At 71.2% G+C, this 230,686-nt stretch carries 207 protein-coding genes, 10 tRNA genes and 3 pseudogenes (2 of these 220 cut by a window edge); 147 read left to right on the top strand and 73 right to left on the bottom strand.

Annotation, left to right across the window (positions count from 1 at the left end; translation table 11 throughout):
* The 3 genes in view from WBQ80_RS02720 to WBQ80_RS02710 are tightly spaced (each overlapping or abutting the next) and all read left to right on the top strand, a layout consistent with a single transcriptional unit that may run on beyond the window.
* Positions 1–39 carry the 3' portion of an ABC transporter ATP-binding protein gene (locus WBQ80_RS02720; protein ID WP_337282454.1) on the top strand. The gene continues 1,455 nt to the left of window position 1, outside the view, so only the last 39 of its 1,494 coding nucleotides appear in the window; the start codon falls outside the window, past its left edge; its stop codon occupies positions 37–39.
* Positions 36–833, top strand: a complete 798-nt coding sequence (locus WBQ80_RS02715) for an energy-coupling factor transporter transmembrane component T family protein (protein ID WP_336570966.1) — start codon at positions 36–38, stop codon at positions 831–833. The genes WBQ80_RS02720 and WBQ80_RS02715 overlap by 4 nt, the downstream gene beginning before the upstream one ends.
* Positions 830–1,720 (top strand): hypothetical protein, encoded by an 891-nt coding sequence (locus WBQ80_RS02710; RefSeq protein ID WP_336570965.1) that lies wholly within the window; start codon positions 830–832, stop codon positions 1,718–1,720. The genes WBQ80_RS02715 and WBQ80_RS02710 overlap by 4 nt, the downstream gene beginning before the upstream one ends.
* Positions 1,721–1,732: 12 nt before the next feature.
* Here the strand turns inward: WBQ80_RS02710 and WBQ80_RS02705 are convergent, their stop codons facing one another.
* The 4 genes from WBQ80_RS02705 to orn form a co-directional block, all read right to left on the bottom strand.
* Positions 1,733–2,968, bottom strand: a complete 1,236-nt coding sequence (locus WBQ80_RS02705) for a hypothetical protein (RefSeq protein ID WP_336570964.1) — start codon at positions 2,966–2,968, stop codon at positions 1,733–1,735.
* Between the two features lie 25 nt (positions 2,969–2,993).
* Positions 2,994–3,341 (bottom strand): metallopeptidase family protein, encoded by a 348-nt coding sequence (locus WBQ80_RS02700; RefSeq protein ID WP_336570963.1) that lies wholly within the window; start codon positions 3,339–3,341, stop codon positions 2,994–2,996.
* 23 nt (positions 3,342–3,364) lie between these two features.
* Positions 3,365–3,440, bottom strand: a tRNA-His gene (locus tag WBQ80_RS02695).
* Between the two features lie 37 nt (positions 3,441–3,477).
* A complete protein-coding gene (gene orn, locus WBQ80_RS02690) occupies positions 3,478–4,152 on the bottom strand; it encodes an oligoribonuclease (RefSeq protein ID WP_336570962.1) in 675 nt (224 codons plus the stop codon).
* A 112-nt stretch (positions 4,153–4,264) separates the two neighbouring features.
* Between orn and WBQ80_RS02685 the strand changes: the two genes are divergently transcribed.
* Positions 4,265–4,337, top strand: a tRNA-Arg gene (locus WBQ80_RS02685).
* On the opposite strand, the gene WBQ80_RS02680 is transcribed toward WBQ80_RS02685, so the two are convergent.
* A complete protein-coding gene (locus tag WBQ80_RS02680) occupies positions 4,299–5,474 on the bottom strand; it encodes a cation:proton antiporter (protein WP_337282471.1) in 1,176 nt (391 codons plus the stop codon). The genes WBQ80_RS02685 and WBQ80_RS02680 overlap by 39 nt on opposite strands.
* Positions 5,475–5,613: 139 nt before the next feature.
* Here WBQ80_RS02680 and nadE point away from each other — a divergent pair, with 139 nt between their 5' ends.
* Positions 5,614–6,441 carry an ammonia-dependent NAD(+) synthetase gene (gene nadE, locus WBQ80_RS02675; RefSeq protein ID WP_336570961.1) on the top strand — a complete coding sequence of 276 codons (828 nt, stop codon included), beginning with the start codon at positions 5,614–5,616 and terminating at the stop codon, positions 6,439–6,441.
* A 14-nt stretch (positions 6,442–6,455) separates the two neighbouring features.
* Here the strand turns inward: nadE and WBQ80_RS02670 are convergent, their stop codons facing one another.
* Genes WBQ80_RS02670 through WBQ80_RS02660 form a run of 3 tightly spaced genes read right to left on the bottom strand, consistent with a single transcriptional unit; the run spans position 6,456 to position 9,177 of the window.
* Positions 6,456–7,157 (bottom strand): hypothetical protein, encoded by a 702-nt coding sequence (locus tag WBQ80_RS02670; protein WP_336570960.1) that lies wholly within the window; start codon positions 7,155–7,157, stop codon positions 6,456–6,458.
* Positions 7,158–7,211: 54 nt separating this feature from the next.
* A complete protein-coding gene (locus WBQ80_RS02665; RefSeq protein ID WP_336570959.1) occupies positions 7,212–8,168 on the bottom strand; it encodes an EamA family transporter in 957 nt (318 codons plus the stop codon).
* Position 8,169: 1 nt separating this feature from the next.
* The gene (locus WBQ80_RS02660) at positions 8,170–9,177 is read right to left on the bottom strand and encodes an aldo/keto reductase (protein WP_336570958.1); all 1,008 of its coding nucleotides are present in this window, start codon (positions 9,175–9,177) and stop codon (positions 8,170–8,172) included.
* Positions 9,178–9,194: 17 nt separating this feature from the next.
* Here WBQ80_RS02660 and msrA point away from each other — a divergent pair, with 17 nt between their 5' ends.
* The 5 genes from msrA (at position 9,195) to WBQ80_RS02635 (ending at position 13,253) form a co-directional block, all read left to right on the top strand.
* Complete coding sequence (gene msrA, locus WBQ80_RS02655) at positions 9,195–9,719, top strand: peptide-methionine (S)-S-oxide reductase MsrA (protein WP_336570957.1); 525 nt, start codon at positions 9,195–9,197, stop codon at positions 9,717–9,719.
* Between the two features lie 178 nt (positions 9,720–9,897).
* On the top strand, positions 9,898–10,494 hold the full coding sequence (locus tag WBQ80_RS02650; protein ID WP_336570956.1) for a single-stranded DNA-binding protein: 597 nt from the start codon (positions 9,898–9,900) through the stop codon (positions 10,492–10,494).
* Positions 10,495–10,583: 89 nt separating this feature from the next.
* Entirely contained in the window at positions 10,584–11,084 is a 501-nt protein-coding gene (locus WBQ80_RS02645) for a DUF6993 domain-containing protein (RefSeq protein WP_336570955.1), read from the top strand.
* A 5-nt stretch (positions 11,085–11,089) separates the two neighbouring features.
* Positions 11,090–12,772, top strand: coding sequence for an energy-dependent translational throttle protein EttA (ettA, locus tag WBQ80_RS02640; RefSeq protein WP_337282453.1), 1,683 nt, complete (start codon positions 11,090–11,092; stop codon positions 12,770–12,772).
* 1 nt (position 12,773) lies between these two features.
* A complete protein-coding gene (locus tag WBQ80_RS02635) occupies positions 12,774–13,253 on the top strand; it encodes an acyl-CoA thioesterase (RefSeq protein WP_336570952.1) in 480 nt (159 codons plus the stop codon).
* Here WBQ80_RS02635 and WBQ80_RS02630 read toward each other — a convergent pair whose 3' ends face one another.
* From WBQ80_RS02630 to WBQ80_RS02620, 3 genes are all read right to left on the bottom strand, one after another.
* A complete protein-coding gene (locus WBQ80_RS02630) occupies positions 13,254–13,805 on the bottom strand; it encodes a hypothetical protein (protein WP_336570951.1) in 552 nt (183 codons plus the stop codon).
* A gap of 8 nt (positions 13,806–13,813) precedes the next feature.
* Positions 13,814–14,275: a QcrA and Rieske domain-containing protein gene (locus WBQ80_RS02625; protein ID WP_336570950.1), complete on the bottom strand. Its 462-nt coding sequence runs from the start codon at positions 14,273–14,275 to the stop codon at positions 13,814–13,816.
* Positions 14,276–14,391: 116 nt separating this feature from the next.
* A complete protein-coding gene (locus tag WBQ80_RS02620; RefSeq protein WP_336570949.1) occupies positions 14,392–15,273 on the bottom strand; it encodes an acyl-CoA thioesterase in 882 nt (293 codons plus the stop codon).
* Between the two features lie 95 nt (positions 15,274–15,368).
* On the opposite strand from WBQ80_RS02620, the gene WBQ80_RS02615 reads away from it, so the two are divergent.
* Positions 15,369–16,055, top strand: coding sequence for a hypothetical protein (locus WBQ80_RS02615; RefSeq protein WP_336570948.1), 687 nt, complete (start codon positions 15,369–15,371; stop codon positions 16,053–16,055).
* Here WBQ80_RS02615 and WBQ80_RS02610 read toward each other — a convergent pair.
* The 5 genes from WBQ80_RS02610 to pepN (WBQ80_RS02590) form a co-directional block, all read right to left on the bottom strand.
* Positions 16,045–17,724 (bottom strand): FAD-binding dehydrogenase, encoded by a 1,680-nt coding sequence (locus WBQ80_RS02610; RefSeq protein WP_336570973.1) that lies wholly within the window; start codon positions 17,722–17,724, stop codon positions 16,045–16,047. The two genes, WBQ80_RS02615 and WBQ80_RS02610, sit on opposite strands and share 11 nt — an antisense overlap.
* Before the next feature lie 82 nt (positions 17,725–17,806).
* On the bottom strand, positions 17,807–18,196 hold the full coding sequence (locus WBQ80_RS02605) for a globin (protein WP_336570947.1): 390 nt from the start codon (positions 18,194–18,196) through the stop codon (positions 17,807–17,809).
* Positions 18,193–19,338, bottom strand: a complete 1,146-nt coding sequence (locus WBQ80_RS02600; protein ID WP_336570946.1) for a mechanosensitive ion channel family protein — start codon at positions 19,336–19,338, stop codon at positions 18,193–18,195. The genes WBQ80_RS02605 and WBQ80_RS02600 overlap by 4 nt, the downstream gene beginning before the upstream one ends.
* 162 nt (positions 19,339–19,500) lie before the next feature.
* Positions 19,501–22,065, bottom strand: a complete 2,565-nt coding sequence (gene pepN, locus WBQ80_RS02595; RefSeq protein ID WP_336570945.1) for an aminopeptidase N — start codon at positions 22,063–22,065, stop codon at positions 19,501–19,503.
* A gap of 3 nt (positions 22,066–22,068) precedes the next feature.
* A complete protein-coding gene (gene pepN, locus WBQ80_RS02590) occupies positions 22,069–24,654 on the bottom strand; it encodes an aminopeptidase N (RefSeq protein WP_336570943.1) in 2,586 nt (861 codons plus the stop codon).
* A gap of 150 nt (positions 24,655–24,804) precedes the next feature.
* Between pepN (WBQ80_RS02590) and WBQ80_RS02585 the strand changes: the two genes are divergently transcribed.
* From WBQ80_RS02585 to WBQ80_RS02550, 8 genes are all read left to right on the top strand, one after another.
* Complete coding sequence (locus tag WBQ80_RS02585; RefSeq protein WP_336570942.1) at positions 24,805–25,791, top strand: DUF2332 domain-containing protein; 987 nt, start codon at positions 24,805–24,807, stop codon at positions 25,789–25,791.
* Positions 25,792–25,800: 9 nt separating this feature from the next.
* Positions 25,801–26,310: a ribose-5-phosphate isomerase gene (locus tag WBQ80_RS02580; RefSeq protein WP_336570941.1), complete on the top strand. Its 510-nt coding sequence runs from the start codon at positions 25,801–25,803 to the stop codon at positions 26,308–26,310.
* 5 nt (positions 26,311–26,315) lie between these two features.
* Complete coding sequence (locus tag WBQ80_RS02575) at positions 26,316–27,320, top strand: Fpg/Nei family DNA glycosylase (RefSeq protein WP_336570940.1); 1,005 nt, start codon at positions 26,316–26,318, stop codon at positions 27,318–27,320.
* Between the two features lie 13 nt (positions 27,321–27,333).
* The gene (locus WBQ80_RS02570) at positions 27,334–27,978 is read left to right on the top strand and encodes an FMN-binding negative transcriptional regulator (protein WP_336570939.1); all 645 of its coding nucleotides are present in this window, start codon (positions 27,334–27,336) and stop codon (positions 27,976–27,978) included.
* Positions 27,975–29,489: an amidohydrolase gene (locus WBQ80_RS02565; protein ID WP_336570938.1), complete on the top strand. Its 1,515-nt coding sequence runs from the start codon at positions 27,975–27,977 to the stop codon at positions 29,487–29,489. The genes WBQ80_RS02570 and WBQ80_RS02565 overlap by 4 nt, the downstream gene beginning before the upstream one ends.
* Positions 29,490–29,552: 63 nt before the next feature.
* Complete coding sequence (locus tag WBQ80_RS02560) at positions 29,553–31,076, top strand: multicopper oxidase family protein (RefSeq protein WP_336570937.1); 1,524 nt, start codon at positions 29,553–29,555, stop codon at positions 31,074–31,076.
* The gene (locus WBQ80_RS02555) at positions 31,063–32,511 is read left to right on the top strand and encodes a sensor histidine kinase (RefSeq protein WP_336570936.1); all 1,449 of its coding nucleotides are present in this window, start codon (positions 31,063–31,065) and stop codon (positions 32,509–32,511) included. The genes WBQ80_RS02560 and WBQ80_RS02555 overlap by 14 nt, the downstream gene beginning before the upstream one ends.
* A gap of 9 nt (positions 32,512–32,520) precedes the next feature.
* On the top strand, positions 32,521–33,183 hold the full coding sequence (locus WBQ80_RS02550) for a response regulator transcription factor (RefSeq protein WP_336570935.1): 663 nt from the start codon (positions 32,521–32,523) through the stop codon (positions 33,181–33,183).
* 3 nt (positions 33,184–33,186) lie between these two features.
* Here WBQ80_RS02550 and WBQ80_RS02545 read toward each other — a convergent pair whose 3' ends face one another.
* From WBQ80_RS02545 to WBQ80_RS02525, 5 genes are all read right to left on the bottom strand, one after another.
* Positions 33,187–33,897 (bottom strand): hypothetical protein, encoded by a 711-nt coding sequence (locus WBQ80_RS02545; RefSeq protein ID WP_336570934.1) that lies wholly within the window; start codon positions 33,895–33,897, stop codon positions 33,187–33,189.
* Between the two features lie 59 nt (positions 33,898–33,956).
* A complete protein-coding gene (locus WBQ80_RS02540; protein WP_336570933.1) occupies positions 33,957–34,463 on the bottom strand; it encodes a Dps family protein in 507 nt (168 codons plus the stop codon).
* A gap of 167 nt (positions 34,464–34,630) precedes the next feature.
* Entirely contained in the window at positions 34,631–34,999 is a 369-nt protein-coding gene (locus tag WBQ80_RS02535; protein WP_336570932.1) for a hypothetical protein, read from the bottom strand.
* A gap of 121 nt (positions 35,000–35,120) precedes the next feature.
* A tRNA-Gly gene (locus WBQ80_RS02530) sits at positions 35,121–35,194 on the bottom strand.
* A gap of 56 nt (positions 35,195–35,250) precedes the next feature.
* Entirely contained in the window at positions 35,251–39,066 is a 3,816-nt protein-coding gene (locus WBQ80_RS02525; protein WP_336570931.1) for an SCO7613 C-terminal domain-containing membrane protein, read from the bottom strand.
* A gap of 191 nt (positions 39,067–39,257) precedes the next feature.
* Here WBQ80_RS02525 and WBQ80_RS02520 point away from each other — a divergent pair.
* The 6 genes from WBQ80_RS02520 to clpX all read left to right on the top strand — a co-directional run bounded on the left by WBQ80_RS02520 (position 39,258) and on the right by clpX (position 44,259).
* Positions 39,258–39,332: transfer RNA gene (locus WBQ80_RS02520), tRNA-Pro, on the top strand.
* Positions 39,333–39,383: 51 nt separating this feature from the next.
* A complete protein-coding gene (tig, locus tag WBQ80_RS02515) occupies positions 39,384–40,853 on the top strand; it encodes a trigger factor (protein ID WP_336570930.1) in 1,470 nt (489 codons plus the stop codon).
* An 86-nt stretch (positions 40,854–40,939) separates the two neighbouring features.
* A complete protein-coding gene (locus WBQ80_RS02510; RefSeq protein WP_336570929.1) occupies positions 40,940–41,446 on the top strand; it encodes a tetratricopeptide repeat protein in 507 nt (168 codons plus the stop codon).
* Between the two features lie 105 nt (positions 41,447–41,551).
* Complete coding sequence (locus WBQ80_RS02505; protein ID WP_336570928.1) at positions 41,552–42,157, top strand: ATP-dependent Clp protease proteolytic subunit; 606 nt, start codon at positions 41,552–41,554, stop codon at positions 42,155–42,157.
* Positions 42,158–42,174: 17 nt separating this feature from the next.
* Positions 42,175–42,843, top strand: coding sequence for an ATP-dependent Clp protease proteolytic subunit (locus WBQ80_RS02500; RefSeq protein WP_067947168.1), 669 nt, complete (start codon positions 42,175–42,177; stop codon positions 42,841–42,843).
* Between the two features lie 138 nt (positions 42,844–42,981).
* Complete coding sequence (gene clpX, locus WBQ80_RS02495; RefSeq protein WP_336570927.1) at positions 42,982–44,259, top strand: ATP-dependent Clp protease ATP-binding subunit ClpX; 1,278 nt, start codon at positions 42,982–42,984, stop codon at positions 44,257–44,259.
* A gap of 77 nt (positions 44,260–44,336) precedes the next feature.
* Here the strand turns inward: clpX and WBQ80_RS02490 are convergent, their stop codons facing one another.
* Together WBQ80_RS02490 and sepH are read right to left on the bottom strand one after the other, a co-directional pair.
* On the bottom strand, positions 44,337–44,621 hold the full coding sequence (locus tag WBQ80_RS02490; protein ID WP_336570926.1) for a hypothetical protein: 285 nt from the start codon (positions 44,619–44,621) through the stop codon (positions 44,337–44,339).
* 97 nt (positions 44,622–44,718) lie between these two features.
* Positions 44,719–45,831 carry a septation protein SepH gene (gene sepH, locus WBQ80_RS02485; RefSeq protein WP_336570925.1) on the bottom strand — a complete coding sequence of 371 codons (1,113 nt, stop codon included), beginning with the start codon at positions 45,829–45,831 and terminating at the stop codon, positions 44,719–44,721.
* A 191-nt stretch (positions 45,832–46,022) separates the two neighbouring features.
* Here sepH and WBQ80_RS02480 point away from each other — a divergent pair, with 191 nt between their 5' ends.
* Positions 46,023–46,316: a DUF4193 domain-containing protein gene (locus tag WBQ80_RS02480; protein ID WP_067947173.1), complete on the top strand. Its 294-nt coding sequence runs from the start codon at positions 46,023–46,025 to the stop codon at positions 46,314–46,316.
* On the opposite strand, the gene WBQ80_RS02475 is transcribed toward WBQ80_RS02480, so the two are convergent.
* The gene (locus WBQ80_RS02475) at positions 46,313–46,777 is read right to left on the bottom strand and encodes a DUF3093 domain-containing protein (RefSeq protein WP_336570924.1); all 465 of its coding nucleotides are present in this window, start codon (positions 46,775–46,777) and stop codon (positions 46,313–46,315) included. The genes WBQ80_RS02480 and WBQ80_RS02475 overlap by 4 nt on opposite strands.
* A 38-nt stretch (positions 46,778–46,815) precedes the next feature.
* Here WBQ80_RS02475 and dut point away from each other — a divergent pair, with 38 nt between their 5' ends.
* The 5 genes from dut (at position 46,816) to dxs (ending at position 53,711) form a co-directional block, all read left to right on the top strand.
* Entirely contained in the window at positions 46,816–47,274 is a 459-nt protein-coding gene (gene dut, locus WBQ80_RS02470; RefSeq protein ID WP_336570923.1) for a dUTP diphosphatase, read from the top strand.
* Entirely contained in the window at positions 47,271–47,891 is a 621-nt protein-coding gene (locus WBQ80_RS02465; RefSeq protein ID WP_336570922.1) for a DUF3710 domain-containing protein, read from the top strand. Before dut ends, WBQ80_RS02465 begins: the two co-directional genes overlap by 4 nt.
* Positions 47,888–48,673, top strand: a complete 786-nt coding sequence (locus WBQ80_RS02460) for a DUF3159 domain-containing protein (RefSeq protein ID WP_336570921.1) — start codon at positions 47,888–47,890, stop codon at positions 48,671–48,673. Before WBQ80_RS02465 ends, WBQ80_RS02460 begins: the two co-directional genes overlap by 4 nt.
* Before the next feature lie 155 nt (positions 48,674–48,828).
* Positions 48,829–51,639, top strand: coding sequence for an aconitate hydratase AcnA (gene acnA, locus WBQ80_RS02455; protein ID WP_336570920.1), 2,811 nt, complete (start codon positions 48,829–48,831; stop codon positions 51,637–51,639).
* A gap of 128 nt (positions 51,640–51,767) precedes the next feature.
* Positions 51,768–53,711 carry a 1-deoxy-D-xylulose-5-phosphate synthase gene (gene dxs, locus WBQ80_RS02450; RefSeq protein ID WP_336570919.1) on the top strand — a complete coding sequence of 648 codons (1,944 nt, stop codon included), beginning with the start codon at positions 51,768–51,770 and terminating at the stop codon, positions 53,709–53,711.
* Positions 53,712–53,727: 16 nt separating this feature from the next.
* Here the strand turns inward: dxs and WBQ80_RS02445 are convergent, their stop codons facing one another.
* The 5 genes from WBQ80_RS02445 to WBQ80_RS02425 form a co-directional block, all read right to left on the bottom strand.
* Positions 53,728–54,258, bottom strand: a complete 531-nt coding sequence (locus WBQ80_RS02445; protein WP_336570918.1) for a dihydrofolate reductase family protein — start codon at positions 54,256–54,258, stop codon at positions 53,728–53,730.
* Between the two features lie 68 nt (positions 54,259–54,326).
* Positions 54,327–56,465 carry a 3-hydroxyacyl-CoA dehydrogenase NAD-binding domain-containing protein gene (locus WBQ80_RS02440; protein WP_336570917.1) on the bottom strand — a complete coding sequence of 713 codons (2,139 nt, stop codon included), beginning with the start codon at positions 56,463–56,465 and terminating at the stop codon, positions 54,327–54,329.
* An 8-nt stretch (positions 56,466–56,473) separates the two neighbouring features.
* Positions 56,474–57,682 carry a thiolase family protein gene (locus WBQ80_RS02435; RefSeq protein ID WP_336570916.1) on the bottom strand — a complete coding sequence of 403 codons (1,209 nt, stop codon included), beginning with the start codon at positions 57,680–57,682 and terminating at the stop codon, positions 56,474–56,476.
* 78 nt (positions 57,683–57,760) lie between these two features.
* The gene (locus WBQ80_RS02430; RefSeq protein ID WP_337282452.1) at positions 57,761–58,918 is read right to left on the bottom strand and encodes a ribonuclease D; all 1,158 of its coding nucleotides are present in this window, start codon (positions 58,916–58,918) and stop codon (positions 57,761–57,763) included.
* Positions 58,911–59,498: a DUF3000 domain-containing protein gene (locus tag WBQ80_RS02425; RefSeq protein ID WP_336570914.1), complete on the bottom strand. Its 588-nt coding sequence runs from the start codon at positions 59,496–59,498 to the stop codon at positions 58,911–58,913. Before WBQ80_RS02425 ends, WBQ80_RS02430 begins: the two co-directional genes overlap by 8 nt.
* Positions 59,499–59,601: 103 nt before the next feature.
* Between WBQ80_RS02425 and WBQ80_RS02420 the strand changes: the two genes are divergently transcribed.
* A complete protein-coding gene (locus WBQ80_RS02420; protein ID WP_337282451.1) occupies positions 59,602–60,774 on the top strand; it encodes an alpha/beta hydrolase in 1,173 nt (390 codons plus the stop codon).
* A gap of 22 nt (positions 60,775–60,796) precedes the next feature.
* Here WBQ80_RS02420 and WBQ80_RS02415 read toward each other — a convergent pair whose 3' ends face one another.
* Complete coding sequence (locus WBQ80_RS02415; RefSeq protein ID WP_442892671.1) at positions 60,797–61,237, bottom strand: SufE family protein; 441 nt, start codon at positions 61,235–61,237, stop codon at positions 60,797–60,799.
* Between the two features lie 35 nt (positions 61,238–61,272).
* The gene (locus WBQ80_RS02410; protein ID WP_336570911.1) at positions 61,273–62,172 is read right to left on the bottom strand and encodes a sulfurtransferase; all 900 of its coding nucleotides are present in this window, start codon (positions 62,170–62,172) and stop codon (positions 61,273–61,275) included.
* 144 nt (positions 62,173–62,316) lie between these two features.
* Between WBQ80_RS02410 and zapE the strand changes: the two genes are divergently transcribed.
* From zapE to WBQ80_RS02395, 3 genes are all read left to right on the top strand, one after another.
* The gene (zapE, locus tag WBQ80_RS02405; protein ID WP_336570910.1) at positions 62,317–63,372 is read left to right on the top strand and encodes a cell division protein ZapE; all 1,056 of its coding nucleotides are present in this window, start codon (positions 62,317–62,319) and stop codon (positions 63,370–63,372) included.
* 197 nt (positions 63,373–63,569) lie between these two features.
* Positions 63,570–64,832: an ammonium transporter gene (locus WBQ80_RS02400; protein ID WP_336570909.1), complete on the top strand. Its 1,263-nt coding sequence runs from the start codon at positions 63,570–63,572 to the stop codon at positions 64,830–64,832.
* Between the two features lie 40 nt (positions 64,833–64,872).
* On the top strand, positions 64,873–65,418 hold the full coding sequence (locus WBQ80_RS02395; RefSeq protein ID WP_336570908.1) for a type II toxin-antitoxin system PemK/MazF family toxin: 546 nt from the start codon (positions 64,873–64,875) through the stop codon (positions 65,416–65,418).
* A gap of 73 nt (positions 65,419–65,491) precedes the next feature.
* Here WBQ80_RS02395 and WBQ80_RS02390 read toward each other — a convergent pair.
* A tRNA-Val gene (locus WBQ80_RS02390) sits at positions 65,492–65,564 on the bottom strand.
* 285 nt (positions 65,565–65,849) lie between these two features.
* On the opposite strand from WBQ80_RS02390, the gene WBQ80_RS02385 reads away from it, so the two are divergent.
* From WBQ80_RS02385 to WBQ80_RS02365, 5 genes are all read left to right on the top strand, one after another.
* A tRNA-Gly gene (locus tag WBQ80_RS02385) sits at positions 65,850–65,922 on the top strand.
* Positions 65,923–65,974: 52 nt separating this feature from the next.
* A tRNA-Cys gene (locus WBQ80_RS02380) sits at positions 65,975–66,045 on the top strand.
* A gap of 31 nt (positions 66,046–66,076) precedes the next feature.
* Positions 66,077–66,151 (top strand) — tRNA-Val (locus WBQ80_RS02375).
* A gap of 159 nt (positions 66,152–66,310) precedes the next feature.
* Positions 66,311–68,209: a threonine--tRNA ligase gene (gene thrS, locus WBQ80_RS02370; protein ID WP_336570972.1), complete on the top strand. Its 1,899-nt coding sequence runs from the start codon at positions 66,311–66,313 to the stop codon at positions 68,207–68,209.
* Positions 68,206–68,775, top strand: coding sequence for an HIT family protein (locus WBQ80_RS02365; RefSeq protein WP_336570907.1), 570 nt, complete (start codon positions 68,206–68,208; stop codon positions 68,773–68,775). The genes thrS and WBQ80_RS02365 overlap by 4 nt, the downstream gene beginning before the upstream one ends.
* Positions 68,776–68,820: 45 nt before the next feature.
* On the opposite strand, the gene pdxY is transcribed toward WBQ80_RS02365, so the two are convergent.
* Together pdxY and WBQ80_RS02355 are read right to left on the bottom strand one after the other, a co-directional pair.
* Positions 68,821–69,672: a pyridoxal kinase PdxY gene (pdxY, locus tag WBQ80_RS02360; protein WP_336570906.1), complete on the bottom strand. Its 852-nt coding sequence runs from the start codon at positions 69,670–69,672 to the stop codon at positions 68,821–68,823.
* Positions 69,673–69,679: 7 nt separating this feature from the next.
* Entirely contained in the window at positions 69,680–71,035 is a 1,356-nt protein-coding gene (locus WBQ80_RS02355; RefSeq protein ID WP_336570905.1) for an aminotransferase class I/II-fold pyridoxal phosphate-dependent enzyme, read from the bottom strand.
* 107 nt (positions 71,036–71,142) lie between these two features.
* Between WBQ80_RS02355 and pdxS the strand changes: the two genes are divergently transcribed.
* The 14 genes from pdxS to WBQ80_RS02285 all read left to right on the top strand — a co-directional run bounded on the left by pdxS (position 71,143) and on the right by WBQ80_RS02285 (position 84,478).
* On the top strand, positions 71,143–72,033 hold the full coding sequence (gene pdxS, locus WBQ80_RS02350) for a pyridoxal 5'-phosphate synthase lyase subunit PdxS (RefSeq protein WP_336570904.1): 891 nt from the start codon (positions 71,143–71,145) through the stop codon (positions 72,031–72,033).
* On the top strand, positions 72,027–72,695 hold the full coding sequence (pdxT, locus tag WBQ80_RS02345) for a pyridoxal 5'-phosphate synthase glutaminase subunit PdxT (protein ID WP_336570903.1): 669 nt from the start codon (positions 72,027–72,029) through the stop codon (positions 72,693–72,695). The genes pdxS and pdxT overlap by 7 nt, the downstream gene beginning before the upstream one ends.
* A gap of 32 nt (positions 72,696–72,727) precedes the next feature.
* Positions 72,728–73,351 (top strand): hypothetical protein, encoded by a 624-nt coding sequence (locus WBQ80_RS02340; protein ID WP_336570902.1) that lies wholly within the window; start codon positions 72,728–72,730, stop codon positions 73,349–73,351.
* A gap of 89 nt (positions 73,352–73,440) precedes the next feature.
* The gene (locus WBQ80_RS02335; RefSeq protein ID WP_336570901.1) at positions 73,441–73,968 is read left to right on the top strand and encodes a DUF1697 domain-containing protein; all 528 of its coding nucleotides are present in this window, start codon (positions 73,441–73,443) and stop codon (positions 73,966–73,968) included.
* A gap of 120 nt (positions 73,969–74,088) precedes the next feature.
* Entirely contained in the window at positions 74,089–74,838 is a 750-nt protein-coding gene (locus tag WBQ80_RS02330) for a hemerythrin domain-containing protein (protein WP_336570899.1), read from the top strand.
* A 130-nt stretch (positions 74,839–74,968) separates the two neighbouring features.
* Positions 74,969–75,706 (top strand): hemerythrin domain-containing protein, encoded by a 738-nt coding sequence (locus WBQ80_RS02325; protein ID WP_336570898.1) that lies wholly within the window; start codon positions 74,969–74,971, stop codon positions 75,704–75,706.
* 134 nt (positions 75,707–75,840) lie between these two features.
* Entirely contained in the window at positions 75,841–76,602 is a 762-nt protein-coding gene (locus tag WBQ80_RS02320; protein ID WP_336570897.1) for a YebC/PmpR family DNA-binding transcriptional regulator, read from the top strand.
* Between the two features lie 4 nt (positions 76,603–76,606).
* The gene (gene ruvC, locus WBQ80_RS02315) at positions 76,607–77,221 is read left to right on the top strand and encodes a crossover junction endodeoxyribonuclease RuvC (RefSeq protein WP_336570895.1); all 615 of its coding nucleotides are present in this window, start codon (positions 76,607–76,609) and stop codon (positions 77,219–77,221) included.
* A complete protein-coding gene (gene ruvA / locus WBQ80_RS02310; RefSeq protein WP_336570893.1) occupies positions 77,218–77,838 on the top strand; it encodes a Holliday junction branch migration protein RuvA in 621 nt (206 codons plus the stop codon). The genes ruvC and ruvA overlap by 4 nt, the downstream gene beginning before the upstream one ends.
* On the top strand, positions 77,835–78,878 hold the full coding sequence (gene ruvB, locus WBQ80_RS02305; RefSeq protein ID WP_336570892.1) for a Holliday junction branch migration DNA helicase RuvB: 1,044 nt from the start codon (positions 77,835–77,837) through the stop codon (positions 78,876–78,878). Before ruvA ends, ruvB begins: the two co-directional genes overlap by 4 nt.
* Before the next feature lie 67 nt (positions 78,879–78,945).
* Positions 78,946–79,326 (top strand): preprotein translocase subunit YajC, encoded by a 381-nt coding sequence (gene yajC, locus WBQ80_RS02300; protein ID WP_336570891.1) that lies wholly within the window; start codon positions 78,946–78,948, stop codon positions 79,324–79,326.
* Between the two features lie 66 nt (positions 79,327–79,392).
* Positions 79,393–81,135: a protein translocase subunit SecD gene (gene secD, locus WBQ80_RS02295; RefSeq protein WP_336570890.1), complete on the top strand. Its 1,743-nt coding sequence runs from the start codon at positions 79,393–79,395 to the stop codon at positions 81,133–81,135.
* Positions 81,135–82,151: a protein translocase subunit SecF gene (gene secF, locus WBQ80_RS02290; RefSeq protein ID WP_336570889.1), complete on the top strand. Its 1,017-nt coding sequence runs from the start codon at positions 81,135–81,137 to the stop codon at positions 82,149–82,151. Before secD ends, secF begins: the two co-directional genes overlap by 1 nt.
* Positions 82,152–82,225: 74 nt before the next feature.
* On the top strand, positions 82,226–84,478 hold the full coding sequence (locus tag WBQ80_RS02285; RefSeq protein WP_336570888.1) for a RelA/SpoT family protein: 2,253 nt from the start codon (positions 82,226–82,228) through the stop codon (positions 84,476–84,478).
* On the opposite strand, the gene WBQ80_RS02280 is transcribed toward WBQ80_RS02285, so the two are convergent.
* From WBQ80_RS02280 to WBQ80_RS02270, 3 genes are all read right to left on the bottom strand, one after another.
* Positions 84,457–85,017, bottom strand: coding sequence for a hypothetical protein (locus tag WBQ80_RS02280; RefSeq protein WP_336570887.1), 561 nt, complete (start codon positions 85,015–85,017; stop codon positions 84,457–84,459). The two genes, WBQ80_RS02285 and WBQ80_RS02280, sit on opposite strands and share 22 nt — an antisense overlap.
* A 92-nt stretch (positions 85,018–85,109) precedes the next feature.
* Positions 85,110–86,342 carry a DUF349 domain-containing protein gene (locus tag WBQ80_RS02275; RefSeq protein WP_336570886.1) on the bottom strand — a complete coding sequence of 411 codons (1,233 nt, stop codon included), beginning with the start codon at positions 86,340–86,342 and terminating at the stop codon, positions 85,110–85,112.
* A gap of 133 nt (positions 86,343–86,475) precedes the next feature.
* Positions 86,476–87,243 (bottom strand): peptidylprolyl isomerase, encoded by a 768-nt coding sequence (locus tag WBQ80_RS02270; protein ID WP_336570885.1) that lies wholly within the window; start codon positions 87,241–87,243, stop codon positions 86,476–86,478.
* 130 nt (positions 87,244–87,373) lie between these two features.
* Between WBQ80_RS02270 and WBQ80_RS02265 the strand changes: the two genes are divergently transcribed.
* From WBQ80_RS02265 to WBQ80_RS02200, 14 genes are all read left to right on the top strand, one after another.
* A complete protein-coding gene (locus tag WBQ80_RS02265; RefSeq protein ID WP_336570884.1) occupies positions 87,374–88,807 on the top strand; it encodes a replication-associated recombination protein A in 1,434 nt (477 codons plus the stop codon).
* A gap of 182 nt (positions 88,808–88,989) precedes the next feature.
* Entirely contained in the window at positions 88,990–89,613 is a 624-nt protein-coding gene (gene rpsD, locus WBQ80_RS02260) for a 30S ribosomal protein S4 (RefSeq protein ID WP_442892670.1), read from the top strand.
* Between the two features lie 137 nt (positions 89,614–89,750).
* The gene (locus WBQ80_RS02255) at positions 89,751–89,954 is read left to right on the top strand and encodes a hypothetical protein (protein ID WP_336570883.1); all 204 of its coding nucleotides are present in this window, start codon (positions 89,751–89,753) and stop codon (positions 89,952–89,954) included.
* Positions 89,955–90,024: 70 nt separating this feature from the next.
* Positions 90,025–92,682 (top strand): alanine--tRNA ligase, encoded by a 2,658-nt coding sequence (gene alaS / locus WBQ80_RS02250; protein WP_336570882.1) that lies wholly within the window; start codon positions 90,025–90,027, stop codon positions 92,680–92,682.
* Entirely contained in the window at positions 92,679–93,152 is a 474-nt protein-coding gene (gene ruvX, locus WBQ80_RS02245) for a Holliday junction resolvase RuvX (protein WP_336570881.1), read from the top strand. Before alaS ends, ruvX begins: the two co-directional genes overlap by 4 nt.
* Positions 93,153–93,463: 311 nt before the next feature.
* Positions 93,464–94,765 (top strand): endolytic transglycosylase MltG, encoded by a 1,302-nt coding sequence (gene mltG, locus WBQ80_RS02240; RefSeq protein ID WP_336570880.1) that lies wholly within the window; start codon positions 93,464–93,466, stop codon positions 94,763–94,765.
* Complete coding sequence (locus tag WBQ80_RS02235; RefSeq protein ID WP_336570879.1) at positions 94,766–95,638, top strand: shikimate dehydrogenase; 873 nt, start codon at positions 94,766–94,768, stop codon at positions 95,636–95,638. It begins immediately after the preceding gene.
* A gap of 24 nt (positions 95,639–95,662) precedes the next feature.
* On the top strand, positions 95,663–96,877 hold the full coding sequence (gene aroC / locus WBQ80_RS02230) for a chorismate synthase (protein WP_336570878.1): 1,215 nt from the start codon (positions 95,663–95,665) through the stop codon (positions 96,875–96,877).
* Positions 96,870–97,409, top strand: coding sequence for a shikimate kinase (locus tag WBQ80_RS02225; protein ID WP_336570877.1), 540 nt, complete (start codon positions 96,870–96,872; stop codon positions 97,407–97,409). The genes aroC and WBQ80_RS02225 overlap by 8 nt, the downstream gene beginning before the upstream one ends.
* A complete protein-coding gene (gene aroB, locus WBQ80_RS02220; protein WP_336570876.1) occupies positions 97,406–98,494 on the top strand; it encodes a 3-dehydroquinate synthase in 1,089 nt (362 codons plus the stop codon). Before WBQ80_RS02225 ends, aroB begins: the two co-directional genes overlap by 4 nt.
* A gap of 43 nt (positions 98,495–98,537) precedes the next feature.
* Positions 98,538–98,975, top strand: a complete 438-nt coding sequence (gene aroQ / locus WBQ80_RS02215) for a type II 3-dehydroquinate dehydratase (protein WP_336570875.1) — start codon at positions 98,538–98,540, stop codon at positions 98,973–98,975.
* 77 nt (positions 98,976–99,052) lie between these two features.
* Complete coding sequence (gene efp, locus WBQ80_RS02210) at positions 99,053–99,616, top strand: elongation factor P (protein WP_336570874.1); 564 nt, start codon at positions 99,053–99,055, stop codon at positions 99,614–99,616.
* Positions 99,616–100,029, top strand: coding sequence for a transcription antitermination factor NusB (gene nusB, locus WBQ80_RS02205; protein ID WP_336570873.1), 414 nt, complete (start codon positions 99,616–99,618; stop codon positions 100,027–100,029). Before efp ends, nusB begins: the two co-directional genes overlap by 1 nt.
* A 345-nt stretch (positions 100,030–100,374) precedes the next feature.
* Positions 100,375–100,905, top strand: a complete 531-nt coding sequence (locus WBQ80_RS02200; protein WP_336570872.1) for a DoxX family membrane protein — start codon at positions 100,375–100,377, stop codon at positions 100,903–100,905.
* A 64-nt stretch (positions 100,906–100,969) separates the two neighbouring features.
* Here WBQ80_RS02200 and WBQ80_RS02195 read toward each other — a convergent pair whose 3' ends face one another.
* On the bottom strand, positions 100,970–101,629 hold the full coding sequence (locus tag WBQ80_RS02195) for a hypothetical protein (protein ID WP_336570871.1): 660 nt from the start codon (positions 101,627–101,629) through the stop codon (positions 100,970–100,972).
* A gap of 129 nt (positions 101,630–101,758) precedes the next feature.
* Here WBQ80_RS02195 and pyrR point away from each other — a divergent pair, with 129 nt between their 5' ends.
* The 30 genes from pyrR (at position 101,759) to WBQ80_RS02045 (ending at position 136,842) form a co-directional block, all read left to right on the top strand.
* Positions 101,759–102,298 (top strand): bifunctional pyr operon transcriptional regulator/uracil phosphoribosyltransferase PyrR, encoded by a 540-nt coding sequence (gene pyrR / locus WBQ80_RS02190; RefSeq protein WP_336570870.1) that lies wholly within the window; start codon positions 101,759–101,761, stop codon positions 102,296–102,298.
* A complete protein-coding gene (locus WBQ80_RS02185) occupies positions 102,295–103,248 on the top strand; it encodes an aspartate carbamoyltransferase catalytic subunit (protein WP_336570869.1) in 954 nt (317 codons plus the stop codon). Before pyrR ends, WBQ80_RS02185 begins: the two co-directional genes overlap by 4 nt.
* On the top strand, positions 103,245–104,618 hold the full coding sequence (locus tag WBQ80_RS02180) for a dihydroorotase (RefSeq protein WP_336570868.1): 1,374 nt from the start codon (positions 103,245–103,247) through the stop codon (positions 104,616–104,618). The genes WBQ80_RS02185 and WBQ80_RS02180 overlap by 4 nt, the downstream gene beginning before the upstream one ends.
* Complete coding sequence (locus WBQ80_RS02175; protein WP_336570867.1) at positions 104,611–105,174, top strand: PH-like domain-containing protein; 564 nt, start codon at positions 104,611–104,613, stop codon at positions 105,172–105,174. The genes WBQ80_RS02180 and WBQ80_RS02175 overlap by 8 nt, the downstream gene beginning before the upstream one ends.
* The gene (gene carA / locus WBQ80_RS02170; protein WP_336570866.1) at positions 105,167–106,363 is read left to right on the top strand and encodes a glutamine-hydrolyzing carbamoyl-phosphate synthase small subunit; all 1,197 of its coding nucleotides are present in this window, start codon (positions 105,167–105,169) and stop codon (positions 106,361–106,363) included. Before WBQ80_RS02175 ends, carA begins: the two co-directional genes overlap by 8 nt.
* Positions 106,363–109,656 carry a carbamoyl-phosphate synthase large subunit gene (carB, locus tag WBQ80_RS02165; RefSeq protein WP_336570865.1) on the top strand — a complete coding sequence of 1,098 codons (3,294 nt, stop codon included), beginning with the start codon at positions 106,363–106,365 and terminating at the stop codon, positions 109,654–109,656. Before carA ends, carB begins: the two co-directional genes overlap by 1 nt.
* A complete protein-coding gene (gene pyrF / locus WBQ80_RS02160) occupies positions 109,653–110,531 on the top strand; it encodes an orotidine-5'-phosphate decarboxylase (protein ID WP_336570864.1) in 879 nt (292 codons plus the stop codon). The genes carB and pyrF overlap by 4 nt, the downstream gene beginning before the upstream one ends.
* The gene (gene gmk, locus WBQ80_RS02155; protein ID WP_442892669.1) at positions 110,524–111,492 is read left to right on the top strand and encodes a guanylate kinase; all 969 of its coding nucleotides are present in this window, start codon (positions 110,524–110,526) and stop codon (positions 111,490–111,492) included. Before pyrF ends, gmk begins: the two co-directional genes overlap by 8 nt.
* A 9-nt stretch (positions 111,493–111,501) precedes the next feature.
* Positions 111,502–111,759 (top strand): DNA-directed RNA polymerase subunit omega, encoded by a 258-nt coding sequence (gene rpoZ / locus WBQ80_RS02150; RefSeq protein WP_067947279.1) that lies wholly within the window; start codon positions 111,502–111,504, stop codon positions 111,757–111,759.
* A 13-nt stretch (positions 111,760–111,772) separates the two neighbouring features.
* Positions 111,773–113,047, top strand: coding sequence for a bifunctional phosphopantothenoylcysteine decarboxylase/phosphopantothenate--cysteine ligase CoaBC (gene coaBC / locus WBQ80_RS02145; RefSeq protein ID WP_442892668.1), 1,275 nt, complete (start codon positions 111,773–111,775; stop codon positions 113,045–113,047).
* Positions 113,044–114,237: a methionine adenosyltransferase gene (gene metK / locus WBQ80_RS02140; protein ID WP_336570863.1), complete on the top strand. Its 1,194-nt coding sequence runs from the start codon at positions 113,044–113,046 to the stop codon at positions 114,235–114,237. Before coaBC ends, metK begins: the two co-directional genes overlap by 4 nt.
* A 16-nt stretch (positions 114,238–114,253) precedes the next feature.
* Complete coding sequence (locus WBQ80_RS02135; RefSeq protein WP_336570862.1) at positions 114,254–116,194, top strand: primosomal protein N'; 1,941 nt, start codon at positions 114,254–114,256, stop codon at positions 116,192–116,194.
* Positions 116,195–116,262: 68 nt separating this feature from the next.
* Positions 116,263–117,195, top strand: coding sequence for a methionyl-tRNA formyltransferase (gene fmt, locus WBQ80_RS02130; protein ID WP_336570861.1), 933 nt, complete (start codon positions 116,263–116,265; stop codon positions 117,193–117,195).
* Positions 117,192–118,643, top strand: a complete 1,452-nt coding sequence (locus WBQ80_RS02125; RefSeq protein WP_336570860.1) for an RsmB/NOP family class I SAM-dependent RNA methyltransferase — start codon at positions 117,192–117,194, stop codon at positions 118,641–118,643. The genes fmt and WBQ80_RS02125 overlap by 4 nt, the downstream gene beginning before the upstream one ends.
* Positions 118,644–118,653: 10 nt before the next feature.
* Complete coding sequence (rpe, locus tag WBQ80_RS02120; protein WP_336570859.1) at positions 118,654–119,337, top strand: ribulose-phosphate 3-epimerase; 684 nt, start codon at positions 118,654–118,656, stop codon at positions 119,335–119,337.
* A gap of 9 nt (positions 119,338–119,346) precedes the next feature.
* Positions 119,347–119,610, top strand: coding sequence for a phosphoribosyl-ATP diphosphatase (locus WBQ80_RS02115; RefSeq protein ID WP_336570858.1), 264 nt, complete (start codon positions 119,347–119,349; stop codon positions 119,608–119,610).
* 47 nt (positions 119,611–119,657) lie between these two features.
* The gene (gene hisG, locus WBQ80_RS02110) at positions 119,658–120,497 is read left to right on the top strand and encodes an ATP phosphoribosyltransferase (protein ID WP_336570968.1); all 840 of its coding nucleotides are present in this window, start codon (positions 119,658–119,660) and stop codon (positions 120,495–120,497) included.
* A gap of 9 nt (positions 120,498–120,506) precedes the next feature.
* Complete coding sequence (gene hisF / locus WBQ80_RS02105; RefSeq protein ID WP_336570857.1) at positions 120,507–121,268, top strand: imidazole glycerol phosphate synthase subunit HisF; 762 nt, start codon at positions 120,507–120,509, stop codon at positions 121,266–121,268.
* Entirely contained in the window at positions 121,265–121,693 is a 429-nt protein-coding gene (gene hisI / locus WBQ80_RS02100) for a phosphoribosyl-AMP cyclohydrolase (protein WP_336570856.1), read from the top strand. The genes hisF and hisI overlap by 4 nt, the downstream gene beginning before the upstream one ends.
* Positions 121,690–123,225, top strand: coding sequence for an anthranilate synthase component I (locus WBQ80_RS02095; protein ID WP_337282450.1), 1,536 nt, complete (start codon positions 121,690–121,692; stop codon positions 123,223–123,225). Before hisI ends, WBQ80_RS02095 begins: the two co-directional genes overlap by 4 nt.
* Positions 123,226–123,229: 4 nt before the next feature.
* On the top strand, positions 123,230–123,973 hold the full coding sequence (locus WBQ80_RS02090; RefSeq protein WP_336572666.1) for a Trp biosynthesis-associated membrane protein: 744 nt from the start codon (positions 123,230–123,232) through the stop codon (positions 123,971–123,973).
* A gap of 37 nt (positions 123,974–124,010) precedes the next feature.
* Positions 124,011–124,241: a DUF6704 family protein gene (locus WBQ80_RS02085; RefSeq protein WP_336572667.1), complete on the top strand. Its 231-nt coding sequence runs from the start codon at positions 124,011–124,013 to the stop codon at positions 124,239–124,241.
* A gap of 3 nt (positions 124,242–124,244) precedes the next feature.
* Positions 124,245–125,015 carry an indole-3-glycerol phosphate synthase TrpC gene (gene trpC / locus WBQ80_RS02080; RefSeq protein WP_336572668.1) on the top strand — a complete coding sequence of 257 codons (771 nt, stop codon included), beginning with the start codon at positions 124,245–124,247 and terminating at the stop codon, positions 125,013–125,015.
* Between the two features lies 1 nt (position 125,016).
* On the top strand, positions 125,017–126,225 hold the full coding sequence (gene trpB / locus WBQ80_RS02075; protein ID WP_336572669.1) for a tryptophan synthase subunit beta: 1,209 nt from the start codon (positions 125,017–125,019) through the stop codon (positions 126,223–126,225).
* The gene (gene trpA, locus WBQ80_RS02070) at positions 126,222–127,007 is read left to right on the top strand and encodes a tryptophan synthase subunit alpha (protein WP_336572670.1); all 786 of its coding nucleotides are present in this window, start codon (positions 126,222–126,224) and stop codon (positions 127,005–127,007) included. Before trpB ends, trpA begins: the two co-directional genes overlap by 4 nt.
* Positions 127,008–127,071: 64 nt before the next feature.
* A complete protein-coding gene (lgt, locus tag WBQ80_RS02065; RefSeq protein WP_336572671.1) occupies positions 127,072–128,061 on the top strand; it encodes a prolipoprotein diacylglyceryl transferase in 990 nt (329 codons plus the stop codon).
* 168 nt (positions 128,062–128,229) lie between these two features.
* On the top strand, positions 128,230–132,753 hold the full coding sequence (gene gltB, locus WBQ80_RS02060) for a glutamate synthase large subunit (protein WP_336572699.1): 4,524 nt from the start codon (positions 128,230–128,232) through the stop codon (positions 132,751–132,753).
* 53 nt (positions 132,754–132,806) lie between these two features.
* Positions 132,807–134,264 carry a glutamate synthase subunit beta gene (locus WBQ80_RS02055; RefSeq protein WP_336572672.1) on the top strand — a complete coding sequence of 486 codons (1,458 nt, stop codon included), beginning with the start codon at positions 132,807–132,809 and terminating at the stop codon, positions 134,262–134,264.
* Between the two features lie 69 nt (positions 134,265–134,333).
* A complete protein-coding gene (pyk, locus tag WBQ80_RS02050; RefSeq protein ID WP_336572673.1) occupies positions 134,334–135,749 on the top strand; it encodes a pyruvate kinase in 1,416 nt (471 codons plus the stop codon).
* A gap of 196 nt (positions 135,750–135,945) precedes the next feature.
* On the top strand, positions 135,946–136,842 hold the full coding sequence (locus tag WBQ80_RS02045) for an alpha/beta fold hydrolase (RefSeq protein ID WP_336572674.1): 897 nt from the start codon (positions 135,946–135,948) through the stop codon (positions 136,840–136,842).
* 76 nt (positions 136,843–136,918) lie between these two features.
* Here WBQ80_RS02045 and WBQ80_RS02040 read toward each other — a convergent pair.
* Positions 136,919–137,001 (bottom strand) — tRNA-Leu (locus WBQ80_RS02040).
* A 36-nt stretch (positions 137,002–137,037) separates the two neighbouring features.
* Between WBQ80_RS02040 and WBQ80_RS02035 the strand changes: the two genes are divergently transcribed.
* The 5 genes from WBQ80_RS02035 (at position 137,038) to rpsA (ending at position 146,266) form a co-directional block, all read left to right on the top strand.
* Positions 137,038–137,646 carry an ANTAR domain-containing response regulator gene (locus WBQ80_RS02035; protein WP_336572675.1) on the top strand — a complete coding sequence of 203 codons (609 nt, stop codon included), beginning with the start codon at positions 137,038–137,040 and terminating at the stop codon, positions 137,644–137,646.
* 103 nt (positions 137,647–137,749) lie between these two features.
* Positions 137,750–140,080 (top strand): phosphoenolpyruvate synthase, encoded by a 2,331-nt coding sequence (gene ppsA / locus WBQ80_RS02030; RefSeq protein WP_336572676.1) that lies wholly within the window; start codon positions 137,750–137,752, stop codon positions 140,078–140,080.
* Between the two features lie 96 nt (positions 140,081–140,176).
* Positions 140,177–142,864: a DNA polymerase I gene (gene polA, locus WBQ80_RS02025; RefSeq protein ID WP_337282449.1), complete on the top strand. Its 2,688-nt coding sequence runs from the start codon at positions 140,177–140,179 to the stop codon at positions 142,862–142,864.
* A gap of 68 nt (positions 142,865–142,932) precedes the next feature.
* On the top strand, positions 142,933–144,606 hold the full coding sequence (locus WBQ80_RS02020; protein ID WP_336572679.1) for a DUF885 domain-containing protein: 1,674 nt from the start codon (positions 142,933–142,935) through the stop codon (positions 144,604–144,606).
* A 211-nt stretch (positions 144,607–144,817) separates the two neighbouring features.
* Complete coding sequence (gene rpsA, locus WBQ80_RS02015) at positions 144,818–146,266, top strand: 30S ribosomal protein S1 (protein ID WP_336572680.1); 1,449 nt, start codon at positions 144,818–144,820, stop codon at positions 146,264–146,266.
* A gap of 109 nt (positions 146,267–146,375) precedes the next feature.
* On the opposite strand, the gene WBQ80_RS02010 is transcribed toward rpsA, so the two are convergent.
* Positions 146,376–147,014, bottom strand: a complete 639-nt coding sequence (locus WBQ80_RS02010) for a DUF4126 domain-containing protein (RefSeq protein WP_337282448.1) — start codon at positions 147,012–147,014, stop codon at positions 146,376–146,378.
* Positions 147,015–147,032: 18 nt separating this feature from the next.
* Between WBQ80_RS02010 and coaE the strand changes: the two genes are divergently transcribed.
* The 12 genes from coaE to WBQ80_RS01950 all read left to right on the top strand — a co-directional run bounded on the left by coaE (position 147,033) and on the right by WBQ80_RS01950 (position 161,301).
* Positions 147,033–147,647, top strand: a complete 615-nt coding sequence (coaE, locus tag WBQ80_RS02005; protein ID WP_336572682.1) for a dephospho-CoA kinase — start codon at positions 147,033–147,035, stop codon at positions 147,645–147,647.
* Positions 147,648–147,719: 72 nt separating this feature from the next.
* The gene (uvrB, locus tag WBQ80_RS02000; protein ID WP_336572683.1) at positions 147,720–149,783 is read left to right on the top strand and encodes an excinuclease ABC subunit UvrB; all 2,064 of its coding nucleotides are present in this window, start codon (positions 147,720–147,722) and stop codon (positions 149,781–149,783) included.
* Positions 149,784–149,887: 104 nt separating this feature from the next.
* Positions 149,888–152,779: an excinuclease ABC subunit UvrA gene (gene uvrA / locus WBQ80_RS01995; protein ID WP_336572684.1), complete on the top strand. Its 2,892-nt coding sequence runs from the start codon at positions 149,888–149,890 to the stop codon at positions 152,777–152,779.
* A gap of 2 nt (positions 152,780–152,781) precedes the next feature.
* Positions 152,782–154,725, top strand: coding sequence for an excinuclease ABC subunit UvrC (gene uvrC, locus WBQ80_RS01990; protein WP_336572685.1), 1,944 nt, complete (start codon positions 152,782–152,784; stop codon positions 154,723–154,725).
* A gap of 45 nt (positions 154,726–154,770) precedes the next feature.
* The gene (rapZ, locus tag WBQ80_RS01985) at positions 154,771–155,643 is read left to right on the top strand and encodes an RNase adapter RapZ (protein WP_336572686.1); all 873 of its coding nucleotides are present in this window, start codon (positions 154,771–154,773) and stop codon (positions 155,641–155,643) included.
* 43 nt (positions 155,644–155,686) lie between these two features.
* On the top strand, positions 155,687–156,667 hold the full coding sequence (gene whiA, locus WBQ80_RS01980) for a DNA-binding protein WhiA (protein ID WP_336572687.1): 981 nt from the start codon (positions 155,687–155,689) through the stop codon (positions 156,665–156,667).
* A 148-nt stretch (positions 156,668–156,815) separates the two neighbouring features.
* Positions 156,816–157,442, top strand: coding sequence for a superoxide dismutase (locus WBQ80_RS01975; RefSeq protein ID WP_336572688.1), 627 nt, complete (start codon positions 156,816–156,818; stop codon positions 157,440–157,442).
* A 97-nt stretch (positions 157,443–157,539) separates the two neighbouring features.
* On the top strand, positions 157,540–158,544 hold the full coding sequence (gene gap / locus WBQ80_RS01970; protein ID WP_336572689.1) for a type I glyceraldehyde-3-phosphate dehydrogenase: 1,005 nt from the start codon (positions 157,540–157,542) through the stop codon (positions 158,542–158,544).
* An 11-nt stretch (positions 158,545–158,555) separates the two neighbouring features.
* Positions 158,556–159,770 (top strand): phosphoglycerate kinase, encoded by a 1,215-nt coding sequence (locus WBQ80_RS01965; RefSeq protein ID WP_336572690.1) that lies wholly within the window; start codon positions 158,556–158,558, stop codon positions 159,768–159,770.
* Positions 159,761–160,549 carry a triose-phosphate isomerase gene (tpiA, locus tag WBQ80_RS01960; protein WP_336572691.1) on the top strand — a complete coding sequence of 263 codons (789 nt, stop codon included), beginning with the start codon at positions 159,761–159,763 and terminating at the stop codon, positions 160,547–160,549. Before WBQ80_RS01965 ends, tpiA begins: the two co-directional genes overlap by 10 nt.
* Before the next feature lie 123 nt (positions 160,550–160,672).
* Entirely contained in the window at positions 160,673–160,924 is a 252-nt protein-coding gene (secG, locus tag WBQ80_RS01955; protein ID WP_067947350.1) for a preprotein translocase subunit SecG, read from the top strand.
* An 11-nt stretch (positions 160,925–160,935) separates the two neighbouring features.
* Positions 160,936–161,301, top strand: coding sequence for an RNA polymerase-binding protein RbpA (locus tag WBQ80_RS01950; RefSeq protein ID WP_336572692.1), 366 nt, complete (start codon positions 160,936–160,938; stop codon positions 161,299–161,301).
* A gap of 77 nt (positions 161,302–161,378) precedes the next feature.
* Here WBQ80_RS01950 and pgl read toward each other — a convergent pair whose 3' ends face one another.
* From pgl to tkt, 6 genes are read right to left on the bottom strand one after another with little or no spacing between them, the layout of a single operon-like run.
* Positions 161,379–162,149 (bottom strand): 6-phosphogluconolactonase, encoded by a 771-nt coding sequence (pgl, locus tag WBQ80_RS01945; protein WP_336572693.1) that lies wholly within the window; start codon positions 162,147–162,149, stop codon positions 161,379–161,381.
* A complete protein-coding gene (locus WBQ80_RS01940; RefSeq protein ID WP_336572694.1) occupies positions 162,146–163,120 on the bottom strand; it encodes a glucose-6-phosphate dehydrogenase assembly protein OpcA in 975 nt (324 codons plus the stop codon). Before WBQ80_RS01940 ends, pgl begins: the two co-directional genes overlap by 4 nt.
* On the bottom strand, positions 163,117–164,658 hold the full coding sequence (zwf, locus tag WBQ80_RS01935) for a glucose-6-phosphate dehydrogenase (protein WP_336572695.1): 1,542 nt from the start codon (positions 164,656–164,658) through the stop codon (positions 163,117–163,119). The genes WBQ80_RS01940 and zwf overlap by 4 nt, the downstream gene beginning before the upstream one ends.
* Positions 164,659–164,672: 14 nt before the next feature.
* Positions 164,673–166,277 carry a glucose-6-phosphate isomerase gene (locus WBQ80_RS01930; RefSeq protein ID WP_336572696.1) on the bottom strand — a complete coding sequence of 535 codons (1,605 nt, stop codon included), beginning with the start codon at positions 166,275–166,277 and terminating at the stop codon, positions 164,673–164,675.
* Positions 166,274–167,386 (bottom strand): transaldolase, encoded by a 1,113-nt coding sequence (gene tal / locus WBQ80_RS01925; protein WP_336572697.1) that lies wholly within the window; start codon positions 167,384–167,386, stop codon positions 166,274–166,276. Before tal ends, WBQ80_RS01930 begins: the two co-directional genes overlap by 4 nt.
* 26 nt (positions 167,387–167,412) lie before the next feature.
* On the bottom strand, positions 167,413–169,509 hold the full coding sequence (tkt, locus tag WBQ80_RS01920) for a transketolase (protein ID WP_337282447.1): 2,097 nt from the start codon (positions 169,507–169,509) through the stop codon (positions 167,413–167,415).
* Between the two features lie 330 nt (positions 169,510–169,839).
* On the opposite strand from tkt, the gene WBQ80_RS01915 reads away from it, so the two are divergent.
* A complete protein-coding gene (locus tag WBQ80_RS01915; RefSeq protein ID WP_336570149.1) occupies positions 169,840–170,763 on the top strand; it encodes a heme o synthase in 924 nt (307 codons plus the stop codon).
* A gap of 57 nt (positions 170,764–170,820) precedes the next feature.
* Entirely contained in the window at positions 170,821–171,030 is a 210-nt protein-coding gene (locus WBQ80_RS01910) for a helix-turn-helix transcriptional regulator (protein ID WP_336570150.1), read from the top strand.
* A 15-nt stretch (positions 171,031–171,045) separates the two neighbouring features.
* Here the strand turns inward: WBQ80_RS01910 and WBQ80_RS01905 are convergent, their stop codons facing one another.
* Positions 171,046–171,984, bottom strand: coding sequence for a COX15/CtaA family protein (locus tag WBQ80_RS01905; protein ID WP_336570151.1), 939 nt, complete (start codon positions 171,982–171,984; stop codon positions 171,046–171,048).
* Positions 171,985–172,232: 248 nt separating this feature from the next.
* Here WBQ80_RS01905 and sufB point away from each other — a divergent pair, with 248 nt between their 5' ends.
* The 5 genes from sufB (at position 172,233) to WBQ80_RS01880 (ending at position 176,345) form a co-directional block, all read left to right on the top strand.
* Positions 172,233–173,651 carry a Fe-S cluster assembly protein SufB gene (gene sufB / locus WBQ80_RS01900; protein ID WP_336570152.1) on the top strand — a complete coding sequence of 473 codons (1,419 nt, stop codon included), beginning with the start codon at positions 172,233–172,235 and terminating at the stop codon, positions 173,649–173,651.
* Between the two features lie 29 nt (positions 173,652–173,680).
* Entirely contained in the window at positions 173,681–174,835 is a 1,155-nt protein-coding gene (sufD, locus tag WBQ80_RS01895) for a Fe-S cluster assembly protein SufD (RefSeq protein WP_336570153.1), read from the top strand.
* Position 174,836: 1 nt separating this feature from the next.
* Complete coding sequence (locus WBQ80_RS01890; RefSeq protein WP_336570154.1) at positions 174,837–175,163, top strand: non-heme iron oxygenase ferredoxin subunit; 327 nt, start codon at positions 174,837–174,839, stop codon at positions 175,161–175,163.
* A gap of 65 nt (positions 175,164–175,228) precedes the next feature.
* Positions 175,229–175,996, top strand: a complete 768-nt coding sequence (sufC, locus tag WBQ80_RS01885) for a Fe-S cluster assembly ATPase SufC (RefSeq protein WP_336570155.1) — start codon at positions 175,229–175,231, stop codon at positions 175,994–175,996.
* A gap of 19 nt (positions 175,997–176,015) precedes the next feature.
* The gene (locus WBQ80_RS01880; protein WP_336570156.1) at positions 176,016–176,345 is read left to right on the top strand and encodes a metal-sulfur cluster assembly factor; all 330 of its coding nucleotides are present in this window, start codon (positions 176,016–176,018) and stop codon (positions 176,343–176,345) included.
* 55 nt (positions 176,346–176,400) lie between these two features.
* Here WBQ80_RS01880 and WBQ80_RS01875 read toward each other — a convergent pair whose 3' ends face one another.
* From WBQ80_RS01875 to WBQ80_RS01840, 8 genes are all read right to left on the bottom strand, one after another.
* Positions 176,401–178,236 carry a glycoside hydrolase family 15 protein gene (locus WBQ80_RS01875; RefSeq protein ID WP_336570157.1) on the bottom strand — a complete coding sequence of 612 codons (1,836 nt, stop codon included), beginning with the start codon at positions 178,234–178,236 and terminating at the stop codon, positions 176,401–176,403.
* A 66-nt stretch (positions 178,237–178,302) separates the two neighbouring features.
* A complete protein-coding gene (locus WBQ80_RS01870) occupies positions 178,303–178,533 on the bottom strand; it encodes a hypothetical protein (protein WP_336570158.1) in 231 nt (76 codons plus the stop codon).
* The gene (locus tag WBQ80_RS01865) at positions 178,533–178,979 is read right to left on the bottom strand and encodes a GNAT family N-acetyltransferase (RefSeq protein WP_336570159.1); all 447 of its coding nucleotides are present in this window, start codon (positions 178,977–178,979) and stop codon (positions 178,533–178,535) included. The genes WBQ80_RS01870 and WBQ80_RS01865 overlap by 1 nt, the downstream gene beginning before the upstream one ends.
* On the bottom strand, positions 178,976–181,570 hold the full coding sequence (gene valS / locus WBQ80_RS01860; protein WP_336570160.1) for a valine--tRNA ligase: 2,595 nt from the start codon (positions 181,568–181,570) through the stop codon (positions 178,976–178,978). Before valS ends, WBQ80_RS01865 begins: the two co-directional genes overlap by 4 nt.
* A gap of 103 nt (positions 181,571–181,673) precedes the next feature.
* Positions 181,674–183,377, bottom strand: coding sequence for an ABC transporter ATP-binding protein (locus tag WBQ80_RS01855; RefSeq protein WP_336570161.1), 1,704 nt, complete (start codon positions 183,375–183,377; stop codon positions 181,674–181,676).
* A complete protein-coding gene (locus WBQ80_RS01850) occupies positions 183,374–184,249 on the bottom strand; it encodes an ABC transporter permease (protein WP_336570162.1) in 876 nt (291 codons plus the stop codon). The genes WBQ80_RS01855 and WBQ80_RS01850 overlap by 4 nt, the downstream gene beginning before the upstream one ends.
* Entirely contained in the window at positions 184,246–185,226 is a 981-nt protein-coding gene (locus tag WBQ80_RS01845) for an ABC transporter permease (protein ID WP_336570163.1), read from the bottom strand. The genes WBQ80_RS01850 and WBQ80_RS01845 overlap by 4 nt, the downstream gene beginning before the upstream one ends.
* The gene (locus WBQ80_RS01840; protein ID WP_336570164.1) at positions 185,204–186,862 is read right to left on the bottom strand and encodes an ABC transporter substrate-binding protein; all 1,659 of its coding nucleotides are present in this window, start codon (positions 186,860–186,862) and stop codon (positions 185,204–185,206) included. The genes WBQ80_RS01845 and WBQ80_RS01840 overlap by 23 nt, the downstream gene beginning before the upstream one ends.
* A 124-nt stretch (positions 186,863–186,986) precedes the next feature.
* On the opposite strand from WBQ80_RS01840, the gene WBQ80_RS01835 reads away from it, so the two are divergent.
* From WBQ80_RS01835 to ndk, 5 genes are all read left to right on the top strand, one after another.
* A complete protein-coding gene (locus WBQ80_RS01835; protein WP_336570165.1) occupies positions 186,987–187,388 on the top strand; it encodes a GntR family transcriptional regulator in 402 nt (133 codons plus the stop codon).
* 222 nt (positions 187,389–187,610) lie between these two features.
* Positions 187,611–190,928 (top strand): isoleucine--tRNA ligase, encoded by a 3,318-nt coding sequence (gene ileS / locus WBQ80_RS01830; RefSeq protein ID WP_336570166.1) that lies wholly within the window; start codon positions 187,611–187,613, stop codon positions 190,926–190,928.
* Positions 190,925–192,298: a bifunctional folylpolyglutamate synthase/dihydrofolate synthase gene (locus WBQ80_RS01825; protein ID WP_336570167.1), complete on the top strand. Its 1,374-nt coding sequence runs from the start codon at positions 190,925–190,927 to the stop codon at positions 192,296–192,298. The genes ileS and WBQ80_RS01825 overlap by 4 nt, the downstream gene beginning before the upstream one ends.
* Positions 192,295–192,753, top strand: coding sequence for a DUF4233 domain-containing protein (locus WBQ80_RS01820; protein WP_336570168.1), 459 nt, complete (start codon positions 192,295–192,297; stop codon positions 192,751–192,753). Before WBQ80_RS01825 ends, WBQ80_RS01820 begins: the two co-directional genes overlap by 4 nt.
* On the top strand, positions 192,750–193,172 hold the full coding sequence (gene ndk, locus WBQ80_RS01815) for a nucleoside-diphosphate kinase (protein WP_336570169.1): 423 nt from the start codon (positions 192,750–192,752) through the stop codon (positions 193,170–193,172). Before WBQ80_RS01820 ends, ndk begins: the two co-directional genes overlap by 4 nt.
* Before the next feature lie 69 nt (positions 193,173–193,241).
* On the opposite strand, the gene WBQ80_RS01810 is transcribed toward ndk, so the two are convergent.
* Positions 193,242–193,865, bottom strand: coding sequence for a vitamin K epoxide reductase family protein (locus tag WBQ80_RS01810; RefSeq protein ID WP_336570171.1), 624 nt, complete (start codon positions 193,863–193,865; stop codon positions 193,242–193,244).
* A 272-nt stretch (positions 193,866–194,137) separates the two neighbouring features.
* Here WBQ80_RS01810 and WBQ80_RS01805 point away from each other — a divergent pair, with 272 nt between their 5' ends.
* On the top strand, positions 194,138–196,873 hold the full coding sequence (locus WBQ80_RS01805; RefSeq protein ID WP_336570172.1) for an Rne/Rng family ribonuclease: 2,736 nt from the start codon (positions 194,138–194,140) through the stop codon (positions 196,871–196,873).
* On the opposite strand, the gene WBQ80_RS01800 is transcribed toward WBQ80_RS01805, so the two are convergent.
* Entirely contained in the window at positions 196,865–197,137 is a 273-nt protein-coding gene (locus WBQ80_RS01800; protein WP_336570173.1) for a DUF4031 domain-containing protein, read from the bottom strand. The two genes, WBQ80_RS01805 and WBQ80_RS01800, sit on opposite strands and share 9 nt — an antisense overlap.
* 19 nt (positions 197,138–197,156) lie before the next feature.
* Entirely contained in the window at positions 197,157–197,567 is a 411-nt protein-coding gene (locus tag WBQ80_RS01795; RefSeq protein WP_336570174.1) for a hypothetical protein, read from the bottom strand.
* Between the two features lie 244 nt (positions 197,568–197,811).
* On the opposite strand from WBQ80_RS01795, the gene rplU reads away from it, so the two are divergent.
* The 15 genes and pseudogenes from rplU to WBQ80_RS01720 all read left to right on the top strand — a co-directional run bounded on the left by rplU (position 197,812) and on the right by WBQ80_RS01720 (position 209,617).
* Complete coding sequence (rplU, locus tag WBQ80_RS01790) at positions 197,812–198,120, top strand: 50S ribosomal protein L21 (protein ID WP_336570175.1); 309 nt, start codon at positions 197,812–197,814, stop codon at positions 198,118–198,120.
* Between the two features lie 21 nt (positions 198,121–198,141).
* Complete coding sequence (gene rpmA / locus WBQ80_RS01785) at positions 198,142–198,399, top strand: 50S ribosomal protein L27 (RefSeq protein WP_067948501.1); 258 nt, start codon at positions 198,142–198,144, stop codon at positions 198,397–198,399.
* Positions 198,400–198,467: 68 nt separating this feature from the next.
* Positions 198,468–200,000, top strand: coding sequence for a GTPase ObgE (gene obgE, locus WBQ80_RS01780; RefSeq protein ID WP_336570176.1), 1,533 nt, complete (start codon positions 198,468–198,470; stop codon positions 199,998–200,000).
* On the top strand, positions 199,997–200,788 hold the full coding sequence (proB, locus tag WBQ80_RS01775) for a glutamate 5-kinase (protein ID WP_336570177.1): 792 nt from the start codon (positions 199,997–199,999) through the stop codon (positions 200,786–200,788). The genes obgE and proB overlap by 4 nt, the downstream gene beginning before the upstream one ends.
* 47 nt (positions 200,789–200,835) lie before the next feature.
* Positions 200,836–202,131 carry a glutamate-5-semialdehyde dehydrogenase gene (locus tag WBQ80_RS01770; protein WP_336570178.1) on the top strand — a complete coding sequence of 432 codons (1,296 nt, stop codon included), beginning with the start codon at positions 200,836–200,838 and terminating at the stop codon, positions 202,129–202,131.
* Between the two features lie 86 nt (positions 202,132–202,217).
* The gene (locus tag WBQ80_RS01765) at positions 202,218–202,439 is read left to right on the top strand and encodes a hypothetical protein (RefSeq protein WP_336570179.1); all 222 of its coding nucleotides are present in this window, start codon (positions 202,218–202,220) and stop codon (positions 202,437–202,439) included.
* Between the two features lie 16 nt (positions 202,440–202,455).
* Entirely contained in the window at positions 202,456–203,055 is a 600-nt protein-coding gene (nadD, locus tag WBQ80_RS01760) for a nicotinate-nucleotide adenylyltransferase (protein WP_336570180.1), read from the top strand.
* Between the two features lie 416 nt (positions 203,056–203,471).
* Positions 203,472–204,392, top strand: a complete 921-nt coding sequence (locus WBQ80_RS01755; protein ID WP_336570181.1) for a hypothetical protein — start codon at positions 203,472–203,474, stop codon at positions 204,390–204,392.
* A 34-nt stretch (positions 204,393–204,426) separates the two neighbouring features.
* Positions 204,427–204,834 (top strand): ribosome silencing factor, encoded by a 408-nt coding sequence (gene rsfS / locus WBQ80_RS01750; protein ID WP_336570182.1) that lies wholly within the window; start codon positions 204,427–204,429, stop codon positions 204,832–204,834.
* Positions 204,835–204,911: 77 nt separating this feature from the next.
* Positions 204,912–204,987: transfer RNA gene (locus tag WBQ80_RS01745), tRNA-Ala, on the top strand.
* 175 nt (positions 204,988–205,162) lie between these two features.
* On the top strand, positions 205,163–205,390 hold the full coding sequence (locus tag WBQ80_RS01740) for a helix-turn-helix transcriptional regulator (protein WP_336570183.1): 228 nt from the start codon (positions 205,163–205,165) through the stop codon (positions 205,388–205,390).
* Positions 205,391–205,436: 46 nt separating this feature from the next.
* The gene (locus WBQ80_RS01735) at positions 205,437–206,678 is read left to right on the top strand and encodes a tyrosine-type recombinase/integrase (protein WP_336570184.1); all 1,242 of its coding nucleotides are present in this window, start codon (positions 205,437–205,439) and stop codon (positions 206,676–206,678) included.
* Positions 206,679–206,714: 36 nt separating this feature from the next.
* Positions 206,715–207,155: pseudogene (locus WBQ80_RS01730) on the top strand (transposase); the annotation flags it as partial.
* 309 nt (positions 207,156–207,464) lie between these two features.
* On the top strand, positions 207,465–208,502 hold the full coding sequence (locus WBQ80_RS01725; RefSeq protein WP_336570185.1) for a glycosyltransferase: 1,038 nt from the start codon (positions 207,465–207,467) through the stop codon (positions 208,500–208,502).
* A complete protein-coding gene (locus tag WBQ80_RS01720) occupies positions 208,499–209,617 on the top strand; it encodes a polysaccharide pyruvyl transferase family protein (protein ID WP_336570186.1) in 1,119 nt (372 codons plus the stop codon). The genes WBQ80_RS01725 and WBQ80_RS01720 overlap by 4 nt, the downstream gene beginning before the upstream one ends.
* On the opposite strand, the gene WBQ80_RS01715 is transcribed toward WBQ80_RS01720, so the two are convergent.
* From WBQ80_RS01715 to WBQ80_RS01700, 5 genes and pseudogenes are all read right to left on the bottom strand, one after another.
* The gene (locus WBQ80_RS01715; RefSeq protein WP_337282445.1) at positions 209,596–210,483 is read right to left on the bottom strand and encodes a glycosyltransferase; all 888 of its coding nucleotides are present in this window, start codon (positions 210,481–210,483) and stop codon (positions 209,596–209,598) included. The genes WBQ80_RS01720 and WBQ80_RS01715 overlap by 22 nt on opposite strands.
* A complete protein-coding gene (locus WBQ80_RS17010; protein WP_442892651.1) occupies positions 210,480–211,199 on the bottom strand; it encodes a DUF6071 family protein in 720 nt (239 codons plus the stop codon). Before WBQ80_RS17010 ends, WBQ80_RS01715 begins: the two co-directional genes overlap by 4 nt.
* Positions 211,196–212,779 carry a carbamoyltransferase family protein gene (locus WBQ80_RS01710; RefSeq protein ID WP_336570188.1) on the bottom strand — a complete coding sequence of 528 codons (1,584 nt, stop codon included), beginning with the start codon at positions 212,777–212,779 and terminating at the stop codon, positions 211,196–211,198. Before WBQ80_RS01710 ends, WBQ80_RS17010 begins: the two co-directional genes overlap by 4 nt.
* 415 nt (positions 212,780–213,194) lie before the next feature.
* Positions 213,195–213,749 (bottom strand): annotated as a pseudogene (locus WBQ80_RS01705) (hypothetical protein).
* Positions 213,750–213,756: 7 nt separating this feature from the next.
* On the bottom strand, positions 213,757–214,209 hold the full coding sequence (locus WBQ80_RS01700) for a single-stranded DNA-binding protein (protein WP_336570189.1): 453 nt from the start codon (positions 214,207–214,209) through the stop codon (positions 213,757–213,759).
* A 343-nt stretch (positions 214,210–214,552) separates the two neighbouring features.
* On the opposite strand from WBQ80_RS01700, the gene WBQ80_RS01695 reads away from it, so the two are divergent.
* Both WBQ80_RS01695 and WBQ80_RS01690 read left to right on the top strand, forming a co-directional pair.
* Positions 214,553–215,023 carry a hypothetical protein gene (locus WBQ80_RS01695; RefSeq protein ID WP_336570190.1) on the top strand — a complete coding sequence of 157 codons (471 nt, stop codon included), beginning with the start codon at positions 214,553–214,555 and terminating at the stop codon, positions 215,021–215,023.
* Between the two features lie 8 nt (positions 215,024–215,031).
* Complete coding sequence (locus WBQ80_RS01690; protein WP_336570191.1) at positions 215,032–215,604, top strand: DUF1643 domain-containing protein; 573 nt, start codon at positions 215,032–215,034, stop codon at positions 215,602–215,604.
* A gap of 189 nt (positions 215,605–215,793) precedes the next feature.
* Here the strand turns inward: WBQ80_RS01690 and WBQ80_RS01685 are convergent, their stop codons facing one another.
* Complete coding sequence (locus tag WBQ80_RS01685; protein WP_336570192.1) at positions 215,794–216,987, bottom strand: protein kinase family protein; 1,194 nt, start codon at positions 216,985–216,987, stop codon at positions 215,794–215,796.
* Here WBQ80_RS01685 and WBQ80_RS17005 point away from each other — a divergent pair.
* Positions 216,906–217,604 (top strand): annotated as a pseudogene (locus WBQ80_RS17005) (ankyrin repeat domain-containing protein); the annotation flags it as partial. The gene WBQ80_RS01685 and the pseudogene WBQ80_RS17005 overlap by 82 nt on opposite strands.
* Before the next feature lie 101 nt (positions 217,605–217,705).
* Here WBQ80_RS17005 and WBQ80_RS01675 read toward each other — a convergent pair.
* From WBQ80_RS01675 to WBQ80_RS01640, 8 genes are all read right to left on the bottom strand, one after another.
* Positions 217,706–217,981, bottom strand: coding sequence for a hypothetical protein (locus WBQ80_RS01675; protein WP_336570194.1), 276 nt, complete (start codon positions 217,979–217,981; stop codon positions 217,706–217,708).
* A 296-nt stretch (positions 217,982–218,277) separates the two neighbouring features.
* Positions 218,278–220,086, bottom strand: a complete 1,809-nt coding sequence (locus WBQ80_RS01670; protein WP_336570195.1) for a type IV secretory system conjugative DNA transfer family protein — start codon at positions 220,084–220,086, stop codon at positions 218,278–218,280.
* Positions 220,087–220,113: 27 nt separating this feature from the next.
* A complete protein-coding gene (gene dprA, locus WBQ80_RS01665; protein ID WP_336570196.1) occupies positions 220,114–221,109 on the bottom strand; it encodes a DNA-processing protein DprA in 996 nt (331 codons plus the stop codon).
* A complete protein-coding gene (locus tag WBQ80_RS01660; protein WP_336570197.1) occupies positions 221,106–222,620 on the bottom strand; it encodes an ATP-binding protein in 1,515 nt (504 codons plus the stop codon). The genes dprA and WBQ80_RS01660 overlap by 4 nt, the downstream gene beginning before the upstream one ends.
* Complete coding sequence (locus WBQ80_RS01655) at positions 222,617–223,054, bottom strand: hypothetical protein (protein ID WP_336570198.1); 438 nt, start codon at positions 223,052–223,054, stop codon at positions 222,617–222,619. The genes WBQ80_RS01660 and WBQ80_RS01655 overlap by 4 nt, the downstream gene beginning before the upstream one ends.
* 58 nt (positions 223,055–223,112) lie before the next feature.
* Positions 223,113–224,573 (bottom strand): SCO6880 family protein, encoded by a 1,461-nt coding sequence (locus tag WBQ80_RS01650; protein WP_336570199.1) that lies wholly within the window; start codon positions 224,571–224,573, stop codon positions 223,113–223,115.
* Positions 224,574–224,575: 2 nt separating this feature from the next.
* Positions 224,576–225,997, bottom strand: a complete 1,422-nt coding sequence (locus WBQ80_RS01645; RefSeq protein WP_336570200.1) for a conjugal transfer protein TrbL — start codon at positions 225,995–225,997, stop codon at positions 224,576–224,578.
* A gap of 33 nt (positions 225,998–226,030) precedes the next feature.
* Positions 226,031–226,300, bottom strand: coding sequence for a DUF6112 family protein (locus WBQ80_RS01640; protein ID WP_336570201.1), 270 nt, complete (start codon positions 226,298–226,300; stop codon positions 226,031–226,033).
* 1,674 nt (positions 226,301–227,974) lie between these two features.
* Here WBQ80_RS01640 and WBQ80_RS01635 point away from each other — a divergent pair.
* On the top strand, positions 227,975–230,053 hold the full coding sequence (locus WBQ80_RS01635; protein ID WP_336570202.1) for a KAP family P-loop NTPase fold protein: 2,079 nt from the start codon (positions 227,975–227,977) through the stop codon (positions 230,051–230,053).
* A 623-nt stretch (positions 230,054–230,676) separates the two neighbouring features.
* Here the strand turns inward: WBQ80_RS01635 and WBQ80_RS01630 are convergent.
* A protein-coding gene (locus tag WBQ80_RS01630) for a reverse transcriptase family protein (RefSeq protein ID WP_336570203.1) crosses the window boundary here: on the bottom strand, positions 230,677–230,686 show its 3' end. It continues 1,109 nt past the right edge of the window; the window shows 10 of its 1,119 coding nt (coding positions 1,110–1,119); the start codon falls outside the window, past its right edge — the gene reads right to left on this strand; it ends in the stop codon at positions 230,677–230,679.

Here is a 230,686-nt window from a genome sequence, read left to right as displayed (position 1 = left end):
CTCGGGCTCGCACGGCCCCGGGTGGAGAGCCTGCCGTGAACGCCGTCGACCCGGCGTCGGACCGGCCGGTGCCCCGGCTCCGATTCATCGACCGCACCAATCCCGCGACGCGGCTGGCGGCGGCGATGGTGCTCACGACACCCCTGCTCGTGACGGTCGACTGGGTGAGCGCCGCGATCGCACTGGTCATCGAGGTGGTGCTGTTCGCCGCGGCCGGGGTCACGCCCGCCCTGCTCGTACGACGCACCTGGCCCATCCTGCTGGCCGCGCCGGTCGCCGGACTCAGCATGCTGCTCTACGGCCGGCCCGAGGGGACCGTGTACTGGGAGTTCTGGCTGGCCCGCGTCTCGGACGGCTCGATCGAGCTCGCGATCGCCGTCTCGGTGCGGGTCCTCGCGATCGGCCTTCCCGCTGCGCTGCTCTTCCTGCGCGTCGATCCGACCGATCTCGCCGACGGCCTCGCGCAGGTCTGGCGGTTGCCGGCCCGCTTCGTGCTGGGCGCGCTCGCGGCCACTCGCCTCGTGGGGCTCTTCATCGACGACTGGCGCGCGATGGCGCTCTCGCGTCGCGCGCGCGGCATCGGCGACCACGGCGCCGTTCGGCGTGCCGCGACGATGGCGTTCGCCCTGCTCGTGCTCGCCATCCGACGCGGGTCGAAGCTGGCGACGGCGATGGAGGCGCGCGGGTTCGGCGCCGACGGCACCCGCACCTGGGCCCGGCCCTCGCGCGTCGGGGCACGGGACGCGCTCCTCGTGGCGATCGCCGCGGCGATCGCGGCGGTCGCGATCGCCGGGTCCGTGTGGGCCGGCGCGTTCCATCCGGTGTGGGCGTGAGGGCGGCGCGGGCGGTCTCGCTCGATCCTGCCGTCGAGGCCGTGCGCCGCGCCGCGGCCAGGTCGCGGCATCCGCTCGTGCTCGTCGACGGGCCGAGCGGCGCCGGAAAGACGACGTTCGCCGAGGCGCTGCAACGCGCGTGGCCCGGCCGCCCGCCGCGACTCGTGCGCGTCGACGAGGCCGTCCCCGGATGGCGCGGGCTGCATCGCGGCGCGCTCGAGGTCGGGCGATCGCTCCTCGTCGCGCACGCACGCGGCGCGTCCGGGGTCGTGCACCGGTGGGACTGGGACGCGGACGGACCCGGGGCGGTCGTGCGGATGCCACCCGGCCGGCCGCTGATCGTGGAGGGCTGCGGCGCGTTCCTCGCGGGTCTCGGCCGGCCCGACGCGGTCCGCGTCTGGATGGATGCGCCGTACGCCGTCCGTCGTCGCCGTGCGCTCGACCGCGACCGTGGCGCCTTCGATCCGCACTGGGACGGCTGGGAGGCCGACTGGCGCCGCCATCTCGGCCGGAGCGGGATCGGCCGGCCGGCCGGCCTCGTGGTGCGGCTCGGCGATCGCGCCGGCGCGCACCCGAGGACCGGCGCCGCGCGCCGGGATGACCGAGCGCCGCTCGCCGACTACGGTGGGGACATGGCAGATGCAGCGGCCGCGACCTACGTGGCGGAGTTCATCGACGGGCCCCTCGAGGGCGACTTCGAGCAGCGTTCACTCGTGCAGGGCGAGCCGGAGAAGCGCGTCGGCATGGTCGCCGCGGTCGACGGTCTCGAGTCCCTGTTCTGGTACGACGCGGTCGACCAGCGCGAGGTGAACGGCCAGGTCCGGGTGCGCTTCCGCTTCGACGCCGACGATTCGGACCCGGTCGAGCACGACGACGAGAACGACTGACGTCGCGGGCGATCAGTCCGCGAGGAACGCCCCGACGATCGCGGCGGGATTGGCCAGGCGCCAGAGCGGGCCGGGGTCGGTGATCGGCTCGGCGAGCTCGAGCACCGAGCTGACCTCGCGATCGCCGATCCGGACGGTCACCTCGCCGACCTCGCGCCCGGCGGGCGCGGTGGTGAACGGCGTCACGTCGACGGACGCCGCCTCCGGGACGGCGCCCCACGCGGCATCCGTGCGCCCGGCGACCGCGACGAGCTCGGCGCGATCGCCCCACGCGGAAACCGCCTCGCCGTAGCTCGCGCCCACGGGGATCACCTCGATGGGCGTCGACGCGGCCTGCATGCCCTCGACCGCCGCCAGGACGGCCGGATCGAGCGTCTCGTACGAATCGATCCCCGTCATCGCCCCGACCATGCGCGCCGGCGCGTCGCCCGCGAGCTCGCTGGTGAACACGAACGACAGCAGCGCCTGATCGGTGTAGCTGCGCGTGATCGAGCGGATGCCGTCGCCCTCGAGGTGCGCGACGACGTCGGGCACCCGACGATCGGTCGTCGCCGACGGGCCTCCACCCTCGAGCAGGGGGCCGAGCGTCGGCTCCGCCATGGTGAGCGCGGCGAGCCTCGTGAGCTCGGTCGCCGTGCCCACGTTGTCGCCGGAGAGCCCGGTCGCGTCCGTCACGCGGAGCGTCTCGAATCCCTGGGCCTCGAGCCAGGCGTTCGCCTCGACCACGTAGTTCTCGAGGTTGCCGAAGGCCCAGCGCGCGAGCGTGTCGGCGTGGTTGTTGCTCGACGCGAGCAGGACCGCGCGCACCACGTCGCGCTGGCTCCAGCTCTCACCCGGGGAGACGGGAAGCGCCCGCGAGCCCTCCTCGGCGTACCGCAGGTAGTCGGTGTAGTCCTCGGGCCCGATCCGGATGGCCGGACCGCGTTCGCCCTCGGCGATGGGAAGTGCGTCGAGCGTCGCCAGCACGGTCACGAGCTTCGCGGCGCCGCCGATCGGCGCCGGGCCCTCATCAGCGGATGCCGCGACGAGCTCGGCCTCGCCGTCGTCGCCGACGAGCGCCACGGCCGACGCACCCGCCTCGAGGAGCGTGACGGGTGCGGCCGCGGGCTCGGCGGGTGCGGCCTCGGCGGTGCGGATCTCGACCTCGGGGAGCGGCCCGAGCAGCATCGCGGGCGCGTAGACGCCGACGGCGAGGATCGCGAGCGTGCCGAGCGCGATGCCGACGCCGCGGGCGGGGGAGGGGCTCATGCGGAACAGGCTAACGCGGCGGCGGTCACGCCCAGCCCAGCTCGTGCAGCCGGTCGTCGTCGATGCCGTAGTAGTGCGCGATCTCGTGCACGAGCGTGACGTGGATCTCGTCCCGGAGCTGCTCCTCGTCGTCGGCGACGGCGAGGAGCGGTTCGCGGTAGAGCACGATGCGGTCGGGCATCTCGCCGAACCCGTAGCGGTCCCGCTCGGTCAGCGCGGTGCCCTCGTAGAGCCCGAGCAGGTCGAGCGAGCCGTCCTCGGGCCGGTCCTCGACCACGAACACGACGTTGTCGAGCCCGTCGACCATGTCGTCCGGGAGCCGGTCGAGCTCATCGACGACGAGCTTCTCGAAGGCCTCGGCGTCGAGATCCACGGCGACTCCGATCGGGAGGTGCTTGGGGTGAGTAACGGGGCTTGAACCCGCGACCTCCTGGACCACAACCAGGCGCTCTACCGACTGAGCTATACCCACCATGTGCGACCGCTTGCGCGATTGCAACCATACGAGGTTACACCACGTCGGGGGTGGTCGATGACACCTCGGCCGCCGCGGGGGCACCGACGGGAGCCGGCGGCGCGGCGTCGGCGAGGATCTCGGCGGCGATCGCCTGCAGCTCGGGGCTCGACGGTCCGGGGTCGGCCACGAAGACCGCCCGACGGTAGTACTGGAGTTCGCGGATCGACTCGAGGATGTCGGCCAGCGCGCGGTGCCCGCCATCCTTCGCCGGCGCGTTGAAGTAGGCGCGGGGGTACCAGCGCTTGGCCAGCTCCTTGATGGACGAGACGTCGACGTTGCGGTAGTGCAGGTGCGCGTCGAGCCTCGGCATGAACTTCGAGATGAACGCGCGGTCGGTGCCGATCGAGTTGCCGGCGAGCGGGGCCTTCTGCTCGTCGGGTACATGCTTCAGCACGTACTCGAGCACCTCGTATTCCGCCTCGGCGACCGAGACGCCGTTCGGGATCTCCTCGATCAGGCCGGAGTCGGTGTGCATCGCGCGGACGAAGTCGCCCATCGACTCGAGCGCGCTCGCGTCGGGCCTGATCACGATGTCGAGCCCGGCGTCGACGGGGTTCAGGTCGTAGTCGGTGATGACCACCGCGATCTCGACGAGCTCGTCGACCTCGAGGTCGAGCCCGGTCATCTCGCAGTCGATCCAGACCAGTCGGTCGCTCGAGGATGCCATGCCGCGAGTCTAACCGCGTGCTCCGACACCGACCCGTCCACCGCGCGGCGGCGGTGGCGTGCCTCGCCGGCGAGGGGCTCCGCGACGCGCTGCGGTATCGTGGTGGCGATCGGCCCTCGTAGCTCAGCGGATAGAGCAGGAGCCTTCTAATCTCTTGGTCGCAGGTTCGATTCCTGCCGAGGGCGCCGAGGATTCCCCGTCCCGACGCTGAGTGCGACGAGCGGATAGAGCAGCACCGACAGCAGCCCGGCTCCGACGAGCGCGGCGGCCATGCCGGAGTCCAGGTCGCCGGCGTCGACGCCCAGGGCCGTCACGGCCACGATGATCGGCAGTCCCGTGGCCGCGAAGAAGCCCGTCGCGACCCGCTCGCGCGGGCTCGAGCCCCGCGGGGCGAAGAGGGCCGCGGGAACGCCTCGGGTGACGAGCAGCAGGATCGTGAAGATGGGCAGGAGCACGAGGGTCCGCACGTCGGAGGCGAGCGATGCGAGGTCGAACGTGATGCCGGTGTTGATGAAGAAGACGGGGACCAGCAGGCCGAACCCCACCGCCTCGATCTTCGCCTCCGTGATCTCGGCCTCGCGCTCGGATGCGCCCTGGAGGAGGAGCTTCCCGAGCACTCCCGCGGCGAATGCCCCGAGGAGCATGTCGACCCCGAGGAAGATCGACAGTGCGACCAGCCCGAGGAGCACGAACATCACCAGTCGCACCACGAACTGGCCGCTCGTGTGCAGGCTCGCCTCGATCGCACGATGCAGCCGCACGCCGTCGCCACGTGCCGCGAAGAACATGAGCACGCCGGCCACGACGGCGAAGGCGAGCAGCACCAGTGCGGCGTGCAGCGGAGTCCGGCCGCTGAGGAACAGCGAGATCGCGAGCAGGGGCCCGAACTCGCCGACGGCGCCCACGGCGAGGATCGACACGCCGAACCGGGTCCCCAGCATGCCGGAGTCCCGGAGGATCGGGAGCAGCGCGCCGAGCGCGGTCGACGCCAGGGCCACGCCCACGAAGACGGCGCCTGCTCCGGGCTCGATGAGGACGCCCAGGGCCAGGCCGAGTGCGATCGAGACCGCCCATCCGACGCCGGCTCGGATGATCGGCGTGCCGCGGATCGCCTGGAAGTCGATCTCGCGGCCGGCCAGGTAGAAGAGCATCGCGAGGCCGAAGTCCGCGAACAGGGCGATGAAGTCGTCCTCGCGGACCCAGCCGAGGACCGCCGGGCCGAGCAGGAGCCCGAGGAGGATCTCGAAGACCACGAGCGGGACGGCGAGCCACCGGCCCACGGCCCGGGCCGTGAGCGGTGCCAGCGCGGCGATCGCCGGCACGAGGACCAGGGTCGGCACGTCGACCTCCACGCGGAGCCCCCTTCGTCGCGTGCTCGAATGGTATCGGGAAGCGGACCCTCGCGGCCGGTTCCCAGCGCCGCGTCATCCGCTCGTCGCATGCGTGTCGTAGTGTCGTGGCATGCGCGACCTCCAGGCCCGGATCATCGAAGAACTGCACGTCGAGCCCGCGATCGACCCGGCCGAGCAGGTGCGGCGGCGGATCGACTTCCTGAAGCGCTACCTCGTGGCATCCGGTGCCGCGGGCCTCGTCCTCGGCATCAGCGGCGGACAGGACTCGAGCCTCGCCGGCCGGCTCTGCCAGCTCGCGGTCGACGAACTCGCCGCCGAGGGCCGACCCGCCCGGTTCGTCGCCGTCCGCCTGCCCTACGGCGTCCAGCGCGATGAGGACGACGCCCGTTTGGCGCTCGAGTTCATCCGCCCCGCCGAGGTGATCGACTTCGACATCAAGGGCGGCGTCGACGGCCTCGCGACCGACTTCGCCGACGCCGTGGGCACGCCGATCAGCGATTTCGGCAAGGGCAACGTCAAGGCGCGCATGCGCATGATCGCCCAGTACGCGCTGGCGGGCGAGGGCGGCCTGCTCGTCGTGGGCACCGACCACGCCGCCGAGGCGGTGACGGGGTTCTTCACCAAGTTCGGCGACGGCGGGGCCGACCTGCTGCCCCTCTCGGGCCTCACGAAGCGCCAGGGCCGCGCGCTCATGCGGCACCTCGGCGCGCCCGAGCGGTTGTACACCAAGGTGCCGACGGCCGACCTGCTCGATCACGACCCCGGCCAGGCCGACGAGGCGAACCTCGGGCTCGCCTACGCCGACATCGACGCGTTCCTCGAGGGCGACGAGATCGACGCCGAGGTCGCCGAGCGCATCGAGGCGCGGTTCCTGCAGACGCGTCACAAGCGCGCCGAACCCGTGACGCCGTTCGACGGATGGTGGCAGGGCGCCTGACGCCAGGCGCCGGATCAGCGGCGGGCTTCGGTGCCCTCGGCGTCGGAACCGCCCTCGGCGTTCACCGCGAACGGCGACGGGCCCGGGTTCGTGTCCGCATCGGCCTCGGACGGCGCCGCCTCGCTCGGCCGCTCGATCAGGGGCGACGGCACGTACCGCTCGTGGTGCTGCTCGGCCACCCAGGAGTCCTGCTGGGCGACGACGGCCTGATCGGGGTCGTTGCGCTGCGCACGCCAGCGGTCGAGGTCGTTCCTGAAGTCGCGTCGGGTTCGTGACGGATGACGCTGCCACTCCAGCAGCCGCTCGCGGAACTCGACGACGGCGGGGTCGAGCTGGTAGCCGAACGTCGCCGAGGCGCGCTTGAGCTCGTGCAGCTGGTGGGACGCCCAGTCGGCCGCGACATCGGCGCCGCGGATCGGAAGCAGCCGGACCTGGATGTCCGCCTGGCCCACGGCCCGGTCGGAGAGCACCTGCTCCTGCGGGGTCAGCGAGTTCCACACGGACGCCTCGGTGGCCGCGTCGATGAGCGCGGCGACCGCCGAGTTGCGCAGTTCGCGATCGCGCTGGCGGACGAGCCCGCGCACCGCGCGCCGGGCGATCCATGCCGACAGGAGCCCGGCCGCGATGACCGCGACGAACAGGACGGCGGCCGTGAACAGCCACGGGCGAGCGGCGTCCGAGATGAGCCAGGCGACGAAGTCATTCCACCACTGCATGAGCGCAGGCTAGCCCCGGCGATCGGTCGCCGACGGCAGGCGCGACGGCGTGCCTCACCGCGAGTCGGCCGCGGTGGCCGCGAGGCGCTGACCGGCGAGGTCGGCGTCCATCGCGGCATCCGATCGCGCCGTCTGCGCCAGGATGATCGCCGCCAGCACGACGCACGCGCCCGCGAACTGGAACGGATCGAGCGCCTGCCCGAGCCACGCCCACGCGAAGGCGAAGGCGAAGACGACCTCGGACGACGCCGCGATGCCGACCGCGGTCGCCGACAGGCGACGGAGCGCGAGGAACGACAGCAGGAACGGCGCGAACGAGCCGAGCACGGCGTTCCACGCGATGAGGATCCACAGCGGCACCGACACGGCCTCGAGTGCGCCGTCGAGCGACGTCGTCGCACCGAGCAGGACGGGATCGAGCCGCCACCATCCGCTGAACAGGGCCCAGAAGAGGGTGGCGAACCCCATCGACCAGAAGGCGACGGCCATGGGCGAGGTCGTGGCGACCTGCCGCTCGCCGACGAGGAAGTAGACCGTGAGCGTCGCCGCCGCCGCGAGCCCGAACAGCACGCCGACCGGATCGAGCTCGGTACCGCCGGGCCGCGCCACGAGGGCGAGTCCCGCGAGGACGAGTCCGATCGCGATCCACAGCCGCCCCTTGACGCGCTCGCCGAAGAACGCCCGCGCGATCACCGCGACGGCGAGCACGGCGAGGTATTCGAGCAGCAGCGCGATGCCCACCGGCAGCAGCTTGATGGCCATGGCATAGGTCCACTGGAGCAGTGCCACGCCGGCGACGCCGAGCACGGCCATGACGCCGAGCTGGCGTCGCGTGATCCGGAAGGCGGCGCGATCGGTCGCCGCGAGCCAGGCGCCGGCGATGAGGCAGACCGACAGGACGCGGATGAACGTCAGCTGCGCCGGATCCACGCCCGCGTCGACGATCACTCGCGTGACACTGCCGTTGAGACCGAACAGCAGCGCGGCGGTCAGGGCGTGGACGTACCCCATCTCAGCCGAGCACGGTGCCGTGCGCGGCGTGCGGCTCGATGGCCTCGATCTCGTCGTCGGTGAGCGGCGCGGCGTCGAGCGCCGCGACGTTCTGCTCGAGCTGGGCGACGCTCGACGCGCCGATGAGCGCGCTCGCGACCTGGGGCACGCGCAGCACCCACGACAGGGCGAGCTGGGCGAGCGACTGTCCGCGCGCGGCGGCGACCTCGTTCAACGCGCGGGCGCGCGCGAGGTAGTCCTCGCTGATGCGGTCGGCCGGGAGGAAGTGGCTCGTCGCGGCACGCGAGCCCGCGGGCACGTCGCCGGCCAGGTAGCGGTCGGTGAGCAGCCCCTGCGCGAGCGGCGAGAAGACGATGGCCGAGGCGCCGACCTCGTCGAGCGCGGGGAACAGGCCGTCCTCGATGGTCCGGTCGAACATCGAGTACCGCGGCTGGTGGATCGTGAGCGGCACGCCCTCGGCGGCCAGCGCCGCGGCGGCCGCGCGCGTCTGGTCGGGCGAGTAGTTCGAGATGCCCGCGTAGAGCGCCTTGCCCTGCCGCACCGCGTGGGCGAGGGCCCCCATGGTCTCCTCGATCGGCGTCTCGGGGTCGGGGCGGTGGGAGTAGAAGACGTCGACGTAGTCGAGCCCGAGCCGGCCGAGGCTCCGGTCGAGCGAGGCGAGGAGGTTCTTGCGCGACCCCCACTCGCCGTACGGGCCGTCCCACATCAGGTAGCCGGCCTTCGACGACACGATGAGCTCGTCGCGGTAGGGCTTCAGGTCGGTGGCCAGCAGGCGGCCGAAGTTCTCCTCGGCGCTGCCGGGAGGGGGACCGTAGTTGTTCGCCAGGTCGAAGTGCGTGATGCCGAGGTCGAACGCCCGGCGGACGATCGCACGCTGCGTGTCGAGCGGACGGTGGTGGCCGAAGTTGTGCCAGAGGCCCAGCGAGAGCGCAGGGAGCTTGAGTCCGCTGCGCCCGATCCGGTTGTAGGTCATGCGGTCGTAGCGGTCTGCGGCGGCGACGAAGGTCATGCGGTTAGCCTATGGCGATGGAGAGCTTCGTTCTGGCCGGCGGCTGCTTCTGGTGCCTCGATGCCGTCTACCGCACGCTCCGGGGCGTGCACGACGTGGTGTCCGGATACACCGGCGGCTCGCTGCCGAATCCTTCGTACGAGTTGGTCTGCACGGGGGCCACGGGCCATGCCGAGGCGGTCCGCGTCGAGTTCGACCCCGACGTGGTCCCGCGCGAGGTGATCCTCGACGTGTTCTTCACGCTGCACGACCCGACCCAGCTGAACCGGCAGGGGGCGGATGTCGGCACGCAGTACCGTTCCGCGATGTTCTTCCAGGGCGACCGGCAGCGCGAGCTCTTCGAGCAGGCGCGCGACCGGGCCGCCGACTGGTGGCCGGGCGACGTCGTCACCACGATCGAGCCCCTCGGCGAGTTCTTCCGCGCCGAGGAGTACCACCAGGACTTCTTCGCCAAGAACCCCGGCCAGGGCTACTGCCTCGCCGTCGCGCTGCCCAAGGTGAACAAGATCCGCCGTTCGTACGCCGACTACATCGTGGCCTGACCGCTCCTCCCCAACCGCCTCCGCTGATCGCGTCGGCACCGTGTTCGGCCACGCCCGACGGAGGCCGCGTCGTCCGCGCCACGCTGTCGTCAGCGGCATCCGGGGTCGTTCCGGCACGAGGGCCCCGGATGCCGCGAGCCGCCGATTCGCGGCGGCGTCGACCGTGAGGAGCACCGACATGACCGACCTCGTGACCGTGACCGGATTCGTGGGCAACGACCCGCGCCACAACGTCACCGGCGCCGGACTGGCGATCACCAACTTCCGACTGGCGTCCACCCGGCGCTACTTCGACCGCGCCAAGGGCGAGTGGGCCGACGGCGAGACCAACTGGTATTCGGTTGCGGCCTTCCGGCAGCTCGCGGTGAACGCCGCGGCGTCGATCTCGAAGGGCGACCGCGTCGTCGTCCACGGCCGCCTGCGCGTCCGCCCGTGGGAGACGGGCGAGAAGACCGGCACCGCCGTCGAGATCGACGCGGAGTCGATCGGTCACGACCTCTCCTGGGGCCGCACGACGGTCACGCGGACCGCGGCCGCCCGGGCCGTCGACGCGGAGGCACCGGCGGAGGGCGACTCGGCGCAGCCGGACCTCGCCGATGCATGGGCCCGGCCCGGCGCCGGCGCAGCTTGGCCGGGTGCGGACGACGCGACATCGCTCCGCACGTCGCCCGAGGCCGGTGCGGGCGCCGGAGCCGACGTGGGCGAGCGGGTCGACGGGCCCGTCGAGGCGACGGATGCCGGGTCGTCCCTCGAGGAGCTCCGCGTCGCGGGATGAGGCGCGGCACGAGGCGGGATCGGCCGGCCTGCGGGTTCGCGCGGACATAGACTCGGCCCTGCCGGTGAGATCGGCGGACGAGGGGTGCGATGGAACGGCGGGGCGCGCAGGCGGTCATCCTCGGCCTCGCGTGCGCCGTCACGCTCGTCCTCGCCGGATGCACCGAAACGGCGGAACCGCGCACGACCGGCACCGAGTCGCCGCCCGGCGAGACGCAGCCCGCGGCGAGCACGGCTCCGCCCTCCGGCGACGACGAGCCGACCCCGGGGATGGAGCGCCCCGCGGCCGAGAGCCTGGCGTTGTTCGACTCGGTCAACGAGGCCGTGATCGCCGCCGATCCCGATGCGGGCGGCCGCGACTTCATCGACGCGCTCGTGGCCGCGGGATTCGACCGGTCCGCGATGCAGGTGACTTCCGACACCACCACGCTCGGCGACCGGGCCGACTCGATCCAGTTCGCGGTCGGCCTCGGGCCCGACTGCCTCATCGGGCAGTACGGGCCCAAGTCGGACGGGTACCGGAGCGCGGTCCGGCCGGCGCTCGGAACGGGCGGCTGCCTGATCGGCGACACGCGCCCCATAGACTGGTAGGCGACATGGCGGATTACATTTACTCGATGGTGCGCGCCCGCAAGGCGGTCGGCGACAAGCTCATTCTCGATGACGTCACGATGGCGTTCCTCCCCGGCGCGAAGATCGGCGTCGTCGGTCCGAACGGTGCGGGGAAGTCCACGATCCTCAAGATCATGGCCGGCATCGACCAGCCCTCCAACGGCGAGGCGCGGCTGACGCCCGGCTACTCCGTCGGCATCCTGATGCAGGAGCCCGAGCTCGACGAGTCGAAGACCGTGCTCGAGAACGTGCAGGAGGGCGTCGGTCCGATCAAGGCCAAGCTCGACCGGTTCAACGAGATCTCGGCCGAGATGGCGAACCCCGACGCCGACTTCGACACGCTCCTCGCCGAGATGGGCACCCTCCAGGAGCAGATCGACGCCGCCGACGCCTGGGACCTCGACTCCCAGCTCGAGCAGGCGATGGACGCCCTGCGCTGCCCGCCGAGCGACACGCCCGTGTCGGTGCTCTCGGGCGGTGAGAAGCGCCGCGTCGCGCTGTGCAAGCTCCTGCTGCAGAAGCCCGACCTGCTGCTGCTCGACGAGCCCACGAACCACCTCGACGCCGAGAGCGTGCTCTGGCTCGAGCAGCACCTCGCGAAGTACCCCGGCGCCGTGCTGGCCGTGACGCACGACCGGTACTTCCTCGACCACGTCGCGGAGTGGATCTGCGAGGTCGACCGCGGTCGCCTCTACCCCTACGAGGGCAACTACTCGACCTACCTCGAGAAGAAGGCCGAGCGCCTCCAGGTGCAGGGCAAGAAGGACCAGAAGCTGCAGAAGCGCCTGAAGGAGGAGCTCGAGTGGGTCCGCTCGAACGCCAAGGGCAGGCAGGCCAAGTCGAAGGCCCGACTCGCACGCTACGAGGAGATGGCGGCCGAGGCGGAGCGGACGAAGAAGCTCGACTTCGAGGAGATCCAGATCCCGCCGGGGCCGCGCCTCGGCGACGTCGTGCTCGAGGCCAAGAAGCTCCAGAAGGGCTTCGGCGATCGCATGCTCATCGACGGGCTGACCTTCTCGCTGCCGCGCAACGGCATCGTCGGCATCATCGGACCGAACGGCGTCGGCAAGACCACGCTGTTCAAGACGATCGTCGGCATGGAGCCCCTCGACGGCGGCGACCTGAAGATCGGCGAGACCGTGCAGATCTCGTACGTCGACCAGTCCCGCGGCGGCATCGACCCGAACAAGACCCTCTGGGAGGTCGTGTCCGACGGGCTCGACTACATCCAGGTCGGCAGGACCGAGGTCCCGAGCCGTGCCTACGTCTCCACGTTCGGGTTCAAGGGTCCCGACCAGCAGAAGCGCGCCGGGGTCCTCTCCGGCGGTGAGCGCAACCGGTTGAACCTCGCGCTCACCCTGAAGCAGGGCGGCAACCTCCTGCTGCTCGACGAGCCCACCAACGACCTCGACGTCGAGACGTTGTCGAGCCTCGAGAACGCGCTGCTCGAGTTCCCCGGCTGCGCCGTGGTCATCACGCACGACCGGTGGTTCCTCGACCGCATCGCGACGCACATCCTCGCCTACGAGGGCACCGACGACGACCCGGCGAACTGGTACTGGTTCGAGGGCAACTTCGAGGCGTACGAGGCGAACAAGGTCGAGCGACTCGGTCCCGAGGCCGCCAAGCCGCACCGCTCCACGTACCGCAAGCTCACGAGGGACTGACGTGCGCCTGCACGTGCCCACCCCGCTCCGCTGGAGCGATCTCGACGCCTACGGTCACGTGAACAACGCCCGGATGCTGAGCCTCCTCGAGGAGGCTCGCATCCAGGCGTTCTGGGTGAACGACGACGGGACCGCCGAGCATGCGGTCGGCGCGTCGACCGCGGTGCTCGACGCCACGCCGGGAGCGGCGACGGTCACGCTCATCGCACGGCAGGAGGTCGAGTACCTCGCGCCGATCCCGTACCAGCGGCTTCCGCTCGACATCGAGCTGTGGATCGGGCACATGGGCGGGGCGAGCCTCGACGTCTGCTACGAGGTCCACTCGCCCGTGGGCGTCGAGCCGCGCACGCTCTACACGCGCGCGGTCACGACGATCGTCCTCGTGGACGCCGCCACCGAGCGCCCGCGCCGCATGACCGACGCGGAGCGCGAGGCGTGGGAGCCGTACGTCGGCGACCCGATCCAATTCCGCCGGCGCTGATCAGCGCTCGAGCGGCTCGTCGCTGAACGATCCCTCCCACACGGCGCGGCTGCCGGCCTCGCCGATCCGGATGACGGTCCACGTTGCGCCCGCCCCGACGCCGAGCGTCGCCACGACGAGGAGCGCCGCGACGACCACGGTGACCGGCGAGCGCCCGCGCCGGGGCGTGGCGACGCCGCGAGCCGCGGCCACCTCGGGATCCGTGCCCCCGCGCTGCTGGCGGCGCTCGACGATCGCCAGCGCCGCGACGAGTGCCGCGACGGTCACGAGCGCGATCATCCAGGGGACGATGTCCTCGCCCTGCGCGGTGTGCTCCTGGATGAGCGGAGCGGGCGGCACGCGCGCCTCGAGCCATTCGCCGGCCTCGATCGCGAGGAACGTGAGCCCGAGCAGCACGAGCGCGCCGATGAGGGCGGGCAGCCACAGCACCCGGCGCGCGGCGGGCCACGCGGCGAGGACGACGAGCAGCACCGCGATCAGGGGGATGCCGACGACCACGGCGTGCACGACGAGGACGTGGAGCGGCAGCCCGGCGAGCTCGTAGTCGATCATCGCCGGCCTCAGCCCGCGATCACGCGGTCGCCGTCGACCGTCACCGGCACGGAGGCGAGGGGCTCGAGCGCCGGGCCGACCTCGACGTCGCCCGTCGCGGCGTCGAAGATGGATCCGTGGCACGGGCACTCGAACTTCGAGCCCGCCGCGGCCACCACGCAGCCCTGGTGCGTGCAGATCGCGCTGTAGGCCACGACCTCGCCCGCCGCCGGCTGGGCGAGCAGCACCGGCTCCCCGCCGATCGTGGCGTCGATGCTCCCCCCGACCGGGATGTCGGCGAGTGCCGCGACCTCCTCGCCCGCGGCATCCGGAGCGCCGGCTGACGGCGAGGGCGCCTCGGAGCCGTCGTCGCCGCCGTTCCCGCCGCCCTGGTCGGTCGCGCAGCCGGCGAGGATCAGCGCCCCGCCGACGGCGCCGGTGCCGCCCAGCGCGAGCGCGGCGCGGCGGGAGAGTTCACGAGCGTCGTCCATGTCGGTGCCTCCCTGCTCGCCGCGATCGCGGCGGTGGTGCCATTCTGCGGCACACGGGCGGGGCGGCGCCGCATCACCCGGCGATCACCCAGCAACTCGTGCGCACCGGGGCCGGATCAGCCGAACGCGGCCGGCTCGGGGACCCGCACCATCCCCTCCTGCGCCACGCTCGCGACGAGCACCCCGTCGCGCGTGTAGATCCGCCCGAGCGAGAGGCCGCGTCCGCCGCTCGCCGAGGGCGACTCCATCGTGTAGAGCAGCCATTCGTCGACGCGCGCGTCGCGATGCCACCACATGGCGTGGTCGAGGCTCGCGACCTTGAGGCGGGGCGTCGCCCAGGCGATTCCGTGCGCGCGCAGCACGGGCTCCAGGATCGAGTAGTCGCTCGCGTAGGCCAGCGCCGCACGGTGCTGGCGCGGGTCGTCGGGCAGCCGGCCGAAGGCCCTCATCCACACGGCCTGGCGCGGCATCCGCTCGCCGTCGACGGTGAGGTACACCGGCGAGGGGATGTGCCGGACGTCGAACGCGCGCTCGCTCGACCAGTACCGGGCGACGTCATGGTCGAGGTGGCCGAGCACGTCGGCCGTCGACGGCAGGCCCTCGGGGTCGGGCAGGTCGTCGGGCATCTCCATCTGGTGCTCGAGGCCCTCGTCGCTCGTCTGGAACGATGCGATGAGCGACAGGATGGGCTCGCCGTGCTGGTACGCCTGCGTGCGTCGGGTGGAGAACGAGCGCCCGTCGTGGATGCGGTCGACGCCGAACGTGATCGGGTGCTGCACGTCTCCCGGGCGGAGGAAGTAGCCGTGCATCGAGTGGATCGTGCGGTCCTCGGGAACCGTGTGGGTGGCCGCGGTGATCGACTGCGCCAGCACCTGGCCGCCGAACACGCGCCCGAGCGGCATCCACTGCGAGGGACCGGTGTAGATGTCCTCGGTGGTGCGGGCTCCCGTGTCGGTGAGCCGCAGCGTGCTCAGCAGGCCGTCGATCGAACCGCTCATCGTTCCTCCGTGTGGGTCGGTCGGCCGCTCGGCCCGCCCGGCGGCGGGCGCCGGCGGCGGGGGCCGCGGCGCTCTCTCGGTAGTCTAGACAGGCCATGGTCCAGCAACTCACGCTCGCCGACAGCCTGTCGCTCGGCGACCTCCACACGTACCTGCAGCGGGCGTCGCGTGTCGAGGACGGTGCGGTGCGCCTGGTCGCGGGCAACGACATCCTCGCCGTCTACACCGCGATCCTCTATCCCCGGGGCATCCTCGACGAGAGCCCGACGGTGCTGGGCCTGCGCACGTTCCAGCTCTTCGAGACCGACGACTTCGACGTGGTGGTGCCCATGCGCTCGGTCGTCGACCGCATCGTCCGGGCGCGCGGCGAGCTCGGAGACGACGACGAGGGCGACCCGCGGCCGGTCACGATGACGCGGCCGCCCGAGGTCAACACGGTCACGTGGGCGGGCATCTCGCCTCCTCGCGGCGGCTGGCGACCGCTCGGCGAGACGGATGCCGCGACGCTCGAGCGCGCGGCGCGTGCGGGCATCGACGAGATCGCGACGGCGATCCCCGACGGCACCGGCGAGCAGCTCGTGCAGCGGGTGCGCTCCGAGGTGTGGGGGCGCGGCATCGAGGGCCTCGAGTACGTGCCGGCGGGTGCGGCCTTCGCGGCGTTCAGCCTCGGGTTCCTCGGCGACGACCCCATCTCGGTGTTCGAGACCGGCCCGTGGACGCGGCTGAGCTCGCGGCGCGGGCACGTGCTCGTGCGACGCAAGGCGTGGTCGCTCAGGGCGTAGCGGCGATGGCGCGTCCGGCCGCGCGGCCCGTGAAGAGGCAGCCGCCGAGGAACGTGCCCTCGAGCGCGCGGTAGCCGTGGATGCCGCCGCCGCCGAACCCGGCCGCCTCGCCGGCGGCGTAGAGCCCCGGGATCGGTGCGCCGTCGGCGCCGAGCGCGCGCGACGAGAGGTCGGTCTGGATGCCGCCGAGGCTCTTGCGCGTCAGGATGTGCAGCTTGACGGCGATGAGCGGCCCGGCCTTCGGATCGAGCAGGCGGTGCGGCGACGCGACGCGGATGAGCCGGTCGCCGAGGTAGCCGCGCGCGCCGCGCACGGCCGTGAGCTGCAGGTCCTTCGAGAACTCGTGATCGACCTCACGGTCGCGCGCGACGATCTCGCGCTCGACGTGCGCCGTGTCGAGCAGCCCGTCCGGGTCGAGGCGGCGCATCCCGTCGAGCAGCTCGGGGAGCGAGTCGGCGACGACGAAGTCGGCGCCGCGCTCCTTGAACCGCTCCACCGGTCCGGGCGCGCCGGAGCCCAGCCGCTCCGCGAGCAGGCGCAGGTCCTTCCCGGTCAGGTCGGGATTCTGCTCGCTGCCGGAGAGCGCGAACTCCTTCTCGATGATCCGCTGCGTGAGCACGAACCAGGAGTGCGCGTGCCCGCCGCGAGCCAGGTGGGCGAGCGTCCCGAGCGTGTCGAAGCCGGGGAAGAGGGGCGGGGGCAGCCGGCGTCCGGTGGCGTCGAGCCACAGCGACGACGGTCCGGGGAGGATCCGGATGCCGTGCCGCGGCCACACCGGGTCGTGGTTCCGGATGCCCTCGGTGTAATGCCACATCCGGTCGCCGTTGACCAGGCGCGCTCCGGACGCCGCGGTGATCGCGAGCATCCGCCCGTCGACGTGCGCCGGCACGCCGGAGAGCAGGTCCGCCGGCGGCCGCCCGAGCCGCTCCGGCCAGGCGGCGCGCACGAGGTCGTGGTTGCCGCCGATTCCGCCGGAGGCCACGACGACCGCCGGCGCGCGCAGCTCGAAGTCGCCGATGACCGCGCGATTGGTGGGGGCGCCCCGCGGGGCGTCGTCGGGCGCGAGGGTCGCGCCGCGGACTCCGACCACGGCCCCGCCCTCGACGACGAGCTCGTCGACGCGGTGGCGGAAGCGGAACGACACGAGCCCGGCCGCCTCGCCGGCGAGCACCTTCGCCGCGAACGGTGCGACCACGCCCGGGCCGGTGCCCCACGTGATGTGGAAGCGGGGCACCGAATTGCCGTGCCCCACGGCGACCCCGGCGCCGCGCTCGGCCCAGCCGACCACGGGGAAGAAGCGGAGACCGCGCCCGTGCAGCCAGGCGCGCTTCTCACCGGCGGCGAACTCCAGGTACGCCTCCGCCCAGCGCCGGCCCCACTCGTCCTCGTCGCGGTCGAAGGCAGCAGAGCCGAGCCAGTCCTCGCGCGCGAGCTCCAGCGAGTCGTGCACGCCGAGTCGGCGCTGCTCGGGCGAGTCGACGAGGAACAGGCCGCCGAACGACCACCAGGCCTGCCCGCCCAGGTTGGCCTCCGGCTCCTGGTCGACGATCGCGACGCGTCGGCCCGCGTCGACCAGCTCGGCCGCGGCGACGAGTCCGGCGAGCCCGGCTCCGACGATCACGGCGTCGAACTCGGTCCGATCGGCGCGATGGGGGCGCGCGGTTCGGATGGCAGGGGTCGGGTCGGCCACGGGGACTCCTTCGTCGCGGGCGGGCGGGCGGGCGGCGGCCGGGGGGCCGGGTCGGGGGCGGCTACTCCTCGAAGGTGTTCACCATGGCGAACGCCGCCCGCTGGAGATAGTCCCACAGGGTCGCCTCCGCGACCGGCGGCAGGTCGAGCGTGTCGACGGCGGCGCGCATGTGGGCGAGCCAGCGGTCGCGGGCGTCGGGGTTCACCTTGAACGGCAGGTGGCGCATGCGGAGCCTCGGGTGGCCGCGCTGCTCGCCGTAGGTGGTCGGGCCGCCCCAGTACTGCTCGAGGAACATCAGCAGGCGCTGCTCGGCCGGGCCCAGGTCCTCCTCGGGGTACATGGGCTTCAGCACCGGGTCGTCGGCGACGCCGCGGTAGAACTCGTGCACGAGCCGCTCGAAGGTCGGGCGTCCGCCGACCTGCTCGTAGAAGCTGGGGGAGGGCAGGGTCATGGCGTGTCCTCGGGGGGAGTCCGCGGCGCGGCGGGCGGTTCGGTGGTCGGCGCGGGTGCGGCATCCGTCGCCGCCACGCTGCCCGCACCCGTGATCGAGTCGGCGGCCCGCCTGGCGCGCAGCCCGCGCTGGTCGGCCCGCGCCGGAACGACCGGGCTCGGCGCGGTCTTCGGCGGCTTGGCGCCCTTGATCCGCGTGACGCCGTCGAAGCCGGAGAGCACGACGCTCGCGAGGCTCGGCAGCTTCAGGCCCAGGTCGTCGAGCGCGCCCTTCAACCGCATCCGCAGCTCCCGTGCGACGTCGTCCTTCGACGACGTGCGCGCCTTCATGACCACGCGGATCACCATCGCGTCGTCCGAGATGGACTCCAGGCCCCACACCTCCGGCTTCTCGAGGATGCGCGAGCGCCACTTGCCCGACTGCGCCATGCCCGTCGCGGCCGCCAGCAGCGCCGCCTCCACCTCCTCGACGTCGGCCTCGTAGGGCACGGCGAGGTCGACGATCACGCGGGCCCAGCCCTGCGACATGTTGCCGACCCGGTTGATCTCGCCGTTGCGCACGAACCAGAGCGTGCCGTTCACGTCGCGCACGGACGTGACCCGGATGCGCACGTCTTCCACGATGCCCGTCGCGTGACCGAGGTCGACGATGTCGCCGACGCCCAGCTGGTCCTCGATGACCATGAAGAAGCCGTTGAGGCCGTCCTTGACGATGTTCTGCGCACCGAAGCCGAGACCGGCGCCGATGGCGGCCGAGAGCAGGGTGAACGAGCCGAGGATGTCGGGCGCGAGCACCTGCACCACCGCGAGCACGACGACGATGAACAGGGTGATGTTGACGAAGTTCGTCAGCACCGAACCGAGGGTGCGGGTGCGCTGGACGAGCCGGACGGCCGCGAGCGGCGAGGCGGCGAGGGCCTGCGTGTCCTCGATGTCCTGCTTGCGCTTCACGCCCGAGACGATGCGGTTGACGGTCCGTCGGATGACGAAGTGCAGGAGCCACCGGATGGCGAGCGCCACGAGCACGATCCCCACGACCGTGATGACGTCGGTGAGCAGCAGGCCCCCCCAGCTCGCCCAGAACGCATCGAACTGCGAGGGCACGTCGACCTGGTCGGGGGCGGGCTCTTCGAGGCGAAGCATGGTTCGGAAGTCTATTGGACCGCGGATCGGCGCATGCTGCATGCGCCGATCGGCCGCTCAGCCGCTCGGCCGCTCGGCCGCTCGGCCGCTCGGCCGCTCGGCCCGGCGGGCGCCGCGGCCGGCCGCCGCCGTGCACGGCGACGGCCGGCCACGCGAGGTCCGTCAGGCGGGGGCGACCACGGATGCCGCGTCGCGCTCGCGCGCGGCGAGCGCCCGCTCGAGCTCCGAGAGCTGCTCGGCCACGAGGCGATGGAGCGGGGCGGGCTCCGCGTGCGCGTCGAGCCAGGCCCGCGTGCGACGCGCGAGCTCGGCGTCGACGACGGCCGCCGGGAACAGCCGCTTGACGATCAGCGAGGCCATGGTGAAGCTCCGCTCCGCCCAGACGCGCTCGAGCATGCCCAGGTAGCCGTCGACGGTGCCGGCCAGCAGTGCCGGGTCGACGGTCCGCTGCCAGCCCTCGGCGATCGCCCGCGCCACGTCGTTCGAGAGCGTCGCGTCCGTCGCGACGCGATGCCACGCGGCGTCCTTGGCGGCCCGGTCGGGTCGCGCGGCACGCGCCGTCTCGGCGAGCTGGCGCCCTTTCGCGGTGTCGTCGGCGGCGAGCGTCACCGCGATCTCGTCGTCGTCGGCGGCGCCGAGCGCCGCCCGGGCGATGGTGATCTCCCAGCGCAGGTCGAGGTCGATCTGAAGCCCGTCGAGGCGCGTGCGCCCCGTGACGAGCTCGCCCAGCACGTCGGCATGTGCCGGAACGCACGCGAGGCGGGTGAACGCCTTGAGGAACTGCAGCTGCGCGTCGGAGCCGGCCGGCGCCAGGCCGGCGAGGGCCCAGATCGCGTCGGCGGCCTCCTCGGCGAGCGCATCGCGATGCTCGTCGGCCAGGTAGTGGGAGACCGCGAGCTCGAGGCGGGACATCGCGAGCCCTCGCGCGGCCGACTGCGTCTCGTGGCCCACGTTCGCGATCACGAGCCGCACGAAGTCCGACGCGGGCTGCTCCGCATCGCGCACGGCGTCCCACGCCGAACCGAGGATCACGGCGCGCGCGACCGGGTCGGCGAGCTCGGCCAGGCGGTCTCGCGCCGTCGCGAACGAGTCGGGGTCCAGCCGCACCTTCGCGTAGGTCAGGTCGTCGTCGTTCACGAGGAGCAGCGCGGGCCGGCGCCGTCCGACGAGCCCGGACACCTCCGTCGCGGGGCCGTCGACGTCGAGTTCCACGCGGTGCACGCGCTCGAGCCGGTCGCCCACGGGGTCGTACGCGCCGATCGCGACGCGATGCGGGCGCAGCGTCGGGTGCGACGCGGGCGCGGCCTGGAGGAGCCGGGCGGCGGTGATGACGCCCGCGGCATCCGTCTCGACCTCGAGGCGCAGCGTGTTCACGCCCGCGGTCTCGAGCCACTTCGCCGACCAGTCGGCGAGGTCGCGGCCGCTGGCCGCCTCGAGCTCGGCGAGCAGGTCGGCGAGGGTCGCGTTGCCGCCGGAGTGCGTCGCCAGGTAGGCGCCGACGCCGCGCTGGAAGGCGTCGAGCCCGACCCACGCGACGAGCTGCTTGAGCACGGACGCGCCCTTGTCGTACGTGATCGCGTCGAAGTTCACCTCGACGTCTCCGATGTCGTCGATGACGGCGACGATCGGATGCGTCGACGGCAGCTGGTCCTGCTCGGCGGCGTGGGTCTTCTCGTCGGTCGCGAAGGTCGCCCACACGTCGGTGAACTCGGTGATCCGGGAGGTCGCGAGCGTCGACGCCCAGGTCGCGAACGACTCGTTCAGCCAGAGGTCGTTCCACCAGCGCATGGTGACCGAGTTGCCGAACCACATGTGGCTGAGCTCGTGCAGGACGACGATGGCGCGCTGCTCGCGACGTGCGTCCGACACGCGCGACCGGAAGAGGTAGCCCTCGTTGAACGTGACCGCGCCGACGTTCTCCATGGCGCCCCAGTTGTACTCGGGCACGAAGATCTGGTCGTACTTGCCGTACGGGTACGGCACGCCGAACGCTTCCTCGTAGAACGCGAGGCCGTCGCGCACGAGCTCGAACATGACCTCGGGTTCGGCGTACTGCGCCAGCGAGCGGCGCGTGAACAGCCCGAGCGGCACGTCACGACCGTCGGTGCTCGTCGCCGACGCGTGCCACGACGCGTACGGTCCCGCGATGATCGCCACGATGTAGCTCGAGATCACCGGGCCGGTCTCGAACGCCCAGGTCGCGGTGCCGGATGCCGGGCCGGGGGCCGGCTCGGGCGACGGCGCGTTGCTCAGCACGGTCCAGTGCGCGGGCGCCGTGATGGTGAACCGCACCGACGCCTTGAGGTCGGGCTGGTCGAACACCGCGTAGACGCGGTTCGCCTCGGCGACGGCGAACTCGGTGTACAGGTACGCCTCGCCGTCGACGGGGTCGACGAACCGGTGCAGGCCCTCGCCGGTGTTCGTGTACTCGCGGACCGACACGACGCGAAGCTCGTTCTCGGCGGCGAGGCCGTCGAGCCTGATCCGGTGGCCGTCCGACACGGATGCCGCGTCGAGGGCGACGCCGTTGAGGATCACCTCGTGCAGCTCGGCGGTCGTCGACTCGATGAAGGTCGATGCGCCGGGCGTCGCGGTGAACCGCACGAGCGTCTCCGAGCGGAACCGCCCGTCCTCGCCCGTAAGGTCGAGGGTCACGTCGTACGCGGGGGAGCCGACGAGCGACGCGCGCTCCTCGGCCTCCGCCCGCGTGAGGTCGGGGCGACCCACGGCTTACGCCTCCTGCGCGTCGCGTGCCTGCGCGGCCAGCGCGCGCTCGACGCCGGCGAGGCTCTCGACGACGAGGCGACGCAGCGCGGGCGGCGCGTCGGCGTTCGCGTCGAGCCATCCGCGGCTCGCCTCGACCAGGCGGGCGTTCGCGAGCGGCGAGGGGTAGAGGCCGTCGACGAGCTTCTCGGCGATCGCGTAGCTGCGCTCCTCCCAGATGCGCCCGATCATGGCGAAGTAGCGCTCCACGAACGCCTCGAGCAGGCCCGGGTCGACCGCCCGGAGGAAGCCCGCCGCGGTGTCGCGGACGACCGAGTTCGACGCGGTGTCGACGTCGACGAGCGACGACCAGGCGCGCTCCTTGGCCTCGACGGTCGGGATCGCGGCTCGGGCCTTCGCCGCGGCTTCGCGGCCCGTCGCCGTGTCGTCGGTCGCGAGCCGGGCGTCGATGTCGCCGTCGTCGGCGCGGCCCGCCGCCGCGAGCGCGACGAGCAGCTCCCAGCCGAGGTCGGTGTCGACCGCGAGCCCGTCGAGCGAGAGCGCGCCGTTGTACAGGGCGAGCAGGTCGTCCTGATGGGTGCCGTGCTCGGCGACCGACGCGAACGCCTTCACGAACTGGAACTGGGCGTCGCTCCCGGGCTCGGCCTGGCCGGCGAGCTCCCAGAACCCGTCGGCGAGCTGCCGCAGGGCGTCCGCGCGACGGCCGGGCGCGGTGTACGCGCTCGCGGCGAGGATCGAGTTCGCCAGCACGATGCGGAGCGTCGTCGACTCGGTCTCGCTCGCGATGTTGCCCAGCACGAGCGCGAGGTAGTCGCTCGCCCGCGTCTCGGCGTCGCGCGTGGCATCCCACACCGAGCCCCACACGAGCGCGCGGGCCAGGGGGTCGTCGATCTCGGACAGGTTGCCGAGCGCCACGCCGTGCGACGCCGGGTCGAGGCGGATCTTGGCGTACGCGAGGTCGTCGTCGTTCAGCAGCACGAGGTCGGGCCGGGGGATGCCGACGAGCTCGGCGACCTCGGTGCGATCGCCGTCGACGTCGAGCTCGACGCGGTGGTCGCGGACCAGCCTGCCGTCCTTCAGGTTGTAGAACCCGATCGCGAGGCGGTGCGGGCGGATCGTGGGGTACTCCGCGATCGCGGACTGCCGCACCGCGAACGCGGCGATGCGACCCTCGGCGTCGACCTCGATCTCGGGACGGAGGGTGTTCACGCCCGCGGTCTCGAGCCACGACTCCGACCAGCCGGACAGGTCGCGTCCGCTCGAGACCTCGAGCTCGGCGAGCAGGTCGGCGAGCGTCGTGTTGCCCCAGGCGTGCGTGCGGAAGTACGCCGACACGCCCTCGAAGAAGGCGTCGACGCCCACCCACGCGACGAGCTGCTTGAGCACCGAGCCGCCCTTGGCGTAGGTGATGCCGTCGAAGTTCACGAGCACGTCCTCGAGGTCGCGGATCTCGGCGACGATCGGGTGGGTGGACGGCAGCTGGTCCTGGCGGTACGCCCAGCTCTTCTCCATGGCGTTGAACGTCGTCCACGCCCCGTGCCACTCGGTGGCCTCGGCGGTCGCGATGGTCGACGCCCACTCGGCGAACGACTCGTTCAGCCAGAGGTCGTTCCACCACTTCATCGTCACGAGGTCGCCGAACCACATGTGCGCGAGCTCGTGCAGGATCGTGACGACGCGTCGCTCCTTCACGGCGTCGGTCACCTTCGAGCGGAACACGTAGAACTCCGTGAACGTCACGGCGCCCGCGTTCTCCATCGCGCCGGCGTTGTACTCGGGCACGAACAGCTGGTCGTACTTCGCGAACGGGTACGGCACGCCGAACTTGCGCTCGAAGTACTCGAATCCCTGCTTGGTCTTCTCGAAGATGTAGTCGGCGTCGAGGTACTCCGACAGGCTCCGGCGGGCGAACACCCCGAGCGGGATGACACGGCCGTCGGCGCTCGTGAGCTCGTCGCGCACCACGTCGTACGGTCCGGCGATGAGCGCCGTGATGTAACTCGAGATGCGCGGCGTCGGCTCGAACGCCCACGTCTTCGCCCCCACGCCGGTCGAGCCCGTCGAGTCCGAGCCCGTCGGGACCGCGTCGACGGGGTCGGGCGTCGGGGAGTTCGACACGACCTGCCAGTGCGCGGGAGCGGTCACGGTGAAGCGGAACGCCGCCTTGAGGTCGGGCTGCTCGAACACCGCGAACATGCGCCGCGAGTCCGGCACCTCGAACTGCGTGTAGAGGTAGACCTCGTCGTCGACCGGGTCGACGAAGCGGTGCAGGCCCTCGCCCGTGTGCATGTAGCGGCCGTCGGCGACGACCGTGAGCGAGTTCTCGTCCTTGAGGTTCGGCAGCTGGATGCGCACGCCGTCGCTCACCTCGGCCGGGTCGAGCGCTTCGCCGTTCAGCGTCACCGAGTGCACCGCCGCCGTGATGGCGTCGATGAACGTCGACGCCCCCTCGCGCGCGCTGAAGCGCACGGTCGTCTCGGTCCGGAACACCTCCGGGCCCGTCGTGACGTCGAGCCGGACGTCGTAGTCGTGCACCGTGACGAGCGCCGCGCGCTCCTCGGCTTCGATGCGGGTGAGGTTCTCTCCAGGCACTCGGGTCTCCATCTGCGATCTGCGGCGAACGGATGCGTCGTCCCGGCGTTCGTGGCGCGGGCAACCCGATCAGCCTAGTCCCGCCCGCCCGACCACCACGATGGGCGCCGCCGCGTTGACCTCGTCGCGCCGCGGGCCTAGCGTGACGCCATGCGGACGAGCGTGGATCCGACCGCGCCGACGGCCGAGCGGTATCGGGCCTTCGCCGACGTGGAGGCGCGCGGCATGTCCGCCACCTACGAGGCGTGGGCGCACGGCGTCGCCGAGGACCCCGGCACCATCGCGCTCATCGACGAACTGCCCCCGCCGAAGCGGCAGCCGAACCTCGTGTTCTCGGCCGCTCGATTCCACGGCGCCGCGCCCGGACCGTACGGGACGTTCCGCGACTGGCTCCACGCGCACTGGCGCGAGGTGAGCGCGACGGCGGGCACGCATGCCACCCAGACGAACGAGGCCGCGCGCTGCGCGCTGCACGTCCCGGTCCTGGCGGGCATCGCGGGGCCGATCGCGCTGCTCGAGGTCGGCGCATCCGCGGGCCTCTGCCTCTTCCCCGACCGCTACAGCTACCGGTACACGGGACACCCGCCCCTCCATCCGCCCGACGGACCGAGCCCGGTGGTCCTGGACTGCGCCGCCCGGGGGCCCGTCCCGGTCCCGGCACGGCTCCCCGAGGTCGTGTGGCGTGCCGGCATCGACCTGAACCCGCTCGACGTCCGGAACCCCGAGGACCTCGCCTGGCTGGACGCGCTGGTCTGGCCGGAGCACGACGACCGCCGCGCGCGGCTTCGAGCCGCCGCCGGCATCGTCGCGGCGGATCCGCCGCGGATCGTCGCCGGCGACCTCAACGAGCGGCTCGACGCCCTCGCCGCGGAGGCGCCGACGGATGCCACGCTCGTGGTGTTCCACACGGCCGTGCTCGCCTACCTCGACGAGCCGGCCCGGCGCCGGTTCGCCGACCAGGTCCGCGCCCTGCCGGGCCACTGGATCTCGGTCGAGGCGCGGCGGATCCTGCCCGGGATCGAGGTGCGCGAGGACGCCGACCACGACGGCACCGACCTCGTGCTCGCCCTCGACGGCGTGCAGCTCGCGTGGGCCCATCCGCACGGGCGCACCGTCCACTGGGTGCCGGATCCCTAGACTTGCCGCATGCGCATCCACATCGCGACCGACCACGCCGGCCTCGAGTTCAGCCGGACGCTGCAGGCGCACCTCACCAACGGCGGCCACGAGGTCCTCGACCACGGTCCCGCCGACTACGACCCGCTCGACGACTACCCGGCCTTCTGCATCAACGCCGCGCTCGCCGTGGCGCGCGACCAGGCTGAAGGCGTGAAGGCCCTCGGCATCGTGTTCGGCGGATCGGGCAACGGCGAGCAGATCGCCGCGAACAAGGTGCGCGGCATCCGGGCGGCCCTGGTCTGGAGCATGGACACCGCGATCCTCGCGCGCCAGCACAACGACGCGAACGTCATCTCGATCGGCGCCCGGCAGCACACCGTCGAGGAGGCCATCCGCTACATCGACGCGTTCATCGCCGAGCCGTTCTCGGGCGACGAGCGCCACGTGCGCCGAATCGCGCAGCTCGCCGAGTACGAGACCACGGGCGACATCGCCGGCAAGGGCGTCGACGTCGAGGCGCCCGCCGTAGGGGAGTAGCGCGCGTGCCAGAGGGTCATTCCGTCCATCGCATCACCCGCCAGTTCGAGCGCAACTTCGTCGGGCACGTCGTTCGCGCCTCGAGCCCGCAGGGCCGGTTCGCCGAGGGGGCGGCCGACCTCGACGGACGACGGATGACGGACGCCCGCGCCGTCGGCAAGCAGATGTTCCTCGGCTTCGAGGGCGACCGATGGCTGCGCGTGCACCTCGGCATGTACGGAGCGTGGGACTTCGCGGGCGACATCCTGATGGATGCGACCATCGCGTCGTCGAACGGGCGGATGGGCCAGACGAACCAGAAGGGCACCTTCCTGGACGGGCCGAACCCGGACGCCGTCGTGCTCGACGCCGCCGGCGAGAACTCGCTCACGTCGATCGGCGCGCCCCGGCGCACGCGCCTGCGCATGTCCGAGTCCGAGAAGGAGCAGAACGGGCTCGAGACCTTCCCTCCCGACCCGGTCGGCCAGGTGCGCGTGCGCCTGCTCACCGAGACCGTCGTCGCCGACCTGCGAGGTCCCACCGCGTGCGAGGTGCTCGACCCGGCGCAGGTCGAGCAGGTCGTCGCACGGCTCGGCCCCGACCCGCTCCTCGAGGACGGCCCCGACGCCGAGGAGCGCTTCACGAGCGTCATCCGCCGCAAGCCCACCCCGATCGGGCTGCTCCTCATGGACCAGAACGTCGTCTCCGGCATCGGCAACGTGTACCGCGCCGAGCTGCTGTTCCGCGCGAAGCAGAACCCGCACACGCCCGGCCGGCTGGTGCCCGAGGAGCACGTGCGCCACCTGTGGCGCGACTGGTCGAAGCTGCTGCGCATCGGCGTCGAGACGGGCCAGATGATGACGATGGACGACCTCGACGCGGACGCATGGCGTGCCGCGATGGCCGACCGCGCCGACCGGCACTGGGTCTACAAGCGCGAGGGCCTGCCCTGCCGGGTCTGCGGCACCCACATCGTCATGGAGGAGATGGGCGCCCGGAAGCTGTACTGGTGCCCTTACTGCCAGGCCTAGGAGCGGACGACGCATGAGACAGAACCCGAGCTTCACCTTCGCGAGCGAGGAGGGCGTCACGCGCCTGATCCGCGAGCACCCGTGGGCGACGATCGTGTCGATGACGGATGCCGCGGGCCTCGTCGCCTCGCACTACCCCGTGCTCCTCGACGAGACCGCCGACGGCATCGTGCTGCTCACGCACGTGGGCCGTCCCGACGAGGAGGTGCACGAGCTCGGCCGCCACGAGGTGCTCGTCATCGTGCAGGGCCCCCACGGGTACATCTCGCCGGGCTGGTACGACGCGAACCCGGCGGTGCCGACCTGGAACTTCGTGACCGCGCACCTGCACGGCACTCCCGAACTGCTCGAACCCGACGAGAACCTGCGCGTCCTCGACGCGCTGGTCGACCACTTCGAGCAGCGGATGCCCCACCCTCGCGGCATGCGCTCGACCCCCGACAACGCCGCGTACGCCGAGCGCATCGCGGCGGGCACCGTCGGATTGCGGATCCCCGTCACCCGCTTCACGGCGAAGAACAAGATGAGCCAGAACAAGCCGGCCGAGACCGTCGACCGCATCATCGCCGAGCTCGAGGGCGACGGACCCTACGCGAGCCCCGCGCTCGCCGCGGAGATGCGGCGGACGCACGACGCGCTCCGGGCAGCGCGCGTGTGAGCGGGGCGGATGCGGCGACGCCGGCCGCCCTCGTGCTCGCCGGCGTCCGGCGCCCCGGCAGCGACGCCCCGCTCGACGTGCACCTCGCCGGCGGCCGCGTGCACGCGATCGCGCCCGCCGGCTCGTTGCCGGATGCCGGTCGGGTCGAGCGCATCGACCTCGACGGTCGCCACGTCATCCCCGGGCTCTGGGACCGCCACGTGCACATGGCCCAGTGGGCCATGGCCGCTCGCCGCATCGACCTCGGCGCCGTGGCCTCGGCGGCCGCAGCGGCCGCGCTCGTCGCGGCATCCGTCGGCCGGGGCGCCGCCGAGGTCGTCGGCATGGGCTACCGCGACGGACTCTGGCCCGACCGGCCCTCGGTCGGGCTGCTCGACCGCGTCGCCGGCGACGTGCCCGTCGTGCTCGTCTCCGGCGACCTGCATTCGTGCTGGGTGAACACCGCCGCGGCCCGGCGTCACGGTCTGCTCGAGCGAGCCGGCGCGAGCGGCGTGCTCCGCGAGGACGACTGCTTCCGCCTCGTGCGCGAGCTCGACGACGTCGCCGACGACGTGCTCGACGCGTGGGTCGGCGACGCGGCGCGCGCCGCCGCCGCGCGGGGCGTCGTCGGCATCGTCGACTACGAGATGCGCTGGAACCGCGACGACTGGGCCCGTCGCGCCGCCGGCGGCTTCGACGCGCTCCGGGTCCGCTTCGGCGTGTACACGCAGCACCTCGAACGCGCCGCCGAGGCCGGGCTCCGCACCGGCGACGTCGTCGAGGGCACCGCGGGACTGGTGCGGGTGGGCGGGTACAAGGTCATCACCGACGGCTCACTCAACACGCGCACCGCCTGGTGCGTCGACCCCTACCCCGGCCTCAGCCCGGACGAGCACCCGTACGGACTCGCCAACGTGCCCTACGACGAGCTCGTCCCGCACCTCCGCCGCGCCCGCGAGATCGGGCTCGACCCCGCCGTGCACGCGATCGGCGACCGCGCCAACGAACGCGCCCTCGACGCGCTCGAGGCGGTGCAGCCGAGCGGATGGCACGGACGGGCCGCCATCGAGCACGCGCAGCTGCTGCGTCGCGCGGACATCGACCGCTTCGCGCGCCTGGGCGTCGTCGCGAGCGTCCAGCCCGAGCACGCCATGGACGACCGCGACGTCGCCGACCGCTACTGGGCCGGTCGCACCGACCGCGCGTTCATGCTCCGCGACCTCGCCGCGGCCGGCGTCGAGCTCGCGCTCGGCTCCGACGCTCCCGTCGCGACCCTCGACCCGTGGGTCGCGATCGCCTCCGCGGTCGGGCGCACCCGCGACGGCCGCGAGCCGTGGCATCCGGAGCAGGCCGTCGAGGCGGGCGTCGCGCTCGCCGCCTCGACCGACGGCGCCGGCGCCGACGTGCGCGAGGGCATGATCGCCGACCTCGCGGTCGTCGAGCTCGACCCGGTCGCGGCGACCGTGGACGACCTGCGGCGCATGCCGGTCGCGATGACGCTGCTCGGCGGGCGGATCACCCACGGGGGATAGCCCCCGCGCGGTTCGGGTGCCCGCCGGCTGGGGCGATCGCCCCGTCGACGGTTGGCTCGAAGCATGCCAGCTCTCCGCCGTCCTCGTGCCGTCCTCGTCTCCGCCGGACTCGGCGTCGTCGCCGCCGCGACCGCCGTCGCCCTCGCGGCCTGCTCCGTCGGCGGGCCCGGCCGCGTCGCCACCGTCGGCGAGGTCGAGTTCGACACGCCGCTGCCCGTGCCGCCCCTCGCCGAGTCGACCGTCGACGCCGGCGGCACTCGCGTGTTCTCGCTCGAGCCGCAGGCCGGATCGACCGAGTTCGCGCCCGGCGTCGCGAGCGAGACCTGGGGCTTCAACGCGGCGTACCTCGGCCCGACGCTCGTCGCCGAACGCGGCGAGCGCGTGCGCGTCGACGTCGTCAACTCGCTCGACGAGGCGACGACCGTGCACTGGCACGGCATGCACCTGCCCGCCGAGATGGACGGCGGGCCGCACCAGATGGTGGAGCCGGGCGGCACGTGGTCGCCCGAGTGGAGCGTGGACCAGCAGGCGGCGACCCTCTGGTATCACCCGCACCCGCACGGCGAGACCGAGCAGCACGTCGCGCGCGGGCTCGCCGGCATGTTCATCGTCCGCGACGAGGCCGAGGCGGCGCTGCCGTTGCCCCGCGAGTACGGCGTCGACGACCTGCCGGTGATCGTGCAGGACGCCGCCTTCACCGAGGAGGGCCGGCTCGAGGCCGCGCCGCAAGGCTTCGCCGGTCGCCTCGGCGACGAGCTGCTCGTGAACGGCGCCCGCGGCGCGTACGCCGAGGTGGGCGACGAACTCGTCCGCCTGCGGCTGCTCAACGGCTCGACCGCGCGCAGCTACGCGTTCGGCTGGGACGACGGACGGCCCGTCGAGGTGATCGCGACCGACGGCGGGCTGCTCCCGGCATCCGTCGAGCTCGAGCGCGTCATGCTCTCGCCCGGCGAGCGCGCCGAGGTGGTGATCCGGATGTCGCCCGGCGAGCGACGCACCCTGCAGTCGGTGATGACGCCCGATGCCGCGGGACTGCAGCCGGTCGTCGCCGGCATCAACGGCGCGACCGACGAGTTCGACGTGCTGGAGTTGCGGGCCGCCGACACCCTCGACCCCTCGCCCGACGTGCCCGAGCGGCTCGCGGAGTTGCCGCCCGTCGAGACCGAGATCGCGACCGAGCGCGAGTTCACCCTCGACGGCTTCCAGATCAACGGGCGGCAGATGCAGTCCGACCGCGTCGACGAGACGGTCACCGTGGGCACGGCCGAGCGCTGGACCGTGCGCAACCCGAGCGGCATGCCGCACAGCTTCCACGTGCACGACGTGCAGTTCCGGGTGGCTTCCGTCGACGGGGCGGCGCCCCCGCCCGAGCTCGCCGGATGGAAGGACACGATCTACGTCCGGCCCGAGAGCGAATACGAGCTCGTCCTGCGCTTCGACGACTTCGCCGACCCGGACACGCCGTACATGTACCACTGCCACCTCCTGTGGCACGAGGACATGGGGATGATGGGCCAGTTCGCCGTGGTCGAGCCCGGCCGGCGTGCGACGATGACCGAGGGGACGAACGAACATGACCACCACTGAGACCGCCGCACCGGCCGCCGTTCCGGCCTCGACGCCGCCGACGGATGCCGCGGCACGCCGCCGCGGGTACGGTGCGCGCTGGGCGGCCCTGCCCCGAGAGCTCGGCTACCTGCTGCTCGGCTTCCCGGTCGCCGTCGTGACGTTCACGGTGCTCGTCACCCTGTTCTCCACGGGCCTGAGCCTGATCGTCATCGCCGTCGGCGTGGCGATCGTGCTCGCCGCGCTCTGGACCGCGCGCGCCTTCGGCGCCTTCGAGCTGATGCGTCTGCGCTGGGCCGGGCGGCCTCCGGTGCGCGAGCCGCGCTGGCAGCGGGGACCGGCGGACGAGGGGCCGTGGGCGGGATTCCTCCGGCCGCTCATCGACGGCCACTACTGGCTGTACCTCCTGCACGGCATGGTGGTGTTCCCGGTCGTCGCGCTGTTCAGCTGGATCGTGACCGTCGTGTGGACCTCGATCGCACTTGGCGGGCTCACCTATTGGATCTGGGCGTGGACGCTTCCCCAGCCCGACGGCGCGTTCCAGCCGAGCGAGTGGCTGCTGGACCGCGTCGTGCCCGGCGGCGCCGAGGCCGTCGCGATCGAGCCGATCGTCGCGGAGGGCATCGTGCAGTTCCTCCTCGGAGTGGTGTTCCTGCTGACCCTGCCGTTCATCGCGGGCGGGCTCACCCGGATGCACGAGGCCATCGACCGCGGCATGCTCGGCGCATGGCGGTCCGAGGCGCTCGAACGCCAGGTCGCGCAGTTGTCGGCGTCGCGCGGCGCCGCGGTGCAGGCCGAGGATGCGGCACTCCGCCGGCTCGAGCGCGACATCCACGACGGTCCGCAGCAGCGACTGGTGCGCCTGCAGATGGACCTCGCGGCCATCGAGCGCAAGCTCGACGCCGATCCCGAGGCCGCGCGGGCACTCCTCGGCGAGGCCCGCGAGCAGGCGCGCGACACGCTCGACGAGTTGCGCGCCCTCTCGCGCGGCTTCGCGCCGCCGCTGCTCCAGGATCGCGGGCTCCCGAGCGCCCTGGAGTCGCTCGCGGCCCGGAGCCCCGTCCCCGTGACGCTCGAGCTCGACGCCGCGGATGCCGCGTTGCCTGCCGCGATCGAGCGCAACGCCTACTTCATCGCCGCGGAGCTGCTCACGAACGCGGTGAAGCACGCCTCGGCGAGCGCCATCCGCCTGCGGCTGTCGGCCCGCGATGCGGGCGCGGGCGGACATTGGCTCGACCTGTGGGTCACCGACAACGGCCGCGGGGGAGCGACGGCGGTCGCGGGCCACGGGCTCGCCGGACTCGACGAGCGCGTGCGCGGACTGGGCGGGCTGCTCATCGTGGACAGCCCGGCCGGTGGGCCCACGGTCATCGGGGCGCACTTCCCGTTCGTGCCGGAGCCCTCCGTCGAGGCGACCACGACATCTGCCCCGCCGATCGCGCGGCCCGCTGGCTAGGGTGGGAGCGTGACCGACCAGGGTGCCGCCCCCGTGCGCGTCGTCCTCGCCGAGGACTCGATGCTGCTCCGCGAGGGGCTCGTGCGGCTCTTCGAGGAGGCGGGGTTCGAGACCGTCGGCGCGTACGGCGACGCGGAGGCCCTGCTGGGCGACCTCGACCGGGCCGCACCGGACGTCGCGGTGCTCGACGTGCGCATGCCGCCCACGTTCCGCGACGAGGGCGTGCGCGCGGCGATCGAGCTGCGTCGAAGGTCGCCGGGGCTCGGCGTGCTGCTGCTCAGCCAGTACGTCGAGGGCACCTACGCGCACGAGCTGCTCGCCTCGGCGGAGGGGGGCATGGGCTACCTGCTGAAGGACCGCGTCGCGTCGCTCGAGGACCTGCAGGATGCCGTGCTCCGGGTGCGCGACGGCGGCACCGTGCTCGATCCGCAGGTCGTCCGGGAGCTGCTGGCCCGCCGCGGCGACCCGCTCGCCTCCCTCACGCCCCGCGAGCGGGAGGTGCTCGAGCTCATGGCCGAGGGGCGGACGAACGCGGGGATCGCGTCGCAGTTGTTCATCGGCGTCGGCGCCGTGGAGAAGAACGTGACGTCGATCTTCCAGAAGCTCGGCCTCGAGGACTCGGGCACCGACCACCGCCGCGTGCTCGCCGTGCTGGCCTGGATGCGGCGCTGACGCTCAGCAGGGCGGTGTGCGCCGGAGCGGGGAGTGCCGGTGGAGCGCCTGGCGGTACATGCGGTACCCCCACGTGAGCCAGCCGACGACCGTGAGGATCGCGACGAGAACCCCGACGACGACCGCCACGACGATCGCGCCGCCCAGCGCGATCGTGATCGCGCCGGTGAGCAGGCCGAGCACGGCCGCCTCGACCACGGTGATGATCATCATCGAGCTCGCGAAGATCTGGCTCCGCCGCGCGCCGTACGCGTAGTAGGTCCGCTCGGCGCCCGCCTGGTCGTCGTTCGGCGAGGACACCAGGTACGGCTCGAGCCCGGGATCGAGGTCGAGGTACGCGCCACGCAGGCGGTTCATGGCCATGACGTACATGAGGTCGTCCGTGGCCGTGTTGAAGGCCCGCAGCTGCGTGATGTAGCCGAGCAGCCCGAGCAGCAGCAGCACGCCGATCGCCGCGACCCCGAACCATCCGCGGAACTGCGTCGCGTTGCCGAGGAGGCCGAGCGCGAGCAGACCCGCCGAGACCAGGGTGAGGAAGATCGCGATGCGGGTGAGCACCTCGCTCTGCGTCGTCGAGCGCGACGCGAGGAGGCTCCAGTGCTCGGTCGCGAGCATCTGCGCCCGCAGCGACTTCTGCGCGTCCGTGAGCGCGCCGCCATCCGCCTCGCCGTCGGATGCCGGCGGAGACGGGTCGGGCCCGGGCGCAGCCGCCATACCGGCATTCTGCACCCGGGCCCGGATCCGCGCACCTTGTGCCGCGGCGAGCGCTGCGGCTACTTGACGCTCGTGTGCGCGGCGAGGAACCAGCGATCCTTGTCGAGGCCCTGCCGGATGGCGATCGCCACGTCCTGGCTCGCCGGGTCGAGCTCCTCGAGTCCCTCGATCGCGGCGTTGACCTTCTCGGTCGCCACGTCGATCTGCGCGACGACGTCGGCGATGGTCTCGTCGGACTGCTGGAAGCCGGCCTTCGGATTGACCGCGTCGGTCTCCTTCGCGATCGTCGCGAGGCGCGCGTCGATCGGCAGACCGAGCGCGACGATCCGCTCGGCAGCGAGGTCGGCCCACTCGACGGCATGCTCGACGACCGTGTCGAGGAACTCGTGCACCTCGAGGAAGTCGCGCCCGCGCACGTTCCAGTGCGCCTGCTTGCCGTTGATGGCGAGGGCCGTGAGCTCGTGCACGACCGGCGTGAAGAACTGCGACACGCCCGAGGCGACCTCGGGGTCGGCGCCGGCCTTGGTCGCGGCGGACTTCTTCGGTGCCGTCTTGGAGTCGGTCATGTGGTCCCCTTCCACTCGATGTCGTACGAGGGCAACGCTACGCCGAGGGGCGACGGATGGCACAGCGCACGCCGCGGATTCGCAGGGGGTTGACGACGGTTCGACCGCTCGCACGTCTGGGTGCGGGCGAGCGCATCGGCGCCGTCACGGGACGGACCGTCGGCGGGTCAGGCCGCGACCGGATCGGGGGCGGCTGCGGTCGAGCGCGTCGACGTGGCGAACAGGCCGCACAGCGCCAGCAGCGCGACGACCGCGGCCCCTCGCCAGAACGCGGACGCGACCCACGTCGCGTAGGCGGCCGCACCCGACGCGAGCGCGAACGCGAGTCCCGCCACGCTCGATGACGCGCGGACCCGGAAGTGGACGAGGGTGCCCGCGAGCGCCATCCCGGCACCGCTCGCGACGGCGAGCGTCCCCGCGACGAGGGGTGCTTCCGGCACGGCGAGGAGCGACACGCCGAACGCGAGCTGCAGCATCCCGCCGAGCCAGCCGAGATCGGCGACGATCCGCGTCCGCTCCGACCGGCGTGCGGCCATGGTGCACCCCCTCGACGCCGCGTTGCGCTGCTGAGCACAGCGTAACCCCGAGGCAGGACGAGAGACGGCCGACTGCGCCATCCGTGGGTTCAGACTGTTCACGATGACGTGCGACATCACATGGAGGGGATGACGGGAATCGAACCCGCACCATCAGTTTGGAAGACTGAGGCTCTACCATTGAGCTACATCCCCGAGCGCCCGCTCGCGGGCACCCGATCATCGTAGTACACGCGAGAGGCGCCCCAAGATCACCGGAGCGCGGCGAACGTTTGCAGCGCGGAGCGGGCGAGCCGGAGCTGACGCTCGTACGTCGCCGCGACCGCGATGAGCGCCGCGCCGGCGATCCCGAGCCAGAGCCACCACCACTCGGCCTCGTAGAGCCGGCTGACCCACGGCCAGAGTTGCGCGATCGCGTGCACCAGGAGCACGCCGCCGCCGACCGCGAACGGCGCCTGCAGGCGGAGCACGACCCCGACGACGACCGCGACCGCCGAGACGACGCCGAGCGTGACGAGGCGCCAGACCTCGGGGTCGGCCCAGTCGGCGAGGAGCGCCGGGAGGAGCAGGACGGCCAGACCGGGTCCGAGCGTCGGCCAGCTCCCGGCCTCGCGGGAGCGACGGAGTCGGATCGCGCCGGCGGCGATCAGGACCGAGCCGATGACGCCGGTGAACAGGTCGACCGGGTCGATCACGCCGATGGAGTCGACGACGCCGAGCGGCAGCGCCAGGCCGGCGGTGACCACCATGAGCGTGAGGGACGTCACGCCCAGGGCGGCGCCGTTGACCGGGCGGGAGGCGACGGCCACCGATGCCACGTGCAACGCGCCGAGGACCAGCATGACCGCCGCCGCCCGGGCGGTCGCCTGCTCGTCGTTCGCGATCGCGAGGACGGTGGGGACGGCGGCGGTGCCGACCGATGCCGCGAGGAGCGTCTCGGGGAGCCAGGTGAGTCCGGTGTGGCGCAGAAGGACGGTGAACGCCGACACGACCCCGACGAGCAGGGCGAGGACCGGCCAGAACTCGACGATGAGCTCGCTCGATTCGCCGAGCGCCACGGCGCCCGCGCGCACGACCGCGGCCAGGGTCGCTGCGGTCCACCCGGTGAGCAGTACCAGGAGCCGCAGCGGGAGGCCGCGGACGTGGTCCGGGAGGAATGCGGACGCGAGCACCGCGACGCTGCCGGCGGCGACGAGAACCAGCGTGCGCAGTTCGGAACCGCCGGCCATGGCCACGCTCGGCAGCACGGCGACCGCGAGCGCGGTGGCGAACACCAGCGTGCGTCCCGACTCGATCGTCGCGGCGGCCGGGCGCCGCCACAGCAGGAGGATTCCGACGGTCGCCAGCACGATGGCGAGCGGCAGGGTGTAGGCCTCGACGTCGGTCACCTCGCCTGCGCCGAACCAGCTCCAGACGCTGCCGACGGCGAGCGCCGGAGTTCCCCATGCGAGGTGCCGGGTCGGATCGGACCCGGCGAGCGGGTCGCCGTACTGCGCGGCCAGGAGCAGCGGAACGGGCGCCGCGAGCAGCAGCACGAGCCAGGTCGCGTCGGGGCTCGCAGGCGGAACGAGCCCGATCGCGGCGACGACGAGCACGAGCACTCCCGCGGACGTGGTCCACGCCACGCGGAGCATCGGGCGCGACGCCACGGCGAGCAGCCCGATCACTGCGGCGGCGAGGACGCCGACGGCGGACCCGACGGCGACGGTCGTCGCATCGCGGGCCTCCGCGGCGACTCCGGCGCCGGCGAACGCGGCGGCGAGCGGCGTGACCGCGGCGAAGGCGACGGGCAGGGCGGGCAGCGCGGCGCGCACCCATGCGACGCCGACCACGGCGAGGGCCAGCGCGGGCGCCCAGCCCGCCGGCGTCGCGTCGACGGCGGGGCCGGGCACGCCGCTGAAGACCGCGGCCCCGAGCGCGGCGGCGAGGGCGGAGGTGGCGATCGTCGCCGCGGCGAGGAGGGGGACGCCGGCGGCGGACCGGTCCGCGTCGGGCCAGCCGCCGAGGAGTCGCAGCACCGCGAGCGCCGCGACGGCCGTGACGGCCACGGTGAACGCGGGCGCCGACCAGGGCGCCGCGAGGCCGGGACCGGTCGCGTCGGCCCAGGAGGGGAGTGCCGCTGCGGCCGCGACGAGGAGGACTGCGACGGCGGCGACGTGGAGCGTGCCGACCCACCGGCCCCCGGCGACCCCCCAGACGGCGCGCGCGAGCACGCGACCCGCGATGGCGAGCGCGATCACCGCCGCGACGACCCACGGCCAGAGCGAGGTGCTCGAATGCGCGACCCACCACGCGGACGCCGCCGACGGCATGCCGGCCGACGCGAGCACGGCGATCGTCCCCGGCACGCGATGGAGCGACAACACCGTGGCGAGCCCCAGCGCAGACCCGGCGACCCCGAGGAGCACGATGACCGAGACGAGCGACGTGGGCGCCACCGCCGCGGCGGCGATCGCCGTCGCCGCGAGGAGCGCGATGGGGACGGCTCCGGCCCGGCGCAGACGGCCGAACAGCGCGGCCGCCGCGGCCGAGGCCGCCGCTGCGACGAGCAGGGCCAGGATGACGGCGCGTCGAAGGTCCGACGCGACGACGCCGCGGGTCTCGCCGGCGTCCATGGACCAGGTCGGCCACCCGCTGCCCGACAGGTCGACGGCGGCCCGGACGGCCACGCCGATCGCCGGAAGGAGGGCGACCCCGGCGACGACCGCTGCAGCGATGAACGCGGCCCTGGCGTCTCGCGCGAATCGGCGACCGTATCGGCTCGCGACGGCCAGCACCACGACGACGGCCGCGGCGCAGCTCGGCGCGATCAGGACGGCGTCCGCCCAGTCGAGCTCGGCGAAGGAGCCGAGCGCCGGGGCGATGGAGGCCGTCGCCCCCGCACCCACGGCGGAGACCACGGCCCCCGGCCCGTCGGACGGCGAGCCGGACGACCGCAGGGAGACCGACGAGGCCGCCCACGCGACGGCGACTGCGAGGAATGCCCACGTCGCACTCCAGGGAAGCCCGGGAAGCGACCACGCGGCGGCGAAGGTGGCAGCGGTCGTGCCGGCGAACCCGGTGGCGAGCGTGACGAGCCGTTCGTCGCGCAGCGGCACGAAAGCGGCGGCCGTGCCGACGAGCGAGGCGGCGAGGCCGCCGAGCCAGATGCCGGTGGCCGGCTCGGCGGCGGGCGCGACGGAGAACGCGAGCAGGAATGCCGCGATCGGCGCGGCGAGCGCCGCGGCGAAGCCGGGCACCCGGACGCCGCTCACCGCGCGTGCGCCCGCCATGAGGAGCGCGACGAGCGCGAGGGCGCCGCCCCAGTAGCCGGCCTCGTCGAGCCGGTCGGTGCCGAACAGCCCGTTGGCCCGCACGATCCACACGTCGAGCACGATGAGCACGACGCCGACCGCCGCCACGCCCTCCGCGGTGCCGGACAGACCCCGGACACGGAGGAGCCAGGCGAGCGCGAGCACGGCCGCGCTGGCCCCGCCGATGATCAGCGAACGCACCTCCAGCGTCGCGATGAGGTACGCGACGAGCAGGAACACGATCGCGGCCACCGACAGCAGCACGACGCCGAGCGCGAGGAGGAAGATCTGCACGCCGGAGCGCCGGGGCGCGTGGGGTGAGGGCTCCACCGCCCCGCCCGGGGACAGCGGGCCGCCGTGGTCCGCCGGGCTCGGCGGGAGGTCGGGCGGCGACGGCGGAGGGACGGGCGCGGACGCGGCGCCCGCACCCGGCGCGGGCAGGGGCGGAGGCTCCAGGTCGTCGGCGACGGCCGACGACGCGAGCAGCCCGGCCTGCGGGATCGCCGCTGCGCCCCAGGGGTCGGCCGCGGCGGCCTGCCGGGCTCGCAGCCCGGTGATGAGCTGCTGACGCTCGGCTTCGGCGTCGCGCACGCGCGCGCCGGCGGCGAGCAGCTCGGTCGCGCCGGGAAGGTCGAGTCGCAGGCCGCATTCGTCGCACTGCGAGCGCAGGAGGGGAGCGAAGCAGGCGGGACACCGGGTCGTGTCCACGAGGAGTGCGGGGTCGCTGGGCCAGCGGCGCAGGTCGGACGTCGCAGGCCGCATCCGGTCGGTCATGCGCTCACTCTGGCACGGCGACGACGCGCCGGACGTCCGGGTGTGCACCGAGTCGCCCTCCACAGCCAGCGACGGGAGGAGTCGGCGTCAGGGCGGCACACGGGTCGTGCAGTAGACTTTCCGGGGTCCATCCCCACCTCGTCGTGCTCCGGCATGCCGACGTGGGCGGACGACGAGTCAAGCCGACGGCTCGGGGCGTAGCTCAGCTTGGCTAGAGCGCCCGCTTTGGGAGCGGGAGGTCGCAGGTTCGAATCCTGTCGCCCCGACGAGTCGCCTCGGCTCGACACGAACTTCCACCAAACAGGAGAATCTTCCCCATGCCGACCACTTCGGTTGAGAAGCTGAGCCCCACGCGCGCCAAGCTCACCATCTCGGTGACGCCCGAGGAGCTGAAGCCCAGCATCGCCCACGCCTATGAGCACATCGCCGAGCAGATCGCCGTGCCCGGCTTCCGCAAGGGCAAGGTGCCGCCGCCCATCATCGACCAGCGGGTCGGCAAGGCCGCCGTGCTCGAGCACGCGGTCAACGAGGGCCTCGACGGCTTCTACCGCGCCGCGGTGAACGAGCACGAGCTGCGCCCGCTCGGCCGTCCCTCGGCCGACATCGTGGAGTGGCCGAACGAGAAGGACTTCTCGGGCGACCTGCTCCTCGCCATCGAGGTCGACGTCCGTCCCGAGATCGAGCTTCCCGCCTACGACGGCCTCGAGCTGACCGTCGACTCGGTCGAGGTCGGCGACGACGAGGTCAGCGAGGAGCTCGAGCGCCTGCGCAGCCGCTTCGGCACGCTCATCACCGTCGACCGTCCGGCGAAGACCGGTGACTTCGTGACCCTCGACCTCGTCGCGGTCATCGACGGCACCGAGGTCGACACCGCGAGCGGGGTCTCCTACGAACTCGGCTCGGGCGAGCTGCTCGAGGGCATCGACGAGGCGCTCGACTCGCTCACGGCCGGCGAGACCACGACCTTCGAGTCCAAGCTCCTGGGCGGCGAGCACCAGGGCGAGACCGCCGAGATCACCGTGACCGTCTCCGCCGTCAAGGAGCGCGAGCTCCCGGAGGCCGACGACGACTTCGCGCAGATCGCGAGCGAGTTCGACACGCTCGACGAGCTCACCGCGAGCCTCAAGGAGCAGGTGGCGAAGAACAAGTCCTTCGGCCAGGGCAGCCAGGCCCGCGACCTCCTCGTCGACCGGCTCCTCGAGCTCGTCGACGTCCCCGTCGCCGACAGCGTCATCGAGGACGAGGTGCACCGCCACCTCGAGTCCGAGGGCCGCCTCGAAGACGACGAGCACCGCGCCGAGGTCACCGAGTCCAGCACGAAGGCCTTCAAGACCCAGATCGTCCTCGACGCGATCGCCGAGAAGGAGAAGGTCCAGGTCAGCCAGGAGGAGCTCACGCAGTACCTCGTCCAGGGCGCCGCGCAGTACGGCATGGACCCGAACGAGTTCGTGCAGATCCTCAGCCAGAACGGCCAGATTCCGGCCATGGTCGGCGAGGTCGCGCGCAACAAGGCGCTCGCGATCGCGCTCGGCAAGGCCACGGTGAAGGATGCCGCGGGCAACCCGGTCGACCTCGCCGAGTTCACCGCCGTGGCGGACGAGGCCGAGGGCGACACGGCCGACGAGACCGCGCCCGCCGAGGAGGCCCCCGCCGAGGAGGCGAAGCCCGCTCGGAAGCGCTCGACCAAGAAGGCCGCCGCGGCCGAGGAGGCGCCCGCCGAGGACGCCCCCGCCGAGGCGGAGAAGCCCGCGCGCAAGCGCACCGCGAAGAAGGCCGACGCCGAGTAGTCGGCGACGACCCGAGCGACCACGCGACGGGGCCGGGCCCTCGTGCCCGGCCCCGTCCGTCGTCTCCGGGCGGCCGAGGAGGAACCGTGGACGACTGGCAGCACCTCATCGACGCCGTGTGGGACGCGGCATCCGAGCTGGGCGACGAGGGCGTGATCGAGCAGATCGACGCGCTCGTCGCCGAGCTCCCGCCCGACGACCCGCGCGGGCCGTTCGAGGCCGCGGGCGCCCGCGACTCGGCAGGCCGCGAGGACGAGGCCGAGCCGCGATACCGGCGCGCCCTCGAGCTCGGCCTGTCCGGCCGGGCGCGCGTCGAGGCGCACATCCAGCTCGCCTCGACGGTCCGCACCCTCGGGCGACCGGGCGAGGCCCTCCAGCTGCTCGAGGCCGTGCGTGCCGACGCCGGCGACCTCGCCGACGCGGTCGAGGCGTTCCGGGCGCTCGCGCTCGCCTCCTCCGGTCGAGCGGATGCCGCGGCATCCGTCGCCCTCGTGGCGCTCGCGCCGCATCTGACGCAGTACCGCCGCGCGGTCGAGGCCTACGCGCGGGAACTCGACGTCCTGGCCCCGGACGGCGGCACGGCGCTCGCCTGATGCGGGGTCCCACGCCGCGGCATCCGCCGACGGCGAACAGCCCGGTTCGCGCGTGTTGCACCGGATAGATTCGACACAACGCACGAACGAAACGGAGCGAAATCCATGGCCGAACCGACACTGCAGCCCAGTGTGTTCGATCGACTGCTGAAGGACCGCATCATCTGGCTCGGCTCGGAGGTGCGCGACGACAACGCGAACGAGATCGCCGCGAAGCTGCTGCTCCTCGCCGCAGAAGACCCCAAGAAGGACATCTACCTCTACATCAACTCGCCCGGCGGGTCGATCACGGCGGGCATGGCCATCTACGACACGATGCAGTTCGTCCCGAACGACATCGTGACGGTCGGCATCGGCATGGCGGCTTCGATGGGGCAGCTCCTGCTCACCGCGGGAACCAAGGGCAAGCGGTACATCACGCCCAACGCGCGCGTGCTGCTCCACCAGCCGCACGGCGGCTTCGGCGGCACGGCGAGCGACATCCAGACCCAGGCGCAGCTCATCCTCGACATGAAGAAGCGCCTGGCGGAGATCACCGCCGCGCAGACCGGCAAGTCGGTCGAGCAGATCAACCGCGACGGCGACCGCGACCGCTGGTTCAACGCGCAGGAGGCCCTCGACTACGGCTTCGTCGACCACATCCGCGAGTCCGCGCTCGACGTCTCGGGCGGCGGCGGCACGCAGCCCGGCTTCGAGGACACCCAGGCCTGAGGAAGAGAGAACAGCGAATGAACATCCCCGCTTTCGGCGGCACCGCGTTCAGCGGCGTCCAGGCCCCCGGCTCGCGCTACATCCTGCCGAGCTTCGAGGAGCGCACCGCCTACGGCTACAAGCGCCAGGACCCGTACGCCAAGCTCTTCGAGGACCGCATCATCTTCCTCGGCGTGCAGGTCGACGACGCCTCGGCCGACGACATCATGGCGCAGCTGCTCGTGCTCGAGTCGATGGACCCGGACCGCGACATCATGATGTACATCAACTCGCCCGGCGGCTCGTTCACCGCGATGACGGCGATCTACGACACGATGCAGTACATCCGTCCGCAGATCCAGACGGTCGTGCTCGGCCAGGCCGCCTCGGCGGCGGCGGTGATCGCGGCGGCGGGCACGCCCGGCCGGCGCCTCGCGCTGCCGAACGCGCGCGTGCTGATCCACCAGCCGGCGATGGGCGAGGCCGGTCACGGCCAGGCGTCCGACATCGAGATCCAGGCGGCCGAGATCCTGCGCATGCGCACGTGGCTCGAGGAGACGCTCTCGAAGCACTCCAACCGGACGATGGAGCAGGTCAACGCCGACATCGACCGCGACAAGATCCTGTCGGCCGCCGAGGCGCAGGAGTACGGCCTGATCGACCAGGTGCTCACGTCGCGCAAGACGCTGCCGGCGCTCGCGCGCTGATCGACGACGTCCGAGGGGCGGGTGCGGATGACGCATCCGCCCCTCGTTCGTCGCGTTTCCGCCAAACCGTGGCGGATCGGCCCCGCCCGGCCCACCTCGGGCTAGGCTCGGAGCCAGACGCGTTTCGAGGAGGGAACGATGGCACGGATCGGGGAGAGTGCTGACCTGCTGAAGTGCTCCTTCTGCGGAAAGAGCCAGAAGCAGGTGCAGCAGTTGATCGCCGGTCCCGGCGTGTACATCTGCGACGAGTGCGTCGAGCTCTGCAACGAGATCATCGAGGAGCGGCTCGCCGAGGCCGGCGAGGCGGAGTCTGGCGAATTCGACCTGCCGAAGCCGAAGGAGATCTTCGGCTTCCTCGAGGAGTACGTGATCGGCCAGGAGGCGGCGAAGCGCGCACTGGCCGTCGCCGTCTACAACCACTACAAGCGTGTCCGGGCGAAGGCGTCGATCGCGTCGGCCGACCGCGCCCACGACGACGTCGAGATCGCCAAGTCGAACATCCTGTTGATCGGCCCGACGGGCTGCGGCAAGACCTACCTGGCGCAGACCCTGGCCAAGCAGCTCAACGTGCCCTTCGCCGTGGCCGATGCCACCGCGCTCACCGAAGCGGGATACGTCGGCGAAGACGTCGAGAACATCCTGCTCAAGCTCATCCAGGCCGCCGACTACGACGTCAAGCGGGCCGAGACGGGCATCATCTACATCGACGAGGTCGACAAGATCGCGCGCAAGGCCGAGAACCCCTCGATCACGCGCGACGTGTCGGGCGAGGGCGTGCAGCAGGCGCTCCTGAAGATCCTCGAGGGCACGGTCGCCTCGGTGCCGCCGCAGGGCGGCCGCAAGCACCCGCACCAGGAGTTCATCCAGATCGACACGACCAACGTGCTGTTCATCGTCGCGGGCGCGTTCGCCGGACTCGAGGACATCATCTCGTCACGGGCCGGGAAGCGCGGCATCGGGTTCGGTGCCCCGCTCCACTCGAAGCAGGACGAGGCGGAGCTCTTCAGCGAGGTCCTCCCGGAGGACCTGCACAAGTTCGGCCTGATCCCCGAGTTCATCGGCCGGCTCCCCGTCGTGGCGACCGTCACGCCCCTCGACCGCACGGCCCTGATGGAGATCCTCACCGAGCCCAAGAACGCCCTGGTGCGGCAGTACCAGCGCATGTTCGAGCTCGACGGCGTGCAGCTCGAGTTCGAGCACGCCGCACTCGAGTCGATCGCCGACCTGGCGGTGCTCCGGCAGACCGGGGCCCGCGGCCTCCGCGCCATCATGGAAGAAGTCCTCGGCCCGATCATGTTCGAGGTGCCCTCGACGACGGGCGTGGCCCGGGTGGTCGTCACGAAGGAGACGGTCATCGACAACGCCGCGCCGACGATCGTGCCGTCCAAGCCGCGTCGCGCCGAGAAGTCCGCGTAGCCCGCGGGGCTGCCCGCACGGCTGCGCCCGGGTCCGGCTCCGGCCAGACGGGACTGGTCGCTGCGGCACCGCGCGGTTCAGTCGAAGACTCGAAGCACGTGCCAGTGCCGGCCGTCGTTGCCGACATCGAACACGTGCGTCTCGCCGTCGTCGGTGCTGGCCTGGAATCGCCAGCCGCTGATCGCCAGGGGAGGCCGGCCCGGGGACACGTCGTGGCCGTCGAACGGATGCCACCAGTCGGCCGGTCCGACGAGGGGAGTGGGGGTGTCGCTCACCCGGTACCGGCGAGCGCGCCACACCAGGCGCTCGGGCGCACCGGTCGCGCCCGTCCAGACCTCCGCCGGTTCGACCGTGCGCCGCATCTCGACCTCCGCAGCATGATTCGAAACTGTGTTCGAATCCTACCAGCGTCCGGGCACGCTGGACAGGGCCGCCCCGGGCCTGGGGTGCCGGCTCGGGTCAGGCTAGGTCGTCGTCGGTGCGTGCCCCGAAGACGATCTCGTCCCAGCTGGGCATCGCGGCGCGGCCCTTCTTGGCCCGCGTCGTCCCCGACGCCTTCCCGCCCCACAATGCGCGCGCGGCAGCGCCGGCACGGCTCTCCTCGGCGTGCGCATCGTCCGCTTCCGCCGTGGGCGGCTCGGGGGTGAGCGCGCCGGGCGTCGCGGTCGGCTCGGCCTGGACACCGGGAGCGGCGGCGGGCGCGAACGGCGCGGGCTGCGGCATCCGCTCGCTCGCACCGGACACCGACTCGCGTTCACCGCGGCGTCGCCGGAGCGCCTCGAGCAGGTCGGCGGTCTCGCCGGTCGGCGGTGCCGGCTCGTCGGCGCGCTTGATCGCCGCGCGGGCGACTGCGGCGCTCGACGCCGGCGCGGCCGCACGAGGTGCGATCAACTCGGGCTGCGGCGCGGTGTCGTCGTCGGCCGTGTCGGAGGCCTCGAACGTGAAGGCCCCGCTGTCGAACCGCGACGACTCGTCATCGGGCGACACCGCCCGCAGTCGGGGGATCATGCCGCCGCGGACCTCGCCCTGCTTGGACAGCGTCGCGGCATCCGCGTTCTGCGGGTGCAGCGCCTGCTTCCGGGGCTCGAACGACCAGCGGGCGTCGTGGTCGATGCCGTCGGCCGTGAACTCGAGCTTGACCATCCAGCCGAGCTCCTCGTCCTTCCAGCTCGCCCACCGCTCGCCGTGCGCGCCGAGGCCCGCCAGGCGTTCGCGCACCACGCTGCCGAAGGACGCGGGCTCGTCGCCGTCGGCGTCGCCGGGGCCGTGCATGGGCACCGCGAGGGCGGAGGTCACGATGTGCTCGCGCTCGGCGATCACCGGCCCCTCGAACCTTCGGATGAACTCGACGGACGCGCCGGTCAGCTCCGACACCTCTTCAGCCGAGAGTCCCGACCGGATGTGCGCCTGGACCTCGCGCGGGGAGAGCCTCGGCCCCGCGTGGGTCTCGGGGATCGCGTGGCGGATGCGCGACTGGAGCACCTCGTCGATCTCGATCCGGAATCGCGCCCCGTCTTCGGAGGCTGCGACGAGGGCGCCGTCTTCGACACCGATCACCTTCAGTTCCTGCATCGCGAGAGCCTTTCCGTGCCTTCGTCTCCGCCCAAGGATGCCACGGCTCGCCCCGGCGCCCGGGAATACGGCGGGCGCGCCGCGAGTTGTGCATTCAACCGGAACGAACGGCTCCGGAATGGTTTGCTAACGCCATTGATTTGATGCAGACTATGGCGGCCGAACCCTCGGCACCGGAAAAAAGGATGGGAATGGCAACGGACTACGACGCGCCGCGGAAGACCGAAGACGACTCCGAGTCGATCGAGGCCCTCAAGGAGCGCGTGCCCGACAAGATGTCGAGCGCCGTCGACGTCGAGGACGCCGACAACCCCGGCAGCTTCGACCTCGCGGGCGCCGACCTGTCCGACGTCGAGCTCGACGTCGTCGTGCTGCCCCCGCAGGCCGACGAGTTCACGTGCGTGAACTGCTTCCTGGTGAAGCACCGCTCCCAGATGGACCACGAGACCAAGCTCGGGCCCATCTGCCAGGAGTGCGCCGCCTAGGCCCGCTCCTCATCGACCACCGGCCGCCGCGATCCGTTGATCGCGGCGGCCAGTTCATTCGGATGCCGCGTCGACAGCAGCCAGTACGGCGCCGGGTCGGCGGCATCCGTGATCGGCACCCGTACGACATCGCGGATCCAGCCGCGGATCACCAGGAACGCGCGTGCGTCGAGGCCCGTCCCGCGTTCGACGCGGGCGTCCTCGCCTGCCGCCGCGGCCGCGATGCCGACGTCGTCGAGCGGGACCCGGGCGCGACCCGCGCGCAGCACGCCGCCGGCGACCTCGATCACCGGCGCGGTGAGCGTCAGCGACCCGGCGACGGCCGCGTACATGAGGACGCCGGTGACGACGCCCGCCGGAACCGAGACCGGGGCGAGGACGAGGATGCTCGCGGGGATGAGCAGCAGGCTGATGAGGTAGATCCAGGGGGTCGGCCACAGGCGTTCGCGGTACTCGGGCATGGATCTATCAGACCAGACTTCTGCACTACCCTCGTACGGTGACCGATTCCGTCGATGTGCTGATCACGGCCGACCGCGTGCCCGGCTACGCCCACCCCGGTGACGCCGGAGCCGACCTCCATGCCGCCGAGGCGGTGGTCCTCGAGCCCGGCCGGCGCGCGACGGTCGGGACGGGCGTGGCGATCGCGCTGCCCGACGGCTACGTCGCCTTCGTGGTGCCCCGCTCGGGGCTCGCCTTCAAGCACGGCATCACCATCGTCAACGCCCCGGGGACCGTCGACGCGGGCTACCGCGGCGAGATCAAGGTCGCACTGTTGAACACCGACGCCCGCGAGGCGTACCGCATCGAGCCCGGCGATCGGATCGCGCAGCTCGTGGTCATGCCCGTCAGCCGGGCGCGGTTCGTGGAGGTCGAGAAGCTGCCCGGAAGCCTCCGCGGCGAGGGAGGATTCGGGTCCACCGGATTCGGGGCGAACCAGTCAGGAGCACACGCGTGAGCGACATCGAGAACATCGACGACTTCCCCGTCGACCAGCCCAAGTCGGCACCCGCCGACCGGTCCGCCAACGGACCGCTCGACGAGTCGGAGGCCAACCCGGTCCGTCCGTACGTCGACCTGGGCGGCGTGAAGGTGCTGCCCCGCGAGGGACTCCACCTGCGCCTCGAGGTCGAGGAGGGCACGAAGCGCGTCGTCGCGGTCGGCCTCGACTACGCCAACTCCACGCTGCAGGTGCAGCCGTTCGCCGCGCCCCGCTCGAGCGGGCTCTGGCATGAGATCCGGGCCCAGATCGCCGACCAGATCGCGCGCCAGGGCGGCACGACCACGGTCCGCGAGGGCTCGTTCGGACCCGAGCTGCTCGCGCAGATCCCGGTGACCACGGCCGACGGCCAGGCCGGACAGGTCCGGCTCGCGCGCTTCATCGGGGTCGACGGCCCGCGCTGGTTCCTCCGCGGCGTGATCGCGGGCGAGGCGGCGGCCGACCCCACCGCGGCCGCGAAGGTCGAGGACCTGTTCCGCTCGATCGTCGTGGTCCGCGGCGACACTCCGATGCCGCCGCGCGACCTGATCCCGCTGCGCATGCCCGCGCCGTCCTCGGGCGGTCCCGCCGCGTGACGTCGCACGAACCCGACGCGGAGCCCAGCGCGGACGACGTCGCCCGTCGGGAGGCCGAGGGCGTCCCGACGACGCCCGGTGACCACTCGGGCGAGACGTCCGACGAGTTCGCCCGCCAGCTGGCGGCGGCGGCCGAGCGATCCGGCCTCGGGCGGATCGCGCGCGACGAGACGCTGACGCCGGCCGACCTCATCGGCGCGCTCGGCGGGGTCCGGGGCCTCGCCGAGGCGATCCTGCCGGGCCTTGTGTTCCTCGTGACGTACACCTTCGCTCGCGAGCTCGTGTGGGCGCTCGTCGCGTCGCTCGGCCTCGCCGTGGTCTTCACGGTCGCGCGGCTCGCCACCCGCAGCCAGCCGACCCAGGCGATCGCGGGCCTCATCGGCGTCGCGGCATCCGCCGCCCTGGCACTGTGGACCGGTCGCGCCGAGGACAACTACCTCATCGGGTTCTACACGAACGCCGCCTACGCGATCGCGATCCTCATCTCGCTGCTCGTGCGCTGGCCGCTCGTCGGCCTGATCGTCGGCTTCCTGATGGGCGACGGCACGGCGTGGCGCGAACAGCGCCGCAAGTACCGGGCGATGCAGCTGCTGACGCTCGTGTGGCTCGGCATGTTCGTCGCGCGCCTCGTGGTGCAGCTCCCGTTCTACTTCGCCGGCAACGTCGAGGCGCTCGGGGCCACCCGCCTGCTCATGGGCGTGCCGCTCTACGCGCTGCTCCTCGTCTTCTCGTGGCTCGTCGTGCGTGTCGTCTACCCGGCACGCGGCACCTCCGGCGAGTGATAGAGTTATCTCGATATCAAGATAATTTCCGGATGCCGGAGTGAGCCTGTCGGCAGGCGGGGCGCTGCACTAGCCTTGCTCGGGACGGGCAACGGATCACGACGAGCACCGTCATGCGCCGCCGCGCGGGCGGCATCCGCGAAGGAGAGGACACCGTGTCTGCAGTGAACAGTTTCGGGGCGAAGGACACGCTCCAGGTCGGCGACCAGTCGTACGAGATCTACCGGATCGACACGGTCCCCGGTCACGAGAAGCTCCCCTTCAGCCTGAAGGTCCTCCTCGAGAACCTGCTCCGCACCGAGGACGGCGCGAACGTCACCAAGGAGCAGATCGAGGCGCTCGGCTCCTGGGTTCCCACGGCCGAGCCCGACACCGAGATCCAGTTCACGCCGGCCCGCGTGGTGATGCAGGACTTCACCGGCGTGCCCTGCATCGTCGACCTCGCGACCATGCGCGAGGCCGTGGTCGCCCTCGGCGGCGACCCCAACAAGATCAACCCGCTCTCGCCGGCCGAGATGGTCATCGACCACTCCGTCATCGCCGACCTGTTCGGCAGCGAGAACGCGCTCGAGCGCAACGTCGAGATCGAGTACGAGCGCAACGGCGAGCGCTACCAGTTCCTCCGCTGGGGCCAGACCGCGTTCGACGACTTCAAGGTCGTCCCCCCGGGCACGGGCATCGTGCACCAGGTCAACATCGAGCACCTCGCGAAGGTCATCTACCACCGCGACGTGGACGGCGTCACGCGCGCCTACCCCGACACGTGCGTCGGCACCGACTCGCACACGACGATGGTCAACGGCCTCGGCGTGCTCGGCTGGGGCGTCGGCGGCATCGAGGCCGAGGCGGCCATGCTCGGCCAGCCCGTCTCGATGCTCATCCCCAAGGTGGTCGGCTTCAAGCTCTCGGGCGAGATCCCCACCGGCGTGACCGCCACCGACGTCGTGCTCACGATCACCGACATGCTGCGCAAGCACGGCGTGGTCGGCAAGTTCGTCGAGTTCTACGGCTCGGGCGTGGCATCCGTGCCGCTCGCCAACCGCGCGACCATCGGCAACATGAGCCCCGAGTTCGGCTCGACCGCCGCGATGTTCCCGATCGACGAGGTCACCGTCGACTACCTGCGCCTCACCGGTCGCAGCGACGAGCAGCTCGCCCTCGTCGAGGCCTACGCCAAGGAGCAGAAGCTCTGGCACGACCCCGACACCGAGCCCGTGTTCTCCGAGTACCTCGAGCTCGACCTCGCGACGGTCGTCCCCTCGATCGCCGGCCCGAAGCGCCCGCAGGACCGCATCGTCCTCTCGTCCGCCAAGTCGCAGTTCGAGCTTGACCTGACCAACTACGCCGACGTCGAGCACGACCTCGTCGACCTCGAGGTCGCCGAGTCCTTCCCGGCCTCCGACCCGCCCAGCAACACGCCCGAGGACGAGCACAACCACCACGTGCACACCCACCGCTCGCACGCCCCGAAGACGGCCTCGAAGCCGACCCCGGTGCAGACCCCGGACGGCGCGAGCTACACGCTCGACCACGGCGCCGTCACGATCGCGGCGATCACCTCGTGCACCAACACCTCCAACCCCTCGGTCATGCTCGCCGCGGGCCTGCTCGCCCGCAACGCGGTGAAGAAGGGACTGAAGGCCAAGCCGTGGGTGAAGACCACGCTCGCCCCGGGCTCGAAGGTCGTCACCGAGTACTACGAGAAGGCCGGGCTCACGCAGGACCTCGAGGACCTCGGGTTCTACACCGTCGGCTACGGCTGCACGACCTGCATCGGCAACTCCGGGCCCCTCATCGAGGAGGTCTCGGCCGCGGTGCAGCAGAACGACCTCGCCGTCACCGCGGTGCTCTCGGGCAACCGCAACTTCGAGGGCCGCATCAACCCCGACGTGAAGATGAACTACCTCGCGAGCCCGCCGCTCGTGATCGCGTACTCGCTCGCCGGGTCGATGAACTTCGACTTCGAGACCGACCCGCTCGGGCAGGACTCGGACGGCAACGACGTCTACCTGAAGGACATCTGGCCCGACGCGGCCGAGGTCCAGAAGACCATCGACGAGTCGATCAACGAGGAGATGTTCACCCGGCAGTACGCGAGCGTCTTCGAGGGCGACGAGCGGTGGCGCAACCTGCCGACGCCGACCGGCGCCACCTTCGAGTGGGACGCCGAGTCGACCTACGTGCGCAAGCCCCCGTACTTCGACGGCATGACGCTCGAGACGACGCCCGTCACCGACATCGCGAACGCCCGGGTGCTGGCGAGGCTCGGCGACTCGGTCACGACCGACCACATCTCGCCGGCCGGCTCGATCAAGGCCGACAGCCCCGCGGGCCGCTACCTCACCGAGCACGGCGTCGACCGCAAGGACTTCAACTCCTACGGCTCGCGCCGCGGCAACCACGAGGTCATGATCCGCGGCACGTTCGCCAACATCCGCCTGAGGAACCAGCTCCTCGACGGGGTCGAGGGCGGCTACACGCGCGACTTCACGCAGGCCGACGCACCCCAGTCGTTCATCTACGACGCGTCGATGAACTACCAGGCGCAGGGCACGCCGCTCGTGATCTTCGGCGGCAAGGAATACGGTTCCGGCTCCAGCCGCGACTGGGCGGCCAAGGGCACGAGCCTGCTCGGGGTGAAGGCCGTCATCACCGAGAGCTTCGAGCGCATCCACCGCTCGAACCTCATCGGCATGGGCGTCGTGCCGCTGCAGTTCCCGGCGGGGGAGTCGGCCGACTCCCTCGGGCTCGACGGCACCGAGGTGGTCTCCATCACGGGGCTCGAGCAGCTGAACGAGGGCGTCACGCCCAAGACGGTCCACGTCGTGGCCGAGCCGAGCGAGCACTCGCCCGCCGGCAAGCAGACGGTGGAGTTCGACGCCGTCGTCCGCATCGACACGCCCGGCGAGGCCGACTACTACCGCAACGGCGGCATCCTGCAGTACGTGCTGCGCAGCCTGGTCTGACGCACGGAACGACGAGGGCGGCGAGCACGGCTCGCCGCCCTCGTTCTCTGCCCGGGCTCCCAGACAGCCCGGCGTAGACTTCTACGAACCCCGGGGCGGCGACGCCCACGTCTTCGGAGGCACGACGAATGAGGCTGCTCGACACGATCCGCGGTCCCCGCGACCTGGACGCCCTCTCCCACGACCAGCTGGAGGAACTCGCGCGCGACATCCGCGAGGTGCTCGTCGCGAGCGTCTCCAAGACCGGCGGTCACCTCGGACCGAACCTCGGCGTCGTCGAGCTCACCATCGCGATCCACCGCGTGTTCGACTCGCCGCGCGACCCCATCATCTTCGACACCGGCCACCAGTCGTACGTGCACAAGCTGCTCACCGGACGCCAGGACTTCAGCACCCTCCGGCAGACGGGCGGACTCGCGGGCTACCCGCAGCGGTCGGAGTCCGAGCACGACGTCGTCGAGAGCTCCCATGCGTCGAGCTCCCTCTCGTGGGCCGACGGCATCTCCAAGGCGTTCGAGATGACCGGGCAGGGCGACCGCCACGTGGTCGCCGTCGTCGGCGACGGCGCCCTCACGGGCGGCATGACGTGGGAAGCGCTGAACAACATCTCCGACGACAACACCCGCAACCTCGTGGTCGTCGTGAACGACAACGGGCGCTCGTACGCCCCGACCATCGGCGGCATGGCGCGCTTCCTCAACTCCGTGCGCACGAAGCAGTCGTACCGCACGCTGCACCTGCGCAGCCGGAGCGCGTTCGACAAGCTCGGCTCGCCCGGCCGCGCGTTCTACCGCGGCGTCCGCGGCGGCCTGCACGGGTTCCTCAGCCGGTTCAGCGGCAACGAGGCGCTGTACTCCAACCTCGACATCAAGTACATCGGCCCGATCGACGGCCACGACGAGCGCGCGGTCGAAGAGGCGCTCCGGCAGGCGAAGTCCTACGGCGCCCCGGTCATCGTCCACACGATCACCGACAAGGGCCGTGGCTACGAGCCCGCCCGTCGCGACGTCGCCGACCAGTTCCACGCGGTCGGCCAGATCGATCCCGAGACGGGCGAGTCGATCGAGAAGGCCTCGGCGCCGTCCTGGACCGGCGTGTTCGCCGACGAGCTCGTGAGCCTCGCCGAGCGCGACGAGCGACTCGTCGGCATCACCGCGGCCATGCTCCGCCCGACCGGCCTGCACCGCATGGCCGAACGCTTCCCGGCACGCGTGTTCGACGTGGGCATCGCCGAGCAGCACGCCGCGACCTCGGCGGCGGGCCTCGCGTTCGGAGGCCTCCACCCGGTCGTGGCGGTGTATGCGACGTTCATCAACCGCGCCTTCGACCAGGTGCTGATGGATGTCGCGCTGCACAAGGCGGGTGTGACGTTCGTGCTCGACCGCGCCGGCGTGACCGGCCCCGACGGTCCGAGCCATCACGGCGTCTGGGACCTGTCGATCCTCCAGGTGGTGCCCGGCATCCGGATCGCCGCACCGCGCGACTCGGTGCGCCTGGCCGAGGAGCTCGGCGAGGCGGTCCGCGTCGACGACGGTCCGACCGTGCTGCGGTTCCCGAAGGGCACGGTCGGCACCGAGTACGAGGCCGTTCGCCGCACGAGCGACGGGGTCGACGTGCTCGTCGAGTCCGAGCGCCGCGACGTGCTCATCGTCACGGTCGGCCCCATGGCCGGGATCGGACTCGAGGTGGCCCAGCGACTCGAGGCGCAGGGCATCGGCGCGACGGTCGTCGATCCGCGCTGGGTGGTCCCGGTTCCTCGGAGCGTCGTCGAGCTCTCGGCCGATTACCGCATCGTGGTGAGCATCGAGGACGGCATCCGCGTCGGCGGCATCGGCACGCGGATCCGCCAGGACCTGCGCGAGGCGGGCGTCGACACCGCGGTGACCGAGGTCGGACTGCCCGACGAGTTCCTCGACCACGGTGCGCGGGGCGACATCCTCGAGCGTGTTGGACTCACGCCGCAGCACATCGCACGCGACGTCACCGCGATGGTGCTCGGCAGCAAGCTCCCGCACGCGCGGAACGCGGGCGTCGAGCTTCCGACCGACACCGCGCCGCAGCCCCGGGTCTGACCGGAGGCGCTCGCGCTCACTCGATGCGGTAGACGTGCTCGACCGCGTCGCCGAGCCGGGTGACTCCCGTGAGACGCATGGGCGGCGTGACCGCGCCGACCGGCAGCAGCGGGCGCCCGCGGCCCAGCGCGACCGGCATGTAGGTGACGAGCAGCTCGTCGAGTCGCCCGGCCTCGAGGCACTGCGCGGCGACCGGGCCGCCGCCGATCACCCACACGTTCCGGCCCGCCGCCGCCGCGGTCGCCGCATCGGCGATGGGGCCGATGTCGCCCGAGGCGAAGCGGATGTCAGCGCCCTCGGGGACCGCGAGGGCGCGATGCGTGAGCACCCAGGTCGGGAGCGAACCGTACGGCCACCCGCCGCCCTCGCGCAGCACCCACTCGTACGTGGTCGCACCGAGGACGAGCGACCCCACCTCGGCGAAGAACCGGTCGTACGACGACTGGAACGCCTCCATGCCGAACTGCAGCAGCCAGCCCAGGTCATCGTGCTCGTCGGCGATGAACCCGTCGAGCGTCGAGGCCACGTAGTACTGGATCCGCGTCATCCCGCGAGCATACGAGCGGCCCCCGACATCGTGCGTCGGGGGCCGCTCGCGGAGCACTCGGCCGGGGATCAGGCGTCGACGCCCCGGATCGGCGGGTGGTGGAAGGTGTCGCCGAAGACGCGCTCCGAGGCGCCCACGCGGTCGAGGTACGGCGTCAGGCCGCCCATCTGGAACGGGAATCCGGCGCCGAGGATCATGCACAGGTCGAGGTCCTCGGCCGCGGTCACGACACGGTCGTCGAGCATGAGCCGCGCCTCGCGGGCGAGGCCGTCCTGGAGGCGCGTCAGGATCTCGTCGGGCGCCGACGGAGTGCTTCCGCCGGACACGATCTTCATCGCGCCCTTGTCGAAGCCCTTCACCTTGCCCTTGTCGTCCTTCTCGAGCAGCGTGCCGTACTCGGCGAGCCGGTGCAGGTTCTCGGAGCGGTAGAACCGGTCGGGGAAGGCCGCGTGGTGGGTGTCGAGCACGTGCGCGCCGACCTTGAGCCCCACCAGGTCGAGCAGGTGCGACGGAGCCATCGGCAGGCCGAGCGGGGCCATCGCCTCGTCGACGGTCTCGAAGGGCGTGCCCTCGTCGACGGCGCGCATGGCCTCGCCGAGCAGTACCGCGAGCAGCCGGTTCACGACGAAGCCCGGGGTGTCGGCGGTGATGACCGCGTTCTTCTTGAGCTTCGCGGCGGTGACCATCGCGGTCGAGAGCGTCGCGTCATCCGTCTCCGACGTGGTCACCACCTCGATGAGCGGCATGACCGCCACGGGCGTGAAGAAGTGGAAGCCCACCACGCGCTCGGGATGCTGCAGCTTCGCGCCGATCTGCTCGACCGAGAGCGAGGAGGTGTTGGTCGCGAGGATCGCCTCGGGGGAGATGAACTGCTCCACCTCGGCGAACACCTGCTGCTTGATCTCGAGTTCCTCGAACACGGCCTCGATGACCCAGTCGCAGTCGGCGAACTCGGACTTGTCGGTCGTGCCGTGCACGAGCGCCTTCAGGCGGTTCGCCTCGTCGGGGGAGATGCGGCCCTTCTCGCGGAGCGTGTCGATCTCGCCCGTGATGTACGCCACGCCCGTGTCGACGCGCGCCTGGTCGAGGTCGGTGATCACCACCGGCACCTGCAGCCGACGGACGAACAGCAGGGCGAACTGGCTGGCCATGTACCCGGCGCCGAGCACGCCCACCTTGGTGACGGGCTTGGCGAGCGCCTTGTCGGGTGCGCCGGCGGGCTTCTTGGCGCGCTTCTGGACGAGGTTGAACGCGTACATCGAGGCGTGGAACTGATCGCCCGAGACGAGGTCGGCGAGCATCTCGTCCTCGCGCTCGAAGCCCTCGGCGCGCGTGCCCGACTTCGCCGCCTTCAGCAGCTCGAGGGCCGCGTACGGCGACTTCGGCACCGTGCCGATGCGGTTCTGCAGCATCTTGCGGGCGATGCCGATCGCGGCATCCCACTTGACGAGGCGCTCGACCTTGCCGGGCTCGTGGGGTCGCTTGACCTTGATGCGCCCGGAGAGCACGTCGTCGGCCCACCGGATCGAGTCCTCGAGGTAGCTCACCGACGGGAACATGACGTCGGCGATGCCGAGCTCGAGCGCCTCGGCCGCCTTGATCGTGCGGTTCTGCTTGAGCGGGTTCTCGACCACGACCTTCAGCGCGTTCTCGATGCCGATGAGGTTCGGCAGGAGGGTCGCGCCGCCCCAGCCCGGGATCATGCCGAGGAACACCTCGGGCAGGGCGAGCGCGGGCGTGGAGGCGTCGACCGTGCGGTAGTCGGCGTGCAGTCCGATCTCGACGCCGCCGCCGAGGGCGAGGCCGTTGATGAACGCGAACGACGGCACGCCGACCTGGGCGAGCTTGCCGAGCGCGAAGTGGCCGAGCTGCGCGATGCGCAGCGCCGACTCGCGGTCGGGCAGCTCGGACACCTTCGAGAGGTCGGCGCCGGCGGCGAGGATGAACGGCTTGCCGGTCACGGCCACGGCGTGGATCTCGCCGGCCGCGGCGCGCTCGGCCAGCCGGTCGAGGACTCCGGCGTACTCGAGGAGCGTGTTCGGGCCGAGCGTGTTCGGCCTCGTGTGGTCGCGCCCGTTGTCGAGCGTGACGAGCGCGAGCGTACGGCCCTCGGAGATCGGGATGTCGCGCACGTGGGAGTGCGTGACGACCTCGTCCTCGAACAGTCCGGCGAGCTGGGTGAAGTCGATCTTCGTGTAGTCGGTCATCGTTCCCCTCAGGCCTTCTTCGCGGCCTTGCGCGAGTAGTTCGGGTTCTCCCAGATCATCGTGCCGCCCTGGCCGAGGCCCACGCACATGGTCGTGATGCCGTACCGGACGTCGGGGCGCTCGGCGAACTGGCTGGCCAGCTGGTTCATCAGGCGCACGCCCGAGGAGGCGAGCGGGTGGCCGACGGCGATCGCGCCGCCCCACGGGTTCACGCGCGGGTCGTCGTCGTCGATGCCGTAGTGGTCGAGCAGCGAGAGCACCTGCACGGCGAACGCCTCGTTGACCTCGATCAGCCCGATGTCGTCCATCTTCAGGCCGGCGAGGCGCAGCGCCTTCTCGGTCGCCGGGACCGGTCCGATGCCCATGATCTCGGGATCGACGCCCGCGAAGGCGTAGCTCACGAGCTTCATCTTCACGCCGAGTCCGAACTCCTTCGCGGCGTCGGCGCTCGCGAGCAGCGCCGCGGTGGCGCCGTCGTTGAGGCCCGACGCGTTGCCGGCCGTGACCCGGCCGTGCGGCCGGAACGGCGTCTTCAGCCCGGCGAGGCCCTCCATCGTGGTCTCGGGCCGCATGACCTCGTCGCGCGTCGCGAGGCCCCAGCCCTCGGCGGTGCGGATGGCGACGGGCACCAGGTCCTGCTGGATCTTGCCGGCCTCGTAGGCCGCGGCGGTCTTCCGCTGGCTGCCGAGCGCGTAGCGGTCGGCGCGCTCCTTGGTCAGGTGCGGGAAGCGGTCGTGGATGCGCTCCGCGGTGGCGCCCATGACCAGCGCGTCCTCCGAGACCATGCGCTCCGCGACGAAGCGGGGGTTGGGGTCCACGCCGCTGCCCATGGGATGGTGCCCCATGTGCTCGACGCCGCCGCCGATCGCGAGGCGGTACTGGCCGTAGCCGATCGAGCCCGCGAGCATGGCGACCGAGGTCATGGCGCCGGCGCACATGCGGTCGATCGCGAACCCGGGCACCGACTTCGGCAGTCCGGCGAGGATGGCGGCCGTGCGGCCGATGGTGAGGCCCTGGTCGCCCGTCTGCGTCGTCGCGGCGATGGCCACGTCGTCGATCTGCTCCTTCGGGGCGCTCGGGTTGCGTTCAAGGAGTCCGACGATCGCCTTCACGACCAGATCATCGGCTCGGGTGTTCCAGTACATGCCCTTTTCGCCGGCCTTGCCGAAGGGGGTTCGGACCCCGTCGACGAACACGACGTCAGCTCGTTCAGCCACGCTGCAGCTCCCTTTCGAATGAGGAATCACCCGATCCTAGGAACGCGCCCGCGGGCCGGTGGAATCGGTTGGCGGTTCCTACGAAGCGTCGTGCGCGGCATCCTCGAGCGATTGTGTCGCCTTCACAAAAGCGGCCGCGATTATCTGTGCGGTAGCGGCAATCTGCCACGGCCGCGCGCCGAGGTCGGCGAGCTCATCCGACACCGCCTCCGGCGTGGGCTCGACGGGCGGATGCCACGCGAGCCGGCGCAGGTGGTCGGGCGTGAGGAGGTTCTCGACGGGCATCGCGAACTGCTCCGCGACCTCGGTCACGGCGGCCTTGGCGAGCCGGAGTCGCGCATCGGCCTCGGGGTTGCGCGCCGCCCACGAGCGGGGCGGCGGGGGAGCGTCGCTCGGCACGCGGCTCGCGGGGGGCTCGGCCGTCCGCGCCTCCTCGATGGCCGCCCACCAGCGGTCGATCTCGGTCCGGCTCGCCCGGCCGTTGAACGCCTTGAGGTCGGCGAGGGCCCGCTTCGACTCCGGCAGCGCCTTCGCCGCGGCGAGGATCGACGCGTCGGGCACGAGCCGCCCCGGTGCGGTGTCGGTCTCGACGGCGAGGTTCCGCGGCGACCGCAGTGCGTGGATGCCGCTCAGCCGGCGCCACGGCTCGGCGGCGGGCGGCTTCGCCTCGCGGTGCACCGTGGCGTCGAACTCCTGGCGCGCGATCTCCTCCTTGCCCGCGTCCACGAGGCGCTCGGCGAGCCGGTCGCGGACGTCGACGAGCAGTTCGACGTCGAGTGCGGCGTAGCGAAGCCACGACTGCGGCAGCGGGCGGGTGGACCAGTCGGCGGCCGAGTGCTCCTTCGCGAGGCGGATGTCGAGCAGCTCCTCGACGACGGAGGCGAGCCCCACGCGCGGCATGCCGAGCAGGCGGGCGGCCAGTTCGGTGTCGAAGATCGCGGCCGGGTCGAGCCCGACCTCGCGGAGGCAGGCCAGGTCCTGGCTCGCGGCGTGGAGCACCCACTCCTCGTCGCGGATGACGGACTGCAGCTCGTCGAATCCGCCGATCGTCGTCGGGTCGAAGAGGAACGTGCCCGCATCGCGGCGGAAGAGCTGGATGAGGTACGCGCGCTGCGAGTAGCGGAAGCCGCTGGCCCGCTCCGCGTCGACGGCCACCGGGCCCACGCCGCCCGCGATGCGCTCGACGGCCTCGCCGTACGCCTCGCGGGTCTCGATCACGCGGAACTCGTCAGCCACGGTTCCTCCTCCGTCGGGGAAGGGCCGTCACCCCCTCGGTTCGGGGAGGCAGCCCCGCCAGCATGCACAACAACTCACTCCACCCTTCCACATGAGGCGCGGCGTGCTCGTCGAGCGGCGTCCACGACGCGCGCAGCTCGAGCTGGGCTCCGTCGCCCTGGCGCGCGAGCTCGCCGTACCCCGTGGACAGGATCTTGGTGACGGTCCCGGACGCCGCCACGTAGCGGGCCCCGCGCGCGTCGAGCGCGTCGACGAGCCACGACCACGCGACATCCGCCAGGAACGGGTCGACGCCGATGTCGGTCTCGAGCGGGGCCTGGGTGAAGCACACGACGCGGAAGCGGCCGCCCCACGACTCGGGCTCGGAGGGGTCGTGGAGCAGCACGAACCGCCCGGTGCCGAGGTCGGAGTCCTCGCCGTGCGGGCCCGGCGAGACGTCGGCAGCGAGCGCGACCGCCCACGGCGCGAGCGAGGACGGCGCCGCGATCTCGGACACCCGCAGTTCCGGGCGCGGCTCCGCCGCACGCAGCGATTCGAGCGCCGCGGCGAACTCCGGGGGTGGCAACGCCGAGTCGGACACGTGTGCAGACTAGAGTCTGCAACCAGGGGCATGTCGGCGGCACGCCGCGAGGGCCCCGCGCCGGATCGGGGCGCAGCGCAGATCGGGGGTCGGGATGCCACGGGTGGATCGGGCGATCGGCCCGGTGACCGCCGTCCTCGGCGGGGTGGCCCTCGTCGGCGCCGCGTTCGTGGCGGCGGCGACCGCGACCGCCGTGGTGTTCGCGCGGCGTGTGGTGAGCCCCGAACCGCCCCGCGAGGACGACCAGCGACTCGAGCGCGTCGACCTCGCGGCCGGCGAGGTGGTGCTCGCGGCATCCGACGACGCCCGCTTGCGAGGGCGGTACGGGCTCTGGTTCGAGCACGACTCCGGCTACGCCCGGATCGGCGACGTCATCGACGACGACGGCCACCGCGTGCGCCGCGGCATCGACTCCGTCGACTTCGGCCGACTCGACCGCGCCACCCGGGGGCGCGTCAGCGGCTGGTACCACCTCGGCCCGTGGGAGGTCGCGGAGCGGTACGAGAACGTGGTCGTCGACACGCCGCTCGGTCCCGCGCCCGCGTGGTTCGTGCCGGCGACGGATGACACGGGCGCGGTGTCGCCCGACTGGGTGATCCAGGTCCACGGCCGTGGCGCCAAGCGGCACGAGGGCCTCCGCGCCGTCGAACCGTCGCGCGAGGCCGGGTGGTCGACCCTGCTGATCTCCTATCGCAATGACGGCGAGGCGCCCGAGAGCGAGGACAAGCGCTACGGCCTCGGGGGCACCGAGTGGGAGGACGTCGTCGCGGCCGTGCGGTTCGCCGTCCGCCGCGGCGCCCGGCGCATCGTGCTCATGGGGTGGTCGATGGGCGGATCCATCTCGTTGCAGACCGTCTTCCGCTCGGCCGAGGTCCGCGAGCACCTCGTCGGGCTCATCCTCGAGTCGCCCGCGGTCGACTGGGCCGACATCCTGCGCTTCCAGGCGCGCGCGCTCGGGTGGCCGGCCGAACTCGGCGGCGCCGTCGCGCGCGTGCTCAGCGCTCCGGTGGGCGGCACGCTGACGGGTCTCGCGGCGCCGATCGACCTCGAGGCGCTCGACGCGGTCGCCCGCGCCGACGAGCTCGACGTGCCCGTGCTGCTCATGCACAGCGAGGACGACGGGTTCGTCCCGATCGAGGGATCACGCCGGCTCGCGGCCGTCCGCGCCGACCTCGTCCAGTTCGAGGTCTTCGACGACGCGCGGCACACCAAGCTGTGGAACCACGACCCCGACCGCTGGAACGGCCTCGTCCGCGACTGGCTCGCCGGACGCTGAAGCCCGGCCCCGCGCGACTGGGTCAGGACGCGAGCCGCTCCCGCAGCTGGCGCTTCGCCCGGGCGAGCATGCCCGACATGCCCCGCACGCGCAGCGGCGACACCGCCTCGCCGAGCCCCAGCGACTGCGGGTAGTCGGCCGGGATCGCGAAGACCTGCTCCGGCGTGAGCCCCTCGAGGCCCTGCGCGAGGATCGACGCGAACCCGCGCGTGGTCGGCGCCTCGGCCGGAGCCGTCGCATGCATGTGCACGAGCCCCGCGTCGTCCACCTCGACGAAGATGTAGACCGGCGACTGGCACTCCTCGACGCGTTCGAGCAGGTCGGGGTGGTCGCGGTAGCGCTCGGGCAGCTGGGGCAGTTCGTTCGAGAAGTCGAGCAGGAGCGTCAGGCGGTCCTTCACGCCCAGCGCGAGGAAGTCCTCGCGCGTCTCGGCGAGTGCGCTGGGCAGGGTCGTGGCATCCATCGCCGACATTCTCGCACCCGAGGATGGACGCGGGCTCAGCGCCCCGGCGCCTCGCCGCGCTCGGTGCCGGTCACGATCGGCACCCGGACGGCGCTGCCCCACTCGGTCCAGGATCCGTCGTAGTTGCGCACCCGGTCGAAGCCGAGCAGGTGCGTGAGCACGAACCACGTGTGGCTCGAGCGCTCGCCGATGCGGCAGTAGGCGATCACCTCGTCGCCCTCCTGCAGGCCGGCCTCGCCCCGGTAGATCGCGTCGAGTTCCGCGCGCGTGCGGAACGTGCCGTCCTCGGCGGCCGCGCGTGCCCACGGCACGGACGCCGCCGTCGGGATGTGGCCGGCACGCAGCGCGCCCTCCTCGGGGTAGGCCGGCATCGTCGTGCGCTCGCCGGAGTACTCCTCCGGGGATCGCACGTCGATCAGCGGCTTGCCGAGGTGCGCGAGCACGTCGTCCTTGAACGCCCGGACGCGCGAGTCGTCGCGCTCGACCACGGGATACTCGACGGCCTCGACCTCGGGCGCGTCGGTCGTGAGGGGTCGCCCCTCGGCGATCCACTTGTCGCGGCCGCCGTCGAGCAGGCGAACGTCGTCGTGGCCGAACAGCGTGAACACCCACAGCGCGTAGGCCGCCCACCAGTTGTTCTTGTCGCCGTAGATGACGACCGTCGAATCGCGCGAGATGCCCTTCGAGCCGAGCAGCTCGGCGAAGCGCTCGCTCGAGACGTAGTCGCGCACCACCGGGTCGTTCAGCTCGGTGTGCCAGTCGACCTTGACCGCGCCGGGGATGTGGCCGGTCTCGTAGAGCAGCACGTCCTCGTCGGACTCGACGACGACGAGCCCGGGCCGGCCGAGGTGCTCGGCGAGCCAGTCGGTGGTCACGAGACGCTCGGGGTGCGCGTACTCGGCCAGCTTGGCGGCGGGGTCGAACTCGACGGGCATGGGGAACCTCCTGTGGTCGCCCGATCGGGCGAGGCTGACGGGGAGCCGGACTAGGCTGGTGACCTGTCCACCCTCGAATCTACGCGGCGCGCCCGACGGAGTCACCGCACCCGTCATCAGGTGCAACAGGGGAGCCCCACGCCTATGACCACCGGAGCGGCATCCGCCGTCGAGCGCCTCGTCGACCGCAACCCGTCGATCACGGGCGCCGAGATCGCGTCCGAGCTCGTCCCGCCGCCCCAGTTCGAGCACGCCTCGTTCGAGTCGTACCGCCCCGACCCCGATTTCCCGTCGCAGCAGGCGGCGCTCGACAGGCTCCACGAGTTCGCGAACGGATGGCGCGGCCAGCGCAATCCGGGCGGGTTCTTCTCGCGCAACCGCAAGCCGAAGTCCGAGCTGCCGGGCGTCTACCTCGACGGCGGCTTCGGCGTGGGCAAGACGCACCTGCTCGCGGCCCTGTGGCACGTCGCGCCCGGGCCGAAGTACTTCGGCACGTTCATCGAGTACACGGCGCTCGTGGGTGCGCTGGGCTATGCGCCCGCGGTCGAGCTGCTGCGGGGGTCCCGCCTGCTCTGCATCGACGAGTTCGAGCTCGACGACCCGGGCGACACGATGCTGATGACGCGGTTCCTCGGCGAGCTGATGGCCGGCGGCACCCGGGTCGCCGCCACGAGCAACACGCCGCCGAACGCGCTCGGCGAGGGACGGTTCGCCGCGGCCGATTTCCTCCGCGAGATCCACGGGCTCGCGGCGAACTTCGAGACGATCCGCATCGACGGCCTCGACTACCGGCGCCGCGACACCGAGGGCCACGCCGAGGCGGTCGCCGACGACGCCGCCGTCGAGCACGCGGCATCCGCCCTGGCCGACCGCGGCCATCGCGTGTCGCTCGACCGGTTCGACGCGCTCGTCGCCCACCTCGCGACGGTGCATCCGTCGAAGTACATCAAGCTCATCGAGGGCGTCGAGGTCATCGGGCTGACCGGGGTCCACGAGCTCACCGACCAGAACGCGGCGCTGCGGCTCGTGGCGTTCGTCGACCGCGTGTACGACGCCGAGGTGCCGATCGTGGCCAGCGGCGTGCCGCTCGACTCCGTGTTCGGCGGCGGCATGCTCGACGGCGGATACCGCAAGAAGTACCAGCGCTCGATGTCGCGCATGATCGCCCTCACCACCGGCGAACTGCCGCCGCACGACTGATCGTCTCGCCGGTCGCCCGGATACCGCGGCATTCCGCCGCGGGGACGACTCGTAGCCGATCCTGCGCCGTGCGAAACACGCTGTTTACCCACGGCGCCGTGCCGTAACGACCGCGAAACATCGGGCGCGGGCGTCGGAAACCTCCCATCAAGAAACTGGTCAGCACCTGCCCCCCGGTTTCTTGAGAGAGGTTCGACATGGATCAAGGCAACACCGCGTTCCTGCTGATCGCGGCAGCCCTCGTCCTGCTGATGACCCCCGGACTCGCGTTCTTCTACGGCGGCCTCGTCAAGGCCAAGAGCGTGATCAGCATGATGATGATGAGCTTCGGCGCACTCGGCCTGATCGGCGTCCTGTGGGTGCTGTACGGCTACGCCGTCGCCTTCCCCGGCGCGGAGGGCCTGGTCGCCCCGTGGTCGATCGACTGGTCGGCCCTCGGCCTGAACAGCCTGCTCGAGACGCCCGAGGACGCCGCCTACCCGCCGCTGGCCTTCGTGGCGTTCCAGGCGACCTTCGCGATCCTCACGGTCGCGCTGGTCTCCGGCGCGATCGCCGACCGGGCCAAGTTCGGTGCGTGGATGATCTTCGCCGGCATCTGGGCGACCGTCGTCTACTTCCCGGTGGCGAGCTGGGTCTTCAACTTCGGCCTCGCCGACGACGGAAGCTTCGCCTACGGCGGCTGGACGACCTACGGCATGCAGGAGTTCTTCGGCCTCGGCGTGATCGACTTCGCCGGTGGCACGGCGGTCCACATCAACGCCGGTGCTGCGGCCCTCGCCCTGGCGCTCGTCCTCGGCAAGCGCGTCGGCTTCTCGAAGGGCGCGCACGTGCCCCACAACCCGCCGTTCGTCCTCCTCGGCGCGGGCCTGCTGTGGTTCGGATGGTTCGGCTTCAACGCGGGCTCCGAGCTCGCCGCCGACGGCGTCGCGGCCCTCGCGTTCGTGAACACCATCGCCGCCCCCGCCGCCGCGCTGCTCGCCTGGCTCGTGGTCGAGAAGATCAAGGACGGCAAGCCGACCTCCGTCGGCGCCGCCTCGGGCGCCGTCGCCGGACTCGTCGCGATCACCCCGGCCTGCGCCGCGCTCGACCCGGTGTGGGCCATCCTGCTCGGCTTCATCGCCGGTGCGGTCTGCGCCCTCGCGATCGACCTGAAGTTCAAGTGGGGCTTCGACGACTCGCTCGACGTGGTGGGCATCCACCTCGTCGGCGGCCTCATCGGCACGCTCTACATCGGCTTCTTCGCCAACGGCACCGGCCTCTTCATGGGCGGCGACGGCACGCAGCTGCTCGTGCAGGCGATCGCGGCCTTCGCGGTCATGGCCTACTCGTTCACCCTCGCCTACGTCATCGGCTTCATCATCCAGAAGACGATCGGCTTCCGCGTGAAGAACGAGGACGAGCTGGCCGGCATCGACACCATCGTCCACGGCGAGGAGGGCTACAAGCTCGAGACCGTCTGAGCCGACGACACCGCGAGGGCGGTGGGGATAGTCTGCGGGAGTGCCCGACGCTCGCAGCTTCCTCACCGCCCTCGGGCGTGCCATCCGCTCGATGACCGGTGCCGGCCGCGCCACATCGGCGACGGATGCCACCCGCGCGCCCGCGTCGTACGGCGGCGGCGAGGATCCGGGACGGGAGGGCCCGAACGCCACCGTCGAGCTCGACCCCGCCCGCGTGCGCGGGGTGCGCTTCGCGTACACCCCCGACCGCGACGGCGAGCCCGACCCCGGCGAGGTGGTGTGGACGTGGGTGCCGTACGAGGAGAACGACGGCCGGGGCAAGGACCGGCCGGTCGTGATCGTGGCCGCGGGCGGTGCGGGGGAGTTCCTCGCCGTGCAGCTCACGAGCAAGGGCCGTGACGGCGACCGGGACCTGATCCCGCTCGGGAGCGGCCCGTGGGACGGCGAGGGGCGGCCCAGCTGGGCTCGGGTCGATCGGCTGTTCCGCGTGCGCGCCGGCGGGATGCGGCGGGAGGCGGCTTCGCTCGACGTCGTCCGGTACGAGCGCGTCACCGCGGCACTTCGGGCCAGGTACCGGTGGGACTGACCGGTCCGGCCGGGACCGACGGGCCCGCAGGGCGGGAATGCGAAAACCCCCGGCGGGCCCGGGGGTCTCTCGGTGGGCGATGCCGGGCTCGAACCGACGACCTCTTCCGTGTGAAGGAAGCGCGCTACCAGCTGCGCCAATCGCCCATCAGGGTGTCGCGGGACCGTACCGAGCCGGTGCCGCGGACTCGATACTAGCCCACGTCGGCGGTCGAACGCACATCGGGGGCCGCCCGGGCGCGTCGGGGGAGCGGCCTCGTCCGAGAGGGCCGCGCCGCCGTGCCACACGGGTGCCCCGGGACCGGCGACACGCCCGGCGCGCACGTCCGGATTCGGCGGCTGACCGGGGCTGGAATGCCAGGCGACCCGCTCGGTTTGTCATTCGTTCACGTCATCCGTTAGAGTCTCTCTGCACGCAAAACAGCGGGCAACGCGGATGTGGCGCAGTTGGTAGCGCATCACCTTGCCAAGGTGAGGGTCGCGAGTTCGAGTCTCGTCATCCGCTCTGATCAGGCCGGCGCAAGCCGGTTTGTTCTTTGGTGGTGAACCCAAGCAACGGTGGATTGGCCGAGAGGCGAGGCAGCGGCCTGCAAAGCCGTATACACGGGTTCGAATCCCGTATCCACCTCGATTGGGCCCCTCGCGGCTCACTCACACCCGGGCGATTGGCGCAGCGGTAGCGCGCTTCCCTGACACGGAAGAGGTCACTGGTTCGATCCCAGTATCGCCCACCACATACGAAGCCCCGGTTCGCCGGGGCTTCACTCGTCTCCGGCCCCGTGATCGGTCGCCTGCCCGCGCGACTACAGTTGAGGGGTTGCGTCTCACACTGCAGGGAGTGGATCCACTTGGCCGACGGCTTCGAGCTCTTCACCGACCGGTCCGTTGTCGCGATGCGCGTCAACGGCGAGCTGAAGGACCTCGCGACGACGGTGACCGAGGCCGACGAGGTCGAGCCGGTCACCATCGACTCGCCCGACGGCCTGGCGATCCTCCGGCACTCGGCGGCCCACGTCCTCGCGCAGGCCGTCCAGAAGGTCAACCCCGACGCCAGGCTCGGCATCGGGCCGCCCGTGACCGACGGGTTCTACTACGACTTCGACGTCGCCGAGCCGTTCACGCCCGACGACCTGAAGGCGCTCGACAAGGAGATGGCGCGGATCATCCGCGCCGGGCAGCGCTTCGTGCGCCGGGTCGTCTCCGACGACGAGGCGCGGGCCGAGCTCGCGGGCGAGCCGTACAAGCTCGAGCTCATCGGGCTCAAGGGCGCCGCGGCATCCGGCGACGACAACGAGAACGTCGAGGTCGGCGGCGGCGAGCTGACGATCTACGACAACGTCGACCCGAAGACCGGCGAGGTCGCCTGGAAGGACCTCTGCCGCGGGCCGCACCTGCCGAACACCCGCATGATCGGGAACGGCTGGGCGCTCATGCGCGTGGCCGCGGCGTATTGGCGCGGTTCCGAGAAGAATCCGCAGCTGCAGCGCATCTACGGCACCGCGTGGCCGACCAAGGACGAGCTGCGCGCTTACCAGCACCGCCTCGAGGAGGCGGCGCGCCGCGACCACCGCAAGCTCGGCGTCGAGCTCGACCTGTTCAGCTTCCCCGACGAGATCGGCTCGGGCCTGCCCGTCTTCCACCCCAAGGGCGGCGTGATCAAGCGCGAGATGGAGGACTACGTCCGCCGGCGCCACATCGAGGAGGGCTTCCAGTACGTCTCGACCCCGCACATCACGAAGGCGCACGTCTTCGAACTGTCGGGCCACCTGCCGTACTACAAGGACACGATGTTCCCGCCGATGGAACTCGAGAACAGCGAGTACTACCTCAAGGCGATGAACTGCCCGATGCAGAACCTCATCTTCCGCTCGCGCGGGCGGTCGTACCGCGAGCTGCCGCTGCGGTTCTTCGAGTTCGGCACGGTCTACCGGTACGAGAAGTCCGGCGTCGTGCAGGGCCTCACCCGCGTTCGCGGCCTCACCCAGGACGACTCGCACAGCTACGTGACACCCGAGCAGGCGCCCGGCGAGATCAAGCACCTCCTCGACTTCGTGCTCGGCCTGCTGCGCGACTTCGGCCTCGACGACTTCTACCTCGAGCTCTCGACGCGCGACGCCGACTCCGACAAGTTCAAGGGCACCGACGAGCAGTGGGAGGTCGCGACGAACGTGCTGCGCGAGGTGGCCGAGGCGTCCGGCCTCGAGCTCGTGCCCGACCCGGGCGGGGCGGCCTTCTACGGCCCGAAGATCTCGGTCCAGGCGCGCGACGCGATCGGCCGCACCTGGCAGATGTCGACGATCCAGTACGACTTCAACCAGCCCGAGGGCTTCGGCCTGGAGTACACCGCCGCCGACGGCACGCACCAGCGGCCGGTGATGATCCACTCGGCGAAGTTCGGCTCGATCGAGCGGTTCTTCGGCGTGCTCACCGAGCACTACGCGGGAGCGTTCCCGGTGTGGCTCGCGCCGGTGCAGGTCGTGGGCATCCCGGTCGCCGACGAGTACGCGCCCTACCTCGGCGGCATCCTGACCCAGCTCGCCGGAGCGGGCGTGCGCACCGAGCTCGACACGAGCGACGACCGCATGCAGAAGAAGATCCGCACCCACACGACCCAGAAGGTGCCGATCCAGCTCATCGCGGGCGAGAACGACCGCTCGGGCGAGACGGTGAGCTTCCGGTTCCGCGACGGCACGCAGGAGAACGGCGTACCGATCGCCGAGGCCGAGCGCAGGATCCTCGACGCGATCGCCGCCCGGCGCCAGGTGATCACGAGGGACGACCTGTTCGCATGACCCACTACCGACCCGACGAGTTCGACCGCGACGAGGTGCAGACGGATGCCGCGGCCGACCTCGCGGGCGTGCCGGACGCGTTCCAGCGTCTGTGGACGCCGCACCGGCTGGTCTACATCCAGCACGGGCAGCAGCCCGACGAGCACTCCTGCCCCTTCTGCCGCGCCCCGGAGCTCGACGACGAGCAGTCGTTGATCGTCGCGCGAGGCGAGCACGCGTACGTGCTGCTCAACCTCTTCCCGTACAACAGCGGCCACCTGCTCGTGTGCCCGTACCGGCACATCGCGACCTACGACCAGGCGAGCGCCGAGGAGGTCGCGGAGATCGGCGAGCTGACGCAGGTGGCGATGCGCACCGTCAAACAGGTGTCGAAGTGCGACGGCTTCAACATCGGCATGAACCAGGGCCGGATCGCCGGCGCCGGGATCGCCGAGCACCTGCACCAGCACATCGTGCCGCGGTGGGCGCTCGACTCGAACTTCTTCCCGATCATCGCGGGCACGAAGGCGCTGCCGCGCCTCCTCGGCGAGGTGCGCCAGGAGATCGCCGAGGCCTGGCCCCGCTGAGCGCGGTCACCGCTGCGCGCCTCCCCGACCACCTGGGCGAGCCGGTCAGCGGACCTGCTGCACCTCGAACTGCATGCGAGGGTTCGCGTACGCCTCCTGCGACTCGACGAGCTGCAGTTCGCGTTCTCCCGACTCGTGGGTGTTCGCGAGCAGGTCGAACACGCTCGACGCGGTGCGGGCCAGCGCATCGGCCGCATCGCCCGTACGCCGGTAGTGCGCGGTGAAGAGGGCCGCCGTGACATCGCCCGAGCCGTTCGCCTTCATCGGCAGGAGCGGGGTCTGCACGATCCACGCGCCGCGATCGTCGACGGCGAGCATCTCGATCGTGCCCTCCTCGCGGTCGGGCCGTTCGACGCTCGTGACGAGCACGGTGCGCGGGCCCGACGCGCGCGCGAGGTCGACCGAGGCGAGCGTCGACTCGAGCGTGTCCGGCTCGGTCTCGGTCAGGTAGCCGAGCTCGAACTGGTTCGGCGTGATGAGGTCGGCGGCGGGCACCACGCGGTCGCGCAGCAGCACCGGGATGGCGGGAGCCACGAAGCATCCGCTCTTCGCGTTGCCCATGACCGGGTCGCACGAGTACACGGCGTCGGGGTTCGCGGCCTTGATCCGGGCCACGGCGTCGAGGATGACGTCGGCGATGCCCTCGGAGCCCTGGTAGCCCGAGAGCACGACGTCGATCTTCGGGAACGCGCCGCGATCCTCGATGCCGTCGATCACCTCGCGGACGTCGTCGGGGCTGATGAGCGGGCCGCGCCACGCGCCGTAGCCCGTGTGGTTGGAGAAGTTGACCGTGTAGACGGGCATGACCTCGACGCCGATGCGCTGCAGCGGGAAGACGGCCGCGGAGTTGCCGACGTGGCCGTAGGCGACGGCGGACTGGATCGAGAGGACCTTCACCCCTCGATCATTCCATCCCGGGCGGCATGAGGCGTCCGCCCGCCGCGCGCACGGCCGCCGTGATGTCGGTCGCGAGTCGTCCGGCGTCCGACTCGTCGAGGTCGTGCACCGTGAGTCGCAGCCGACGGCTCGCCGCGGACGCGTCGGCGAGGGCGAACTCGTCGCCCGCCCGCACGAGCCAGCCCCGTCGCATGAGCTGCTCGGAGACGTCGCGCGCCGGGACGGGGAGCGGGACCCAGAGGTTCAGCCCGTCGCCGGCTGCGGCGGGCACGCCCAACCCGGTGAGCCGCGCCGCGAACGCGTCGTTCCGGTCCGCGTAGTGCTCGCCCGCCGCCGTGATCGCCGCGGTGACGTCCGGATCGGTCACGAGGGCGAGCACGAGCCGCTGCAGCAGGTGGCTCACCCAGGTCGTGCCGGGAGTCAGCCGCATGGCCAGCCGATCGGCGGTGTCGGGGTCCGAGGCCGTCACCGCGAGGCACATGTCGGGGCCGAGGAACTTCGAGACCGAGCGCACGAGCGCCCAGCGGCGGTGCTCGGGGCCGATAAGGGAGCGGAACGGCCTGCGGGACAGCATCGAGAAGTGGTCGTCCTCGATGACGAGCACGTACGGGTGTTCGCGGAGCACCTCACGGAGCTCCTCCGCCCGCCGCTCGGACAGGCTCGCGCCCGTGGGGTTCTGCGCGCGCGGCGTGCACACGACCGCCCGGACGCCCTGCGCGAGCGCCGCGCGGAGTCCCTCGACGGTCATCCCCTCGTCGTCGACGGGCACGGGGACGGGACGGTACCCTCCCACGCGCACGGTGTGGATGCTCGTGAGGAAGCACGGATCCTCGAGCGCCACGGCGTCGTCGCGGACCAGCGCCTGGGCGAGAAGCCGCTCGACGGCGTCGGCCGCGCCGCTCGTGATCGTCAGCCGCACGTCGGTGGGATCGAGGTCGGTGCGCATCCACTCCTGCGCCCAGCCCTCCAGACCCGGGTCGATGACGGGCTCGCCGTAGAGCACCGGGCGTCCGGCCGTTCGCGCAAGTGCACGTGTCGGATCGGGGATGAGCTCGGGGTCGGGGTTGCCCGTCGCGACGTCGCGGAGCACGCTGTCGGCGGCGAACCCCTCCTGCGCGACGGCGGATCGGTCCGCGACGTGCGTTCCGCCTCGTCCGCGGGTCACGACGACGCCCGCCGCGGTGAGCTGCCGGTACGCCGCGACGGCCGTGTTGCGGTTGACGCCGAGCCGGTCGGCGAGGTTCCGCACCGGCGGCAACGGGTCGCCGGGGAGGAGCGCGCCGCGCTCGATGAGCGCACGGACGTTCGCGGCGATGTCGGCGGCGGATCGGCCGGCGATCTCGAGGGTGACGTCAGGTTCCATGGGTGCTCCGAGTCTAGGTACGGTCATGCTATCTTTTGGCCTAGGCCAAGCCTCCAGATTGTTCCGAGCGTCGCGCGATCGCGCGTCATCCGTCGAAGGGATCCCCGATGAGCACTGCCCAGACCGGCTCCAGCCGCGTGAAGCGCGGCCTCGCCGAGATGCTGAAGGGCGGCGTCATCATGGACGTCGTCACGCCCCAGCAGGCGCGCATCGCCGAGGATGCGGGCGCCGTCGCCGTCATGGCGCTCGAGCGCGTGCCCGCCGACATCCGAGCCCAGGGCGGCGTCGCCCGCATGAGCGACCCGGACCTCATCGAGGCGATCATCGCCGAGGTCTCGATCCCGGTCATGGCGAAGGCCCGCATCGGCCACTTCGTCGAGGCGCAGGTGCTCCAGGCGCTCGACGTCGACTACATCGACGAGTCCGAGGTCCTCTCGCCCGCCGACTACGTCAACCACATCGACAAGTGGGGCTTCGAGACGCCGTTCGTCTGCGGCGCGACCAACCTCGGCGAGGCGCTCCGCCGCATCAACGAGGGCGCGGCGATGATCCGCTCGAAGGGCGAGGCCGGCACGGGCGACGTCTCCGAGGCGACCAAGCACATCCGCAAGATCACCTCCGAGATCAACCAGCTGAAGTCGATGACGCGCGACGAGGTCTACGTCGCCGCGAAGGAGCTGCAGGCGCCGTACGACCTCGTGCTCGAGGTCGCCGAGACCGGCAAGCTCCCCGTCGTGCTCTTCACCGCGGGCGGCGTCGCCACGCCGGCCGACGCGGCGATGATGATGCAGCTCGGCGCCGACGGCGTGTTCGTGGGCTCGGGCATCTTCAAGTCCGGCAACCCCGAGCAGCGCGCCGCCGCGATCGTCAAGGCCACCACGTTCTACGACGACCCGAAGGTGATCGCCGAGGTCTCGCGCGGCCTGGGCGAGGCGATGGTGGGCATCAACGTGGGCGACCTGCCCGCGCCGCACCGCCTCGCCGAGCGCGGATGGTGACCCTCCGCGACGAGTCGCTCGGGGCCACGGATGCCACCGGCCCGACGGTCGGCGTCCTGGCCCTCCAGGGCGACTTCCGCGAGCACGCCCGCGTGCTGGGCGGGCTCGGCGCGAAGGTCGTGCTCGTGCGCCGCCCCGAGGACCTCGAGGGCATCGAAGGCCTCGTGATCCCCGGGGGCGAGTCGACCGTCATGGACAAGCTCTCCCGCGCGTTCGGGGTCGCCGAGCCGCTCAAGCGGCGGATCGCCGAGGGGATGCCCGTCTACGGCACCTGCGCCGGACTCATCATGATCGCCGACCGGCTCCTCGATGCGATCGACGGGCAGCAGAACCTGGGCGGGCTCGACGTGGTCGTGCGACGCAACGCGTTCGGTTCGCAGAACCAGTCGTTCGAGACCGACCTGCCGGTGCCGGCGCTCGGCGACGAGCCCGTGCACGCGGTGTTCATCCGCGGCCCGGTGGTCGAGTCGGTGGGGGAGCGGGCGACCCCGCTCGCGTCGCTGCCCGACGGCCGAGTCGTCGCCGTGGAGCAGGGCCACCTCGTGGGCACGAGCTTCCACCCCGAGATCCAGGGCGACCACCGGTTCCACGAGTACTTCCTGGGCAAGGTGCGTGCGCGGGCGAGCGCCGACGCGGCGCCCTCACCCGCGCCGACGGCGTAGCGCGCGAGCCGCGCCCGCGCCAGAGTGGGGGCATGAAGCTGTACTCGGATTTCCCCGGCCGGCGTGCGCTGCAGGTCGTCGGAGACCTCCTCGCGCTCGGTGTCGTCGCGGTGGCGCTGTGGGCCGCCGCGGTGTTCCACGGATTCGTGACCGAGTTCGCGGTCCTGGGCCGGCGGCTCGAGGAGGCGGGCACGGGCTTCCGCGGGAGCATGACCGACATCGGCGAGACCCTCGCCGGCGTCCCGCTCATCGGGTCCGGCATCGCGGAGCCGTTCGACGGAGCCAGCGCGGCCGGAGCGACGCTCGAGTCCGTGGGCCGCGGGCAGCAGGACGCGGTGGGCTGGATCGCGGTGTTCGCCGCGATCGGCATCGCCTCCCTTCCCATCGCGGCGGTGCTCCTGCTGTGGGTCGTGCCCCGCGTCGTGCGCGCGGTCCGCGCCGGGCGCTCGGCCGCCGTGCTCGGGCGTCCGGGCGGCGCCGACCTGCTCGCGCTCCGCGCGCTGACCGATCGGAGCCTGCTCGACGTCCTGGCCGCCGATGCCGACGCGGTCGCGGGGTGGCGTCGCGGCGACCGCGACACCATCCGCGCACTGGCGGCGCTCGAGGCCCGCGCAGTGGGCGTGCGCCTGCCCGGGGCGCCGCCCTCGACGGCCTAGCACCGCCGAGCGCCCGCGCGGGGCCCGTCGGCCGTTCCGGACTGCGGAATGCCGCCTCCCATGACGGTCGGACGCCCTACGCTGGCGGCATGACGCACTGGATCGCGCTGCTGCGAGGGGTCAACGTCGGCGGCATCACGATCAGGTCCGCCGACCTCCGCGACCTCGTCGCCGGGCTCGGCTTCACCGGGGTGCGCACCGTGCTCGCCAGCGGGAACGTCGCGTTCGAGAGCGACCGAGCGGATGCCGCTCGGCTGAAGCGCGACATCGAGCGGGCCCTGTCCGACCGCTTCGGCTACGAGGCGTGGATCATCCTCCTGACCGCGGACCGCCTGCGGTCGATCGTCGAGGCGTTCCCGTTCGACGCGACGGACGCGTCGCGACAGCCCTACGTCGTCTTCGCCTCCGAACCGCCCGTCGTCGACGCGCTGCTCGAGGCGATGGGGGAGCCCGATCCCGACGCCGATCCCCTCGAGCGCGGCGAGGACGTCGTGTACTGGAACCCGGTCAAGGGCACCACGGTCGACACCCCGTTCGCGAAGGTGCTCGCGAAGCCGGCCTTCAAGCCGACCACGACGAACCGCAACCTGCGCACGCTCGAGAAGCTGCTCGCCTGACCACGGCCACGGCCGGCGCCGTCTCAGGGCAGCCCCGGGCCGGATGACGGGGCTCGCCCCGGGGCGATGACGGGGACGGCCCGGGCGCGGCGGGGTCCGCCATCCGCTTGCCTTGCGAGCATGACCACGCGACTTCCCAGCACGGGCGCGCCGCAGCGCGCCACCGCACCGACCACGACCTGCCGCAGCGACGAGGTCGTCATGATCCACCGGCTCTTCCGCCGGCTCTTCGCCGAGGCGCCCGGCCTCGTCCGGGCCGTCGAGCCGGGCGACACCGACCGAGCTCGGTACCTCGCGAAGCACCTCCACGGCATCACCGCGCTCCTGCACGTGCACCACCGCACCGAGGACGAGTTCTTCTGGGACCGGATGACCGAGCGCGCGCCGGCGTGCGGCCTGCACGTCGCACTGATGCGGCGTCAGCACGGGGCCGTGTCCGATCGCCTCGACGTCGTCGACGCGATCGTCGACCGATGGACCAGGGCCGCGGATGCCGCGACCGCCGCCCGGCTCGCGGAGGAGCTCGACGAGGTCGATCGGCTGCTCGTCGAGCACCTCGCCGACGAGGAGCGCGACGCCTTCCCAGTGCTCGACCGGATCCTGTCCGACGCGGAGTGGGACGACATCCACCGGCACGCGCGCCGGCACAAGCCGCCGCTGCCGATCTTCGTGCTGCTGGGGCTCATGATCGAGAGCGTGCCGGAGTCCGAGCGCGACGCGTGGATCGCCGCGGAGCTGCCGGCGCCCCTGCGCGCGGCCTACCGCCTGATCGGCCGCCACCAGTACGAGCGGGCGGTGCGGCGCCTGCGCCCGGAGCGGGCCGCCGGCGCGGCCGCGACCCGGATGCCGGGCGCACCGCGACCCGCCTGAGCACCCGCGCGGACACCCCTCGGACTGGGGTCGCGGTACGGCTGCGACCGGAGTGGACTCCGGGCATCCGCCCGACCGGGCCGAGCCGGGTCCGACGTGCCGTCGAGCGGCGGGTGAGGGAGGGATCGCCATGGCCATCCGATCGCACGGCGCCTCGCGGACCCGGCAGGTCGAGGAACCGCCGGGCTGCGACACCGCCGACCTCTTCCGGGTGCATCGCATCATGCGGTGGCTCTACCGGGAGCTGCCCGTCCTCATCCGCGAGGTCGCGCCCGGCGACGCCGATCGTGTCCGGATCGTCGCCGACTACGCGGTGATGGACCTGTGGGCGCTCGAGCTGCACCACAGCACCGAGGACGCGGTGCTGTGGGACCGCATCGCCGCACGAGCGCCCGCGTGCGCGCTGCACGTCGACCGCATGCGTGCGCAGCACGCGGAGGTGGCCGCGCAGATCGCGGCGATCGAGCCGCTGATCCCGCCGTGGCGGTCGTCTGCGGACGCCACCGGCCGCGACGAGCTCGCCACGCGCGTCGAGCACCTCCGCGACACGCTGTTCGCCCACCTCGGCGAGGAGGAGACCGATGTGGTGCCGGTCGCGGCCGAGGTGCTCACGCAGTCGGAGTGGAACGAGCTCGAGCAGCATGCGATGCACCGGCTCCGCGAGGACCGGGGCCGGCTGCCGCGCGACATCATGGCCCTCCAGGCCGGACTCATGCTCGCGACGGTGCCCGAGGACGATCGCGAGGCCTTCTTCCGCGAGAACTTCCCGCTGCCCGCGCGGGCGCTCTACCTCGTGCTCCTCCGACGCAGGTACGAGCACGCCATGGCCGAGCTCTACCCCGACCGTCCCGTTCCCGCGATGGCGTGATCGCCCGCAGGCCCGCGGCCCGGGCGACGCGCCGCGGCGGGCGCTCGCGTTCGCGGCCCGCCCGCCGCCGTCGCCGGGGCCGGCCGCCGCCCGGCCTAGAATGTCGGGGTACTGACCACCGTTACGGGAGACGCATGTCCGGGCATTCCAAGTGGGCGACGACCAAGCACAAGAAGGCCGTCATCGACGCGCGCCGCGCGAAGTCGTTCGCCAAGCTCATCAAGAACATCGAGGTCGCGGCCAAGCTCGGCGGCGCCGACCTCGCGGGCAACCCGACCCTGTACGACGCCGTGCAGAAGGCCAAGAAGACGTCGGTCCCGAACGACAACATCGACCGGGCCATCAAGCGCGGGGCCGGCATCGGCGGCGAGGCGGTCGAATACCAGAACATCACCTACGAGGCGTACGGCCCGAACGGCGTCGCCATGATGATCGAGGTGCTCACCGACAACAAGAACCGGGCCGCGGCCGAGGTCCGCACGGCCCTCAGCCGCAACGGCGGAACGCTCGCCGACCCGGGATCGGTCGCGTACAACTTCACCCGGAAGGGCGTCATCGTCGTCAGCGGCGAGGGCACCACGGAGGACGACGTCATGATGGCCGCGCTCGAGGCCGGCGCGGAGGAGATCGAGCCGCACTCCCAGGGTTTCGAGGTCGTCACCGACCCGTCCGCCATGGTCGAGGTCCGGAAGGCGCTGCAGGAGGCCGGCCTCGACTACGAGTCGGCCGACATCGAGTTCGTGCCCAACCTCAAGGTCGAGATCGACGCCGACACGGCGAAGAAGGTCTTCCGCCTGATCGACGCGCTCGAGGACAGCGATGACGTGCAGAACGTCTACAGCAACTTCGACCTCACGCCCGAGGTGCAGGCCGAGCTCGAGAACGAGTCGGAGTAGCCCGGTGCGGGTGCTCGGCATCGACCCCGGGCTGACCCGCTGCGGCGTCGGCGTCGTCGACGTGGCGCCCGATCGCACCGCGACGCTCGTCGACGTGGTCGTCCTCCGATCGCCGGCCGAGCTGGCGACCCCCGGGCGGCTCGCGCGCATCGCCGACGGGCTCGAGGCGATCGTGGAGGAGCACCGGCCGCATGCGGTCGCGCTCGAGCGGGTGTTCGCGCGCAGCGACGTGTCGACGATCATGGGCACCGCGCAGATCTCCGGGGTCGCCATGCTGATCGCCGAGCGGCGCGCCCTCCCCGTCGCGCTGCACACCCCGAGCGAAGTGAAGGCCGCGATCACCGGGTACGGTCGTGCCGACAAGAAGCAGGTCGGCGCCATGGTCGCGCGCATCCTCGGGCTCGACGCCGTGCCGAAGCCGGCGGATGCCGCAGACGCCCTCGCGCTCGCGATCTGCCACGCCTGGCGAACGGGCGGCGTCGCGGGCGCCGCCGTGACGGAGGCCGCCGCGGGACGCGGAGCGGGTTCCACCGGCGCGTTGACGCCCGCGCAGCGCGCATGGCTCGCCGCGGAGCGTGCCGCCTCCGTGTCGGGGGCCGCCCGTAGGCTGAAGGAGTGATCTCCTCCCTCCGCGGCCGCGTCGCCACCGCATCCGGCGGAACGCTCGTCATCGACGTGGCCGGCGTCGGGTACCTCGTGAATGCGACGCCCGCGTTCGTGCTCTCGACCCGAGAGGGCCACGAGGTCTTCGTGCACACCTCGCTCATCGTTCGAGAAGACGCGATGACCCTCTTCGGGTTCGGCTCGCGCGACGAGCTCGACGTGTTCGAGCTGCTCATCGGCGTGACCGGCGTGGGGCCGAAGTCGGCGCTCGGCGTGCTGTCGGCCATGTCGCCGGCCGAGGTGGCGCGCGCCGTCCACGACGACGACGACGCCGCGTTCCGACGGGTCAGCGGAATCGGGCCGAAGACCGCCAAGCTCATCACCGTGTCGCTCGCCGGCAAGGTCGTCGCTCCGGCCGCGAGCGCAGCCGGCGCACCGGTCGCCTCGGGCGGCGTCGCCGACGACGTGCTCGCCGCGCTGACCGGGCTCGGGTGGTCCGAGAAGCTCGCCGGCGAGGCGATCGCCGAGACGCTCGAGCATGCCGCCCCGGCCGATGCGGCGTCCGTGCCCGCGCTGCTCCGCCTCACGCTCGCCCGACTCGGGCCGGCGCAGCAGACCGCGAGGGCGCGATGACCGATCCCGACGTCGACCTGACCGATCCCGAGCTCGCATCCGAGGCCGAGCTCGCGTTCGAGGGTGCGCTGCGGCCGAGGAGCCTCGAGGAGTTCGTCGGGCAGACGCGGGTGCGCGGCCAGCTCCAGCTGCTGCTCTCCGCCGCGGCGATGCAGCAGCGCACGCCCGACCACATCCTGCTCGCCGGTCCTCCCGGGCTGGGCAAGACCACCCTCGCGATGATCGTGGCGCACGAGGGCGGGCGCCCGCTCCGCATGTCGAGCGGCCCGGCCATCCAGCACGCGGGCGACCTCGCCGCCATCCTCTCGTCGCTCGTGCCCGGCGAGGTGCTCTTCATCGACGAGATCCATCGCATGGCGCGATCGGCCGAAGAGATGCTCTACCTCGCAATGGAGGACTTCCGCATCGACATCATGGTCGGCAAGGGAGCGGGCGCCACGTCCGTCCCGCTCGACCTGGCGCCGTTCACCCTCGTCGGGGCGACCACGCGGGCAGGCCTGCTGCCCAACCCCCTGCGCGATCGCTTCGGGTTCACGGCGCACCTCGAGTTCTACGACGAGCGCGAGCTCGAGCAGGTGCTCGCCCGCGCGGCGACGATGCTGGGCCTCCCCATCGGCGCCGAAGCCGTCGCCGAGATCGCCGGCCGGTGCCGTGGCACGCCCCGTATCGCCAACCGCCTGCTGCGTCGCGTGCGCGACTACGCCCTCGTGCACGGCGGCAACGCCGACGTCGACGCGGTCCGCGCGGCGCTCGAACTGTACGACGTCGACCCGGTGGGGCTCGATCGGCTCGATCGGGCGGTCATGCTCACCATCCTGACCCGGTTCGGGGGCGGACCCGTGGGCCTCAACACGCTCGCGGTCTCGGTCGGCGAGGAGGCCGAGACGATCGAGGCGGTCGTCGAGCCGTTCCTCGTCAGGATCGGCCTGATCACCCGCACGCCCCGCGGTCGCGTGGCGACGCCGCAGGCCTGGCGGCACTTCGGACTCGTGCGCGAGGGCGACGCCGCCGCGGCGACGCTTCCGATCGATGACCTATAATCCTTGGAGGCTCCGGCCTCCCCGCCCGTGACTGTGCGCTGCGCGCACTCGGAAGGTTCCCAACCCCATGGTCTTCGATCCGTTCACCATCATCATGCTCGCCGTCCTGGCGGTCCTGATCTTCTTCATGTTCCGCAACTCGCGGAAGCGTCAGCAGGAGATGCGCGACCTCCAGTCGAAGGTGGTGCCGGGTGCGCAGGTGATGACGAACTTCGGGGTGTTCGGCACGATCCTCTCGATCGACGAGGACGAGAACAAGGTCGAGCTCGAGTCGAACCCCGGCACGGTGCTGACCGTGCACCGGCAGACGATCGCGCGCGTGGTCGAGGCGGTCGAGGCCCCCGTCGCCGGCGCCACCCCCGTCGTCGAGGGCGAGCCGGAGTTCGGCGAGCGCGCCGACGAGGCGCCGCGCGACGACACCCCCGACCCCAAGAAGTCCGAAGGCTGAGCGGCTCAGAACCCGACGCTCGGTCCGCGCGATGCTGCGCGGGCTCCTGCACAGAAAGCAGAACACGTGGCTGCACCATCCAAGCGGTCCTCGCGACCCACGCCCGTCCGTAAGGCCTGGCGGTCCCTGACCTGGCTCGGCGTCATCATCGTCGCGCTCTTCGGAATCAACGCCGCGGGCGTGATCTGGGGCGACGGGTCGTGGACGCCCAAGCTCGCGCTCGACCTCGAGGGCGGCACGCAGATCATCCTCGAGCCCTCCGTCGCCGACGGCGAGTCGGTCTCGCAGGAGCAGCTCGACCAGGCCGTGTCGATCATCCGCCAGCGCGTCGACGCGTCGGGAGTCTCCGAGGCGGAGATCAACACCCAGGGCGGGCAGAACGTGGTCGTCGCGATCCCGGGCGAGCTCGACGAGCAGACGCGGGCCCGCATCGAGTCGTCCGCGAAGCTCGAACTCCGCCCGGTGCTGCTCGCCGACGCCGCCACGAACCAGTCGATCGACCCGAGCGCGAGCCCCGAGCCGACCGACGGCGCCGAGGAGGAGCTCGAGTCGACCCCGACCGCCGAGCCCACCGACGCGAGCGACCCCGCGTGGGTCACGCCGGCCCTGCAGGACGAGTTCGACACGTTCGACTGCGCGGCGATCGACGAGAGCGGCGCCAACGTCGCCCCCGCCGACGAGCCCCTCGTGACGTGCGACGCGACGCGCACGATCAAGTACCTGCTGGGCCCGGTCGAGGTCGGCGGCGAGGACATCGTCGACGCGACCAACGGCATGGTCCAGACGCAGACCGGAGCGACCACCGGCCAGTGGGCCGTCAACATCGTCTTCAACGAGCGGGGCGCCGAGCAGTTCGCCGAGGTGAGCCAGCGGCTGTTCGCGCTGAACGGCCAGACGCCGCGAGACCAGTTCGCGTTCGTGCTCGACGGGGCGGTGCTCTCCGCACCGCAGATGAACGGCGTCATCACCGACGGCCGTCCGCAGGTGACGGGCAGCTTCACGCAGGAGTCGTCCAAGGCCCTCGCCGACCAGCTCAAGTTCGGTGCGCTCCCGATCAGCTTCGAGGTGCAGTCCTCCGACACGATCTCGGCGACCCTCGGAACCTCGCAGCTGCAGGCGGGCCTCATCGCCGGTCTCATCGGCCTGCTCCTCGTCGTGATCTACACGCTGTTCCAGTACCGACTGCTCGGCACCGTGACGATCGCCTCGCTCATCATCGCGGGCATCATCACGTACCTGACCATCACGATCCTGTCGTGGCGCGAGGGGTACCGGCTGTCGCTGGCCGGCATCGCCGGCCTCATCGTGGCGATCGGCTTCACGGCCGACTCGTTCATCGTCTACTTCGAGCGCGTCCGCGACGAGTTGCGCGACGGGAGGCCCTTGGTCGGCGCCGTCGAGGCCGGATGGAAGCGCGCCCTCCGCACCGTCCTCTCGTCGAAGGGCATGAACCTCCTCGCCGCGATCGTGCTGTTCATCCTCGCGGTCGGCAGCGTCCGCGGCTTCGCGTTCACGCTGGGCCTCACGACCGTGATCGACGTGATCGTCGTGATCCTCTTCACCCACCCGATGCTGCAGCTGCTCGCGCAGACGCGCTTCTTCTCGAGCGGCCACCCGTGGTCCGGCCTCGACCCGAAGGCGCTGGGCGCCGTCTACCGCGGCCGCGCCGAGTTCCGCAAGCCCGTCGCGGTGCCCGCATCCAAGGTCGCGTCGAGCTCGCGCGAGGCGCAGCGCCGCCAGACGATCGCCGAGCGCAAGGCGGCACAGGTCGACGCCACCGTGGGCGCCGGCGAGAGCAAGGAGTCCTGATGGCCAACCGCCTCACCACGTTCGGCAACGACCTCTACACGGGCAAGCGCTCGTTCAACTTCATCGGCGGGCGCCGCAAGTGGTACACGATCGCGGCCGTGCTGCTGATCCTGTCCGCGCTCGTCATGGTCGTCCGCGGCTTCAACTTCGGCATCGAGTTCCGCGGCGGATCCCAGTTCCAGATCACCGGCGTGGCCGAGGCCACGCAGGACCCGGCCGTCGAGGCGGTCGAGGAAGTCGCTCCCGGCACCGTCGCGCGCGTCACCGTCGTGGGCGACGAGGGCGTGCGGGTCCAGACCGAGCAGCTCGACCAGGCCGAGGCCGAGGAACTGGTGGTCGCCCTCGCCGAGGCGTACGACGTCGACCGTTCCGAGGTGACGTCGTCCTTCATCGGCGCGAGCTGGGGCGCCGACGTGACGAGGCAGGCCGTCCTCGGCCTGCTCGCGTTCCTGCTGCTCGCGGGCATCGTCATGGCCCTGTACTTCCGGACCTGGAAGATGTCGGTCGCGGCGATCCTCTCGCTCATCGGCGACCTGGTGCTGACGGCCGGCGTCTACGCCGCGGTGGGCTTCGAGGTGACGCCCGCCGCCATGATCGGCATCCTGACGATCCTCAGCTACTCCCTCTACGACACGGTCGTCGTCTTCGACAAGATCCGCGAGAACACCGCCGAACAGGGCGAGGAATCGCGCCGGACCTTCGCCGAGTCGGTGAACCTCGCGGTCAACCAGACGCTCGTGCGTTCGATCAACACGAGCGTGGTGGCAGCGCTGCCCGTCGCCGCGATCCTCTTCATCGGTGCCGGTGCGCTCGGGGCCGACACCCTCCGCGACATCTCGCTCGCGCTGCTCATCGGCATCATCGTGGGCACGTGGTCGACCGTCTTCATCGCGGCGCCGCTGTACTCGCAGCTCCGCGAGGGAGAGCCCGCGATCAAGCGCCACGACCAGCGCGTGCTGAAGGAGCGGGAGCGGGCCGGCATCGCGGACACCCCGACGGCCGTCACGGCGTCATAGCGGGCGCCGTCGGACCTCGTGGCGCGCACCTCGCTCGCGAGCAGTGATAATTGAGGTCTGGAGGTGCGGCGGCCATGACTGAGACCGGAGTCAACTCGACGGCGTCGCTGCGCCGTCTGGTGCCCCGGATCTTCTCCAAGGCCCTGCCCTCCGGCGCAGTCGACGCGGTGATGCGCACCGTCCGGATGCATCACCCGAAGGCCGACCTCGCCCTCATCGAGCGCGCCTACACGGTCGCCGAACGCGCGCACGAGGGCCAGAAGCGCCGCAGCGGCGAGCCCTACATCACGCACCCCATCGCCGTCGCGCAGATCCTCGCCGACCTCGGCATCGGCTCGAAGGCCGTCGCCGCCGCGCTCCTGCACGACACCGTCGAGGACACCGCGTACACGCTCGACCAGCTGCGTGCCGACTTCGGCGACGAGATCGCGATGCTCGTCGACGGGGTGACGAAGCTCGACAAGGTCAAGTACGGCGACTCGACGCAGGCCGAGACGGTCCGCAAGATGATCGTGGCGATGTCCAAGGACATCCGCGTGCTCATCATCAAGCTCGCCGACCGGCTGCACAACGCGCGCACGTGGGGCTTCGTGCCCGCCCAGTCCGCGGCGCGCAAGGCGACCGAGACCCTGGAGATCTACGCGCCGCTGGCGCACCGCCTCGGCATCCAGACCATCAAGTGGGAACTCGAGGACCTCTCGTTCGCGGTGCTGTATCCCAAGCTGTACGCCGAGATCGAGAGCCTCGTGAAGCAGCGCACCCCGCAGCGCGAGGAGTACGTGCAGTCGGTCATCGACATGGTCTCCGACGACCTCAAGGCCGCGCGGATCCGGGGCAAGGTCGTCGGCCGACCGAAGCAGTACTACTCGATCTACCAGAAGATGATCGTGCGGGGCCGTGAGTTCGACGACATCTACGACCTCGTCGGGATCCGCGTGCTGGTCAACTCGGTGCGCGACTGCTATGCCGTGCTCGGCTCGATCCACGCACGCTGGACGCCGGTGCCCGGCCGGTTCAAGGACTACATCGCCACGCCGAAGTTCAACCTGTACCAGTCGCTGCACACGACGGTCATCGGGCCCAAGGGCCGCCCCGTCGAGATCCAGATCCGCACGCACGACATGCATCAGCGCGCCGAGTACGGCGTCGCCGCACACTGGAAGTACAAGGAGCGGATGGCGGGCGGTCGCACCGAGGTCGGCGGTCCGCGCGACGACGCCGACATGGCGTGGCTCGCGCACATCTCCGACTGGCAGGCCGAGACGGCCGATCCGGGCGAGTTCCTCGACTCCCTCCGGTTCGAGATCGGCGCGAAGGAGGTCTACGTCTTCACGCCGAAGGGGCGCGTCATCGGGCTCCCGTCGGGCGCGACCCCCGTCGACTTCGCCTACGCGGTGCACACCGAGGTCGGTCACCGCACCATGGGCGCGAAGGTCAACGGACGCCTGGTGCCGCTCGAGAGCGAGCTCTCAAGTGGCGACGTGGTCGAGGTGTTCACCTCGAAGAACCCCGACTCGGGTCCGAGCAAGGACTGGCTGAACTTCGTCAAGAGCCCGCGTGCGCGCAGCAAGATCCGCCAGTGGTTCACCAAGGAACGACGCGACGAGGCGATCGAGCACGGCCGCGACGCCATCGCGCGCGCGATGCGCAAGCAGAACCTGCCGCTCCAGAAGCTCATGAGCCAGGACTCCTTCGCCGAGGTGGCGGCGCAGCTGCGCTACGAGGACGTCTCGGCGCTCTACGCCGCCGTCGGCGAGGGGCACGTCTCGACGCAATCGGTCATCGAGAAGGTCCTCGCCCTGGTGCAGGACGAGGACGACGTCGAGGAGCCGGCCCTCCCGCTGCCGACGCGCTCGCGCACGCTCCCGCGCAACAGCGACTCCGGGGTGCTGGTCCGCGGAGCTCCCGACATCCTCGTGAAGCTCGCGCGATGCTGCACGCCCGTGCCCGGCGACGAGATCGTGGGCTTCATCACGCGTGGTTCGGGCGTGTCGGTGCACCAGGCCGCCTGTCACAACGTGCAGTCGCTGCTCCGCGAGCCCGAGCGCATGATCGACGTCGAATGGGCGCCCAGCTCGAAGAGCGTGTTCCTGGTGCAGATCCAGATCGAGGCGCTCGACCGGGCCGGCCTGCTGTCGGACGTGACGCGCGTGCTGTCGGAGCACCACGTCAACATCCTGTCGGCGAACGTCTCGACGTCGACCGACCGTCTCGCGATCAGCCGGTTCGTGTTCGAGATGGGCGACACCACGCACCTGGACCGCGTCCTCAACGCGGTGCGGCGGATCGACGCCGTCTACGACGTCTATCGCGTGAGCGACGGCTGACGCGACGCCGCCACGAGCCGGGCCACGGCGCGCGCCTTGTGCGGCAGCCGATGGGCGGCCGCGATGCGTTCGTGCAACTGCCGTTCGAGGGCCGCCTCGGTGGCGAGCAGCGCAGCGACGATCCCGACGGCGTCGACCGCGGCATCCGGTTCTCTCAGCAGGTCGAACGCCGTGCGGAGCGTGGTCGTGCACCGCACGCCGCCGACCGCCGTGACGTCGCCCTCGTCGATCACGACCTGGCGCACGGTGCAGGCCGGATCGGGCCGGGCGGTGCTGCGGCCGGCATAGGGGATGCAGTACTCGGGCGTGACCGGTGGAACGGGCAGCGCCCCGTGCACCCAGGCCGCCGAGCGTCGCTCGACGATCAGCCGGCCGGGGCTCGCGGGCGCCACGGCGGCGGCGCGCAGGGCCGGCAGGTCGGGCTCGTCGACCGGACACCATCGGTCGCCGACCGCGACGAGCTCGCCGTCGAGCCGCGCGGCGCACAGTTCGGCGAGTGGGAGGTCGTCGGTGCCGAGCACCGCGGGGAGTCGCGCCATGGGCCCAATGCTGGCGGACGCGCCGGATGACGCGACGACGCCCGGCCCTCGCTGTGGAGAACCGGGCGCCGTCGAGACGGGTGGGGGAGCGATCAGCCCCCGACGGCCTTGAGCCAGGCCCGGCGTGCCTCGAGGGCTTCGCGCGCCTCAGCCGCGGCCTTGGCGTCGCCCGAGGCCTCGGCGTCGGCGAGCTCGGACTCGAGCTTCGCGATCGCGTCGTGCAGCTGGCCCAGCATGCCCTCCGAGCGCGCCTTCTTCTCGGGGTCCTCGCGCTGCCAGCGCTCGTCCTCGAGCGCGCGCACGTGGTTCTCGACCTTGCGGAGGCGGTCCTCGATCGTGCGCACCTGGTCGCGGGGGACCCGGCCGATCTCGTCCCACCTGCGCTGGATGCCGTTCAGCGTGCTGCGCGCCGCTCGCGGATCCTTCGAGGCGAGCAGCGCGTCGGCCTCGTCGAGCAGCGCGATCTTCTGCTCGAGGTTGGCGCGATACTCCTCGTCGTCCTTCGCGTCGACCTCGGCCTTGGCCTGGAAGAGGACGTCGCCCGCGGCCTTGAACTTCGCCCAGAGCGCATCGTCGACCTTCTTGCCGGCGCGGCCCGCGAGCTTCCACTCGTCGAGGAGCGCCCGGTAGTCGGCCACGCCGTCGGCGCCGCGCGGCGCGAGGGCCTCGGCGCGCTCGATGAGACGCTGCTTGCGCTGGCGCACGTCGCGGTGCGCGGCGTCGAGCTCGGCGAAGAACGCCTTGCGGTGCTGTTCGATGGTCGAGCGCGCGGCGCGGAACCGCTTCCAGAGGTCGTTCGCCTCGCCCTTGGGCAGACGCGGGCCCTCCTGCTGGTGCTTCTGCCACGCCGCGAACAACGCGTCGAGCTCGGCGCTCGTCTGCTTCCACTGGGTCTTCGCCGGGTCCTGCGCGGCGAGCGCCTCGGCCTGCTCGACGATGACCGTGCGCTCCGCGATCGCCGTCTCGACCGCGGCCTTCGCCTCGGCCTGCTGCTGGGCGGTGAGCTCCTGGGTCGTTCCCGACAGCGCCTCGAGGCGCCGCTCGAGCGACTCGAGATCGCCCACGGCGTGCGCGCCGGCGACGTTGGCCTGCAGCGTGGCGACGGCCTTGGCGACATCCGCCGCGGAAGCGCCGCGTCGCACCCGCTGCTCGAGCAGTGAGACCGCACCCGCGAGATCGGCGTACTTGCGCTCGAAGTAGGCCAGGGCCTCCTCCGGCGTCGCGTCGGGGTACTGCCCGACCTCGCGCTCGCCCTCGCTGGTCCGCACGAAGACGGTGCCCGTCTCGTCGACGCGGCCCCACGGTTGCTGTGCTGAATCGGTCACGGACTCACCCTGTCGTCGGTCGGATGCCGCGTGCGCGGCGGATGACGGCATCAAGCCTATTGCACCCCGAGAATCGTCGTCGGCGGTCGGGGGCTCGCCCGCTCGTCGGCTCCCGGGCCCCCGCGGGCCCCGCTCACTCGACGTCGAAGGACGTGATGCCGACCGGCCGGACGGGCGCTCCGTCGGGCACGCCGTCGGCGGTGCCGAAGTCGACGATGTCGGTGCGGAGTTCCTCGAGGCCGTCGGTGACGCGGCCGATGACGGTGTAGCCGCCCGCGGCATCCGCCGGCAGGGTCGTGTCGTCGTAGACGATGAAGAACTGGCTGCCCTGGCTCTCGGCGTCACCGGCCTGGCGGGCCATCGCGATGGTCCCGGCGGGGTAGACGCCGTCCTCGGGCGCGTTCTCGACCGGCCCGTAGCTGTACCCGGGGCCGCCGGTGCCGTCGCCGGCGGGGTCGCCGCACTGGAGCACGAAGATGCCCTCGGTGGTGAGGCGGTGGCAGGTGAGGCCGTCGTAGAAGCCGGACTGGACGAGGCTGATGGTGCTCGAGACCGCCTGCGGGGCGGCGGCGCCATCGAGCTCGATCGAGAGGGGCGTCTCGTTGAGCGTCAGGGCACCGACCCACGTGCGGCCCTCCGCGAGGTCGGCGGACGGCACGGCCTGCGCCGAGGCGCTCGGGGTGGGGGTCGGCGTCGCCTCCGCCTCGGCGGTGCCGGGCCCGCCGCCGAAGTAGAACAGCTGCGCGGCCGTCGCGAGCGCGAGGACCACGACCAGCGCAATGCCCGCGATGACGTTGTCGCGCCGCCGGCGTCGCACGGAGCGCGCGTGCACCTCCTGCCGTGCCTGGTAGGTGCGCAGTCTCGCGCGCGCCTCGCGCGCCTGACGGTCGTTCGTTGCCACGCTGCTCCTTCGGGGGATCCTGCGAGGGAACTCTACGCAACGGCGGCGCAGGCGTGCGAATCGCGCGGACCGGGCACGCGGCCGCCCGACGCGGGCGGGGGTGTCGGATGCCGCGGCTACGCTGGTCCGCATGGTGGAGACGGCGGCGGGCCTGCGCTCGGGGGCGACGCCGCTCGCGGTGCGCATGCGCCCCAGGAGCCTCGACGAGGTCGCCGGCCAGCGTCACCTGCTGACGCCCGGATCCCCGCTCGTCGCCCTCGCGGCCGACCGCACGGGCGAATCGGGGGCGGTGTCCGTGATCCTGTGGGGCCCGCCCGGCACGGGCAAGACCACGCTCGCGCAGGCGATCGCCCGGTCATCGGGGCGCAAGTTCGTGGAGCTGTCGGCGGTCACGGCCGGCGTGCGCGACGTCCGCCAGGTCATGGAGGCCGCACGTGCCGACCGAGACCTGTACGGCGTCTCCACGGTCCTCTTCCTCGACGAGATCCACCGGTTCACCAAGGCCCAGCAGGACGCGCTGCTCCCCGGCGTCGAGAACGGCTGGGTCATCCTCGTCGCGGCGACGACCGAGAACCCGTCGTTCTCGGTGATCTCGCCGTTGCTGTCGCGGTCCCTGCTGCTGACCCTCGAGACCCTCGACGACGACGACCTCGGCATGCTCGTCGATCGCGCCGTGGCCGATGCCCGAGGCCTCGCCGGGCGCGTCCGGCTCGAGCCGGACGCGCGCGCGGCGATCGTCCGCCTCGCGTCGGGCGACGCGCGGCGTGCGCTCACGGCGCTGGAGGCCGCGTCGCTGTCCGCGTCGGCCGAAGCCGAGGCCGAGGCGGTTCCCGGCCCCGGCGACGCCTCCGGCCGTGAGTCCGGGGGCGAGCCGGCGACTCCCGCGGCATCCGTCGACGGCGACCCCGAAGGGAAGGCTGGGCTCCCGGTCATCACGGCCGAGACGGTCGCCCGGGCCGTCGATCGCGCCCTGCTCCGGTACGACCGCGACGGCGACGAGCACTACGACGTCATCAGCGCGTTCATCAAGTCGGTGCGCGGCAGCGACGTCGACGCCGCGCTCCACTACCTCGCGCGCATGATCGAGGCGGGAGAGGACCCGCGGTTCATCGCGCGCCGCATCATCGTGCTCGCCTCGGAGGACATCGGCATGGCCGATCCGACCGCCCTCGGGGTCGCGGTCGCCGCCGCCGACGCCGTCCAGTACATCGGCATGCCGGAAGGACGGATCCCGCTCGCGCAGGCCGTGGTGCACCTCGCGACGGCGCCGAAGTCCAACGCGGCCTACCTCGGCATCGACCGCGCGATCGCCGACGTGCGCGCCGGGAAGGCCGGGCGCGTGCCGAAGCACCTGCGCGACGCGCACTATCCGGGCGCGAAGCGGCTCGGCCACGGCAAGGGCTACGCCTACCCGCACGACGACCCGATCGGCGTCGTGCCGCAGCAGTACCTTCCCGACCCGCTGCGCGGCGCCGTGTACTACACCCCGACCGAGCACGGCAACGAGCGCGACGTGTCCACGCGCCTCGGCAAGCTGCGGCGGATCGTGCGCGGTGAACGCTGACCGGCTGGTCGTGATAGCATCTTCGTTGGCCTGAAGCCAGATTCTCGCGTGCGGCTGCGCGGTCTCCACGGCGAAGGGCGCGACCTGTAGCCGGTCCGCCCGTGGCGAACCCCTCTGACAAGTCTTTCCGGCGCCTCGCGCGCCCGGAACCACACCGTTCGAGAATCATCCGAAAGGACATCGTGACCAGCCAGTCCCGAAGCAAGACCCGCCTCTCCCGTGCGCTCGGCGTCGCCCTCACCCCGAAGGCCGCCAAGTACATGGAGAAGCGCCCGTACGCCCCCGGCGAGCACGGCCGCACCAAGCGCAAGCAGGACTCCGACTACGCGGTCCGCCTCCGCGAGAAGCAGCGCCTGCGCGCCCAGTACGGCATCCGCGAGAAGCAGCTCCGCATCGCGTTCAACGAGGCCCGCCGCACCGAGGGCCTGACCGGTGAGAACCTGGTCGAGCTCCTCGAGATGCGCCTCGACGCGCTCGTGCTCCGCGCCGGCTTCGCCCGCACCATCTCGCAGGCGCGCCAGTTCGTCGTGCACCGTCACATCACCGTCGACGGCCGGATCGTCGACCGCCCCTCCTTCCGCGTGAAGCCGGGTCAGGTCATCGGCGTCAAGCAGCGCTCCGAGGGCACCGAGCCCTTCCAGGTCGCTGCGGCCGGCGGCCACGTCGACGTGCTCCCCAAGGTCCCGGGTTACCTCGAGGTCGAGCTCGACAAGCTCCAGGCGAAGCTCGCGCGTCGTCCGAAGCGCGTCGAGGTCCCCGTCACCTGTGACGTCCAGCTCGTCGTCGAGTACTACGCCGCCCGCTAGCCGGCGGTTTCCGAACGGGGTCGCGGTTCGCCGCGGCCCCGTTCGTCGTCCCCGGCGGGCGGAGGTCGGCACGCCCTAGACTGGGTGGACGCGTGCGCACCGCACGCCGCAACGCCCGACCCATCGAGGAGTGAGACGTGAAGAGCATCCTGTGGTTCGCCGTCGGCGTCGCGACCGGCTTCGCCGTCGCGCACCAGGTCAACCGCACCGCGCAGGGCCGAGAGTTCTTCGCCGGCCTCGACGCCAAGGCGCGCGCCTTCGGTCGCGCCGTCGCCGAGGGGTACCACGCTCGCGAGGCCGAGCTGCGCGCCGCCGACGCCGTCGCCGTCGAGGCCCGATAGCGCCGACGCGCACGTCGTCCGCCCGCCACCCGCGGGTCGCTCCACCCTTCCCAGGAACCAGAACGGAACCATGCAGACTGCCGAGATCCGCCAGCGCTGGCTCGACTTCTTCGCCGATCGCGGCCACACCGTCGTGCCGTCGGCCTCGCTCGTGTCCGACGACCCCTCGCTCCTGTTCACCGTCGCCGGCATGGTGCCCTTCGTGCCGTACCTCACCGGCGTCGTCCCCGCGCCGTACGACCGCGCGACCAGCGTGCAGAAGTGCATCCGCACCAACGACATCGAAGAGGTCGGGAAGACGCCGCGCCACGGCACGTTCTTCCAGATGAACGGCAACTTCTCGTTCGGCGACTACTTCAAGGAGGGAGCCATCGGGTTCGCGTGGGAGCTCCTCACCACGCCCGAGTCCGACGGCGGCTACGGCTTCGACCCCGACGACCTGTGGGTCACCGTCTACGAGGACGACGACGAGGCGCGCGAGATCTGGCGCCGCGTCGCGGGCCTGCCCGACGACCGCATCCAGGGGCTCGGCAAGGACACCAACTACTGGCACACCGGCCAGCCGGGTCCCGCTGGGCCCTGCTCCGAGATCTTCTTCGACCGCGGCCCGGAGTACGGCGTCGACGGCGGTCCCGCGACCGACGACGACCGCTACGTCGAGATCTGGAACCTCGTGTTCATGCAGTACCTGATCGACGACGTGCGCTCGAAGACCGACTTCCGCATCGTCAAGGAACTGCCGAAGAAGAACATCGACACCGGCATGGGCCTCGAGCGCGTCGCGTTCATCAAGCAGGGCGTCGACAACATGTACGAGATCGACCAGGTCCGCCCGGTCCTCGACGCGGCCGCCGAGCTGTCCGGGCGACGCTACGGCGCCGACCACGACGACGACGTGCGCATGCGCGTCATCGCCGACCACATCCGTTCCGCGCTCATGCTCATGAGCGACGGCGTCACGCCGTCCAACGAGGGACGCGGCTACATCCTCCGCAGGCTCCTGCGCCGCAGCATCCGCGCCATGCGCCTGCTCGGCGTCGAGGGACCGACGTTCAGCCGGCTCTTCGCGGCCTCCCGCGATGCGATGAAGTCGGCGTACCCCGAGGTCGAGACGAGCTACCGCCAGATCGAGCAGCTCGCGCTCGGCGAGGAGGAGACGTTCCTGCGCACCCTGAGCTCGGGCACGACGATCCTCGACCAGGCGGTCGCGAAGACCAAGGGCTCCGGCTCCGACCGGCTCGCGGGCGACACCGCGTTCCTGCTCCACGACACCTACGGCTTCCCGATCGAGCTCACGCTCGAGATGGCCGAGGAGGCCGGCCTCTCGGTCGACCGGCACGCGTTCGACACGCTCATGGCCGACCAGCGGTCGCGGGCGAAGGCCGACGCCAAGTCGAAGAAGAAGGTGCTGGCGGACCTCTCGGTCTACGCCGACCTGCGTGCGCGCGGCGAGACCGTCTTCACGGGCTACACCGACCTCACGACCGAATCGACCGTGCTCGGCATCCTCGTCGACGGCCGGCCGGCCGCGACGGCGACCCGGGGCCAGACCGCCGAGGTCGTGCTCGCCGAGACCTCGCTGTACGCCGAGTCCGGCGGCCAGGCGCCCGACCAGGGGCGCATCGTGGGCGACGGGTTCGAGCTCGAGGTGCTCGACGTGCAGAAGCCCGTCAAGGGCCTCATCAGCCACACCGTGAAGGTGACCTCGGGCGAGGTGGGCGTCGGGGTGCCCGCGACCACCGTCGTCGACGAGCAGTACCGACGCGGCGCCACGCAGGCGCACTCCGGCACCCATCTCGTCCACGCCGCGCTCCGTCAGGTGCTCGGGCCCAACGCGCACCAGTCGGGCTCGTTCAACAAGGCCGGCTACCTCCGCCTCGACTACGGGTGGAACCAGGCGCTCTCGGCGGCCACGCGCAGCGAGATCGAGGAGATCGCCAACGACGCCGTGCGGGACAACCTCGAGGTCGTCACGCGCGAGATGCCGATCGACGAGGCGAAGGCGCTCGGCGCGATGGCGCTGTTCGGCGAGAAGTACGGCGACGTCGTGCGCGTCGTCGACATCGGTGGACCGTGGTCGCGCGAGCTCTGCGCGGGCACGCACGTGGCGCGGAGCGCCGAGGTCGGCATGATCAACATCATCGGCGAGTCGTCCGTCGGCGCTTCGAACCGCCGCGTCGAGTCGCTCGTCGGGCAGGACGCGTTCCGGCGCTTCGCCGCCGAGCGGGCGCTCGTCAGCGAGCTCACCTCGACACTCAAGACGCGGCCCGAGCTGCTGGTCGACCGTATCGGCGAGCTCGTGTCGAGCCTCAAGGCGGCCGAGAAGCGCATCCAGCAGTTCGAGGCGAAGGCGCTGAACGACCGCGTCCCCGACCTGGCGGCGAAGGCCGAGCGGGTCGGCGACCTCCTGGTCGTCGTGCAGCCGGTCGGCGCGCTCGGGTCGGGCGACGAGTTGCGCTCGCTCGCGACCGCGGTGCGCGGGCGCCTCGGCGACGCGGCATCCGTCGTGGCCCTCGTCGGCGAGGTCGGCGGCAAGCCGCTCGCGATCGTCACGACCTCGCCCGCCGCGCGCGACGCCGGCGCGAACGCCGGTGCGATCGCGAAGGCCATGGCGTCGGCGCTCGGCGGCGGCGGCGGCGGCAAGCCCGACCTCGCCCAAGGCGGCGGCAGCGACCTCTCCGCCGTGCCGGCGGCCCTCGAGGCGGCGCGGTCGGCGATCGCGCGATGACGCTGCGTCCCGGCGCGCGACTCGGCATCGACGTGGGACGGGCGCGTGTCGGCGTGGCGCGCTGCGACCCGTCCGCGATCCTCGCGGTCCCCGTCGAGACGGTCGCCCGGAGTGCGGACGGCGACGACGACATCCGCCGGATCCTCGAACTGGCGACCGAGTTCGAGGCCGTGGAGCTCGTGGTCGGCAATCCGCTGTCGCTCTCGGGCGCGCCGACCGCGTCCACCGACGACGCGGTCGCGTTCGCGGCGAGGCTCGCGGCCGCGGGCGCGGCCGTGCGGCTGGTCGACGAGCGGATGTCGACGGTGAGCGCCCAGCAGGCGCTGCGGTCCGCCGGCAAGTCGTCCCGGAAGCAGCGTCCCATCATCGACCAAGCGGCAGCCGTTATCATTCTGCAACACGCCATCGATGCCGAGCGGGCATCGGGCACCGCTCCCGGACGAACGATCTCCGCCGACGAAGGGCTCTGACCCCCGTGACCCAGCTCCCCCCAGAGCAACGACGCGGCTCCGATTCGCACCCACCCTCGGATTGGGACGCCATCCTCTCGGGCAGTGCCCCGCCCACGCCGGTGGGAGGCGCTCGCCCGGCTCCGGCGGCGCCGGCCCCGGCGCGGCCGCAACAGGGTGCCGCACCGCGCAGCCGCCGGGAGCTCCGGGAGGCCGAGCAGCGCCGCGCCGACGCGGAGGCGGGGCGCGAGCACCGGCCGTCCGAGCCGGCGCCGTCCGTCCCGCGCCGTCGCGACCCGGGCCCGCCCGGTGGCGAGCCGGCGACCGCCCGCATGGATCGCGAGCGGTACCGGGGCGAGCCGCGCGCGGAGCGTCTCCGTGACGACCGTCAGGACGACGAGCGCTTCGGCGGGGCCCGAGGCGAGCGCGAGGGGCCGACGGCGCCGACGGCATCCCCGCGTCGGGAGCCCGACCTGCTCGACCCGTGGGACGACGAACCGGCCCAGCGGTCGTCGCGCGCCGACCGCCGTGCCGCCGCCGGGCTCGACCTCGACGAGCACGAGGTCGAGCAGCGCCGACGTGGCCGGGGCGCGCTGGGCTGCCTGGTCGCCTTCCTCGTGCTCGCCGGGCTCGTCGTCGCCGCCGTCTTCTTCCTGCAGGGCCCCATCACCTCCGTCCTCGAGCGCTTCCAGCCGCCCGAGGACTACAGCGGTTCCGGATCGGGCGAGGTCGTCTTCATGATCGAGGAGGGCGACGGAGGCGAGACGATCGCCGCCAACCTCGAGGAGCAGGACGTCGTGGCATCCGCCGAGGCCTTCATCGACGAGATGGGCACGCGCGACGAGGCGCCCACGTTCTACCCGGGCGCGTACCGCCTGGCCGGCCAGATGAGCGCCGAGGCGGCGCTCGACGCGCTCCTCGACCCCGAGTCGAAGCTCGAGAACACGTTCGTCATCCAGGAGGGCCTCTGGGCCCGCGACGCGCTCGAGGCGGCCTCGGCCGCGACGGGCATCCCGCTCGAGGAGCTGCAGGCCGCCGCCGCCGACCCCCAGGCGCTCGGCCTGCCCGCCGAGGCGACCTCGATCGAGGGCTTCCTGTTCCCGGCGACGTACACGTTCGGCCCCGACGTCACGGCCGACGAGGTCGTCCGCACGCTCGTCGACCGGACCTTCCAGTCGCTGGACGCCGCCGGCGTGGCTCCCGAGGACCGGTGGGAGACGATCATCATCGCGTCGCTCATCGAGCGCGAGTCGGGCTCCGAAGCCGACTCGTACAAGGTTTCACGCGTCATCCGGAACCGCCTCGACCCGGCGCAGTTCGACAGCGGGCTCCTGCAGTTCGACTCGACCGTCCACTACGGCACCGGCGACGACACGGTCGTGACGACGACCGACGCCGAGCGCGCCGACGCGTCCAACCCGTACAACACGTACGTCCACCCGGGCCTGCCGCCCGGCCCGATCGGGAACCCCGGCGACGTCGCCATCGACGCGGCCCGCAATCCGGCCGACGGACCGTGGTTGTACTTCGTCACCGTGAACCTCGAGACCGGCGAGACGGTCTTCTCGGCGACGTTCGCCGAGCACGAGCAGGCGGTCCAGCGGTTCTACCAGTACCTCGAGGAGAACGACTAGATGGGCGCCCGGCCGACGGATGCCGCGGTGCCGGCGTTCGGCGCCGATGACGGGCGGCGCCGGCTCGCCGTGCTGGGTTCGCCGATCGCGCATTCGAAGAGCCCGGCCCTGCACCGGGCCGCCTACGAGCGGCTCGGACTCGACTGGACCTACGACCGCGCCGAGGTCGGCGAGGGCGGGCTCGCGGCGTTCGTCGACGCGCTCGGTCCCGAGTGGCGCGGCCTCTCGCTCACGATGCCGCTGAAGCCCGAGGCCCTCGCCCTGGCCGACGACGTCGAGCGGCTCGCCGAGCGGGCCGGGGCCGTGAACACGCTGCTGCTCTCGCCGGACGGCCGTCGGCTCGGATTCAACACCGACATCGGCGGGATCGTGCGCGCCCTCGGGGATGCGGGCGTCCACGCGATCCGGCACGGCGTGCTCGTCGGCGGGGGAGCCACGGCGGCCTCCGCGCTCGTGGCGATGGCCGAGCTCGGCGCGATCGGCGTCGAGGTGTGCGTGCGCGACGCCGGCCGCGCGGCATCCGTCGTCGAGCTCGGTCACGGGCTCGGCCTCGTCGTCGACGTGCGGACGCTCGACCGGTTCGCCGAACCGTCCGGGGCCGATCTCGTCGTCAGCACGGTGCCGGGCGGCGCCGACCTCGGCATCGCGCCCTCCGACGAGCTCGCCGCCGCACCCCTCCTCGACGTGGCCTACGCGCCGTGGCCCACCGCACTCGCGGCGGCGTGGGACGAACGGGGCGGCCGGGTGGCGCACGGCCTCGGCATGCTCGTCCACCAGGCGCTGCTGCAGGTGCGCATCTTCCTCACGGGCGATCCGATGGCCGAACTGCCCGACGAGGCGGCCGTCCTCGACGTCATGCGGCAGGCCGCCTGATCGCGCTGTGGGAGGATGGTGGGCATGCTCCGTTGGCTCACCGCGGGTGAATCGCACGGCCCCGAGCTGGTCGCGATCCTCGAAGGACTCCCCGCCGGCATCCCGGTCACCCTCGACGACATCCGCGCCGACCTGGCGCGCCGCAAGCTCGGCTACGGGCGCGGCGCGCGCATGAAGTTCGAGCAGGACGAACTCGCGATCTCGGGTGGCATCCGGCACGGGCTGACGCTCGGCAGCCCGGTGGCGCTGCGCATCGGCAACACGGAGTGGCCGAAGTGGCAGCAGGTCATGAGCGCCGAGCCGGTCGACCCCGAGACGCTCGGCAAGGGCCGCGGCGCCCCACTGACGCGACCGCGCCCCGGCCACGCCGACCTCGTGGGCATGCAGAAGTACGGCTTCGACGAGGCCCGTCCCGTGCTCGAGCGCGCGAGCGCCCGCGAGACCGCCGCGCGCGTCGCGCTCGGGGCGGTCGCTCGCGCGTTCCTCGCCGAACTGGGCATCCGGCTCGTGTCGCACACCGTCGCGATCGGCCCGGTCCGCGTGCCCGAGGGCAGCCGCCTGCCCTTGCCGGCGGATGTCCCGGCCCTCGACGCCGACCCCCTGCGGTGCTTCGACCCGGCCACGAGCGAGCGCATGGTCGTCGAGGTCGACGCCGCGCACAAGGACGGCGACACGCTCGGCGGCGTCGTCGAGGTCCTCGCCTACGGTCTCCCGCCGGGTCTCGGGTCGCACGTCCACTGGGACCGCCGCCTCGACGCGAAGCTCGCCGCGGCGCTCATGGGCATCCAGGCGATCAAGGGCGTCGAGGTCGGCGACGGGTTCCTCACCACGACCCGACGCGGCTCCGCCGCGCACGACGAGCTGCACCTCGCCGACGGGCGCATCGTGCGCGCGAGCGACCGGGCCGGCGGCACCGAGGGCGGCATGTCCACGGGGACCGTCCTGCGCGTCAGCGCGGGCATGAAGCCCATCGCGACGGTTCCGCACGCGCTGCCCACCGTCGACGTGGCGACGGGCGAGCCCGCACCCGCCCACCACCAGCGATCGGATGTCTGCGCGGTCCCCGCGGCCGGCGTGGTGGCCGAGGCCATGGTCGCCCTGACCCTCGCGGACGCCGTGCTCGAGAAGTTCGGCGGCGACTCCGTCGCCGAGACGCGGCGCAACCTCGAGTCCTACCTCGCGGCGATCCCCGACTCGCTCGCCAGCGAGGTGGCGGCACCCGATGCGGTCCGTGCCTGAGCCCGGCCCGGCCGGCGGCGTCCCGCGTGCGGTGCCGCTGCCGATCGTGCTGGTCGGGCCCATGGGCGCCGGCAAGTCCCGCGTGGGCGCCCGGCTCGCGGCATCCGTCGGCGCGCCCTTCGTCGACACCGACCAGCGCATCGTCGAGCGCTACGGGCCCATCGACGCGATCTTCGCCCGCGAGGGCGAGGAGTACTTCCGGATCATCGAGCGCGAGGCGGTCGCCGACGCGCTCCGCGAGGAGGCGATCGTCTCGCTCGGCGGCGGTGCGGTGCTCGACGCCGACACGCGCGACGACCTCGCGGGCCTGCCCGTGGTCTGGCTCCAGGTGTCGGCCGAGGCCGTCGCGCCGCGTCTCTCGGGCGGCACCCGGCCGCTCATCGCCGAGGGCGGCCTCGACCGCTGGATCCGCATCCGCGACGAACGCCGCCCGCTGTACGAGCAGGTGGCGGGGCTCACCATCGACACCTCGCGTCGCTCGGTCGCGCGGATCGTCGACCGCATCACCGAGTGGGCAGGGGCACGTGCATGAGCGAGACCGCGGCGACGACGATCCGGGTCGGCGGTGAGGACGGCGCCGGGTACGACGTGCTCATCGGCCGCGACCTGCTCGGCGGCGTGGCCGACGCCATCGGCACGGCCGCCGCGAAGGTGCTGATCGTCCACCCGCCGACGCTCGGCGCCCGCGCGGCCGAGCTGCGCGAGTCGCTCGTCGGCCGCTACGAGGTCCTCCTCGCCGAGGTGCCGGACGCCGAACAGGCCAAGCGCGTCGAGGTCGCGGCGTTCTGCTGGCAGATCCTCGGCCAGGCCGACTTCACGCGCACCGACGTGATCGTCGGGTTCGGCGGGGGAGCGATCACCGACCTCGCGGGATTCGTCGCGGCGACGTGGCTGCGCGGCGTCCGCATCGTCCAGCTGCCGACGACGGTGCTCGGCATGGTCGATGCGGCGATCGGCGGCAAGACGGGCATCAACACGAACGAGGGCAAGAACCTCGTCGGCGTCTTCCACGCCCCGGCCGCGGTGCTCTGCGACCTCGCTCTGCTCGACTCGCTGCCGAGGAACGAGATCCTCGCGGGGTTCGCCGAGGTCGTGAAGGCGGGGTTCATCCGCTACCCCGAGATCCTCGACGTCATCGAGGCCGACCCGGATGCCGCGACCGATTCGTCGACGCCGGAGTTCCGGCGCGTGGTCGAGCTCGCGATCCGCATGAAGGCCGAGGTCGTGTCGGAGGACTTCCGCGAGGCGGGCCTCCGCGAGATCCTCAACTACGGGCACACGCTCGGCCACGCGGTCGAGCACGCCGAGCGGTACCAGTGGCGCCACGGCGCCGCGGTGTCGGTCGGCCTCGCGTTCGCGGCCGAGCTCGGCCGGCTCTCGGGACGCCTCTCCGACGAGGTCGCCGACCGGCACCGGCGCGTGCTCGACCTGCTCAGCCTGCCGACGTCCTATCCGGCCGGTCGCTGGAACACGCTGCTCGCGACCATGCAGCGCGACAAGAAGGCGCGGGCCGGCCAGCTGCGGTTCATCGTGCTCGACGACCTCGCCAAGCCCACGGTCATGCTCGCGCCCGACCAGTCGCTGCTCTTCGCGGCGTACCAGGAGATCGCGTCCTGACCCGCGACCGGGGCGACGGACGGCGCGCCGCTAGGCTTCGAGCATGACGACGATCCTCGTGCTCAACGGGCCCAACCTCGGGCGCCTCGGCTCGCGCGAGCCCGAGGTCTACGGCTCGGAGACGCTCGCCGACATCGGCGAGCGGCTCGCGGCATCCGTGCCCGACGACGTCGAGATCGAGCTCCGCCAGAGCGACGACGAGGCCGAGCTGATCGGCTGGATCCACGAAGCCGTCGACCGCGGCACGCCCGTGGTCCTCAATCCCGCCGCCTTCACCCACTACAGCTACGCCCTGCGGGATGCCGCGGCGCAGCTGAAGACGGCCGGCGTGCCCCTCGTCGAGGTGCACCTCTCGAACCCGCACGCGCGCGAGACGTTCCGCCAGACGAGCGTGATCTCGGGGGTCGCCACCGGCGTCATCGCCGGCTTCGGCGCGGACTCGTACCGTCTCGCGATCGACTGGCTCCTGCGGCGCCCGTAGGTCTCGACTAGACTCGATCGGTCGCACGCATCGACGTGCGCCTTCGACTTCCCCGTCCTCCACCGAACGGATCACCCATGGCAAGCACCGCTGACATCAAGAACGGCGTCGTCCTGAACATCGACGGACAGCTCTGGAGCGTCGTCGAGTTCCAGCACGTCAAGCCCGGCAAGGGCGGTGCATTCGTGCGCACCAAGCTGAAGAACGTCGTCACGGGCAAGGTCGTCGACAAGACGTACAACGCGGGCGCCAAGGTCGACATCGAGAACGTCGACCGTCGCGACTTCACCTACCTCTACAACGACGGCGACGGGTTCGTCTTCATGGACCAGACCGACTATGACCAGCTCACGGTCCCCGCGACGGTCGTCGGCGACGCCAAGAACTTCATGCTCGAGAACCAGGCCGTCACAATCGCACTCAACAACGGCAACCCGCTGTACATCGAGCTGCCCGCGTCGGTCGTGCTCGAGATCACCTACACCGAGCCCGGCCTGCAGGGCGACCGGTCGACCGGCGGCACCAAGCCCGCCACGGTCGAGACCGGCTACGAGATCCAGGTGCCGCTCTTCCTCGAGACGGGCACCAAGGTCAAGGTCGACACGCGCTCGGGCGAGTACCTCGGGCGCGTGAACGACTAGTGAGCGCCCGCACGAAGGCGCGCAAGCGCGCCCTCGACCTGCTCTACGCGGCCGACCTGCGCCAGGTTCCGGTCGAGCAGCTGCTCGCCGCCGAGGCGGAGCGCGCCGTGAGCGAGCCCGAACGCCAGGCGTCGTGGCTCTACGCGCGAGAGATCGTCGACGGCGTCGTCGATCACCGCGACGAGATCGACGAGGTCATCACGACCAACTCGCGCGGCTGGACCCTCGAGCGCATGCCCGCCGTCGACCGCGCGCTGCTGCGCATCGGCGTGTGGGAGATCCTCTACAACGACGAGGTGCCCGACGCCGTGGCGATCTCCGAGGCCGTCGAGGCCGCGACCGTGCTCTCGACCGACGACTCGGCCGGCTTCGTCAACGGGCTGCTCGCGGCGATCTCCCACTCCAAGGGCTGAGCCGCGCTCAGGTCGCGGCGCGGGAGCGTCGCGGGAAGGTCGTGCCCGTCGGCGAGGACGGCGGAGGCGACCCCCAGCGGGACGAGGTGGCCCGCGAACGGCATCACGGCGACCATGCCCCGGCACCACGGCGCGGCGCGCGATCGCGTCCCCCGAAGAGGGGCGGTCTGCGCACGACCCTGAGGGCGGCTCCGGGCGAGCACCCACCAGGACGAAGGGGAGACCCTCGCCCGGTTCCGGGATGCGCCCGGATCCGACGGCGCCCGCACGGCGGTTCACTGGACCACGTTGCCGCATTCCGGCATCCGAACCCGTCACCGTCGTCGCTCTGGAAGGAGCACCACCATGTCCACCCTGTCCGCGCCCACCGGGCTGCAGCCCGTCTCGCACCGCCACCTCCTCGAGCGGCTCGCCCCGGCGTTCGCCCGCTTCGCCGCCGCCGAGGCCGCCCTCAAGGCGCTCCTCGAGCGCTGGAGCATCCCGGCACTGCGCGTCGCGCTCGGCGCCGTCTTCGTCGCCTTCGGCGTCCTCAAGTTCATCCCGGGCGTGAGCCCCGTCGAGCCGCTCGTGCAGGCGACGTGGGGCGTGCTCACGTTCGGCCTCGTCGGCGGCCACCTCGCCATGGTGCTGACGGCCGTCATCGAGACGGTCGCCGGCCTCGCCCTCATCTCGGGCGTGTTCGCCCGGTTCGGCCTCGTCATGCTCGCCGTCGCGTTCGTCGGGATCTTCTCGCCCATCGTGTTCTTCACGGGCGAGCTCATCACCGCCGCGGGGCCGACGCTCCTCGGCCAGTACATCGCGAAGAACGTCGTGCTCGTCGCCGCGGCGCTCGTCGTGGCCTCCCGCGTCCTCCGCGGGCGGAACGCGGCGCGATGATCGGTCGCGCACCGGCAGGCAGGCGGAGGGAGCGGGACGCGCGGCGTCCCGCTCCCTCCGGCTGCTAGGCCGCTTGCCGGTCGGTCGCCCTCGGGCGATCGCTCGCCGGCGCCGCCGGCGCGACGCGGGCGCCCCACGCGGCGAGGACCGCGGCCTCGAGGCCGAGTCCGACGAGGGTGCCGTGCGGGTAGTAGCCGAGCGCCGCGCTCGCGATCACCAGCACGGGCAGCGTGCCCCCGAGCAGCAGTCGTTCCCATACCGGGACGCCCGATCCCCGCGGCGCCGCGAAGGCGGCCACCACCGCCCACAGGCCGATCGCGATGAGGACGAACGCCTCGGCGCCCCACAGGACGCGCAGCGGCGCCTCGGCCGGGTGATTGAGGTAGCTGAGGAGCGTGACCGGGGCGCCGGCGAGGACCAACCATCCCAGCACGCGTCCCGACCATCCGAGGGCCCCGAGCACCGGTCCGGTCGCCAGCCAGATCAGCACGAACGACGTGGAGGCCGCGGCGCCGAACACGAGGTAGAAGTCCGGTTGGCCGTTCGCGACCAGCCAGCCGCGCACGGCGTCGTACGGGCCCAGCCGGTGCAGCTCGAACAGCCAGCGCGGCATCGCGTAGGCCCCGGCGAACGCGTGCAGCTGCGGAGGCAGGAGCACGAACGCCCACGCGGCGGCGAGGAGGGCGAGGAGGACGCCGACGGGTCGGCCCGGACGCGAGCGCATGGATCGAACGGTAGCGGACGGCGGGTCGCGACGACGGCAACCGCGCACCGTCCGCGCCGCGCGGCGCTGGTAGGATCGACCGACCGACAACCTTGAAGTCCGTCCCGTGAGGCGGAGAAGGGAGTCCGCATGGCTGTGCGCACCGTGCTGCAGCAGGCTGACCTCGAACGGGCGCTGACCCGTATCGCGCATGAGATCCTCGAGGCGAACAAGGGGCCCGACGACCTCGTCCTCCTCGGCATCCCCACGCGCGGCGTGGCCCTCGCCGGGCGACTGGGCCGCATCATCTCGCGGATCGCCGGCGTCGACGTGCCCTCGGGTGCCCTCGACGTGACGATGTACCGCGACGACCTTGGCCGGAATCCGGTCCGGACCACCCACCCGACCGAGGTGCCGGGCGACGGGATCGACGGCCGCGTGGTCGTCCTCGTCGACGACGTGCTCTACTCCGGGCGCACCATCCGCGCCGCGCTCGACGCGCTCGCCGACCTCGGTCGCGCCCGCGCCGTGCGCCTCGCCGTGCTCGTCGACCGCGGACACCGCGAATTCCCGATCCGCGCCGACTACGTCGGGAAGAACCTCCCCAGCTCGACGCGCGAGCGCATCAACGTGCGCCTCGCCGAGGTCGACGGCGACGACGCCGTGACCATCGAGGGGAGCGACGCGTGAGGCACCTGCTCAGCACCCGCGACCTCGCGCGCGACGAGGCGATCGCCCTGCTCGACGTCGCGGAGGACATGGCCGCGGTGCAGGCGCGCGAGGTGAAGAAGCTCCCGACGCTCCGGGGCCGCACCGTCGTGAACCTGTTCTTCGAGGACAGCACGCGCACGCGCATCTCCTTCGAGGCGGCCGCCAAGCGGCTCTCGGCCGACGTCATCAACTTCAGTGCCAAGGGCTCGAGCGTGTCCAAGGGCGAGAGCCTGAAGGACACGGCGCAGACCCTGCAGGCCATGGGCGCCGACGGCGTGGTGATCCGCCACCACGCCTCGGGCGCCCCGCAGCGGCTCGCGACCAGCGGATGGATCGACGCGGGCGTCGTGAACGCCGGCGACGGCACGCACGAGCATCCGACCCAGGCGCTCCTCGACGCGTTCACGATGCGTCGGCGACTGCACGGCGAGGCCTCTCGCGGCCGGGACCTCGACGGCGTGCGCGTGGTCATCGTCGGCGACATCCTGCACTCGCGCGTCGCCCGGTCGAACGTCTGGCTGCTCGCCGCGCTCGGCGCCGAGGTGACGCTCGTCGCGCCGCCGACGCTCATCCCCGTCGACGTGTCCGGCTGGCCGGCATCCGTCGACTACGACCTCGACCGCGCGCTCGCGGCGTCGCCGGACGTCGTCATGATGCTCCGCGTCCAGGTCGAGCGCATGCACGGCGCGTTCTTCCCGAACGAGCGCGAGTACGCGCGCACCTGGGGGCTCGACGACCTCAGGTTCGCACGGTTGCCCGCGACTACGATGGTGATGCATCCCGGCCCGATGAACCGCGGGTTCGAGATCGCCGCTCGCGTCGCCGATTCCCCCCAGTCCACGGTGCGCGAGCAGGTTGCGAACGGAGTATCAGTGAGAATGGCCGCCCTCTACCTGCTGCTGTCCGGCGAACGGGGTGAGGCCCGGTGAGCGAGTCCTTCCTCATCCGCGGCGCAGTCCTGCCCACGGGCGAGCGCGCCGACATCCTGCTCCGGGGCGGCCGCATCGCCGACGTGGGCACGGTGGCGGACGCTGCGGGTGCGACCGTCGTCGACGCCGACGGCCTCGTCGCCCTCCCCGGCCTGGTCGACCTGCACACCCACCTGCGCGAGCCCGGGTACGAGCAGAGCGAGACCGTGCTGACGGGTACGCAGGCGGCCGCGGCCGGCGGGTTCACGGCCGTGTTCGCGATGGCGAACACGTCGCCCGTCGCCGACACCGCGGGCGTCGTCGAGCAGGAGCTCTCGCTCGGCGAGGCCGCGGGCTACGCCACCGTGCAGCCCATCGGAGCGGTCACCGTCGGGTTGAAGGGCGAGCAGCTCGCCGAGCTCGGCGCGATGGCCGCCTCGCGAGCCCGCGTGCGCGTCTTCAGCGACGACGGCTTCTGCGTCTTCGATCCGCTCCTGATGCGCCGGGCCCTCGAGTACGTCAAGGCGTTCGACGGCGTCATCGCCCAGCACGCCCAGGAGCCGCGCCTGACGCAGGGTGCGCAGATGAACGAGGGCGCACTCTCGGGCGAGCTCGGGCTCGCCGGCTGGCCCGCCGTCGCCGAGGAGTCGATCATCGCGCGCGACGTGCTGCTCGCCGAGCACGTCGGGTCGCGCCTGCACGTGTGCCACGTCTCCACGGCGGGTTCGGTCGAGGTCATCCGCTGGGCGAAGGCGCGCGGCATCGACGTGACCGCCGAGGTCACCCCGCACCACCTGCTCCTCACCGAGGAGCTCATCGCCGGGCGCGACGCCGCCGCCGGGCCGGTCGCCGCCTACGACCCGCGCTTCAAGGTCAATCCGCCGCTCCGACGCCGGGAGGACGTCGAGGCGCTCCGCGCCGCGCTCGCCGACGGCACGATCGACATCGTCGCGACCGACCACGCGCCGCACCCCGTCGAGGCCAAGGAGTGCGAGTGGGACGCGGCCGCGAACGGCATGGTGGGCCTCGAGTCCGCCCTGTCGGTCGTGCAGCAGACCATGGTCGACACGGGCCTCATCGGCTGGACGGATGTCGCCCGCGTGCTCTCCTCGACGCCCGCCCGCATCGGCCGGATCAGCGGCCACGGCGAACCCGTCGCCGCGGGCTCAGCGGCCGAGCTCACGCTCGTCGATCCCGCTGCGCGCGGCGAGTTCGGCGCGGAGCGGCTCGCGGGTCGCAGCACCAACTCCCCGTACCTCGGCCGCACCCTGCCCGGCCGCGTCGTCGCGACCTTCCACCGCGGCGTGGCCACGGTGCTCGACGGCGCCGTCCGTCCCGCCGACGAGGTGGCGCCGAAGTCCGCCGCCGCCCGGGGAGGTGCGCGTGACTGAGTGGTGGGTCGGCGTCCTCGCCGCGCTCGCGGCGGTCGCCCTCGTCGGGTGGCTCATGCTGCGTTCATGGCGACGGCGGGCGGTGCGCGACGAATCCCTCGCGGCGTACCCGCCGCCGGCCGGGCTCGGCCTGCCCGAGCTCGAGCTCGAGGCGCTCTACGTCGCCACCACGCCCGAGGCGGAGCCGCTCGAACGGCTCGCGGTCGACGGGCTGGCGTTCCGCGGTGCCGCGCACGTCGAGGTGCACCCGTCCGGCGTGCTCCTCCGCATCGCCGGGGAGCTGCCGAGCTTCATCCCCGCCGACCGCCTCGCCGGGGCGGGGACCGCGACCTACGCGATCGATCGCGGGGTCGAGCCCGAGGGCCTCGTCGCCCTCACGTGGATCGTGGACGACCGTTCGGAGCCCGAGGTCCCGACGCGCGTCGACAGCTACCTGCGGTGCCGGTACCCGGGCGACAACGTCCGGCTCATCGACGCCGTGAACCAGATCGCCGCGACGCCCGCCGTGTCGCGGCAGGCCGCAGAGAACGAAGAGAGCGAGGCCTCGGATGACTGAGACCCCGACCCCGGTCGACGAGCAGGCCGCACCGGCCGCCGTCGACCTCGACCGTGCCGTCCTGGTCCTGGAGGACGGCACCCGCTACGAGGGCCGCGCGTACGGCGCGCGGGGACGCACGCTCGGCGAGGCCGTCTTCGCGACGGGCATGACGGGCTACCAGGAGACCCTGACCGACCCGTCGTACGCCGGCCAGATCGTCCTCATGACCGCGCCGCACATCGGAAACACCGGCATGAACGACGACGACATGGAGTCCGCGAAGATCTGGGTGGCCGGTTTCGTGGTGCGCGACCCCTCCCGCGTCGTGTCGAACTTCCGCTCGCAGCGGAGCCTCGACGACGACCTCGCGGCAGCCGGCATCGTCGGGATCAGCCGCATCGACACACGGGCGGTCACGCGGCACATCCGCTCGCTCGGCGCCATGCGCGCGGGCATCTTCTCGGGTGAGGACGCCTACCTCTCGCCCGGCGAGCAGCTCGAGCTCGTGCAGGGCGGCGAGCAGATGACCGGTCGGAACCTCTCCGGCTCGGTCTCGACGGGGGAGCGGTACACGCTCGACGCCGTGGGCGAGCGCGTCGGCTCGGTCGCGGTGCTCGACCTCGGGGTCAAGACCTCCACCCTGAAGTACCTCGCCGAGCGCGGCTTCGACGTGCACGTGCTGCCGCAGTCGGTCACGTCCGACGACGTGCTCGCCCTGCAGCCCGACGCGCTGTTCTTCTCCAACGGGCCCGGCGACCCGGGCGCGTCCGACCGGCACGTCGAGCTGCTGCGCACGGCGCTGCGGGCGGGCCTGCCCTACTTCGGGATCTGCTTCGGCAACCAGCTGCTCGGCCGCGCGCTCGGGTTCGAGACGTACAAGCTGCCGTTCGGACATCGCGGGATCAACCAGCCCGTGCTGGACCGCGAGACCGGCCGGGTCGAGATCACCGCCCACAACCACGGGTTCGCCGTCGCCGCGCCCACGGATCGCGTGAGCGACTCGGCTCAGGGCTTCGGCCGGGTCGAGGTCAGCCACGTGGGCCTCAACGACAACGTCGTCGAGGGACTGAACTGCCTCGACATCCCCGCGTTCTCGGTGCAGTACCACCCCGAGTCGGCCGCGGGGCCGCACGATGCGAACTACCTCTTCGACCGCTTCCGCGACATGGTCATCGCGAGCAAGCAGACCAAGGAGAACGGCGAGTAATGCCCAAGCGCGACGACATCAACTCCGTCCTCGTGATCGGCTCCGGGCCGATCGTCATCGGCCAGGCGGCCGAGTTCGACTACTCGGGCACCCAGGCCTGCCGGGTCCTGCGCGCCGAGGGCGTCCGCGTCATCCTGGTGAACCCCAACCCGGCCACCATCATGACCGACCCGGACTTCGCCGACGCGACCTACGTCGAGCCCATCACGCCCGAGGTGATCGAGTCGATCATCGTGAAGGAGCAGCCCGACGCGGTGCTGCCGACGCTCGGCGGCCAGACCGCGCTCAACGCGGCGATCGCCCTGCACGAGGCGGGCATCCTCGAGAAGCACGGCGTCGAGCTCATCGGCGCCAAGGTCGAGGCCATCCGCAAGGGCGAGGACCGCCAGCTCTTCAAGGACCTCGTGATCGAGGCCGGCGCCGACGTCGCGCGCTCGCACGTCGCGACGACCCTCGAGCAGGCCAAGGAGTTCGCGAAGGACCTCGGCTACCCGCTCGTCGTGCGCCCGTCGTTCACCATGGGCGGCCTCGGGTCGGGCTTCGCCTACACCGAGGCGGACCTCGTCCGCATCGTGACGCAGGGCCTGCACGACTCGCCGACCACCGAGGTGCTGCTCGAGGAGTCCATCCTCGGCTGGAAGGAGTACGAGCTCGAGCTCATGCGCGACACGGCCGACAACACCGTGGTCGTGTGCTCGATCGAGAACGTCGACCCCGTCGGCGTGCACACGGGCGATTCCATCACCGTCGCGCCCGCGCTCACCCTCACCGACCGCGAGTACCAGAAGCTCCGCGACATCGGCATCGACATCATCCGCGCTGTGGGCGTCGACACCGGCGGCTGCAACATCCAGTTCGCGGTCGACCCGGCCGACGGCCGCGTCATCGTCATCGAGATGAACCCGCGAGTGTCCCGCTCGTCGGCGCTCGCATCGAAGGCCACCGGCTTCCCGATCGCGAAGATCGCCGCGAAGCTCGCGATCGGCTACCGCCTGGACGAGATCCCCAACGACATCACGAAGGTCACGCCCGCCTCGTTCGAGCCGACGCTCGACTACGTGGTCGTGAAGGTGCCGCGGTTCGCGTTCGAGAAGTTCCCGGCGGCCGACCCGACGCTCACGACCACGATGAAGTCGGTGGGAGAGGCCATGGCCATCGGCCGCAACTTCACGACCGCGCTGCAGAAGGCGCTGCGCTCGCTCGAGAAGCGGGGATCGAGCTTCCACTGGGATGACGAGCCGCGGACGGTCGACGAGCTGCTCGAGGCCGCCGGGGTGCCGACCGACGGCCGGATCGTGCTCGTGCAGCAGGCCCTCCGGAAGGGCGCCTCGGTCGAGCAGGCCTTCGAGGCCACGAAGATCGACCCGTGGTTCCTCGACCAGATCGTGCTCGTCAACGAGGTCGCCGCGCGCATCGCCGATGCCGAGGCGCTCGACACCGACACGCTGCTCCTCGCGAAGGACCACGGCTTCTCCGACGCCCAGATCGGCCAGCTCCGCGGCTTCGGCGAGGCCGACGCCCGCGAGGTGCGCCACATCCTCGGCATCCGGCCCGTGTTCAAGACGGTCGACACGTGCGCGGGCGAGTTCCCCGCGCTCACGCCGTACCACTACTCGAGCTACGACCTCGAGACCGAGGTCGCGCCGAGCGAACGCCGCAAGGTCGTCATCCTCGGCTCCGGGCCGAACCGCATCGGCCAGGGCGTCGAGTTCGACTACTCGTGCGTGCACGCGTCGTTCGCGCTGTCCGACGCCGGGTTCGAGACCATCATGATCAACTGCAACCCCGAGACGGTGTCGACCGACTACGACACGAGCGACCGGCTCTACTTCGAGCCGCTCACGCTCGAGGACGTGCTCGAGGTGATCCACGCCGAGTCGCAGTCGGGCGAGCTCGTCGGCGTCGTCGTGCAGCTCGGCGGGCAGACCGCGCTCGGTCTCGCGAAGGGCCTCGAGGCGGCGGGCGTGCCGATCCTCGGCACGAGCCCGGACGCGATCGACTCCGCCGAGGAGCGCGGCCAGTTCTCCGCGATCCTCGACGCGGCCGGACTCGTCGCACCCCGCAACGGCACCGCGATCGACCTGCCGGGGGCCGTCCACATCGCCGAGCAGATCGGCTACCCGGTGCTCGTGCGCCCGAGCTACGTCCTCGGCGGCCGCGGCATGGAGATCGTCTACGACACGCCGTCGCTCGCCGACTACTTCGCCCGCATCGAGGGCCACGGCATCGTCGGGCCGACGCATCCGCTGCTCGTCGACCGCTTCCTCGACGACGCGATCGAGATCGACGTCGATGCGCTGTTCGACGGCACCGAGCTCTACGTCGGCGGCGTGATGGAGCACATCGAGGAGGCCGGCATCCACTCGGGCGACTCGAGCTGCACGCTGCCGCCCGTGACGCTCGGTCGCGCCGAGATCGACCGCGTCCGCGAGGCGACCCGCGCGATCGCGGAGGGGATCGGAGTGCAGGGCCTGCTGAACGTGCAGTTCGCGATCGGCGCCGGCGTGCTCTACGTGCTCGAGGCGAACCCGCGCGCGAGCCGCACGGTGCCCTTCGTCTCGAAGGCGCTCGGCATCCCCCTGGCGAAGGCCGCCTCGCGCATCATGGTCGGCGCGACGATCCGCGAGCTCGTGGCCGAGGGCATGCTGCCCGAGGTCGACGGCTCGCGCGTGCCGCTCGACTCGCCCGTGGCCGTCAAGGAGGCCGTGCTGCCGTTCCACCGGTTCCGCACGGCCGAGGGCACCATGGTCGACTCGGTGCTCGGGCCCGAGATGCGCTCGACCGGCGAGGTCATGGGCATCGACAAGGACTTCCCGACGGCCTTCGCGAAGAGCCAGCTGGCCGCCTACGGGGGCATGCCCATCTCGGGGAGGGTCTTCGTGTCGGTCTCCGACCGCGACAAGCGCGCGATCATCCTGCCGGTGCTGCGCCTCCAGCAGCTCGGCTACGACCTCGTCGCGACCGAGGGCACGGCCGAGGTGCTCCAGCGCAACGGCATCGCCAGCGGAACCGTGCTGAAGTTCAGCGAGAAGCACGACGAGGCCGACCCCTCCGTGGTCGAGCTCATCCACCGCGGCGAGATCGACGTGGTCGTCAACACCCCGAGCGGACGCTCGGCGCGGGCGGACGGCTACGAGATCCGGGCCGCGGCGGTCGCCGCGGACATCCCGCTGTTCACCACGATCGCCGAGCTCTCGGCCGCGGTCGCCTCCCTCGACGCGGTCAAGGGCGGGTTCGAGGTGACCAGCCTCCAGGAGTACGCGAGCCGCCGCGCGGCCGCGGTGGTCGCGTGAACGGCGCCACCGCCTTCGGCGACCGACTGCACGGCGTGTTCGAGTCGCACGGACGCCTGTGCGTCGGCATCGACCCGCACGCGTCGCTGCTCGACCAGTGGGGACTCGACGACACGGCCGCGGGCGTGCGGGAGTTCGGCCTCCGCGTCGTGGGCGCCGCCGCCGGACGCGCCGGCATCGTGAAGCCGCAGGTCGCGTTCTACGAGCGCCACGGCGCTGCCGGCTACGTCGCGCTCGAGCGCGTGCTCGCCGAGGCGCGGGACGCCGGACTCGTCGTCATCGCCGACGTCAAGCGCGGCGACATCGGCACGAGCGTCGACGCCTACGGCGAGGCGTGGCTGCGCCCCGGGTCGGGCCTCGAGTCCGACGCCATGACCGTGAGCGCCTACCAGGGCCTCGGCTCCATCGAGTCCGTCATGCGACGCGCGGATGCCGCGGGCAAGGGCCTGTTCGTGCTGTCCGCCACGTCGAACCCCGAGGCCGCCGCGATCCAGCGCGCGGTCCTGCAGCAGTCCAGCCGCGAGGGGGCGACGGTCGCCGGTGCGATCTGCTCCGGCGTCGCGGCGTGGAACGCGGCGCGGGAGGACGCCGCCGACCGGGCCATGGGCTCGATCGGCGTGGTCCTCGGTGCGACGGCCGACCTCGCGGCATCCGGCATCGACGTCTCGGCCGACCCGGCTGAGCCCGTGCTCCCCGTGCTCGCGCCCGGCTTCGGGCACCAGGGCGCCGACGTCCGCGACCTTCAGGCGATCTACGGCGCGCTCTCGGCGGGCGTCATCGTGAGCGAGTCCCGGTCGCTGCTCGGCGAGGGGCCCGACGGGATCGTGGAGGCCATCGTGCGCCGCGCCGACGAGATCGGGGCCGCCCGTGTCTGAGCACGCCGTGGCATCCGCCCCGCCCGAGGTCGACCGCATCGCGGCATCGCGTGCCGCCGTCGCCGCGCGTCGCGCCCGCGCCGCGGTCAAGCACGACGTCGCCTCCGGCGCCCGCAGCCCGCTCGACGTCCTGCGCGCCGCCTACGAGGAGCCCGAGGGCGTCGAGGGGCGCCTCCGCGTGACCGAGTTCCTCACCGCGATCCCCGCCATCGGGCAGACGAAGTGCGCCCGGATCATGGACGAGCTGCAGATCGCCGCCTCGAAGCGCCTCGGCGGCCTGGGGCGCCTGCAGCGCCGGCGGCTGCGCGAGTTCACTTCCGAGTGGATCGCCGACCACGGCGGCGTGGGCGACCGGCTGGTCGTGCTCGCCGGCCCCACGGCGGTCGGCAAGGGCACGGTCGCGGGCTACATCCGCGAGCACCACCCCGAGGTCGAGCTCTCGGTGTCGGCCACGACCCGCGCACCGCGGCCCGGCGAGGTCGAGGGCGAGCACTACTTCTTCGTCTCCGACGAGGAGTTCGACCGGATGATCGCCGACGACGAGCTGCTCGAGTGGGCGACCGTGCACAACGCGTACCGCTACGGCACGCCGCGCGGGCCGGTCGAGGAGGCGATCGCCGCGGGCAGCAGCGTGCTGCTCGAGATCGACATCCAGGGAGCACGGTCGGTCCGCCGCGCGATGCCCGAGGCGACGCTGGTCTTCCTGCTGCCGCCGACGTGGGAGGAGCTCGTCCGCCGCCTCGTCGGACGCGGCACCGAGAGCCCGGCCGAGCAGCAGCGCCGGCTCGAGACCGCGAAGGTCGAACTGGCCGCGGTCGAGGAGTTCGATCACCAGGTCGTGAATCACGAGGTCCGCGAGGCTGCGCAAAAGGTCGTAGACTTGATGCGGCCTCGAAGGGGGCGGCGTCATGCTGCCCTCCGCCAAGATCTTCCGCGCACCGAGGGTGCGCCCCACTCGTAAGGAGCCTCCATGGCCGAGAAGCTGTCCGGAATCATCGACCCGCCCATCGACGACCTGCTCTCGAAGGTCGACTCGAAGTACCAGCTCGTGATCTTCGCGTCCAAGCGCGCCCGCCAGATCAACGACTACTACGCCGACCTGCACGAGGGCAGCCTGTTCGACAACGTCGGACCGCTCGTGGACTCGTCGATCGACGACAAGCCGCTCTCCGTCGCGCTCCACGAGATCAACGAGGACAAGCTGCGCCTCCGCCCGATCGGCGAATAGCCGGCAGGCGCGCATGGCGCTGAACATCGTCGTCGGCATCACCGGCGGCATCGCGGCGTACAAGGCCGTGTCGGTGGTGCGTTCGCTCGTGCTCGCCGGTCATGACGTGCACGTGGTGCCGACCGAGTCGGCGCTGCGCTTCGTCGGGCGTCCGACGCTCGAGGCGATCTCCCGCAACCCCGTGCACATCGACCTCTTCGAGGGCGTCGCCGAGGTGCGGCACGTCGCGATCGGCCAGGCGGCCGACCTCATCGTGATCGCCCCGGCGACCGCGAACAGCATCGCCAGGCTCGCCGCCGGCCTCGCCGACGACCTGCTCGGCAACACCGTGCTCGCGAGCGAGGCGCCGATCGTCGTCGCGCCGGCGATGCACACCGAGATGTGGCGCAACCCGGCCACGCAGGCCAACATCGCCACGCTGCGCGAACGCGGCGTGACGATCGTCGGACCGGCGGTCGGCCAGCTCACCGGATCCGACAGCGGCCCCGGGCGGCTCGAGGAGCCCGACGTGATCGTGCGGGCGGCGCTCGAGGTCGCGGAGCGGCACGGCCTCACCGGCGGGGCCCCCGGCCGCGACGCCGCCGTGCACGACCTGGCGGGCCGCCGGATCGTCGTGTCCGCGGGCGGGACCCGCGAACCCCTCGACCCGGTGCGCTTCCTCGGCAACCGCTCGAGCGGCAAGCAGGGCGTCGCGATCGCCGAGGCCGCCGCCGCCCGTGGCGCCGAGGTCACGCTCGTCGCCGTCAACCTCGAGGTGGCCGAGCCCGGCGGATGCCGCGTGCGCGCCGTCTCGAGCGCGCTCGAGCTGCGCGAGGCGATGCACGAGGCCCTGGACGGGGCCGATGCGGTCGTCATGGCCGCGGCCGTCGCCGACTACCGGCCCGCCTCGGTGAGCGAGGCGAAGATCAAGAAGGTCGACGGGCAGGAGCACCTCACGCTCGAACTGGTCCGCAACCCGGACATCCTCGCCGAGCTCGGGTCGACCGACCACGACGGCACGCTGCTCGTCGGGTTCGCCGCCGAGACCGAGGCCGATCCCGAGCGCCTCGTCGAGCTCGCGCGGGCCAAGCGCCGCGCGAAGCGCGCCGACCTGCTGGTGGTCAACCGCGTCGGGTGGACCCGCGGCTTCGCCGCCGACGAGAACACGGTCGCCGTGATCGGCCCCGACGACGCGATCGTCGCCGAGCTCGAAGGCAGCAAGTTGTCGGTGGCGCACGGCATCCTCGACGTCATCGCCGGTCGGCTCGCGCCCGGCGCCGCAAGCACGAAGGAACCCCACCCCGCATGAGCGCACTGCGCCAGTTCACGTCCGAGTCCGTCACCGAGGGGCACCCCGACAAGATCTGCGACCAGGTCTCCGACGCGATCCTCGACGCGCTGCTCTCGGTCGACCCGCATGCGCGCGTGGCCGTCGAGACGCTCGTCACCACGGGCCTCGTGCACGTCGCGGGCGAGGTGTCCACGTCGGGGTACGTCGAGATCCCCGCGATCGTCCGCGATCGCATCACCTCCATCGGCTACGACTCGTCCGACGTCTGGTTCGACGGCCGCTCGTGCGGCGTCTCCGTCTCGATCGGCGGCCAGTCGCCCGACATCGCCCAGGGCGTCGACCACGCCTACGAGTCGCGCGAGGGCGCCAGCATCGACGCGCTCGACCGGCAGGGCGCCGGCGACCAGGGCATCATGTTCGGGTACGCCGTCCGCGAGACCCCCGAGCTCATGCCCGTGCCGATCTGGCTCGCGCACCGGCTCGCCGAGCGCCTCGCCCGCGTCCGCAAGGAGGGCGAGCTCGACTACCTGCGGCCCGACGGCAAGACGCAGGTGACCGTCGGCTACGAGGGGCAGACGGCGCGCACCATCGAGACGGTCGTGCTCTCCACGCAGCACGCGACCACCGTGTCGACCGAGCAGCTCCGCGCCGAGGTCGAGGAACTCGTGATCCGGCCGGTGCTCGACACCGTCGAGCTCGCGCGGCCCGAGCTGAAGGTGCTCATCAACCCGACCGGTCGGTTCGAGATCGGCGGGCCGCAGGGCGACGCCGGCCTCACCGGCCGGAAGGTCATCATCGACACCTACGGCGGCGCGAGCCGCCACGGAGGCGGCGCGTTCAGCGGCAAGGACCCGTCGAAGGTCGACCGCTCGGCCGCCTACGCGATGCGCTGGGCGGCGAAGAACGCGGTCGCGGCCGGGCTCGCCGACCGGCTCGAACTGCAGGTCGCGTACGCGATCGGCGCCGCCGCACCCGTCGGCCTCTACGTCGAGACCTTCGGCACCGGCCACGTTCCCGAGGACCGCATCATCGGCGCCATCCGCGAGGTCTTCGACCTCCGGCCCGCGGCGATCATCCGCGACCTCGACCTGCTGCGGCCCATCTACGCCGACACCGCGACCTACGGCCACTTCGGCCGTGAACTCCCGTCCTTCACGTGGGAGCGCCTCGACCGCGTCGACGACCTGCGCGCCGCAGCCGGGCTCTGACGTGGCCGCGGGGCCGGTGGCGAGGGTCCTCGTCGACTCGCCCCTGCCGCAGCTCGACCAGCTCCTCGACTATCGCGTGCCGGAGCGCCTCGCGGCATCCGTCGTGCCGGGCGTGCGCATCCGCGTGCCGCTCCGCTCCGGCGGGCGCATCGCGCAGGCCTGGGTCGTCGAACTCGCCGAGCAGAGCGGGTTCCGCGGCGAGCTGAGCGAGGTAGAGGGCGTCGTGGGGGAGGTGCCGGTGCTCACGCCCGACCTGTGGCGGCACGCGCGCGCGGCCGCCGATCGCGCGGCGGGCAACGCGAGCGACGTCCTGCGGCTCGCGATCCCCGGCCGGTACGTCCGCGCCGAGAAGGCGTGGCTCGCGGCGCCCGGCGACCCCGGCCCGCTGCCGGTCGATCCGGCCGGCCTCGCGCAGTACGAGCCGGGTCGGGTCGAGCGCGGCCTCGCCGACGGCGAGCGGATGGCGCTCGTGGCCGACGCGCGGCCCGTGCGACTCGCGTCGGGCGCGTGGGTGGGGGCGTGGGCGACCACGCTCGCCGCCGCGGCGGCGCACGTGCTGGCGCAGGACCGCTCGGCGGTCGTCGCGGTCCCCGACTACCGCGACCAGGAGCAGCTCGAGGCCGCCCTCGCCGAGGTGGTCGACGCACGTCGGGTCCTGCGCACGGATGCGCGCCAGACGGGGCAGGAGCGGTACCGCGCCTTCCTCGAGTCGACCGGCGAGGCGGCGCGCGTCGTGATCGGCAACCGATCCACCGTCTACGCGCCCGCAGCGCGGCTCGGCCTGGTCGCCGTCTACGACGACGGCGACCCGCTGCACGCCGAGCCGCTCGCCCCGGGCGTGCACGCCCGTGACGCGGCCCTGATCCGCCAGGAGCAGTCCGGCGCCGCGCTCGTGTTCCTCGCGCACAGCCGGAGCGTCGAGGTGCAGCGGCTCGTCGGCCTCGGCTGGGTGCACGAGGTCCCGCTGCGACGCGGATCCCGTCCGCGCATCGTGCTCACCGAGCAGCAGCCCGACGCGGGCAGCGGTGGGGCGCGCATCCCCTCGACCGCGTGGCGCGATGCGCAGGCGGCGATCGCGCAGGGGCCCGTCCTCGTGCAGGTCGCGCGCCCGGGGCACGCGCCGATGCTCGTGTGCGACCGGTGCCGTGAGCCCGCGCGCTGCACCGCGTGCGGCGGGTCGCTCGTGGTGCCCCGCGAGGGCGGCGGCCCGGCCTGCGCGTTGTGCGGCACCAGCGCCGCCGGATGGACCTGCCCCGTGTGCGAGTCCACCGCGCTGCGGGCGGCCGTCGTGGGCGCGAGCCGCACCGCCGAGGAGCTCGGCCGGGCGTTCCCTCGCTCACGCATCGTCGTCTCCGACGGCGAGCGCCCGCTGCTCCGGGTGGGGGCCGATCCTCAGCTCGTGGTCGCGACCCGCGGCGCGGAGCCGGTGGCCGAGGGCGGCTACCGAGCCGTGCTCCTCCTCGACGGCGAGCGGATGCTGCTCCGCGAGTCGCTCCGCGTCGCCGAGGACTGCCTCCGCTGGTGGTCCGATGCCGCGGCCCTCGCGGCCCCCGGTGCCCCCGTGCACCTCGTCGGCGTGGGCGGCGCACTCGGCACCGCGCTCGCGACGTGGTCCCAGCCCGCCTGGGCCGCGGGCGAACTCGAGGCGCGTCGCGCGCTCCGGTTCCCGCCGGCGGTCCGCATGGCCTCGGTGACCTCCTCGCCCGACCGCCTGGCACGCGCGCTCGAGCGCATCCGCGCGATCGACGGCGTGGACGTGCTGGGACCGGTGCCGGTCGACGACGGGCTCGAGCGGGCCATCGTGCGATTCGGCTATGCGTCGGGCGCCGAGGTTGCGGCGGCGCTCAAGGCCGAGGCGATCCGCGCGGCGACCGAGCGGCGACGACCGGTCGCCGGGCGTCGGCCGGGGCGGCCTCCGACGCTGCGGGTCCGCATGGACGATCCCGACCTGCCGTGACCGCGCCGTCGCCGCCCGGGCCGGACCGCGGCCTGCCCTCGCGCCCCGCACGGCTGGGATGATGGAGTGTGCCCCAGCTCCGCATCGTCTTCGCGGGAACCCCCGCCGCCGCCGTCCCCTCCCTCGAACGTCTCGCCGCATCGCGGCACGAGGTGGTCGGCGTCGTCACGCGCCCGCCCGCGCCGCTCGGTCGCAAGCGCGTGCTCACGCCCTCGCCGGTCTCGTCGGCCGCTGAACGGCTGGGCGTGCCGGTCGTCGACGCGTCGCGGCTCGACGACGACGCGACCGCGCGGATCGCGGCGCTTCGACCCGACCTCGGCGTGATCGTCGCCTACGGGGGACTGGTGCGGGAACCGCTACTGTCGACCCCGCGGCACGGCTGGATCAACCTGCACTTCTCCGCCCTCCCGGCCTGGCGCGGCGCCGCGCCCGTGCAGCGCGCGCTCATCGCGGGCGACGCCGAGCTCGGCGCGTCCGTGTTCCGCCTCGTGCCCGAGCTCGATGCGGGCGACGTCTTCGCGACCCGCACGCGCCCGGTCGAGCCGGGTGAGACGGCCGGGGCGGCGCTCGAGTCGCTCGCGGCGTCCGGTGCCGACCTCGTCGCCGAGGTCGTGGACGCGATCGCGGACGGCACGGCGGTCGCGACGCCGCAGCAGGGCGAGCCGACCTTCGCGCCCAAGCTCACCATCGACGACGGCCGCCTCGACTGGCGGCGCACGACCGCGGAGGTCGATGCGCGCTATCGGGGCGTCACTCCCGAGCCGGGTGCGCACACCGAGGTCGACGGCGTGCGCGTCAAGGTGCTCGAGGCCGGCCCGGCGGCATCCGGCGACTGGCCCGAGCCGGAGCCGGGCGAGGTGCGCGGCGACCGCCGACGCGTGATCGTGGGCACGGCCGACGGCGCGCTCGAGCTGCGGCGGGTGCAGCCCGCGGGACGCACCGCGATGGCCGCGGCGGACTGGTGGCGGGGCCTCGGCGTCGACCGGGCGGTCGCGCGATGAGCGGCGCGAAGGGCGGGCGGCGTCCGTCCGCGACGCGCGGGAACCGGCCCGACCGGGTCGCGCTCTCCCGGATCGTCGCCTACGAGGTGCTCGAGGCCGTCCGCGACTCCGACGCCTACGCGAACCTGCTCCTGCCGACCCGCATCGATCGCGCGCGCCTCAGCGAACCGGATGCGGCGTTCGCGACCGAGCTCACGTACGGCACGCTGCGCATGCAGGGGTTCTACGACGCGGTCGTCGCGATCGCGGCCGGCCGGCCCGTCGCGAAGGTCGACCCGCCCGTGCTCGACGTGCTGCGGCTCGGCGTCCACCAGCTGCTCGCGACGCGCGTGGCGACGCACGCGGCCGTCAACGAGTCCGTCGCGCTCGCACGGCGCGTCGCCCCGGCGGCCGCCGGGTTCGTGAACGCCGTCCTCCGGACCGTGTCCCGGCGCGAGGCCGACGACTGGCGCGACCTGGTCGCCGGCGAGGCGGCGTCGCCCGACGAGGCGCTCGCGGCCGTCCACTCCCACCCGGTCTGGGTGGTGCGGGCCCTTCGCACCGCACTCGAGCGCGAGGGGCGCGGAGACGAACTCGTCGCGCTGCTCGAGGCCGACAACGCGGCCCCGCGCGTCAACCTCGTGGCCCTGCCCGGACTGTCCGCGGCGCCGGGCGAACTCGGGGAGCCGGACCGCTACTCGCCGGTCGGACTCACGGCGCCCGATCCGCTGGTCCTCGTCGCCGAGCACGGCGGACGCGTGCGCGTGCAGGACGAGGGCTCGCAGCTGGCCGCGCTCGCGCTGAGCCGCGTCGCACCGATCCGGCCGGGGGAGCGGTGGCTCGACCTGTGCGCGGGTCCCGGCGGGAAGACCGCGCTCCTCGCGGCGGAGGCGCTCGCGGGCGGCGCGACGGTCGTCGCGAAGGAGGTCGTGCCGGCGCGCGCCGAGCTCGTGCGCCGTGCGGTGGCCGCCGTGCCCGCCGATGTGCCCGTCGAGGTGGGCGACGGACGCGAGCTCGACGCCGAGCAGCGCGGCGCGCCGGGCGGCTTCGACCGCATCCTGCTCGACGCGCCCTGCACGGGGCTCGGCGCCCTCCGGCGGCGTCCCGAGGCGCGGTGGCGCAAGGCGCCGACGGATGTCGCCGAGCTCACCGCGCTGCAGGGCGAGCTCGCCGACGCCGCGTTCGGGGCCCTGGCACCCGGCGGCGTCCTCGCGTACGTGACCTGTTCGCCGCACGCGTCGGAGACGCACGGCTCCCTCGGGCGGGCCCTCGCCCGCTGGGGCGACGACGCCGAGCTGCTCGACACCGCCGACGTGCTCCAGTCGATCGCGCGGCATCCGCTCGACCTCGGCGGCGACGGCCGCACGGCGCAGTTGTGGCCGCACCGCCACGGCACCGATGCGATGTTCATCGCGCTCGTGCGTCGCACGGGGCCGGTCGAGCCGCCGGGCGTCGAGGCCGCTCGATAGGCTGGGCCGCATGACGACGCGGATCAACCCGAGCATCCTCGCTGCCGACTTCGCCAACCTCGAGCGCGAGCTCGGGCGCATCGCGACCGCGGACCTCGTGCACGTCGACGTCATGGACAACCACTTCGTGCCGAACCTCACGTTCGGGCTCCAGATGGTGACCCGGCTGCAGGAGGTCTCGCCCATCCCGCTCGACGTGCACCTCATGATCGACGACCCGAACCGCTGGGCGCCCGCGTACGCGGAGGCCGGCGCGTTCTCGGTCACATTCCATGCCGAGGCGGCGGGCGAGCCGGTCGCGCTCGCCCGGAAGCTCCGCTCGATCGGCGTCCGCGCGGGCATCGCGCTGAAGCCCGGCACGGATGCCGCGCCCTACCTCGACCTCCTGCCCGAGTTCGACCAGGTTCTCGTCATGACCGTCGAGCCGGGCTTCGGCGGGCAGTCGTTCATCTCCGAGACCATGCCGAAGCTCCGCCGTCTCGCCGACGCGGTCCACGCGGCCGGACTCGACGTGTGGCTGCAGGTCGACGGCGGCATCACCGAGGAGACGATCGGCATCGCGGCCGAGGCCGGCGCCGACACGTTCGTCGCGGGATCGCACGTCTTCAACGGCGACGTGCCGGCCGAGCGCATCGAGGCGCTGCGCGCCGCGGTGGCCGCGCACCCGCACGGGCACGGCATGGCGCACGGGTAGTCTGGTCGGGTGAAGACCTTCGACGACCTCTTCGTCGAGCTCAGCGACAAGGCCAGGACCCGCCCCGCGGACTCCGGCACCGTGCGCCAGCTCGACGCCGGCGTGCACGCCATCGGCAAGAAGATCGTCGAGGAGGCCGCCGAGGTGTGGATGGCCGCCGAGTACCAGTCCGACGCCGAGACGGCCGAGGAGATCTCGCAACTGCTGTACCACCTGCAGGTGCTGATGCTCGCGAAGGGGCTCACGCCGGCCGACGTGTACCGACATCTCTGATCACGCCGATGACCGCAGATCAGTTCCGTCGACACGAAAGCCAGGGAATGCTCAGGATCGCCGTGCCCAACAAGGGCTCGCTCTCGGACACCGCCGCGCAGATGCTCCACGAGGCGGGGTACACCGGCCGACGCGACTCGCGCGAGCTCATCGTCGCCGACCCCCGCAACGGGGTGGAGTTCTTCTACCTGCGACCGCGTGACATCGCCACGTACGTCGGATCCGGCGCGCTCGACGTCGGCATCACGGGGCGCGACCTGCTCCTCGACTCGGGTTCGGAGGCCGGCGAGATCGCCTCGCTCGGCTTCGGCGACTCGACCTTCCGCTTCGCCGGCCCGCCCGGGGCGTTCGACACGCTGGGCGACCTCGAGGGCGTCCGCGTCGCCACGAGCTACCCGGGCCTCGTGGGCGACTTCCTGGCGCAGCACGGCGTCACGGCGAAGCTCGTCAAGCTCGACGGCGCGGTCGAGTCGGCCGTGCGTCTCGGCGTGGCCGATGCGGTCGCCGACGTGGTGTCGACCGGGTCGACGCTGCGCACGGCGGGCCTCGACATCTTCGGACCGGTCATCCTCGAGTCCGAGGCCGTCCTCATCGGCTCCGGCGTCGAGCGACCGGGCACGCAGACGCTCGTCCGCCGGTTGCAGGGCGTGCTCGTCGCGCGCCAGTACGTGCTCGTCGACTACGACGTGCCCGTGTCGCACCTCGAGGCGGCGACCGCGGTCGCACCCGGGTTCGAGTCCCCGACGGTCTCCCCGCTGCACGACCCGGAGTGGGTCGCGGTGCGCGTCATGATCCCGCGCGCCGACGTCAACCACGTCATGGACGAGCTGTACGGGCTGGGTGCGCGCGCGATCCTCGTGAGCGCCATCCACGCGGCCCGACTGTGAGGTGAGCGGATGTCGCTGGCCGTCCGTGTGATCCCGTGCCTCGACGTGGCCGCGGGCCGCGTCGTCAAGGGCGTGAACTTCCTGAACCTGCGCGACGCCGGTGACCCCGTGGAGCTCGCGGCGAGGTACGCGGCGCAGGGCGCCGACGAGCTCACCTTCCTCGACGTCACCGCGACGGTCGACGACCGGTCGACCACGTACGACATGGTGCAGCGGGTCGCCGAGCAGGTGTTCATCCCGCTGACCGTGGGCGGCGGCGTGCGCTCGACCGACGACGTCGGGCGCCTGCTCGGACACGGCGCCGACAAGATCGGCGTGAACAGCGCCGCGATCGCCCGCCCCGAGCTCATCGCCGAGATCGCCGACCGCTTCGGCGCGCAGGTGTGCGTGCTGTCGCTCGACGTGAAGCGCTCCGACCGCACCGCGTCGGGCTTCGTCGTCACGACCCACGGCGGCCGCACCGAGACCGACCTCGACGCGCTCGAGTGGGCGCGCCGGGCGATCGAGCTGGGCGCGGGCGAGCTGCTCGTGAACTCCATCGACGCCGACGGCACCAGGGCGGGCTTCGACCTCGAGCTCGTCGCCCTCATGCACGAGCTCTCGACCGTCCCCGTCATCGCCTCGGGCGGCGCGGGCGCGCTCGAGCACTTCGCGCCCGCGATCGCGGCGGGCGCCGACGCCGTGCTCGCGGCATCCGTGTTCCACAACGGCGAGCTCACCATCGGCGAGGTGAAGCGCGCCCTCGAGGCCGACGGGAGGACCGTCCGATGACCTACGCGGGCGACGAGGAGCTCGAGTCCGAGACCGAGCGCTGGGCCCCGGATGCCGGCGCGGTGGACCGCGCCGCGTTCGACGGCGACGGGCTGCTGCCCGCCATCATCCAGCAGTGGGACTCCGGCGAGGTGCTCATGCTCGGCTGGATGGATCGCGAGGCGATGCGCCGCACCCTCACCGAGGGCCGGGTGACCTTCTGGTCACGGTCCAGGCAGGAGTACTGGCGCAAGGGCGACACGTCCGGACACGTGCAGTACGTGCGCTCGGCGGCACTCGACTGCGACGCCGACGTGCTCCTCGTGAAGGTCGAGCAGGTCGGGTCGGCCTGCCACACCGGGACCCGCACCTGCTGGGACGGCGACCCGCTCGACGTGGTCGTCGGAGGCCCCGGCGAATCCGCCCCCGACGGAGGAACCCCATGACGTCCGCCCGCACCGCGACTACGCGCCTCGAGGACTTCACCGCCCTGCTCGCCGGACGACGGGTCGTCCCGGTCGTCCGCGAGCTCTTCGCGGACGGCGAGACGCCCGTCGGCATCTATCGCAAGCTCGCCGGCGGCCGGCCCGGCACGTTCCTGCTCGAGTCCGCCGAGCAGGGCGGCATCTGGTCGCGGTACTCGTTCGTCGGCGCCGGCTCGTACGGCGTGCTCACGGAGCGCGACGGCGCCGTCGAGTGGCTCGACTACGGCCTTCCCCGCGAGCGCGCCCTGGGGGCGGCATCCGGCGACCTCGCCCCGCTCGCGGCGCTCGAGGCCGTCTACGAGCGCTGGGCGACGGAGGACGTGCCGGGTGCGCCGCCGCTGACCGGCGGGCTCGTCGGCTTCATCGGCTGGGAGGCGATCCGCCAGATCGAGCACCTGCCGAACCGGCCGCCGGCCGATTACGCGATGCCCGGCCAGGCGTTCGCGTTCGTCTCCGAGCTCGTCGTCGTCGATCACCGCACGGGCACCGTCCAGCTCGTGGCCTCCGTGCTCAACGATCGCGCCGAGCCCGCCGACGCACTCTGGGCCGACGCGCAGGCGCGGCTCGACCGCATGCAGGAGGCGCTCGCGACGCCGGCCGAGGCGCACCTCGCCGAGATCGACCTGTCGCGCGCGGCCGAGCCGCGCTACCGCACCGAGAAGGCCGACTTCCTCTCGGCCGTCGAGCGCTCGAAGCACTACATCCACGAGGGCGACATCTTCCAGGTCGTGATCTCGCAGCGGTTCGAGCAGGACGCCACGGCGCACCCGATCGACGTGTACCGCGTGCTCCGGAGCCTCAACCCGAGCCCGTACATGTACCTGCTCCACCTCGAGGACCCGTCGGGCGAGCCGTTCTGGATCGTCGGCTCCTCGCCGGAGGCGCTCGTGAAGGTCGAGGACGGGCGCGTGTACACGCACCCGATCGCGGGCTCGAAGCCGCGCGGCGCGACGCCGGAGGACGACGCCGACCTCGAGGCCGAGCTCATCGCCGACCCGAAGGAGCAGGCCGAGCACCTCATGCTCGTCGACCTCGCCCGGAACGACCTCGCGAAGGTGTGCACGGCCGGCAGCGTCGAGGTGACGGAGTTCATGCGCGTCGAGCGATTCAGCCACATCATGCACCTCGTCTCCTCGGTCGAGGGCGACCTGCGCGACGACGCCAACGCCGTCGACGTGTTCCGGGCGACCTTCCCGGCCGGCACGCTCTCGGGCGCGCCGAAGCCGCGGGCGCTCGAGATCATCGACGAGCTCGAGCCCGCGCAGCGCGGCCTGTACGGGGGCGTGGTCGGCTACTTCGGCTTCGGCGGCGACGCCGACCTCGCGATCGCGATCCGCACGGCGACGATCTCCGGCGGCGTCGCGCGCGTGCAGGCCGGCGGCGGACTCGTCGCCGACTCGAACCCGGAGTCCGAGTACCAGGAGTCGGTCAACAAGGCCGCTGCGCCGTTGCGGGCCGTCGCCGTCGCCAACGCGATGCGGCGGGTGGGCTGAGCGCATGCGTCCCGAGCGGATGAAGCTCCCCGCGATCCTGGGCCTCGTCGCGGGATCCGGGCTCGCCCTGCTCTCGTGGAGCCAAGCCTGGTTCACGGTGTCGCTCGTCGACGGCCAGGCCACGGCCGGCGGCGCCACGTCGATCGACGTCGGGGGAGCGGTCGCCTCGCCCGCGCTCGCGGCGCTCGCGCTCGCGGGCCTCGCCCTCGCGGGCGCCCTCGCCATCGCGGGTCCGGTGATCCGGTTCGTGCTCGGGCTGCTCGCGGTGGTCCTCGGCGCGAGCGTCGTGCTGGCCTCGACGGTCTCGCTCGGCGACCCCGTCCGTGCCGTGTCGCCGGCCGTCGCCGACGCCACGGGCGTCGCGGGGGCCGAGTCGACCGAGGAGCTGGTCGCCGCCGCGGCCACGTCGGCCTGGCCGTACGCGGCGGTCCTCGGCGGCGTGCTCATCGCCGCTGCCGGCGTCGTCGTCGTCGTCACGGGCCGCGCCTGGCCGATCTCGCGCCGGTACGGCGGGGGCGCGCGCCTCGCGCCCGCCGCGCCGGGCGAGGGGGTCCCCGCGTCCGATCGGGCCGTCGACGACTGGGACGGGTTGAGCCGGGGCGACGATCCCACCGACGAGGCGTCCGGGCGCGCGGGCGAGTTCCCCAGCGCGGACTCCGCGGATACCGCCGACCGACCCGTCGGCCGGGACTCCGAGCCGGACGCCGGCGGCGGCGGCGACCGCGAGCCACCCGGCCGCACCCGGTAGACTCTCCCCGACCCCACGCACGCACAGAAGGAGCACCATGAGCACTGAGCACGCTGAGCCCGGCCACGGACACTCGCCCGCGGCATGGACCGCCGTGACGATCATGCTCATCGCGTTCGCGATCGGCACCGTCGCCTTCTTCCTCGACGTGCAGTGGCTCGTCTGGGCGGCGGCCGGCCTGCTCGTGCTCGGCGCGATCGTCGGCTGGGCGCTCGCGAAGGCGGGATATGGCGTCGACGGCGACAAGGTCGCGCCCAAGGCGCACTGACGCGTGCTCTCCGAGCTCACCGCCAACGCCGTCGCCGACGCCGAGACCCGGCGCGCCGAGCGGCCGCTGTCCGAGGTCGAGGCCGCGGCGCTCGCGCGCCCGGCCGCGATCGACGCGCTCGCGGTGCTCCGGCCCGCCGCGCACGTCAAGGTCATCGCCGAGATCAAGCGCTCGAGCCCGTCGCGCGGCTCGCTCGCGGCGATCGACGACCCCGCCGCGCTCGCGCGCACGTACGAGCTCGGCGGTGCGAGCGCCATCAGCGTGCTGACCGAGGGCCGCAAGTTCGGCGGGTCCCTGGCCGACCTCGAATCGGTCCGCCGGGCCGTGGCGCTGCCCGTGCTCCGCAAGGACTTCATCGCAACGGCGTACCAGGTGTTCGAGGCCCGCGCCGCCGGCGCCGACATGGTGCTGCTCATCGTCGCCGCGCTCGACGACGGCACCCTGCGCGAACTGCACGGGCTCATCACCGAGCTCGGCATGACGCCGCTCGTCGAGACGCATTCCGCCGACGAGCTCGACCGCGCCGCGCAGCTCGGCGCGCGCCTGATCGGAGTTAACGCGCGCGACCTCACGACGTTCGAGCTCGACCGCGACCTGTTCGGCCGGCTCGCCGAGCGATTCCCCGCCGGCGCGATCAAGGTGGCCGAGTCGGCCGTGCTGTCGGCGGCGGATGTCGCGCACTACCGTGCCGCGGGCGCCGACGCCGTGCTCGTGGGGGAGGCGCTCGTCACGGGCGACCCCATCTCCAACCTCTCTGCATTCCTGGCGGTGTGACATGGCCCTTCGTGCCCAGACCGGTCCGTATTTCGGCGAGTTCGGCGGGCGGTTCGTCCCTGAATCGCTCATCGCGGCGCTCGACGAGCTCTCCGAGGCGTACACGCTGGCGAAGCTCGACCCCGCGTTCGGCGAGGAACTCGCCGAGCTCGGCCGCAGCTACACCGGGCGACCCTCGATCATCACCGAGGTGCCCCGGTTCGCCGAGCACGCGGGCGGCGCCCGCATCATCCTGAAGCGCGAAGACCTCAACCACACGGGCTCGCACAAGATCAACAACGTGCTCGGCCAGGCGCTGCTCACCAGGCGCATCGGCAAGAAGCGCGTCATCGCCGAGACCGGCGCGGGCCAGCACGGCGTCGCCACGGCGACCGCCGCCGCCCTGTTCGGCCTCGACTGCACGATCTACATGGGCGAGGTCGACACCGAGCGGCAGGCGCTGAACGTGGCGCGCATGCGGCTCCTCGGCGCCGAGGTGATCGCGGTCAAGACCGGGTCGCGCACCCTCAAGGACGCGATCAACGACGCGATGCGCGACTGGGTCACCAACGTCGAGACCACGAACTACATCTTCGGCACGGTCGCGGGCCCGCACCCGTTCCCCGAGATGGTGCGCGACTTCCAGAAGATCGTCGGCGAGGAGGCGCGCCAGCAGGTCATCGACCTGACGGGCGGGCTGCCCACCGCGGTCGCCGCCTGCGTCGGCGGCGGATCGAATGCGATCGGCATCTTCCACGCGTTCCTCGACGACGCCGACGTCGCGCTGTACGGCTACGAGGCCGGCGGCGAGGGCGTCGACACCCCGCGCCACGCGGCGACCATCTCGAAGGGCCGCCCCGGAGTCCTCCACGGCGCCCGCAGCTTCCTCCTGCAGGACGACGACGGCCAGACCATCGAGTCGCACTCGATCTCGGCGGGCCTCGACTACCCGGGCGTCGGTCCGGAGCACTCGTGGCTCGCCGCGCTCGGCAGGGCCACCTACCTCCCGATCACCGACGACGCGGCGATGCAGGCCCTGCGGCTCCTCTCGCGCACGGAGGGCATCATCCCCGCGATCGAGTCGGCGCACGCGCTCGCGGGCGCGCTCGAACTCGGGCGCGAGCTCGGCCCGACCGCGACCATCCTCGTCAACCTCTCGGGGCGCGGCGACAAGGACATGGAGACCGCGGCCCGCTACTTCGAGCTCCTCGACCGCGGGAGCGCCGAGTGAGGAACGTCGGCCCGGTCATCCGCCGCCGCAACGAGGAGGCCGCGGGCGCACTCATCGGCTACCTGCCCGTCGGCTTCCCGACGCTCGACGCGAGCGTCGACGCCGCGGTCGCCCTCGTCGAGAACGGCGTCGACGTGCTCGAGCTCGGCCTGCCGTACTCCGACCCGGTCATGGACGGCACCGTCATCCAGGCCGCGACGGTGCAGGCCCTGGCGAACGGCTTCCGCCTCGCCGACGGCTTCGAGGCCGTGCGACGCGTGACCGAGCGGGTCGACGCGCCCGTGCTCGTCATGACCTACTGGAATCCCGTGGTGCAGTACGGCGTCGACCGGTTCGCCGACGACCTCGCCGCCGCCGGGGGAGCCGGGCTCATCACGCCCGACCTCATCCCCGACGAGGGCCGCGAGTGGATCGCGGCATCCGAGCGCACCGGCCTCGACCGGGTGTTCCTCGCGGCACCGTCGTCGACCGACGCGCGCATCCGCCAGGCCGTCGACGCGAGCCGCGGCTTCGTCTACGCCGTCTCGACCATGGGCATCACCGGAGCTCGCACCGACGTCGACCAGGCCGCGCGCACCCTCGTCGGGCGCCTCCGCGGCGCCGGCGCCGAGGCGAGCTGCGTGGGACTCGGCATCTCGACGGCCGACCAGGTCGCCGAGGTGCTCGAGTACGCCGAGGGCGCGATCGTCGGGTCGGCCCTCGTGAAGGCCCTCGCCGACGGTGGCGTCGACGCGGCCGGTGCGCTCGCGGCCGAGCTCGCGCGCGGCACCGCCCGGAAGTGAAGTAGTCTCGACGGGGCCGCCGCGGGCGGCGCCCCCGCACCATCGACGAAAGGCAGACGCCGGCGTGTTCGCACCGCTCAGCATCCCGACTCCCGACCCGGAGTGGCGCACCCTCGAGATCCCGGTCCCGTGGGGCACGCTGAACATCCAGATGTACGCGCTGTTCATCCTCGCGGGCATCGTCATCGCGACGATCATGACCTCGCGGCGCCTGACCAAGCGCGGCGCCGAGCCCGGCATCGTGCTCGACGTCGTCCTGTGGGCCGTGCCGCTCGGCATCATCGGCGCGCGCGTCTACCACGTGCTCACCCACCCCGACGACTACTTCGCCGGGCAGGAACTCTGGCGCGTGATCGCGATCTGGGAGGGCGGCAACGCCATCTACGGGTCGCTCATCGGCGGCGCCGTCGGCGTCATCATCGCCTGCCGGCTCACCGGCCTGCGCTTCTGGTCGTTCGCCGACGCGGTCGCCCCGGGTCTCCTCGTCGCCCAGGCCATCGGCCGGCTGGGCAACTGGTTCAACGCCGAGCTCTACGGCTGGCCGACCGACCTGCCCTGGGGCCTCGAGATCCCGGCCGACAACGCCGCCTGGCCGCAGGGGCTCGCCGAGGGCACGCTCTTCCACCCGACGTTCCTCTACGAGATCATCTGGAACCTCGTCGGCGTCGCCGTGCTGCTCGGGCTCGAGCGCTTCTTCCGCCTGCGCTGGGGCATGATGTTCGGCGCCTACCTCATCTGGTACGGTGCCGGTCGGGCGGTCTTCGAGACCATCCGCGTCGACCCGAGCGAGATGTTCCTCGGCATCCGGTCCAACGTGTGGGCGTCGTTCGCCGCCATCGTCATCGGGCTCGTCATCATCCTCGTGCAGCGCCGCCGGCACCCCGGCATCGAGCCGAGCGTGTACCGCCCGGGCCGTGAATGGAGGCCCGCGGATGCTGAGGTAGACTCGGACGACACCGAGTCCGACTCCGACTCTCTCGACGAAGGCGTCGAGGGTGAGAACGCACCCGGCGAGCCGGCAGCCACAAGCTCCAGCCGCTCGGCCTCCGCGTAGGCCACGCCACCACACCGCGTTTCTCCGACTCGGCGCCGCACCTCGCGCCGTGAACCTCCCTCCGTGGGCCGACGTCGTCCCCGCTGCCTAACGAGATACCGAGGACGGTCCAACGTGTCGCTTCCCCCTCCCCACTCCCGGTTCGGTCTGACGCCGCCCGCCCAGGGCATGTACGACCCCGCCGCCGAGAAGGACGCCTGCGGGCTCGCCATGGTGGCGACGCTGCGCGGCACCGCCGGGCACGACATCATCCAGGCGGCGCTCGACAGCCTGCGCAACCTCGAGCACCGCGGCGCGGTCGGCTCCGACGCCGGCACGGGGGACGGCGCGGGCATCATCACGCAGGTGCCCGACGCGTTCCTCCGCGACGTCGTCGACTTCCCGCTGCCGCCCGCCGGCGCGTACGCCGTCGGCAACGCATTCCTGCCCGTCGACCCGACCGCGCGGTCGACCGTCAAGCAGCGGCTGCAGCGCATCGCGGGATCCGAAGGCCTCGAGGTGCTCGGATGGCGCGAGGTCCCCGTGCGCCCCGAGGAGCTCGGCACGCTCGCGCGCGCCGCGATGCCCGTCGTGCAGCAGCTCTACGTGCGCAGCTCCGCGAACACGGCCGAGGGCGAGCACCTCTCGGGTATCGCGCTCGACCGGCTCACGTTCCGCCTCCGCAAGCGCGCGGAGCGCGAGCTCGAGCTGTACTTCGCGTCGCTGTCGTGCCGCACGCTCGTCTACAAGGGCATGGTCACCACGCTCCAGCTCGAGCCGTTCTACCCCGACCTCTCCGACGAGCGCTTCGCGTCGAAGCTGGCGCTCGTCCACTCCCGCTACTCGACGAACACGTTCCCGTCGTGGCCGCTCGCGCAGCCGTTCCGCATGATCGCGCACAACGGCGAGATCAACACGATCCAGGGCAACCGCAACTGGATGCGGGCACGCCAGTCCCAGCTCGACTCCGAGGTGCTCGGCGAGCTCGAGCCGCTGCTGCCGATCGTCACGCCCGGCGCGAGCGATTCCGCCTCGTTCGACGAGGTCGTCGAGCTGCTCACGCTCGCCGGCCGCAGCCTCCCGCACGCGGTCATGATGATGGTCCCCGAGGCGTGGGAGAAGCAGGCCGAGATCGACCCGGCCCGCCGCGCGTTCTACGAGTACCACTCGATGCTCATGGAGCCGTGGGACGGCCCCGCGGCGATCGTCTTCACCGACGGCACCCTCGTCGGCGCGACGCTCGATCGCAACGGCCTCCGCCCCGGTCGCTACCTCGTGACCGACGACGGGCTCGTCGTGCTCGCGAGCGAGATCGGCGTCCTCGACCTTCCGCAGAAGCGCATCGTCCGCAAGGGCCGCCTGCAGCCCGGCCGCATGTTCCTCGTCGACACCGAGGCGGGCCGACTCATCGAGGACGACGAGATCAAGTCCGAGCTCGCGGCATCCGCACCCTGGGGCGAGTGGCTCGACGAGGGCCGGATCCGCCTCGCCGACCTGCCCGAGCGCGAGCACATCGTGCACCCGCCGGCATCCGTCAACCGACGCCAGCGCACGTTCGGCTACACCGAGGAGGAGGTGAAGATCCTCCTCGCGCCCATGGCCGCGACCGGTCAGGAGCCGCTCGGCGCAATGGGATCCGACACGCCGATCGCCGTGCTCTCGGAGCGCCCGCGCCTGCTGTTCGACTACTTCACGCAGCAGTTCGCGCAGGTCACCAACCCGCCGCTCGACTCGATCCGCGAGCAGGTCGTCACGTCGCTCTCGACGTCGCTCGGACCGGAGCGGAACCTCCTCGCCGCCGGCGCCGAGCACGCGCGCCAGGTGTCGCTCGACTTCCCGGTCATCGACAACGACCAGCTCGCGAAGATCGTGCACATGACCTCGCCGTCGGGCGCGCGCGCCACCCGGACGCTCCGGGGCCTCTACCGCGTCGACGAGGGCCCCGGCGGCCTGCGCGCGCGCCTCGAGGAGCTCTACCGCGAGGTCGACGAGGCGATCGACGAGGGGGCCTCGTTCATCGTGCTCAGCGACCGCGACTCCACGAAGGACCTCGCGCCGATCCCGTCGCTCCTCATGCTGTCGGCCGTGCACCACCACCTGATCCGGTCCGAGACCCGCATGAAGGTGGGCCTCGTGGTCGAGGCGGGCGACGTGCGCGAGGTGCACCACGTCGCGCTGCTCGTCGGCTACGGCGCGTCCGCGGTGAACCCGTACCTCGCCATGGAGAGCTGCGAGGACCTGGTCCGCTCCGGCACGCTCGCGGGCGTCACGCCCGAGCAGGCCGTGCGGAACGTCATCACCGCGCTCGGCAAGGGCGTCCTGAAGATCATGTCGAAGATGGGCATCTCGACGATCTCGTCGTACGCGGGCGCCCAGGCATTCGAGGCGGTCGGGCTCGCGCAGGAGTTCGTCGACGAGTACTTCACCGGCACCACGTCGAAGCTCGGCGGCGTCGGCATCGACGTCATCGCGCGTGAGAACCTCGCCCGCCACCAGGTGGCCTACCCGGCGGATGCCGCGGTGCGGGCGCACGAGCGCCTGCAGACGGGCGGCGAGTACCAGTGGCGACGCGACGGCTCGCCGCACCTGTTCAACCCCGAGACGGTCTTCCGCCTCCAGCACTCGACCCGCAACCGCCGGTTCGACGTCTTCCGCGAGTACACGCAGATGGTCGACTCGCAGGCCGAGCAGCTCATGACGCTGCGCGGCATGTTCGCGCTGCGGACGGGCGTCCGTCCGCCCGTGCCGATCGACGAGGTCGAGCCGGTCGAGTCGATCGTGAAGCGCTTCTCGACGGGCGCCATGAGCTACGGGTCGATCTCGAAGGAGGCGCACGAGACGCTCGCGATCGCCATGAACCGGCTCGGCGCGAAGTCGAACACGGGCGAGGGCGGCGAAGACCTCGATCGCCTGCTCGACCCCGAGCGACGCAGCGCCGTCAAGCAGGTGGCATCCGGCCGCTTCGGCGTCACGAGCATGTACCTGACCCACGCCGACGACATCCAGATCAAGCTCGCGCAGGGCGCGAAGCCCGGTGAAGGCGGACAGCTGCCGCCCGCGAAGGTGTACCCGTGGGTCGCCCGCACGCGCCACGCGACCGCGGGCGTCGGACTCATCTCGCCGCCGCCCCACCACGACATCTACTCGATCGAAGACCTCAAGCAGCTCATCTTCGACCTGAAGCGCGCGAACCCCAGGGCGCGCATCCACGTCAAGCTCGTGAGCCAGTCGGGGATCGGCGCGGTCGCGGCGGGCACCGCGAAGGCGCTGGCGGACGTCATCCTCGTGTCGGGCCACGACGGCGGCACGGGCGCGAGCCCCCTGAACTCGCTCAAGCACGCGGGCACCCCGTGGGAGCTCGGCCTGGCCGAGACGCAGCAGACGCTCATGCTGAACGGCATGCGCGACCGCGTCGTCGTGCAGGTCGACGGGCAGCTCAAGACCGGCCGAGACGTCGTCATCGGCGCGCTGCTCGGCGCCGAGGAGTTCGGCTTCGCGACCGCCCCGCTCATCGTGGAGGGCTGCGTCATGATGCGCGTGTGCCACCTCGACACGTGCCCGGTCGGCGTCGCGACGCAGAACCCCGAGCTGCGCAAGCGCTTCACGGGCAAGCCCGAGTTCGTCGTGAACTTCTTCGAGTTCATCGCCCAGGAGGTGCGGGAGTACCTCGCCGAGCTCGGCTACCGCTCCCTCGACGAGGTCATCGGGCGCCGTGAGCTCCTCGACGTCGACCGCGCGGTCGCGCACTGGAAGGCGTCGGGCCTCGACCTCACGCCGGTGCTCGTCGGCCCCGACTTCTCGGGCTCGGAGCCGCGCCGCAACTTCCGCGCGCAGGACCACGAGCTCGACGAGCACTTCGACAACGAGCTCATCCGGCGCAGCGCACTCGTGCTCGACCAGGGCGGGCGCGTCGAGATCTCCCTGCCGATCAGGAACACCGAACGAGCGGTCGGCACGATGCTCGGCCACGAGGTCACGGTTCGCCACGGGGCCGAGGGCCTGCCCACCGGCTCGATCGACGTGACGCTGACCGGCTCGGCCGGGCAGTCGTTCGGCGCGTTCCTGCCGAGCGGGATCACGCTGCGTCTCGAGGGCGACTCCAACGACTACGTCGGCAAGGGCCTCTCGGGCGGGCAGGTCATCGTGCGCCCGTCGCGCGAGGCGGGCTTCGTCGCCGAGCGCAACGTCATCGCGGGCAACGTCATCGGCTACGGCGCGACCCGCGGCAGCATGTTCATCCGCGGCATCGTCGGCGAGCGCTTCCTGGTCCGCAACTCGGGCGCCACCGCGGTCGTCGAGGGCGTGGGCGACCACGCGCTCGAGTACATGACGGGAGGGCTCGCGCTCATCCTCGGCGGCACCGGACGCAACCTCGGCGCCGGCATGTCGGGGGGCACGGCGTACGTGCTCGACCTCGCCGAGTCGCGGGTCAACCGCGAGTCGCTCTCGAGCGGCGAGCTCGAACTGCACCCGCTGGGCAGCGCCGACCGCGAGATCGTCCGAGACCTGCTCGAGCAGCACCTCGAGCACACCGACTCCGTGGTCGCCGCGACCCTCCTCGCCGAGGGGGATGCCGCGTTCGACCGCTTCACCAAGGTGCTGCCGCGCGATTACGCCGCGGTCCTCCGCACCCGCCAGGCGGCGGTCGACGAGGGGCTCGACCCCGATGGCGACGTGGTCTGGACGCGAATCCTGGAGGTGACGGGTGGCTGAGACGACCGTGGTCTGGACCCGAGCTGTGCACGAGGAGTACGTGGAGGTGACGGGTGGCTGACCCGAAGGGCTTTCTGAAGGTCACCGAGCGCGAGCTGCCCAAGCGGCGTCCCGTGCCGGTGCGCATCATGGACTGGAAAGAGGTCTACGAGCAGGGCGATCCCGCCCAGCTGCGTCGTCAGGCCGGCCGCTGCATGGACTGCGGCATCCCGTTCTGCCACCAGGGCTGCCCGCTGGGCAACCTGATCCCGGAGTGGAACGACCTGACGTGGCGCGGCGAGGGCCGGGCGGCGAGCGAGCGCCTGCACGCGACCAACAACTTCCCGGAGTTCACCGGGCGCCTGTGCCCGGCGCCGTGCGAGTCCTCGTGCGTGCTCGGCATCAACCAGCCCGCCGTGACGATCAAGCAGGTGGAGGTCTCGATCGCCGACCAGGCGTTCGGCAACGGCTGGGTGCAGCCGCAGCCGCCCGGGCGCCTCACCGGCAAGACCGTCGCGGTGGTCGGCTCGGGACCCGCGGGCCTCGCGGCCGCCCAGCAGCTCACCCGTGCCGGTCACACCGTCGCCGTGTACGAGCGAGACGACCGCATCGGCGGGCTCCTGCGCTACGGCATCCCCGACTTCAAGATGGAGAAGAAGCACGTCGACGCGCGCCTCGCGCAGATGACCGCCGAGGGGACGCGCTTCCGCGCGGGCGTCGAGATCGGCGTCGACCTCTCGTGGGACGAGCTCCGTCGCCGCTACGACGCCGTCGTGGTCGCCACGGGCGCGCTCGTGCCGCGCGACCTGCCCATCCCCGGCCGCGACCTCCCCGGCGTCCACTTCGCGATGGAGTACCTGACGCAGGCGAACCGCCGCGTCGCGGGCGAGGAGGTGTTCGACCAGATCACGGCCGAGGGGAAGCACGTCGTCGTCCTCGGCGGCGGCGACACCGGCGCGGACTGCATCGGCACCGCGCACCGCCAAGGCGCACTGTCGGTCACGAACCTCGCGATCGGCAAGCAGCCGAGCCCGACTCGCCCGGCCGAGCAGCCGTGGCCGATGCACCCGACGCTCTTCGAGATGCAGAGCGCGCACGAGGAGGGCGGCCAGCGCCAGTACCTGGCGTCGACCGTCGAGTTCCTCGCGAACGACGCCGGCGAGGTGCGCGCCATCCGGGTCGCGGAGACCGAATACCTCGACGGCCGCCGCGTGCCGAAGGCGGGCACCGAGCGCGAGATCCCCGCGGACCTGGTGCTGCTCGCGCTCGGGTTCACGGGCCCGGAGACGGACGCCGCGCACGAGCAGCTCGGCCTGCAGGCCACCGACCGAGGCAACTTCGCCCGCGACGCCGACTACGCCACGGCCGAGCCGGGCGTGTTCGTCGCCGGCGACGCGGGCCGCGGCCAGTCGCTCATCGTCTGGGCGATCGCCGAGGGACGCGCTGCGGCGGCCGCCGTCGACCGGTACCTTGAAGGTGAGACGCAGCTCCCGAGTCCCATTCCCGCGACGGCACGAGCCTTCGCCATCTGACCGGCGCCTCGAGCGCCTGACGAGTCCGTATCCAGCGCTTCGGCGCGCAACCCCTGGAGCACACACCACATGAGAAGAGCGAAGATCGTCGCCACGCTCGGGCCGGCAACGTCCAGTTACGAGCAGATCCGCGCGATCATCGACGCGGGCATCGACGTCGCCCGCATGAACCTCAGCCACGGCAGCTACGACGTGCACGAGGACGTCTACCAGAACGTGCGGAAGGCCGCGAACGACTCGGGCCGCGCCGTCGCGGTGCTCGTCGACCTCCAGGGGCCGAAGATCCGCCTGGGCAAGTTCGCCGACGGCCCCCACGAGCTCGCCGAGGGCGACATCTTCAAGATCACGACGGAGGAGATCCTCGGGACCAAGGAGATCGTCGGCACCACGTTCAAGGGCCTGCCTCACGACGTCGAGGCGGGCGACCACCTCCTCATCGACGACGGGAAGGTCCGCGTCGAGGTCCTCGAGACCGACGGCACCGTGGTCACGACCAAGGTCGTCGTCGCCGGTCCGGTCTCGAACAACAAGGGCATCAACCTGCCCGGCGTGGCCGTGAACGTGCCCGCGCTGTCCGAGAAGGACGAGGCCGACCTCCGATGGGCGCTGAAGCTCGGCGCCGACCTCATCGCCCTCTCGTTCGTCCGCAACGCGTCCGACATCGACCGCGTCCACGAGATCATGTCCGAGGAGGGCCGCCGGCTCCCCGTCATCGCCAAGATCGAGAAGCCGCAGGCCGTCGACGCGCTCGAGGGCATCGTCGAGGCGTTCGACGGCATCATGGTCGCGCGAGGCGACCTGGGCGTGGAGCTGCCGCTCGAGGCGGTGCCGATCGTGCAGAAGCGGGCCATCGAGATCGCGCGCCGGCTGGCCAAGCCGGTCATCGTCGCGACGCAGATGCTCGAGTCGATGACGCACGCGCCCGTGCCGACGCGCGCCGAGACGTCCGATGTCGCGAACGCGATCCTCGACGGCGCCGACGCGGTGATGCTCTCGGGCGAGACGAGCGTGGGGGAGTACCCCGTGCAGACCGTCAAGACCATGGCGCGCATCATCGAGTCGACCGAGAAGCACGGACTCGAGCGCATCCCGCCGCTCGGCACCAAGCCGCGCACGCAGGCCGGCGCGATCACGCTCGCAGCCGTCGAGGTCGCCGACTTCGTCGAGGCGAAGTACCTGTGCGTGTTCACCGAGTCGGGCGAGTCGGTGCGCCGGATGACACGCCTCCGGTCGAGCATCCCCATCCTCGCCTTCACGCCCTATCCCGCGATCCGTCGCCGCATGGCGCTCAACTGGGGCGTGGAGTCGTTCGTGGTCGAGCGCGTGACCCACACCGACCAGATGGTGGGCCAGGTCGACGACGTGCTCGCGAAGACGGGCAAGGCCGAGGCCGGCGAGAAGGTCGTCATCATCTCGGGGTCCCCTCCCGGCATCCCGGGCACCACCAACGACGTGCGCGTGCACGTCGTCGGCGAGGTGCTCTAGCTTCGACCCGTCCACGGCCCGGCGCTCCATGCGAGCGCCGGGCCGTCGGCGTCGGCGCGTCGCACTGCGGCGCCCCGACGGGCTCCGGGACCTCCGGCCTGTCGGCGCGTGCGCGTGGGTACCAGACTGTCGCGTGCCGCGGCGTCAGGGGGTCGTGCTCCCGACGTCGTCCTCACCCGACGGGAGGGAGCGCGCGATGGTGACGAGAACGGGTCGCACGCGGTCGCGCCGTCGGTCCGTCGCGCGACGGCGGGTCTCGAGGCTCGCCGAGCGCTGGACCACGGTCGACGGGGTCCGGGTGTTCTACCGCGAGTCCGTCTCTCCTCCGGACGCCCCCGTGATGATGCACGTGCACGGGTTCGGCCTCTCCGGCCGGTACCTGGTGCCGACGGCGGAGCGGCTCGCCGACGAGTACCACACGCTCGTACCCGACCTGCCCGGCTTCGGACGGAGCGGCGGTGCGGCGGACGCCCTCGACGTGCCCGACCTCGCGCATGCGGCGGCGCGCTTCCTCGACGCGCGGGGGATCGAGCGGGCGACCCTGGTCGGCAATTCGATGGGCTGCCCCGTCATCTGCGAGTTCGCGTACCACTACCCGGACCGCATCGACCGTGCCGTGCTGGTCTCACCGGCGGGTGGGGTCTTCAACCAGCCGCTCCGGCGGGCCATGGCCCAGATCGGTCGCGACGGCCCGCGCGAGCCTCCTCGGCTCATGGGCGTCGTGACCCCGGACTACCTGCGCTTCGGTGTGCCGAGCACGGTGCGGATGTTCCGCGCCCTCACGCAGTACCCGTCGCTCGAGCGGATGCTCGCCCTCCGCATTCCGACGCTCGCCGTCCTCGGCGACCGCGACCCGCTCATCCCGGGCTCGAAGCGCGTGGACGAGGTGGCGAGTCGGACGGACCACCACGTGCTCATCGTCCAGATCGAGGGCGCGGCGCACGCGATCAACTTCAGCCACCCGGGCGAGCTGTCGCACGTGATCCGGCTCTTCATGCACGACCGGCCGATCGTCGACGACCCGGACTCGCCGGGGCATGCGCGGGTGTACGAGATCCACCGCGGCACGCATCACCCGCCCCCGCGGGAGTGATGCGGGGCGGGGCCTGGCTGACACGTCGCGTCGGAGGCCCCGGCCGCGGCCCGCCGGGGCCGCAGGTCGGATCGGGTGCCGGTGGTGGGGGTCGAACCCACACGCCCTTTCGGGCAAAGCATTTTGAGTGCTCCGCGTCTGCCATTCCGCCACACCGGCCGGAGGGCTCGCCCAGAATACCGTAGGCTTTCCTGCGTGACAGACAGCGAAGAGACCCAGCCGGCCGCGCCGCGCCGCGTCGTGGTCGCGGAGGATGAGTCGCTCATCCGCCTCGACATCGTCGAGATCCTGCGCGACAACGGGTTCGAGGTCGTCGGCGAGGCCGGAGACGGCGAGACGGCGGTCGCACTCGCGACCGAGCTCCGCCCCGACCTCGTGATCATGGACGTGAAGATGCCGCAGCTCGACGGCATCTCCGCGGCGGAGCGGCTCTCGAAGGGCCACATCGCCCCGGTCGTGCTCCTCACGGCGTTCAGCCAGCGAGAGCTCGTCGAGCGCGCGACCGAGGCGGGCGCACTGGCTTACGTGGTCAAGCCCTTCACGCCGAACGACCTCCTGCCCGCGATCGAGATCGCGCTGGCCCGGCACGCCCAGATCATCGCGCTCGAGGCCGAGGTCGGCGACCTCGTCGAGCGCTTCGAGACCCGCAAGCTGGTCGACCGGGCCAAGGGCCTGCTGAACGAGAAGATGGGCCTGACCGAACCCGAGGCGTTCCGCTGGATCCAGAAGGCGTCGATGGACCGCCGCCTCACGATGAAGGACGTCTCGCAGGCGATCATCGAGCAGCTCGCGCCGAAGAAGTAGCACTCCCTCGGGACTTGCGTCCCGAGCCCGCCGGCCGCCCCGTGGGACCATGGGCTCCGCCGGGCCCGTCGGCCCGGTCGCGGACGAGGGGTGAGGGGGCCGCATGCTCGGCGACGCGCGTTCCGAACTGGTGACCCGGTTCGAGGAGGTCGGGCTCGGCGATGCGGCATCCGTCGGCGGCAAGGGGGCGAACCTCGGCGAGATGACCTCGGCCGGGCTGCCCGTCCCGCCCGGGTACGTGGTCACCGCGTCGGCCTACCTCGAGGCGATCGAGCACGCCGGCGTCCGTGCGCGGCTGCTCGAGGGCTTCCGCGCCGCCGCCGCGAACGCCGATGATCCCGACGCGCTCGCGCGAGCCGCGGCGGAGCTGCGGAAGATCGTGCGCTCGATCCCGATCCCCGACGACGTGCGGCAGGCCATCCTCGGCGAGTACCACCGACTCGGTGCGGGCGCGGCGGTGGCCGTGCGCTCGTCCGCGACCTCCGAGGATGCGGCCGGGACGTCCTTCGCGGGAATGCACGACACGTACAACAACGTCGTCGGCGACGACGCCGTGCTCGTGCGCCTGCGGGACTGCTGGGCGTCGCTGTACGGCGACCGCGTCATCTCCTACCGGGCCGGCCAGGGCATGGAGGAGGAGCCCGTGCTCGCGGTGGTCGTGCAGGCGCAGGTCCCGTCGGACCGATCGGGGGTCATGTTCACGGTCGACCCGTCGACAGGGGCGCGCGACCGGATGGTGATCGAGGCGGCGCTCGGACTCGGCGAGGTCGTCGTCTCGGGGGCGGTGGAACCCGACACGTACGTCGTCGCCAAGGACGGCCCGCGCCTCATCTCGGTGCGCGTCGGCCGCCAGTCGCATGCGCTGGTCCCCGCGGCCGGGGGGACCGTCCGGCGCGACGACCTCGATCCGCAGCGCGCGGACGCCCGGGTCCTCACCGACGACGAGGTGCTCGCGGTGGCGTCGCTCGGGCTCCGGGTGGAGCGGCACTACGGCGAGCCGCAGGACACGGAGTGGGCGTACTCGGCCGGTCGGCTCTGGATGCTGCAGTCGCGCCCGGTGACGACGCTCGGGGGCGGCCCGTCCGCGGACGGGGCCGCCACGGCGGGCGGGCCGCCCGCGGGAACGGTGCTGCTGCGCGGCCTCGCGGCCGCGCCGGGACGCGTGTCCGGTCGCGTGCGGATCCTCCAGGAGCCCGCCGACGGACACCGGCTGCGGTCCGGCGAGATCCTCGTGGCACCGATGACGAACCCCGACTGGGTGCCCACGATGCGCCGCGCCGCCGCCGTCGTCACCGACGGCGGCGGGATGACCTGCCACGCCGCCATCGTGGCGCGCGAGCTCGGCGTGCCGGCGATCGTGGGGGCGCGCACGGCGACGACGGCGCTTCGCGACGACGAGCTCGTCACGGTCGACGGCGCGAAGGGCGAAGTGGTCGAGGGGGCGGATGCCGCGGCATCCGCATCGGCGCCCGCCGCACCCCCGGCCTCGGCGTCGGCGGTCGCCCCGCCCGCTCCACCGGAGCCGCTCGCGACCCGCCTCTACGTCAACCTCGCCATCGCCGAGCGAGCGGCCGACGTCGCCGCGCAGGACGTCGACGGCGTCGGCCTGCTGCGCGCGGAGTTCATGATCACCGACGCGCTCGGCGGGCTGCACCCGCGGGAGATGCTCGCCCGCGGGCAGCGCGACGACTTCGTCGATCGCATGGGCGGCTCGCTCCTCGCGGTCACGCGCGCATTCGGCGACCGTCCGGTCGTGTACCGCACGATCGACTTCCGCAGCAACGAGTTCCGCGGCCTCGAGGGCGGCGACCGCTTCGAGCCGCACGAGAACAACCCGATGATCGGCTACCGCGGCGCGTATCGGTACGTGCGTGAGCCCGAGCTGTTCACGCTCGAGCTCGAGGTGCTCGCGCGCGTGCGCGAGGAGACGCCCAACCTCCACCTGATGCTGCCGTTCGTCCGGACGCGCTGGGAGCTCGAGGCGTGCCTCGAGCTCATCGACGGCAGCCCACTGGGCCGGCAGCGCGGGCTGAAGCGGTGGGTCATGGCCGAGGTGCCCTCGATCGCGTACCGGATCCCCGAGTACGCGGCGATGGGCGTCGACGGCGTCTCGATCGGCTCGAACGACCTCACCCAGCTCATGCTCGGCGTGGATCGCGACTCCGAGATCTGCGCCGACCTGTTCGACGAGTCGGACGCCGCGGTGCTCGATGCGATCGAGCGCATCATCGCCGCCTGCCGCGCCGCGGGCATCACGTCGTCGCTCTGCGGGCAGCGCCCCTCGAACGACCCGGCGTTCGCCGAGCGCCTCGTCCGCTACGGCATCGACTCGATCTCGGTCAACCCGGATGCCGCGGACCGCACTCGCCGCGTGATCGCGGCCGCCGAGCGCCGGATCCTGCTCGACGCGGCGCGCGGCGGCGGGGCGGCCTGACGGGCCGGGGCGCGGGCGGGCGCCGGTCGCGATCGGGCCGTCCGGCGACCGCAGCCGGGGCCCGGACGTGTCGGTGCCCGCTTGTAGTCTTGGGGGGTGTCGGACCCCACCCCCGTGAAGCCCACCCTCCTCGTCGTCGACGGCCACTCGCTCGCCTACCGGGCGTTCTACGCGCTCCCCGTCGACAGCTTCAGCACCCGCGACGGGCAGCACACGAACGCGATCCACGGCTTCCTGTCGATGCTGCTCATGCTGCTGCGCAACGAGAAGCCGACCCACCTGGCCGTCGCGTTCGACACCTCCCGACAGTCCTTCCGCACCCGCGAGTACACCGAGTACAAGGCCAACCGCAGCCAGACGCCGCCGGAGTTCAAGGGCCAGATCGGGCTCCTGAAGGACGCGCTGCGCGCCATGCGCATCACCGTCCTCGAGAAGGAGGACTACGAGGCCGACGACATCCTCGCCACCCTCGCGACGCGCGGCAAGGCCGAGGGGTACGGCGTGCTCGTCGTGTCGGGCGACCGCGACACGATCCAGCTCGTCGACGACGACGTCACGCTGCTCTACCCGAACGTGCAGGGCGTCTCGCAGCTCAAGCGCTACGACGCCGCGGCGGTGGTCGAGCGGTACGGCGTCCGGCCCGAGCAGTATCCGGATGTCGCGGCGCTCGTCGGCGAGACCAGCGACAACCTGCCCGGCATCACCAAGGTCGGCGAGAAGACCGCCGTCAAGTGGCTCGGCCTCTACGGCAGCCTCGACGGGATCCTCGAGCACATCGACGAGATCAAGGGCGTGGTGGGCGACAACCTGCGACGCGAGCGCGAGCACGCGATCCGCAACCGGCGGCTGAACCGCCTCGTGCGCGACCTCGAGCTCGACGTCGCCCTCGACGACCTCGAGGCGAAGCCGATGGACGAGGCGGCCGTGCGCGAGCTGTTCGACCGGCTCGAATTCAAGACCCTGCTCGAGCGCGTCGTGAAGATGGCGAGCGAGGGCAACGGCGTCACCGCCGACGGCACCGCGGCGCTCGCGGCCGAACCCGAGCGCGCGGCGACGGCGCCGGTGCCCCAGTCGCTCGTCGGGGCCGAGCTCGAGGCGTGGTTCGCGCGGGCGACCGCGGCCGAGCCCGCGGGCCTCGGCCTCAGCCTCGAGATGCTCGACGGTCGCGTGATCGGTGCCGGGGTCGCCTCGTCGACCGAGTCGCTGCAGGTGGCGTGGCGGACGGGCCAGCTCGACCTCGCGCCCTTCGAGGCGTGGCTCGCGAGCGACGCGCCCAAGATCATGACCGACGCCAAGCCCCAGTTGAAGGCGATGCGCCGCTCGGGGCTCGCGTTCGACGGCCTCGTCGTCGACACGCTCGTCGCGGGGTGGCTGGTGCGTCCGAGCCTGGCCGAGAAGGACCTGGCCGACCTCGTCTCGCGCTACCTCCGCGAGACGATCCCGATGGCCAACCCCGCGCAGCTGGTGCCCGACGCCGACTCGACGGCGGGCGCGCCGGAGTTCGCGTGGTACTCGCTGCGCGTCGCGCCGGTCGTGCTCGGCGCGCTCTCCGAGGGCTCGCGACGCGTCCTCGCCGACATCGAGATCCCAGTCGTCGGCATCCTCGCCGAGATGGAACTGCGCGGTGTGACGGTCGAGCACGACAAGCTGGCCGCGCTCTCCGGGCAGTTGGGGGAGCGAGCCGCGTCGCTCGCGCAGGCGGCGTACGCCGAGATCGGCCGCGAGGTCAACCTGGGCTCGCCCAAGCAGCTGCAGGAGGTCCTGTTCGACCAGCTCGGCATGCCGAAGACCCGCGCCACGAAGACCGGCTACTCGACCGACGCCGACGCCCTGGCCGACCTGCAGGAGTCCAACCCGCATCCGTTCCTCGGGCTGCTGCTCGAGCACCGCGACGCGACCAAGCTCCGGCAGATCGTCGAGACCCTCGACAAGTCCATCCAGTCCGACGGGCGCGTGCACACGAGCTACGTCCAGGTCGGCACCACGACGGGGCGCATCTCGTCCACCGACCCGAACCTGCAGAACATCCCCGTCCGCACCGAAGAGGGCCGACGCATCCGCGCCGCCTTCACCCACGGCGCCGACTACGCCGAGCTGCTCACAGCCGACTACTCCCAGATCGAGATGCGCATCATGGCGCACCTCTCCCGAGACCCCGGCCTCATCGAGGCGTTCCACTCCGGCGAAGACCTGCACCGGTTCGTCGGCGCCCGCATCTTCGACGTCGACCCCGGCGACGTCACGCCGCTCATGCGCACCAAGGTCAAGGCGATGTCGTACGGCCTCGCGTACGGGCTCAGCGCGTTCGGGCTGTCGAAGCAGCTGCGCATCGACCGCGCCGAGGCGACGCAGCTCATGAAGGACTACTTCGAGCGGTTCGGCGCCGTGCGCGACTACCTCCGCGGCGTGGTGGCCCAGGCGAGGGTCGACGGGTACACCGAGACCATCTTCGGCCGACGTCGCCCGTTCCCCGACCTGAACAGCCCCAACCGGGTGCTCCGCGAGAACGCCGAGCGCGCGGCGCTCAACGCGCCGATCCAGGGCTCGGCCGCCGACATCATGAAGTTCGCGATGATCGGGGTCGAGCGCGAGCTGCAGTCGCGCGAGTTGCGCTCGCGCATGCTCATGCAGGTGCACGACGAGCTCATCTTCGAGGTCGTGGCGGGCGAGGCCGACGAGGTCGAGTCGCTCGTGCACGACCGCATGTCGCATGCCGTCGACCTGCTGGTGCCGCTCGACGTCTCGGTCGGCCGCGGCCGCGACTGGGAGGACGCGGCGCACTGATCCGCGCAGAAGGCGAGGCGGGCTCGGCGGTTGGCACGGTCGGGAGCACCTCCCATAGGCTCGCACCCATGGCAGCAGCGGAGCGCACCCCCACCGAGGTCGACCGGATCGCGGAGGGCTGGGTCGACGAGCTCGTGCGACTCGATCCCGCGGTCGGCACGTACATCGGACGGACCGGCGAGGACCACCGCCTGCCCGACTACTCGCCCGCCGGGCGTGCTGCGGTCGTCGACGCGACCCGGGCGACGCTCGACGCGCTCCGCAGAGCCGAGCCCGCCGACGACGTCGACCGGATCACCGTCGCCGACCTCGGCAGCGAGCTCGCGCTCGACCTCGAGGCGGATGCCGCGGGCCTGCCCCTCCGGGACCTCAACGTGATCGCGAGCCCGGCGCAGGAGATCCGCGAGGTCTTCGACCTGATGCCGACCGCGTCGGTCGGGGACTGGGAGCGGATCGCGGCACGGCTGGCCGCGGTGCCGGCCGCGATCGACGGCTACGTCGAAATGCTCCGGCTCGGCGTCGACCGCGGTGTCGTCCCCGCGGCCCGGCAGGTCCACGAGGTCGCCGCGCAGGCACGGCGCCACGCGCGTCCGGACGGCTTCTTCCCCAGGTTCGTCGAGCGGGCGGCGCCGGGCGGCGCCCCGGTCGGCGATCCGCTGCGACGCCGGCTCGACGCCGGCGCGGACGGCGCGGCATCCGCGTACGGACGTCTCGTCGAGTTCCTCGAGGACGAGCTCGCACCGCGTGCGGGCCGCGACGACGCGGTCGGGCGCGACGTGTACGCGCTGCAGTCGCGACGATTCCTCGGCGCGGCGATCGACCTCGACGAGACGTACGAGTGGGGCATCGAGGAGCTCGCCCGCATGGTGTCCGAGCAGGAGGCGGTCGCCCGCCAGATCCTCCCAGGTGCGTCGGTGCACGAGGCGGTCGCGCACCTCGAGGCCGACCCCGCGCGCAAGCTCGTGGGCACCGATGCGCTCCGGCGCTGGATGCAGGAGACCAGCGACCGAGCCGTCGCCGAACTGGGTGCGACGCACTTCGACATCCCCGACGAGATCCGTCGGCTCGAGTGCCTGATCGCCCCGACGCAGGAGGGCGGCATCTACTACACGGGTCCGAGCGACGACTTCACCCGGCCGGGCCGGATGTGGTGGTCGGTGCCCGAAGGCGTCACCGAGTTCGACACCTGGCGCGAGAAGACGACCGTGTACCACGAGGGCGTCCCGGGCCATCACCTCCAGATCGGCCAGGCGGTGGTCAACCGCGGGCAACTGAACACCTGGCGCCGGCAGTTGGCCGGCACGTCGGGCCACGCCGAGGGGTGGGCGCTGTACGCCGAGCGGCTGATGCAGGAGCTCGGCTACCTCGACGACCCGGCCGACCGGTTGGGCATGCTCGACGGCCAGCGGATGCGGGCCGCCCGCGTCGTCCTCGACCTCGGCGTCCACCTTGGCAAGGCGCGTCCGGACGGCGCGGGCACGTGGACGGGGGAGTACGCGTTCGAGTTCATGCGCGCGAACGTGAACATGCCCGACGAGTTCGTGCGGTTCGAGGTGCACCGCTATCTCGGGTGGGCCGGCCAGGCTCCGTCGTACAAGGTGGGCCAGCGCATCTGGGAGCAGCTGCGCGAGGAGGTGCGCCGGCGCGAGGGTGCCGCGTTCGACATCCGCTCGTTCCACTCGCGCGCGCTCGCCCTCGGCGGCGTCGGCCTCGACACGCTGAAGCGGGCGCTCCTCGCCTGAACCGGGCGGGTCCGGTGCACGAGCGGATGCCACGACGTCCCGCGTCCCGGTCGATGCCGGGACGACCCTCGCGGTTGCCGGGCGCCCGCCGATGTGGATAGGATGGAGCGTCACTCGTGTGACATCCCTGTCCGCATGCCCGCCGCGGAACCACAACACACGCTCTTTCCGCGACGGGCCCGATTCTGTCCATTAACGGAGCATCCACTACATGACAACCGCAACGACCAAGGCGCCCAAGCAGGTCGCGATCAACGACATCGGATCTGCTGACGATTTCCTCGCCGCGGTCGAGAAGACTCTGAAGTTCTTCAACGACGGCGACCTGATCGAGGGCACCGTCGTGAAGATCGACCGCGACGAGGTCCTCCTCGACGTCGGGTACAAGACCGAGGGCGTGATCCCCTCCCGCGAACTTTCCATCAAGCACGACGTCGACCCCAGCGAGGTCGTCAACGTCGGCGACTCCGTCGAGGCCCTCGTCCTCCAGAAGGAGGACAAGGAAGGCCGTCTGATCCTGTCCAAGAAGCGTGCGCAGTACGAGCGCGCGTGGGGCGACGTGGAGAAGATCAAGGAGACCGACGGCGTCGTCACCGGCACCGTCATCGAGGTCGTCAAGGGCGGCCTCATCGTCGACATCGGCCTGCGCGGCTTCCTCCCGGCGTCGCTCATCGAGCTCCGCCGCGTGCGCGACCTGACGCCGTACCTCGGCCAGGAGATCGAGGCGAAGATCCTCGAGCTCGACAAGAACCGCAACAACGTGGTCCTGTCGCGTCGTGCGCTCCTCGAGCAGACCCAGTCGGAGTCGCGCTCGACCTTCCTCCAGAACCTGCACCCGGGCCAGATCCGCAAGGGCGTCATCTCGTCGATCGTCAACTTCGGCGCGTTCGTCGACCTCGGCGGCGTCGACGGGCTCGTGCACGTCTCCGAGCTGTCGTGGAAGCACATCGAGCACGCCAGCGAGGTCGTCGAGGTCGGCCAGGAGGTCACCGTCGAGGTGCTCTCCGTCGAGCTCGACCGCGAGCGCGTCTCCCTGTCGCTCAAGGCGACGCAGGAGGACCCGTGGCAGGTCTTCGCCCGCACGCACGCCATCGGCCAGGTCACGCCCGGAAAGGTCACCAAGCTGGTGCCGTTCGGTGCGTTCGTCCGCGTCGCCGACGGCATCGAGGGCCTCGTGCACATCTCGGAGCTGTCGGGCCGCCACGTCGAGCTCGCCGAGCAGGTCGTGTCGGTGGGCGAGGAGGTCTTCGTCAAGGTCATCGACATCGACCTCGAGCGTCGCCGCATCTCGCTCTCGCTCAAGCAGGCCAACGAGGGCGTCGACCCCGAGGGCACGGAGTTCGACCCGGCGCTCTACGGCATGCTCACCGAGTACGACGAGCAGGGCAACTACAAGTACCCCGAGGGCTTCGACCCCGAGACCAACGAGTGGCGCGAGGGCTTCGACGCCCAGCGCGAGAAGTGGGAGCAGGAGTACGCCGCCGCCCAGGCTCGCTGGGAGGCGCACAAGAAGCAGGTCGCCGCGTCGCTCGCGGCCCAGGCTTCGGACGACTCGTTCTCGTCGGGCACCTCGTCGTTCTCGAGCGAGTCCGCCGGTGCGGGCACCCTCGCCGACGACGCGTCGCTCGCGGCACTCCGCGAGAAGCTCTCGAGCAACTGATCCGCTGCGCTGCAGCGAATCGAACGGAAGGCCGGTCCCCTCGGGGCCGGCCTTCCGGCGTCCCGGGGCGCCTTGGCGCAGCATCCCGCCGGTCGCCCGGATCCTCGGCTCAGCCGACCGGTGCATCCCTCCGGCGTCGCCGCTGATCCCGGCGGCGACGCACCACGACGACGACCAGTGCGATCATCACCGCGAGCGCGATGAGCACGAGCACGGGGACGAGGATCGCGATGAAGGCGAGCGAGACGCTGCCGAGGTCCTCGAGCGTGCTCGCCACGGGCGCGCCGACGCCCGCCGTCGACGCGTTCACCACGGGACGCGAGACGGCCTTGGCGACATGCACACCGAGCGCCAGGACGACGCCGATGGCGATGGGGATCCAGTCGGGTGACGAGAAGAACGCCTCGGGATCGGTCACCGCGGCGGTCGATGCGCCGACCCCCGACCCGAAGGCCAGCCCCCCGGCCGTCGGCCGGACCACGGTCTGCACGATGTCGTTGAGCGAGTCGAGCCCGGGCACCTTGTCGGCGACCACCTCGACGACGAGCAGCGCGAGCAGGATGAGCAGCACCCACTCGTTCGCCAGCCAGGCCCAGCCGTCCGGGAGATCCACGAGCCCCGTGAACCGGTCGAGGGCCCCGAGCACGAGCAGCGGGATCCACGCGTTGAGCCCGGCGGCGAGGGCCAGTCCGCTGGCGGTGAGCACCTCGAGCATGCCGACTCCGTCCTGTCGGGACGAGTGTCGCACACCCGTTAGGCTCGACGCGTGTACCTGATCGGCCTCACTGGCGGAATCGCCTCCGGAAAGTCCACCGTCGCGCGTCGGCTCGTCGAGCACGGCGCCATCCACATCGACGCCGACCAGCTCGCGCGGCGCGTCGTCGAACCGGGCAGCGCGTGCCTGGAGGCGATCGTCGCCGAGTTCGGCGACGCCGTGCTGCGCCACGACGGCTCGCTCGACCGCCAGAGGCTCGGCGACATCGTGTTCCACGACGACGAGGCGCGCGCGAGGCTGAACGCGATCGTGCACCCGGCCGTGCGGGAGCTCTCCCGCACGCTCATCGCGAGGGCCGAGCAGGAGGACCCCCACGCGGTCGTCGTCTACGACGTGCCCCTGCTCGTCGAGGCGCAGGTCGACCACCCGTTCGACCTCGTGGTCGTCACGAGCGCGCCCAAGCGCGCGCAGGTGCGGCGCCTCGTCGAGGAGCGCGGGCTCGACCCCATCCAGGCCGAGGCGCGCGTCGACGCGCAGATCAGCGACGCCGACCGGCGTGCGGTGGCCGACGTCGTGATCGACACCGGCGGGAGCCTCGCGCACACGATGAGCCAGGCCGACGCCCTCTGGGTCGACATCGAACGGGCACGACGCGCCAAGGTCTGACGGCGGCCGTGCTGCGGCCGGCGTCATCCCGCTCTCAGGATCGGTGTCGGTGGCCGAACCTAGACTTGCACCATGCAGTCGACCCGTTCCGTGCGCCCGTTCGAGGTCGTGAGCGAGTACGCGCCGAGCGGCGACCAGCCGCAGGCCATCGCCGAGCTCGCGGCACGCATCAACGCGGGCGAGACCGACGTCGTGCTGCTCGGCGCGACCGGCACCGGCAAGTCCGCGACGACGGCCTGGCTCATCGAGCAGGTGCAGCGGCCCACGCTCGTGCTCGCCCACAACAAGACGCTGGCGGCCCAGCTCGCGAACGAGTTCCGCGAGCTCATGCCGAACAACGCGGTCGAGTACTTCGTCTCGTACTACGACTACTACCAGCCCGAGGCCTACGTGCCGCAGACGGACACCTTCATCGAGAAGGACTCCTCGATCAACACCGAGGTCGAGCGGCTTCGCCATTCGACCACCAACTCGCTGCTCAGCCGGCGCGACGTCGTGGTCGTGTCCACCGTGTCGTGCATCTACGGACTCGGTACGCCCGAGCAGTACCTGAACGCCATGATGCCGCTCCAGGTCGGCCAGCGGGTCGACCGCGACTGGCTGATCCGCAAGTTCGTGTCGATGCAGTACCAGCGCAACGACGTCGACTTCTCGCGCGGCAATTTCCGCGTGCGCGGCGACACCATCGAGATCATCCCGGTGTACGAAGAGCACGCGATCCGCATCGAGATGTTCGGCGACGAGATCGAGGCCCTCTACAGCCTCCATCCGCTGACCGGGTCGGTGCTCGCGAAGCTCGACGCGGTCCCGGTGTTCCCGGGATCGCACTACGTCGCGAGCACCGACGTCATGCAGCGCGCGATCGGCACGATCCGCGACGAGCTCGACGAGCGCCTCCAGGAGCTCGAGCGCGAGGGCAAGCTGCTCGAGGCGCAGCGGCTGCGCATGCGCACCACCTTCGACCTCGAGATGATGGAGCAGATCGGGTTCTGCTCCGGCATCGAGAACTACTCGCGCCACATCGACGGCCGTTCCGCGGGCGAGCCGCCGCACTGCCTGCTCGACTACTTCCCCGACGACTTCCTCGTGGTGATCGACGAGTCGCACGCGACCGTGCCACAGATCGGCGCGATGTACGAGGGCGACTCCTCTCGCAAGCGCACGCTCGTCGAGCACGGCTTCCGGCTCCCCAGCGCCCTCGACAACCGCCCCCTGAAGTGGGACGAGTTCAAGGACCGCGTCGGGCAGACCGTGTACCTCTCGGCGACGCCGGGCAAGTACGAGATGGGCATCGCCGACGGGATCGTCGAGCAGATCATCCGCCCCACGGGGCTCGTCGACCCCGAGATCGTCGTGAAGCCGACCAAGGGCCAGATCGACGACCTGCTCGAGGAGATCAGGGCGCGCGCCGAACGCGACGAGCGCGTGCTCGTGACCACGCTCACCAAGCGGATGGCCGAGGAGCTCACGGACTTCCTCACCGAGGCCGGCGTGCGGGTCCGGTACCTCCACTCCGACGTCGACACCCTGCGACGGGTCGAGCTGCTGACCGAGCTGCGGGCGGGCGTCTACGACGTCCTCGTCGGCATCAACCTGCTCCGCGAGGGACTCGACCTGCCCGAGGTGTCGCTCGTGGCGATCCTCGATGCCGACAAGGAGGGGTTCCTCCGTTCCTCGACGTCGCTGATCCAGACGATCGGTCGCGCCGCCCGGAACGTCTCGGGCCAGGTGCACATGTACGCCGACGTGATGACCGACTCGATGCAGTCGGCCATCGAAGAGACGAACCGGCGTCGCGACCGGCAGCTCGAGTACAACCGGGTCAACGGCATCGACCCGACCCCGTTGCGCAAGCGCATCGCCGACATCACCGAGGTCCTCGCGCGCGAGGAGGCCGACACGGCGGCCCTCCTCCGCGGGCGCGACGCGAAGAGGACCTCGCCGGTGCCCATGCGGCGCGAGGGCATCGCGGCGGCGGGGGCGAACGACCTCGAAGACCTCATCCGCGATCTCAACGAGCAGATGCTCGAGGCCGCGGGCGAGCTGAAGTTCGAGCTCGCGGCGCGCCTGCGCGACGAGGTGTCCGAGCTGAAGCGCGAACTCCGGCAGATGGAGAAGGCCGGTCACCTCGGCTGATCCGAACGCGTCGGCACCTCGGCGCAGGGGGAGTCGAACGTATGTTCGCTCTCAGCGCGTGCGCTCCGGGCATCCATGTCGGAGGGCGTTCGTAGACTCGTAGGGTGCCAGTTTCACGCCTCGATGCCCATACGCGCCTGAGTGTCCGCGGAGCCCGCGTGCACAACCTGCGCGACGTCGACGTCGAGATCCCGCGCGATGCGATGGTCGTGTTCACGGGCCTGTCCGGGTCGGGCAAGTCGTCGCTCGCGTTCGACACCATCTTCGCCGAGGGGCAGCGCCGCTACGTCGAATCGCTGTCGGCGTACGCCCGTCAGTTCCTCGGCCAGGTCGATCGACCCGACGTCGACTTCATCGAGGGCTTGAGCCCCGCGGTCTCGATCGACCAGAAGTCCACGAACCGCAACCCGCGTTCGACCGTCGGCACGATCACCGAGATCTACGACTACATGCGCCTGCTGTGGGCGCGCATCGGCGTTCCGCATTGCCCCGTGTGCGGTGAGCGCATCCAGCGCCAGACCGTGCAGCAGATCGCCGACCAGCTCATGGAACTCGAGGCGGGCACGCGGTTCCAGGTGCTCAGCCCGATGGTGTCGCAGAAGAAGGGCGAGTTCGTCGACCTCTTCCGCGAGCTCGCGAGCCAGGGCTACTCCCGCGCCGTCGTCGACGGCGAGGTGATCCGGCTCGACGAGCCGCCGACGCTGAAGAAGCAGGTCAAGCACGACATCTCCGTCGTGATCGACCGTCTTGTGGCGTCCGACGAGGTGCTCGGCCGGCTCACCGATTCGCTCGAGACCGCACTCCGCCTGACCGACGGCCTCGTGCAGATCAACTACGTCGATCGCGAGGGCGAAGCGGCGTGGCAGACCTTCTCCGAGAAGCTCAGCTGCCCCAACCAGCATCCCATCGCGCTCACCGAGATCGAGCCGCGCACGTTCTCGTTCAACGCGCCGTTCGGCGCGTGTCCCGAGTGCTCGGGCCTCGGCACGCGCATGTCGGTCGATGAAGACCTGCTGCTCGGCGACCCCACGCTCAGCATCAACGAGGGCGTCATCCTGCCGTGGACCTCCCAGGGCAAGAGCCTCTACAACTATTACGAGAAGCTGCTGCAGGCGCTCGGCCGCGACCTCGGGTTCTCGCTCGACGCCCCCTGGGAGGATCTCCCGGTCGAGGCGCGCCACGCCGTGCTCCGCGGCGACAACTTCGAGGTCAAGGTCCGCTGGCGCAACCGCTACGGCCGCGAGATGAGCTACACCTCCGGCTTCGAAGGGGTCGTGCCCTACATCGAACGGCAGTACCTCCAGGCCGAGACCGACGTGCAGCGCGCCCGCTGGGCCGAATACCTCCGCGAGGTGCCGTGCCCCGTCTGCCGGGGCGACCGACTGAAGCCCGAGGTGCTCTCGGTGCTCGTCCACGACGCCTCGATCGCCGACGTGTGCCGGCTCAGCCTGCACGACGCGCGATCGTTCATGGACCGCCTCGTGCTCACGGATCGCGAGCAGGCGATCGCGGCGCAGGTGCTCCGAGAGATCAAGCTCCGGCTCGACTTCCTCATCCGGGTCGGACTCAGCTACCTCGACCTGGCTCGCGCCGCCGGCACCCTCTCGGGCGGCGAGGCGCAGCGCATCCGCCTGGCGACCCAGATCGGGTCCGGCCTGACGGGCGTGCTCTACGTGCTCGACGAGCCGAGCATCGGTCTCCACCAGCGCGACAACCGCCGGCTGATCGACACGCTCGTGGCCCTCCGGGACCTCGGCAACACGCTCATCGTGGTCGAGCACGACGAGGACACGATCCGCACCGCCGACTGGATCGTCGACATCGGACCGGGTGCCGGAGTGCACGGCGGCACCGTCGTGCACAGCGGCAGCTACGCCGACCTCGTGAAGAACCGCGAGTCGCTCACGGGCGACTACCTCTCGGGCCGACGCGAGATCGCGATCCCAGCGAAGCGACGTCCCGTCGATCAGGCGCGCATGATCACGGTCGAGGGCGCCCAGGCCAACAACCTCCGCGGCGTCGACGTGTCCTTCCCGCTCGGCACCCTGACGGCGGTCACGGGCGTGAGCGGCTCCGGCAAGTCCTCGCTCGTGAACGACATCCTGTACCGCGTGCTCGCGAACCGGCTGAACGGCGCCCGGAAGGTGCCGGGCAAGCACCGGCGGGTCACCGGGCTCGACCACCTCGACAAGGTCGTGCACGTCGACCAGGCGCCGATCGGCCGCACGCCGCGATCGAACCCGGCCACGTACACCGGCGTCTTCGACCGGATCCGCACCCTGTTCTCCGAGACGGCCGAGGCGAAGGCGCGCGGCTACCTCCCCGGCCGGTTCAGCTTCAACGTCAAGGGCGGCCGCTGCGAGGCGTGCGCGGGCGACGGCACGATCAAGATCGAGATGAACTTCCTGCCCGACGTGTACGTCGCGTGCGAGGTCTGCGGCGGCAAGCGCTACAACCGCGAGACCCTCCAGGTGCACTACAAGGGCAAGAACATCGCCGAGGTGCTCGAGATGCCCATCAGCGAGGCGGCCGAGTTCTTCGAGCCGATCTCCGCGATCCACCGGTACCTGAAGACGCTCGTCGACGTCGGCCTCGGGTACGTCCAGCTCGGCCAGAGCGCCACGACGCTGTCGGGCGGCGAGGCGCAGCGCGTCAAGCTGGCGACCGAGCTCCAGCGGCGTTCGAACGGGCGCAGCGTCTACGTGCTCGACGAGCCCACGACCGGACTCCACTTCGAGGACGTGCGGAAGCTCCTGAAGGTGCTCGGCAAGCTCGTCGAGAAGGGCAACACGGTCATCGTGATCGAGCACAGCCTCGACGTCATCAAGTCGGCCGACTGGATCATCGACCTCGGTCCCGAGGGCGGCTCCGGCGGCGGGCAGGTCGTCGCCGTCGGCACGCCCGAGGACGTCGCCGAGAACCACGACAGCCACACCGGGTACTTCCTGCGCGAGATCTTCGAGGCTGCGGCGGAACCGGCCGTCGCCGCCAGCTGACGATGCGCAGCACCGTTCCGTACCGGCCCAAGCCGGGTGAGATCCCGACCGCCCCGGGGGTCTACCGGTTCCGCGACGCGGACCGCCGGGTGCTCTACGTCGGCAAGGCGAAGAACCTGCGCGCGCGGCTGTCGAACTACTTCGCCCCGCTCCGCACGCTGCACGAGCGCACGCGCCGGATGGTGACGACCGCGGCATCCGTCGAATGGACCGTCGTCGGCAACGACGTCGAGGCGCTGCAGCTCGAGTACACGTGGATCAAGGAGTTCGATCCGCCCTTCAACGTCAAGTACCGCGACGACAAGAGCTACCCGTACCTCGCGGTCACGCTCGCCGACGAGGCGCCCCGCGCGATCGTGACGCGTCGGCGAGGCATCCGCGGCGCCCGCTACTTCGGGCCGTACCCGAAGGTGTGGGCGGTGAACGAGACGCTCGACCTGATGCTCAAGCTGTTCCCCATCCGCACCTGCAAGGACAGCGACTACAAACGCGCCATGCAGACGGGCAAGCCGTGCTTCGCCGGGCAGATCGGCCGGTGCTTCGGGCCGTGCTCGGGCAAGGTGACCATCGAGGAGCATCGCGCGAACGTGCAGCGGTTCGTGGCGTTCATGCAGAACCAGGACCGCCGCATCATCACCGAGCTGACCCAGCAGATGCGCGAGGCCGCCGCGGCGCAGGACTACGAGACCGCGGCCCGGCGGCGCGACCAGCTGCAGGCCGCCGAGCAGTTCTTCGAGAAGAGCACGGTGGTGCTGCGCGACCACGTCGACATCGACGTGTTCGGGATCGACCACGACGAGCTCGCCGCGGCGGTGCACCTGTTCATGGTGCGCGGCGGGCGCATCCGCGGGCAGCGTTCGTGGACCGTCGACACCGAGCTCGACATGTCGCTCGGCGACCTCGTCGACTCCGTCGTGCAGCACGCGTACGGCGACGACATCCGGCCGCCGTCCGAGGTCGTGGTGCCGGCCCTGCCCGACGACGCTGAGGCGCTCGCGACCTGGCTGAGCAGCCTCGGGGGTCGCAAGGTGCGGCTGCGCGCGGCGCAGCGCGGCGACAAGGCCGCCCTGCTCGAGACCGCGACCCAGAACGCGCGGCAGACCCTCATGCTGTACAAGACCCGCCGGAGCGCCGACTTCACGGCGCGCTCGCGCGCGCTGGAGGACATCCAGGAGGCGCTCGGCATGGCGGACGCGCCCCTGCGGATCGAGTGCTTCGACGTCTCGCACCTGAGCGGCACCAACGTCGTGGCCTCGATGGTCGTCTTCGAGGACGGACTCCCGCGGAAGGACGAGTACCGGCGGTTCACCATCCCGAACTCGAGCGACGACACCGACTCGATCCACCAGGTGCTCACCCGCCGGCTCGCGTACCTGGCCGGCCGCCCGTCCGCCGAGTCGGAGCAGGTCGAGGCGGGCGGCGACCTCCAGGAGTCCGGCGAGCCGGCCGACGAGGCGACGGAGGTCGCGACATCCGGCCGCCGCAAGAAGTTCGCGTACCGGCCGAACCTGCTCGTCGTCGACGGCGGGCAGCCGCAGGTCGCCGCGGCTGCGCGGGCCCTGCGGGAGTCCGGCGTGCAGGGGATCACGCTGTGCGGCATCGCGAAGCGCCTCGAGGAGATCTGGACGCCGGACTCCGACTTCCCGGTCATCCTGCCGCGCAACAGCGACGCGCTCTTCCTCTTCCAGCGGATCCGCGACGAGGCGCACCGGTTCGCGATCACCCACCAGCGGCAGCGGCGCAAGCGCGACATCTCCACCGTGCTCTCCGAGGTGCCGGGGCTCGGGCCAGCGCGGGTCAAGGCGCTGCTCACGCACTTCGGATCGGTGACGCGCCTGCGCGGCGCCGACGAGGCCGCGATCGCCGAGGTACCGGGGATCGGACCGGCCCTCGCGGCCAGCGTGCGCTCCCGGCTCCGGACGGATGCTCCCGACTCGGCCGACTAGGCTGATGGTCCGGGGGAACGACGCACGGAAGGGATCGCGACGCGCATGACCGACGGCGAACGGCAGGAGATGCTCATCGTCACCGGGATGTCCGGAGCGGGGCGGTCGACCGTCGCCGACGCCCTGGAGGACCTCGGCTGGTACGTGGTCGACAACCTCCCGCCGCAGATGCTCCGACCGCTCGTCGACCTCGCCGAACGCGCCGGAACCTCGTTGCCCCGCATCGCCGCGGTGGTCGACATCCGCGGCGGCGGGTTCTTCTCCGAGCTGCGCGAGATCGTGCACGCGCTCCGCTCGCACACGAACGTGCGCGTGATGTTCCTCGACGCGAACGACGCCGTGCTGGTCCGGCGCTTCGAGTCGGTTCGCCGGCCGCACCCGCTCCAGGGCGACGGCACGCTCCTCGACGGGATCACCGCCGAGCGGGCCCGCCTGGCCGAGGTGCGCGAGTCGAGCGACATCCTCGTCGACACCTCCGACCTGAACATCCACCAGCTCGCGAACCTCGTGACCGACACCTTCGCCGAGGCGGGCCGCGCTGGGCTCCGCGTCACCGTGCAGAGCTTCGGCTTCAAGTACGGGCTCCCGGCCGACGCCGACCTCGTGGCCGACGCGCGATTCCTGCCCAATCCGTTCTGGGACGAGCGGCTCCGGCACCTCACCGGCGAGGACGCCGCCGTGAGCGAGTACGTGCTCGAACAGGACGGCGCGCGCGAATTCCTCGACGCGTACGTCACCGCCCTCGAGCCGGTGCTCGCGGGCTACCAGCGCGAGAACAAGCCGCACGCCACGATCGCCATCGGATGCACCGGCGGCAAGCACCGCTCGGTCGCGATGGCCCGCGAGCTCGCCGCGCGCCTGCGCGCGATCCCCGGGCTCGCGGTCAGCGTGAAGCACCGCGACCTCGGACGCGAATGACCCGGCGCCCCGCGCGCCCACGAACCACAGAGAGGACGACCACGTGGCCCTGACCGCAGAGGTGAAAGAGGAGCTGGCCAGGACCGAGGTGACCAAGACCCCGGTTCGCGCCGCGGAACTCGCGTCCGTGCTCCGCTTCGCCGGAGGCCTGCACATCATCTCCGGCCGCATCGCCATCGAGGCCGAGCTCGACTCGCCCGCGATCGCCCGCCGCGTGACGCGCGACCTCGGCGAGCTGTACGGGGTCCGGCCCGACGTCTCGGTGATCAACGCGGCGGGCCTCCGCCGCACCAACCAGTACCTCGTCCGCGTGCTCGACGGCGGCGAGACCCTGGCGCGCCAGACCGGGCTCCTCGACGCCCGGCGGCGCCCGGTGCGGGGACTGCCGAACAAGCTCACCACGGGGTCTCGCGACGACGTCGCCGCGGTCTGGCGAGGCGCCTTCCTCGCACGCGGCAGCCTCACAGATCCCGGCCGTTCGGCCGCGCTCGAGGTCACCTGCCCGGGCAGCGAGACCGCCATGGCGCTCGTGGGCGCCGCCGGCCGGCTCGGCATCTCGGCGAAGGCACGCGAGGTGCGCGGCGTGCACCGCGTCGTCATCCGCGACGGCGAGGCGATCAGCAGCATGCTCGCGCTCATGGGCGCGACCGAGACCGTGCGGAACTGGGAGGAGCTCCGCCAGCGCCGCGAGGTGCGCGCGACCGCGAACCGCCTGGTGAACTTCGACGACGCGAACCTGAGGCGCTCCGCGCAGGCCGCCGTCGCCGCGTGCGCGCGCGTGGAGCGGGCGATGGAGATCCTCGGCGACGAGATCCCGGAGCACCTGCGCTACGCCGGGGAGCTGCGCCTGGCCCACCGCGACGCCAGCCTCGACGAGCTCGGCCACCACGCCGACCCGCCGCTCACGAAGGACGCGGTCGCCGGCCGCATCCGCCGCCTGCTCGCCATGGCCGACAAGCGCGCCATCGAGCTCGGCATCCCCGGGACCGAGGCGAACCTGCCCGCCGACCTCGACGTCGACTGATCGGAGGGACCCGCTCGGGGCGAGCGATGCGGTGCCTCGGAGGAACCCGTCAACCCCACCGCCCGCGACGGTCGCGGGCATAGGATCGAGGAAGCCGCGGTCCGCCGGGCAGAGGTCCGGTTCACCCGGCTGCTGACAAGGAGAAGCAATGGCTGACTACACCCTCCCCGAACTCGCCTACGACTACGGCGCGCTCGAGCCGTCGATCAGCGGCAGGATCATGGAGCTGCACCACTCGAAGCACCACCAGGCCTACGTCACCGGGGCGAACACCGCGCTGCAGCAGCTTGCGGAGGCGCGCGACTCGGACGACCTCGCGAACGTGAACAAGCTCGAGAAGGACCTGGCGTTCAACCTCGGCGGCCACGTCAACCACTCGATCTTCTGGACCAACATGTCGCCGGACGGCGGCGACACGCCCACTGGCGAGCTCGCCTCGGCCATCGACGACCACTTCGGGTCGTTCGACAAGTTCCGGGCGCACTTCACCGCCACCGCGCTGGGCGTCCAGGGTTCCGGCTGGGCCGTGCTCGCGTGGGACTCGATCGGGCAGCGACTCGTCGTCCTGCAGTTCTTCGACCAGCAGGCGAACCTCCCGGCGGGCATCGTGCCGCTGCTCATGCTCGACGTCTGGGAGCACGCGTACTACCTCGACTACCAGAACGTGCGTGCCGATTACGTGAAGGCGTTCTGGAACATCGTCGACTGGGCGAACGTCCAGCAGCGCCTCCAGACGGCGACTGAGAAGACCTCAGGGCTGCTGCTACTGTCATAACGCGGATGGTGTCCCCGGACGCCGTCCGGGGACACCGCCGTCCGGTCAGATCCACTCGAAGGCGCGCTCGCGCCCATCACAACAGGGGGAGACACCTGTGTCCGTAAAGATCGGCATCAACGGCTTCGGCCGCATCGGCCGCAACTACTTCCGAGCCGCCCTGGCCCAGGGCGCCGACCTCGAGATCGTGGCAGTCAACGACCTCACCGACAACAAGACGCTCGCGCACCTGCTGAAGTACGACTCGATCACGGGCCGCCTGGACGCGACCGTCGACTACGACGACGAGAACCTCATCGTCGACGGCAAGTCGATCAAGGCGTTCGCCGAGCGCGACCCCGCGAACCTGCCGTGGGGCGAGCTCGGCGTCGACATCGTCATCGAGTCGACGGGCTTCTTCACCAAGGCCGCCGACGCCCGCAAGCACATCGAGGCCGGCGCCAAGAAGGTGCTCATCTCGGCTCCGGCGACCGACGAGGACGCCACCTTCGTGATGGGCGTCAACGAGGACTCCTACGACCCCGAGAACCACCACATCATCTCGAACGCGTCGTGCACGACCAACTGCCTCGCGCCGCTCGCCAAGGTGTTCAACGACGCATTCGGCATCGAGCGCGGCCTCATGACCACCGTGCACGCGTACACGGCCGACCAGAACCTGCAGGACGGTCCGCACAAGGACCTCCGCCGTGCGCGCGCGGCCGCGCTCAACATCGTGCCGACCTCGACGGGGGCGGCCAAGGCGATCGGGCTCGTGCTGCCCGAGCTCCGCGGCAAGCTCGACGGCTTCGCGCTGCGCGTCCCGGTCCCGACCGGGTCGATCACCGACCTCACGGTCACGGCGTCGCGCCCGGTCACCGTCGACGAGGTGAAGGCGGCGTACAAGGCTGCGGCCGACGGCCCGCTGAAGGGCATCCTCAAGTACACCGAGGACGACATCGTCTCGAGCGACATCACGACCGACGCGCACTCCGCGATCTTCGACGCGGGCCTCACGCGCGTGCTCGGCGACCAGGTGAAGCTGTCGGCGTGGTACGACAACGAGTGGGGCTACTCCAACCGCCTGGTCGACCTCACCGAGTACGTGGCCGAGCGGCTCTGAGGCGAGACGACGTGACCCTCCGAACCATCGATTCCCTGGGTCCGCTCGCCGGCACGCGCGTCGTCGTCCGCTGCGACCTCAACGTCCCCCTGAAGGACGGGGTCATCACGGACGACGGCCGCGTGCGGGCGTCGGTCCCCACCCTCACCTCACTCGCCGAGCAGGGCGCCAAGGTGATCGTGATCTCGCACCTGGGCCGACCCGAGGGTGCCCCGGACGCGAAGTACAGCCTGGCGCCGGTCGCGGCGCGCCTCGACGAGCTGCTCGACGCACCCGTCTCGTTCGCCGCCGACACGGTCGGCGACGAGGCGGCGGCCGAGGTCGCCGCGCTGGGCGACGGTCAGGTGCTCGTGCTCGAGAACCTTCGCTTCAATCCCGGCGAGACGAGCAAGAACGAGGCCGAGCGCACCGCCTTCGCGGGTCGGCTCGCCGAGTTCGCCGACGCCGTCGTCTCCGACGGCTTCGGCGTCGTCCACCGCAAGCAGGCGAGCGTCTACGAGCTCGAGCAGCTCCGTCCGAGCGCGGCGGGACTGCTGATCGCGAACGAGCTCGAGGTGCTCGACCGGCTCACCGAGAAGCCGGAGCGACCCTACGTCGTCGTGCTCGGAGGCTCCAAGGTGTCCGACAAGCTCGGCGTCATCGAGCACCTGCTCCCGCGGGTCGACGCCCTGCTCATCGGCGGCGGCATGCTCTTCACCTTCCTTGCGGCGCAGGGACACGCGGTGGGCTCGAGCCTGCTCGAAGCCGACCAGATCGACACGGTGAAGGGCTACCTTTCGGATGCCGCGGAGCGCGGTGTCGACATCGTCCTGCCGACCGACGTGGTCGTCGCCGCCGCCTTCTCGGCCGAGGCCGAGCACCAGGTGACCGCGGCCGACGCCATCGAGCAGACGCCGTTCGGCGCGTCGGGCCTCGGCCTGGACATCGGCCCGGAGACCGCGGCCGCGTTCGCGGAGCGCATCCGCGGGGCGAAGACCGTGTTCTGGAACGGCCCGATGGGCGTGTTCGAGCTCGCCCCGTTCGCCGACGGCACGCGCGCCGTGGCATCCGCCCTCACCGAGGTCGACGGACTCAGCGTCGTCGGCGGCGGCGACTCGGCCGCGGCCGTGCGCCAGCTCGGGTTCGAGGACGACGCATTCGGACACATCTCGACGGGCGGGGGCGCGAGCCTCGAGTTCCTCGAGGGCAAGAAGCTCCCCGGACTGGAGGTCCTCGGATGGCAGTGAGCCGTACCCCGTTCATCGCGGGCAACTGGAAGATGAACCTCGATCACCTGCAGGCGATCGCGTTCGTGCAGAAGCTCGCGTGGTCGCTGGCCGACGCCAAGCACGACGTCGCCGACGCGGAGGTGGCCGTCTTCCCGCCCTTCACCGACATCCGCTCGGTGCAGACGCTCGTGTCCGCCGACGATCTGCCGATCGCCTACGGCGCGCAGGACCTTTCGCAGCACGACTCGGGTGCCTACACCGGCGAGGTCTCGGGCGCGTTCCTCGCCAAGCTCGACTGCACCTACGTCATCATCGGGCACTCCGAGCGGCGGACGCTGCACGGCGAGACCGACGCGGACGTCAACGCGAAGGTGAAGGCCGCGCACCGCCACGGGCTGGTCCCGGTGCTGTGCGTGGGCGAGACCGCCGACGACCTCGAGCAGCACGGCGCGAGCGCCGTGCCCGTCGCGCAGCTGCGCGCCGCGCTCGACGGCGTCGATTCGAACCAGGGCCTCGTCGTCGCCTACGAGCCGGTCTGGGCGATCGGGTCCGGCAAGGCCGCGACGCCCGAGCAGGCGCAGCAGGTCGCTGCGGCGCTGCGCGGTGTGCTCGCCGAGGTGGCCGGCGACGAGTCGGCCGCGTCGACGCGCATCCTGTACGGCGGATCGGTGAAGGCGGCGAACATCGCCGCCTTCCTGCGGGAGCCGGACGTCGACGGCGCACTCGTGGGCGGGGCCAGCCTCGACATCGACGAGTTCTCGAGCATCGTCCGCTTCAAGAAGCACGTCGGGGCCTGACGGCCCCAGCCGATCCCGCCGCTCCGCGTCGCCCGGCCCGCCGCCGCGCGGGGCGGGCGACGCGGACGGCTATACTCGACTGGCGGCATTCGACACTTGGTCATGCCCCGGAAAGGTTTCACCGTGGAGATTCTCCAGGTCGTCCTGCAGGTGCTGCTCGGCCTCACGAGCATCCTGCTCACGCTCCTGATCCTGCTGCACAAGGGCCGCGGCGGCGGACTGTCCGACATGTTCGGCGGCGGCGTCACCTCGAACCTCGGGGCGTCCGGGGTCGCGGAGCGCAACCTGAACCGCATCACGATCATCCTCGGACTCGTCTGGGTCACGTGCATCGTGGTGCTCGGACTCATCACGAAGTTCGACGCCGGTATCTGACGGAGGTCACCGTGGCATCAGGAAACAGCGCGATCCGGGGCTCGCGAGTCGGCTCCGGCCCCATGGGGGAGCAGGACCGCGGCTTCCACGCCGAGCGCGTGGCGGTCAGCTACTGGGACGCCCAGGGCAACGAGACGGTCCGGTACTTCGCCGCGAACCTGCCCGAGGAGGAGATCCCGGACGTCATCGACAGCCCGTCGACGGGCCTCCCGGCCGGTCGCGACAAGGACAACCCCCCGGCCGTGGCGAAGCTCGAGCCGTACAAGACGCACCTCGCGTACGTGAAGGAGCGGCGCACCGAGGAGGAGGCCGAGGCGCTCCTCGAGGAGGCGCTGCAGCAGCTGCGCCAGCGTCGCGGCACGCCGTCGAAGGACTGACGTCGGGCGAACGCACCACCACGTCGAAGGCCGCCCCGGTCCACGGGGCGGCCTTCGTCGTGTCCGGGTCGCGTCGCTCAGTACTCGCGCGCGATGAGCGCGTCGGGGACCTCCGCCGCGGCGTCCTGATCGATGAAGAACACGGTCCGTCGCCGCCCCTTGATGCCCGCGACCGGCACCTCGTCACGGCTCGCTCCGGCGAGCGCGAGTCCGAGGGCCGACGCCTTGTCGGCGCCCGCGAGGACCAGCCAGACGCGCTGCGCCGCGTTGATGACGGGTCGCGTGAGGCTGAGCCGCTCGGGCGGCGGCTTCGGCGACTCCCGCACGGGGATCACGGGACGATCGACCACCTGGATGCCCGAACGATGGGGGAAGAGCGAGGCGACGTGGCCGTCCGGTCCGACACCGAGGAAGACGATGTCGAACACGGGGTGCGGGTAGCCGCTCGCTCCGAACCGGGCGAGTTCGGCCGCGTACGTCTCGGCCGCCTCGTCGAGCGACAGGCCGCCGTCGGAGGCGGGGAACGGGTGCAGGTTCCCGGCCGGCAGCCCGAGCGAGTCGAGCAGCGCATCCTGCGACTGGCGGTCGTTCCGCTCCTCGTGGCCGGCGGGGACCCAGCGCTCGTCGCCCCACCAGAAGTGGACGCGGCCCCAGTCGATCGACTTGTGGGCCGGCGAGTCGCGCACCGCCCGGAGCACGGCGGCGCCCATGCTGCCACCCGTGAGCACCACGTGCACCACGTCCTGGTCGTCGAGCAGGTCCAGCACCTTGGTGATGAACCGGGCGGCGACCGCACCCGCGAGGGTGTCCTTGTCGGGGTGGACGAGCACGCGGCGCTCGTTCGTCATACGGTGACTCCTTCGTCGGCGTTCTCGCGGCCCGTGGCGATGAGCGACAGGCCGCTCGTGATCACCTCACCGTACAACTCATCCGGGTCGAGGCGGCGCAGCTCGTCGGCAAGGCAGTCGCGCAGGCTCCGCCGGGGGAGTGCCACGTCGTGCACGGGCTGGCCGGGCTGGCGGAGCGTGGCGACGCCGGGCTGGTCGCGGACCAGCTCGATCGTTCCCGTGGAGCGGACGAGGTGCACGCCGCGGATTCCGTGCGAGCCGTGTTCGAGGCCGACGAGCGAGCAGTCCGTGGGGGCGCCCAGCTGCATCGACAGCCATGCCGCGAGCAGCGTCGTGGACGGCGAGTCGATGGACCCCCGCACGTGCACGGAGGTCACCGGCTCGTACGGCGGCTGGTCGAGGACCGCTGCGAGCTGCGCGCGCCAGAGCGTCAGGCGGGTCCAGGCGAAGTCGGCGTCGCCCGGCTGGTAGCTCCCGGCGAGCGCGTGCAGGGCCGCCTGCGGGTCCGGCTGCGTCGACGCGTCGGTGATCCGCCGCTGCGCGATCCGGCCGAGCGGCGAGTCGCCCGGCACCGCGGGCGCTGCGCCGGGCCACCAGGTGACCACGGGCGCGTCCGGCAGGAGCAGCCCCATCACGAGGCTCTGCTCGTCCTGCGCGGCATCGCCGCGGGCACGCAGGATGATGACCTCGCTCGCCCCCGCGTCGCCGCCGACGCGGATCTCCGCGTCGAGGCGGCTGTCGTCGGTGGCGGGATCGCCGTCCTCGGGCTCCGCCGACACCACGATGACGCGCATCGGGTGCTCGCGGGACGCGTCGTTGGCGGCCTCGATGGCCTCCTCCTCGCCGTCCTGGGTGGTCGCGATGACGAGCGTGAGCACGCGTCCGAGCGCGACGACGCCGCCCTCCTCGCGGATCTTCACGAGCGTCTTGGAGACCTGGCTGGTCGTGGTCTCGGGCAGTTCGACGATCATGGGCGCCTCCAGGTGCGTCCGTCGCGGGCGAGGAGCTCGTCGGCCGACGACGGCCCCCACGATCCCGGCTTGTACTGCTCGGGCTGTCCCTGCGTGGTCCAGAACGCCTCGATCGGATCGAGGATCTTCCACGAAAGCTCGACCTCCTCCTGCCGCGGGAACAGGGGCGGATCGCCGAGCAGCACGTCGAGGATGAGTCGTTCGTACGCCTCGGGGCTCGCCTCGGTGAAGGCGTGCCCGTAGCCGAAGTCCATGGTGACGTCGCGCACCTGCATGCCGGCGCCGGGCACCTTGGAACCGAAGCGGATGGTGACGCCCTCGTCGGGCTGCACGCGGATGACGAGCGCGTTCTGACCGAGCTGCGAGGTCTGGCTGTCCGCGAACACCTGCTGCGGCGCGCGCTTGAACACCACGGCGATCTCGGTCACGCGCCGGCCGAGGCGCTTGCCCGCTCGCAGGTAGAACGGCACGCCCGCCCACCGGCGCGTGCCGATGAGCAGCTTCATGGCCGCGTAGGTCTCGGTCGTCGACTCGGGGTTCATGCCGTCCTCGTCGAGGAACCCGACGACCTTCTCGCCGCCCTGCCATCCGCCCGAGTACTGCCCGCGTGCCGTCGCCGTGGCGAGGTCGTCGGGCAGGCGCACCGCCCGGAGGATCTTCTCCTTCTCGGCGCGCAGGTCGGCGGCGTCGAACGAGATCGGCTCCTCCATGGCGGTGAGCGCGAGCAGCTGCAGCAGGTGGTTCTGGATGACGTCGCGCGCCGCGCCGATGCCGTCGTAGTACCCGGCGCGCCCGCCCACCCCGATGTCCTCGGCCATGGTGATCTGCACGTGGTCGACGAAGTTGGCGTTCCAGATCGGCTCGTACAGCTGGTTCGCGAATCGCAGCGCCAGGATGTTCTGGACCGTCTCCTTGCCGAGGTAGTGGTCGATGCGGAACACCGAGTCCGGCGGGAACACCGAGGCCACGACGTCGTTCAGCTCGATCGCGGTCTTCAGGTCGGACCCGAAGGGCTTCTCGATGACGACGCGACGCCACTGGCCGTCGCGCTGTTCGGTCAGGCCCGAGCGCTTGAGCTGCTCGGTGACGATCGGGAACGACTTCGGGGGGATCGACAGGTAGAAGGCGTGGTTGCCCATGGTGCCGCGTTCGCGGTCCAGCTCCTCGACGGTCCGGCGCAGGCGGTCGAACGCCTCGTCGTCGTCGAAGGCGCCCGGCACGAAGCGGATGCCTCGGGCGAGCTGCTGCCACACGTCCTCGCGGAACTCGGTGCGCGCGTACTGCTTCACCGAGTCGTGCACGACCTGCTCGAAGTCCTGGTCGGCCCAGTCGCGACGGGCGAACCCGACGAGGGCGAAACCGGGCGGCAGGAGTCCGCGGTTGGCGAGGTCGTACACGGCGGGCATGAGCTTCTTGCGCGACAGGTCGCCGGTGACGCCGAAGATGATGAGGCTCGACGGGCCGGCGATCCGGTTCAGGCGGTAGTCCTTGGGCGAACGCAGCGGGTTGTGCGTCGCCGTGATCTCGACCGGATGCATGTCCGCGCTCCGGATCAGCCGATCGCGGAGCGCAACGCCTGGACGTCACGGCTCGGATCGGCGAGCGTCAGCGTCAGGACGGGGCGCCCGTGCTCGGCGAGGACGGACGCGTCGCCGGAGGCCTGCGCGGCGATGAGCTCGCCGAACGTGAACGGTCGGTCGGGGATCGCGAGGTCCTCGACGGGGCGCTGCACGAGCTGCAGGAAGACGCCGTGCGCCGGTCCGCCCTTGTGGTACTGGCCGGTCGAGTGCAGGAACCGCGGACCCCAGCCGAACGTGACCGGACGGCCGCTGCGCGCGGCGAGCGCGTCGCGGAGCTCCTCGACCTCGGGGTGCGCGACCCGGTCGACGTACGCCTGCACCGACAGGTAGCCGTCGGCGGGCAGCTCCTCGAGCAGCACCTCGACGGCCGAGGCGAGGTCGCTCGCGGCGCCGATGACGTCGGGCGTGCCGCGGACCTCGATGCCGTCGGCGACGAAGGCGGCCGGGGCCGGCTCGGGACGCGCGTCGAGCAGCCCGCGCGCGGCGATCTTGGCGGACTCGACGTCGGGCTGGTCGAACGGGTTGATCCCGAGGATCCGCCCGGCGACGGCGGTGGCGTACTCCCACACGAGCAGTTGCGCGCCGAGCGTGCCAGAGACGCGGATCTCGCCGTCGGTGTCGTCGACGAACACCTCGGTGCCCGCGTCGTCGACCAGTCGCACGACCTGCACGTCGGATGCCACGTCGCGGAGCTCGGGGGCGTCGGTGCCGAGCACGACGGGCAGGATGCCCGTGCCCTGCTTGCCGGTCGACTCGGCGATGAGCTGCTCGGCCCAGTCGGCGAAGCCCACGATGTGGGTGCCGTCGGCGACGATGGCGAGCTTGTCGCGGCGGGGTTCGGTGGCCGCGATCGCGGCTCCGAGGATGAGCGCCGGGTTCTCTTCGGAGTCGATCGCGAGCGGGAGCTCGATCGCCTGCGTCTCGGCGAGCAGCTCGTCGAGGTCGACCCCTGCGAGCCCCGAGGGCACGAGGCCGAACGCGGTGAGCGCGGAGTAGCGCCCGCCCACGGTGGCATCCGCGTTGAACACCCGGTAGCCCGCGGCGCGCGCGGACTCGTCGAGCGGCGAACCCGGGTCGGTCACGACGATGATGCGCGAGGCCGGGTCGATGCCCGCGTCGCGGAACGCCTGCTCGTAGGCGCGGCGCTGCGAGTCGGTCTCGACCGTGGAGCCGGACTTCGACGACACGACGAGCGCGGAGCGGCCGATGCGGTCGCCGAGCGCAGCACGGACCTGCCCCGGCTCGGTGGAGTCGAGGACGGTGAGGTGCGCTCCGGCGGTGCGCGTGATGACCTCGGGCGCGAGCGAGGATCCGCCCATGCCGGCGAGCACGATGTGGTCGACCCCGTCGGCGCGGAGCCGGTCGCGGAGGGCGGCGATCTCGGGGAGGAGGGGACGCGAGACGGCGACCGCCTCGGTCCAGCCGAGTCGCTTCGACGCCTCGCCCTCGGCCTCGGGACCCCACAGGGTGGCATCGAGCGCCGTGATGCGCGACGCGACGCGGTCGGTGACCAGCTGGGGCACGACGCGGCGGACGGCGTCGGCGGCCGGGCCGCTGACGGAGATGCGGAAGCTCATCGGGCGGCCTCCAGTGCGGTGCGCACCGTGTCGAGCAGCTCGTGCCACGACACGATGAACTTCTCGACGCCCTCGCGCTCGAGCAGCTCGGTGACGTCGTCGTAGTCGACGCCGACGCCCGCGAGTGCGTCGAGCACGCGGCCGGCCTCGGCGTAGGCGCCGGTGACGGTGTCGCCCTCGACGACGCCGTGGTCGTACGTGGCCTCGAGGGTCTTCTCGGGCATCGTGTTCACGACGCCACGCGCGACGAGTTCCGTCACGTACAGCGTGTCGGGCAGCGCGGGGTCCTTGACGCCCGTGGAGGCCCACAGCGGCCGTTGCCGGTTCGCGCCGGCGTCGAGGAGGGCGACGGCCCGTTCGGTGGCGAACTGCTGCTGGTACAGCTCGTAGGCCAGGCGCGCGTTCGCGATGCCGGCCCGGCTCTTGAGGGCGAGCGCCTCGGGCGTGCCGATGGCCTCGAGCCGCTTGTCGATCTCGGTGTCGACGCGCGAGACGAAGAACGAGGCGACCGAGTGGATGGTCGACAGGTCGATGCCCGCGGCCTTCGCCTGCTCGAGCCCGGTCAGGTAGGCGTCGATGACCTCGCCGTACCGGTCGAGGCTGAAGATGAGCGTGACGTTGACGCTGATCCCGGCGCCGATCGCGGCCGTGATCGCGGGCAGTCCCGCCTTCGTCGCGGGGATCTTGATCATGACGTTCGGCCGGTCGACCTTCTCCCAGAGGCGGTGCGCCTCGGCGATGGTCGCGTCGGTGTCGTTCGCCAGGTCGGGGGAGACCTCGATCGACACTCGGCCGTCGTAGCCGTCGGTGCGGTCGTACACGGGGCGGAACGCGTCGGCCGCGTCGCGGACGTCGTCGGTCGTGGTCTCGAACACGGCCCGGTCGACGTCGGCGCCGTCGGCCGCGAGCGCGTGCAGCTGCTCGTGGTAGGCGTCGCCCTTGGCCAGCGCGGCGGCGAAGATGGTCGGATTGGTGGTGACGCCGACGACGTCGCGCTCGGCGATGAGGCGCTCGAGGCCGCCCGAGGCGATGCGCTCGCGGGAGAGGTCGTCGAGCCAGATGCTGACGCCGGCCGCCGAGAGGGCGGCGGTGGGGGTGTTGGTGCTCATGAGCGTGGTCTCCTTCATGCCCGGCCTCACGCGGAGGCGAGCGATTCCTTCGCGGCGGCGACGACGGCCTCGGCCGTGATCCCGAACTCGCGGAACAGGGTCTTGTAGTCGGCGGACGCGCCGAAGTGCTCGATCGACACGGCGCGGCCGCGCGTGCCGAGGTAGCGGTGCCAGGACAGCGCGAGGCCCGCCTCGACGGAGACGCGTGCGGTGACCGAGGCCGGGAGGACCGACTCGCGGTACGCCGCATCCTGCTCCTCGAACCACTCGACGCTCGGCACCGACACGACGCGCGCCTGCGTGCCCTCGGCCGCGAGCTGCTCGCGCGCCGCGAGGGCGACCTGCACCTCGGAGCCCGTGGCGAGCAGGATCACGTCGGGCTCGCCCGATGCGGCCTCCGCGAGCACGTACGCGCCCTTGGCGACGAGGGACGCCGAGGCGAGGGTGTCGCCGGATGCCGCGCCCTCGCCGCGCTCGAACACCGGGATGTTCTGGCGGGTGAGGGCGACGCCCGCGGGGCCGCCGCGGCGCTTGAGGATCTCGAGCCACGCGTACGCGGTCTCGTTCGCGTCGGCGGGGCGCACGACCGAGAGGCCGGGTATGGCGCGCAGGGTCGACAGCTGCTCGATCGGCTGGTGGGTGGGGCCGTCCTCGCCGAGTGCGACCGAGTCGTGGGTCCACACGTAGATCGACGGCACCGCCATGAGCGCCGCGAGTCGCACGGCCGGGCGCATGTAGTCGCTGAAGATGAGGAACGTGCCGCCGAACGCGCGCGTCTTGCCGTGGAGCACGATGCCGTTCACGATGGCGGCCATCGCGTGCTCGCGGATGCCGAAGTGGAGCACCCGGCCGTACCCGTCGCCGCTGAACTCGTGCGTCGAGTGCTCGGCGGGGATGAACGACGGCGCGCCGTTGATGGTCGTGAGGTTCGACTCGGCGAGGTCGGCCGAGCCGCCCCAGAGCTCAGGCAGGCGCGCGGCGAGCGCGTTGATGACCTTGCCGGATGCGGCGCGCGTGGAGACGTCCTTGCCGGGTTCGAACACCGGGAGCGCATCCTCGAGGCCCTCGGGCAGCTCGCCCGCCTCGAGACGGTCGAGGAGCGCCTTGCGCTCCGGATTCGCGTCGGCCCAGGCGTCGAACGCCTGCTGCCAGGAGGCCTTGGCCTCCGCCGCGCGGTCGCGCGCGTTGCCGCGAGTGTGCCCGATGACCTCGTCGGCGACCACGAAGTGCTGCTCCGGATCGAATCCGAGCACCTCCTTCGTGGCGGCGAGCTCGTCGGCGCCGAGGGCGGAGCCGTGGATCTTGCCGGTGTTCTGCTTGTCGGGCGCGGGCCATCCGATGATCGTCTTGAGGATGATGATCGAGGGCTTGCCCGTCTCGGCCTTCGCGGCCTCGATCGCATCGTTCAGCTCGGCGACGTCCTCGACGTACCGGCCGGACTTCTTCCAGTCGACGGTCTGCACGTGCCATCCGTACGCCTCGTAGCGCTTGGCGACGTCCTCCGTGAAGGCGATGTCGGTGTCGTCCTCGATCGAGATCTGGTTGGAGTCGTACACGACGACGAGGTTGCCGAGCTGCTGGTGGCCCGCGAGCGAGGAGGCCTCGGCCGTCACGCCCTCCTGGAGGTCGCCGTCGCTCGCGATCACGTAGACGTGGTGGTCGAACGGGCTCTCGCCGGCGGGCGCCTCGGGGTCGAAGAGGCCGCGCTCGTACCGCGACGCGTAGGCGAAGCCGACCGCGGAGGCCAGACCCTGGCCGAGCGGGCCGGTGGTGATCTCGACGCCGTCGGTGTGGCCGTACTCGGGGTGGCCAGGGGTCTTCGAGCCCCACGTGCGGAGCGCCTTCAGGTCGTCGAGTTCGAGGCCGTCGCCGGCCAGGTAGAGCTGGACGTACTGCGTGAGCGAGCTGTGGCCGGCGGACAGGATGAAGCGGTCGCGCCCGAGCCAGCCGTGGTCGGCGGGGTCGCGGCGCATGATCTTCTGGTAGAGCAGGTAGGCGACGGGCGCGAGGCTCATCGCCGTGCCGGGGTGGCCGTTGCCGACCTTCTCCACGGCGTCGGCGGCGAGCACGCGCGCCGTGTCGACCGCGCGATCGTCGATGGGGTCCCAGTGCAGAGTTGCCACGGGTTGGGGTTCCTTCCGGTCGTGACGGCGTCGGGGAGCCTCTCCATTCGGCTTCCGGACCCGCCGGGGAAACGCGACGGCGCGGTGGAGCCCGGTGACCGATCCGGTCATGCGTCAGGTGGAGTTGCACGGCGAATCCGCGCCCCGGGCGCGCTGACCTCAGTATATGGAGTCGCCCGGACTCTGTGACGGGGCTTGACGCTCCGCCGGGCGGCCGGGACGGGCCGCGGCAGCGGCGGCTTCCGCCTCGCCGGAGGCGCCGATGGCCTAGACTCGAACGGAGTGCGCGCGCCTCCCGCCCAGTCTGCGCGCGCCCGGAAGAGGAAGTTCATGCAGGCCGCACCGACCATCCCCGACGCTCGACGGACGACCACGAGCCTGCGACGCAAGGTCGCCGCGTACGTCGCCCTCACGAAGCCGAGGGTGATCGAGCTGCTGCTGGTGGTCACGGCGCCCACCATGATCCTCGCGGCCGACGGGCTGCCCGACCTCTGGCTCGTGTTCGCCACCCTCATCGGCGGCGCCATGAGCGCCGGTTCCGCGGGGGCGTTCAACTGCTACATCGATCGCGACATCGACCGGGTCATGCGGCGCACCAAGGGCCGGCCGCTCGTGACGGGCGAGCTCACCGACCGCGAGGCGCTCGTGTTCGCCTACGCGCTCGGCGCGGCATCTATCGCCTGGCTCTGGGTGTTCACCAACTGGCTCGCCGCCGCGCTGTCGCTCGCCGCGATCCTGCTCTACGTGGTCTTCTACAGCCTGATCCTCAAGCGCCGCACCGCCCAGAACATCGTGTGGGGCGGCGTCGCGGGCTGCATGCCCGTGCTCATCGGGTGGGCGGCCGTGACCGGCAGCCTCGACTGGGCGCCCTTCATCCTGTTCCTGATCATCTTCCTCTGGACCCCGCCGCACTACTGGCCGCTGTCGATGAAGTACAAGGACGACTACGCCGCGGCGGGCGTGCCCATGCTCGCGGTCGTCCGCGGGCGCGCGCAGGTCGGCCTGCAGGTGATCCTCTACGCGTGGGCGACCGTCGCCGCGACGCTGCTGCTCGTGCCGATCGCCGGCATGGGCCTGCTCTACACGTCGGTCGCGCTCGCCACCGGCGGATGGTTCATCTACGAGACGCACCGCCTCTACGGCCTCGCCATCCGCGGCGAGGAGGTCTCGCCGATGCGCGTCTTCCACGGCTCGATCGTCTACCTGTCGCTGCTCTTCCTGGCGGTCGGCATCGACCCGCTCCTGCCGTTCTGATCGGCGCGCGGTCGCCGTGGAGAGCCCGAGCACGCGGCGTGCGCGACCCCTGCCGCAGTGCCCGGCCTCGCCGAGCATGAGCGCGACGTGCTCGACCTCGTGACGGTGGGGCGGACCTGCGCCGAGATCGCCGACGCCCCGGTGGTCAGTGAGACGACGGTGAGCACGCAGGGCTCCCGGCTGCTCGCGAAGACGGGCTCGGCGGATCGCGTCGAACTCGCGCGGCTCGTCCACCGGGTCGAGCCGCGCGGCGACACGCGCCCGTGAGCGGTGTCGCGACGATCAGCGAGCGGATGCCGCGAGCTCGGCGTCCGGCGCCGTGGCATCCGTCGCCAGCGGCCGCCTGAGGTGCAGCACGAAGACCGTCATGGTCGCGGCCATGAGCGCGGCGAGGACCATGTGGATGCCGACGAGCAGCGGCGGGAGGCCGTTGCGGGCCTGGTAGAGCCCGACGGCGATCTGCACGAGCTCGACGGCGAGGAGCGCGAGGCCCCAGCCGAGCGTGGGCAGCCGGAGGCGTCGCGCCGCCGCCACGAGCACGACCGTGAGGAGCAGCAGCGCGTAGCCGGGCCAGGCGTGGACGTGCTCGAGCAGCTCGGCGTCGTACCCGGTGCGGCCGGCGTTCACGTCGCCCGAGTGCGGGCCGGACGCCGTGGTCAGCACGCCGAACACGATGGAGACCGCGAGGACGGCCGTGGTGGCGTGGGCGAGGCGGGCGTACCAGGTCGGCACGGCGAGCTCGCGCGGGCCCGGCATGGTGCGGAGCCGGACGAGGTAGGCGGCCGTGACGCACACGAGCAGGAGGGACGCGACGTAGTGGAAGCCGACGATGAACGGGTTGAGCCCGGTCCACACGGTGATTCCGCCCACGACGGCCTGGGCGACGATGCCGAGCACCACGGCGAGCGCGAGCCGCCACAGGTCGCGTCGCTCGTGGCGGAGGCGCCAGATCGAGAGCACGACGAGGAGGGCGACGATGCCCACGACGCCGGTCATGAGGCGGTTGCCGAACTCGATGACGCCGTGGATCCCCATCTCGGGCGTCGTGACCAGCGAGTCCTCGGTGCACAGCGGCCACGTGGGGCAGCCGAGGCCGGAGCCCGTGAGCCGGACGGCGCCGCCCGTGGCGATGATCACGGTCTGCGCCAGGAAGGACAGCCAGGCGACCACGCGCACCCGCCGGTCGATGCGGTCGGGGAGCCACGCGATGAAGCGGTTCACGCTCGTCGTTCCTGATCCGGGTCGCGGTGGGAGGGTACTGGGAGTCGGGACTCCGGGACCTTCGACCCTATAGACTTGATTGGTTGGCACGGTCCGGCAGACGCGCGAGGGCGCACGCGGACCCACTGCCATTGTAGGTACGCGACGAAGCCACCCGCACATCACCCCACGACTGCAGCGGCACCTCGACCGGGCGGCGGGGGTGGGCCGGACTGATATCCGGTGCGTGGGAGGAGAAGAGGGAGAGCATGACGGACGTACTCATCGACCGCCCCGAGTTGGAGGGGCTCGGCACGTACGAGTTCGGCTGGTCCGACTCCGACGTGGCCGGCGCATCCGCTCGACGCGGCGTCTCGCCCGAGGTGGTGGCCGACATCTCGCGGCTGAAGGACGAGCCCGAGTGGATGCTGCAGCGCCGCATGCGCGCCCTCCAGCTGTTCGACCGCAAGCCGATGCCGTCCTGGGGCGCCGATCTCTCGGCGATCGACTTCGAGAACATCAAGTACTTCGTCCGTTCCACCGAGAAGCAGGCCCAGACCTGGGAGGACCTGCCCGAGGACATCCGCAACACCTACGAGCGCCTCGGCATCCCCGAGGCCGAGCGTCAGCGCCTCGTCGCCGGCGTCGCCGCGCAGTACGAGTCGGAGGTCGTGTACCACCAGATCCGCGAGGACCTGGAGGAGCAGGGCGTCATCTTCCTCGACACCGACACGGCGCTGAAGGAGCACCCCGAGATCTTCGAGGAGTACTTCGGCACCGTGATCCCGGCGGGCGACAACAAGTTCGCGGCCCTGAACACGGCGGTGTGGTCGGGTGGCTCGTTCGTCTACGTGCCGAAGGGCGTGCACGTCGAGATCCCGCTGCAGGCCTACTTCCGGATCAACACCGAGAACATGGGCCAGTTCGAGCGCACGCTGATCATCGCCGACGAGGACAGCTACGTGCACTACATCGAGGGCTGCACGGCGCCGATCTACAAGTCCGACTCGCTGCACTCGGCCGTCGTCGAGATCATCGTCAAGAAGAACGCCCGCGTGCGCTACACGACGATCCAGAACTGGTCGAACAACGTCTACAACCTCGTGACGAAGCGCGCGGTGGCCCACGAGGGCGCCACCATGGAATGGGTCGACGGCAACATCGGCTCGAAGGTCACCATGAAGTACCCGTCGATCTTCCTCATGGGCGAGCACGCCAAGGGCGAGACCCTCTCGGTCGCCTTCGCCGGCCCGGGCCAGCACCAGGACGCCGGCGCCAAGATGATCCACATGGCGCCGTACACCCAGTCGTCGATCGTCTCCAAGTCGATCGCCCGCGGCGGCGGCCGTGCGGGCTACCGCGGCGAGGTGCGGGTCGACGCGAACGCGCACCACTCGGCCAACACCGTGCGCTGCGACGCGCTGCTGGTCGACACCATCTCGCGCTCCGACACCTACCCGGCGATCGACATCCGCGTCGACGACGTGCAGCTCGGCCACGAGGCGACGGTCTCGAAGGTCAGCGAGGAGCAGCTGTTCTACCTCATGTCGCGCGGCATCGCCGAGGACGAGGCCATGGCGATGATCGTGCGCGGCTTCATCGAGCCGATCGCGCGAGAGCTGCCCATGGAGTACGCGATGGAACTCAACAAGCTCATCGAGATGGGCATGGAAGGATCGGTCGGCTAGGGATGACCGTCGCAACGCAGAGCACCGCTATGCCCACCGCCGATCAGCACGGCTTCCGACCGCACTCCGACGGCGCCGTCGTGCCCGTGCAGACCCGGTCCGAGCGCTTCCGCTCGACCGACGTCGCCGACTTCGCCCCCGTCACCGGTCGGGAGCACGAGTGGAAGTACTCGCCCGTCGCCGCGTTCGCCGACCTCACCTCCGGTGAGCTCGACGGCTCCCGGCTCCAGGTGTCGTCGACGGATGCCACGGGCGTGGCCCTCTCCTGGATCCCGCGCGACGACGAGCGCATCGGCACGGCCGGCCTGCCGGAGGACCGCGCGGCCGCGAACGCCTGGTCGAGCTTCGGCGAGGCGCTGCTCGTGTCCGTCACGGGCGAGGAGGCGAAGACCGTCACGGTGACCCGCTCGGGCCTCGGCTCGGCGCCCCGCGCCGCGCACACGGTCATCGAGGCCGCCCCGAACAGCCGGGCGCTCGTCGTGCTGCGCGGGATCGACGACGCACGGCTCGCCGAGAACGTCGAGATCCTGGTGGGCGAGGGGGCCAACCTCACCGTCGTCTCACTGCAGGAGTGGACCGACGACTCGGTGCACCTCGCGAACCACTTCGCGCGCATCGCCCGCGACGCCAAGCTCAAGCACATCGTCGTCTCGCTGGGCGGCCGGGTCGTGCGGGTCAACCCGTCGACGCACCTCGCCGAACAGGGCGGCGACGTCGAGGCGCTCGGACTCTACTTCTCCGACGCCGGGCAGCACCTCGAGCAGCAGGTGTTCGTGCACCACGACGCCCCGCACACCCGCTCGCGCGTCACCTACAAGGGCGCGCTGCAGGGCGAGGGTGCGCGGAGCGTGTGGATCGGCGACGTCCTCATCGGCAACGCGGCGACCGGCACCGACAGCTACGAGCAGAACCGCAACCTGGTCCTCACCGACGGCACGCGCGCCGACTCCGTCCCGAACCTCGAGATCGAGACCGGCGACATCGAGGGCGCCGGGCACGCGTCGGCCACGGGCCGCTTCGACGACGAGCAGCTGTTCTACCTCCAGGCACGCGGCATCCCCGAGGGGGAGGCGCGTCGCCTGGTCGTCCGCGGGTTCCTCGCCGAGGTCGTCCAGCAGATCGGCGACGCCGAACTCGAGGAGCGCCTGATGTCGGCGCTCGAAGCCGAACTCCAGGGGAGCTGACGTGGCATCCACTCGCGTGTGCGGGGTCGACGACCTCGCCGTCAATGAGGCCCAGCGGTTCGTGGTCGACGGCGTGCCCATCGCCGTCGTGAAGGACGCCGCGGGCGACATCTTCGCCATCGGGGACACGTGCACGCACGGCGACATCTCGCTCTCCGAGGGGTTCGTCGAGGACGACACGCTCGAATGCTGGGCGCACGGCTCCAAGTTCTCCCTCCTCACCGGAAAGCCGCTCACGCTCCCCGCGTACGAGCCGGTGCCCGTCTTCAAGGTCGAGATCACCGACGGGGGCGTCCACATCGACCCCGAGGTGAAGCTCCCCGCCTGACCTCCCCGACCCATTCGACTTCCGGCCCGAGGGCCGGCACCAACGAAAGAGACCACCGAATCACCATGTCCGTGCTCGAGATCAAGAACCTCCACGTCAACGTCGAGACCGACCAGGGGACCCGCGAGATCCTCCGCGGCGTCGACCTCACCATCAACGAGGGCGAGATCCACGCCGTCATGGGCCCCAACGGCTCCGGCAAGTCGACGCTCGCCTACACGATCGCCGGCCACCCGAAGTACACCGTGGTCCAGGGCGAGATCCTCCTCGACGGCGAGAGCGTGCTCGAGATGTCGGTCGACGAGCGGGCGCGCGCGGGGCTCTTCCTCGCGATGCAGTATCCCGTCGAGATCCCCGGCGTCACCGTCACCAACTTCCTCCGCACCGCCAAGACCGCGATCGACGGGCAGGCCCCCGCCATCCGCTCGTGGGTCAAGGACGTGCGCACGTCGATGGACAACCTCCGCATGGACACGGCGTTCGCCGAGCGCAACGTCAACGAGGGCTTCTCGGGCGGCGAGAAGAAGCGCAACGAGATCCTCCAGCTCGAGCTGCTGAAGCCGCGCTTCGCGGTGCTCGACGAGACCGACTCGGGCCTCGACGTCGACGCGCTCAAGGTCGTGTCGGAGGGCGTGAACCGCGCGAAGGCGAACACCGGCCTCGGTATCCTGCTCATCACGCACTACACGCGCATCCTGCGCTACATCAAGCCGGACTTCGTGCACGTGTTCGTCGCGGGCCGGATCGCCGAGCAGGGCGGCCCCGAACTCGCCGACCGCCTCGAGGACGAGGGCTACGACCGCTACCACGTGGCCGAGCCCGCCGCCCAGTAGGCGCCGGTAGGATCGAAGCATGGTCACCTCACTCGCCCCGGAGCGCTACGACCAGATCAGCGAGGCGCTGAAGGACGTCGTCGACCCCGAGCTCGGCGTGAACATCGTCGACCTCGGACTCATCTACGACCTCAGCTGGGATGACGAGAACGATGCACTCGTGATCCACATGACGCTCACGAGCGCCGGCTGCCCCCTCACCGACGTCATCGAGGAGCAGACCGCCGAGTCGCTCGACGGCGTGGTCGAGCGCTTCCGCATCAACTGGGTGTGGATGCCGCCGTGGGGCCCCGAGCGGATCACCGACGACGGCCGCGACATGATGCGCGCGCTCGGCTTCGCGATCTGATCCCACCGACTCGCATCGGCCCGTTCCGCAGCTGCGGAACGGGCCGATCGTCGTTTCAGGAGATCGGTGGAGCGCCCTCGGTCCGCGCCTCGGCGGCGGCGATCGCCGCCGCCGCGCCGATCAGCGTGAGGTGGCTGAAGGCCTGCGGGAAGTTGCCGACCTGGCGCCGGCGGCCCACGTCGTACTCCTCGGCGAGCAGTCCCAGGTCGTTCGACAGCGCCAGCAGGCGCTCGAAGAGCCGGCGGGCCTCGCCCACGCGGCCGTTCAGGGCGAGCGCGTTCGCAAGCCAGAACGAGCAGGCGAGGAACTGCCCTTCGTCGCCGGCGAGGCCGTCGTCGGTCTGCGCGGTCGAGTAGCGCGACACGAACCCGTCCCGGCCGAGCTCATCGGCGACGGCGTCGATCGTGCCGGTGACCCGCGGATCGTCGCCCGGCAGGAAGCCGACGATCGGAATGAGCAGGACGCTCGCGTCGAGCTCGATCGAGCCGTAGTACTGGGTGAACGTCCCGCGGGCCACGTCGAATCCGCGGTCGCACACCTCGCGATGGACCTCGTCGCGCACGCCGCGCCAGCGGTCGATCGGGCCGGCGAGGCCGTGGCGTTCCGCGAGGCGCACGGCGCGGTCGAAGACGACCCAGGCCATCACCTTCGACTGGACGAAGTGCCGCCTCGGTCCGCGCGTCTCCCAGATGCCGTCGTCCGGCTCCCGCCAGACCGTCTCGACGTACTCGATCAGGGTGCGCCACCGGTCCCAGTGCTCCGGACGCCGGTCGCCGAGCGCCTCCCATCCCCGGAACAGCACGGCGGCGACCTCGCCGTACACGTCGAGCTGGAACTGCTCCGACGCCGCGTTCCCCACCCGGACGGGTCGTGAGCCCTCGTACCCCGGCAGGTGGTCGAGCTCGAACTCCGTCAGGCGCCGCGCGCCGTCGATCCCGTACATGATCTGCATCTTGGACGGGTCACCGGTGCCGACGATCCCCATGAAATCGCGGAAGGCGAGGGTCTCGTCGGTGTAGCCGCCGAGGATCAGCGCCTCGAGCGCCAGTACCGAGTCGCGGAGCCAGCAGTACCGGTAGTCCCAGTTCCGCTCGCCGCCGAGGTCCTCCGGCAGCGAGGTGGTGGGCGCGGCGACCACGCCGCCCGTGCGCTCGTGCGTCATGGCCTTGAGGACGATGAGCGAGGTCAGGACCTGGTCGCGGTACGGTCCGTCGTACGTGCACCTTCCGCTCCACTCCTGCCACCACGCCTGGGTGCGAGCGAGCGCGGAATCCGCGTCCTCGACGGGCGGTGCCGGGTCGAACGAGGAATGCCACGTGAGCGCGAACCGTCGTCGATGGCCCTCGCCGATCGTGAAGACGGAGGAGATCGTTCCCGCGCCGAGCTCCACGGGCATCGCCGTCGTGAGTCGGAACGTGTCGGGCCCGGCGGTCGCCCGCGCACCGTCGGGCGTGAGCTCGGTCCACGGCGCGATCGTCGCGTAGTCCGGTCGGAGCACGAGGTGCATGCGCATCTCGATCCGGCCGCGGATCCCCTCGACGATGCGCATCAGCCGGGGCGGACCGTCGCCGCGACGCGGCATGAAGTCGATCACGCGGGCGGCCCCGTCCGGGGTCTCGAACTCCGTCTCGAGGATCAGCGTGCCGGGCCGGTACCGCCGGGCGGTGCGCACGACCGCGTCGCCTCCGGGCGCGATGATCCAGCGCCCGTGCCGCTCGTCGCCGAGCAGGGCGGTGAAGCAGGACGGCGAGTCGAACCGGGGCAGGCAGAGCCAGTCCACGGAGCCGTCGCGACCGACGAGCGCCGCGGTCTGCAGGTCGCCGATGAGCGCGTAGTCCTCGATGTGCACGGATGCCTCCCCTGTGGCCCAGCGGCGCGGGGCGATCGTCACCGAGTCTGCGCGGGAGCGCGTGTCGTCGGCGGGACCAAGGTCACGCGCACGCGCGCCGTGCGCGGCTCACCACTCGTCGTCGGCCGTTGCCGCGTCGGGGCCGGGCGGGAGGACGGTGGTCACGACGGTGCCGTCGTCGAGCTCGGCGATCGGGCGACCCTCGAGCCAGGTCAGCGTCCACTGTCGTCTGGCGCCGTCGGCGACCCTCGACTCCGCCGTCGCGATGAGCGGGCGCAGCTCGGCGGGCACGGATGCGGGCGGCTCCGCGCCGAACTCCCATCGGGTGCCGAGTCGCATCAGAGGTCCATCTCGAACGCGATGCCGGGGTTGCGCCGCGCGACCTCGTCGGAGACGCGGATGCCGTCCTGGTCCCGCGGGTCGGCGGACCAGCTGACGCGCGTGGCGTGCAGCTCGCCGGCGCGCTCGCGCACGGTCGCGAGCAGCTGCCGGGCGACGCCGTTGCCTCGGTGCGCCTCGTCGACGTACAGGTCGTCGACGACGAGGCCCACGCTCGCGTCGACGGTGCGCGGCTCGGGGTGGTAGTGCACGAGGCCCACCGGGGCTCCCTCGGCGTCGACCGCCACGATCCCGCGGAGCGCGCTGCGCGGGTCCTGGATCCAGCTCCACACGATGAGCGCCTTGGTGTCGTCGAGCGCCGCGCCGCGCGCTCGGCAATAGGCGTCGAAGAGCGGCAGCCATCCGAAGAAGTCGCCGTCTCGGACGTCGCGGATCGTCACGCTCATGCGCTGGCCTCCTCAGCCGGGATATCGAGCACGACCTCGCGCACCTCGAGCGCCTCGGCCGTGTCGAAGTGGAGCTCGGCGATGCGGCCGACGGCGCGGAGGTCGCCTTCGGCGGACGCGAGCAGGGTCGCCGCCGGCTCCGGCGCCGCGATGACGGCCCGCGCGACGGGCGTCTTCTGCGACGCCTTCGCGTCGGTCTTGGCGCGGCGGATGCCGGTGAGCGCGAGGCTCGCGAGCTCGAGCAGTTCGACGCCCGCCTCGCCGCGGGCGGCGAGCTCGTCGACGGTCGGCCACGGCGCGACGTGCACCGAGCCCTCGTGGGACCAACTCCACGCCTCCTCGGCGGCGAACGGGATGACCGGCGCGAACAGGCGCAGCAGGACGCTGAGGGCCGTCTTCAGCGCGGCCACCGCCGAGGCCTGCTCGGGGCTCGGCTCGCCGTAGGCGCGCTCCTTGACGAGTTCGAGGTAGTCGTCGCAGAAGGTCCAGAAGAACGTCTCGGTCAACTCGAGCGCGCGGGCGTGGTCGTACGACTCGAGCGCGCGCGTCGCCTGCTCGACCACCGTGGCCAGCCCGGCCAGCATGCTGCGGTCGACGGGCACCGTCACCGCGGCGTCCGCGGCGCCCTCGAAGCCGAGGATGAACTTCGCGGCGTTCAGGACCTTGATGGCCAGGCGGCGACCGATCTTGACCTGCGTCGGGTTCTGCGGGTCGAAGGCCGCGTCGGTGCCGAGGCGCGAGGAGGCCGCCCAGTAGCGGACCGCGTCGGAGCCGTGCTGCTCGAGCAGTCCGGCCGGCGTGACGACGTTGCCCTTCGACTTCGACATCTTCTTGCGGTCGGGGTCGACGATGAAGCCCGAGATCGCGGCGTTGCCCCACGGCGCGACGCCGTGCTCGAGCTCGGCGCGGAGCGCGGTCGAGAACAGCCAGGTGCGGATGATGTCCTGGCCCTGCGGACGCAGCGAGTAGGGGAAGACCAGGTCGAACAGCTCGGGGTCGCGCTCCCAGCCGCCCGCGAGCTGCGGGGTGAGCGACGAGGTCGCCCAGGTGTCCATGATGTCGTGCTCGCCGACGAAGCCGCCGGGCTCGCCCCGCTGCGACTCGTCGTAGCCCGGTGCGGGCGCCGACGAGGGGTCGACGGGCAGCATCTCGCGGGTCGCCACGATCGGCTGGTCGTAGACCGGTTCGCCGTCGGCGTCGACCGGGTACCACACGGGGATCGGCACGCCGAAGAACCGCTGGCGCGAGATGAGCCAATCGCCGGAGAGCCCGCCGACCCAGTTCTCGTAGCGCACGCGCATGAAGTCGGGGTGCCAGCCGATCTCGCGCCCGCGGTCGACGAGCCGCTGCCGCAGGCCCTCGTCGCGCGCGCCGTTGACGATGTACCACTGGCGCGTCGACACGATCTCGAGCGGGCGGTCGCCCTTCTCGTAGAACTTGACCGGGTGGGTGATGGCCTTCGGGTCGGCGAGCAGGTCGCCCGACTCGCGGAGCAGCTCGACCACCGCCTGCTTCGCGGAGAACGCGGTCTTGCCGGCGAGCTTCGCGTACGCCTCGCGGCCGGACTCGGACGTGATCGCCTCGGGCGCCTCGGCGAGGACGCGGCCGTCGAACCCGATGATGGCGCGGTTGGGCAGGTCGAGCTCGCGCCACCATACGACGTCGGTCACATCGCCGAACGTGCAGATCATGGCGATGCCCGTGCCCTTGTCCTTCTGGGCCAGGTGGTGCGCCACGACGGGCACCTCGACGCCGAACACCGGCGTCGTGACCGTCGTGCCGAAGAGCGGCTGGTACCGCTCGTCGTCGGGGTGCGCCACGAGCGCGACGCACGCCGGGATCAGCTCCGGCCGGCTCGTCTCGATCTCGACGTGACCGCCGGCGGGCTTGTGGAAGGCGACGCGATGGTAGTGCCCGGGCTGCTCGCGGTCCTCGAGCTCGGCCTGCGCGACGGCCGTGCGGAAGGTGACGTCCCACAGGGTGGGCGCGAGCGCCTGGTACGCCTCGCCGCGCTCGACGTTGCGGATGAAGGCGAGCTGGGAGGTGAACAGCGCCTCGTCGGCGATGGTGCGGTAGGTCTGCGTCCAGTCGACGGACAGGCCGAGCGTGCGCCAGAGCGCCTCGAACTGCTGCTCGTCCTCGGCCGTGAGGCGCTCGCAGAGCTCGATGAAGTTGCGGCGGCTGATCGGCACCTGGTCGGCCGGCTTGATGGTCTTGCCCTCGGTGCCCTCGAACGGCGGGGTGAAGTCGGGGTCGTAGGGGAGCGACGGGTCGCAGCGCACGCCGTAGTAGTTCTGCACCCGGCGCTCGGTGGGCAGGCCGTTGTCGTCCCAGCCCATGGGGTAGAAGACGCACCGCCCGCGCATGCGCTGGAACCGCGCCATGACGTCGGTGTGGGTGTACGAGAAGACATGGCCGATGTGCAGCGACCCGGAGGCGGTGGGCGGTGGCGTGTCGATCGAGTAGATCGCCTCGCGCGTCGCGCCCTCGCGGTCGAACCGGTAGGTGCCGTCGGATTCCCAGACATCGCCCCACTTGGATTCGAGGCCCTCGAGAGCGGGCTTGTCGGGGATGCGCGCAGTGTCGGTCATGATGCTCCGGTTCGGTATGTGCGGCACCGAGTCCATGGGGGTGCCTGAATGTGCGACGATCCAGCTTACCGGAGGGCCCCTGCCGGGCCGAAGCCGGGGGTCCTCAGGCGGCCAGACGCGGTGCGTCGGCGACCAGCTGCACGGTGTACGGATGCCGCGGGGAGCCGAAGACGTCCTCGGCGGGACCCGTCTCGACGAGCCGTCCGGCCCGCATGACCGCGACGCGGTCGCTCATGTGGCGGATGACGCCGAGGTCGTGGGAGATGAACAGCAGGGCGAGCCCGTCGTGCCGCTGGAGGTCGTCGAGCAGGTCGAGGATCTGCGCCTGGATGGTCACGTCGAGCGCCGACACGGGCTCGTCGCACACGAGCACGTCGGGCGCCGCGGCGAGCGCGCGCGCGATGGCGACGCGCTGCCGCTGCCCGCCCGACAGCGTCAGCGGGCGCCGCGGGGCGACGGATGCCGCGAGCCCGACCTGGTCGAGCAGCGCCGTGATCCGCTGCTCCCGCTCGCGTCGCCCCGCGCCCGGCCGCACGGTCCGGACGGCGTCGTCGAGGATGCCGCGCACCGGCCACCGCGGATCGAAGGAGCTCAGGGCGTCCTGGTAGACCGCGCCGATGCGGCGGCGCATCGGTCGGCGCTCGCGCTCGGGGGCGCTCGACCACGGCTTCCCGTCGAGGAGCACCGCGCCGGAGTCCGGTGCCGTGAGCGCGAGCGCGAGCCGGGCCACGGTCGTCTTGCCGGAGCCGGACTCGCCGACGAGGCCGAGCGTCTCGCCGCGTCGCACGTCGAGCGAGACGTCGTCGACCGCGGCGAATCGGCCGCCGGGCACGGGGAAGGTCTTCGTCAGGCGGTCGAGTCGCAGCACGGGTGGGGTCGCGGCGTCGACGGCCGTCGCGTCGCCGAGCGGGCCGGATGCCTCGACCCGCCCGGCCGCGCCCGCCTCGGGCTCGGCGTCCGGGGCGGAGATGCCGAGCCGCTCGCCGCGCGGGCGGTCCGTGGGCACCGCCGCGATGAGCGCCCGGGTGTCGGCCTCGCGCGGCGCGCGAAGCACGCGTCCGGCTGGCCCCTCCTCGACGACCTGGCCGTCGCGCATGACGAGGATGCGGTCGGCGAGCCCGGCGACCACGGCGAGGTCGTGGCTGATCAGCAGGATGCCGGTGCCGCGCGAGCGGATCTCGCCGAGGAGCCCGAGGATGCGAGCCTGGACGGTGACGTCGAGCGCGGTCGTCGGTTCGTCGGCGATGAGGATCGGCGGATCCAGTGCGAGCGCGGAGGCGATGAGGGCGCGCTGGCGGAGTCCGCCGGACAGCTCCCCGGAGCGACGACCGGCCGCCACCGCCGGATCGGGCATGCCCACCCGGTCGAGCAGGTCGACGGCGTGCGCGCGGCGCGCGGCGGGCGCCATCCGCTCGTGGATGCGGAGGGCGTCCTCGATCTCGCGGCCCACGGGCCGCAGCGGGTCGAGCGAGACGAGTGCGTCCTGGAGGATCAGGCCGATGCTGCGGCCCCGCACCCCCCGCCACTCGCGCTCGCCGGCACCGGCGAGGTCGCGGCCGAGGACCTCGAGTCGGTCGACCGAGGTGCTCGACCCGCGGCCGGCGAGCCCGAGCAGCGATCGGGCGGTCACGCTCTTCCCGGAGCCGGATTCGCCGACGATCGCGACGCACTCGCCGGGCATGATCCGCAGCGACACCCCGTGCACCACCTCCCGTCCGCCGAACGCGACGCGGAGGCCGGCGACGTCGAGCAGCGGCGGCACGTCGGACACCGGGTCGGCGCCCGTGGCATCCGATCGGGAGGTCATCGCACCTCCCGGTCGCGCCGCGTCAGCGCCCGCCCGAGGACCGTGGTCGCCACCGTGGTGCCGACGATCATGAGCCCGGGGAAGACGGTCATCCACCACGCCGTCGCGAGGTAGGTGCGCCCGGCGGCGAGCATCGCGCCCCACTCGGCGGCGGGCGGCTGCGCGCCGAGTCCGAGGTAGCTGAGGGCCGACGCCCACACGATCGCCTGCCCGACGCCCAGCGTGGCGAGCACGAGCAGGGGCACGAGCGCGTTGGGGAGGATGTGCCGGACGAGGATGCGGCGCGGGGCGTGGCCGAGCACGCGCGCCGACTCGACGAACGGGGCGCTGCGGATCGCGACGAGCTGCCCGCGGATGATGCGCGCGTAGCCGGGTGCCGTCGAGAGCCCGACCGCGATCGTCGCGGTCACGGGGCCGGGGCCGGCGACGACGATGACGAGCAGCGCCAGCAGCAGCCCGGGGAACGCGAACAGCACCTCGACGAGGCGGCTGACGCCGAAGTCGGCGACGCGCCCGCCGAAGCTCGCGAGTACGCCGAGCACGGCGCCCAGGACCAGGCCGATGAACGTCGCCGTGACGCCGATGAGGAGCGAGGTGCCCGTGCCGGCGACGACGCGGCTGTAGAGGTCGCGACCCGACTCGTCGGTGCCGAACCAGTGCGCGGGCGAGGGCGGCTGAAATGCCTCCGCGGCGGAGATCGCGTTCGGAGGATGGGTCTCCACCAGCCCCGGAGCGAACGCGGCGACCGCGAGGAAGGCCGTGAACGCGACGGCGAGGAGCGTCCCCACGCGGGGGAGGCGTCGCGCGGGACGCGCCGCTTCGTGCTCGGCCGCCGACACGACGGTGGTCTGCCGCAGTTCGAGCTCGCTCATCGGGCGGCCTCCTGCCGGAGACGCGGGTCGGCGATGCGGGCGACGAGATCGGTGATCACGGTCATGACGACGTACACGAGCGCGACGAACAGCACCACGCCGATGACGACCGGGATGTCGCGGAGCGTGACCGCCTGGAGGAGCGTGCGGCCGAGCCCGGGCATCGCGAAGATCGTCTCGACGACGACCGCTCCGGACAGGAGCCATCCGAGCGCCCACCCCGACAGGCTGATGCCGGGCAGCGCCGCGTGGCGGATGGTGTGTCGGAGCCGGATGCCGGCCGTGCTCTCGCCTCGGGCCTGCGCCGAGACCACGAACGGTTGCTGCAGCGCGTCGAGCAGGCTCTCGCGCATGACCTGCGCGAGGAACCCGGCGAGCGGGACGGCGAGGGTCACCACGGGCAGGACGAGCCCTGAGGGCGTGCCGGTCGCGACGGGCGGGAACCATCCGAGGCCGGTCGCGAACACCGCGATGAGGACCGCGGCGAGCCAGAAGTGGGGGAGTGCCGCCGCGGTGAGCTCGATGCCCTCGCCCACGGCCGCCGCGATCCGTCCGCGCCCCGTCGACCACAACGAGAGCCCGAGCGCGAGCACCCACGCGAGCGCGAGGGAGAGCGCCGCGAGCAGGAGCGTGCCCCCGACCTGGTCCGCCAGCAGCTCGGCGACCGGCATCCGGAGCGCATAGGAGGATCCGAGGTCGCCCGTCAGCAGCCGGCCGAGCATCGCGAGGTACTGCACGACGAGCGGCTGGTCGAGGCCGTACTCCTCGCGCACGAGGTCGAGCGCCTCCTGGGACGCCTGCGAGCCGGGGCCGCCGAGGATCGCCTGTGCGGGGTCGCCCGGGATCAGCCGGATCGCGAAGAACGTCAGCGTGGCGACGGCCCACATGACGAAGACGGCACCGCCGAGCAGCACCGCCGCGTGACGGGCGGTGCTGCGACGGCGCCGGCCGGACTCAGTCGGCGAGCCAGGCGTCATGGAAGCTCGGCGTGGACACCGTCGGCATGGCGCGCGCGCCGCGCACCGACGGGTCGAGCAGGAAGCCGTTCTGCTGGTCGTACAGGGGCAGCAGGTAGTACCCGCCGAGGATGCGCTGCTGGGCCTGCTCGTACACGCCGGCGCGCGCGTCGGCATCGCCCTCGGCGGCGGCCTCGGTCAGGAGTGCGTCGACCTCGGGGTCGCTGAGCTGCGCGAGGTTGGCGAAGTAGCCGCTCGGTGCGGGAGTGATGCTGTCGGAGTGGTACAGGATCCGCAGGACGTCGGGTCCGACCTTCGTGTACGGCGCGCTCACGATCTCGTACTCGTTCACGAAGAGGCGCCCGTACCAGCTCGACAGGTCGAGCAGGTCGATGACGACGTCGAAGCCGGCCTCCTTCGCGGTGGCCTGCACCTGCTCGAACAGCGACTGCTCCGCGGGGATCGACTGGTTCGTGCTCACGGGGAATCGCAGCGTGAGGCGCTGCCCGTCCTTCAGGCGCGTGCCGTCGGCGTCGCGCCCGGTCCAGCCGGCCTCGTCGAGCAGCCGGTTCGCACGGTCGAGGTCGGGCTCGAAGAGCGACGGCTCGGAGTACGCGAGCGCCTCGACCGACGACAGTGCGGAGTACGATCGCTCGGCCGTGCCGAAGAACAGCGCGTCGATGCCCTCGTCGACCTGGACGGCACGGATGAACGCCTCGCGCACGCGCTCGTCGTCGAACGGCGCCTGGCCGGAGTTGAGCTCGATGCGGTTCGAGGCACCCGGACGGGGCGCGTCGAGCCACGTGAAGGCGCCCGACTCCTCCGCGGCGGCGACCGTGTCGGGCTGGGGGTTGTCGATCACGTCGACCTGCCCGCCTTGCAGCGCGGCGTAGCGGGACGCGGCATCCGGCACGAAGCGCCACTCGATCGCCTCGAGGTACGCCGGCCCGTCGTGCTCGGCGTCGGCCGGGGGCGAGGAGTAGTCGTCGTTGCGGACGAGGGTCACGCGATCCTGCTTCACCCACTCGTCGACGACGAACGGGCCCGTTCCGATGGGCGCCTCGCAGTTCTCCTCCATGCCCCGGGCGATGCCCGCAGGCGACTGGATGGCGGTCCACGGCTGGCTGAGCGACTCGAGCAGCGCGCTGTCGGGAGTGGTGAGCACGAACCGGGCCGTCAGGTCGTCCACGACCTCGACGCGCTCGACCTTGCCCATCGCGAGGTAGCCCGTGGAGGACTGCGTCGCCGGGTCCTGCAGGTGCTCGACGTTGACCTTGACCGCCTCGGCGTCCAACGGCGTGCCGTCGGTGAACGTCACGCCCTCACGCAGCGTGAACTCCCACGCGAGCCCGTCGTCCGACGCCTCCCAGGACTCGGCGAGCCACGGGACGATCTCGCCCGACCCGTCGCGCGAGACGAGCGACTCGAGGAACTGGCCCGCGATGAGCGCCTGCGGATAGTTGCCGCCGACGTGGGGGTCGAGGCACGTGGGTTCGGCATCACCGCTCGCGTAGACGAGCGTGCCGCCCTCCACGGGCTCGTCGGAGGCCTGCGGCTCGTCGGCCTGGCAGCCGGCGAGCGCGAGGGCCGACACCAGTCCGGCGGCGATCAGGGCGGAACGGCCCAGGGGCCGTCGGGTCACGGGTGCAGCACGCATCGAAGTCCTTGCGACAGGGGGAGTGGGTGGGCCGCACGTCGTCGGGGCCGGGTTCATCCTGACACCGCCGGCATCCGCTCACAAGCGACTTGTTCGGTAATCGATAGAACAATACGCTCGTGGGGTGCTGATCCGCATCGATCCCGCCGACCCGCTGCCGCTCCACGAGCAGCTCACGCGCGGCATCCGCGCCTCGATCATCGACGGGCGCCTCGCCGGCGGCGAGCGCCTGCCCGCTGCACGCGACCTCGCGGCATCCGTCGGCGTCAACATGCACACCGTCCTGCACGCCTACCGGCGCCTGCGCGACGAGGGGCTCATCGAGCTGCACCGCGGTCGCGGCGCCGTCGTCCTCGTCCGACTCGGCGGCCACGGGGCACTCGCCGGCGCCATCCACGACCTCGTCGACGAGGCCAGGGCCCGCGACATCGGAGAGCCCGCACTGCTCGCCCTGATCAGCGAGGCCTACCGCTGGGCACCGGCAGCACCGGCCGCCGGCGTGCACCGCCCCCCGGCGACCCGGTAGTCTGGGAGGACCGACATCGATCCGGCCATCACCGGGGAGTCTTCGGAAGAACGGCGCGCAGCACGACCGCGCGCCCAGTAGAACCGAACGGGGCAGGCCCGTCACAGCCGCAGTACGAGAGGTCCGGCGCTCCGCCGCCGGGCAAGCGGGGTGGTACCGCGCAGGGGTCCGAACGGGCGCCGGCGTCCTCGCGGTAGGTGATCCGTCCCGCAAGGAGCGCGCGTGTACCCCCGCAACGACGACCAGCCCGTGGCCCCCTCGCCCGACTTCCCCGCCATCGAGCGCGACGTGCTCGCGCACTGGAAGGCCGACGGCACCTTCCAGGCCTCCATCGACCAGCGCGACGGCGCCGAGGAATGGGTCTTCTACGACGGGCCGCCCTTCGCCAACGGCCTCCCGCACTACGGGCACCTGCTCACCGGGTACGCCAAGGACCTCTTCCCGCGCTTCCAGACCATGCGCGGCAAGCAGGTGCACCGCCGCTTCGGCTGGGACACCCACGGCCTTCCCGCCGAGCTCGAGGCCGAGCGCCAGCTCGGCATCACCGACAAGGCCGAGATCGAGCGCATGGGCATCGCCGCGTTCAACCAGGCCGCACGCGACGCCGTCCTCCGCTACACCGAGGAGTGGGAGGAGTACGTCACCCGCCAGGCGCGCTGGGTCGACTTCGAGCACGACTACAAGACCCTCGACGTCACGTTCATGGAGTCGGTGATCTGGGCGTTCACGCAGCTCCACGAGAAGGGCCTCGCCTACGAGGGCCACCGCGTGCTGCCCTACTGCTGGCGCGACCAGACGCCGCTGTCGAACCACGAGCTCCGCATGGACGACGACGTCTACAAGAACGTCCAGGACCAGACGGTCACGGTCACGTTCCCGCTCACGGGCGCCAGGGCCGAGTCGCTCGGCCTCACCGCCGTGCGCGCGCTCGCCTGGACCACCACGCCCTGGACCCTCCCGACGAACTTCGCGCTCGCCGTCGGACCCGACATCGAGTACGCGGTCGTGCCGGCCGGCCCGAACGGCACCCCGGATGCCACCGTCCTCCGCGAGCGCGCCGGCGGCGGGCCGTCCGACACCGAGGTGCTCGGCGCCGAGTACCTCTTGGCGGTCGACCTCGTCGGCAACTACGCCAAGGAGCTCGGCTACGAGTCCGCCGAGGCCGCGCGCGCGGCCGTGTCGCGCACCGTGCGCGGCGCCGACCTCGAGGGCGTCACCTACGACCGCCTCTTCGAGTACTACGCCGACGTCGAGCGCTGGGGCCTCGAGAACGCGTGGACGATCCTCGTCGCCGAGTACGTCACGACCGACGACGGCACGGGCATCGTGCACCAGGCCCCCGCGTACGGCGAGGAGGACCAGAAGGCGTGCGAGGCCGCCGGCATCCCGGTCGTGCTCTCCCTCGACGACGGCGGCAGGTTCCTCCCCGAGGTGACGGATGTCGCGGGACTGCTGTGGAGCGACGCGAACAGGCCGCTCACGCAGCTGCTCCGGGCCGAGGGGCGCCTGCTCCGCCAGGCCAGCTACGAGCATTCCTACCCGCACTGCTGGCGGTGCCGGAACCCGCTGATCTACCGCGCCGTGTCGAGCTGGTTCGTCCGGGTGCCGGAGTTCCGGGACCGCATGGAGGAGCTCAACCAGGAGGTGAACTGGGTCCCGGCGAACGTCAAGGACGGCCAGTTCGGCAAGTGGCTCTCCGGCGCTCGCGACTGGTCGATCAGCCGGAACCGCTACTGGGGCTCGCCGATCCCGGTGTGGAAGAGCGACGACCCCGCGTACCCGCGCATCGACGTGTACGGGTCGCTCGAGGAGCTCGAGCGCGACTTCGGGCGCCTGCCGGTGAACCAGCACGGCGAGCCCGACCTGCACCGCCCCTACATCGACGAGCTGACGCGACCGAACCCCGACGACCCGACCGGGCGGTCCACCATGCGCCGGATCCCCGACGTGCTCGACGTCTGGTTCGACTCCGGTTCGATGCCGTTCGCGCAGGTGCACTACCCGTTCGAGAACCGCGAGTGGTTCGACTCGCACAATCCGGCGGACTTCATCGTCGAGTACATCGGGCAGACCCGCGGATGGTTCTACACGCTGCACGTGCTGTCGACCGCCCTGTTCGACCGACCGGCGTTCGAGAACGTCGTGAGTCACGGCATCGTGCTCGGCAACGACGGGCAGAAGATGTCGAAGTCGCTGCGGAACTACCCCGACGTCAACGAGGTGTTCGATCGCGACGGCTCCGACGCCATGCGGTGGTTCCTCATGTCGAGCTCGGTGCTGCGCGGCGGCAATCTCGTCGTCACCGAGGAGGGCATCCGCGAGGGCGTGCGCCAGCTCATGCTGCCGCTGTGGAGCACGTGGTACTTCTTCTCGCTGTACGCCAACTCGGCCCGCGAGGGCGGTTATGAGGCGTCCCGCCGCACGGACTCGACCGACGTGCTCGACCGGTACCTGCTCGCGAAGCTGCGCGACCTCGTCGAGGCCGTCACGGCCGATCTCGAGGACTTCGACTCGCCGCTCGCGGCGCAGAAGCTGCGCGACTTCGGCGACGTCCTGACGAACTGGTACGTGCGACGCTCGCGCGACCGCTTCTGGGGCGGGGTCGCCGACGACGGACGGGGAGCCGAGGCCTTCGACACGCTGTTCACCGTGCTCGAGACGCTGACGCGCTTGGCCGCACCCCTGCTGCCGCTCGTCACCGAGCAGGTGTGGCGCGGGCTCACCGGCGGCCGCAGCGTGCACCTGGCCGACTGGCCCGCCGCCGACGAGTTCCCCGCCGACCCCGAGCTCGTCGCCGCGATGGACGGCGTACGCGAGGTCACGGGCGCCGTGCTCGCCCTGCGCAAGCAGGCGGGCCGGCGCGTCCGGCTGCCGCTCGCGGCGCTCACGGTCGTGACGACGGATGCCGCGGCGCTCGCGCCGTTCGAGGGCATCCTCCGCGACGAGCTCAACGTCAAGCGCGTCGACCTCGTCGAGCTCGACGAGTCGAGTGCCGCCACCTACGGCGTCACGAAGCGGCTCACCGTGAACGCCCGGGCCGCCGGCCCCCGGCTCGGCAAGCAGGTGCAGCAGGCGATCCAGGCCGCACGCGCGGGCGACTGGGCGCTCGACGGCGACACGGTCGTCGCGGGCGGCATCGCCCTCGAGCCCGGTGAGTACGACCTCGTGCTCGAGGCGGGCGCCGCAGGGGACGGCCAGGCGCTCGGCCTGCTCGGCGACGGCGGGTTCGTCATCCTCGACACCGCCACGACCCCCGAGCTGGAGGCCGAGGGCCTCGCTCGCGACGTGGTGCGCGCCGTTCAGGACGCCCGCAAGGCGGCCGGGCTCGAGGTCGGCGACCGCATCCGGCTGTCGCTCACGCTCGACGCGGCCGGCGTCGCCGCGGCCGAGGCGCACCGCGAGCTCATCGGCCGCGAGACCCTCGCCCCGGAGGTCGCCATCGCCGAGGGCTCGCCCGACGGGGACGACGTGCGCGCCGTGGGCGAGGGTTCGAAGCTCGCCGTCCACGTGGAGCGGCTCGCGGAGGTGTCCGCGCGATGAGCGACCTGACCCCCGAGTCGACGCCCGGGGAGCGCGACGCCGCCGACGCGGTCTACGCCGCGCTGCTCGCGCGCGTCGGCGAGGCGCAGCCGCAGCCGCGTCTCGACGCGACCCGCCGGGCCGTCGAGCTGCTGGGCGACCCGCACCGGGCCGCACCCGTGATCCACCTCACCGGCACGAACGGCAAGACCTCCACGAGCCGGATGATCGAGAGCATCCTCCGCGCGCAGGGCCTGCGGACCGGACTCATGACGAGCCCGCACCTCGTGCGCTTCACCGAGCGGATCCGCATCGACGGGGAGCCGATCGCGGACGAGGCGGTCGCACGCATCTGGGACGAGATCCTGCCCGTGCTCGACCTGGTCGACGCCGAGCTCACCGGCCGCGGCGAGGTGCCGCTGACCTACTTCGAGGCGCTGACCGTGCTCGCCTTCGCCGCGTTCGCCGACGCGCCGGTCGACGTCGTCGTGCTCGAGGTCGGCATGGGCGGCGAATGGGATTCCACCAATGTCGCCGACGGGCAGGTCGCCGTGATCACGCCGATCGCGATCGACCACGCGGAGCGGCTCGGACGCACCGTCGCCGAGATCGCCCGCACCAAGTCCGGCATCGTCAAGCAGGGCGCCGCGGTCGTCACGGCCTTCCAGGCGCCCGAGGCGCTCGAGGTGCTGCACGAGGTCGCCGCGGCACGCGACGCGACGGTCGCGGTCGAGGGCGGCGCGTTCGCGGTGCTCGACTCGCGCGTCGCCGTCGGAGGCCAGCTCGTGTCGGTCCGCGGGATCGCGGGGGAGTACCGCGACCTCGCGCTCCCGCTCTACGGCCGGTACCAGGCCGAGAACGCCGCGCTGGCCATCGCGGCCGTCGAGTCCTTCCTCGGCGGCACCGTGCGGCTGGCCGACGACGTGCTCGAGTCCGGACTCGGCGCCGTGACCTCGCCCGGGCGGCTGCATCCGATCTCGGTCGACCCGACCGTGCTCGTCGACGCCGCGCACAACCCGCACGGCGCCGAGGCGCTCGTCGAGGCGCTCGGCGAGTACTTCGACTTCGACGAGCTCGTGGTCGTCCTGGGCGTGCTGGGCGACAAGGACGCCACGGGCATCGTCCGGGCGCTCGAGCCTCTGGGCGCCCGCTTCCTGGTGACGCAGTCGGAGTCCGACCGGGCCATCCCGGCCCGCGAGCTCGCGGCATCCGTCGCCTCGGTCGCCGGCGAGGAGCGCGTCGACGTCGTCGAGCGGCTCGACGACGCGCTCGACGAGGCCCGCGACTGGGCCTCGCGCGGCGAGAAGCGCGGCGTCCTCGTCACGGGATCGATCACGCTCGTCGGCGACGCGATCGCCATCGCGGACGACCGCGGATGGAGCGACCGGTGACCGCGCCCGAGCCGGAGCCGCCCGCCGGCGACGACCCCGGCGTGCCGCGCGACGAGCGCACGCGCGCGACCGCAGCCCCGCGTTCGATCCGGCGCACCCTCGCGAGCATCGTGCTGGCCTTCGAGGTGATCGTGGTGTTCCTCGCCGCACTCGTCATCTGGGGGCTCGCCCGCGAGGAGGGCGGCGTGCTCGGCCTGCCCGAATGGGTGCCGCTCGCCGGTGGCGGCGTCGTCATCCTCGGCCTGGTGCTCACCATGGGACTGCTGCGCCACGAGTGGGCCTACGGACTCGGCTGGGCGCTGCAGGTCGTGATCTTCGCGTCGGGCGTGCTCAACCCCGCGATGTTCGTCGTGGGTGCGCTGTTCGGCGGCATGTGGGCCTACTGCATGATCGTCGGCGGACGCATCGACCGTGATCGGGCGGCGTCCGCCGCCCCAGGAAGGGAACCCGAATGACCACCGCCATCGAAGAGACCCTCGTGCTCGTGAAGCCCGACGGCGTCGCGCGCAACCTCACGGGCGAGATCCTCCGCCGCATCGAGGCGAAGGGCTACTCGCTCGTCGACATCCGCATGGTGCAGCCCGAGCGCGACCTGCTCGCGAAGCACTACGCCGAGCACGAGGGGAAGCCGTTCTACGAGCCCCTCGTCGAGTTCATGCAGTCCGGCCCCGTAGTCGCCATGCGCGTCGCGGGCAACCGGGTGATCGAGGGCTTCCGCGTCCTCGCGGGCACGACCGACCCCACGACCGCCGCGCCGGGCACGATCCGCGGCGACTTCGGTCGCGACTGGGGCCTCAAGGTGCAGCAGAACCTCGTGCACGGCTCCGACTCGGTCGAGTCCGCCGAGCGCGAGCTCGCCCTCTGGTTCGACTGAGCGCATCGCTCGGCCGCACGGCGGCGGGGTCCGGGTGACGGATGCCGCCGCCGTCGGCGTCCCCGGGCCCTAGAACAGGTTCTGCAGGTCGATGAGCACCCGCGGGATGGCGTTCATGTGCGCCTGCGCGAGCAGGATCACCACGGCGTAGCAGGCGATCGTGATGACGACCACCCATCCCATGAGCGTGCCCGCTGCGCGGCGCACCCGCTCGGGCGCGGGGATGACGCCTTCGCGGAGGTTCCGGAGACTGACGACCCAGAACACCGGGATCGTGACGGCCCAGGTGAGCATGCACCACGGGCAGAGCACGTCGAGCACGTAGATGCTCTGGGCGATGAGCCAGATGACGAAGGCGAGCGCGCCCGCCACGCCGACGTTCAGTCCGATCCAGTACCAGCGCGCGAAGCGCGCGCCCGCGAGCAGGGCCATCCCGGTCGTGATGACGACCGGCCACGCCATGAGCCCGATCAGCGGGTTCGGGAAGCCGAACACCGACCCCTGATCCGAGCCGAGGTTGACGCTGCACCCGACGAGCACGCCCACGTTGCATGCCGGGACGTACGCCGGGTCCGAGAGCGTCAGGAGCTTCTCGAGCGTGAGTTCGAAGGCCGCGAGCAGGCCCAGCGCCCCGGCGACGACGAGGAACACGGCGAACGCCACCGGCCGTGCCGGGCGGGGGGAGTCGGGCATGCCCGGTATTCTGGCACGGCGATTCCGCGCAGCGCTGGGAGACCGTGCGATAATCGTTGCAGTCGCCCGAGCCGCGCTCGGTGCGACGCCAACGAGGGCTTTGAGGATGCACCGCATCCGCATCCGCGGACGAACCGCGAGATTTGGCGTCACCGGCACCCGCCGGGCGCAGCAGAGAAGGATTGGCGGTCCGGCGCACGGCGCAGGACCGCTCCGAGGAGTACGGGGTGAGGTGGCGCGGCCACCGCTCCCGGCGTAGGAGTGCACCAGAGATGGTGGAAGACAACGGAACACCGACGGACGCAACGTCAGGCGAGCCGCCCCGGCGCAAGGTGGGGCTCTTCGGCGCCCGACGCACCGGGCGTCGCGCGACCCAGGTCGTGCCGCGAGCCGAGCACGAGGCGGCAGGGGCCGCGGAGCAGGCCGAGCCCCTGACGCAGGCGGCCTCCCCGGCGGAGGCGCCGGAGCCCGGCACCGCGACGGCGCAGGCCGCCGACGAGCGCCCGGGAGCCGCCGTGACGCCCGCGCCGTCCGCCGACGAGACGGCCGACGGTTCAGGCGCGAGCGACGCGGCCGAGCCCGAAGCCTCCGCGGAGTCGGAGGCGCCGGAGGCCCCGGAGGCGCCGGTCGAGCCGGCGTCGCCGATCCCGGCGGTGCTCACCACCACCTCGCTGATCTTCCACGCCCCGCCGGTCTTCGAGCCCCCGGCGTCGGAGCGCCTCGAGCGCGGCGACCGCGACCGCGGCGACCGGGACCGCGGCGACCGCGACCGCGAGCCGTCGGGCGAGGGATCGAGCGTGCGCCGCCGCTCCCGCCGCCGCAGCGGCGAGGAGTCGCGCAACGCCGGCGACGAGCCGGAGAACACCGTCGTCAAGGTCCGGAAGCCCCGTGAGCCCGAGCTCATCACCGAGCCGCAGAAGGTCAAGGGCTCCACGCGCCTCGAGGCGAAGAAGCAGCGTCGCCGCGACGGCCGCGACGCGGGCCGCCGCCGTGCCGTGATCACCGAGGCCGAATTCCTCGCGCGCCGCGAGTCGGTCGACCGCCAGATGGTCGTCCGGCAGAAGGGCGGACGCATCCAGATCGGCGTCATGGAGGACGGCGTGCTCGTCGAGCACTACGTCGCCCGCAACCAGGACGCGTCGCTCATCGGCAACGTGTACCTCGGGCGCGTGCAGAACGTGCTGCCCAGCATGGAGGCCGCGTTCGTCGACATCGGCCGCGGCCGCAACGCCGTGCTCTACTCGGGCGAGGTCGACTGGGAGGCCGCCGCCGAGAACGGCGAGAAGAACCAGCCCCGGCGCATCGAGCTCGCGCTGAAGCCCGGCGACCGGGTGCTGGTGCAGGTCACCAAGGATCCGATCGGCCACAAGGGCGCCCGCCTCACGAGCCAGATCTCGCTGCCCGGCCGCTACCTCGTGTACGTGCCGAACGGTTCGATGAACGGGATCAGCCGCAAGCTCCCCGACACCGAGCGCGCGCGCCTGAAGAAGATCCTGAAGGAGGTGCTCCCCGAGAACCAGGGCGTGATCGTCCGCACCGCTGCCGAGGGCGCCACCGAGGAGCAGCTGACGCGCGACGTCAACCGGCTCATCAGCCAGTGGGCCGACATCTCGCAGACCATCGAGAAGGTGCAGGCGCCGGCGCTCCTGCACTCCGAGCCCGACCTGCTCATCAAGATCGTCCGCGACGTCTTCAACGAGGACTTCCAGAAGATGATCATCGCCGGCGACGAGGCGCGCCGCACGATCGAGAAGTACCTCGGCCAGGTCGCCCCCGACCTGCTCGAGCGCGTCGAGGCGTACGAGGGCGAGCGCGACGCATTCGACGAGTTCCGCATCAGCGAGCAGATCGAGAAGGCGCTCGAGCGCAAGGTGTGGCTGCCCTCGGGCGGTTCGCTGATCATCGACCGCACCGAGGCCATGACGGTCATCGACGTCAACACGGGCAAGTTCGTCGGGTCGGGCGGCAATCTCGAGGAGACGGTCACCAAGAACAACCTCGAGGCCGCCGAGGAGATCGTCCGGCAGCTCCGGCTCCGCGACATCGGCGGCATCATCGTCGTCGACTTCATCGACATGGTGCTCGAGTCCAACCGCGACCTCGTGCTCCGCCGGCTCGTCGAGTGCCTCTCGCGGGACCGCACCAAGCATCAGGTCGCCGAGGTCACCTCGCTCGGCCTCGTGCAGATGACGCGCAAGAAGCTGGGCCTCGGCCTCCTCGAGTCCTTCTCCGAGGCGTGCGAGGTGTGCGCCGGCCGCGGCATCATCGTGCACCACGAGCCCGTCGCCAAGCATCGCGCGCCGCAGCAGCAGGTCGAGCGCCGGCGCAACCGCGGCGGCGGCAACGGCGGCGGCGCCCCGTCGCAGGCGCCCGCCTCCGACAAGGCCCACCAGGGCACGCACGCGATCACCGAGGACGTCAAGCACGCGCTCGCGCAGATCGCCGCCTCCACGGTGGCGCATGCCGAGCACAAGGCCCCGACGACGGATGCCGCCGCCCCGTCGGCTCCCGAATCCGAGCCGGCCGCCGAGGCCGCCGCACCGAGCGCCGACGCGCCGTCCGAGGGCGGCGGCCGACGCCGCGGCCGTCGCCGAGCCTCACGGGGCTCCGGCGGGGGAACCGGCGAGCGCGAGAACGCCGCCGAGCCGCCCGCGGCGCCGACGGACGCCCCCGAGGCGGCGCCGGCCGAGGCGGGCGAACCGGAATCGGTTCCCGAGCCGGAATCGGTTCCCGCGCCGGAATCGGTTCCCGCGCCGGCGCCGGAGCGTCAGGTCCCGATCATCGAGCTGCCCGAGCCGCCCGCCCGCCGCGAGCGCCCCGCGCGGGTGCCCCAGGCCGAGGTGCTGCTCGACTCGATGCTCGACGCACTGCCCGCGCCCAAGCAGCCCGGCGAGGGACGCGGCGCCCGGTCGCGAAGCCGCCGGGTGTCGACGGCAGCGCTGAGCCCGGCCGGTTCGCCGCCCGTGATCACGCGCCCCGACGGCGAGCCCGGTTCGGCGTCAGACTGAGCCGCGCCGCTCGCGCGGGGTGACCCGGAGCCCGCTCGCGCGGAGCCGCCGGACGAGCTCGCGCGCGGGCACCGGCTCGGCTCCCGCGGCGACGAGCTCGTCGTATCGTTCGGCGGGCACGTCGTAGTGGTCCAGGTCGAACCCACGGGCGGGGATCCCGTTGCGCTCCGCGAACGCGACGAGCTCGTCGATCGACGTGTCGCTGACGAGGTGCGACCACACGGTGCCGTGCTTGGGCCACAGCGGCGGGTCGATGAGTATCAAGTGAGCACCTCGCGTGTCGTCATGGGAGACTCCGCCCAACCGTTCGGGGGGCGTGCTTCACGTCGGCGGCGAACTCCACGGCGCTGGGCTGCCAGAGGAGCCATGCCGCAGGGATGAGAAGGATGAGCGCGACCACGAGGGATCCTCGTCCGAACGGGAGACCGACGAAGTAGCCGACGCCGACGACGAGCGCGTAGTAGCGAGGCCACCGCGAGCCTTGCCATGCGGCCCGCGCGGCGAGCATCAGACTGAGCGCGAGTGCCGCGATGACGATGGTCTGGGCGAGGAGACCGGGCGCAACGCGGGGCAGCACGCCGAAGATTGACATCGCTGTGATCGGGACGAGGAACAGGCCCCCGTTGGTGACGAGTAGGACCGTCGCCCACGTCATCGTTGCGGGCCGCGTCGTGGGGTCGATCAGCACGGCCATGGCGCCGAGTGTACGCGCGGAGGCCGCGACATCCGTGCGATGGGGGCGGGACACGCGGGCGCGGCGCGCGTTTGACCGCCCCCGTGGCATCCGTGTAAACTCGACCGTTGGTGCCGCCGCTTATCCCGGTGGGCACGCACAGTTTTCTGGCAGTGACGACCCTCCTTCCCGCTGGGGTCATCCGCGCAGTGACATCCCATCAGTTAGGCGGAGCCGCATGGCTCCCTGGAGATAGGTACGAGAAGTGGTTTACGCAGTAGTGCGCGCCGGTGGCCGGCAGGAGAAGGTCGAGGTCGGCACCATCGTGACGATGGACCGGATCAAGGCCGACAAGGACGGCAACGTGCAGCTCACGCCCGTCCTGCTCGTCGACGGCGACAAGATCACCTCCGACGCGGAGTCGCTCGCCAAGGTCACGGTCACGGCCGAGGTCCTGAACGACCTGCGCGGTCCGAAGATCGTCATTCAGAAGTTCAAGAACAAGACCGGCTACAAGAAGCGCCAGGGCCACCGTCAGGAGCTCACGCGCGTCAAGATCACCGGCATCAAGTAACGGCCAGAGGAGACAGGGACAATGGCACACAAGAAGGGTGCGAGCTCCACTCGCAACGGTCGTGACTCGAACGCCAAGCGCCTCGGCGTGAAGCGCTTCGGCGGCCAGGTCGTCTCGGCGGGCGAGATCCTCGTCCGTCAGCGCGGCACCCACTTCCACCCCGGTGCGGGTGTGGGCCGAGGCGGCGACGACACGCTGTTCGCCCTCGAGGCCGGCGCCGTCGAGTTCGGCAACAAGGGCGGCCGCAAGGTCGTGAACATCGTTTCGGTCGACGCGTAAGCGAGATCGGTTTCGTGAGGGCGGGCTTCGGCTCGCCCTCACGTGTTTCCTGAGAGGAGGGCAGCGGCATGGTGAGCTTCGTCGACCAGGTCCGGCTGTTCCTGCGCGCCGGACACGGCGGCAACGGCTGCGTGTCGGTGCGCCGTGAGAAGTTCAAGCCGCTCGCCGGCCCCGACGGCGGCAACGGCGGCGACGGCGGCGACATCGTGCTCGTCGCCGACCCGCAGGTGACCACCCTCCTCGCGTACCACGGGCGTCCCCACCGGTCGTCCGAGAACGGCCAGCCCGGCATGGGCGACAACCGGTCCGGTGCGACCGGCGAGCCGCTCGAGCTCCCCGTGCCCGTGGGGACCGTCGTCAAGGACGCCGACGGCACCGAGCTCGCCGACCTCACCGAGCCGGGCATGCGCTTCGTCGTCGCGCCCGGCGGCCAGGGCGGCCTCGGCAACGCGGCACTCGCGTCGCAGAAGCGCAAGGCGCCCGGGTTCGCGCTGCTCGGCACCCCGGGCTTCGAGGGCGAGGTCACGCTCGAGCTCAAGACCATCGCGGATGTCGCGCTCGTCGGGTTCCCCTCGGCCGGCAAGTCGAGCCTCATCGCGGCCATGTCGGCCGCCCGCCCGAAGATCGCCGACTACCCCTTCACGACCCTGCACCCCAACCTCGGCGTCGTGCAGGCCGGCGACCACCGCTTCACGGTCGCCGACGTCCCCGGCCTCATCGAGGGCGCGAGCGAGGGCAAGGGCCTCGGGCTCGAGTTCCTCCGCCACGTCGAGCGCTGCTCGGCACTCCTGCACGTGCTCGACTGCGCGACGCTCGAGCCGGGCCGCGACCCGATCTCCGATCTCGAGGTGATCCTGCGCGAGCTCGAGGCGTACGAGGTGCCCGAGGGCCAGACGCCGCTGCTCGAACGGCCGCAGCTGGTCGCGCTCAACAAGGTCGACGTGCCAGAGGCGCGCGAGCTCGCGGAGTTCGTGCGGCCCGAGCTCGAGTCGCGGGGCTACCGCGTGTTCGAGATCTCGACGGTGAGCCACGAGGGCCTGCGCCAGCTCGGCTTCTCCCTCGGCGAGGTCGTCGATCGCGCCCGCGCGGATGCCGCGCTCGCCCCCGCGCCGCCCCGGATCGTGCTGCGCCCGAAGCCCGTGCGCGACGCCGGCTTCGCGGTGAAGCCCGAGGGCGGCAGCTACGGCACGATCTACCGCGTGCTCGGCGCCAAGCCCGAGCGCTGGGTCGCGCAGACCGACTTCACGAACGACGAGGCCGTCGGCTACCTCGCCGACCGGCTCGCCCGCCTCGGCGTCGAGGACGAACTGGTGCGCGCCGGCGCCACCGCGGGATCGACCGTGGTCATCGGTCCCGGTTCGGGCGTGGTGTTCGACTGGGAGCCGACCCTCACCTCGACGGCCGAGCTCATCACGTCCCCGCGCGGCAGCGACATCCGCCTCGACGACAACCGGCGTGCGACGCGCGCCGAGCGTCGCGGGGAGTACTACGAGCGCATGGACGCGAAGGCCGAGGCCCGCGCGGAGCTTCAGCGCGAGCGCGAGGCGGGCCTGTGGGCGGGAGGCGACGACGACGACGCCGACGACGAGGAGCGCGGATGACGACGGCGCCCCTCACGCGCGACCGGGTCGCCGCGGCCCGGCGCATCGTCGTGAAGGTCGGCTCGTCGTCGATCTCGGGTGAGAACGTCGGGCAGATCGCGCCGCTCGTCGACGCCCTCGCCGCCGCGCACGAACGCGGCGCCGAGGTCGTGCTGGTCTCGTCGGGAGCGATCGCGACCGGCATGCCGTACCTCCGGCTCGATGCGCGCCCCGACGACCTCGCGACCCAGCAGGCCGCAGCCTCCGTCGGACAGAACATCCTGATCTACCGCTACCAGGAGTCGCTGCGCCGCTTCGGCATCGTCGCCGGCCAGGTGCTGCTCACCGCGGGCGACCTCGAGAACGACACGCACCGCCTGAACGCCCAGCGCGCCATGGAGCGCCTGCTCGGCCTGCGGATCATGCCCATCGTCAACGAGAACGACACCGTGGCGACGCACGAGATCCGATTCGGCGACAACGACCGGCTCGCGGCGATGGTCGCGGAGCTCATCGGCGCCGACCTGCTCGTGCTGCTCTCCGACGTCGACGCGCTGTACACCCGGCCGCCGCACCTCGAGGGCGCCGAGCCGATCCCTCACGTCGCCTTCGGCGACGAGCTGGCCGGGGTCGAGATCGGATCCATCGGGCGGGCGGGGGTCGGCACCGGGGGAGCGGAGACCAAGGTCTCGGCGGCGCGGATCGCCGCGGCATCCGGCACCGGCGTGCTCGTCACGGCGACCTCGCTCGTGGCCGACGCGCTCACCGGAGCGCTCGTCGGCACCTGGTTCGAGCCCGCCGCCCGCTGACGTCACACACGGTGCCGCCCGAGGGGACGCGAACTAGGCTTGGCAGCATGACCGACGTCCGCACCGATCCCGCCATCGACCTCGAGTCGAACCTCGCGACCGTGCTCGACGGGCGCCTCGCCGCCGCGAAGGAGGCGTCGCGCCGCCTGGCGCGCGCGACGACCGCCGAGAAGGATGCCGCGCTGCAGGCGATCGGCGAGCGACTGCGGGCCCGCGTCGACGACATCGTCGCCGCGAACGCCGCCGACCTCGAGGCCGGTCGGGTCTCGGGCCTCGGCACCGGCCTCCTCGACCGGCTCACCCTCGACGGGCGCCGCATCGACGCGATCGCCGACGCGGTCCTCGACGTCGTGGCGCTCACCGACCCGGTCGGCGAGACGGTCAGCGGACGCACGCTGCCGAACGGCGTGCGCATCGAGCAGGTGCGCGTGCCGCTCGGCGTCGTCGGCGCCATCTACGAGGCGCGCCCCAACGTCACGGTCGACATCGCCGCGCTCGCGCTGAAGAGCGGCAACGCGGTCGCCCTCCGCGGCGGGTCCGCCGCCGAACGCACCAACGCGGTGCTCGTCGAGGTACTGCGCGACGCCATCGCGAGCGCCGGCCTGCCCGGTGACGCGGTGCAGACCGTCGACGACTTCGGCCGCGAGGGCGCGCGGCACCTCATGCGGGCTCGCGACCACGTCGACGTGCTGATCCCGCGGGGGAGCGCAGCGCTCATCCGCGCCGTCGTCGACGAGGCGACCGTGCCCGTAATCGAGACCGGCGCGGGCGTCGTGCACATGTTCCTCGACGCGAGCGCGCGCGAGGACTGGTCGGTCGACCTGGTGCACAACGCCAAGGTGCAGCGTCCGAGCGTCTGCAATGCGCTCGAGACCCTCCTGGTGCACTCGGATGCCGCAGCCCGTCTCCTTCCGCCGGTGCTCGAGCGGCTCGAGGCGTCGGGCGTCACGGTGCACGGCGACGAGCGGGTGCGCGCGATGCACCCGTCGGCGGTCCCGACGACCGACGAGGACTGGGCGACCGAGCACATGAGCCTCGACCTCTCGGTCGGCATCGTCGACTCGCTCGACGACGCGCTCGAGCACATCCGCCGGTACTCGACGAAGCACACCGAGTCGATCATCACCAACGACCTCGGAAATGCGGAGCGGTTCCTCGAGGAGGTCGACGCGGCCGCCGTCATGGTGAACGCCTCCACGCGGTTCACGGACGGCGCCGAGTTCGGCTTCGGCGCCGAGGTCGGCATCTCGACGCAGAAGCTGCACGCCCGCGGGCCCATGGGGCTGCCCGAGCTCACGAGCACGAAGTGGATCGTGCGCGGTGCAGGGCACGCGCGCGCCTGACCCGCCGCGTCCACCCGCGACGGACGACCCCCGCCCGGACCGCTAGACTGTCCGGAGCGACATCCGCGAGACCTGGAGGAGCGGCGATGAGCCTTGCGACGGCAGTGCTGACGAGCACGGTGTTCACCGAGACCGAGTTCGCTCGCGAGCTCCCATTCGAGGCCTACGTCTTCGGCATCATCACGCTCGTGGTCTTCTTCGCGCTCGGCGCCGTCACCTACTCCTACCGCGACGTGGCCAACCGCCACCGCGCGAAGGCGGCCGCATACGCCGCGCGCCACACCGGGGGCGAGCACGGCGGTCACTGAGGTCGTCGGAACGACCGTGGCCACCGAGGCGCGCCGACCACGCATCGGCGTGATGGGCGGTACGTTCGACCCCATCCACCACGGCCACCTGGTGGCCGCGAGCGAGGTCGCCCAGTCGTTCGAGCTCGACGAGGTCGTGTTCGTGCCGACCGGGCGACCGTACTACAAAGAGGTCGTCACGCCGGCCGAGCACCGGTACCTCATGACCGTCATCGCGACGGCATCCAATCCCCGGTTCACCGTCAGTCGCGTCGACATCGACCGGCAGAAGCCGACCTACACGATCGACACGCTCCGCGACATGCGGGCCGAGCGCCCCGACGCCGACCTGTTCTTCATCTCGGGGGCCGACGCCATCGCCCAGATCCTGTCCTGGAAGGACGTGGAAGAGCTCTGGTCGCTCGCGCACTTCGTCGCTGTGAGTCGCCCGGGTCACGTCCTGTCCGTTTCGGGATTGCCGGAGCAGGACGTAAGCTTGCTCGAAGTACCGGCGCTGGCGATCTCGTCGACGGACTGCCGGGATCGGACGCGCCGGGGCTTCCCGGTGTGGTATCTGGTGCCTGACGGGGTCGTCCAGTACATCTCCAAGCACCACCTCTACCGGAGTGTCGAATGACGTCGTCGCAGGAACCGCCGCTCACGCGTCGCGAGGTCCGCGAGCGAGAACGGCTGCTCGAACAGCAGCGTTCCGAGGCCGCCGCCCGGCCGACCGACGCTCCCACGCCTGCGCAGGCCCCCGTGCAGCCGCCGTATCCGCAGCAGCCGCGCGTGCCCCAGCCGGCGCCGTCCGGCCCGCCGCAGGGCGGAGGTTACGGGCCGCCGTCGGGCGGTGCTCCCGCAGGTACGCCGGTCCGCGGCCCGGGTGCGCCGCAGCCGCCGGATCGTCGTCCGGTCGACGGCCGAGCCGCGACGCCGCCCCCGCAGCGACCGCAGTCCTGGGGCGAGGCGCCCCGGCCGCAGGGCGGTCCCATGCCGCGGTATCAGGACCTGCCGCCCGCGCAGCGCCCCCACCCGGGAACCGATTCCCGGGGCATGACGACCTCAGGCGGCATCCCGCCGCAGGGGCCGCCCCGAGGCGCGACCACCTCGGGCGCGATGCCCACGCCGACCGGGCAGCGGCCGCCGCAGCAGCGACCCGCGCAGCCCGACGTCCGCACCGCCGCGCCCCATCCTGCGCCGTCGCAGCTCAACACGCCCGAGCGCACGCTCACGCGGCGCGAACTGCGGGCGATGCTCGATGCGCACGCCGCCGACGGCTTCGAGGGCGACGACGAGCTCGACGAACCTCAGCGGCCCGGCCCCCAGCGCGCGCCGGCAGCGCAGCAGCGTCCGCCCGCCGGCGCGGGGCAGCGCCCCGATCCGCGGCAGCCGGCCCCCCATCGGCCCCCGCAGCAGCATGCGCCGACCCGTGCGGCCGCGCCGCACACGACGGTCGATGCCGGACTCGACGAGCCGGTCGTCGCGCCCAAGCCGATCGGGCACTGGACCTCGCAGCTCAACCTGCCCGACGACCGCGAGGAGCCGTACGACCAGCTGCTCTCGCGGGGCGGCTCGCCGAGAGGCGTCCCGACGACGACGAACGCGCTGATCCTGCCCACGCTCCCCGATCAGGGGGCGCTCGGCACCCCGCTCGCCCCCAGCGGCGAGATCCTGGTCACGGGCTCGATCGACCTCCCGCGCAGCTACGGCGCGACGGGCGTGCACCCCAGCCAGATCGACTCCGCCGATGTCGACCGGATGTTCGAGAACAACGTCGAGGACGTCGCCGGACCGGGGGTCGCTCCCGTGTCGGCCACGCGTGCCATCAGCACGCAGGGGCAGAACCGGGCCATGGTCGCACCGCCCTCGAAGGAGGGCATGAACGTGCCGCTCGTGCTGGCCGTCACGGCCGGCGTCCTCGCGCTCGGCGTCGTCGCCACGCTGGTGGTCGGCGCAGTCGCGGGACTCTTCTAGAGACGATCGTGAACGCAACCAGGAAGTCGAGTACATGACCGCATCCGACCACGCACATCGCCTGCTCGCCGTCGCCGCGCGCGCCGCCGACGCCAAGGGAGGCGAGGACCTGGTCGCACTGGACGTGTCCGAGCCGCTGCCGTTCGCCGACGTGTTCCTGCTCGTCAGCGGCAGCTCCGAGCGCAACGTCGTGGCGATCGCGGACGCCGTCGTGGAGTCCGTCCGCGACGCCGGACAGGACGTCGCGCGGCGCGAGGGACGCGACGGCGGCCGATGGGCTCTCCTCGATTTCGGCGACCTCGTCGTACACGTCTTCCACCAGGAGGAGCGCCTGTACTACGGACTCGAGCGGCTCTGGCGCGACTGCCCGGCTATCGCCGTGGCGCCGCTGCTGGAGCGTCACGACACGTCGACGGGAGGGGCCGCGGGACCCCACGCGTGAGGCCCGCTCGATTTCATTTCGAGGCCGGGGCTGGTGTACGCTGAATCCGTTGCCCCGCACGGGGTGGCATCCCGAACGGGTCTGTGGCGCAGCTGGTAGCGCACCTGCATGGCATGCAGGGGGTCAGGGGTTCGAGTCCCCTCAGATCCACCAAAACCCCTGATGAATCGCAAGATTCTCAGGGGTTTCTTCGTTGCGGAGGGGCCTGTGAAGGGCCATTGAGGCCCTTTTGGGGCTCTTTTGGTTTCGGCGGACGGCTTCCACAGGCATCCACATCCGGATACCACTGACGGTCGGCATCAAGGTGTGACGCGCACTCCTACGGAGTATGAGCAGATCACCGCAACCCAACATTCCGGCCTACCGATTCGTCGAGAACCTCGGCGACTACCTCAGCGTCGACGAGCTCGCGCAGTACCTCCAGCTGTCCAGGGAGACGATCTACCACTGGCGGCTCGAGGGCGTGGGCCCGAAGGCCACGAAGCTCGGCAAGCACCTCAGGTACAGCCGCGAGAACGTCGCGGCCTGGCTGAAGGATCGGACGGACCGACGGTGACGGCGTTGACGGGACGTCTGCTCTGCTCCAGCAGAGGACGAACACCATGGCACGACGCAAACTGGAGCCCGGATCGCACGGTGAGATCTCGTATCAGCAGCTGCCGGACGGGCGGGTGCACGCCACTATCCGATTCCGGCGCCTCGACGGGACCCACGGCCGGCTTCGCACGCGGGCCGCGTCCAAGGCGCAGGCGCGCAGGACCCTCCTCGAGCTCGTTCGCGAGGAGTACGACGCCGTCCGTGTGCCGCCCGGCGGGCTGACGCCGGACTCGCCGTTCACCGACCTCGCCCGCGAGTACATGGAGCACATGGCCTTCACCGGCGATCAACGCGACACCACGCGGCATGAGAACCTCAGGCTGATCGAGAAGAAGCTCTCGCCGCTGATGGGTGCGCTCACGCTTCGCGAGATCAAGGCGACCACGGTGCTGCGCGTGTACAAGGAGATCTACGCCGACACGCCGCGGCAGGCCGACACCTGCAAGGTGTTGATCAGCCAGATCTGCTCGTACGCCGTCATGAACGACCTCATGCTCGCGAATCCGGCGCGGGAGGTGAAGAGCGTCAAGCGTCGGCCGAAGCCGATCTACGCGCCGGACGCGATGCAGTTGAGCGAATTCCGCTCGATCATCCGCGACTTCCAGGATCGCGAGGATCGGATGGGACCGAGGCCGTCGGACCTGTTGGGCGATGTCGTCGATCTGATCCTGGCGACCGGCGCTCGGGTCAGCGAAGCAGTGGGGCTCAAGTGGCAGTTCGTCGACCTCGACGCGACGCCGCCGCAGGTGACGATCGCCGGCAAGATCGTCGACTCGAAGGGGCAGGCGAAGCGGTACGAGGACTATCTGAAGTCCGACGCCGGCTGGCGAGTCGTCACGATTCCCGTCGAGCTCGTGCCGATGCTCCGGCGCCGCTGGCTCGCCGGCGGTGGGAACGAGTTCGTCTTCCACACGCGGACGGGAGCACCGAACGGCACACAGGATGTCCACCGAGCACTGCGGAGGGTTCGGGAATGGGCCGGCCTCGAGCAGGAGCTCGTGCCGCACGCGCTCCGCAAGTCCGCCGTGACTGCAGTGGCGGATGCCCTGGGCATCGAAGGGGCCGCGCAGTTCGCCGGGCACAAGCGATCCCGCGTGACCGAGCAGTACTACGCGAAGCGTGCGGTGCTGGCGCCGGACACGTCGACCGTCCTTGGTGTGCTGCAGCAGGCCCCGCAGCGGCACCGTGCGCTGATCGCCTTGAGTGCCCGCCGCGATGGCCACCATCAGGACGCTCGAGAGGCATAACGGTGAGCGGATCGTCGTGGTCGCAATGTGCCTGGCAACATCACCGAGCACCGTACCGGTGAGGGCAAGCTCTACCGCTGTGCGGCCAAAGACGTCTTCGCCAACAAGTTCGTCGGCTACTCGATCGACTCCAGAATGGAGTCGATCCTGGCCCGTCAGTGCGCTGAATACCGCCGTCGCGACGCGCGGCGATGTCGCCGGCTGCGTGGTCCACAGCGATCGCGGATCGGTCAATTTCGAAGCCGGAAGGCCCAACGCGCCCTGACCCGTCACCGCATGGTCCGATCTCTTTCTCCCTGCTGCAGAAGGATCTGCTCAACCGCCGCTCCTTGATTACCCGCGGTGAACTGCGGATCTCGACCGCGACCTGGATCGAACGCACGTACCACCGCCGCCGACGCGAGGCCGCCACTCGGACGTTTCACCCACGTCGAATTCGAGACCATCATGAACACGCCAGCCGCACTGGCTGCGTGACTACGAACTGTCACCTATTCGTGCAGCAGACCCGAAGGCGGCCCAAGCGCGACACGCGAGCGCACTGGACGCTTAGTGTCAGATTGCCCGCGTGTGTTCATGCGAAGCTTCAGTGTGGATCTTGGTATCTCCCGCGATCATGGCGACGCATGCGCGGGAGCGGTGCTGCCAGCGTCGGTCGCTGCACGCCGACCGCGCGTCCTTTACATCACCAACCAACTGCCGCTTCCCGCGCACAGCGGCGGGCAAGTGCGCGAAGCGAATCTCCTCAAGCGCCTTGCCTCTCAGTTCGAAGTTCATCTTGTTGCCGTGACCAACGAGTTCGTTCGAGACGTCGGAAACATAGGCCTCACGCTGGACGTATGCGAGTCAGTTCGAGTTTTCGAGGCCCGGCAATGCCAGTCTGAGTTCGCCCCGGCCCGCGTGGCAGATCACTCGAGCGGCGAGGCGGCCGTATTCGTAGAGGACGTTGTGGCCGATTTCGATCTTGTACACGTCGAGGGCTACTTCTTAATCCATCTCGTCCCTCCGACCAGCGCGACCCCGATCTTTCTCTGCGAAGAGAATGTGGAGTTCGCCATAGTCCGGCAACAAGGAGGCGTCGACTCACGGAGGGTTGGCTGGAGGCGTGTCCTCGAACTGGAGCGGGCCGCATGGCGCCGCGCAAGTCTCGTGGGAACCGTATCCGTAGCAGACGCACTGGCGATGCGGCAACTCGAACCAGAATTGAGCTTCATAGCAGTTCCCAATGGAACCGATCACATGCCCCGGGTCGATCGGGCCAGGGAGCGCTCAGAAGAGCCTGAGGTGCTCTTCGTGGGCAACTTCGGCTGGAGTCCAAGCCGCCAGGGAGCTGAGCGGCTACTGTCCGAGATCTGGCCGCGCGTGGTCACCAGACACCCAACCGCTCGCCTGCGGATGGTGGGCGCGGGAATCAACGAGCCACTCCGACAGCTCGCTGCAGCTTCGACCCGCGTGGATCTAATCGGGGAGGTCCCATCGATGCACGAGGAGTTTGCTCGCGCGGATGTGTTCGTGGCACCCATCTCTTCTGGGTCGGGGGTCATGGTCAAGATGGCCGAGGCGATCCGGTCGGGGAGCGTGATCGTCACCAACCAGCTTTCGCTTCGAGGCTACGAGGCAGCGGTCCAGGAATGCGTGAGCATCGCAGAGACCGACGATCACTTCGCGAGGCAGATCGCGCAGCTTCTGTACGACCCGGCCCGCCGCGAGCATCTTTCTCGCCTGACTCTCGCGGCCGCGACGACGCTTACGACCTGGCAGGACTCCGCTGCGCGAATGGCGTCGGCGTGGTCGGTCGCAATGAAGACAGGATCTCGCTCTTGAGAATCGCTCTCATTACCCTTCACAGGGAGACTAACTTCGGCTCGGTGTTGCAGGCGTATGCCCTCAAGCGTGTTCTTCAAAGCTATGGGCACGTCGAGTTGCTCGACTACACCCGGCCAACGCACGCGGGGCTGCGAGGTTTCCTTCGACAGGTCAGGAGCGAGCGTGGTCGGTGGTGGTCAGCGAAGATGGTGAACGCCGCAATACGCGCCGTTGAATTCGCGGTAGCCGAGCGTCGCGGGTTTGGTGAGTTCTTCGACATGCTCTGTGGCATCTCGCCCCAACGCTTCGTCGGGGTTGACGCCTTGCGTCGCGATCCGCCGAAGGCCGATGTCTACGTAACGGGCAGCGACCAGGTGTGGAACCCCGAGTACAACCAAGGGATCGAGCGTGCGTTCTACCTGGATTTCGGACCCGCGTCGATTGGTCGCATCTCTTTCGGGGCGAGTTTCGGAGTTGAAGTGTTGCCTCCCGATCAGGTGGAGCCTACCCGGCAACTGTTGCGCAACTACGCGGCGCTGGGAATCCGGGAGCCCAGCGGCGTCGCTCTTGCTGAAGCACTAGGTTTGTCTGCATCGCGCGTGCTAGACCCGACCCTGCTTCTTGGCTTGGCCGAGTGGAGCGAGCTCACGGACGGCGCGTGGGAGGAAGCCTATGTACTGATCTACAGCGTCGAAGAGGAACGGGGGGATCAATTGGGGGCGGCGGCTAGGTCCCTGGCCGACGAGCTCGGCTGCGCTGTATGGCAGGTCACGGCGAACAGTGGCCGGTATCATCGTGCGGACCAGGTGGACAGGTTGTTCAGCTACTCGTCCCCTAGGCAGTTCCTCGCCTTGTTCCGCAACGCGACCTATGTGGTAACCAGCTCCTTCCACGGGACCGTGTTCTCCGTTGTCTTCGAACGGCCATTTGTGTCAATCGCGCCTCCCCGATACGGAGAACGAGCAAAGTCGCTCCTGGAGTTGCTCGGCATCGAGAATAGGTACATCGAGGGAAGCGAGCTCCCTGTGAAGGAAGTTGACTGGCTCGCGGTTCGCGTGGTGCTGGAACGGGAACAAGCGAGGTCAGTCTCCTTTCTCAGCTCTGCGCTGGCTCACGCCTCCTCTCGCAGTTGAAGCCCTGAGTCATCAGGACCCATCGCGAAGTAGCGGACGCCCCCGACTAACCGGCCAAGATGCCATCCGGCCATCCGGACGACGCGCCCGAGATCAACTGCGTCGCGCGCACGGGCAAGGCGACGAATAACCTCCAGCCAAATCTGCGCCTCCCGCGCAGGCGACGTTCGAAGCGCGATCCGGGATCGATAATTGGCGTAGAGTTGCGAGTAGGTGCGTCCGGAGTTATATCGCTGGCGGAAGAGGGCCCGCATTGTCGGCCGCAGTCGGTAGTGCACGACAGCATCTTTCGCGAATCCGATCGAGTATCCGGCCTCTTGCGCGCGCCACGCGAAATCCACCTCTTCGTGACCGCCTATGTATGACTCGTCGCAACCAGCGAGGACTCTGTATGCCTCTGCTCGGACGCCCATATTGGCGCCCACTGCGTACGGCAGATACCCCATTGATCGTGGCAACGCCGCGCCCGGGGATTCGACCGACCAGGCGCGCACTGCGACACGGTTCAATCGCTTTAGGTCCAGCGCGCCACTCACGACCGCATGATCCTTCAGAGCGCGGTTCATCTCGGAGACCCATTTCGAATCTACGACGTCATCTCCATCGCAGAAGAGCAATATGGCTCCTCTCGCATGCGCAGCTCCCACATTCCGCGCATACGACACGCCTCTCCTTTGACTTCCGTCTACAACCCGCATCCGCACGCCCTCGCGAGTCGCGCTTCGCACGAGGTCCGCGATCCCGTCATAGTCACCATTTGCGACCACGACGACGTCGAACACGGGAGCGTCCGACTGGCAGCAGAGAGCCTGCAGTTGCTGAAGCAGGCGTACGTCGGCCTTGCGAACTGGAATTATGACGCTCACCTCGGGAACTGGCACCGCACGTCCAGCCAGCCGGCGACCGCCTCCGCGTACCACTTGTGACCCTCCGCGAGTGGGTGCCCGCCCTTACCTTTTGGAAGGTGATCCACGAGATCAATGAAGGCCATCGCCTGACCATTAGCACCTACGCCGAGGACGTCCTTCAGTGGAAGCTGGGATACGAACGGCTGCAGGACGGGTGAGGAGAGCTGTGGCGGAGGAAAGGCGAAAAGGTAGCGACGGCTCACCCCGAGCCTTTGGAGGTAGGCGTCGAGTGCTATCCAATCGGTGCAGAAGTTCACCGCTTGTCCCTGCTCGGTCCAGAGGTGGCGGTAGAACGCTCGGCTGGGGCGATGACGCGCTCTATACCGCCAGATGCCAATCCGATGCCATCCCTCGTCTCGATCCGACACATCGGGATGTCCGCGACTTTCCGGCTCCTCCTCCTGCGAGTAGTACTCGTGGCGGGAGAGTTCGGTCCAGCATGTGAGCACTAACAGGTCGGCCGGATCGCAGTCGAGTTGCGTCAACAGACGCGGAAGCAGCTGGATCGAGCTTCGCACTATCCGCCGGTTGGATGCTCCATCCATCGCAAGGTTGACTGGCTTGGCATCAACCAGTTTGGCTAGAAGGTACGGCCAGGCCTGCGATTCAGGGTCCGTCAATTCCTCACCGCGCGTACAGCTGCATCCGTTTGTGACGAGGTACCGAGGCCTCACGTGAGCACTCTCAACCCGGTGGCCTGTTCGAATCGCTCTGCGTCCTGGCGCGTGTTGACCAACGGTTGACTCCGACCATTCAAGCTGGTGTTCAACAGTACGGGACAGCCGGTCGCGCGCTCCCACTCTCCCAAGAGCGCGTAAAGGCCGGGATGCTGCAGTTCCGACACGGTTTGAACGCGGCTACTACCATCGAAATGCGTCACGGCCGGTAGTTCGCTTGGTCGGAGTGTCTTGCCGGTGAACTGCATGTACGGCGATGAACGAACCGGAAGCTCGAAATTCTCCTGGACGCGGTCTTCCCTGATTACCGGGGCGAATGGACGAAACGGTTCTCGCCCCTTGACCCCGTTGACACGGTCCTTCATGGTCGCCGGTCGAGGGTCCGCGAGGATCGAACGATTTCCCAGGGCGCGGGGGCCGAACTCCGCTCGCCCGTTCGCCACCCCCACGATTCCTTCTCGCAGTAGCTCCGTCATCAGGCCCTCGACGGGGTAGTCCCCGCCGATGTCCGTTCCCAGATACGGCCCTGGGAACTCGAGAGGCGTCTGCAGCACGGCTGCGACCGCTCCAACGCTCGAGCCCGCGTCTCCGGGATTCGGAAAAATCCAAACATCGTCGAAGCCACATTCTGCAGCAATTAAGGAATTGGCGACACAGTTAAGTGCCACGCCTCCCGCAAGCACGAGATTGGACGATCTGGTCTGGACCTGCGCCCACTTGGCGATCCGGACGAGCGCGATCTCCGTCACACGCTGGATGCTGGCAGCGAGATCCTCGACTCTCGCGTCGGGCTTCCACGCCCCGATCCCACGATGCACATTGGCCTTGATACGAAATCCAGAGTCGCGGAGTTCGACGAAGTCGTCGAAGATATCCTGCACCCAGATGGGCTCGCCAGCCGACGCCATACCCATGACCACGTACTCGTCCTCGTTCGGCCTGAATCCGCAGCGCCGGGTGAACGCGCTGTATAGCAGGCCGAGGCTATGTGGGTAGTCGACGGTGCTCAGGCGGCGGAGGCCGGAAGCGGCATCAAATGCGCTCACGGTAAATGTCGCGAACTCACCGATCGAATCCGCGGTGATTACCGCCGCATTGGAGAACCCGCTCGTGTAAACCCCGGCAGCCGCATGACTATCGTGATGGCTTGAGTATTGCTCGATCGAGGTGCCGCCCCAATCGACGTCTAGACGTCTCAGATACCGCGAGGGCAGATCACTCAGAGCCAGAGCGTCACGGATCTGGCCGGCGCGCACCTGCCGCATCTTTTTGCGCAATGGACGCTCGTACCAGAAGAGCGCCTCGGGTTGCCCGAAGGTCAGGGCCTCACTGAGGAGGTCCGGATGAAGAAGCGCCTCGTTCTTCCGGCGTGAGTACCTTTCGCTGTGCGCCGCGAATCTCAAAGCTTTGCCCTCGAAGACGGCGAGCGCCGCGTCATGGGAGAGCGCCGAAATGCCCCAAGATATCAAAGTCCGTCCGCCGTTCTGTCCTCGGTTCTCAATTTGGTCCGATGGAGCTACTTGTAAAGGAACGGGTCCTTGCGACGAAGTGCGCGCAAGCGACGGCGACGACGCCATGACTCTATGAGTCGACGAACCACATCTCCTCCTCACCCGGGGACCAGCGTTCCCGTTGACGGCTGACACGTATGCGCGGTGAGACGAGCGTATTGGTTCAGATCCGACCTGGCCTCATCCGGCGCGCCCGATGCGGGTGAACGGAGGTTGCGCTTCAACAGTCGCTCGATCCGGGCGCTGCGTGGAGCGGAGGTTGACAGGGTGCCACTTGACTGCGCATCACCTGAGCGTTCGCATTTGCGCACGGACGGCGGTCGATTGTAGGACGTTCATCCTCAAGGAGGACGCTAGAACAGCCTCGATCGTCCCGGTGTCTGGAAACCCGCCCGATGAATCCGCTCGTTCAGGGGTCTCTTCTGCAATTGGGCGATTGTCTCGTGGTGGCAGTCACGGGGATTCAGCGCTTCGGTTCTCGCTACGTGCGAACCGAGTCGGAACCCGTTTCGGACCTGCGTCGGCGTTCCACGTCCTCCATGACGCTCTTCGCAAAGTCTGCGTCACGATCAGCGATGGCAACGTCTTCGATGGCATCCGCGGTGACCTCGCCAGGCCACGCGGTTTGTCGCGTTGGCCGGTCGCGGTCGAGCCGCGTTCCCGAGATCGCGACCCAGTCGTGGAGGCGCTGACGTGCGTCGGCGAAGTCGCGGTGCCAGCCGAAGGGGGCCGAGCCGTGCTGGTCGGGGTCGTAGGCGCTGAGCCAGTGGAGGTGGAGCGCGGAGAGTTCCCAGACGAGTTCTGGGTGGCGGTGCCAGAACGGTGGTACGACGGACGCTGGTAGGCCGTAGGTCCGGCGGAGCCAATTGACTCAGCGGTTGAGCTCCATCCACTCGATCTCGGCTTCCTCGGCCGTGAGCAGGTTCCAGTTGATCGGGTGCGGCGGTTCCGGGGTCAGCGGTCCGTCGAGGTCGTCGAACGCGTCGGCTCCGAGGGCGTCGTCGTCGACCTGCCAGTGGCTGGAGGCATCCGTCATGTTCGGCTCACAGCCCGAGGCTGGAATGGTCGTCCCGCACGAGCGCGGGCCGACGGGCCGCGAGCGCGTCGGGTGCGGCGTGCTCGATTGTCGGTCCGGCCCGGCGGGAGCGGTCGACGTCGTAGTTGGTCCGGGCGAGGTCGTGGCCGATCTTCTTGGCGACGAACTCCTCGCGCTCGACGATGGCGCCATCGCGCTCGACCTCGAACGTTCGGACGTAGCCCTCGGCGACGAAGCTGTCACCCTTCGCGAACCGGGCGAGGGCGCGCTCCGCGGTGGCCCGGTAGGTCACGAGGTCGTGGAAGCTCGGCTCAAGCTCGCTGAACGTACCGTCGTCTTCGCGGCGGAAGTGCGGCTGGCCGATGCGGACGTAGAAGCGGGTGTCGCCGTTCTCGGTGATGGACTGCTGCGGATCCGAGGCGATGAACCCGGAAAGCGACTGCTGCGTGTGAAGAGCCATGGGACGCAACCTCCAGTTTCTCGAGCGACCACCTGGTCCGCTCGCGAAACAGGTGTGCCGCCAGCGTCACGGCCGTGGATTCGAGGGCGCCCTGTCGGGTCGTGTGCGAATGCGGCGCCTTCATCGAACGCCCGTGCCGGCACGTCAATTGAGATCCCAGGGGCGTGCCAATCATTGAGCGGTTGATGCGAGGCCAACTGTGCAGTTCGGGACCGGCTATCGGGCCCGCGCGCATGCAGCGAAGAAGCAGGATCTAAATCTGAAGTACATACCTACTTGACCGAGAGCATGGGAGTGGATTATGTTTCAAGTAGGTACTACTAAAACCAAAGAAGGATGGAACATGATTGTTGTCAACCTGAAGCGCAGCTATCCCCTCGTGCAACTCGGGACGGCGGACCTCAACGACGTCACCCTCGGCGCCTGGGCCGGCGTGACCGACGAGGCGATCGAGCGGTTCGGTGACGTCATCCTCGGTGTCTACCAGGACAAGGTCGTCTCGGCCTACGACATCACCGGCCACAGCCGCGAAGACGACCGAGTCACCTTCGAGGGCAACGAATCCGCCGAGTTCGAGCACCTCATCGGCCAGCAGAGCCCCGTCCCGGCCTGGAAGCGCGGGCAGGCTCGCCCCACCCGCTACATCGAAACCGAGATCGTCCGCACGGGCTCTGCTCCCGTCGAGCTCATCGAAGATGGCATCCGTCGCGCCGTCGTCGCGGGCTACACCCTCACGGTCGACTCCGATAACATCGCGACCATCACAGTGCCCCGCGGCGGCGTGGTCACCGTCGTCACCGGCGGCGCCGAGTAGTGCCCACGATGATGCAGCCGCCGGCCGAGACGATCTACGCGACCACCCCGCACGACACAGCGCGCTTCCTGCTGGGCACCGAGGGAGGCAACCCGCTCGTGTGCGTCGGGGTGAACCCCAGCACCGCGGCGCCCGGGGCGCTTGACCTCACCGTGACCAAGGTGAAACAGTTCGCGGCCCGCAACGGATTCGACAGCTGGGTGATGCTGAACTTATACCCGCAGCGAGCAACCGACGCGAGCGAGATCCACGACGACCACAACCCTGAACTCAAGGCCGAGAACGAGCAACGCATCGCTGAGTTCATCGATGGCCGCCGGCTCACGCTACTCGCCGCATGGGGCGAGCTGATCGACACGCGGCCGTACCTGCTGCCGATGCTCGAAGGCATCGTGTCCGTAACCAGCGCCTCGGGCTGCGACTGGGTGTCGATCGGCGATTTCCTCCAGAGCGGACACCCGCGCCACCCATCTCGAGCCGGCTACAAGTGGCCCCTGCAGACATTCGACATGGACGAGTATCTGGAGCTCCTCAGAGCACGAGCTGAGGCCCGCGCAAAGCGGGCCCAGCGAAAGCCGTAGAGCGACGGATCAGTCCTCCGCGTCGAGAACGCATACCGCGAGAACCGGGACCGACACCTTCCGCCGACTCGTCGTTTCAGGTCGCGTCGCATCAGCGCTCACGTCGGGAGCCTCTGGCCCCGCCGACCAAATCCGTGGTCGCGGTGAGGGATGCACGAGAGGTCGCCGGTCCCCGGAGATCATATTCCGCTAGGCAGGAGGCTGCGACGCTGTCGGCTTCGCGTCGAGGTGCTCAACGTCGGCGATCAGCTCCAGGACGTTCGGGTAGCGGGCCGACAGATCGTGGGCGGCGCACTTCTGAACGATCCGGCTCACCTCGTCGCCGACCGAACTCAGCGACTCCTTCCCGGTGAAGATGTAGGAGAGAACCCAGCCGATCGAGTACATCTCGTTGGCGACGTCGTAGTTCTTGAAGTTGTCGAGGAGCGGGTCGCGGATGGTTCCACGCATCTCGGTCTGAGTGCGGGTGAACTGTGACGTCTTGTCCTTCACGAGCCCAAAGTCGCTGAGCTTGACCAGAACGGCCCCGTCGTCGAAGACTTTCAGCAACACGTTCTGCAGGCTGATGTCGCGGTGCAAGTAGCCCTTCGTGTGCAGGTAGTTGAGCCCGTAGAGGAACTGCAATGCGATCCGCTTCCGAGATGCGAATAACAGCTTGCCGTTGCGCTTCGCGATGAACGAGCGCAGCGTCTCGTCGCAGAACTCCATGCGGTACTCGTTCTGCTCGTCGTCGTACTTGTAGACCTGCACGACGTACGGGAAGCTCAGCCCTTTCATCACCTCGAACTCTTGCTTGAAGCGGACGAGGTCGCGCTCGTCGATTCCGCGCTTTGCGCGCTTCACTGCGAATTTGATTCCGTAGTCGGGATCGACGTACGAGTGCACGGTGCCGTAGGAGCCTTCGCCGACCATCTTCAGCTCGACCGGTGTCTGTTGCTTCTTCAGCTTTACCGAGGCCGCCGGCCGCGTGAACACCGACTCGTACTTGATGACGTCGATCAGCTCGAAGTCGTCAGGCACCGCGCTACCGCCGCTCGGGGCAAGCCACGGTTCGCACCGCTCGATCGCCGCCTGGTAGGAATCGACCAGTTGCACCTGGACCCCGGCACGCCCTGCGTCGTGGAGGTCCTGGTTGATCTCTTTGATCAGCCCGAGCATCTCGCGGCTGTTCTCAGCCCAGTAGTGCTTCGTGGTCTTCGCTCGGCCGTTGATCTCGTCGAAGTGCCGGTTCAGGCGCTGGTGGAGCACGGCGAACATGTGGCCGAACTCGGGATCGTCATAGATCCGAGCGAACGCGGGCGATGCCGCCTGGCTCGCGTACTTCTCCTTTAGATCAGTCAGCGCGAACTCTGAGGGGCTTGCCACCGGGCCGCCTTCCGCCAAGGATGAGATCCTCTCAGGCTACGACGCCTGCCGGACACTCGACGCCCGGTACACGCGCGCGGAGTGACGCGAATGCCCGGTCACATCTGGACGTTCGCCACCTCGGCACCGCGGCGCCGACGCAGGCTAGAGAGCAGCCAACTGCAGCGAGCAGAACCGCGACGCCCATCGTCGCGATCTATGGAGTGGGGTTCCGAGGAGCAGAGTGCCCGCGGCCGCGAAGCCGACGGCTCCGCCGATGCTTCCGGCGATCGCGCGTGCGCGTTCGTTCCGGTGTGCACAAGACTGCGGGCGTACGGAGCCCTGCAGCGATCATGACGCGACATACTGAACCGGTGTCAGCGGCTACGACGGACCGGTTGCAGAGGACTGCCCTCCATTACGCCGCCCTCCATGGGGACCTCGCGACGCTCGGTTCACTCCTGGAGGAGGGATTTGATCCGGGTTCCGCCGACGCGAACGGATGGACACCGCTGCACTTCGCCGCTCAGAGCCATTCGCTGCGCGCGGTCGAACTCCTGTTGGTCGCCGGCGCACCGCCCGACGCTCAGGACAGGCACGGTAACGGCGCGCTCTGGGTGGCCGTGTTCAGCTCGCATGGGCGCGGCGACGTCATCCGCGCCCTGCTCGATCATGGGGCGAATCCTGAATTGGAGAACAACCACGGCGCGACGCCGCGGTCGGCTGCGTCTTCGATCGCGAACTACGACGTGGCGACTCACACGGACCCGGGATCGAATGGCGCGCGGGGGTGCTGCGTCGCGCGGACGTGGGCGACGTGGACGTTCTCGACCGCGGTTCGGAGCCGGTCGAAGCGGCCGAGCGGGTTCCCTCGGTACTGGGCGAGGTAGTACACATCGGCACCTTGGCGGGTGATGCGGATGCCGCCGTAGGCGTGGCCGTCCGCGTCGCGCAGGGTCCAGAAGCCCGGACGATTCTCGTCGGCATTAAGGAGCGGGTGCCACTGGCCGGGGTCGGACTGCGTGGTGTTCATTGTGTTGTCCTTCGGCGGGGTGGTGGTCGATTCCTGGTAGAGGCTCCAGACCATCTCGGCGCAGAGGCGAAGCTCGTCGATGGGGAAGTAGCCGATGAAGTCTCGCGCGATATCATCCGCTGCCCACGTGTCGGCGCGGAGGAGCGGTCTCGGCGGGTAGCCGGCGTTGACGATGTGGATGACGGCAATGCGCCGGCTGCCGTCGAACTGCAGCCAGCTGCCGGGTCGGACGACCGGAGTTTCGGCTGCCAGTACCGCATGCTTCGAACATACATTCGAAAACTGACGCCGGGAACTCAGTTGTCATCGACCGAGGACGGGTCAGCTGTCGCAGGGCATGGTGGCACCCGCAAGCGCCGCTCGATGTCGGTTCGATGTGCTCGCAGCTCCGAGGCATCCGCTCGGCTCGTCCACATACGCAACGTCGCGATCACCGGGGGAGCGGCGCGAAGAAGGATGAGCCCAGTTCCGAAGGGGAGCATTCGGATCGTGTCGGGCGGCATGGTCGCGACCCGCCGGATCGAGCGCTGCGAGGATCGGGATCCTCGGTCGCCGACGGTGGTGGCGTCGGTCGCTTCGTCGCGCTCGCCGATGAGGGTTGAGAGGTCCTGCAGGTCGCGAGAGTTGGATGCTCCGCCGAGGACTATCTTCACGATGGAGGCGTCCCAGATCGCGTTGGCGGCGTTGTCGCTCCACTTCGTGCGGGCCTGTGCCAAGGACTGCAGGACGGGCATCGTCGTGATGCCGGTTCCGCCGCCTTCGGCCATCAGACTCGGGAGCGAGGGCAGCGGTGCGAGGTTGCCGATCTCGTCGAGCGCGAGCAGGAGCGGCGGGTCGAGGCGAGCGCCGACATTGCGGGCCGCCATCCGCCGGGCGGTCTCGATGAGGTCTTCGACGAACGCCGAGACGAGGGCGGCGGAGTTGTTCGCGCCGGCGCCGGTGGCGAGGAGGTACAGGGTGCCGTTGCTGCGGAGGAACTGCTCGGGGTCGAAGTCTTCGCCGTCGCCGGGGGACACGGCCTCGAGCACGCGGGGATCGGCGAGGGCGCCGAGCGAGAGCGACACGCCCTGCCAGATAGAGTCGCGCGTCCGCGGGTCGGCTTCGAGCATGGCCTGGAGGGAATCGCCCCAGCCGGTCGCGGCGTTCGGGTTGCTCAGCAAGATCGACACGGCATCGTGAGAGGCGGACGGATCGAGGGTCCAACGGAAGAGCTCAGCGGGTGGGCGGCGGTCCAGCGCGGCGGCATGCAGCAGCGATTGGAGGGCGGTGCGGGTTTTGGCTTCCCAGAACCCACCCGCGTCGACGCCGCCGGCGGCGAGCCCGGTTCCGGCGGCGAGCCCGGTTGCGCGGATCATGGCGGTGAGCGGGTCCTGGCAGCCGCGGATCGGCGACCAGCGCAGACCGGCGGGGACGCCCGCCGCGAGCTGCTGTGGGTCGAACACCGCCACGGGACCGACTCGTTGCCGGGCTCGGATGGTGACGGTGAGGTTGTCGGGTCGAGTGGACGTCGTCACGACCGGGCCGGGCGCGTCGAGGATCGCGTTGATGACGATGTGCGCGCCCTTGCCGGAACGCGGTGGGCCGATGACGAGCATCGAGTCCTCGACGCTCGCCCATACCGTGTTGCCACGCGCGTGGCCGAGCGCGTAGCCGACGTCTGTCGGGCGTGCGTCCGTCAGGGAGGGGCGAAGGTGGGCGGCGCGCTTCATCAGTGCCGAGCGGGAGGCAGCGCGGGCCACTTCGGCGCGGGTGGCGATGCCGGCGATGCGATGGGGGGCGAGCTTGTGGGTGCGAGCCGTGCTGCGAAGCATCCGCCACACCCACGTTGCTGCGGCCGTCGCTGTCGCGATGAGCACGGCTGCGGTGAGCCAGAAGGCGACGGGATCCAGCCGGGGGGCGTCGAGCGCAGCGGATGGATCGGCCGGGTTCAGGAGCACGGCGAGCCCGGTCTCTGGCCCACCGGCCGGCTGGGGGAGCCCGGTGGCCCAGGCGGTGATCGTGCCGGCGACCCGGAGCAGCACGGCGATGCCGATCGCCCCAATCAGCATCGCGATGCCGAGATTCGCGAACTCGTCGCCGAGAGTGCCGGTCCGTGTAGAGCTCATCGACGGCTTCCAATTCGTCGTCGACGGTCAGAGCACCAGGCCAGGGCCGGCGCGATCGAACCGCCGGGTGGGGGAGTACGCGAAGATGCGGTCGCCCGAGAATCCCGACGTGGAGTCGAGCAGGTCGGTGACATCCTGCGCATCGGTCACCAGGCTTGCGATGCCTTCCTGGATGAGCCGATGGCAACCGGCGCTCGCAGCGCTCGTCACCGGACCCGGGACCGCACCGACAGGCCGACCGAGCGAGTGCGCTTGACCGGCGACGTTGAGCGATGCGGACTTGTGTCCGGCCTCGACCACGACGGTGGCACCAGACAGCACCGCGAGAATCCGGTTGCGCTGCTGAAACCGCCATCGCGTGGGCGCGGCGCCCGGCGGAAGTTCACTGACGATCAGTCCGCCGGTCTCGGCGATGCGGTCGAAGAGCTGCTCGTGGCCGGCCGGGTAGGCGCGATCGAGCCCAGTCGCGAGCACCGCGATGGTGGATCCGGGGGAGGTTGCGGTCGCGGCTCGATGCGCCGCCCCATCGATGCCGTACGTCCCGCCGGAGACCACCACCCGCCCTTGCGCTGCGAGACCCGAGACGAGTTCCGTCGCGACGTGGTCGCCGTACCCGGTCGAGGCGCGGGCGCCGACGACGGTGACTCGGCCGGGCAGTGGTGAGGCGAGCAGGCTCGGGTTGCCCTTGAGCCAGAGTGCGAGCGGTGCGCTCGCGCCGAGTTGCTGGAGTTCGCCGGGCCAGTCGAGGTCCTCGGGCGTGATTAGGCGCAGGTCGTGGCGCTCCATGGCGGCGCGTATCCGATCGACCATCCCCGGGTTGAGTCGTGGCGCGAGGCGCCGCCGCCACAGCTCGCCCTCGGCGGGGTCGACGCCGTTCGGAAGTCGTTCGGCTGTCGTGACGAGCTCAACGGTCGCTGCGGCGCCGACCCTGCCGACGAGCGTTCCCGTGATGATGTCGTTCGGCTCTGAGAGGGTGGCCAGCGTCATACGCGCTTCCCGCTCCAGGGCGGCTGTCTCGGTCATCGGGTTGCCTCCTCGTGCGAGCGCCCTCGGCTCGCGGTCATCCGGGCCGTCGTGTCGAAGGCGGCGAGCTCGTCGGGGTGCAGTTGATGCTGGACGACGAAGCTGCGCTCCTTCACTCGCCACAGCCCTTGCCCCGTGCCCAATGCGGGCAGGAGCTTCTGCTCGGTCCCGCTGAGACCGAGCGCGATCGCCGTCGAACCGAGCTGATCAGGTTCCTGGCGGTACACGATCCGGGTTTCCGCGTTCGCGAGGAGTGAGGATGCGAGGGCGCGCATCGCGGAGCCGGAGTCGCCGACGTTGTCGAGGTCGCTGAGCTTGTGGAAGACCAGCATGTTCGCGATGCCGAAGTGACGGGCGAGCCGCCATTGCGCGTCCATACGCCGGAGCAACGCAGGGTACGCCATGAGCCGCCAGGCCTCGTCGTAGATCACCCACCGCTGCCCGCCAGCCGGGTCGGCAAGCGCTGATTCCATCCACGCCGACGAGCACGTCATCAACACCGAGATGAGCGTCGAGTTCTCCGCGACTCGGGAGAGGTCGAGCGACACCATTGGCAGCGATGGGTCGAACCTGACGGTTGATGGGCCGTCGAAGAGCCCCGCGAGGTCGCCGGCGACGAGGCGGCGCAGCGCGTGGCCGACCAGGCGTCCATCTTCGGCAAGACGGCCATCCGGGTCATCATCACTGCTCGGCTCGAGGATGCGGTCGACGACCATCGGGAGGATGGGCACCTCGGCGCTCCGGACCGTGTCAGCCAGCGCGAGATCGATCGCGGTGTGCTCGAGCGGACTCAGCACGCGATCGAGAACGGTCTCCGCGAGCGCGCCGATGAGCTCACGACGGCGGGACGCGAGTTGCGCAGCCCACTCGGCATCAGAGGCGGATGCCGCGCGGTGCCCTTCATCGAGCGGGTTGAGCCGATTGCGCAGACCATGACCGAGGATGATCGCCCTGCCGCCGACGGCCTCGGCGACGGCGGTGTGCTCGCCCTTGGGATCGCCGGGCACGTAGACGCGACGGCCAAACGGCAGGGACCGGGTGTAGAGCGACTTGGCGAGCGACGACTTCCCCGACCCGACGATCCCGGCGAGAACGATGTTCGGTGCGGTGATCATGCCGCGCTGGTACAGGACCCAAGGGTCGTACACGAACGAACCGCCGGAGTAGAGGTCCTGGCCGACGAAGACCCCTGCCGAGCCGAGGCCGGCTTCGGCGAGGAACGGGTAGTGCCCGGCGAGGGTCGCCGAGGTGTCCTGATGTTTCGGCAGCTTCAACCGGCCGGGCGACCTGAGCTGCGCCGGGCCGGCATCGCCGGCCGCTGGGAGGTACGCGGCCGCGTGCGCTTCGTTTCGCTCGGCCTCCCAGCGCGCGCGGGTTTCGAGCGTCTTCGCTCGTCGCGCGTCCGCTTCGATCTCGGACGCGGAGCGCTTCCGCGCGCGCCGATCGCGGCGACGCTCGTCGTGCGGCACGGTGAGCGCTGCGGTGTGCAGCCGCTCTTCGGTGGTGTTCACAGCGCGATCGAGTGCCGGGACCGGTGCGCCGACATGGCGGGGTCGACATCCCAGCGGTGGGAAACGGTGTCACGGAACGGTGCGGAGGTCTCGACTGACGCCTCCATCTGGACCAGCGCCGCATCGGGCGACGCCTCGTAGCGGCGAAGGAGCGAGACGTACCCGTAGAGCTCGCTGTAGGTAAGCGCGTACGGAGAGTCGGGATCCTCGATCGTGCGACCGGCCGACCCCTCCGGGATGCGGTCGTAGACGTACCCGTTCACGAGCGCGGCATCCGTCGTCTCATCGCCGTAGTCCCACTGGCGTAGGTACTCGATCGCGGCGGTCTCCCCGTCGCGGTCGAGCATGGCCAGGAGCTCACCGGCATCCTCGTCCTGGAGGAAGACGACGCTGATCCAGCGGGACGCGGGAGCGTCCAAGCGGTCGTCGAACATGATGACTCCAATCGGATGGTTCGCGCGGATGGTGCTCGCACAGAAGGTGTGCTCGGGCTTACACGCTTCGGCAGAGCGGCAGGGCGGCGGCAGTGAATGCCTGCGCTTGTTGTCCGACAAGGCGGCGGACCTCACACGACGCCTGGATCGCGGCCTGCTCAATCGTGGACACCGCGGCGTCGAGGTCGTCGATCGTCGGTGCCGTGACGCAGATCAGACCGGTCGTTCGCAGCACGCCGTGGCCCGCGGTGAGGTCGGCCTCCTGCTGGAGCACGTCCTCGTACTCGGCGCTCGAGCCGGCATCCTCGATCTGCCCGATCCGGCGACGCTGGTGAGCGTCGCTGATGAGCTCGGTCTTCTTCTTGCGGAGGTCCCTCGCTGCCTGATCGGCACGGACCGGGAGGTAGTGCAGTGAGACCGTTCGGAGCACGCCGTTCGTGAACACGAGCGGCGAAAGGAACCCCGGGTAGACCTGCGATCGTGGCCACTCGCTGATCCAGAGCACCGCGTGGAACGCGCTGTCGGAGCGGAGCCGATCCCAGCTCTCGGCAACGGCGACCGGACCGGCCGCGTCCAGTGATCGGCCGACAGCGGGATGGCGGTCGAGCTCGACGCCGACGGCAGGGTCGTAGGCGGTGCGCAGGATGCTTGCGAGCTCGTCGGCGGCGAGCCATCCGCCCACGATCAGGTCGGCCGCTCGGAGCGCACCAGTCAGCGCGGTCATCTCCTGGCGGAGGACTGTCGCTGCGCCGCGCATCCCACCGCCCGACGTACGGACCTGTCGGGATGCAGCTTGGAGATCGAGGGAGAGGCTGATGGTGGTGGCGTGACGTTCGCCGGCGGGTCCGGCACGCTCGATGAGGTCGCGGTACGTGGATGACGCCCAGCTGTCATCTTCGATGCCGTGCCGCTCCCACCATTCGGCGAGCCCGGTGCCCGAGTCGGGCAGCGTGCGCTCGGTCACCTGGAGGCGCGCGATCCGACCGGATCGGCAGGTTCCGGCGAGCACGCGGCCCCATCCGGCAACGCGCCGATGCTGTTCGCCGGGGTCGAGCAGCGCGAACGCCGGATGGGACACCGCGACGATCGCGGTGAGGGTCTGGGTGTGCGGATCGTGGATCATGACCGCGCCCGACTCGGGGTCGTTCCATTCGCGCAGCGGTGCCGCGTCGCCGGGGAGCGCGAGCGTGCCGGCTGGTCGAGGCTTCACGATGCGCCGACGATAGGTGAGCTGCCCGTGCGCGCCGCGCCACAGCCAACGGCTGACGATCGGCACCCACTCGACGATCTTTCGCCCGCCGATGGGGATCGCCGCGATGGCTGCTGCGGTCGCCCAGATGGGGCTCGTCCAGGCGATGCCAGATGCGCCGGCACCGTACAGCGAGATGACGACGGTGAGCACGGCGATCGACAGGGCGACGAGTTGGGGGAGTGAGAGACCGAGCAGGATGCCTCGGCGAGTGAGCCTCGAGAACTGGACCGGTGCGAGCTGGTAGGCGGCGCTCGTGTCGGAGTCCATGGCTACACGTCCTTTCGTGCTCGGCGGGCCGCGTCAGATGCAGCATCCGGCCATGGTGGGCGGGTCTTCGGTGTGGTCGGTCCGAGAACGGGTGGCGGGGCGGTCGGCGGGGCGGATGCCGCCGAGTCGCCGGCCGATGCCGTGTGGGCGTCGGCGGCCCCGCCAACGGCGCGCCCGGCTGTCGGACCGGCGTTCGCTGCCGATGACGCGACGGCCGCGCCGGCCACGATGCCGGCGCCGATGCCGCCGGCCGCTGCTCCAGCGCCCGCAGCGCTCGATGCTCCACCGGCCGCTCCTCCTTGTGCGGTCGCGCCACCCGCCGTGGCGCCGGGACTGGACGCGCCCGCAGGCCCGACGCCGCCAGGCGGTTCGCCGCCGGTTCCGCCGCCGTTGCTGCTCGCTCGAGCGCCCGGATGGCTCGCGTGCCTCGATGAGGCGGAACCGCTGTCGTTGTCGGGGCCGAGGATCTTCTTCGCGCTGTCGGACATGGGTCCGTTCGGCACGGGCACCGGTCGGTTCAGCGCAGACTTCGCCTCCTGCTCGCTCGACATCGCGTGGTACATGTCCAGGCCGACGAAGTTGAGGAACTTGTACGTGATGTACGGCGCGAACGCGGCGATGAACATGAGCACGATCCCGGCGATCGGATCGCTGATAGACGCCAGGTCGGCATCGATCGGCGCAGACACCTGAGCGACCGCGACGAGGAAGATCACGACGAGCACGAGCTTCGACAGAATCAACGCGATCACGAACGCCACCCACTTCGAGAACCATCCCTTCGCGGCATCCCATGTCGCACCCGCCAGCGCAACCGGACCGAACACGATCGCGACGAGCAGCAGCGCCTTGCGGATCAGGAGCGAGAACCACACGATCGCGGCGGCGCTGATCGCGAGCGCGGACAGGAAGATCGTGACGATCGCCCCGACGCCGGGTGCGCCGATGTTGATCGCTGCGAGGCCGGATGCGAGGAGGGCGATGCGATCGCCCATGCCTTCCATGGTGTTGCCGCTGGCCTGCACGATCCCGATCGTCAGTTGGTCGGTGATCTCGAGCAGGAGGCCCGTGATCGTCACGATGATGAATGATCCGAGCACCGCCTTCGCGAGGCCGAGTGCAGCACGCGACAGCGCGCCCGCGTCTCGCCGCACAAGACCGGTGATGAGCTGCAGGCAGAAGAAGATCAGGGCGAGCAGCACCGCGACGCCGAACAGCACGTTGAAGACGGCGACGTAGCCGGGGTCGGTGAGGTCGACCAACGTCGTCGTGTCGAACGCGTCCCAGACTGCCTCGAACAGCCACGCGGCCGCCGAGCCCATCGCGTGCGCGAGCCAGTCGAACGGTGCTGCGATCAGGGAGGCCGTGCCCTCGCCGACCGAGCCGCAGACCGCGGCAATCACCGGGATGTCGCAGACACTCATCGGCGACCCATCTCGATCAGCCCAAGTCCTGCGTCAGACGGCTTGGCCGACATTCCAGAAGAAGTTGATCAGCGTGACCGCTCCGCCGCAGATGATCGCCGCGCCGCACGCCACGAGCACGCCTAGCTTGCCGCGTGACGCGAGATGCGGGTTCGACGAGTTGGAGCCGAAGCCCCAAACGATCGCCGAGACGAGCAGCGCGAGGACACTCAGGATGAGCCCGACCGTCATCACGGCGCCGACGATGATGCGCAGCTGGTCGATGCCGGGAAGACCGGTGCCGTTCGGGTCGATGTCGATCACTAGCAGCTCCTTCTCGCAAGGATGGGTTCGAGAGGGAGGTGCGCCTCGGGCATCACATCGGCGCGAAACGGCAGCCATCGGCTGACGCCGGTCGTCGCGTGAAGATCCGCTTGAGGGGAATCCTCGAGTGGCCTCGGTGAGGTTGGCCCCGCATCGCCCGCTCTTGCTCTTCGGCCGGATATGGTGACCTCTATGCCTTCTGCCCCTGTCTCGCACGGGAGGGTCTGCCGTTCATGCGAGATGACGTTTGAGACGCATTAGCGAGTCCGGGTGTATTGCCAGGACGGTTGCCGAGTTCTGCACCTGCTGATGCGGAAGGGTTGGTGCGTCTGGTGCGGCGTTCAGCACCCAGACCACAGGCTGTACAGTCGGATCGCCGACGACGACATCGACAAGTTCCTCGCGGACCACGAGCGCTGCCGCAGAAGCTTCGGTGCCGAGTACGCCGATCAGGTCTGCTGCCAGTGCCGGCCATGCCGCACAGCTCGTGGCGATGATATGACTCCGAAGCACCGAGCGCCGTCACAGACGAGGCGTTCGACTTCGTACCGGCGATACGGCCCGGCGGTTCTGGAACGCGACGGGTACGTCTGCCAGATCTGCCGGCTACCGACTGACCCGAATGCGCACCCGATCGATGACACGTACCCGGTTCTAGATCACGATCATGCTGCCGCGTGGGGCGGTGGAGGCGACATTGCGAACCTCCGTACGGCGCACCGCTGGTGCAACGAGCTGAAGTCGGACGACCTGCACGTGAACCCGAGGATCCCGGAGTTCGCAGCGGTCCGATTGACGCCGATGCTTCAGCGCGCGGGGCTATTGCAGGCCATCATCACCATTCCCTGATTGATCTCGTCGTCCGCGAGGCGCTAAGCCCGATGCCCGATGCCCGGTCGACGACGAACCGACGCGAGCGCTACGATCATTGACACTAGATCGCTCGCACAAGGCCCGTGGGAAACCAAGGGTGGCGAGATGACGACTTGGGGCACGTGATGCCGTGGTTCGTAAGTGGCCCACGACAAAGTACCGCTGTTACCCGCGGTCGTTCCTGTTTCACGACATGGAGCCGCGGTGTCCACCTGCCCAAAATCCCCCTTTCCGTCCGTCTACGCGGCCGGCCGCGCATTGCTCGCGGCGCGGGCCAGGATGCTTGATCAGCACCGAGATCGCGTGGTCGTCGGCGTTCACCCCTGCGCGCGATGCCGCGCTTTCCACCTGACATCGAATCCCAGTTCGGGCTCGTCGTCATGGACGCGTCGTGCCCTTGCTCTTGCGCGCCGATGAACCCGGCGCACGGTAGCAATCGTTTAATACTCGGGCGACGCCCGTGCGATCCCTATCCGTGCGGTGCGCGGTTGCCAGACCCGTTCGTGCTCGCTGGTCCATCTGCGAGACTCGCGAGATGCACTTGCAACAGGCAGTCGACCAGTTCCACGCCGCCCTGCGACACTGCGACAACATCGTGGTGGTTCATCGCGACCACGGGGGGTACGGGACGAGGGCGTCGTCCAAGGGAAGCATCTCTCAACCCCGCAACGCCCCTTTGCGGACCGCGGTGTGGCGGGAGCGCGCGCCGACCCACGACAGCGCCGCAAAGCTGATGGCTCGCGGAATAGGCGTGTCGGTGATGCTTGCGAGAATCGCGGTAACAGGTACGAGTAGGGACGAATGACTAGCACCGAGCAACCTCAGCAGAGGCCCCCGATTGACGCGCCGATCAGTTCTTCCGCTGACGACGACCTTGGACGAGCTCCGGTTGCACGCGACTTCGCCGAATCTATCCGGGAGCTTGATGTTAGCCAAGGGCTGGTCGTAGGCATCCTTGGGCCGTGGGGGCACGGCAAGAGCTCGTTCATCAACCTGATGCGGGAGCAGTTTGAAGTGGAACCCGCTCTCACTGTCGTCGACTTCAACCCGTGGATGTTCTCCGGCTCGAATCAGCTAGTGAACTTCTTCTTCACCGAGATCGGTGCCGAACTCAACGTCCGCAATAGGAGCCGCTTCGGTAAAACCGCCGACTGGCTCGGTCAGTACGCCGGCATCCTCAAGCCCATATCGCAGTTCATTCCGATTCCCGGAGCGGCGACCGTCGGAGAGGCGGCCGCTGCTGCGCTGAGCGGTCTAGCTGAATCGACCAACGCGGACCGAAGCGCGAATAAGGTTCGCGAGGAGATCACCAACGAGCTCTTGGCTCTAGACCTTCCGATCGTGGTTGTCATCGACGACATCGATCGCCTCACCACCATCGAGATTCGAGAGATCTTCAAACTCGTACGGCTGACGGCCAGCTTCCCGAACATCATCTACGTGCTGGCGTTTGACCGGGAGCGCGTGGAGCAGGCGCTCACCGAAGACGGCGTTCCCGGTCGGGCGTACCTCGAGAAGATCGTCCAGGTGAGCTTTGATGTCCCGCAGGCACCCGAAAGGCTACTTCGATCCCAGGTCGTTGAAGAACTCAATCGCATCCTCGCGCCCGTTGTAGACGCGACGCTCGACGGTGACCGATGGAGTGACGTCTACTGGGAACTCATCGACCCCCTATTCGCGAACATGCGTGACGTCACGCGTTTCGCGATCTCTGCCAGATCAACGATCAAGAGCCTCGGCAATCAAGTCGATCTTGTCGATCTCCTCTCTATGGAAGCGCTCCGGGTCTTCCGTCCCGAACTCACCCAGGAGCTATCAAGGCTTCGAAGCGAACTCACGACCACGCGCGCGATCATGGGGCGCACGGATGAGCGGGCCAAGAGCCGCATTGCCGCGCTACTCGCGAAGTTCCCCGACGATGACGATGCGATTCGGGCACTCTTCAACCGGGTGTTCCCGGTCGCACTGCAATACATCGAGAACAATCACTACGGACCGGATTGGATCAGCACGTGGCGGACCGCGCACCGCATGGCGCACATCGACTTCCTCAATCTATACTTCGACCGAGTCGCACCCGACGAACTTGTGGCGTTCCGAAACTCTGAGCTCGCCTTCGATCTACTGGACGACCGAGCGGCGCTAAAGGCGTACCTCACCGCGTTGGAGCCGGAGCAGCTTGAAACCGTCCTCGAGGGGCTCACCTCATACGAAGCAAAATTCACGAACGACATGATCGTGCCGGGATCCGTCACGCTACTGAACCTCATCGACGCAATTCCGGAGAAGAAGCAGCGAGGCTTCTTCGACGTCGGACGCCGCAACATCACCGTCAGCCGCATCACCCTTCGGCTCATCCGCCGTGTAGACGATGAGGAAGAGCGAGAGAGGCTGGTCTCACAGATCCTCGAAGACGTAGAAACCTACTCGTCCCAGCTCGACTTCATTTACAGCATGGGCTATCGCGAAGGTGTCGGACACAAACTCGTCAGCGAAGCATTCGCCGAGCAGATTCATGCGGAGTTCGTCACACGTCTCCAGAGGAACCCGCCAGCCGAGCCGTCACGAGAATGGGATGCCTGGCGCATCTACGACGCCGTCCGGACCAAGACGGGCAAACCTCCGCTCAAGCCGAGTGACGATTCCCTCCTTCTGCGAGCGGTGGTCCACTCTCTCCGATCCACTGCGCGATCGCAGTCGATGGGTTCTCGACAGGTCAAGACCGAGGACCGCCTCGCATGGGACCTTCTGGTTGAATTCTTTGGTGATGAGGCTGCTGTGAAGAAGGTCGTCGGCAAGATCCGAAACAGCCTCGGTGACGATGACGTGCTACGGCTCGCCGACACCTATCTGTCTGGCTGGCGACCAGAACGGTTCTAGGCGCGCTGCTCATCAACGCCGCGGCTTTACGGACGCGCGCTCAGGCTTCGCAGTCGTGGCGGCGTGTTTCGTCGGGGCTTCGGGTAACCCGGATGTAGCGACCGGGCAGCACCGGCCGCGATCGGATTGCGGTCCTCCCGCGTTCGGAATCTGAGCCGACTGCGAGCTGGGCTCGGATGAGCTCCTGAAGCACGGATCGGATCCTTGTCCGTGCCCACCACTAGATGTTCTATGGAAAGGCCCCCGCTTGTGCCGCTGCTGACCCCACCGCTGGGACGCCGGCTCCGGCATGACCCGGCTGTCAACGCCCCACTGCGGATGTGATGCTGACCGCGGCCACCGCGGCCACCAACACACCCGTCTGGGCTCCCCTCCAGGCCTCGGCCCACCCACCGCACCGTCGCAGACGCGCGTTCCAGGCTCCTGCCCGCGGTGGTCCTTCGGCACAACGGGTCGCTCGACGAGCACACCGTGGCTACCGTCCGGAACACTTTTCATCGCTGGCCCCGATGTCGTGGTCGCTGACCCGATCCCCAGCACGCGAGCGGTCTCTTTGTCCTGTCACCGACAGCCTCACCCGATCGCAAAGCATTCTCTGGAGGAGTTACGCGGAGTTGCTCAGGTCACCCGCCA

Origin of the sequence: Agromyces sp. CCNWLW213, assembly GCF_037199545.1 — a bacterium.
Classification (GTDB): domain Bacteria; phylum Actinomycetota; class Actinomycetes; order Actinomycetales; family Microbacteriaceae; genus Agromyces.
The sequence above is the reverse complement of the archived record's forward strand: the minus strand, read 5'-3'. Positions and strand labels throughout refer to the sequence as shown.

What these genes read in the sequence shown, in the direction of transcription:
- nadE (WP_336570961.1), top strand. Translation starts at nt 5,614, where the DNA reads ATGCGCGACCTCCAGGCCCGGATCATCGAAGAACTGCACGTCGAGCCC.
- trpB (WP_336572669.1), top strand. Translation starts at nt 125,017, where the DNA reads ATGGCCCTTCGTGCCCAGACCGGTCCGTATTTCGGCGAGTTCGGCGGG.
- ndk (WP_336570169.1), top strand. Translation starts at nt 192,750, where the DNA reads ATGACCACCGCCATCGAAGAGACCCTCGTGCTCGTGAAGCCCGACGGC.
- rsfS (WP_336570182.1), top strand. Translation starts at nt 204,427, where the DNA reads ATGACCGCATCCGACCACGCACATCGCCTGCTCGCCGTCGCCGCGCGC.
- WBQ80_RS01650 (WP_336570199.1), bottom strand. Translation starts at nt 224,573, where the DNA reads ATGGACTCCGACACGAGCGCCGCCTACCAGCTCGCACCGGTCCAGTTC.
- WBQ80_RS02020 (WP_336572679.1), top strand. Translation starts at nt 142,933, where the DNA reads ATGGCAGCAGCGGAGCGCACCCCCACCGAGGTCGACCGGATCGCGGAG.
- WBQ80_RS01770 (WP_336570178.1), top strand. Translation starts at nt 200,836, where the DNA reads ATGACCGACGTCCGCACCGATCCCGCCATCGACCTCGAGTCGAACCTC.
- msrA (WP_336570957.1), top strand. Translation starts at nt 9,195, where the DNA reads ATGGAGAGCTTCGTTCTGGCCGGCGGCTGCTTCTGGTGCCTCGATGCC.
- WBQ80_RS01880 (WP_336570156.1), top strand. Translation starts at nt 176,016, where the DNA reads ATGGTCACCTCACTCGCCCCGGAGCGCTACGACCAGATCAGCGAGGCG.
- metK (WP_336570863.1), top strand. Translation starts at nt 113,044, where the DNA reads ATGAGCGCACTGCGCCAGTTCACGTCCGAGTCCGTCACCGAGGGGCAC.
- WBQ80_RS02475 (WP_336570924.1), bottom strand. Translation starts at nt 46,777, where the DNA reads ATGCCCGAGTACCGCGAACGCCTGTGGCCGACCCCCTGGATCTACCTC.
- aroB (WP_336570876.1), top strand. Translation starts at nt 97,406, where the DNA reads ATGAGCGAGACCGCGGCGACGACGATCCGGGTCGGCGGTGAGGACGGC.
- WBQ80_RS02440 (WP_336570917.1), bottom strand. Translation starts at nt 56,465, where the DNA reads ATGACCGACTACACGAAGATCGACTTCACCCAGCTCGCCGGACTGTTC.
- proB (WP_336570177.1), top strand. Translation starts at nt 199,997, where the DNA reads ATGACGACGGCGCCCCTCACGCGCGACCGGGTCGCCGCGGCCCGGCGC.
- WBQ80_RS02280 (WP_336570887.1), bottom strand. Translation starts at nt 85,017, where the DNA reads ATGGCGCGACTCCCCGCGGTGCTCGGCACCGACGACCTCCCACTCGCC.
- ruvX (WP_336570881.1), top strand. Translation starts at nt 92,679, where the DNA reads ATGACGCTGCGTCCCGGCGCGCGACTCGGCATCGACGTGGGACGGGCG.
- WBQ80_RS01805 (WP_336570172.1), top strand. Translation starts at nt 194,138, where the DNA reads ATGGTGGAAGACAACGGAACACCGACGGACGCAACGTCAGGCGAGCCG.
- WBQ80_RS01700 (WP_336570189.1), bottom strand. Translation starts at nt 214,209, where the DNA reads ATGGCTCTTCACACGCAGCAGTCGCTTTCCGGGTTCATCGCCTCGGAT.
- pdxT (WP_336570903.1), top strand. Translation starts at nt 72,027, where the DNA reads ATGGTGACCCTCCGCGACGAGTCGCTCGGGGCCACGGATGCCACCGGC.
- WBQ80_RS01850 (WP_336570162.1), bottom strand. Translation starts at nt 184,249, where the DNA reads ATGAGCGAGCTCGAACTGCGGCAGACCACCGTCGTGTCGGCGGCCGAG.
- WBQ80_RS01940 (WP_336572694.1), bottom strand. Translation starts at nt 163,120, where the DNA reads ATGATCGTCGAACTGCCCGAGACCACGACCAGCCAGGTCTCCAAGACG.
- uvrB (WP_336572683.1), top strand. Translation starts at nt 147,720, where the DNA reads ATGCAGTCGACCCGTTCCGTGCGCCCGTTCGAGGTCGTGAGCGAGTAC.
- WBQ80_RS02285 (WP_336570888.1), top strand. Translation starts at nt 82,226, where the DNA reads ATGACTGAGACCGGAGTCAACTCGACGGCGTCGCTGCGCCGTCTGGTG.
- pdxS (WP_336570904.1), top strand. Translation starts at nt 71,143, where the DNA reads ATGAGCACTGCCCAGACCGGCTCCAGCCGCGTGAAGCGCGGCCTCGCC.
- WBQ80_RS02365 (WP_336570907.1), top strand. Translation starts at nt 68,206, where the DNA reads ATGACCCACTACCGACCCGACGAGTTCGACCGCGACGAGGTGCAGACG.
- aroC (WP_336570878.1), top strand. Translation starts at nt 95,663, where the DNA reads ATGCTCCGTTGGCTCACCGCGGGTGAATCGCACGGCCCCGAGCTGGTC.
- thrS (WP_336570972.1), top strand. Translation starts at nt 66,311, where the DNA reads ATGCGCGTCAACGGCGAGCTGAAGGACCTCGCGACGACGGTGACCGAG.
- alaS (WP_336570882.1), top strand. Translation starts at nt 90,025, where the DNA reads ATGCAGACTGCCGAGATCCGCCAGCGCTGGCTCGACTTCTTCGCCGAT.
- efp (WP_336570874.1), top strand. Translation starts at nt 99,053, where the DNA reads ATGGCAAGCACCGCTGACATCAAGAACGGCGTCGTCCTGAACATCGAC.
- WBQ80_RS02645 (WP_336570955.1), top strand. Translation starts at nt 10,584, where the DNA reads ATGGAACGGCGGGGCGCGCAGGCGGTCATCCTCGGCCTCGCGTGCGCC.
- WBQ80_RS02195 (WP_336570871.1), bottom strand. Translation starts at nt 101,629, where the DNA reads ATGCGCTCGCGTCCGGGCCGACCCGTCGGCGTCCTCCTCGCCCTCCTC.
- carA (WP_336570866.1), top strand. Translation starts at nt 105,167, where the DNA reads ATGACTGAGACCCCGACCCCGGTCGACGAGCAGGCCGCACCGGCCGCC.
- WBQ80_RS02330 (WP_336570899.1), top strand. Translation starts at nt 74,089, where the DNA reads ATGACCACGCGACTTCCCAGCACGGGCGCGCCGCAGCGCGCCACCGCA.
- ruvB (WP_336570892.1), top strand. Translation starts at nt 77,835, where the DNA reads ATGACCGATCCCGACGTCGACCTGACCGATCCCGAGCTCGCATCCGAG.
- mltG (WP_336570880.1), top strand. Translation starts at nt 93,464, where the DNA reads ATGGATCGCGAGCGGTACCGGGGCGAGCCGCGCGCGGAGCGTCTCCGT.
- WBQ80_RS02545 (WP_336570934.1), bottom strand. Translation starts at nt 33,897, where the DNA reads ATGGCGGCTGCGCCCGGGCCCGACCCGTCTCCGCCGGCATCCGACGGC.
- sepH (WP_336570925.1), bottom strand. Translation starts at nt 45,831, where the DNA reads ATGCAGGAACTGAAGGTGATCGGTGTCGAAGACGGCGCCCTCGTCGCA.
- WBQ80_RS01645 (WP_336570200.1), bottom strand. Translation starts at nt 225,997, where the DNA reads ATGAGTGTCTGCGACATCCCGGTGATTGCCGCGGTCTGCGGCTCGGTC.
- carB (WP_336570865.1), top strand. Translation starts at nt 106,363, where the DNA reads ATGCCCAAGCGCGACGACATCAACTCCGTCCTCGTGATCGGCTCCGGG.
- pyrR (WP_336570870.1), top strand. Translation starts at nt 101,759, where the DNA reads ATGGCTGTGCGCACCGTGCTGCAGCAGGCTGACCTCGAACGGGCGCTG.
- sufB (WP_336570152.1), top strand. Translation starts at nt 172,233, where the DNA reads ATGACGGACGTACTCATCGACCGCCCCGAGTTGGAGGGGCTCGGCACG.
- WBQ80_RS02325 (WP_336570898.1), top strand. Translation starts at nt 74,969, where the DNA reads ATGGCCATCCGATCGCACGGCGCCTCGCGGACCCGGCAGGTCGAGGAA.
- WBQ80_RS02580 (WP_336570941.1), top strand. Translation starts at nt 25,801, where the DNA reads ATGCGCATCCACATCGCGACCGACCACGCCGGCCTCGAGTTCAGCCGG.
- WBQ80_RS02665 (WP_336570959.1), bottom strand. Translation starts at nt 8,168, where the DNA reads ATGGGGTACGTCCACGCCCTGACCGCCGCGCTGCTGTTCGGTCTCAAC.
- WBQ80_RS02045 (WP_336572674.1), top strand. Translation starts at nt 135,946, where the DNA reads ATGGTGACGAGAACGGGTCGCACGCGGTCGCGCCGTCGGTCCGTCGCG.
- WBQ80_RS02235 (WP_336570879.1), top strand. Translation starts at nt 94,766, where the DNA reads ATGGGCGCCCGGCCGACGGATGCCGCGGTGCCGGCGTTCGGCGCCGAT.
- WBQ80_RS01695 (WP_336570190.1), top strand. Translation starts at nt 214,553, where the DNA reads ATGATTGTTGTCAACCTGAAGCGCAGCTATCCCCTCGTGCAACTCGGG.
- yajC (WP_336570891.1), top strand. Translation starts at nt 78,946, where the DNA reads ATGGTCTTCGATCCGTTCACCATCATCATGCTCGCCGTCCTGGCGGTC.
- rpoZ (WP_067947279.1), top strand. Translation starts at nt 111,502, where the DNA reads ATGGCCGAGAAGCTGTCCGGAATCATCGACCCGCCCATCGACGACCTG.
- tal (WP_336572697.1), bottom strand. Translation starts at nt 167,386, where the DNA reads ATGAGCACCAACACCCCCACCGCCGCCCTCTCGGCGGCCGGCGTCAGC.
- rapZ (WP_336572686.1), top strand. Translation starts at nt 154,771, where the DNA reads ATGACCGACGGCGAACGGCAGGAGATGCTCATCGTCACCGGGATGTCC.
- WBQ80_RS02525 (WP_336570931.1), bottom strand. Translation starts at nt 39,066, where the DNA reads ATGACCGACCGGATGCGGCCTGCGACGTCCGACCTGCGCCGCTGGCCC.
- WBQ80_RS01825 (WP_336570167.1), top strand. Translation starts at nt 190,925, where the DNA reads ATGAGCGACCTGACCCCCGAGTCGACGCCCGGGGAGCGCGACGCCGCC.
- WBQ80_RS01855 (WP_336570161.1), bottom strand. Translation starts at nt 183,377, where the DNA reads ATGACCTCCCGATCGGATGCCACGGGCGCCGACCCGGTGTCCGACGTG.
- WBQ80_RS01845 (WP_336570163.1), bottom strand. Translation starts at nt 185,226, where the DNA reads ATGACGCCTGGCTCGCCGACTGAGTCCGGCCGGCGCCGTCGCAGCACC.
- WBQ80_RS02600 (WP_336570946.1), bottom strand. Translation starts at nt 19,338, where the DNA reads ATGCTTCGCCTCGAAGAGCCCGCCCCCGACCAGGTCGACGTGCCCTCG.
- WBQ80_RS01740 (WP_336570183.1), top strand. Translation starts at nt 205,163, where the DNA reads ATGAGCAGATCACCGCAACCCAACATTCCGGCCTACCGATTCGTCGAG.
- WBQ80_RS02670 (WP_336570960.1), bottom strand. Translation starts at nt 7,157, where the DNA reads ATGCAGTGGTGGAATGACTTCGTCGCCTGGCTCATCTCGGACGCCGCT.
- coaBC (WP_442892668.1), top strand. Translation starts at nt 111,773, where the DNA reads ATGGCGCTGAACATCGTCGTCGGCATCACCGGCGGCATCGCGGCGTAC.
- ppsA (WP_336572676.1), top strand. Translation starts at nt 137,750, where the DNA reads ATGCTCGGCGACGCGCGTTCCGAACTGGTGACCCGGTTCGAGGAGGTC.
- WBQ80_RS02660 (WP_336570958.1), bottom strand. Translation starts at nt 9,177, where the DNA reads ATGACCTTCGTCGCCGCCGCAGACCGCTACGACCGCATGACCTACAAC.
- WBQ80_RS01710 (WP_336570188.1), bottom strand. Translation starts at nt 212,779, where the DNA reads ATGGCGTCGTCGCCGTCGCTTGCGCGCACTTCGTCGCAAGGACCCGTT.
- WBQ80_RS01690 (WP_336570191.1), top strand. Translation starts at nt 215,032, where the DNA reads ATGATGCAGCCGCCGGCCGAGACGATCTACGCGACCACCCCGCACGAC.
- WBQ80_RS02335 (WP_336570901.1), top strand. Translation starts at nt 73,441, where the DNA reads ATGACGCACTGGATCGCGCTGCTGCGAGGGGTCAACGTCGGCGGCATC.
- WBQ80_RS02540 (WP_336570933.1), bottom strand. Translation starts at nt 34,463, where the DNA reads ATGACCGACTCCAAGACGGCACCGAAGAAGTCCGCCGCGACCAAGGCC.
- WBQ80_RS01675 (WP_336570194.1), bottom strand. Translation starts at nt 217,981, where the DNA reads ATGAACACCACGCAGTCCGACCCCGGCCAGTGGCACCCGCTCCTTAAT.
- WBQ80_RS01870 (WP_336570158.1), bottom strand. Translation starts at nt 178,533, where the DNA reads ATGCGACTCGGCACCCGATGGGAGTTCGGCGCGGAGCCGCCCGCATCC.
- zapE (WP_336570910.1), top strand. Translation starts at nt 62,317, where the DNA reads ATGACCACCGGAGCGGCATCCGCCGTCGAGCGCCTCGTCGACCGCAAC.
- WBQ80_RS01670 (WP_336570195.1), bottom strand. Translation starts at nt 220,086, where the DNA reads ATGAGCTCTACACGGACCGGCACTCTCGGCGACGAGTTCGCGAATCTC.
- WBQ80_RS01655 (WP_336570198.1), bottom strand. Translation starts at nt 223,054, where the DNA reads ATGTTCGACGACCGCTTGGACGCTCCCGCGTCCCGCTGGATCAGCGTC.
- WBQ80_RS01840 (WP_336570164.1), bottom strand. Translation starts at nt 186,862, where the DNA reads ATGCGTGCTGCACCCGTGACCCGACGGCCCCTGGGCCGTTCCGCCCTG.
- rpsA (WP_336572680.1), top strand. Translation starts at nt 144,818, where the DNA reads ATGACAACCGCAACGACCAAGGCGCCCAAGCAGGTCGCGATCAACGAC.
- pyk (WP_336572673.1), top strand. Translation starts at nt 134,334, where the DNA reads ATGAGAAGAGCGAAGATCGTCGCCACGCTCGGGCCGGCAACGTCCAGT.
- WBQ80_RS01635 (WP_336570202.1), top strand. Translation starts at nt 227,975, where the DNA reads ATGACTAGCACCGAGCAACCTCAGCAGAGGCCCCCGATTGACGCGCCG.
- WBQ80_RS01865 (WP_336570159.1), bottom strand. Translation starts at nt 178,979, where the DNA reads ATGAGCGTGACGATCCGCGACGTCCGAGACGGCGACTTCTTCGGATGG.
- WBQ80_RS02445 (WP_336570918.1), bottom strand. Translation starts at nt 54,258, where the DNA reads ATGACGCGGATCCAGTACTACGTGGCCTCGACGCTCGACGGGTTCATC.
- WBQ80_RS02535 (WP_336570932.1), bottom strand. Translation starts at nt 34,999, where the DNA reads ATGGCCGCACGCCGGTCGGAGCGGACGCGGATCGTCGCCGATCTCGGC.
- zwf (WP_336572695.1), bottom strand. Translation starts at nt 164,658, where the DNA reads ATGCATCCGGTCGAGATCACGGCGACGCACAACCCGCTGCGTTCGCCC.
- WBQ80_RS02400 (WP_336570909.1), top strand. Translation starts at nt 63,570, where the DNA reads ATGGATCAAGGCAACACCGCGTTCCTGCTGATCGCGGCAGCCCTCGTC.
- WBQ80_RS02625 (WP_336570950.1), bottom strand. Translation starts at nt 14,275, where the DNA reads ATGGACGACGCTCGTGAACTCTCCCGCCGCGCCGCGCTCGCGCTGGGC.
- hisI (WP_336570856.1), top strand. Translation starts at nt 121,265, where the DNA reads ATGACCTACGCGGGCGACGAGGAGCTCGAGTCCGAGACCGAGCGCTGG.
- WBQ80_RS02505 (WP_336570928.1), top strand. Translation starts at nt 41,552, where the DNA reads ATGGCCGAACCGACACTGCAGCCCAGTGTGTTCGATCGACTGCTGAAG.
- WBQ80_RS02500 (WP_067947168.1), top strand. Translation starts at nt 42,175, where the DNA reads ATGAACATCCCCGCTTTCGGCGGCACCGCGTTCAGCGGCGTCCAGGCC.
- WBQ80_RS01915 (WP_336570149.1), top strand. Translation starts at nt 169,840, where the DNA reads ATGCAGGCCGCACCGACCATCCCCGACGCTCGACGGACGACCACGAGC.
- WBQ80_RS02090 (WP_336572666.1), top strand. Translation starts at nt 123,230, where the DNA reads ATGCGTCCCGAGCGGATGAAGCTCCCCGCGATCCTGGGCCTCGTCGCG.
- WBQ80_RS02560 (WP_336570937.1), top strand. Translation starts at nt 29,553, where the DNA reads ATGCCAGCTCTCCGCCGTCCTCGTGCCGTCCTCGTCTCCGCCGGACTC.
- WBQ80_RS02085 (WP_336572667.1), top strand. Translation starts at nt 124,011, where the DNA reads ATGAGCACTGAGCACGCTGAGCCCGGCCACGGACACTCGCCCGCGGCA.
- WBQ80_RS02095 (WP_337282450.1), top strand. Translation starts at nt 121,690, where the DNA reads ATGACGTCCGCCCGCACCGCGACTACGCGCCTCGAGGACTTCACCGCC.
- dxs (WP_336570919.1), top strand. Translation starts at nt 51,768, where the DNA reads ATGAGGCTGCTCGACACGATCCGCGGTCCCCGCGACCTGGACGCCCTC.
- pgl (WP_336572693.1), bottom strand. Translation starts at nt 162,149, where the DNA reads ATGACGAACGAGCGCCGCGTGCTCGTCCACCCCGACAAGGACACCCTC.
- WBQ80_RS01755 (WP_336570181.1), top strand. Translation starts at nt 203,472, where the DNA reads ATGACGACCTCAGGCGGCATCCCGCCGCAGGGGCCGCCCCGAGGCGCG.
- WBQ80_RS02490 (WP_336570926.1), bottom strand. Translation starts at nt 44,621, where the DNA reads ATGCGGCGCACGGTCGAACCGGCGGAGGTCTGGACGGGCGCGACCGGT.
- rpmA (WP_067948501.1), top strand. Translation starts at nt 198,142, where the DNA reads ATGGCACACAAGAAGGGTGCGAGCTCCACTCGCAACGGTCGTGACTCG.
- WBQ80_RS02125 (WP_336570860.1), top strand. Translation starts at nt 117,192, where the DNA reads ATGAGCGGCGCGAAGGGCGGGCGGCGTCCGTCCGCGACGCGCGGGAAC.
- WBQ80_RS01765 (WP_336570179.1), top strand. Translation starts at nt 202,218, where the DNA reads ATGAGCCTTGCGACGGCAGTGCTGACGAGCACGGTGTTCACCGAGACC.
- WBQ80_RS02340 (WP_336570902.1), top strand. Translation starts at nt 72,728, where the DNA reads ATGAAGCTGTACTCGGATTTCCCCGGCCGGCGTGCGCTGCAGGTCGTC.
- WBQ80_RS01735 (WP_336570184.1), top strand. Translation starts at nt 205,437, where the DNA reads ATGGCACGACGCAAACTGGAGCCCGGATCGCACGGTGAGATCTCGTAT.
- obgE (WP_336570176.1), top strand. Translation starts at nt 198,468, where the DNA reads ATGGTGAGCTTCGTCGACCAGGTCCGGCTGTTCCTGCGCGCCGGACAC.
- WBQ80_RS02650 (WP_336570956.1), top strand. Translation starts at nt 9,898, where the DNA reads ATGACCGACCTCGTGACCGTGACCGGATTCGTGGGCAACGACCCGCGC.
- ettA (WP_337282453.1), top strand. Translation starts at nt 11,090, where the DNA reads ATGGCGGATTACATTTACTCGATGGTGCGCGCCCGCAAGGCGGTCGGC.
- WBQ80_RS02415 (WP_442892671.1), bottom strand. Translation starts at nt 61,237, where the DNA reads ATGGATGCCACGACCCTGCCCAGCGCACTCGCCGAGACGCGCGAGGAC.
- valS (WP_336570160.1), bottom strand. Translation starts at nt 181,570, where the DNA reads ATGACCGACACTGCGCGCATCCCCGACAAGCCCGCTCTCGAGGGCCTC.
- WBQ80_RS02605 (WP_336570947.1), bottom strand. Translation starts at nt 18,196, where the DNA reads ATGACCCTGCCCTCCCCCAGCTTCTACGAGCAGGTCGGCGGACGCCCG.
- tig (WP_336570930.1), top strand. Translation starts at nt 39,384, where the DNA reads ATGCCGACCACTTCGGTTGAGAAGCTGAGCCCCACGCGCGCCAAGCTC.
- hisF (WP_336570857.1), top strand. Translation starts at nt 120,507, where the DNA reads ATGTCGCTGGCCGTCCGTGTGATCCCGTGCCTCGACGTGGCCGCGGGC.
- WBQ80_RS02585 (WP_336570942.1), top strand. Translation starts at nt 24,805, where the DNA reads ATGCGGACGAGCGTGGATCCGACCGCGCCGACGGCCGAGCGGTATCGG.
- rpe (WP_336570859.1), top strand. Translation starts at nt 118,654, where the DNA reads ATGACGACGCGGATCAACCCGAGCATCCTCGCTGCCGACTTCGCCAAC.
- sufD (WP_336570153.1), top strand. Translation starts at nt 173,681, where the DNA reads ATGCCCACCGCCGATCAGCACGGCTTCCGACCGCACTCCGACGGCGCC.
- clpX (WP_336570927.1), top strand. Translation starts at nt 42,982, where the DNA reads ATGGCACGGATCGGGGAGAGTGCTGACCTGCTGAAGTGCTCCTTCTGC.
- WBQ80_RS02570 (WP_336570939.1), top strand. Translation starts at nt 27,334, where the DNA reads ATGAGACAGAACCCGAGCTTCACCTTCGCGAGCGAGGAGGGCGTCACG.
- WBQ80_RS02480 (WP_067947173.1), top strand. Translation starts at nt 46,023, where the DNA reads ATGGCAACGGACTACGACGCGCCGCGGAAGACCGAAGACGACTCCGAG.
- WBQ80_RS01795 (WP_336570174.1), bottom strand. Translation starts at nt 197,567, where the DNA reads ATGGCCGTGCTGATCGACCCCACGACGCGGCCCGCAACGATGACGTGG.
- WBQ80_RS01930 (WP_336572696.1), bottom strand. Translation starts at nt 166,277, where the DNA reads ATGAGCTTCCGCATCTCCGTCAGCGGCCCGGCCGCCGACGCCGTCCGC.
- WBQ80_RS02265 (WP_336570884.1), top strand. Translation starts at nt 87,374, where the DNA reads ATGGTGGAGACGGCGGCGGGCCTGCGCTCGGGGGCGACGCCGCTCGCG.
- sufC (WP_336570155.1), top strand. Translation starts at nt 175,229, where the DNA reads ATGTCCGTGCTCGAGATCAAGAACCTCCACGTCAACGTCGAGACCGAC.
- tpiA (WP_336572691.1), top strand. Translation starts at nt 159,761, where the DNA reads ATGGCAGTGAGCCGTACCCCGTTCATCGCGGGCAACTGGAAGATGAAC.
- WBQ80_RS02705 (WP_336570964.1), bottom strand. Translation starts at nt 2,968, where the DNA reads ATGAGCCCCTCCCCCGCCCGCGGCGTCGGCATCGCGCTCGGCACGCTC.
- WBQ80_RS02355 (WP_336570905.1), bottom strand. Translation starts at nt 71,035, where the DNA reads ATGGAACCTGACGTCACCCTCGAGATCGCCGGCCGATCCGCCGCCGAC.
- gltB (WP_336572699.1), top strand. Translation starts at nt 128,230, where the DNA reads ATGTACGACCCCGCCGCCGAGAAGGACGCCTGCGGGCTCGCCATGGTG.
- orn (WP_336570962.1), bottom strand. Translation starts at nt 4,152, where the DNA reads ATGGCATCCTCGAGCGACCGACTGGTCTGGATCGACTGCGAGATGACC.
- WBQ80_RS02630 (WP_336570951.1), bottom strand. Translation starts at nt 13,805, where the DNA reads ATGATCGACTACGAGCTCGCCGGGCTGCCGCTCCACGTCCTCGTCGTG.
- WBQ80_RS02410 (WP_336570911.1), bottom strand. Translation starts at nt 62,172, where the DNA reads ATGCCCGTCGAGTTCGACCCCGCCGCCAAGCTGGCCGAGTACGCGCAC.
- dprA (WP_336570196.1), bottom strand. Translation starts at nt 221,109, where the DNA reads ATGACCGAGACAGCCGCCCTGGAGCGGGAAGCGCGTATGACGCTGGCC.
- hisG (WP_336570968.1), top strand. Translation starts at nt 119,658, where the DNA reads ATGCTCAGGATCGCCGTGCCCAACAAGGGCTCGCTCTCGGACACCGCC.
- WBQ80_RS02555 (WP_336570936.1), top strand. Translation starts at nt 31,063, where the DNA reads ATGACCACCACTGAGACCGCCGCACCGGCCGCCGTTCCGGCCTCGACG.
- WBQ80_RS02200 (WP_336570872.1), top strand. Translation starts at nt 100,375, where the DNA reads ATGTCCACCCTGTCCGCGCCCACCGGGCTGCAGCCCGTCTCGCACCGC.
- aroQ (WP_336570875.1), top strand. Translation starts at nt 98,538, where the DNA reads ATGACGACGATCCTCGTGCTCAACGGGCCCAACCTCGGGCGCCTCGGC.
- WBQ80_RS02320 (WP_336570897.1), top strand. Translation starts at nt 75,841, where the DNA reads ATGTCCGGGCATTCCAAGTGGGCGACGACCAAGCACAAGAAGGCCGTC.
- WBQ80_RS01975 (WP_336572688.1), top strand. Translation starts at nt 156,816, where the DNA reads ATGGCTGACTACACCCTCCCCGAACTCGCCTACGACTACGGCGCGCTC.
- secF (WP_336570889.1), top strand. Translation starts at nt 81,135, where the DNA reads ATGGCCAACCGCCTCACCACGTTCGGCAACGACCTCTACACGGGCAAG.
- uvrC (WP_336572685.1), top strand. Translation starts at nt 152,782, where the DNA reads ATGCGCAGCACCGTTCCGTACCGGCCCAAGCCGGGTGAGATCCCGACC.
- WBQ80_RS02615 (WP_336570948.1), top strand. Translation starts at nt 15,369, where the DNA reads ATGGTCCAGCAACTCACGCTCGCCGACAGCCTGTCGCTCGGCGACCTC.
- WBQ80_RS02620 (WP_336570949.1), bottom strand. Translation starts at nt 15,273, where the DNA reads ATGAGCGGTTCGATCGACGGCCTGCTGAGCACGCTGCGGCTCACCGAC.
- WBQ80_RS01810 (WP_336570171.1), bottom strand. Translation starts at nt 193,865, where the DNA reads ATGCCCGACTCCCCCCGCCCGGCACGGCCGGTGGCGTTCGCCGTGTTC.